Raw genomic sequence first — 226,249 nt, 5'->3', positions numbered from 1 at the left:
GTGTGTCATACAACGGCCGGATGCCGCCTTTCCACACCTGGAACCAGGGATTCGACACCGTCGCCGTATGTTCCGGATAGGTAAACTCCATCCACGTATTCACCGCAAATGACACGTCGAAATGGTTGACATCCGACGTCATCTCGACTTCTTGATTCACCAGACATTCATTATGCGGATCCACATTCTTGACCATGTCATAATGGTGCTTGGCATTATTGAGAATATTGACATTGGCCACCCACCGGAATTTACTCGGGGTCGGCATGTGTGTTTTGCCTGTAAACACCCGACGACCATACTTCGGCGTATTCACAATCAACGCCGTATCGCCGTGGTTCCAATAGCCGGGCTCCTCCCCATAATAGTAACTTCTTACGTGAATTTCCTTTCCATGGGCATTGGGGTCCGTCGTAATCTTGAACGGATCCTCTCCGGTATGCACTCCAAGACCGGATCCTGCCCACGGGGTCGCCGCCCAGGTTCCCGCCTTATAATTCCCGGACCAGGTATGACACCCGCTGCCGAATTTCCCAATATTCCCCGTATAAATGAGGTTCAAGGCCGCCGCCCGCCCATTTTGGGTCATGTGGAAATAATGACAGACGCCTTCCCCGTTGTGAATCGCAGCCGGTTTGACCGTCCCGATATCACGCGCCCACCGCACGATCAAATCTTTGGGAGACCGACAGATTTGATGCACCGTATCCAAATCATAGTCTTGGAGATGGACTTGATACATTTGGAAAATCGGCATCACGTCCACTTCCCGCCCACTGACCAAACGCACCCGGTGCGTCCCCGTCAAGGCCGGGTCAATGCCACTCTTCTTGAAATGCCACCCCACCAATTCACGATGAATGGGAACCGCTTGATTCTTGTTCAGATCCCAGACCATGAGGCCACCTAACCGCGCGATTTCTGCCGGTGTCAGCGTCTGCACTTTGCCCGAATAGGATTTGGAAAAATCGGGGAACTGATAATCTTTAATCACATCACGCGGATCTAAATACTGCAGGGTATCGGTCCGGACCAGGAGAGGCATATCGGTGTAGGACCGACAAAAATCCGCATCGAACAAGCCCTCATCTACAAGCATTTTACACGACCCTAAAAAGAAAGAGGCATCAGACTCTGGACGCACAGGAATCCAGTAGTCCGCTCGATAGGCCGTCGGATTGTATTCCGGGGTAATGACCGCAATACGCGCACCACGTTCAATGGATTCAAGTTTCCAGTGGGCTTCCGGCATCTTGTTTTCGACGAAGTTCTTGCCCCAACTGGTATTAAACTTCGTGAAGCGCATGTCGCTCAAATCCACGTCACAATTCTGGGTCCCATTCCACCAGGGCTGGGAAGGATCCTGGTCGCCGTGCCAGGTATAGTTATTCCAGTAGCGTCCGCCTTGCGCATGTTCAGGCGTAACTTTTCGTACGTAGGTATCCAATAAGGCGCCGCAGCCGCCATTCATCCGGGTGATGCCCATTTTCCCAATGATTCCCAAAACAGGCATGCCAGCCCGGAATTTCATGCTTCGAACTCCTGAGCCTTTCATCATCTCCAGCATCTCGGGCGGATAGCCTTGCTCCCGCAACCGTCGAGCCCCAGCCTCACCGCTATACCGGTTGGCGATGATGATCATGGCCTTCGCCAAATAGGTAAACGCCGTATCCCAGGACACCCGCAACATGTCGTCCAAATAACGGGCATTAAATTTGTATTTCGTCTGAATGGCTGGCGTGAACTCCGGGCTCCCGTCATCCATCCATTGCTTCCACCCCCGACGCATCAAGGGCCCCTTGAGCCGGTACGGTCCGTACACCCGCCGATGCATCGTAAACCCCTTCAGGCACATGCGGGGGTTATGCGCGAACGTCCCACGATTACCATAGAGATCTTCATAGGTCTGGTGATCGTAATTTTGCTCCACGCGCATGACGACCCCGTTTCGGACAAACGCCCGGATTCGACAGGCATGCGTGTCATTGGGAGAACAACACCAGGTAAACGAACTGTCATAGCGATATTGATCGTGGTAGACCCGCTCCCATGAACGGTCAGGATATTCGCCGAGAGGATTCCCGACTTCGATGACTGGCTGTAACGCCGTTAAGGCCAGCGCCTTATCGGCCAGTGCGACTGCAGCCACAGTCCCTGCAGAAACTTTCAAGAATTGACGTCTAGAAAGAAACATTAAAAGACCTCCTTTTTTTAAAAACTCATTACGGATAAACATATTGAAAAATAGTTCCGTAATAGGACTTCGGACCGGTACCTGCCTTGCACCTCCTTTCTAATCAACCCAATTCCACCACCAATAAAAAATACTGATCGCAAGTGTCACCACTTTTATCCATGTGATTGATTAGCAAACTTTAGTCCAAACATCTTGGCTTGCCCTATTCCCCTTAACCAATTGAAATTTATAAGTTAATTTACGTTCATGCATGTTATGGAAAACTACTAAAACCACGAAGAACATCGCGAATACCTCACGAAACATTGAAATCTCAAGGTTGCATGTTTTTAGGTTTGCTATTCAGTCAGTCGCTTTTGGGAGAAAATTACGGAAGACCCACATTCAGCGGAATTGGAATACCGACCACCCAACGGTTCAAACCATGACTCATACATGGATCCAAATACGACTTCCGGTTGGCTTATTAAAAATAGGAAATAAAATTCGACGAAAGGGGCAGATACGGAGTAGCAGGAAGACGGCACTCGAAAGAAATATAGGGATAATGTGGGTGGTGGGTAATCGTTATCTCTGCCCAAAGAAGCTAGGCTTCCACATTTGTGATGTGCGTGAGAGTTCTCAGGAAGTCTGTCCGCAATGCGTCAGATGCTGGTCGATATCCCTCATTCCCGGCTCCTCATAGCTGCTCAAGAATGAGCGGTAAAACACAGACAAGGCTGCTCGAAGAAAAGGCCTCAAACGTTTGGGCGAGTGGTGCGTGCGGAAGAGTATGTCAGCACGCCCAGGCGGCAAGAACGCCGCTGGCGAACTTTTTCAATACTCCCTTTCCAAGAGAAGTTGGCATTCCAGCATATCTGTTCTTCTCCAGGATGTTACCCCTGAAATTACGCCATAAGGACGTTGCACACGGGCAAGAATTCGGCTGTTCAAAAATAGAGGGAAAGAAAAGAGTCAGCTCAAAAATTTCCGGTTCTCAGAAACAAAACCAATTCGCTAACCTCTGTGATGATCTTTTCATAGTATTTGTCATGAAGGATGTTGAAGACGAAGTGAGGGAATGATGACTTCTTCTCCTAAGAGTCCCAATCCAAAGTGGGGGTTGTCTTGAATTTCATGAACACTGCGGCGCCCTACGGGTGATTGATATTCAAAATTCACAGAAATTGACCCATTCGGTTCAATCGTCACTTCACGGGTTAAATATTCCTTCATTCCGGCATGCCAGACCGATAACGTATAGGTTCCAGGTGGAATGTCGGATATCTCAAATCGGCCATCCTCGGTTGTAATCGCATAATAGGGATTGTCAACCACCACTCCCCAAGAAAACATATAGGGATGAAATCCGCATTGCATCACAAAGATATTCCGATCCTTTTGCAAATGAATTTTTTCGATCATTGGCTTGCCGGGTAAATGATCATGGCTATTCAACAAGCCCAACACTTTATGAAATGGATTCATGGGAAGAGGGCGATTAAACAAGACCCTCGCACCACGATCACGAGCAGTCTCGTATCCCTGAATATCATGTTCCACTGGATCCATATTAATGACCGTCAGTTCATCCTGGTCCCGTAAGACATTGACAAATGGGAGAAAATCACAATCCTTCGCTTCGATGGTCACTTTTGGCAACTCAAACGCTTTTCCTTTTTCAATACCCTTGAGCACCACAATCGCGTCCTTCAGCGAGCCCTGAGATCCAAGTATAAAATCTTCAACAATACGCCATCCTGTTCCGGTTGAAATTCGCCCGCAAAAAACCGGATCTGGAATCGTCACCAAATTAAAGGCCATGGCTTTAGGCATCCCTCCCGCTAAAGTCACTTGCCCACGAATCATTCCTCCTTGTTTGACCTGACTTTCTTCATAGGCCCACACCGGGATGGCCCACATTCCCAGGACACCCAAAGTCACCCCAATCATTTGTATCACCGTGCTTTTCATGTATTCCTCCGCGAGCATAAAATTCAAAAAGTGCCTCACCATCTTGTCTTATGGGGTGGTGCCCAGCACGGGGAAGCCTTGAATCGGCTTCCCCGTTCCCAAACCCGTCAACTAAAAATAATGCCGGTTCATTTTAGTTCGACGGGTTTAATATGGACCACTTGCTCGTGTGGCAACGTGGCTTCTTTCACGCCAGGAGCCCCACCATCCAATGACAGGATTCGTTGATCACTCCCTGGTAGGACTCGTAAATATCCCCATTGCCCTGATTGGGAATAGGGCAACCGCTGGCTGCTCCAGACGTAATCCCCCGTGCGTTGGTAGGGTCCGCCTGCGGCTGGAATGAAGGCATCCAACGCTTCTGACCCCGAAAACTCCACGACATTGATTTGATCGGCTCCTCGCATGAATGGTTCGATGGGCCATTCATGACTTTCAACCCCGAACATCCCATTTTGTTCATTGCTGGCACCGAAGACATGAATGCGAACAGGGTCACCGGCATGGGCCTCGATAATTGGCGTGATGGGGTCTTCAGGGTTTTCCTCAGAACAGGGCTGGAATATCCTATCCAACGTACATCCCTGCTCCTCACGGAACAAATACGGTTCCGCTCGATAATTTACCCCGACCAGCCCGGCCACGTTTTGGACGTAAGGCATAAAGCTCGTCCCGATAATGTTGTCCTCGTCCTGGAAGAACAAGGCCGCATCCCGATAATTCGGTCGGTCTTCGTATCCCGTCACCGTTCTGTCCACGATCACGTCGGCAATCCAACTGTTCTTATTGGATATATCCGCACCGGTTTTGGGATCACGATACGTCGCGCCCTTCGGCCCGATAATGATAGCGCCGTAAAGCCCGTTCCGAGGATTATGCATGACATTGCCCCAGTCCCAGACCAACGAAGCAATCTCTCCTAAAAATGGGTCGGCGTAATAGGTGTACGTCCGGCTCTCTCCAGGCGCAACCGTTTGATCACCTGGATTCTGCCCGACGTTGGCTCCCAACGAATCCTTAGGATCGAAGGCGAGGGAAAGCGCGGAGAACGAGGCGCGGCTTTCCTTCATGTGATTCGTCAGTTGAATCTTGAGACAGTCGCCTACATTGGCTCTCAGAGTCAGCGGCATTGGTTGAATTCCACTGGCCGTCTTTGCGACATCTTCTTCGAGCACATATATTTTTCCCTCCGGATTCTGGAGCAGAATGTTCCGTTCGAAATCCACCTCTACGGCTTCCGGTGCCTTCGTGTTGAAATTCATGGACGGAAAATCCATCGCCACAACATTAAATGATTTGACCGGTGCTTCGGCAGGACAGACCGGACCGGGATCTGGAATTTCATTACGACCGGAATAACCGGCCGGCAGCTTTTGAAGATCAGGCACCTCCTTGTCCAATACCCGCAGAATACCCCAGGCTCCTTCCGAGAACTTTGAAGAACGTCCGTTAAAATGGATGTAGTCACCAGGCTGGAGCCGAGGCCCGCCTGCCTGTGGAACCACGAGATCGTATCGCTCTGCGATACCAATGTGGATGGAATTTTTACGGTTGGCATCACCGGCATACCGTTCGGTCAGAAAGGTATGCCCTGACAAAGTCCACACCATTGATTCGTTTGTCATGGTCTCCAACAGCCGGAACACAACCGTATCACCGAGATATGCCCTGACCATTGGTGTATAGGGGTCCCCATGAACATTGCTATTGAAAATGTTCGAAAAATCCGGTTCTTCCTTGAGTCTAGCCGCGATTGGTTCGGCCCGGAAGTTAAAACTGCCGCCGGTGGTGTGGGTTCCCCCGTTGAGGAATGGCATCGGTGTCATTGGAATGTTTTCAGGCATGGGAAATGAGATCGTCTTTCCCGCTTCCAGCGCAACCTCAATCGGCTGGCCTGGAGGATTACCTGCAGTGACGATGTTGACGGAATGCGGCACACTGTCATTCAACTGCACCATCAGCTCACGGAAGCTCCCATTCACTCCATACCCTATAGGCTCAACCGTATGGATATCCGCGACTGGTCCACTTCTGATCGGTTCACCGGTTTTGGGATCGTGATAGGTTGAGCCCCAGGGTTCAACAATCATCGTCCCGAAACCTCCATGTCCCCAAGTTACACGCCCGACCGCATGGTCATGCCAGAACACGGTTCCCACATCCGCATCCGCCCAGAACCGTTGCCTTACAAATTCCACGGTCACGATATCATCCACCGGATGATCATGCTCTAACGGCCGATACAGAATGATTTGATTCCCATCTATGGCTTTAATCCGCCCGATCTCGTTGCCTTTCACGTTATCGGCACCGATCAAAATTTCGTTTTTCGGATGGTACTTCGCGGCATTTTTCACCGTGATGGTCAAGTCACCCTTCTTGCCAGGCTTCGTAAAGACCGTATTCATCGGCAAAGGCAAACCCTTGTCGGTCGTCTTCTCCATCATCGTAAACGGTCTCACCGATTGCTCATACGAAAAACCGGTAATCACACCATCCGACGATTGATTGTCGAACTGCATGAAATGCCAATGGGTGTTGATCTTCGACGCATGCATGTTGAAATTGTCATCATCAACCCATTCGCTTGTCAGCATCCAGTCGACACAGTCGTATACGTTAGATCTCACGACCAGCGGATGTCTCTTATCATTATTTTTTCGAACCTCTTCCTCCTCCTCGTGCAGAACATAAATTGTCCCATCCGGATCGATGATTGCCGGTTCATCCCCTTGTTTATCTGCCACCATCATGGGGGTCTTAATGAAATGCACGTTAAACTTTTTGGAACCGGCATTGGCTGGGCACAGGCTCCATCGCCCGTTTTCTCCAGGCTTTGCCGGGTAAGAACTCATCTGACCATCATCATCTAAGTGGATCATTTCGAGCCAAGGAGAAGGATTGTGATTTTGGGAGAATGGCACCCGTTTTCCAAAATGCGGCCTCAAGTGTGGCCATGCGATCTTGCCGGTAGTGGGCTCGAACAGAATCGGCAATCGCTCGCCGGGAGCCGGAGATTGGTATCGTGGATTGGGAATCGTGCTTTCCCGTTCCGTCAATGCCCGGTTTCCGTTCCAAATCCAGTCCAACACCGTCGCATCATAGGAGAGGATCTGCTCCCTCTCATCATCTTTGTGACCGGGCTTGCCCTGAGGGGGCAACTGCATTTCCACCCAGTCCTTCACCGTGACGACAGCCGGATTGGCTTTCCAATCCGTTGTCCCTTTCTCGATAATTTTAAACTCTTTGCCGAACCAATCAACTTTCTTGTCGATCAGCTGATCCGAAGTGACACCGGCCTTAATCCGTCCCTTGCGGTCCGGCAATTCGCGAAGGTCCGGCATCGTATCATTATGCAGCGCTCCATCTTGAATCGTGTTATAGACGCGCCAATAGCCCCACATACCGGCGATGTAGTGATGCGCTACATGGCAGTGAAAGAGAAAATCCCCGGCCAATTGCTGGCAGAGTCCCGACCCACATTCCGTTTCCAGGTCAACGGCCTCGGACGGCCCGATCACCTCTACGTCGACACGGTCTGTCTTCGTCCGGACGACCGGGTACTTCACCGGTCCGTTTTTTGCGGTATGCCACAGAGGCATTTCGTCGATCGCACGCGGACTTCTGGGCCAGCGGATAGATCCACCATGAGGATGATGAGAATGGAAAACCTCCGATCCCCCATGCACCAGACGAAACTTCGCCGGATCGCCCAAATAACTGCGCGGCACAGTGGTGGCCGGATCACCGAAGGTATAGGCGCTGTAGGCCATTGACTCGTCCTCGAATCCGAAATACTCATGCTGCGTTTGCATGTTGTCCACACCAAACGGTTCGCTTCGGTAGTTCAGCGCGCGCGCGACGGGCCGATACACATCGGTGATTGGATCCCGCTGCGGAATAAAGTCACCATGCTTATTGACCGGACGGAAGGCTTCATCGCCGACTTCATGATAAATGAGGACGAACTCGCGAAAATCCGGGCCGGTGCCGTTTTTGATGATCGCCTGCCAACCACTGGTCATCGGCGTCGGTTCCCCTGCACCAAGCGGATCCAGATACGTCGAACCCTTTGGTTCCACCACAAAAGTGCCCATCAGGCCCATCACCGTCAACTCACGATCATTGCTGTAACTATGAAACTGCCGTCCGCCTTCCTGCATCGTGGGTGGAATGTACCACTCCATGTCGATGCTTTGGCCTTCCATCGCGATTGCATCGGGGTTCGTGGTTGTCGCCGGTTGGCCGGTTGTGCTCACCATCATACTTGATCCGCCGATCTGCAGACTCACCCCTTCTCCGGTTATCAACTGATTGCGAAGAGTGAACCTCACACAATCACCCTGATTACCCCGGATCACCAATGGCTGAATCCAGTTATTCTGCAAGCCCGTCTCAACTGCGCCAGGGTCATACCCTTCCTTCTCACGGGCCGCGGCATTCGCCGCTTCTTCCTCCCGTACCTTCTCCAGATTTTCGGTGAGGACGTACATGTAGCCGACATAATAGTCGAGCCATCTATTCAACGTGATTTCCACGTCGATGGCTGAAATATCGTAATGCTTTTCGGGAGCACCAGCCGGGCACAGTCCAGGCTCACCCGAGACGGGTTCAATTTCATTGTCCGAAGCCAAAAGATAGTCTGCCGGGCCGGCTCCATATTGATGGAGCATCGTGGCGGTGTCATATGCCCCACTCCCGTCAACCAACTTCAGATCGGCCTGCATTTGATGGCCCATTTTTGACATTAACCGTTCATGTTGCCGATCCACCTTCGCCGCACGGTCAGGATTCCCCTCTATCGAGTCCTCTACAATCGTCTGCCCTTTCAACCTCTCTACCCAATGATTGGTCTTTCCTGACGCTGCAGCCACGTTATGAGCGGCATGGGAATCCGTTTCATCCTGAATCCCTTCTCCCGCATGTCCCATGGTACTCATCAGGAGCACCATCCCTGCGCATGCGACCAAGAGCTTCACTTCCTCATACACTTTCTTCCCTGACAACATACAACATCCCCTCCTCATAAATAATCGATGCCGGCTTTTTAAGTAATTACGGTCTGCGGGAATATGAACCGCTTATATAGTTAAAACATTTCTCTTCTCTGAGTTAGTTTTTCTTTGAATCATGGCAATACCTTTCCGTACTTTTCCCATAAGCAAATTGCGAGCCGCCATGTGCTTCGACAAGGCAAACCAATTATCTGTCGAAAATTGGCCTTGTTATCACGGTCTCTTTGCTTACATGAAAATTAACCGGCGGGAATGCCACGAAAGATCGCTGAAACCCACCACGATTCCACCACCACTATTCGCGGGAAGGAGTTCCCTTGTCATGCTCAACGATTAAAGAGCCCGCTTCATTAAAGATTTCTTAAGAAAACAGAATGGATTTTCAGGATGAGGACAACCCCCGTCCGGTTGACCGGCGGGGACGGAACTACGGCTCTCACTATGCGAGCAGGGGAATGGGTGGTCTCAAACCTTCAGCAGAGATAACTGAAGGATTGTGGAGGGAAGGGGGAATGCATTTGTCCCCCACCCGGAGTAGCAGGCAATGTCATACGCTGATAGACGCAGTGCGTCCCGATACATGGAATTTCTCAACCGACACGACTGCACCCCCTATGCCGGTTCAGACCGATCCTGTTTCAAAACAAGGTTCTCCCTGATAATTTCTTGGGCCAAGGACTCTGCATCAGTGAGTTCGTTGGCATAGATGTTCGTCTCATATTCCTGAGTGGACGTCTCTGCCAGCGAAACACCCAATGGGTGACCAGGCTCGCTGACGTTGATATAAGTTTTGGTCGACAATCCCGGACGGACGGGATGCTCCAGGATTTCTTCTTTCAAAAAAGAGACACGCACAGGCACCCGTTCCACGATATGAATGAAATTCCCGGTCGCATTTTCAGGAGGCAACAAGGCGAATACGCTGCCGGTGCCGGGCACCAGCCCTTCCACCGTCCCATGGTATGTGTGGTGCTTCCCGTATACATCCACATTAATCAGTGCCGACTGACCGGGACGGACCTGCTGCATTTCGGTTTCCCGCAAATTCACTTCCACCCACAGATGATCCAAAGGCACGATCGTCATCAAGGGAACACCCGGATGAACCTGATCTCCGACCTGGGCCTTTCGCTTGGCCACATGGCCCGAAGCCGGTGCCCGAATGCGCTGCCGGATGTATTCGAGATAGGCGGTGATGAATTCATGCTTGGCGGCCTCTACGGCAGGATGATGGATGATATTCACGCCTCCCACCTCCGCGGTGATGGATTGGTATTCTTCCCGGATTTCCATAACCTCGGCTTGAAGTGCCCGCATTTTGTCCAGGGCATTCTGGAAGAGTTGCTCAGATATGGCCCCGCTCGGGAGCGCCTCACGGAAACGGACCACATCATGGCGTATTAAGTCGAGTCGAGCCATCCTGGAGGTGAATTTTTGCTGGATCTGCCGCCTCTGAGCAAACAATGACGCGATTCTGCGCACCTCTCCTCCCAGTAAACCCCGCATCCGGCCCAATTTGGCCTGTGCCTGATGCTCATCGAGACGAATAAGGAGGTCTCCTTTTTCCACATACTGGGTCTCCTCCACGAGGACCTGGGTGATAATGCCTGTTGCCTGTGCCTCCAATGTGACAAGATTGCCGGCAATAAAGGCGTTATCGGTCCATACCCAAAAACGGGCGTAATACCACCAGTATCCGCCGTAAGCCAATGTAGCTGCCACCAGTATCAGGGCAACCAACGCCAGACGGCGGTTACGTCGTCGAAGAATTTCCTTGGGGCGAATTTTGACGGTAGGGGCATCCATTATTTATTCCGTTGTCTGAGAAGGTTCTCGAACGATGGGATACCCCCCACCCAGGGCTTCGATCAAACCCACCATCGACACGAGTTGATCAGATTCCAGGGCCTTCAAGGCGAATTCCTGATCCAATACCGCATGATGCTGTTTTAACACCTCACGGCGATCGTCAAGACCGGTGCGAAAGCGGACTTCAACAAGGTGCCAATCGCCACTCACCGACGTCAGTAGACGACGGTGTGCCTCAAGCATCGAGCGAGTCTCATGCCAAACACTCAGACTGTCGGCAACTTCCCGCATGGCTTCCAGCAACGTGTCGTTATAGAGTTCCACTGCCGAATCATATTCTCTCCGTTGTGCTTCTAGTTCTCCACGAAGACGACCGCCTTCAAACCAAGGAAGTCGCAGACCCGGTCCGCCCCCATAAGCGAGACTGGACGATGAAAACAGAAGATCACCCAAAGAGCCGGCCCCACTAGCTAGAGTCAATGCTCTGAAGCCCACGAAACCATTCAAGTCGATAGTGGGAAGAAATCGAGTTTTCGCCACCTTAATTAGCTTGGCTGCAGCTTCGGCGCGATATTTAGCCGCAGCGAGATCCGGGCGGTGCGCCAACAGTCCTATCGGCAACTCCGGCGGCAAGGGAATTCGCCGGGGCATAATCACCTTATCCCTGAACACATGCTCTCCCCAATCAGGCCCATGACCGCTCAGCCTGACCAGCAAATATTGTTGAAAGTCCAACTGCTCCCGAGTACCGGCTGCGCGCTTATTCGCCGCCTCTAATTCCGCAGTGGCCCGCATGATCGAATTGCCGTCATCCAGGCCTGCCCGAAACCGGATCTTCGCCAGATTCAGGAGATCGCGTCGAATTTTCACCATGGCCTCAACCACCCCAAGCTGCTGGCGCAACGCGACCCTGCGGAAGTAGGCACGGGCGATCCCCGCTGTCAACCGCAACCGCACCTCTGCCCATTCCGCCTTATGAGCCAATTCCCTGCTCATTGCGGATTCCATCATGGCGCGATTCTTCCCCCAGAAATCCAGCTCCCAGCGAAAGCTCAACGGATGGATAAGGCCGTAAGTAATATCGATCCCGGCCACCTCAGGATTGAGGGCGGCAAATAAGCCGTGCTCAGAGACGCGCTCTGCGGTCAGCTCGGCGTCCGCCTCCAGAAACGGCAGCAGCCTCGCCCCTTCGACGCGGACAAGGGCATGCGCCTCGTGGAGACGGGCGTATGCGACCTTGAGGCCGGGGTTATCCTTGAGAGCCGCATCAATCAGCGAATCGAGCTCAGGACTGCCGAACTCCTGCCACCAGCGGTCTTCCGGCCAATGCGGGATTGGATCCTCCGGTTCGTGGTGGGTCGCATGGGAAAGGGTTTCCTCCATGGAATCCGGTTCTAAGAATCCAGCCGATTCCTCACCGGGAGGAATCCAGGCGCAACCGGCGCAGAGGAGTAAGCCGCACAGACTGAACGCGAAATGCCCATGGCCCTTCAGAGCGGACAAAACACTCATGCCTGCTCCTCCATAAGTGCTTCAGCCTCCATCTCCAGCGACTCTTCTTCCTGGCTTTGATACCAAGGCAATTGGGTGGGATAGGCCAACCAGACGAGGGCCGCCAAACCCACAAACATGTAGCTGGCCAGGAGAAACGCATCGCTCATGGCCAGAATACCCGCATACTGCCTCACAAGGGCCAGAAGCTTGCCATGCACCATGGCAGAATCGAGTCCGGCGCCCTCTAGCTTGCCAGAGAATCCTCCCAACACGTCGAAGGACGCAAATTGCCTTCCTCCAAAATGATTCGCCAAATGAAGCTGATGGAATGGAAGACGTCGGAAATGCACTATCTCTTGGTACGTAATACCTAACGCCCCGGCGGCGATGCGCAACATATTCGTAGTCTCTGCGGCGCGTATCACCTGGACGCCGGATAATCGATGCAGGATGAGCACCGTCATCGGGGTAAAAAACGATCCCAGGAAAAGACCTTCGAGCAGAATAGGCCAGAAAATCTGATCAAATGAATGAGGATCGTCATACTGCCCTATCCAGTACAGAGTCAAAGCAAATCCAAGAAAATTGAGGCTCGCGAGCATGCGAACGTCCATCCGCTTGCAGAGCTCATGCATCACAACGATCATCGGAGCCGCCAACACCACCATCGGAAGAAGCGCCATACCGGCAAGGAGGGACGAATAACCCATCAACAATTGAAGCTGGATAATCAGAAGCGTGAGGAGTCCTTGGATCGAAAAGAAGCCGACCACCAAACAGATCACCCCAATGGTAAAGTTTCGGTCCGCAAATAACCGGAGATCCAACACCGGGTGACGTTCACCCAGTTCCCAGATAATAAAACAAGGCAGTGCCACGATGAGGACGATCAGGACCCCGCGGAGAAAGGGCCAGTCTAACCAGTCAAAATCGTTCCCCATGTTCAAAAGAGTCTGCATGCTGCCCAACACGATGGCCAACAGAAAAAATCCCACGACGTCAAACCGGATAGGCTGGCGACGAAAGCCCCGACCATACAGTAAAGCCCCAAGGAGACCGACGACGACCAGGGAGACCACGACATCCGTATAAAAAAGATAACGCCACCACCCGAGATCATCTGCAAGCCACCCACCCACAGGAAGACCTATCGTAAACGGAGTAATCGTAATCAGGCCCCATAACGCTAACCCCAAGGACTTGAGCCGGTCCGGATACTCACGGAGCATCATGTCTTGCGAGAGAAAAAGAGTGAGGCCCCCGGAGAACCCCTGGATAATGCGGGCATTGAGAAACTGCCAATGGGTCTGGCTGATGGCGCCAAGATACGAAGCCACGGCATACACAAGAAAAGCGCCAATAAACACACGATAATTACCGAACCGGTGAGCCAGGGCGCGGCCAACAGGAAGACCCAACGCCAGGGCAATCATGAAATCCGTTTGAGCCCAGGTCATGAAGCTTGGCAACACGCCTTCCAGATCGCCGGCCACATGAGGCAATAGCGCGACATAAGACCCGGCATTAAACATCACGAGAATATGCCCAAGGCCAAGTGCAATATTGAAAAGAATAAAGTGCCAACCTCGCAGGCGTTTGGGGAACATAGCCGGCATGGCTTACTTTTTCCTCACAAGCAGACATTGCCTCCCGGCTTAGCTGATAGAGAAGCAGAGGCATGGTTGACGTTCTGAACCTGTTGAGGAACTATGGGGGCTGAGCCATGTGCATAGTTCATTGCCAGGCCGGTGAAGAACATTCCGCCGACCAAATTGCCCAACGTGACCGGATTTTGGTTCCTGAGCCACCGGTGAGACACACTGATCTTTGCTCCCAATAACATGCCGGCAGGAATGAGAAACATGTTCACCACCGTCAGTAACCCCGCATCGCCATGATGGGCATAATACGTCGTCATCGCTTCCGCAATAACAATCAGTTTGGTCCCGACTGCGGAGACTGGAGCATCACCTCCGGTGGTGAGCACGATGGCGAGCAACACGGCATAGAGGGCGCTGCCCGGGAGATTGTGCAAAAAGACCCATCCCCAATGGGCAAGAACTCGAGAGATGCCCACGCGCTCTGTGTGGTCATTGGCTGAGATCATCGAGCAGGGAATCAGCGTCAATCTCCCGGTGACAATTTCCATCCCGAGCAGGATCGCCAACGCGAGCTCAAACGGAAAGAGTAAGGCGCCGTCAATCCAAAATCCGGTTTCGACAGCCACGCTCACAACCAAACTGGTCGCCACACCAAAATACGCGCCGGCCAGCATACTCTCGACAGCACCGTAAGGTTTGACATAGTCCATGATCCTTCTCCCTCATAGAAGAATGACGTGAGGCAATCAGGCCTTAAAGGCAACTCAGGGAGAACACAGCAATCTTTATACCCTTGTCGATTCCCTTTCTAAATATCGGGAAATCCCAAATCCCATCACTGCAGGACACGGATCTATAAATACGACGCCGAGAAAAATATCATCAAAAGGAAATGGGTGCGCAGCCTCCTTATTTAAATTTCCAAAATCCATCGTGCTGATCAAAAAGGTCCTCTGTTTTTTGGATTCAATCTGAAATCCCGATGAGCGAATCGTTCCTGTGAACACTGTCTGTTTTTAAATGACGCGTCTATCAATGAGCGAATTACAACTGAGCGCCCTGTTCGATATCGCCTATTATGAAAAATATTTCTTTATTATTGTCCAAATATTCAGGGTCATAAGTGGGACCAAGTCACTCGAAAAAAAATACGATTCATATAGGAGGATGCAGACAATTAAAAGATGCCGTGAGTCCGGCTGATGGTGAAAAAGGAGATGGCGCGATGGATACACTACAAACAGAAAGAAACCATGCTATCGACCGAACCGCCCCACAAAAAATGGAACAGGCTTTCCGCACTTATCACATTCCACATCGGAATTTTGACATGAAAAAAATATTCTTCAGAGGGGGAAAAACGAGAAAGAGCACAAGGAGGTGAAACCTATCCACCTCCTTGTGCTCTCAAAGCGCTGCCTCTCGATGTGTTTTAGAACCCTATGTTTTATGCATTTCCCTGAACCACCTGCCTTGATGGTGAAAACGTTTTGAGGCGCGCTTTCCCCGCTTTGGGTCTGGTTTCATTAACACGATTTTCCATAATCAGAGAATCGACAATTTCTCCACAGTTATAGCATTGCCAGGCCGTGGACCATAATTGCCCCGATTCATTCAGATGATCCCCGATCGTTAACCAATGCATAAGGCCAGCACAACGTTGACAATTCATAAATATATTCCCTTTTTTCCGGCTTCTTCCCCCTTTTACAGGGGGGAGGACCGGATGGCGATGTTACAGAAGCATCATCTCAGCACATGAAAAATTTCGCCAGCCGGTCCCCAGCCCTAACTACGGATTAATGGTTCTCTTTGTCTTTCATGATCCATGACAATTTTTGAACCTACAGCCAGTTCACCCGCTCGGCCGGGCGGATGTAAATCGGCTCTTCCACTTGCTGCCGCACCGCTTCCTTGCCCGATTTGTTGAACCCCAACACCGTGTCGTTGTACATCTCAAACTTCCGCCCATGGATTTGGGTTTCGAACACTTTCGGTCCCGGAATCACGTCATACCGGAAGATGATCTGTTGGCTCGCCCGCCACAACTGCAGCACCGCCAACAATTCCCGGCTCGGCACCAGATACTTCTCTATCGCATTATCCACTCCCGGCCCGAACATCTGCCGGATGTAGCCCCGTGGGGCTTGGCGTGGGGGAATGTAGAAGCCATTGGGCTCCGTGCCCCATTGCGGATACAACGGCAACGCCACTTGTTCCACCCGAATGGCATAGTACAACGGATTCCAGCGATCTTCCGCCCATAACCCGTCATCGCCCACCTTCACCAGCCCTTGCAACCGGATCTTACCCACGCACGCCGCCATACATCGGGTTTCCATCGGCTCGCCCCCCGTGAGGGGGTCTTTGCCCTCGACCCGCGGATAGCACGCAATACACTTCTCACTTACCCGCGTCGTGCCCCGGTACATCGGCTTCTTAAACGGGCATTGTTCCACACACTTCTTGTACCCCCGGCACCGGTTCTGGTCGATCAACACAATCCCGTCTTCCGGCCGCTTGTAGATGGCCTTCCGCGGACACGCCGCCAGACAGCCTGGATACGTACAGTGGTTACAGATGCGTTGCAGATAGAAGAAATACGTTTCATGCTCCGGCAAGCTGCTGCCTTGCATTTTCCACGGCTCTTCTTTCGTGAACCCCGTCTTATCCACTCCTTCCACGATCGCCCGCATCGAGGTCGCCGTGTCTTCATAAATATTCACAAACCGCCATTCCTGGTCGGTCGGGATGTAGCCAATGGCCGCCTGCCCGATCTTGGCCCCCGCATCAAAGATCGTCATCCCTTCAAACACTCCGTACGGTGCATGGTGCTTGCGGCCCACCCGCACGTTCCACACCTGGCCGCCCGGATTGACTTGCTCGATGAGCTGCGTAATCTTGACGTCGTAAAATTGTGGATAGCCCCCATACGGCTTCGTTTCCACGTTGTTCCACCACATGTATTCCTGCCCTTTGCTGAACAGCCACGTCGACTTGTCCGCCATCGAGCAGGTTTGACATGCCAAACACCGGTTGATGTTAAAGACAAACGCAAACTGCCATTTCGGATGCCGCTCCTCATACGGATACAGCATCTTTCGTCCTAACTGCCAGTTATACACTTCAGGCATTGTCGTCCTCCGTCTTACATAAATAAATGCATAAAAATTTCTGCTAGCTGTCTCTTGATTTAAAATCCCATTCTCTAACAATCAGCACATTCACTCATTCGTAATTTTTTGATCGCCATAGCCCCATTCACGATGTGGTGCAAGGCATGAAGATCCACGGTTTTGAGCAGGACCTCACAATTGCCAAGTTCCTCCACTAGGCTCAAATCCCTTTCCCCGGCATAGGCCGTAAAGATAAACGTCGGGATCATGGGGTGAGTTTTCCGCAAACGCCGTAATGTTTCAATCCCATTTATCCCTTTCATTTTATAGTCCAACAAAATCACGTCCGGATTTTCTTTCAAATGTTCTAAGGAATTAATTAACGCTTCCCCAGATTCAAAATCTCTCACCGTACAGTTCAGACGAATCAATCTTTTGACAATACTCCGACGAACGACCTCATCATCATCCACCACGAATAAAAAGGGTTTGGTCACCACATGGTCCTGGTCTATGCCGTACATATTTGCACCGGATTATCTTCATCGGATGCTCCTTACAAAACGGTTTCTACCAATAACATTCCTTCTTTCTTGAAAAAGGCGGAGGCTGGGGGGAGGTATTCATCATGTTTCTTTCTAGACGTCAATATAGAAAAAAATATCCCCAGCCTCCAACTCATTTACACTTTGATCTTAATATGATCACCCTTCAGCCATTTGATCATGAATTCATTCTCCTGGCCTGGGGTAAACCCGGTCCGAACCGGCTCCCACGGTCCACGGCCGCCGATACCGCCATCCTCCGCTTTGCTAATACGGATGAGACATTCCTTCGGCACGGTATTGACCGCATGGTGATCGATTTCAAACCCCCATTTGAATTTCCATTTATTAGCCATTTTGCCCGGCAACGAGTCTAGTTGGTGCATGGGCATCAGCCAACTGCGGGTAAACGACTGCTGCGCTCCATACCGGAAGTTCGATTGATAGCCCGTGTCCAGCGCAATCGCCCGTCCATCCGGCCGGGTTTCATGCCCTTTCACCGACTTCGCGGTCGACACATACGGCGCATGCTTGGCCATCGTGACATGGTACGGGAACGCCGGGTTGTACTTCGCCCGGATCATTAACCGCGCCACCTTGTAATACGGGTCACTGGGCTTCCAGCCCCGATACGGCCGGTCCACCGGGTTGCCGTCGATGTAGACATAGTCCCCATCGTTGATCCCCCGATCTTTGGCCGCGGCCGGGTTGATATGGATTTGATGCTCGCCAACTCCTGGCGTCCGCTTATCCATCCGATAGGCATCCCCAAAGTTGGATTCATACATCTGCACCCAGTCATTCACCGACCATTGGCTATGCACCCGATGCCGGGTCTTCGGAGTGACGCAATAGAACTGATACCCCTTCTCCCAAAGCGGATTGGCGTACCGTTTAATTTCCGACCAGGGCAACTTGATGTTGCGGATGGTTTTGTCGTCATGATGTTGCGCCGTGATCGGCACCCCATAGTCATCCGGCCGGATATACGGATTGGAGGACATGATCGCATTCGGCAAATACGGGGTTGCCTCCGGGCCTTCCCGATGGACAATGAAGTTTTCCCCATATTCAATGGCTTCCGGCTCCACCCGGTAGGTTTCCAGGCGTCCGCTACGCGTCCACTGCGGTTTCGATTCGTTGACTTCTTCCCACAATGGGACGCGAGGATAGGTCCGGGTCATGACCATCCAGCCCTTTTCCGACTTCAACATCGTATCCGCGTTATAGCCATAGGAGCAGTTGCCCGCATCCAACAACCGTTGCAGATACACGTCCACGCGATTGTCATAGACAAACTTAAAGTAATCGCGGAACCGCCCATCCCCCGTCATTTCGGTGAGTTTAGCCGCGACGCCCGCGACCGTATCCAAATCGTTCCGTGTGTCATACAACGGCCGGATGCCGCCTTTCCACACCTGGAACCAGGGATTCGAAACGGTGGCGGTCATTTCCGGATAGGTAAACTCCATCCACCCGTTCACCGCGAATGACACATCGGCATGATTCACATCGGATGTCATTTCAATGTCCTGAGTCACAATCACTTCAATGTGGGGATCCACATTTTTAACCATGTCATAATGGTGCTTGGCATTATTGAGAATATTGACATTGGCAACCCATCGAAGCTTGCTCGGCGTCGGCATATGCGTTTTGCCCGTAAACACCCGACGACCGTACTTCGGCGTATTCACAATCAACGCCGTATCGCCGTGATTCCAGTAGGTCGTTTCTTCGCCGTAATAGTACGGACGGTAATTAACCTCTTTCCCATGGGCATTCGGATCCGTCGTGATCTTGAACGGATTTTCCCCGGTATGAATGCCAATGCCCTCCCCTGACCATGGAGTGGCCGCCCAAACACCAACTTTATAGTTTCCTGACCATGTATGACATCCGGTTCCGAATTTCCCCATGTTTCCGGTCAGTATCATCACCATGGCGGCCGCACGTCCCATCGACGTCATATGAAAATAGTGACAGACGCCTTCTCCATTATGAATGGCGGCAGGCTTGATGGTTCCGTTATCTCTAGCCCATCGCACAATAAGGTCTTTCGGACATCGATTGATTTGATGGACGGTATCCAGATCGTAATCCTGCAGATGAACCTGGTACATCTGGAAAAGGGGCATGACATCTGCCTCCCTCCCACTCAGCAATTTCACCCTGAACGTTCCCGTTAACGCCGGATCAAGGCCGCTGTTTTTAAAATGCCAACCCACCAGTTCACGATGAAGGGGAACCGCCTTCTGCTGGTTGAGGTCCCATACCATACACCCTCCAAGGCGAGCGACCTGCGAAGCCGACAGCCCTTGAACCTTGCCGGAGTAAGATTTGGAGAAATCCGGGAACGCATAATCCTTTATAACGTCTCGCGGATCCAAATATTGCAAGGTATCCGTCCGAATCAACAAGGGGAGATCCGTACCGGATCGAATGAAATCGCTGTCCTGAAGACCTTCGTCTAAAATAATTTTGCATGCCCCAAGAAATAACGCGCCATCGGTCTCGGGGCGGACCGGCATCCAATAATCGGCTCGTTGTGCCGTCGGATTGTATTCCGGGGTAATGACCACCACTCGGGCGCCCCGTTCGATGGATTCGAGTTTCCAATGCGCTTCCGGCATCTTGTTTTCAACAAAGTTTTTACCCCAGCTCGTGTTCATCTTGGTGAACCGCATGTCAGAAAGATCACAATCGATGGCTTGCGCACCTGACCAGAAAGGCTGAGAAGGATCCTGATCTCCGTGCCAGGTTAAATTATTAAAATACCGCCCCCCCTGGGCACTGTCCGGTCCGACTTTTCTCACCCAACTATCCAACAAGGCTCCGCATCCTCCGTTCATGCGGGTAATGCCCATTTTTCCAATGACACCTAACACAGGCATACCGGCACGGAACTTCATACTCCGGACTCCCGAGCCCTTCATCATCTCGATCATTTCCGGCGGATACCCTTGCTCCCGCAATCTCCTCGCTCCAGCCTCGCCGCTATACCGGTTGGCGATCACGATCATGGCCTTGGCCAAATACGTAAACGCGGTATCCCAAGAGACCCGCAACATATCATCCAGATAGCGGGCATTGAATTTATATGTGGTCATGATAGTTGGCGTTAACTCCGGACTTCCGTCATCCATCCAGGCTTTCCAGCCTCGCCGCATCAAAGGTCCCTTCAACCGGTAGGGCCCATAGACTCGACGATGGTAGGTAAACCCCTTCAGGCACATCCGGGGGTTATGCGCGAACGTACCACGGTTGCCATAGAGATCTTCATACGTTTGATGATCATAATTCTGCTCGACCCGCATAACGACCCCGTTTCGGACAAACGCCCGGATCCGACAGGCATGGGTGTCATTGGGGGAACAACACCAGGTAAACGAACTGTCATAGCGATATTGATCGTGGTAGACCCGCTCCCATGAGCGGTCGGGATATTCCCCGAGAGGATTTCCAACTTCGATGACTGGCTGTAACGCCGTCAACGCCAGCGCTTTATCCGCCAACGCCACAGCAGCTACGGTGCTTGCCGTAATTTTCAAAAATTGCCTTTTTGTTACAAACATGAAACGCTCCTCCAAATTAAGGTTTCCATTCCTCACTGCCCGATTAATTCTGATATCCCTCCCTTCGTTGAGACTGCCGTAACCGGTGTCTTTCCCAGACATTCAAGTCAGCAGGTATCGCCACCGCGTTTTTCGGTGGCTCGACCATAAGATTTGCCCAACCCAATACGAGGACTCCCACGAAGCTGACTATTCCGAAGATCATTTCAATCAGAGGATTTGCAACCCAAAAATCCATCATTTCGCTCTCCTTCACGATCCAACCAATCCATCATGCGCTTCATCTTGAATGAGTGAATGCGCCTTTCATCGCTCTGTCCTCCATTGGTTTCATGAATCCATGATTTATTCACATTCACCAAGCCATCCATCAATTTGCCATGAACCACATCAGGAACGACTGGCCGCTTGAGGAGTGAACTGCGGCACAGCCTGTGACTCTGGGACCTTCGGCGTTTCCGGTACCGGCGATTTTTTCCCAGCAAAAGCCGCCAGCCAGAACACGAATAGAATAGTCGACCAGAACAGCAGAACATTGAAGGAGATCATATTCGCGGCAAACCCGATGGTATGGGTATAAGCCCAAGGCGAGTTATCCCGCATGACCTCGTTCACATGCCAGAAGAGACGGACTGATGAGCGGATGTATCCCATCAAGGCCATCATCCAGGTAAATTCCGTGGCCAGAGCAATCAGAGCATATTGCGATCTCGCCGGCATTTTGCCCCATTGAATGGGACCCGCCACCTTGGCATTTTTCAGCATGGCCAGATTCATCGGCATCATTAACAAGAGGCACGACATTGTGGTGGCGACTTGAGGAACTGACAGCCCAATCCGAACGTTTGCCGGAATGAAATACCCATAGATGGCTAACCAAATAATATTGAGACTGCCGACCACGAAAAAACAGGTCATGAAAATATTGCCGAACTTTTTCCATTTCACGGCCGGAATCAAATTGCCGCGCTGATACCAAATGAAACTCACAATCGTCACAATGATGAGCATATTGATTCCGCCATTTTTGGCCGACATCACCCCATAGTTTCCTAAAACGGGATGCTGTTGACCTCCCATGGCTTTCAACTCAGCCGGGGTCATGACAATGGTATGGGGCGTGATGAACACCAGTAATCCCACGACCGCAATAAACACCAGATACTTAATATACCGTTGAAATCGTTCCGCACCCGGCATCCGGCCAAAGCATTGCCACAAGTAATAACTCGTACTCAGAAAAAGGGCACCGATCATGGTGGCCTGAATAATAAACAACCAAGCGAGGAGGCCTCCCATCAGGGTAATTCCCATTTGCTGGCGATAGGCATATACCTCCCGCATGAGCCAATAGCCCGCAAACGGCAATGGAATGAGGAAAATGACGGCGATAAACATCGCGACGTATCCCATCCAGTCGTAATGGGCACGTTCTTCATCGGTTTTAGCGGATAAAAACCGATAGGCCGCGTAGGCGGCAACGACGCTGCCTCCGAATGCCATATTTCCTAAAATTCGATGAACATTCAGCGGATTCCACAACGCGCTATGAATCGCATGCCAAATATTCCCGAGGTATCGTCCTTGTTCATCCACCCCTGCCGGTGACATCATGAAGGCGATCCACGAATTCGCTAAAAACATCAGCACGGTTCCAATGACATTCAAGACCACGGCGATACTGAGATGCACCCACTTCAGGACTCCTTCCCTCATCCTGTCCCATCCGTAGTAGTAGATATACAGCGTTCCGCTTTCGGCGACGAACAGCAAAGCGTAGATGTGCATGACGGGACGGAAAATTCCCGAAAGATAGCTGAAAAATGTGGGATACAGAGTGAGGAAGGTAAAGAGAAGAATTCCCCCAAGAATCGCGGTGAGCGAATATGCCGTCAGACTGATTCGGATAAAATCATAGGCCAGCTGGTCGTATTTCTTCGCCATGGCCTTATCCTTTGTCACCATGCCGATGAACTCAATCACCATGCAGAAGATAGGAACCGCCAAGACAAAACTGCCGTAATATAAATGCTGCTGGTTCGCAACCCAAATCAGCACTCGACTTTCAAAATTGCCATAGCGGGGATAATCATGCGTATTGTCCGCGGTGACCGGAGCCGTTTCACTCGACACCACGCCCTCTGTCTTGTAATAAATATCCCGACCCATTTCGACCGGCGCTTCGCCTTCCTCTCCTTCGACCACCTCTTGAGCAGACTGAGGACTTTGCCCTCCTCCCCCCGATGCGATGGCTTCACCATTTCCAAACAGAATAGGCATAGCAATACCGATCGGGAGCAACAGCATTACCGTGATCAAGCTGATCAGGATGATTGCGGCATTTTTTTTAAGTTTCCTTCCACTCATTTCTCTACGCACTCCTTTCATTCCTCTCCCCCGAAGATCATTGAGCTCATCAGGCGTGTAAGCCGAAATGTACTCCTTGAGAAATTTATTCATGAAGCTTTTCTGAATTTGCCCTATTTTTTTCTTCACCAAATTACATTCCTGTCTTTTCTGTATGTTATTGAACGCTCTGCATGGGCTATGCCCGAAAAAAAATTATTCAATGGTCCCGGGCAATCCCTTATAAACCATAGCGTGGCACGTGTTTATTGGAGTATTTCATTGATAGGTCGTTCATATGCCCACGAAAAGACGTGGTGGGGCGCGGTGGGCACCCACCACTTTGCGTGGCTGAACTCGGAAAAATATGAACGAGTACAAAGAGACAAAACTTCAAAAGCACAGCCGGAAAGGATAAAACCTGCTCCTACCGGAGCATTCCCAAGATGGCGTGAGAGCTCTGAAGAATGTGATTCAGTTCTGAGGAGGTGGTCGGAAGATAGTTAATCCGCAGGATCGAAAAGTTGACGAAACATAGCATATGGCATGGTGCAGATATGCCCTCCCGCCAACGCCGCCTCAAGCACCTCATGAGGAGAACGGATACCGGCGAGCAGCACCTGAGTGGAAAGCCCATAGTCTCGAAAAACTGTGACAATTTTGCGAGTGATATCGTTTCCCATAGATTGATTGTCGCCGGTGTGATCGGGACAAATGGACACACACCACGCACCGGCTTTCGCGGCAATCAATGCTTGCGTAAGAGAAAAACACAGAGACACATTTACCCGGAGACCTTCGGCTGTCAATCGCTTCGTCGCCTTGAGACCTGCAGGTGTCAAGGGACATTTCACCAGAACATTTCTATGAATTTTTGATAATTCCATTCCTTCCTTGACGATGGCTTCTTCTTCTATACTCAACACACCCACACTAATCGGGCTGTCCACATAACGACAGATTTCCCGAATTCCTTGATAAAAATTCAAACCCTGCTCAGAAACCAAACTGGCGTTCATAGCTATCCCATCCAAAATTCCCAGACTGCCAATCTCCCGAATTTCTGTGAGGCTCACCGTATCGAGATAAAATTTCATGAACGGTCATTACTCATGAACAGGAACAACCCTCCTCGCCCTTAATAACATTGCCGGAACCATCACGTGCCGCTCTCACCTCATAATCTTTAATTATCATGAGCCTCACGACAACCACTCTCTTCACTTGTTCTCATTCAGGTAGCTTCACGCTGATATGCATAGACTAAGCCATGGTTCGGCTGAGAACCCATACGGAAAAAATTCCTACAATTTGCTTTGATTCAGATAAAAAAGTCCATGGTTGATGAAGATGGATAAACATAACCACGACAGTCCGTGGTGGCTCTAGCACTTAAACCTTGATATGACGCGGCTATGCTTCGGAGTGAGATTTTAAAAAACTAGGAAATCAGATTAAGAAAAGAAGTAAAAAAAATTCATGAGGTGAACGGTAAGCTTCACATTGGATCCTGAAGACCTGATGCGCTAACACAATTTCGGAATAGGTTTGGGTGCCATCTGAGATGTTCCACTGGGCCGCTACCTACCTGACCTGCCAACCGCTAGCGGGCAATAAAAAGAGAACAGATTGCCACATGAAAAATAGACTACATCAACCTGAACCTTAGATCCGTGTGTCGGTTACAAATACGCAAAAGGCACCAGTATCAGGACAAAACACACCCTCTCACCAGCGGAGACACCAGTGTAAGTCTTCGACCAGGTGCATACGGCCTGAAGACTCATTGAAATGAACACACTCGTATATTTTTGATCACATGAACAACATCATAAGTCGGTGGGAGATCGTAGAGTACAGACACCAAACATCATGAAGGAAAGATCTTAGAAATGAAGACGGACTCTGCGAAGAAGGGAATGTTGCAAAGATTACTTTTTGGGGGGTGAGTTATTCGGCCGTTGAAGACCTAACTTTTTGATCCGGCTCCGGAGTGTGCTCGGAGCCAATCCGAGTTGTTCCGCTGCTCCGTTCTCCCCCTCGATCTGCCAATTGCTGGAAGCCAGCGTCTGGAGAATATGTTGCCGTTCAAAATCGACTAACCCAGCCGGGGCCTTGGATTCCTGCCTCGTGTTGTGGAGAATCAAGAGCCGTTCATCAATACGCAGAACCTTTTGGTGGGAGAGAATCACCGCCCGCTCAATGACATTTTCCAGTTCTCGAATGTTTCCCGGCCAGGAATACCGGATAAGCCGCTGGAGAGAATCCGGTTCAATCAATTCGCAGGGCCGCTTAAGTTTAATGGCATAGTGCTCAAGGAAATGCTGTGCAAGTTCTGGAATATCTTCCGGCCGGGCACGGAGTGGAGGGATAGTAATCGGAAACACATGAAGTCGATAAAAAAGGTCAGCCCGAAAACGACCTTGCTCAATAGCTGAAGGCAGATCGGCATTGGTCGAGGCCATCAACCGAATATCCACCGGGATAGACTGTTTGCCACCCACACGATCAACCATCCCGTCCTGAATCACTCGTAATAATTTCGCTTGAGTCTCCAAAGGAATTTCCCCGATTTCATCTAACAACAAGGTCCCGCCATGAGCCAACTCAAAACGCCCCTCACGCCTGGTGTCGGCTCCGGTAAATGCGCCTTTTTCGTGACCAAATAATTCGCTTTCGACCAATCCTGCTGGAAGGGCCGCACAATTCACCCTTATAAACGGCTTTTTAGCACGCAGGCTCCAATCATGAATGGCTTGGGCAAGGAGTTCTTTCCCGGTTCCCGTTTCTCCGGTGATGAGGACCGTCGCCGTCGTAGGTGCCACCTCGCGAGCGAGTTCCAATACATGCTGAAAAACCTGACTCCGTCCGACCATGGCCCCGAAATGTTTTGTCAGTTTGAGTTCCTCGACCAGATAGACATTTTCTCGTGCCAAATGCTGACGCAACAGATTAATTTCCTCATAGGCCTGAACATGATCAATCGCATAGGCAATTTGCATGGCCACTTGCGATAAAAACTCAATCGCATCTGGGTCCGGGTCACCCGCATCAACGCTCCCAAGATTCAAGACTCCCACACACTTCCCTCTAACCAACAGGGGAAGGTTAATCATGCGTCCAAGTCCTTCCTCCGCATACCAGGGGTCTTCGAGAAAGACCTGGTGCTGATTGAGGTCAGGACGGACATGTAACGTTTTGTGATCGTACACCCACCCCATTCCACTCCCAACACGCGGTATCACCGTATCACCTTGGACCACGACCCTGGCCAAATGAGTCGTCACAACATAAAACTGGAACCCGTCCGATTTACGATCATATAAGGTCACACTCGCCCGTGCCCAAGGCATGACCTGTTCAATTTGCTCGATAATCGCTTGCCAGAGACTACTGGTATCCCGTTGTGAATTGAGCACAATCGCGACATTCAATAGCGCCCGGTAATTTCTCTCAATTCGTTCCACGGTCCTTCAATCCTTTCTTGAAACCGATACAACCATAGAACCAGATTTCCCCCTCAGTCCTCGAAGGAGCATAAGCCCATCTGCCTATTAAACATACCAAATTTGACTCATCCCCTTACTTAAACGATAGGATGGAATCAGCCTTGCCTCGCCTCTTCTCATTTGTAATCACCAGGGAGCAATCTCAATGAAAAAACTCACCAAGCCTTCTTTATATCACGTGGCATTGAAGAAACGTCAGGCCATCGCTACAGGAACAATGGCATTCTATTTTGACCGGCCGCCTGGATTCACATTTACCGCAGGTCAGTTTATCGATCTGTCATTACCGAATCTTTCAAAAGCCGATCCAGAGGGCCACACACGAGCTTTGACCCTTGCCAGCTCTCCTTCCGAACAACATCTCATGGTTGCCACACGTCTTCGGGACACCGCCTTTAAACGCACATTGACAGATATGTCTATTGGGGCTTCAATTGATATTGAAGGCCCATTCGGACAATTCATTCTGCCCACCGACGATTCCCGAACAATTGTCTTTCTCGCGGGAGGAATCGGGATTACACCTTTCCGAAGCATGCTGGTTGAAGCAGCCCACCACAAACTTTCACATCGACTCATTCTCATATATTCGAATCGGCATCCAAAAGATGCGGCTTTCCTTAATGAACTGCAAACCCTCCAAAAGGAAAATGAGCATTTTACATGTATTGGAACAATGACAAGCCCGAACAGAACCACCGAAATCTGGGAAGGGGAAACCGGCCGCATAGACCAAGTCATGCTCAAAAAATATGTCAAAGAAACGGAGAATGCTCTGTATTATGTTGTAGGGCCCCCTGCAATGGTTAATGGATTACGAAAGATGCTGGAGTCTGCAGGCATTCAAAAGACCAATATTCGCTCTGAAGAATTTGTGGGTTATTGAAATTTTCATGAAGAGGCATTTTGTTTCGTTAAGCAATTGATGAAAATGGGAAATTTTCTGGACTCTACAACTTAACGGTGCTGAGAGGGGGCTAAGGTGGTAGGGGCAAAACCAGAGCGTGGCCGAGATTGATTCGTTGACTCCAGATCGTCCGGCTTTTCATATCATCGACACAGTCCCCGCTTGAATATATTATTCAGATTGTCTTTTGATTCCGAATTTTTTCAATCGACTTCTCAGTGTACTGGGATGCAACCCCAGGTGTTTGGCCGCCCCCAATGGCCCATCTATCCGCCATTCACAAGCCGTCAAGGCTTGTAGAATCCGAGTGCGCTCCACATCTTTCAATTGAGTGGGCGGCAGGGCATCCATGCCATGTCCCGGTGAGGGTAACAATGATTCTTCCACATGCACGAGCGACGATTGGGAAAGAATCATCGCTCGTTCAATCACGTTTTTGAGTTCCCGTACATTCCCCGGCCATGGATACTGAACGAGCAACTCCATTGACTGATCATCGATATCCTGACAATTTCGTCGAAATTGCAACCGATTTTTTTCCATAAAATGTCGCACCAGCAGAGGAATATCGTGCAGACGTTCCCGGAGAGGAGGCACAACAATCGGAAAGACATGCAATCGATAATATAAGTCTGAACGAAAACGCCCCTCCGCAATCGCCTTGCTTAAATCGCTATTGGTGGCGGCGATGATTCGCACATCGACATCCTTCCCCTCGATACTGCCCACACGCTCCACAATCCCATCTTGTAAAACCCTCAAGAGTTTGGCCTGTGCTTCAATTGGCATCTCCCCGATTTCATCTAGGAACAAGGTGCCATTATGGGCTAATTCAAATTTGCCAGGCCTTCCATTTTCTGCACCGGTAAACGCCCCTTTTTCGTGGCCGAAAAGTTCGCTCTCTACCAGGCCTGAAGGTAACGCCGCACAATTGATTCGAACAAAGGGTTTATCTTTTCTGGGGCTCAACTCATGAAGTAACCGCGCTAACAGTTCCTTTCCTGTTCCCGTTTCACCCATGATGAGCACTGAAGTCGTGGTGGGTGCAACAGCCTGGGCCAGGTCCAGGACGTTCTTGAATTTCTGGCTGTTGCCGACCATCGCTCCGAAATCATGGCTAACTTTGATTTCTTCCAGGAGGTAGGCATTTTCGCGAGTGAGTTGTTCTTTCAGATGGTTGATCTCTTCATAGGCCCGCACAAGATCAACGGCGAAGGCAATTTGGGTGGCCACTTGGCGCAAAAACAAGACATTTTCCGGATCAGGTTCCCCCGATTCCACGCTGCCGATATTCAAAGACCCAAAACAATTATCCCCGACTATTAAGGGAATATTGATCATTCTGCCTAAACCCTCTTCCTGGTAAAATGCATCCTCTAAAAATACCGGGTTTCGTTGTAAATGGGGACGTATGTGAAGACGCCGGTGACCATACACCCATCCCATGGCACTTCCTTCTCGAGGAATAATGGCATCACATTTCAACTTCACCACAGGCATACTCGTTTCCACCGCGTAAAACCGAAAGGCATCTATATCATGGTGATACAACGTAATACCCGCGCGCTCCCACGAGATCACCTTTTTGATGTGTCCCGTAATGGCTTTCCACAAATCTTCTGTATTCCGCTGGGAATTTAAGACATTCGTAACTTCCAGCAAGGTTTGATAAAAGTGCCGGCCAACTTGATCGGTTTGGTGAGTCATATCAAATTTCATCACTAATCCCTTCACGCACTCTCAAGCATAAGTGAGAAGGATCATGACCTTACGGTAAATTTTCTCAACACGGTCATATTCCCTGAAATACTGTCGGCTAATACCAAGAAAGCCATCACTATTCATAACCCTTTGTTAAGACCGAAATATCGAAAAATTTTGAAAGTAAAAAGTCAGTCATGGTCAAAATTTATAGAGCTTTATTTCTTTTCAAAAAGAGCCGGGAATTACCAAGCCATCAACCGTTTATTTTTGCATACCAAGACCTATTCCTCTTGTCGTCATGGTCGCCCAACCAGAGATAAAGTTTAAGTCCGATTTATTATTTTTTTCTTAGCTTAATGACTCCCAAGACCAGATCGCTCATTATATCATTCGGCTAGTGTAATGACTTGTTCTAATTAAGGAAATTTTATTAAAAAAACTTCATGTTCGAACTAAGAAATTGAGCGGAATTGCACTGGGATACCGTGCTTAATCGCTCATCTATCTATCGTATGGATCTATCATACTCTAGCCTCTTATCATTCCTCTTTTCTTAGGCACTGCTTTGGTAGATATCGAGGAAAGGTTCTCTCCCGGTCTCATTCGCCAAATGAAGCAACTTGGTCACTTTCAAGTCATCATGGCGTGATAGAAAACGAACCCATGGCAGTCGACTTAGCAGAAAAAAAAAATGCCTGACACTTAGGTCAGGCACAAGGACAACACAACGAGAGAACTTATTCTTTCTTAAGGAACGGGGATATTAGTAACCTCCCCGTTCCAAAGAACGCCATTAGACATTTTTTGACAATTCCAACTAAATCATTCAGTAGACCACTACTCCCGCAGACTGGCTTGATCCGATTGCCTATTATGCCAGGCGATCCTCTCATTCAAAATTTCAGAATCCCCTTTCAAAGTCGAGGCAATAAGTTTCATGGAATTTCTCCGCATCCCCTTCGGGTCAAAGTGGGGCTTTTTTTCAAAATGGGCTATTCTCGCTTCCAGTTGCTGAACGCGGCTCTGTAGATCCTGGAATTCTCCTTCTTTAGCTTTGGCCGCAGTCATATGATCTTGAATCGACCACCCTTGCGTTTCAGCTTTCCAGGCAGAACTTTGTTCTTGACTGGTCTCAGCACCCAAGACAAATTGTGGAAGGCCGAAGAGCATCCCCATAAGGAAAAGTGGTAAAAGTATCTTTTTATTCATATCCCCTCCTTTATTCTTCGATGAACCAGAGTTCATCGAACTTGCCCAGTTAGCATTGGCGAAATTTCCATCCCTCTACGTCATTATCCAATTTATATGCCAATAAGACTTACATATAATTTCATTTTAAAATCAACAACTTAAAATTCATTTCGCACAATAATTATGTAATGCATGTAACATACAAATGAAACAAAAGTGTTCCTATGTGTTACATGCAGTTACACTTTTCGTCTTTCTCAGATACCCTAAATATTGGCACTTTTACGTGTTTATACTCAGTCACATAAAACCGGAACCGGCCATAGAAGATGAAGACCAGCAAGCCTGGAAATCTTGAAGCCATGATCGGCATTCGGGAAGGATATTTCTGCGAAGAACATTGGGTTCCACTCTGGCGACTCACCTAAGCTCTTCAAACAAAAGCATTAGACCATACAGATTAAGAGCTTGACCGTCCCGTGCGTGCGCATCAGGGCTTCGCCAAACATACTCCTACGAGAATAGACCTTTTACTGCTGCATGAAAGGCGGCTTCTTCCGCCAAAAAAAAGGGGTTCGCTCAAAAGCTAGGGAGATTAAAATTATGGTTTAGTTCGGCGAGTCGATTGTCTAAATTGTTCCAGTGGCAATATAACCGCAAAACCATTCACCAACGGAGCACCAGATTGGGCTCAAACGGGAGATACTGATAGCCAGACCGATCCTTCAAAATTCCCCATTATTCTGGGGGCTCGCTGTTTCATTTTGTCAAACTACAATGATTCGTTAAGCATGAAAGTTACGTCTGAACCTGTATTAAGGTGGATCAGGGAAGGTCAATCCTCGATAGCCAATATTGGCAAAGCTAAAGCTATAAGGCACAATGTCGCTGATAGAAGGTATTTCGAAGAGTTAAAGGACGCTTTTGGCGTAACGCCCGACACCAGTCCCCCACTCCCAAGAGGACGATGAGGAACCTGTGCCCTCAAAGACTCGCCAAAACTTCATCAACCCACAACTGCCCTTGTTCATGCCAGGCTCCCAACAGTATCAATCAAAATTGTATGCCCTAGCGGTCGAGCAGCCTATGGTTGGCAGAAATACCTGACATATCCGTTAGGCACAAAACCAAATCCGAAACAGGATACCTCTCTCTATCCCTGCACAGGGATGCTCCTTCATGCCCTCCTCTATTCTTGGAAACGCTGACAGATATTCATTTATATCCCTACCCATACAGGCACTTTCCATTACTCTATAAGTTTGGCATGGTCGGCTTGCCGAAAATGCCAGGCAATCTCTTTATTTAAACGATTCAATTCCTCCGTCAAAGTCGAGGCAATAAGTTTCATGGAATTTCTCTGAATCCCCTTCGGGTCGAAGTGGGGCTTTTTCTCAAAATGGGCTATGCGCTCCCCCAAATGGCGGACACGGCTCCGTAGAGATTGGGCTTCAGCCTCTTTATCCTTTGCCGCAGCCATGTGATCCTGAATCGACCACCCTTGCATTTCAAGTTTCCAGGAAGAATTCTGTTTTTGACTGCCCTCACTAGCCAGGACAAATTGCGGAAGGCCTAGGAGCATCACCACCAGAAAAAATGGAATGAATGTGTTTTTATTCATAACTTCCTCCTTCCAGACCCGTAACACTGGAAAACGTATGCAGTAAATCGCAAACAATGTTTTTACCCACAATTGCCTTCCAATCCAATTTAGATGCCAGCAGGCCAAAAACATTAATTTTCTTTTGACTGCAAACACTTACAATGAAATCAATAATCATTTTTTTTGTTACAAAGTAACATCATTGTGAAACAGTTCTGTAACAACTAGTTACATTAAGTTACATCTCATTATTGCATTCATCATGCGCCCGGAATGTTTTTGGGAATCGCAGGTTACTTCTCAACCAGACGATGTGGAACGTAATACCATCATCCGTTTCATAGAGGTGAGGAACACAAAAGAAGTGTTGAAAGATCTCGCCAGCTCGGGCTTCTCCCCTTTTTCATCGCCTCTCATCCTGACTTGGCGGCTCAGGTTATTTGAGTCGAACTGGTCAGAGATAGAGCCAGAACATACAACGGCCCCTCCCAAGAAAGCTTTCAATAAGGAAGTAGTTTAACGGCGGGCAGAAATTCCGAGGCGTGACATGCGACGATACAAAGTGAGACGGGCGATCCCAAGCAGCTTGGCGGCAGCCGAACGGTTCCCTCCCGTCTGCTTCAATGCAGAGAGTATCTTCTCCTTCTCATGGCTTGGAGTCATTTCTTCAGAAGGCATCACGAGAAGTCTTTCATCCTGATCAAACACCTCCGGCGGTAAATCTTGAGGTCGAATAATCGTTTGAGGACATCGAATGACGGCGAATTCAATGGCATGTTTAAGTTCGCGAACGTTTCCAGGCCATGCATAGGCGATCAACAGCCGGAGAGCTTCATTACTCACGGCCTCAACAGGTCTTCCTGTTGTCGCCCGATATTGGTTCAGAAAATGGCTGATTAATGATGGGATATCTTCCCGTCGCTCCCGCAGCGCTGGCAGCAACACTCTTCCGACCCGGATCCGATACAACAGGTCAGCCCGGAAAGTCCCCGCAGTGACATCATTGGCAAGATTATGATGTGTGGCCGCAAGCACACGAACATCCACTTTCCGAAGCCGGGACTCCCCAAGACGGGTAATTTCCCATTCTTGCAGAACCCGAAGCAGACTGGTTTGGACGGTGAGCGGAATATCGCCGATTTCATCCAGAAACAAGGTTCCGCCCTCAGCGGCTTCGATTAAACCCTGTTGATCTGATACCGCTCCTGTAAAAGCCCCTCGCTTATGCCCAAATAATTGGCTGGCGACCAGTGCTTCAGTTAACCCCGCACAATTCACCGCAATAAAGGGAAACGCATTCCGGTGGCTGGCTTGGTGAATGGCACGAGCGACCAGTTCCTTTCCGGTTCCGGTTTCCCCCTCAATAAGAATGGTTGAATCTACACGGGAAAAATCCTGGATCTGCTGAAAAACCAATTGCATGGAATGGCTGGTGCCAATAAGATCCTGATATTTTCCCGTTTCTCCCAATAGTTGACGAAGGGTCTGCACCTCCGAAGCATCGTACAAGAAAAACATTTTCCGTTCCGGGTCTCGTGGATCATCCCTCACATCCACATTGATCCAACGGGTACATTCTCCACCAACCGCGGGCATGCGCACTAAGATTCTCTCCCGTTCTCCGGTAGGCCGATTCACCATATCCTCGATTTGAGCATGATAGGAGGGATCGTCAAACAACGCTTGCCACGACTCACCTGAATGAGGGAAATTCGCCTTTCCGCATAACTGTTGTGCCGCCTGACTCAGAAAGGTCACCTTTCCATCCTGGTCGGTCAAGGCAGTTCCAATATGCAATTGATTCAAAATAGCAATGAGATCATCATGATTCCTCTGGATCTCCGCAATCAATTTCTCCAATTTCGCTTCAGCTTCTTTCCGTTGTGCCACTTCCCGCGACAGTAACAGATTGGCCGTCGTGAGCTCGGATGTTCTGTCCAGCACCCGCTGCTCAAGCACATCATGCGCCTCACGAAGAGCAGCTTGCGTCCGCTTGCGATCCAACTGCAGACGGACCATCTCTCCAAGTGAGTGCAATAAATTTCGCTCCTCTTGCAGGAAGGGGCCTTCAACTTCTGCCGGACGTTCCTCCAGATACGCGACCTCAATTTCACCCGTCGTTCCATCCCGGCAAATAAAATCCTCCCGCTGGGTCCACGGGGATAACACAAAATTAGGCGTCGTAATTTCCAGATGTCCGAAACGAATCCGGGCGGCTGTGACTTCAGGGTATTGCCAGGAAGGCGGAATGAGATCAGCAATGCACTGAAGCAATTCCTGAGTCGATAAGTCTTCGTTGTGAAACAATTGCGTGGTGGAATGAAGAGCGGTTAGTTCCTTCACCCGTTCCCGGAGATCGTGTAAGGTCCGCTTCAATTCTTGGTCGGAATTCTTCAATAAGTGACTATCGGTAGATGATAAGAACCCTTTGTCTTCCATGATTGCTTCCTGTAGCACTCAAAAATGAGACAAGCCCCCCAAATACCTGGCTTGGTGCTTTAGCGCGTTTGGGGACTTTCTCGCATGAAACAACTGAATATGGCCAGCCTACCTTTTGCAAAGGTTTCAGCCCAATCCATCCCATGCTGGACCACCGCTCTCCCCATTTCCATTATCCAAACACAAAAATATGGGCTATGTCCTGTCATGATAACTTCGCATCCACCGAGATCTTCTCACTCCCCAGGGTTACCCGTCACCCATTTCATAATGAACCCTCTCCAAAACTCCACTCGTGAAAGCCTGTTGTGAAACGAATTAACCCATTCTACCTTAACCTAGAGGATGGAGTGACCAGGCTTTTAAATGTTCTTGGAGGCATTTTGCAATTGATCTTTGTTGTTTCTACAGTTGTTTTGACTCGATAATGCAACAGAAGAGTTGAGCCCAAAAAACGGTTGGTTCGAGGTGGTGAACCGAAAGATTTTTCAGGGACAATGGTTAAGTCTAGTCAGAACGAGAGGAATCTTTTCCTCTATTAATATCCCGGAAGGTTCGGTCCCTTGGAGAATTCAGGCAGCTTAGGTCATTGATATGTTCTTTGTGCCTGCCCTCACATGACATCTAGGGAGGCCTAAACACGGAGCGCAATTTTGCATGCTTGGAATACTAGACTCTTAGTGCACAAGATATGTCATTATTTCATCTGCCGATACCAACCGGATGTCTCAGCGCCTCAACCGGTCAACCACCCCTGCTGGTACCTTATCTACACTTGAAGCGCTACTTTGGCGGAGACCGCTCAGCCGTACAAGAAAAAGAGGAATTGTCTCTGGTCTTTCCACTGATCCTGGACCGCTCCTAATCTCCCTGTCCGATTCAGTGGTCCTCTGCCCGGTTGATCAAAAATCCTGAGACGACGGCCGCTATACGCTATCCCCTTCCAAGCTTTGCAATCCAGGGTACCGACGAGTTGCATTCTCAAAGACTGTCATGAACATTAATTTGATCCGGCAAATACACCCTTCATGAACTTGGGCAAAAGGCAACCATTTCCTGAGCCTCATATCCTTCCCCTCTCCGGGCGCATTTTACCTCCATATCTTTTTATTGCGAATACCTTCCCATTTCAATTGCCAACGGAGGTAGGTAAGAAGGGAGCAATGATTTTAAGAAGAGGGCAACCCAGGGGCAGAACTCACTACTTAGACTTCATTTATTGAGTTGATTATTCGGCCAGAATGGTCATTATGCGGCTCTCCTTACCCCATACATTCCCAATGGCAATGGATCAAGGCCCCCATTCCCGGGATGAAGTGGTAAACCTTCAAGGAAGGGCCTCTTGCTTCCGATGCACGACGTCCCGAACCATTTCCAAAATCCTCTTTTGTTCAAAAGGCTTTGAGAGGACGGCCAATGCCCCGGCCTGCATCGCTCTGATTCGCACAGAATCCTCAAGGTTTCCCGTAATCATTACCGCAGGAGGACGACTGATGGCCGCTCTGGATAACACTTCAAGAAATTCGCATCCATTCATATGTGGCATTTCAAAATCCGTGATAATGAAATCAATCGTCCTTTCCTGAAATACCCTGAGCGCGGCCACTCCATCTGCTGCCTCCACACAACGATAACCCTCTCGTTCTATTGCTATGCGGAGTATCATGCGACATTCAACACTGTCGTCGACAACCAGAATAGAAACAGGGCTTAAAAATCCAGGTTTTATCCCATTCAATTTCTCCTGCGACTGTACGCTTACAGATGTATTTTCCTGGGAAAGTTTCTGGGAGTCGGCAACCCATACGGGTATCATGATGGTTCCTCCCTGAAATTACCTTATTTTATGGGTCTCATCCTCTATCCAAACAACCGCACACATTTGTTTCGGAGTTCCGTGTGATCTATGGGTTTTATAATAAAATCCATCGCCCCATTTTCAAGAGCCTTTATCAGCAGCTCTTTGTTTGAGGGGCTCGAGATGACCATCACTGGGAGGACAGGTGTTCTTCCGCGAAGCTGAGACACGACAGCCAAACCCTTCAGGGAACTCGATTCCAAGTCCCACAATATACCATCGACAATGATATCCTTCAGTTGATCCAATTCATGCAAGGAAGAGGAAAGACGTTTAAGCGTAAACCCTAAATCCCACAGACTGTCGGTCAACCCAGTCCATGTCTTAAGGTCAACACCCAAAACCAATATGCGCTGACCGCTTTCCGGGAGGCCAGGTTCAAATTCTGAATACCGAGCATTAAGATTTTTTGCCTTTAAATCGAAACTCACAACATCGTGCCCCATCAAGGTGCTCACATTTATGGAATTTTGCTTTCCAGCCGGTGGCCTTTCTCAATTCTAGCCCCGCATAAATCATGTGAAGATTCAATGCCGAGCCCTTCCAGTGCTACTACTCAAAACTTGTTTCCCTGATCGATTCATGAGAATAACCGGATCCACGACATCTCCACATTGCAGACAGCGAGCGGCCATAAATTCCATTTCATTTTCACCTGAATCAACGACAGGCTCCCTATACATGAATCCACCACACCGGCAACAGCCTCCAGGTTCATGGGTCAAGGTCGGACTTTCAACGCTATGAGAGTTTCCAATTAGGTGGGCGTTCATTCGAATCTCCTAGGAAGAAATAAATTCAGAAACCAGTTATGCGATTCCGTAGTTAGATTTTCGTCTTTTTCCTCAGACTACAAACTTTGGTTCTGTGCAACCACTATGCCTATTTCCAATAAGCCAAAAGCCAAGAAATTTCCCCATACATTTCGCCATTTGGTTTCAGAGACAGTAGATGAAGGAACTCTTGTAAAAAAACCGTGCGAAGGTGAATAGGGCAGCATGAGCGAATTGGCACACTTGCATCCTGTTCTTCCTGCTTATCCTCAACATTATAGAGGCATTGCCTATATCAGCATTGCAACCGGTGTTGATACGTGGCTAGTCTCTCCCCTCGAACCCTGGTATCCTGGCCATGGGTAATTCTCCGCACCTGCCTCATGACGATGATCCATTTCCATCACCACACCATTTATGCTCCGTCAAACCCCACACCAGGAAACTTATCTTTATGAAGCCGGGGGCACTGGAAATCCAGCAGGTTAGCAAACAATTCCCGGATGGCACCTATGCGCTTCAAAATATTGAATGGCAGGTGAAGGAAGGGGAAACCATGGCGCTGATTGGTGAGAGCGGATCAGGCAAAACCACTTTTTTGCGGCTCCTGAATCGGCTGATAGAACCAACAGCCGGGACCGTCGTCATTCAAGGTAAGTCTGCCTGCTTACAGGACCCCATTCAACTCCGTCGACAGCTGGGGTATGTCCCGCAAGATGGCGGGCTCTTCCCTCACTGGACTATCAAACAAAATGTCTGCCTCGTCCCTCACTTATTAGGGTGGACATCGGAACAGCAACTCAAACGAGTCGACATGCTCCTATCTCTCGTGAATCTGGATCCTTCGCAAATTGCGGAACGCTACCCCATTGAACTCTCAGGGGGACAGCGGCAGCGCGTGGCCGTCGCACGTGCCTTGGCAGCCGATCCGCCCATCGTCCTGCTCGATGAACCTTTTGGAGCGTTGGATCCGCTCACCCGCCATGACCTACAGGACCAGTTTCTCTCGCTTCAAGGCAGGTTGAAAAAAACGATGGTCCTTGTGACCCATGACATGTCAGAAGCCTTCCGGTTAGGCGACCGGATCACCATTCTCAAAAAAGGACACATTGAGCAAATCGGGACTCCACGCGAAATTCTCCATTCTCCGGCCACACCCTATGTTCATTTGCTCGTTCAGCATTATCACGCTCATCGGGGTGAATAGGCAGGTGGTGAACACCTATCCCATCAGACAACGCAGAGGGAAGATCCTTATAGGATTCGTGGTCGGAATCCTTGGCCTGCTCTATTCTCTTTCCCTTCCGGTCTGGGCCTCTGACACCATTGTGGTGGGATCAAAGAACTTTATGGAAAGCCGTCTCCTGGCGGAAATGTTTGCTCAACTCATTGAGGCCCGTACGGAATTAACCGTCACGCGTCGCCTGGGACTCGCCGGCACTCAAGTCTGCTTTGAAGCGTTAAAAACTGGAGGGATTGACCTCTATCCCGAATACACCGGAACAGGGCTCGTTACCATTCTCGGTGAACCCCCAATGAACGATCGAGTATCTGTTTTAAACCATGTTCGCACGGAGTTCCTTCACCGTTGGGATATCTGGTGGATGGCACCGCTAGGATTTGATAATTCTTATGCGCTTGCCCTTCGCCGTGATCAAGCCCAGACTTTAGCACTGCGAACAATCTCTGATCTCGCGCATGTCGCACCACAGATGAAAGCCGGATTTGGGTATGAATTTATCCAGCGAGAAGATGGATTGGTAGGGTTGAATCAATCCTACGGGTTACAGTTTCAGGAAGTGATCGGCATGCAACAAACCTTAAAATATCAGGCCACAGACAAGGGAGAGGTAGACATCTTAGATGTCTACACCACGGATGGACGCTTGGCCGTATATGACTTTGTCGTTCTGAAAGATGATCGTCACTTTTTCCCGCCTTATGAGGCCGCAGCACTCGTTCGCGGAGAAATTCTCAACCGTCATCCGGAATTGGGAAAGGTCATCAACTTGCTCACCAATGCATTGGATCTACCACACATGCGTGAATTAAATCTTCGGATTCAAGAACAGGGAGAACCGGTTCCCCAAGTCGCGCATAGCGCTTTACGGGCACTCAATCTTGTGGCCGGCAATCACACACAACCAGACGCCAGTGCGGACTCATCCGATTCTATTTTTTCCTACATGTGGGCCAAGCGTTCTAATCTGGCCATGCGCACGGGAGAACATCTTGGGCTCTCCGGTTTTGGTTTATTCCTTGGGATTCTGGTGGCCATCCCATTGGGATTGGCCCTCGAACAATGGCGAAAGGGAGCGGAAACGATTATCCGCATTGTCGGCATGTTGCAAACCATTCCATCCATCGCGCTTCTGGCCTTTATGATTCCGATATTTGGCGTGGGAGCGCTTCCCGCCATCATGGCCTTATGGATGTATTCATTATTCCCCATCCTTCGGAATACCTATTCGGGATTGCGGGACGCAGCTCCAAATGTTGTGGAAACCGGGCGAGCCCTTGGGATGACAGAGTGGCAAATTCTCCGTACCATTCGCCTTCCACTTGCCGCGCCGACCATCATGGCGGGGATTCGCACCTCTGCCATCTGGACCGTCGGGACTGCGACACTGGCCGCCTTTATCGGCGCAGGAGGTTTGGGTGTCCCCATCGTGGCAGGGCTCCAACTTGCGGATGTCAATTTGATCTTATCCGGTGCCTTACCCGCAACGGTATTGGCTTTATCGGTTGATGGAGTCTTAGGTCGGGTAGAACAATGGGCTCGGCCACGAGGCTTGGAACCGGCTCACTAACCACACAAAACCGCTTTCTGATATTTGAAGATGCACCCCAACCAACGTGACGTTTTGGCGGACAAAAGAGCCTCTTACATATCTGATTTGGTTAATACCCTTATCTTGCCCGGAAACCCCTCTGCCGGTATAGTAAAGGTACTGATGTAATTCTAATACGTTCGCCATCATCCACGGACGGCCTTTCAGTTATGCTTATGGAAGACCGATCATCGATTTTTTTGAACGGAAATCTTCCCCCATCCCGCATTACATTAGAAAAATTAATTCGAAGGATGTTCTTTTTCTTGAACATTTCATTTCCATCTTATTCTAAAAATCGCGCCGTCTGCGCTGCTGCCTGAGGGTGGAGGCCAGAGGATTAACTACGGTGCACACCCAAGGAGAGCTCATGACATCGCAAACAGATCCATCAATTACCATCGATCTTCCATTAACCAGAGAAGACCCGGATCTGCTAAAAACCGAAATTACCCGTGGCCTATTGGCAAATCCCAAAACGCTTCCTTCCAAACTCTTCTATGATGAACGCGGATCCACCCTCTTTGAGCAAATATGTGAGTTGCCGGAATATTATCAAACCCGCACCGAGCATCAACTGCTCACCCGATGGGCTGATGAAATCGTCGGCATCAGCGAAGCGGAAGAACTTGTGGAATTAGGATCGGGGGCGGCCACAAAAACGCGAGTCCTCCTCGATGCCATGGCCAACGTCAACCAACTGCACTATTTCGTCCCCTTTGACGTCGATGAAGCCATTGTCCGGCGAGTCTCCGAAGAGCTGGTCCGGGAGTACCCAGGACTCCACATCCATGGCGTGGTGGGAGATTTCCTGGTCCATTTGGAGCATATTCCGGAAGGCGGCAAGCGCCTCGTGGTCATCCTTGGAGGAACCATTGGCAATCTTCCTGCTACCGCCGCTCACGAGTTTCTCTCCTCTGTGAATTCAGAAATGGCACCGGGAGATTATTTCTTATTGGGTGTCCAACTTATTACGGATCGTAATCGGCTGGAAGCCGCATATAATGACCAGCAGGGCATCACCGCAAAATTCAACAAGAATATTATTCGAGTGCTTCATAATCAATTCGGTAGTCAGAGCGATTCAGAATCATTTGACCATGTCGCGCGGTATAATGAAGCCGACCATCGCATCGAGATGTGGCTCCGGTCGCGAGAAGATCAAACTCTGGGCATTCAGGACTTAAACTTAAAGGTCCACCTCAAGCAAGGGGAGGAAATCCGCACAGAAATCAGCACGAAATATGACCGACCCTTGGCCGAAGAACTTCTGGCCTCTTCGGGTTTTGCCTTGGTCAAATGGTACTCGGACCCTGACAGCCTGATTGGTCTCGCGCTCGCAAAAAAACCCTAAGCCGGGTTCAAGAAGGGCAGGACCTTCTCCATCATGGCTCAGATCCGAATTAACCTCATTACCGCAGGGTGCTCCGCCAACTTACTCCCATGATCTATCTCAACCCGGCTGGCCTCGCTCCGTTCAATCATGAGGTGCAGCAAGAGATTTCCAGGACACTCGAAACGTTCAGCCACTTGTTGTATGCGGATGCCGGCATTCAATATTACCGGGACACCCTTCAACGATGTCGACGGTCCATTGCGGATTGGTTGACGTTGAACGATGAACAACGGCTCGCCTTCATGCCGAATACCACAACCGCGTGCAGTCTTGTCCTTTCTCGAATCAATTGGAAATCCGGAAATGTGCTACTGACCACCACACATGAAAATTCCACGATTCTCGATGAAATAAAAAAACTGAATGACCGTGGCGTCCGCGTCATTGCACTCGACCCGGATGCCCCCTCAGGGTTTCTTTCCGCTCTTGAACGCACATTGGATGAACAACCCATTCAGGCCATCGTCATCAGTCACGTCTCTCATTTTGATGGGCGTATTTTTCCTATCACCACAATCCAGGACCTCGCTCAGTCACACCACACGCCGCTCATCGTAGACGGGGCACAAGCCATCGGACATATTCCGGTTTCCTTCCAAGAGATTTCTCCCTATGCGTATTTTTTCCCTGGCCATAAATGGTGCACCGGTCCAATGGGGACCGGCGCGCTGATAATCGGGAAGGACAGTCACCAGGAAACACAACCTTATTGGGCCGGATATGAATTAGGCACTCAAAACATCGGCTTGATCGCCGGATTCGCCAAAGCCTGCCATCTCAAGGCTCAAACAAGTTCAAACAACCAAGTTCTTGAAGGGTTTAGAGAGGAGTGGAAAGCCTGTCTCCGACCAAATTCATGTATTCGGACGATAGAATGGGACGGGCCACATGCTCCAGGCATTTTATCGTTCGTCTGTCTTGACGAACGCACGGAACAGACCATGCACACACTTTCCACCACTCAATCCCTTGCCTGGAAAACTCTCACCCATCCCTCCTTTCCCTCAAACCTTTCGATACGCGTCTCCTGGACCACGGATACTCCCGATATCGACATCCGCTCAACCCTTGCGTTGTTTACCTCACTTTCAAATAAATAAGGCCCCCTGCATCTCTAGAGCGACCTTGGGTTTTTCTATGTTGAACAATTTCGAAGCGCTCCCTAACTGCACCCTGACATGAGATAAAAGGGTAATTGCCTACATACTGGGCACACAATTTATACTATTACCTCGTTAAGACCTTCGGCGCTAAAAGCATGCAGCCCATTTCCTCGGATCCGGCCCATAGGCAACCAGCAAAGCCGGCCAGCACCATGCTTACCGAAGGGAGCAACCTGGTTTGCCCGGGTTCATTTTAATGAAATGAGCACTCCTGGATAGTACTCCGGTTCCTCTTTCAATCGCAGTTATCATTCGATAATATTCCAGAATCGTGTGATCTAATTAAAAAACCATTTAAAAACAACAAAAACAAGGGTAGATGCCGGATAAGATTATGCTATAATCGAGTCCAAATTATCCTTGATTAAGAATATATTCTCATTCAGTCCTAAGACGAGAATTGCCTCAAGGAATTGTTCACACTGTCCAGGACCATATTTTTGCGTGCTACCGTCTCAAATGGTTCCCCTGTCTCCCAAATCCAATGGAAGAAAGAGATCCACCTCTCTTACCCCTGGGATTTCTCCCAATAAATTCCCCTCATCCCCTCAGTTTTTCATATACCCATGTAGTACAATGGGTGACCGGGCACAGATAAGGCAGGTGGACCATCCCCCTCTTAGCCAACTCAGAATAACCTCCCCCATCGAGCAAACCTTTGTCAGGTCTGGACTCAATGGGATATTTCATATGGGCGATTGCAGTTTCATAATCTTTATTAACGGGGGCGTCAGTGATGAGATTATTGTTTGCCGGTATGATCGCGATGTTCTTGATGTTCCCCCTGCATGTTGCAGCGGGTTTCACATTCGATCAAGTGGTGCAGAGAGCGAAAGCTTTAGCAGATAAACCCTATGAAGCACCTCAACCCATCCCCAAAATTATGCGGGAAATATCCTACGAAGCATATCAAGGGATCCGGTTTAATCCTGAACACAGTCTTTGGAAAGAGAGTAATTCAAATTTCCAAGTCATGTTACTGACTCCGGGTTTGCATTACACCCACCCCGTGACACTCAACGTCATCGACTCCGAAGGTCCACGCCCGCTGGTTTTTAAGAAAAGCGACTTTGTTTTTGCCGACCCCGAAATCGAAAAACGGGTGCCGGCCGACGTAGGATTTGCGGGATTCAAGCTGACATTTCCCTTGAAAAACAAAAATGAGCAAAATCAGTTTCTGGTTTTCGCAGGGGCGAGTTATTTTCGGGGGGTCGGAAAGGAAAACGTGTTCGGGCTAGCAGGACGAGGCCTGGCCATTGATACAGGACTCCCCAGCGGGGAGGTATTTCCTTCATTCACGGAATTCTGGTTGGTACGCCCGTCTCCGGATGCCAAAGAAATGGTGGTCTATGGGTTACTGGACAGCATCAGTCTCACTGGAGCGTATCAATTTACCATTGTTCCCGGTAGCCAGACGAAGATGAAGGTACGCACTCAACTCTTCCCCAGAAAACCTATTCAGTTATTAGGTGTTGCCCCGCTGACCAGCATGTTTTTTTATGGCGAGAATACCCCACGACCAGCTGGAGAATGGCGCCGGGAAGTCCATGATTCGGACGGATTGCAGATTCATGATGGCCTCACTCGTGAATGGTTGTGGCGCCCCTTAATGAATCCTGCCAACCTGGAAATGGATTTTTTTAGCACGGAGAATGTACAAGGATTCGGGTTATTACAACGTGAGGAAAATTTTTCCGGCTACGAAGATCTCGGTGCGCATTATGAAAAACGTCCAAGCGCCTGGGTCGAACCACAGGGTGACTGGGGACAGGGAAAAGTGGTGCTCGTCCAACTGCCTACCCCCAATGAAACGCATGACAACATCGTCGCATTTTGGACACCCGTCGCGCCCGTAACCCGGGAGACCCCTTTAGAAATGGCCTATGATGTGAGTTTTGGGAAGGCCACTCTCTCACAAAATCCGTTGGGAACCGTGGTCAATACCTTTATCGGAGACGGTAATCGTATCGGGGGAGGAAATGTTCCGCAGGCGTATCGCATCATTATCGATTTTGCGGGTGGCCCACTGAGCAAAATGCCGCCCGATGCTCCCATCAGCGGCCAGGTCACGGTGTTGGATAATAGCGACATCCTGGAACATTTTGTGGAGTATCATGAACAGATACACGGATGGCGATTGTCCATCCTGGCCAAACCTCAAGACAAAAAGCCGCTTCATTTGCGGGCATTTCTCAAAACTGATTTGGCAACCTTAACGGAAACCTGGACGTACCGCCTACCAACGAACAATAACATTCTGGCACAAGACAAAGAATAATGGCCCGATCGATTGCCGAACATACTCTTTCACGAGTCTGCGATTACCTGTCGGCCATGGGAGTGGAACTAACTCGCGAGGTCACCCTGCGGGCTCTCACTCTGGTTGAAGCCGGATTGGCATCAGAAGAGGAAGATCCACTGCAATTTGTGATGACAAGAATCCATGACCACTTTGCCCTTCAAATTCCTGAACTTCCAACCACCGCTCCACCGATCACACGCGGCAGCATGAGTTTTAAACCATGAAAATTCGTGAAGCCACAATCGCCGAGGCCCAGCATTCGCTAGCCGCCCCCAGCCGAATAAGCTGGAGAATTGCCGCAGGACTCCGCCGTGGCCTGCTCACCGTATTAGTCCTCATTCAATCTTTCGTGGCCGCTTCGTATATGACGGCCATCCTTCCCTATCATGGGGGGAATTTCCTGGAGATGGCGATTATTGCCCTGTTTTTTGTGCTATTCCTCTGGATTTCCGTTGGATTTTGGATTGGCATATTCGGATTTGTCCTCCGGTGTTTCGGCGGGGATCGATTTTCACCACTGGGACGCCATACCGCTGCAGAGTTAGGCACTCAACCCCTAGCACGGACAGCCGTGGTCATGCCGATCTACCACGAACCCATTCAGCGGACGTTCGGCGGCATCCGCGCAATGTATCGCTCATTAGAACAGACAGGGCAGATTGACCATTTTGATTTTTTCATTCTTTCCGACAGCCGCAATCCGGATGTGTGGCTGGCTGAACAAGCCGCCTGGCATAGATTATGTAACGAATTGGGAGCGGGCGGACATCTGTTTTATCGGCGCCGGTCTTTGAACCAACATTATAAAAGTGGCAATATTGCCGACTTTCTTCGCCGATGGGGTTCCGGCTATGAGTACATGATCGTCCTGGATGCGGATAGTCTCATGGGCGGATCCACCCTGGTCACGATGGTGCAACTCATGCAGGCTGAACCTCAAACAGGCATCCTGCAAACCAGCCCCACCTTGATCAATTCCCGTTCAATGTTTGCACGGGTCCAGCAATTTGCCAATCATATCTACGGCCCACTGTTTACGACAGGCCTTGCCTCCCTACAGCTTGGGGAAGCAGTCTACTGGGGCCATAACGCCATTCTTCGTACCCAAGCGTTTATGGAACATGCCGGCCTGAAGCGGCTTCCCGGACCAGGACTTTTTCATGGCCCTATTCTCAGTCACGATTTTGTGGAAGCCTCATTTATGGGACGGGGCGGGTTTGAAGTCTGGCTGGAACCGGAACTCTCTCACAGTTATGAAGAATCCCCTCCCACCCTTGTGGATGACTTGCAACGCGATAAACGCTGGGCCAAGGGCAATTTACAGCACATGTGGCTCATGCTGTTTGAACCTGGTTTGCGGCCTGCCCATCGCATGGCATTTTTGAACGGGATAATGTCCTATCTGGCCTCCCCGTTATGGTTAATTTTTTTGGTATTAACCACGATTGAGGCCGCACGGTTAGTGCTATATCCCATTAATTACTTTCCGGAACCTCATAGCCTCTTTCCCCATTGGCCTGAATGGAATCCGGAATGGGCCATCATTCTAGCCAGCAGCACCTTGTTTCTGCTGTTTTTGCCAAAATTTCTGGCGGTGATCGATGTCATCCGATGTCGACGAGGCAAACAGCACGGTGGCATCATTCGACTCCTGATTAGTGTCTTGCTGGAAATAATGGTGTCCACTCTCCTCGCGCCCATCCGCATGTTGGCCCATAGCCGTTTTGTGGTAGAAGCCCTGCTCAACACGTCGTTGCGGTGGGCTGGCCAGAATCGAACAGATGAAACCGGCTGGTCAGCCGCAATTTTAAATCAGGCACCAGGAACACTGATTGCCGGATCCTGGGCCGCATTCGCTTTCTGGCTTGATCAGATGTTTTTTTTCTGGTCCCTTCCGGTCGCAGGTCCACTCGTATTTGCCGCGCCCACCTCCGTCTTTCTCAGTCGGGTAGGACCCGGTGAACGACTGAAACGCTGGGGATTCTTACAAGTTCCTGAGGAACGTCATGGCTCACCATTGCTGGACGATGTCTATGCCAGGACCTATCCTCAATTAGAAACATACACTGAGCGCTCTTCTCCCGCCATACAGGCTATCCTGGATCCGGTGCTGAACCAGGTACATCAAGCCATGGCTCATGCGCATCGTGGGGGGAAAAAACAGGAAATGATCCTCGCGCTCCGCAAACGATGCTTTCAACATGGCCCGCACACCCTCACGCAAAAAGAACTCTGTCACCTGGTACGCGACCGCGCCAGTTTGCAATGGCTGCACGAGCAGGCATGGCAAGCTCAACCGGATTCCTACTGGGGCAAAGCCCTTCAGCATCATTTCCAACACTGACCGGATTTGACCAGCACCTAAACATCCCTTGGACCATCCACCAGGATGACCTTTGAGAAATGAAATATGACAGGGGCAGAGGGTTTGGCCTTCAAGGTAGCCAAATGTTCTATGCCTGGGCTTCCTCATCACGCGGGAATGCGTGGACAATTTCTCTAATGTTGACTCAACTTATTTCCGAAGGCCTAGCCAGATAAGACTGGGGTGACTCTTCTTAAAAATTCTTATGCAGTGGAATGTGTGGCTAACCAGAAAAACAACCAGACGAGTTATGAGGGGTGAATACCGATACAGAGTTTTGATGGACTGAAGCCCATCTCTCCAACCAATTTTTTTCCCCTCCGCTTTACTTCGGGGTAAATAAGAAATCGGTACCTCTGTCACGCGCCAATTCTTCTGAGCCACTTTCAGTGTGAGTTCTAATTCCAAATCAAACCCTGATTCTTCGAGGGAGATATCTGTTAAGACTTCCCGTTTAAACACTTTGTACCCAGTCCATACATCCGTCAAGGATAAACCCGTCGCAGCATTGGTTAACGCAGTAAAAATCTTGTTACCCAGATATGAGACGAGTAACCAATTCCCTTTCCGTGCCCCCAAAAATCTGGACCCATAGACGACATCAGCCCGACCGGTCATCACTGGCTCCAACAGCCGATGATAATCATCAGGACTATATTCCAAATCCGCGTCCTGCACGAGGACAATGCTCCCCTTGGCACACAGAAATCCCGTTTTCAAGGCCGCGCCCTTCCCTTGATTGCGTTGGTGAGTCAGCACTCGGACACCAGAACTATCAGCACCAGATTCACCCAATTCTTTCTGGCTTGCTTCTTCGTCCGAAGTCCCCTGACCGAACTGCTCGATGAGCCATTCGCGAGTTCCATCTGTGGATCCATCATCCACAATGATCAGTTCTTTTGAAATTTTCACATTTTGCACACGGCATACAATCGTCTCAATTGTTTTCCGCTCGTTGTATACGGGAATGACAATACTTACCAATTGATTTTTTTGATTTCTTGTATTTTCCAGCTTTTCCATGTCAATTTCGATTAACCAATTATGATAAAGAGATTTCAGGTAGACTACCATGAACGTTCAGACAACCCTCATCAAATATCATTTTTTGGTAAAGCCCACCCCACTCGTGGTCTCTGATATCGGCCTATGATATCTCCGTATCAAATGCCCCAGTGACCACCAGGAACAGACGGATATCACTCATTTGTGAATGGTTTTCTCCTGGACGTCCCAAATTTGCTTTGTCTCAAACCCATTAGCTGTCCCATCCTATTTGTCTCATGGAACACCTCACAATACCCGTTCCAACAAGAAAAATTCTATAAAAATAGTTATATTTCAAATAGTTATACAACAAAATCAACATAGCACTATCCTTGCTTATTACATGGGTAACAAAAGTATATGAGGCAATACGTCAAAGATTGGAGGGAGGCATGATGAACATAACAATATCTTTACCACAGACATTAGAACAGGTATCCGGCACCGTTTCCGTCACCATACTTCTCATTGATGATTCCCCCGATAATTTGATGATTCTGGGGGATATTTTAGAACGAATTGGCTATCAGATTGTGTGTGCAGAGGATGGCGAGAGCGGCCTCGAACAGGCGAAACGCGTTCAACCCGACTTGATATTTATGGATGTGAAAATGCCCGGCCTTGATGGATTCCAAGTCTGTGAACAACTTCGCGCACAGAAGAGTTTCCAAAGAACTCCGATTATCCTCATGAGCACACAATCCGATAGCACAAACAGCGAGCTTGCCTTGAGGGCTGGTGCCTCTGAATTTTGGCCAAAGCCCATTTCCCCGGGAAAGATTCTGAATAAACTAGCTGGTTTTTTGCGAAACGGTCCAGAGTAACGAGGCTCCTTTTCCATCCTTTACGCACTCCTCCTATTCAGCCCCAACTTACATTCTTTTGATGGTACTCATATCCCACATGAGGTCTAAGGATACATAAAATCCTGAATTGTCTGGCATATAAATTGCTGTTTAATTTAAAATGGTGTTTTTTCCTTAAAAACATCCTATTTTAGATACATTTTGAAGGGAAAATCACACAGACAGAGTCATTTACCAAACGACTATTTATCCTATTCACCTTTCACAACATGGAGAAAGTACGCATGGTCACCCGTCTAAGAAAAAATTCCACCATCAATCTGTCCACATGGGGCCAACGAGGAACGGCAGGATTGGTCGAGGAATGGGAACCGCGAATACCCATTCCGGAAGAAAAGTTACAATCCCGTCGAGGGTCAACGATCTCAATTCCGAAATCAACCGAGCCGCCCACAGAAGAGAAAAATCTAAAAAAATAAGTACTTTCCCAATTCCCTTCGTGACTCGTGTATCCAGCCACCACCCCCATGGACTGGTTTTCTGATAATAAATTTTAAACCTTCAACCCGAATAGCATTCGGTTCACCCCCATCGTAAGAGTCCACCACATCCCAGACAATATTTCTCTGGAGTCCTGAAACAATTTCGTTTACCCCAAACAACGCAGAACATCAATTGACCGCATTGCCCTTACTGGTCTGCTCCGGAAAAAGAACGTAATTACCTGACAGCCATATTGGGATTAAAGACCGGCTTCCAAGAATTCCCCGGTCACATCCATATTCCAAAGAAAATCCCCTTGCCTCGGTTTGCCCTACCTTTTTAAGTTCCCGAAAGTAGAGCATTGAAATTCTACTTTTATAGCTTACAGGTGCAGACATGAAGAGACTCTCCCTGGCCATGCATTGTTTGGTGTGAAGTCCTATAGGATTGTTTCCTGCCCTAGAGAGAGGAATTTAGGTTGTATTTAAAGGTGATAGCTGGCTTTTGGAGTAATCCGAGATCGCGGCCTCGCCCTACGAAATCACTGAATGACCTATAGGACGACCAACGCTAATTAAACAAAAGGGATTTTATATTTTCAGACCGTTGAAAGAAGTATGGTCTAGCGCTCGCAGTTCGACTTGACCGGCGGGTCAGGACTTACCGGGAGGATTAAAGGATTTTGTTCGATCAAGTCTATTTGTTGATGGTGGGGCGTTTCTTTCCCAGACAAAATTGTTTCCCCGTCCAACAACAAACTCGATATTCTAAAATCCGTAATTCCAAATCCTGAATTTCGGAAATTCTGCAGATGGACATTTAGAAAAACCACGCTATTGCTATACAGCAAATTCTTCACATATTTTCGTTCAATGTCGGACCGGCACAATGCTCCCTTCCTCATCATTGCATTAGGACCAGTCAATATATTTTTACCTGCCACCTATGTTTACGGCATGTACCCCTTCTGGTACTTCCCCACATCACACAGGACAAAGGTTCCTAGAATATACGATTTTCTCCTCTTTGTTTTTCCCCTTTACAATTAGTTATTTAGCTTGCATTCCTGGTTGTATAGAAGCCAAAAACGACCGACGGCATCAAGGTTGCTTTTATTGTGAACCAGGAACAGATGACAGACGACTGAATAAAAAGAGAGGCAACACCATGGAAGGTATTTTACTCATCATCATCAGCTGTGTAAGTCTGTTGGGACTGGTTTCTTTGTTTTGGTTATGGCGACCCTAGGCATGAACTCTAAATTGGGGAAGACCTCCATATCATGCCTTCCTTAACAACTTTCATGCTCGCGATTGATACAGTTAATTGAAGTGAATTATTGCCCACCTATACCTATAGATTTTATGCTGCAGGATATTTGTTTTGCGTTCGATGAGAACATTTTATCCAGCTGGATTTTTTACGAACGAAGAAGTCCGTTGTTCGGAATGCACCAACGTGTTAACAAATTCTGTGAGCAGCAACGCCTCAATGTCCAAAAGGAGAGGCAAGAGGTGAACGCCACCATGACAATCGGTCGATCACGTGAGGAGGGAATGTTTCTACTTCGAGAAAGCGATTATGTGTGGAGAGTGCACGAAGACGGGAAGGTGGACTGTGCCCTCCACGGAGATGCCACCGCATTCGAACGTCTTAGCTTCATTCAGAAATGGAGAACCCCATCCCGTCGGATTTTTCAAGAATACCCCTTTCAGGATTTTTCTCACTGACTGACAGGACTTTTATGCCAGAACTCTAATTTTTATCATCCTGCTTTAGACTGCCTGATTCTACGGGCACATGATTAACAACGATCCCTTTGGACAAGTCGACGTGAACATTCTTGAAAAGCCGATGCCGTGCAAGATTCCTCCATGAATCCTGACGGCATCCGCTACCTTGACCTCCCATTGACCAGGCCCGGGGATCCGGCCAAGACTCATTCCATTTTTGAGCCAAAAACCACAGGCGTTCTTGTACCTGCATCCCTCACTTGCATCTTCACCTTTTTCACTGGACCCGGATGGGAATATAAGCCCGATTGTTCGAACCATTTACCTCATTGATATCGTTATCCTCATCAACGATGATTCCCAGCCAGTAATTTTGCCCCGCATTCAGAAAATTGGGGATGATCACCGGAATCGTGGTGGTGAAAACATCGGCAGGGTGAATCGACCCAAAGCTTCCACCACCGATACGGGTATCGCTATAGCTAATAAAATCATTGGTTGAGACATAGAGTCCAAAACTCACGTTGGCATGAGTCTGTTTCCCATTATTTTCGATCGTAAATTCAGGCCGTACCACACTTCCCCGGTTTACTCGATACCCCGGCTCCCCGGCGATCGTAATACCCGTCAACGTCCCTGTGTTGGCACTATTCCGGACCCGTACCCGGTCATGACTTGAATACTCACCGCTGGCTCCGGTTCTTCGCCAGTGCGAGGCGGACACATCGTTAAAGGAGGAGCTTTGTGACCCATACAGCACTCTCGCCCCATGCGAAGCATCTTCCCCGAAGTACGTGATAGCTGATCCACCATTGGCGTGATGGTGGCGCCAGGAATCACCCATGACATTGTATTCCCAATTGACATGCATCAGGCCAAGATAGTGTCCGGCCTCGTGCACGATGACCGCATCAATGGGACGGCTTGACCCGGTGTAGGTAAAATTGGCGTTTTTGTTTTGGGAGGTAGTCCAGGACCGCCCGGTGGAATCCAGCACAATATCCACTTCGTCCAGCCCATAGTGCCATCCAAATAACCAGTAGCAGTGATAGCGCATGCGTGCCTCTCCCGGTGGGGAAATACTTGCGGCCCAGATTTCATTTTGTCCATTTCCACTCCCCACTCCACCAGTTTCGGTTGTATGGTTGATCATAAACGGCGATGGGTTTGTATTAGTAATATTCACACCTCGTTGGGCAGCCTGCAGGACACTCCCGGCCGGGAAACTGCCGGTATTGATCCGTGCTGTAGTGGAATTTCCTCCCCAACGCAATTTCTTGCCACTGTCTCCATTGCATTCCAGCCAGGATGCTGAGAATGCGGGAGAGCTACACAACACCGTAAAAACTATGGGTACGAAAATTTTTGTCATATTCATTATCGAAGTCCCTCCTTAGCATGAATGTCGTAGCGTTCTTCATCACTGATCTTAGGAAATGCTTCATCCTTGGCTTCAAGAGCAAGGACCTCATTGTCAGGCACTTCAAACCGTTCTTTCACATTCGCCATCACTATTGGAGTTTGAGGATCGCCTACCCGTTTATTCCACTCACGTATGGCGTCAAAGAATACGTCGGGAGTCAGTGGATTTCCGTAGGTTTCCATTGGAATTGCCTCTTGTTCTTCGGCGACATCTTTTTGGATTGGCAGAATCTGATTGCCTAAATTGACTGTCGTGACTTTTGGAGCTTCCCGCTCATAGCGGGCCTGCAGATCTTTCAAGCTCTGTCGGCTCTCCCGGCTCACTCGATCGATATAAGCCTTCATATCAGGGCGTTCCAGCAGGGCTTTAAACGAGGGGCGAGGTATTTCCATGACATTAAGATCGAACCGTGGTTTTCCTCCAATGCGTAAAGTTTTGTGGGCTTCCACAACCGGCACTCCCCAGCCATTCAACACCTGATTTTCATGAATACGAAATCTTCCCTCGACACATTCCACAAGCTGGCAGTCGTCGTTTTCTCCTCCTTTGACGAACAACACATCGGTTTGTCCAAGGGCAAACGCGGGAGCTGTCGAAACCATATAGACACCTCCCTGCCCATCGGCCCCACCGGGAATTCGGAGAGTGACTTTTTTGTCCGGGACATCACCTCTCAACACTTCCAAAACCTGATAACTCACGAACGTATGAGGAAGGCCCTGTGGTTGCTCTTTCGTCGGTTCTGAATTTCGATATTGGATATCCACCACCTGGCCATACATAATCAGACCAGACTCACGAACTTTCGATTGAAGGCCGCCTTCGGCGGCATCGTTTGGACTATGTCCCCATGCTGATGAATTGATGGCCACCATGCCAAGGATTACGACTATTTTGAACAACCCATTGAGTTTCATAGAATGCCCTTTCTCTTTCATTTGCGTGAATACACAATTGCCGGAATCGTGACGAATTAATCTTCATTTATGGATCCCCGAAGATATCGTGTGTCCATTTCATTCGCACCATCTGAATCTTGTTCATCTGCTTTCTGGCCATGCACCCTCCTTGGTGAGTTAATGTGAAAAAATCATTCTGCAGCTTGCTATAGCAACCTCAATGCCAAAATCTTCAGCGAACGAAAATTACTTCCGCTAGTGAAAATCTCCCATATTCATAGGCAATTTGAGTACATTTCGATCCAGATGTTGTTCGATCAACTCAGCTTTATCGTGGAAAGAAAACAAGATGAGATACGAATCGTATCTGTTCAGATACGCACACCGAGTTTTTAAATAACGATCCTTCCGCCCGCCTTTTTCCCTCATCGAAAACGGTTTGTCTATCCATTTCCATGCCTCCATCGACACAGGAAGGCCATAGAGCCATATAAGGCAATGCCCAAACGATGAGACGAAATCGAGATGGCACAGCTCTAGAGCACAGAGAACACGTTACTGACCGTTAAATGAGATTGGAATCAATACCAACGCAAGAGGGGAGCAGGATCGAAACTGTTGTACAGCTTTGGCCTTACATAAGGAACGACGGCGGGAGTAGTTCGCTGAAGATGAGAATGAGGAAAGCCATAGGCGAATTCAGAGTATTTCGAACCGATGGTATTCAGGATCAACTGGAGAGGTAAGACATCCAACCCTTTTATGGAGGGGATAAGGTCAAAACCGGATAGGGAAGTCAGACGTTAATAGAATGTCCCAATGGCATCCATATGGCACTCAATGTACATTCTGATTTTCAAATTCTCTCTCGCTGGGAAGACGGGAAGGAATTTATCAGGATCTTACGTCTATCGACCGGAGAGATTTGGATCGAAATCATTGAAAATCGAAACTCCAGTAGCCGCTGCAGCCGTGAAGGAAACGGGATTTGACAACAAGGTCCTGCCGGATGGTCAAACGACTCTCTCTGAGGTGGAGGGGATCCTTTCCCCTTCGAATCAACAACAGCTACCCGAATCCAATGATTTTGTTCCGGACATTTATAAGCGACACACCTTGTTAGCTTGCGCGCCTGATACCGGATTGGCGGTCATGAGAAAAGAGAGCAAATGAATAACACTATATTTCTTGGCAATTCAACCTTTCAACACTTTCGATAGGGGTAAGACATTTTCTCCAGATGTTCTTTCCAATCGTTCCTCTAGGCGCTTGAGGGCTATTTGTGTTTCTCGCAAATCTTTGAGTATCTCTTTTTGTGTGACCGGTCCCTGAAGTTCAGCCAGCCGTTCGGCTTTGGCCTCATCAAGATTGTTAATCACCACGGCAATAAATAGATTAATCACGACAAACGTCCCTAAGACCACAAAACTCACAAAATAGATCCAGGACAGATAATGAAAATCCATGGCGGTATACATTACATCCGTCCAATCTTCCAGGGTCACGACGCGAAAGAGGGTCAACAGCGAGATCCCCAATGATCGCCAATGCGTGGGATCGTGCTCATGAAACAACTGATAGCCCATGATGGCATAGACATAAAAGATCACGCCCATGAGAGTCATGACGTGAATCATGCTGGGAATAGATCTGACGAGGGTTGAAACGATAAGGCGGAGTTCAGGTATGGTCGAGATGAGACGAACCACCCGCAATAAGCGCGCTAACCGGGCAATCATGGCAAATTCACCCGTAGCCGGAATCAAAGAAAACACGATGACGGAAAAATCAAAGATGTTCCAGCCATCTCGAAAATATCTATCAATCTGAGGTGCCACGGCAATCATTTTGATGAGGGCTTCAAGAATGAAAATCCCAAGAATAACGTGATTACCCACATGCATCAGGACACCATACTGTTCCACCAATGCTGATGAGGTTTCCAGGCCCAAAATGACCCCGTTAATGAGAATAAAGGCAATGATCCCATACTCAAACCATGGGGCGTGGACAATCTGCTTCGCTCGATCTTTCATCGTCGTTAACTCACAAACTTATGGCACATTCTCGACCTGGAATCAGGAAGAGAGCGAGCACCGATTCATTAGTATTGGAAAATGGGAGGAATGAGCACAGTGAAGGAAAGGAGTAGCTCAACTCCTCGGGGAGCTTCAACTCCCCGATGTTTGCAAATATCCCCGAAGCAAATCTCTTCGCGCCACGATCCCGATCAATTTCCCCTTCGAATCCACGACAGGCACCCGAATCAAATGATTATTTTGCAGGACATCCATAAGCGTCAGCACATTAGTATCCTGCGTGACCGACACCGGGTTGGCAGTCATGATATCACCTGCCGTCACGTCTTCCAGATTTTTCCCTTTGCGCAAGGCCTTAAGTAAATCAAACTCGGAAACAATTCCCACCAATTTCGAAGTTTCATCGATAATGGGAACCGAACCAAATCCTTCCATCATATAAGAAGCCAGCAACTTGGCTTCCGTATCCTTCATGCCCGATTGCACTTCTTTTTCCATGACACTGCCCACGGTTAACTGCCCAAACTTACTGGCCCTTAAAGCTGCGACATCATCGCTCATATGGTTTATTCCTTTTTGAGTAGAAGGTCATGCCCCACTTCGTTACTTTTTTGAATAGTTTCAGTGCCCCAGCTCAAAAACAGCGGGACTTGGAATTCATCTTCACATTTTCCGGTTATTGTACCTGATGATTTACAAAGGGAAAAGGCCATATTTTCCACACGCCACTTCCAACACTCTTTCAGGGTTCCAATCCTTCAACTTAAGATCGGTAGACAGATCCACATCCCATGCCTCCTGCGGCACCAGGCCCACAATCTCACTTTCCTCAATGTCCACACCCCACCGATGGGACTCCCGCTCCACGGCATGAAATGCCGCTCGCAAGGAGGTTTGTCGAAAATCAATCAGATTCATGGACACCTGCACAAGCCCTTTTGATGGCAATGGCACACCCATGGCCTTGAGGGCAGGCAAGCCTCCCCCTGAAGACCGGATCGCCCGAGCAATACGACGAGCCACCTGAATATCCTGACTCTTGAGCACCACGTTAAAGGCAATTAAGAAAAAACGGGCTCCGATTGCGACGGCTCCCGCAGTAGGATGCAAAACATTTGGGCCAAAATCAGGTTTCCAATCTGCTTCTTGATACATCCGTTCCTGTAACCCCGAGAGATCTCCCCGCCGTATCACGTCCAACCTGGCCCGCAAAGGCACGATAGCTGCTTGTTCATAGAGAAAGACGGGAATGCCCAGTTCCTGCCCGACTCGCCGGCCCAAATCTTTTGCATAGCCTGCACATTCCTCCATTGTCACACCTCGTAAGGGAATCCAGGGCACCACATCAACCGCCCCGATGCGTGGATGCTCCCCCTGATGTCTGCGGAGGTCGATGGTATGCTGGGCTTCTTGAATAAACTGAAAAAGCGCAGTGGCCATCGCCTCAGGCTCCCCTGCAAGGGTAAAAACAGACCGATGGTGATCTGAATCCACATGAAGATCGAGTAGGGACACATTGGGTACTGACCTTATACCCTCAGTCAATAAAGCAAGTAGGGCTTTGTCTCGGCCCTCACTGACATTCGGCACACATTCTACCAAGCAATCCATGTCCCTTTCCCTACATATGCCTACACGGCTAAGAGCCTGAGTTTCATGCCTCATGGAGGCTCAATCCAGAACAGGCTTTTGTTGACACCGAAAAATTTACCATATTATAGTCGAATCAGCTGTAAGCCTCAGCCGTGAATAATGCATCCCGGCAGAATCAACCCCATCAAAGGCCAAGAACTGCTATACTCCGTAACAATCCGCCTTTATCGAAGACTCTGTTAGAGGCGACCCATAATTTTGTGAGAAAGAAGGTGACATCATGAACGCCACCCACGTTGAACCAGCAACCGCCTTAGCCCAACTCAAAGAAACCAAACCCGATAAAGTGACCCTTGTTGTCCTGAGTGGAGACATGGACCGTGTCATGGCGGCCCTGATTATCGCCACGGGCGCTGCAGCCATGGGCATGCAAGTGACCATGTTTTTTACCTTTTGGGGGTTGAATGCCATCCGAAAGGAAAATATGAGTAGCTCTCCAAAGGATTGGCTCCGTCGTGCCTTTGGATGGCTGAACAAGGGGGGAGCAAGCCGTCTGCCCCTCTCACGATTTCATTTTGGAGGTCTCGGAACCACCATGATGAAAAAGGTCATGAAAGATAATCGCATGCCCGGCATCCCTGAACTCATGGAAACCGCCAAAGACCTGGATGTAAAGATGATTGCCTGCACCACAACCCTGGGACTCATGGGCATTTCAAAGGATACGCTCATTGATGGCATCGACCAACTCGCCGGAGTCAGCACCTATCTGGCGGAAGCCCGGCACGGATCCGTGAACTTATTTATCTAACGACCACACAAAAGGATAAACCATGATACCAGCCGACGTTAAACTCGATACATTGGGGTATTTCTGCCCAATGCCGATCATTCTGACCTCAAAGAAAATCAAAGAACTCGCCTCAGGGCAAGTCCTTGAAGTTATTTCGGATGACGAAGGGATTAAAAAAGATATGCCGGCCTGGTGCGAAACAACCGGACACGCCATGGTGGGTATGGAAGAAGAAGGGGCCGCGGACAAAAAAGTCTACAAAGCCTATGTCAAAAAGGCCTGAGAGTCTGCCCTTGTAGAATATCTCTTTGCCGGGTCTCAAACTTGATCAACTACCGAGTAATTAGACGCTGGGGAAAGATCCATCCATCGAAATTTCCACAACGAATACCCTAGTCAGAACCTCAGTTTTTTTGGAATGTCCCCCGCCTTCCCTCCTACAGTCATTCCCTGAGGTGAGAAAATATACATGCCAGGGTAACACGCATCAGTTGGAAAATGCCTTGTTCAGAATATGGAAAGTCGAGCGGTCGTGGGAGGAACTTGTCTCCTTATACACGGATTAACTTGGCTCTTTTCATGCGCACTGCTTCTTTATTATGCACATTCCCGTTTTTGCCGAAGGAAAAGCATTGGAGGAGTGACCAGTGAGTGAGCTCTTCAACTAACCTGTAATACTACTCTGAACCTTGCTTCACCACTCATCATACGCTCATAGGCTTCAGCCGCGCGTTCAAGAGGATACTCCTCTATCATTGGCTTTATACCTGTCATCACACTAAAGGCCAACGTATCCTGCGAATCCGACGACGTACCGGACGGCCAGCCCTGAACTGAATGTCGCCCCATAATAAACTGCACGATGGGTACTTCCACCGGTTCTTCAGAGGCGCCAACCATAATCAATTTTCCGTCGATGGCCAGTCCCCCGATAGTCGCACTCATGGCCTTTCCACTCGTGACGGTTGCGAGGATTACCTTCGCTCCTCCAAAACCCTTAAGCGTTTCCGATACATTTTGGGCCCTGCTGTCGATATAATGCCGCGCCCCCAATTTCTTCGCCAATGACTCTTTATCTTTTCCTCTGGCAATGGCGACCGTCTTGAAGCCCATCTTGCTCGCAAATTGTACGGCCAAATGTCCAAGACCGCCGATGCCAAGAATAGCAACCACGTCACCAGCGCGCGCACCGCTATGGCGAAGCGCATTAAATGTCGTAATGCCCGCACAAAGCAGAGGAGCCGCTTCAAGGTTGGAGAGATCTTCTGGAATGCGCGCTAAAGCTTCGACGGGAGCGACCATGTATTCGGCATAGCCTCCGTCATAACTAATACCCGGAACCAAGCCGCGTTGGCATAGAACAAAATCCCCTAAGCGGCATGGTTCACAGCGGCCGCAATGTCCTCCATGCCATCCCACGCCAACCCGTTGGCCCTGTTTCCATCCTTCCACCCCCGAACCCATCTCCTCAACAATTCCGGCAATTTCATGTCCAGGAATACGAGGATACTCAAGACCCGGCCATAGACCGTCCTTCGTAAACACATCGCTGTGACAGATCCCGCAGGCCTGGACCTTTATAAGAACCTGCCCTGTGCCAGGCTTAAGCACCTCACGCTCCACGAGTTGCAAAGGCCCCTTTGCTTGTCGGACTTCCACGGCTTTCATCTTTTCCATGGATGTTCTCCTTTTCATTCACTATCAAATTTCTCATGGCCTGGACCCGATCGAACCACAAGCCTCAGGCAGGTACCGAAAAATGTCACGCCAGCTATCATGACAGATCAGAAAACTCTAAGAAAGATGAATATAGGCGGAAACGGGGGAGCCAACATTATTCACCCGCCCCATCTAAAACCAGGGTTCTACAGAGGTGTAGGCTTACATTCATCACTGATACCATCAAATTAGGGGTTCCCGTCTTAATCCTGATCCAGCTTTCCTGTGATATGAGATGAGGGTGTCGGAGAAGCATGAAAGAAAAAAGGTAATAAAAGGAGAAAACTATGGCACGCTTTGTCATTGCCGGAAGTAAGGGGACGGATGATCCAACAATGGCCACCCTTCCGTTTATCGCCTCACAGGCGGCTCACGAACAAGGGCATGAGGTCGTTTTGTGGCTTCAGGCCGAGGCCGTCGTCTTAACAAAAAAAGATGGGGTAGATGGTGTACAGGGAGTCGGGCTTCCGGCATTGAAGGTGTTAGCCAATACCATTCTGTCTCAGGGTATTCCTCTGTGGGTCTGTTCGGCATGTGCGATCGCCCGACAGATTAACGAATCTGATCTCGAGGTGGGTGCGGTAATGAAGGGCATGGATGATTATGTTAAAGCTGTGGCGGAAAGAGAACGCAGTCTTTCGTTTTAAATTCCTTCCCCGAAGGATCCAGAATGCTGGAAGTGAGGTTGGGGTTACTCTGGACGAATCATCTGTTCCGGACGAATGTAGGTATTGAATTCTTCTTCAGTCACAAATCCGCTGGCGATAGCTTCTTCTCGCAGGGTGCGTCCATTCTTTAAAGCCCCTTGAGCAATTTTGGCAGCCTTGTCGTAACCAATGCGAGGAACCAATGCCGTGACCAGCATGAGGGATTCTTCCATCAGTTCGGAAATACGTCCGATATTGGGTTCAATGCCCACAATGCATTTATCGGTCAGGCTCATAACGGCATCGCCGAGGAGGCGGATGGATTGAAGCACGTTGTACGCAATGACGGGTTTGAACGCATTGAGTTCAAGATGCCCCTGTGCCCCGGAAATCGTGATAGTCGTGTGATTCCCGATAACCTGTGCACAGACCATGGTCATGGCTTCGCATTGAGTGGGATTAACCTTTCCCGGCATGATGGAAGAACCCGGTTCATTTTCAGGCAGGGAGAGTTCTCCCAGACCGGAGCGCGGACCGGAACTTAAGAGGCGAATGTCATTGGCAATTTTATTCAGGCTCACGGCGATAACATTCAACACGCCGGAGATTTCCACCATGGCATCATGCGTGGCCAACGCCTCAAACTTATTGGAAGCCGAAAGAAAGGGCAGCTGCGTATACCTTGCGACTTCCTCAGCAAACTTCTCACCAAACCCTGGCTTTGCGTTCAATCCCGTACCCACAGCCGTACCGCCTTGCGCAAGGAGATACAGTCGTTTAAGGCCATCCTGAATCCGATCAATCCCCAATTGCACCTGAGTTGTATATCCCGAGAATTCCTGCCCCAATGTGAGAGGAGTGGCGTCCTGCAAGTGGGTTCGTCCGATTTTGATAATGTCTTCCCAGGCCTGCGACTTTTCCAACAACACTCGGTGCAGATGTGCTAGGGATGGAATCAGGACATGGTGCAATTGTTCAACTGTCGCAATATGCATTGCCGTCGGAAAGACATCATTTGAAGACTGGCTGCAATTGCAGTGATCATTCGGATGAACGGGCGTTTTTGTTCCGAGTGTCCCGCCCAGACGTTCGATGGCCAGATTGGCAATCACCTCATTGGCGTTCATGTTGGACTGCGTGCCGGAACCAGTTTGCCAGATCACAAGGGGAAAGTGATCGTCCAACTTGCCGTCGATCACATCCTGTGCCGCATCAGCAATGGCCTTGCCGGTTGTTTCATCAATGGCGTTCAGGTGGATATTCGATAGAGCCGCGCAACGCTTGACGATCCCCAACGCCCGGATCAATGGGCGAGGCAAACGCTCCTGGCCTATTTGAAAATTTTCCAAGGAACGTTGGGTCTGTGCCCCCCAATATTTGTCAGCCGACACGGGAACCGAACCAAAGGAGTCGGTTTCGATACGTGCGCTAGTTGTCTTCTTTGTCATGGCTCCTCTAACGGCATAGCTTATCTGTTGGTATGTGGGGGTGGAATACCCGACGGTCGGTTGACCCCTATGAGGCTGGACTCTCCGGAACCTCCACCCCTTCGAACTACGCTGAAGGAGCCGTCGGTCTCCAACACCACCGCCTTAACCTCATCCAACGTCGCCGCTCCTGCGTTCCGAACCGCGGCTCGTACCTCATCTTCGGTCACCCGTGTCCACCCCAAAGCAACAGGTAAAAATGTACCCTGATACAACAGCATTGTCGGTTCCCCTGTGGCCAGCTTACGCACCCATCGGACGCGAAGACTGGACCACGTCACAACGAACTGCATTCCTATCAGCAGAGCCAAGGCCAGGACTCCCTGGGCCAAGGTCACGTCTTTATTGAGCAAAATAGTTGCCAGCGTCGACCCAAGCGCGACCGTCACGACTAAATCAAAGGCATTCATCTTGGAGAGGGTACGTTTGCCGAACAACCTCAAAAGCGTGATAAGGCTGACATATGCCAGGATACTGATCAATCCCGTTCGGAACAGCGCCTGCCAATTATCAAAGAAGATATGTTCCACTTGCACCTCCCTGCTTTCTGTCGCCAGCAGAATTGAAGTTTAAACACTCGCCTCCATTGAGGGAACTACTAACTATTTTCTATCGACGAAAGACATGCAGGAAATTACCATGCTTTTCCAAGATGAAGACGGGAACACCGGACCGAGCCAGCAAAGATCCGAGCATTATCCCGACCGGATTCTCATGCCCCTGTAATTTTGGGATCGATCCTTGGTTCCAAAGAGGCGCGATCCCATTTTGCTAAATTGGCTGCGGCTTCATACATTGTTTGCAGGAATTCAAGAAGTGTATCCGATCGATCCAGGGGGTCTGGGTCAAGCGAACCTTGCCGACGATCTGCATCCACATGTGCAAGGTTCCATATGTATCCTCCCACTCGTTCAGAATTAGGGGGGGGCCAAGTTTCCGATTTTGCCGAATTAGTCATAAACCTTCTTCCACCACAGAATCGCTGTAGTCAAAATTGATTTTTCACATGTGCATGAATGGAAAGATTCTTGGTTAATTCTGAAAATTAGTCAAGGTATAAAGTTTGTAAACCAAGCCTTCAGAAATACCCCAAAAAGCATGAAAAAATATTTCCTTAAACCATTTTTTACGATAGGGTTGAAATGAAATGCTTATTTACCATTCTGCCTTCCCGAAAGATGCACAAGGCAAATCCATCCACCCCCCTTTTTCCCTCAAAGGAAGCCAACATAGAGTGGGCATTCTTTGTTTAAAGAAATTACGTGTGTACTTTCCTAAAACCTTTCGTTCCATACCCAATATCGTCTGTCAGTGAGATCAAACACGTCTCCACGAACCAGATGCACTCAATATGGTTCCACACAAGCATATGAGAACGGCACCGACATATCTTCTCCGGGTGCTGTGAGCGTCTTCTGTGCTTCCTGCGATCTTTTGGGGGGCGCCTTCGATCATGAACCCAAGGATTTGGAAAAAGAGATGAGCGCCAGTGCACGCGCGCTCATCGAACAGGCATTCGACGGCATTCACGGTAATGCCCGTCGCGATTATCACGTGCATATGCTGGGCATGAATGAGGACATCAATAGAACTTTCGTTAATGAGGAATGGCAATCACCGTGGAGCGGATTAACTCATTTTTTCCAATTTGAAATCTATAAGAGTGCAGCAGGGATAACCGGCGAACAACAGGCCAACGCAGAGTACCTTACGCGCTTGAAAGACCTCATTCAGTTCATGCCTGAACAGGGAAAGTTCGGCATCATGGCGTTTGACTTCTTTCATGACGAGCAGGGGCAACCTCATCGGGAGTTATCAACGTTTTACGTGCCTAATGAATATGTGATGACCATCGCCAAGAAGAACCCCGAAATCTTTTTCCCTATCATCTCCATTCATCCTTATCGGGAGGATGCCACAACCGCGCTTCGTCACTATGCACAACAAGGCGTTCGATTTGTGAAATGGCTGCCCAATGCCATGGGCATGCACCCGGCGTCAGAGACGATGCAGGACAAACTCGTTCCGTATTACCGCATCATGAAAGAGCACGACATGGTTCTGATTTCCCATACGGGTGTGGAGGTTGCCACGGAAGCAGAGGAATTTCAGCGATTTGGAAATCCCTTGTTATTAAAAAGGCCTTTGGATATGGGCGTGAAAGTCGTGATGGCGCATGTCGCCAGTTTGGGGGAATGCGAAAAAAATGAGGAGCCCCTTTGTCCTCCCGGCACGCCCTATATCGATCTGGCCATTCAGATGCTCGAAGACCCCAAGTATACAGGCTTAGTCTTTGCTGATATTTCGGCCTTGACCCAATACAATCGGCATCACAACATCGATATGATCTTATCCAAGCCCTCCATTCACCCCAGACTCATCAATGGAAGCGATTATCCCCTGCCTGCAATCAATATCGTGATTCGGACCCGCTCACTCGTGTCCTCGGGTCACATCAAACCTGAAGAACGGGACGCCCTCAATGAAATCTATGACTTCAATCCTTTGTTGTTTGACTTCGTCCTGAAACGCACCCTCCGCCACTCTAAAACCGGCAAAAAGTTTCCACCCTCTGTTTTTGTCGAACACCCTGACCTGCCCACTGGGTGAAACAGGACCCGCGACATTGCACGATACATCACCACAAACCTGTGTAGCCGGAAATGGTACTTGTTGGTTGTCTTCATCTGACAACTTCCGTTTTCTCAAACGGGAAAAAAAGGCGTGCCGGGGAATTCACGGGCCCCGGGCATTGTGCCCGGTTTTGTTTGAAAATATCGAATCCAATCCGAACATTCCTCAGGCCAAAAGACAGAGTGTGCAGGGCAATGCTGAATGTTCATGGATACACCGGCAACCTCCCATTTCACATGTCGCGTTGTCTCCCTGGAAGGAAGACCTTTCTGGAAATTTGTGCTAGTCTTTCCCCTAATACGGTACCGCAGTGTTCCCATCTCAACTAAAAAAATTCATTCGGTCTTAGTTTTCGCCATACGACGCCCGATATAATAGAAAAACGGCAGTAGCTCGGCTCCCCCTGTCTCCCTCTGCCGCTATTCTTACAACAGAGAGGAGTCCTTCCCCGATGCTTTGGTGGCATTGGTCAATAATGGGTTTGGTATTAATAGGGTTGGAAATCCTCACCCTCGGAGGCCTCGGCAATTTTTATTTTCTGTTTTTCGGGGTCGCGGCTTTGATGGTGAGTGCCCTCACCTGGTTAACCTTGACCGAAGCCGCCTGGCTGCAATGGTTGTGTTTCGTGCTCTTCGGCATCCTCTCTCTCTTCGCCATGAGGAAACCCCTTCAAGGAACAGGTTTCATAAGGGAAAAGGATGGGGTTCCCGTGGATTCTATGGTCGGAGAGGTTGCCACTGTTCTGGAAAATCTTGAGGCTCAACGAATAGGGAAGGTGGAACTCCATGGAACAAGCTGGACGGCCCGCAATGCCGGAACATCAACCCTAGGAAAAGGATCGCAGGCCAAAGTTATTCGAGTGGAAGGTTTGACGCTCTGGATCCAGGCGGACGCGATCGCACAGGAGGGATCTCATGTCGGGTGAATTGTTGGTCACATTGGTTTTGGCCGGGCTCGCGTTTATCATTCTGGCAAAAACGGCTGTCGTGGTCCCACAACAGAGCGCATATGTCGTTGAACGATTAGGACGCTATGCCTCAACATTAAACGCCGGACTTCACATTCTTATCCCTTTTTTGGATGTTGTTCGATACAAACATACCTTAAAAGAAATGGCCTTGGATGTTCCCGAACAAATTTGCATAACCAGAGATAACGTGCAGGTCGGTGTTGACGGGGTCTTGTATATCAAAGTCTTGGATGCCGAACGGGCTTCCTATGGTATTACGGATTACCGGTTCGCCATTTCTCAACTGGCCCAAACCACCCTTCGTAGTGAGATCGGGAAAATTGACCTGGATAAAACCTTTGAAGAACGGACGACAATCAATATTTCCGTCGTGAACGAACTAGACAAAGCTTCCTCCCCCTGGGGCGCCAAAGTTCTTCGATACGAAATTCGTAATATCAACCCGCCCAAGGACGTCCTCAGCGCCATGGAAAAACAAATGCGGGCGGAACGGGAAAAGCGCGCGGTGGTACTGGCATCCGAAGGTCAACGGGATGCGGCCATTAATGAAGCCGAGGGGAACAAGCAGCAAGTCATCAAAGCCTCAGAAGCAAAGCGGCAGCAACAAATCAATGAAGCGGAAGGAGAAGCGTCGGCCATTTTGGCGATTGCGACCGCCACGGCTGAGGGTATTCGAAAGGTCGCCGAAGCGATTCAACTCCCCGGCGGATATGAGGCCGTTCAACTTCGGGTTGCGGAACAATATATCGGAGAGTTTGGGGAATTGGCGAAAGCCAGTAACACCCTCGTGCTCCCCGCTTCCGTGTCCGATGTGGGCTCGATGATTGCGTTGGCCATGAACGTGATTAATCAAAAACCAGCAACTGCCCCAAAGCTTTCATAACTGAAGACCAGCACCAGTGTTCGGCCTCACCTCATGGGGCTATTTGGTATTATGAGGCTGAATAGCTTCCCTGACAGGTTCTGGGAAATTTCATTCTGTCTCACCACTCAAGCCGCCGAATTCATGGAACCCCTCTCCGTTGACGGCCCATCATGCTTACTCCATGATTCTCTTTTTGTATACTGAACTTGCAAATGTTCTCAACCCCCAAGGATGCAAGGAGTCAAGGCATGAAAAAGTTTTTTTTGCTGGGTCTCATATCTCTGATCGTGTTACCGACGCTCGCCCATGCAGACTCCTATGCCCCCCTGGCTGACTTTTCCGCCGTGAGCAAAAACCCCCAATGCCGGCTCACCACCATGCAGGAAATATTTCTCCACAACTGGACGCCTCCAGCACAATATTTCATGATTCCCTCATATCCGAATGCGGTCCTGGCCAGTGCCATGCCCAGCGCAAATGCTCAAATTCATGGACAGGCCTATCAGACGATTCCTTCAGCCGTGCTCCTCACCCCTGATCCGCCTGAAAAAATTCTGGAATTTTACAGGAGAAGCTTAGATGCAAGCTGGTTTCAAGCGAACGATATCGGCATGATCTATCTGTATCGCCTACCACAGCCTGTGGCTTCGGGAGAGGCACTTACCCGGCAACTCATGAGCAAGCCGGGATCCATTCCCAATATTGCCATTGATACGGAACTGAGCCCCTGCGATCAAGCGATTGGAGGAGGCGCACGGACTCGCATTACCGTCGTTTCTCCCCCACGGTAACCGCATTCGATGCCAGAATCCTGTGTGCTGAAGTTGCTGTTATTCGAGGGTAAACTCTCGGAATGCGAGAGGAATTCCATATACGGGATCGGTCCGATGACGCACCACTACCACCTGAGGGCCCCTTCCCTCAAGAACGATTCGTTCCCCAACCTTTGGGTTCTTCCCCTCCTCGATTAAATGGCCCGCAATCCTAAGCACGGTGTCCTTCACCTCTCGACCCGATAAGCCCATGGGTTGAAAGGTCTCGATTTCCTCCAAGCCAAATTTCGTCATGCCCCTGGTATGGAACCACATGCGCGCCCGCTGCACGTATTCACGATGTTCTACCTGAATGTGATCGGTGATTTGAAAGACCTCCAAATCCCGATCACGCCAATCCGAGGGATTGAGATACGCACCAGTCGCCACATCATAGGTTGTTCCGTCGGTGAGCAGAGTCACTCCCCTCGCCATTCTCGCCACATGCAAAACGACATCCCGACGATCAGTCGCCGTATTGCTCGGATGAAACAGAAGGGCCAAGCGGGGTTGTTCCCACTGTAAGCGACCCTGCCACTGTTCCAATATTTTAGTTGAAGGTTCAATATTGACTTCGGCCATCCAATTGATATGGGCCGCCTCAAAATGATGGTGCCCGGTCGAGGCGAGAAAACGTATGCGCAATGGCCCACCATATGCTTCATCGAACCAGGCAGCGATATAGCCTGGCGGAGGCGGCTCTCCATGAGTCCACCCCACAAGAAAAGCCGGCACGGCTTGAGAAGCCGATTTCTTTTTTTTTATTTTTTTCATGAGTTTGACCAAAGATGAGTCTGATACAAATGACAGGGTATGAGGAATAACACGCATGGACGCTGAGGGGAAATCTCAGGCCCCGGCACACTTTCAAGGATTATCGCTTCGCTTCCTCAGGCGGCCAATCCAATTCCTCCTGCCGTCCACAGAAAAAACATGAAATGCGATAGCGAGCCCGACGACGTGGATTAGGCAGCGAATGAAAATCAACCGGAGATTGATCATACGGACAAACCGGTTCTAAATGCAGAAGATGCTCCTCGGTAATTTCCATCAAGGACCCTTCATCCCACGGTGGATCCAGTTGTTCATCGCCCGTTATCGTGTCGTGCCAATCACATTGCTCACAGTGCAATCCAAACGATTTCACCCGGTCAGTGGGCCGGGAACGCTCTTCCACAGCCACGGATCCCGAACAATCCCGCGTGGGACACGTCATGGGTTTTTTATGGAGGGCGTGAATAAATGCCTCTGGCGCCTTGACCATTTTCATTTTACCTCTCCTTCTTCACACACGTGACGTCATCGTTTCTCTCTTCAATAGACCCGCCGCATCCTGATTGATCAACCACACCAACTGACCTGCCGTAGGATTCACAACCTGGGCGGGATAGCGGGCAGGATCTACCGGCCCTTCCAACACCACCTGTAGCGCCGTTGCTTTATCCACTCCACTGACCAGAAAAACCACGTGCTTTGCCGCATTGAGTACCGGTGGGGTCAACGTCACCCGATGCGTTTGTAATTTTTCGACCCATGGAGCCGCCACCAGTTTTTGAGACTCTGCCACAGCAGAGGTTCCAGGAAATAATGACGCCGTATGCCCATCAGGCCCCATACCCAATAGGATCAGATCGAACGATGGAACCTCTCCCGATGACAGGTTGAATTGTTCCCGCAAGACGGTTTCATATCGTGCAGCGGCTTCATCGGCCGGAAATTCTCCTTCAATCCGAAACACCTGATTAGGGGGAATCGGTACATGAGATAATAACGCCTCTTTAGCCATGCGGAAATTACTTTCTTTGTGATCCGGGGGGACTGTGCGCTCATCTCCCCAGAAAACACGAAGGTGGTCCCAGGAAATCTGAGCCCGGTAGGGGGCACCGGTCAAGAGCTTGAACAAGCCTCGGGGTGTGGACCCACCCGCCAATGCCACACGGCATTCGCGACCGACGTTCCGACAGTCCAGCACCACCTGCACCACTTCCCTGGCGGCAGCCACAAACAACTCGTCGATTGTTCGTGTAATGATAATTGTCCGCGACAATTCAGCCTCCTACGGACAAAGAGCGGGCAGACAGCCCAAAGAAAGAAAATCCGTTTGCAATGGAATATTCAGCGCGACGCTCTCCTCAATCCTGGCAGGTGCATTGGGCACAAGAGTTCTTAGCAATCCGTATAATCATAATCTTCCAACTTGCCTTCTTTATCAAAATCTAAATTAATACGACATAGATTCGGGGCAAAATTAAAATTGGGAAATCGCGACTCACCTCCGGAAATACGTGAATACACCCAGGTTTCTCCTCCAAAGAATCGAGCGGATTTCCCGCTCGGCTTTCCCCAGTTTTCCTCGAACCAGGCCTTGTCTTTTCCTTCAAATTTAGCGGGATCAAGGGAGGCGTCTAAATACGGATTCCCTCCACAACCGGCACACAATAATCCCAACAGGCCTATCAGCAAATATTTGTGGATCACACCCGTCTCCTCCCCCAACAATGACTGAAAACGCGAACACACTGTTTACTCTGTGAAAATTCTAGCCTTCGATCCTCTACCAGTCAAACAATGTTACTCATCATCCTGGAGGAGGACTCAATCTTCCTCCTCTCCGCGTGGTAGGTCAACAATAGGTAACTGCCCTCCTAGAGGCTGGCACTTCCCCCTCCGTGACCATCTGTCAGGCAGGCTCGCAGATGAATTTCCCTTCTAAATAATGGATAGGGAAATTTGTACAAGCCAGGGGTGTGGATTACAATAGGACACGAGACAACTCAGACAACACCAGTGGACAAACCAAAAAGGGGACTCGATATGAAGCTCTATCTCGATACCGGCAGCGTCAAGGAGATTCGTGAAGCGGCCAGTTATGGCCTGGTCGATGGCATCACCACAAACCCTTCGCTTGTGTCTAAGGAGGGACGTGATTTCAAGGATCTACTCCTGGAAATTTGCGGAATTGTGGATGGGCCCATCAGTGCAGAAGTCGTCAGCACGGAAGCCGCGGCCATGGTGAAGGAAGGAAAGGAATTAGCGAAACTTCACAAGAATATCGTGGTGAAATGTCCCCTCATCCCGGAAGGGCTCAAGGCCACGAAACAATTGTCCAGTGAAGGTATCCGTGTCAACGTCACCTTGTGCTTCTCACCCACTCAAGCCTTGTTGGCCGCCAAAGCCGGGGCATGGTGCGTCTCGCCATTTATTGGCCGGCTGGACGATGTCAGTTCAAATGGCATGGAGCTTATTCGACAAATCCTGACGATCTACGAAAACTACAATTTCACCACACAGGTGCTCGTCGCCAGCGTCCGGCATCCCCAACATGTAGTCGAAGCGGCTCTCACTGGCGGACATATTTGCACGATGCCCTATGCCGTATTCCAGCAGCTCGTCAAACATCCGTTGACAGATAATGGTTTACAAAAATTTCTCTCGGATTGGGAAGCCAGACCCTCCAACAAGGCCTAATCGGACCATTATGGCCATGGAAAAATCCGAATCTCAGGAGGGTGAGATCAGCTTGCGGACGGTGCTAAATATCCCGTGAAACATCGGGCGGGTGAGTGTGCCCGTAAAGGTATTTTGCTGACTGGGATGATAAGACCCGACCAAGGTCACTCCCCAAGGTAAGGCATATTGAGCCCCATGGCTGAATTTTGGTCGAGGAGATGGTACGTGCAAACCCATTGCCTGGCAGGTCCGCAAGTATTCATCAAAGGCAATCTTCCCAAGGGCCACGATAACCTTGACCCGCCCCAACAACCGTAATTCTTCCTGCAAATAGGGACGGCAGGCGGCGAATTCCGCTTTTGTGGGTTTGTTGGCAGGGGGGGCACAACGTACCACCGCCGCGACAAAACAATTGGTGAGCGTGAGCCCATCGTCTCGATGGATCGAATCCGGCTGATTGGCAAACCCGAACACATGCAGTGCTTCATACAACCAGTCTCCGCTTCGATCACCGGTAAACACGCGTCCCGTTCGATTCCCTCCATGAGCTGCGGGAGCCAAGCCCACAACGAAGACCTGAGCCTTGGGATCCCCGAACCCGGTAATGGGCCGACCCCAGTAATTCCAATCCCGAAACCGTTTGACCTTTTCCTTGGCAATAGCCTGACGGTAGGTCGTCAGCCGTTCACAGATCGTGCAGTCCGTAATAGTCTTCTGAAGAAGTGTGAACGGTCTCATCCTGGGGATCGTAGCATAAATTGGCCGCAACCGGTCCAAACTCCAGGGATCCCGATCCAAACTTTCCGGTTCGAATAGCACCCCGGCGATAGCCGGCTTTCCCATGTTCCTTTCTTTATCCAGACAATCCCGGTCGTCTTGACATTGTCCTTCATGAGAGGCAGGCTATCACCTAGAGGCGGGGCTGATTCCGTTCCGACTATCGCTTCTTCGTCAGGTTGACGGTATGAACCAGTCATACCATGATATCGCTTATGTCGGGACCTCTAAAATATTGGAATAGCGTACATGCTCACGCGGCCGGAATCGAGTCACATTCGACCCTCAGATCCACCCTTCTCTTCTTCACCCCTCCACCAAATCATTGAACTTCGTCGTAAACAAATTCATCAACTTTTTTCTTTAGTGCCGATGGCCATTCTGGCCTCCATCATTAACGGCGGACTGGTTGCCTTTATTCTCATGGAGGTTATTCCCTCAACGGTCGTATCCTGGTGGATCATCGGTATTGTGGGAATTAACATTCTCTGGTCAGGTTTGGTCTTGGCCTATCGCCGGGTCTCGAAACCACTCTTACACCCAAGCAGATGGATGAGCTTGTTTGTGGCCGGCAATACTGCCTCCGGATTGATTTGGGGCATGGCCGGTATTGCACTGTACCCATCTTCTTCCCCAAGCCACCAAATGTTTTTAGCCTTGGTGCTGGGGGGAATGGCCGCAGGCTCAACTGCCATCCATGCAGCCTATTTCCCTGCGTTTTTGGCCTACAGTCTTCCCACTACGTTGCCCCTCACTTATCAATTTTTCGCACAGGGTGACCCTCCCCACCAAGCCGTGGGTATTATGGGTTTTACCTTTCTGGCTGTGATTACAGTCACCGCCTACCGAAACTTTTCCATGATAAAAAACACACTCACCTTAGAAAAAGAGAATTTCGAATTAATTACCCAATTGAAACAGGCTCACTCGAAAGCTGAAAGGTTTAATCGTTCCTTAAGCAAGGAAATTAAGAACCGCATAGAAATTGAAAAGGAACTCCTTCATCACAAAGACCATCTTGAGTCACTTGTGGGGATTCGGACTGCCGATTTACAAAAATCTGAAGCCCGGTATCGAATGGTTGTCGAAAAAATTTCCGATGTCATTTGGGTCATGGACCTGGAAGGGTCGAAGTTTTCCTATATCAGTCCCTCTCTCGAACGTTTGTTGGGGTATTCGGGCCATGCCCTTGACACAATTTCGCCGGACACCATTTTGATGCCTGCTTCCATGGTCACTCTGAAGGAAGCCATCAAACAGGAACGTGCCCATCACGAATCCCACCCTCATGAGCCAAATCGATCGTTTTTGTTAGTCCTGGAACATCAACATCACAATGGGTCCTCAGCCTGGGCGGAGGTGCGGGGAAGCCTCCTGCTCGATAAACACAATCGCCCCATAGGCATTACGGGAGTCACAAGAGATGTGACGGAACGCAAAAAAACTGAAGAGGAAAAGCAGCGCCTGGAAGCCCAATTGCTTCGTTCCCAAAAATTGGAATCGGTGGGAAATCTAGCCGGCGGCATCGCCCATGACTTCAACAACTTTCTGACGACCATCCTGGGAAATATTACTCTGACCAAACAAATCTTGCCTTCTTCCAAGCAACCCCAGGCCTACTTAGAACGCGCTGAACGTGCGGCCCTTCATGCCAAACATCTGACGCACCAATTACTCACGTTCTCGAAAGGCGGCGATCCCATTAAACAAACCGTGGACTTACACGAGTTGATCAAGGAATCTTCCGATCTGGCTCTTTCCGGATCATCGCTTATATGCCAAACATGGGCCGATCCAAACCTATGGACCATCGAAGCGGACCCTGGACAAATCAACCAGGTTTTACAAAATCTCCTCATGAACGCCATCCATGCGATGCCTCAGGGAGGATCCATCACCATTCGTGCAGAAAACCTCCAATTATCCGATCCGGACATCAGGAGCCCTCTGCCTCTTCCTACTGGCCCATATGTGAAAGTCACCATCACCGACGAAGGGATCGGAATCGCCGAAGATCATTTGCCAAAAATCTTTGAGCCATACTTTACAACAAAGTCAGCTGGACAGGGTCTGGGGTTGGCCTCAACCTATGCCATTATGAAAAAACACGCCGGTCATGTGGCTGTGGAATCCCATGTCGGAAGAGGCACCACCTTCACACTCTACTTCCCTGCCTCTCCCAGGGCCACCCCATCGCCCAAACCCTTGAATCTGGATATTCGTCAGGGGCAAGGAAAAATTTTAGTCATGGATGATGAAGAGTCAATTCGAATGATGGCAGGAGAAATGTTATCGCATTGTGGATACGAGGTAAAAATGGCAAAGGATGGAGAGGAAGCGCTGGCACTCTATCAACAGGCCATGGACTCTCATACGCCTTTTCTCTTGGTGATCCTGGACCTGACCGTGCCCGGAAAACTCGGCGGCATGGGAACCCTGGCCCGGTTACGCCAACTTGACCCACAGGTCAAGGCACTCGTGTCCAGCGGATATTCGAATGATCCGATCATGGCCAATTATGCCTCCCATGGATTCGTCGGCGTGATTACCAAGCCCTATTCGCTGATCGAACTGAGTAACATGGTTCACCAAAGACTCTGGCGTCAAGCTCCCCTCGCATCCGGACAAACCCCTTCTGATCCATCAGGACAGATGTCCTCTTTCTCCCCTTCCTCCCATTAGTTGTGTCCCGGTCCCCATCTTCATACACTCGGTGAAAGACCCTCCGGCCTCTATCTCTTCTCGAGAACTCCCTGTACTGACTAACGAGGGTGACAGAAACTCACCTTATATTTCTCAGACTCATTTCGATTGATAATATGGTACATTGCAGACAATTTTATTCGAAAAATCATTTACTCTCCTTACCATCATGTCTTGAGCAATCATCCAGATGCCATTACCACACCTTAAAAACACACACGTCATCGTCCAACATTCCAGTCCGGACACTAAACGCATTTTGAAATCCCTCCTCAATGCAGGACTGAATGCGTGCAACCCTGCTCAAGCCATTGCAGATACCCTCCATCTCCACAAGAACCGACTTCAGGTTCAAGATATTCAGTACGATCTGACTCACTATGATCGCATCATCTGCGTCGGAGCTGGGAAAGCCTCTGCACAGATGGCGATGGCTCTGGAGCAGGTGCTAGGAGATAAGCTGGAAGGTGGAACCATCATTGTCCCTGACGGATATGGTGTACCTTGCGACAAGGTTGGCATTTTTGAAGCCGCACATCCGATGCCGGACGAACGAGGAGTAAAATCCACGAAACAGCTCCTGGCACTGACTCATTCACTTTCTCGACGTGACTTGTTGATTGTTCTACTTTCCGGTGGGGCTTCTAGCCTGCTCTGTGCGCCATCAATCGGCCTCACATTAGCTGCCAAACGACGTACCACGCAGTTGCTTTTACGATGCGGAGCTACGATTCATGACATCAATATTGTTCGAAAACATTTGTCTGCCATCAAGGGCGGGCAATTAGCCCAAGCCTCCCCGGCGACGATCCTGACCTTAATCATATCCGATGTTTTAGGAGATGACCTATCCACCATTGGATCCGGCCCGACGGTCACCGATTCCTCCACATTCCAGAATGCCATAGACATTCTTCAACAGTATTCGATTTGGCGCAAAGTGCCTGAATCCGTGCAACGCCACTTACAACAAGGTTGTACCAAGTATAAACAGACGCCCAGAAAACCTACCGGAAGACAGTCGTTACGAAATCGGCATATCATTCTTGCCAACAATCGCCAGGCCCTCGAAGGGGTGGCCAAATCTGCCAAGCTATTAGGGCTCAAACCTTTCATTCTTCCTTACTCCCTGCAAGGGGAAGCAAAGGAGATCGGCAGCATCCTGGGCGGTTTTGCCAGAGACCTCGTGGAATTCGGCAACCCGGTTCACCGACCTGCCTGTTTCATCGCCGGAGGAGAACCGACCGTCACCGTCACCGGAAAAGGCCAGGGTGGGCGTGCACAGGAATGCGTCCTAGCCGCAGCCCAGGAACTGGCTGGACTCAGTAAAGTATTTGTGGCAGGGTTCGGAACTGACGGGACCGATGGCCCAACGGATGCGGCCGGAGCCGTAGTCGATGGGAGGACGGTTCAGCGGGCCAAGAAGAACGGCCTCTCCATTGAACAAGCGTTACAAGAGCATGATAGCTATACCTTCTTCCAGCACATCCGCAGTCACATCATGACCGGCCCAACCGGCACGAACGTAAACGACATTTATCTGATCGTCGCCTATTAATCTGAAGATTTTCATTTTTTGCTCCATTAAAAAAGAGCCAGAGGAGGTCAAGAACAGTGAACGACGCGCAACGCATGGTCCAGGAATTCCACAAGCAATTTGAGATCCACGTGTCTCCCACTCCCTCGATCCCCGATGAGCCAACCCAACTCCTTCGGAAACGTCTCATCCAGGAAGAATTCGACGAACTGCAGGAAGCCATGCAGGGAAAGGACTTACCCTCAATTGCGAAGGAGCTTGCTGATTTGCTGTATGTCGTCTATGGCACCGCCGTGTCCCTGGGCATTGACATGGAGCCGGTCTTCAAGGAAGTCCATCGGTCGAACATGAGCAAAGTCGGCGGCCACAAACGGGAAGACGGCAAATGGGTCAAACCCCCAACCTACTCCCCGGCGTCTCTTGATAAAATTTTAGAAGCCCAATCTCTTCAAAACCAAGGTTAATCGATCCTAACCGACGCCTTCCGACCAAACCCATGGGGTGGACGCCCTAATAAACCGACGGGCACTGTCTGAGCATCGCGAGTTAGCCCGTCCTTTCAAAAACAGCGTCCACCCATTAGAATGAGGCCGAACGGGGCGCCAATGGTTTTGGGTCTTTTGCCAAAAAGCCCCGGCTGCCAGCCGATCTTTTCCCAAATCGCAAAAGGGAAAAATGTCAATTGCTATGAGATTTTTTTCAATGACCTATCCTATTCCTTTTGTCTGAGGCTTCACCTAATTTTGACTAATTTCTGAAAAGAATCGTATCTCATTAGATTTGCTCTTTTTTGCTAAGGGTGCCACAATTAACAATCATCTCCGACTTTCCCACCTACCTCCTCGATCATTTGTCTATTTCTTGTTTTCACGATATCGGTGATTATCTGATAATGACGCCCTGTTGAGTGGACCGCCGGCTTATCTCGCAGAGGAGGAATGGATAATGCAAAGTTCTTGTAAACGTCTTGTGCTCGGATTGCTCCTGCTGACTATATCCCTGAGTGGATGCGGCTATAACGACCTCCAAGGTCTGGACGAAGAAACCAATGCCGCCTGGAGTGAGGTCTTGAATCAATACCAGCGCCGGGCGGATTTAATCCCGAATCTTGTGGCGACGGTGAAAGGGTATGCAGCCCACGAAAAGGACACTCTGGAGGGGGTGACCCAAGCGCGTTCCCAAGTGGCGGGGCTAACTCTCACTCCGGAAGCCTTGAAAGATCCCACACTGTTTCAGAAATTCCAAGAGGTTCAACAGGGACTGACTTCTGCTCTTTCCAGGCTGATGGTCGTGGTCGAGAAATATCCTGACCTCAAAGCCAATGAAAATTTTCGTGATCTCCAAAGCCAACTGGAAGGTACGGAAAATCGCATCACGGTGGCCCGCAAGCGCTACATCGACAAGGTCGCGGAATTCAATAAGGGTGTTCGATTTTTCCCGACCAATCTGACGGCCAAATACCTCTTGGGACTTGAGGTGAAACCAAACTTTACTGTCGCTGATGAAAAGGCCGTGTCGACGCCTCCCGAGGTGAAATTCTAACCCTGCAGTGGTGCACCTGACGACATGAACATGATGAGGCCAAGACCGGGGCTGAGCCTTCACGGGTTAGGCTGGTTGGGACTCCTCGGTACCTTCTTCCTGGCTTCGGCAGGTTGGTGCTTAGATATTCCGCCCCTCACCGGTCGGGTCGTAGACCAGGCCCAGCTGCTTTCCCCTTCTGCCATTTCCAGCCTGAATACCGCTTTGGCTGCCCATGAATCCAAAACCTCCAACCAGGTGGCGGTCCTCACGCTTGCCTCCTTGGAAGGCCATCCCCTGGAGGAGCTTTCTCATCAGGTGGCAACGGCCTGGGCACTTGGGAAAAAGGGCACGGACAACGGCGTCCTGTTCCTGATTGCCGTGCAAGAAAAAAAGGTGCGCATCGAAGTGGGCTATGGATTGGAAGGGACATTGACCGATGCCAAAAGTTCGCGAATCATTCGCCATGAGGTGGTGCCCCGTTTCCGATCGGGGGACTTCTCCGGAGGGATCATGTCCGGTACTCATGCCATTCTTGCCACTATTGAAGGAACCTATGTCAACACTCCCTCCTCCATTGAGAATTCTGGGCACATGGGGCTTTGGGAAACTTTTGGCTTGGCCATCATAGTGGGAACGTTGGCCGGTTTATTTTTAGGTTCTGGCCGACGTGTGAATGGGAGCGTGATTGGCATGGTCCTGTCGTTTCTGGTCGCATTTCCCATGGCCATCTGGTTGGGTATTCTCGCGGGGGTGGTGACCTCCCTTCTTGTCGGTTTGTTCAACAATGTCGGAGGCCCATCGACTCGAAACCCATTTATACACGGATCCAACTTGGGATGGCCCGGACAATCGGGATCAATAGGCGGATCGGGAGGGTTTGGAGGTGGGTTTGGGGGAGGCGGCGGGAGTTTCGGAGGCGGCGGCGCCTCGGGAAGCTGGTAAATGACGATGGTTTTTTCAGACCAGGATCATGAACGTATTCATCAAAGCATCCGGGAAGCTGAACGCCATACTCGTGGAGAAATCGTGCCAATGATCATTCAACGCTCAGCCCGATACCGTGAGACGCAATATCGGGCAGGAGCAGGTTGTGCTTTTTTTGTGCTGAGTGCCCTGTTAACCATGGATTGGGAATGGATGTTTTGGGGATGGCATGCCACCAATGCCGGGTGGCTCCTTCTGGCGGTGTTTGCTTCCTATGGACTTGGATTTTGGTTGGGAACGTTCGACTCGGTGATTCGGGTGCTCACCTCCAACGAACGAATGAGCTATAAAGTGAACCTTCGCGCCCATCAGGCTTTTGAGGAACATGGGCTTCATCGGACAGAACTCGGCACAGGTGTGTTGATTCTTATTTCGTTACTCGAACACCGGATTGAGATCCTGACAGACCGCGTCATTCTTGAACGGATTCCCGCGGAGACCTGGAACACGATGCTGAGCCTGATTCAAGAAGGCTTCCACAAAGGAAATCCCGTGGAGTCGTTGTGTCAGGCCATTACCCACTGTGGTGAGGTCTTAACCGAATATTTCCCGGTAGGTCCCTCTGGTCCCAATCCCAACGAACTCCCGAACAACCTTATTTCAGGTTAACCTTATCATCGGGGACAACGGACGAGTAGATTATCTATCAATCGAATCTTCCCCAATCTGACGGCTCCTAAGATCACCACCGTCCCACGCACCTGAGTGAGTGGCTCCAAATCCCTGGAATCACAAATTGCCAGATAATCCAGATGTACATCGGGATCGCTCCCCAAAATCTTTTCCATTCGGGATTGTATGGTCCGAACATTCCGGAATCCGGTCCTAATGACATCGCTCCCTTGCCGTAACGCCTTCGACAAAAGCCCGGCTTGCACGCGTTGATGGGCTGAAAGAAATCGATTGCGGGAACTGACAGCTAGACCATCGTATTCCCGCACCGTTGGACAACGGATCATTCGCATATCCCAGTTGAGATCCTGAATGAGCTGGTTCACCACCAGGCATTGTTGATAATCCTTTTGTCCGAAGTACACGAGATGAGGACGGACCAGACCGAATAACTTCGTCACCACCGTCGTGACCCCTTGAAAGTGGGTGGGTCGTGCTTCCCCCTCCCAGCGTCGCGTCAGACGATTTACCGTGACGGTGGTTTGGAAATTTGCTGGATAGAATTCTTCCGGAGGAGGAGCAAAGAGGAGATCCACACCAGCCTCCCGGCACAAGCGCCGGTCGGCGCGAAAACTCCGCGGATAGCGGCCCAAATCTTCAGTTTCACCAAACTGGAGCGGATTCACAAAGACACTGACGACGACGGTCCGACATTGCTTTCGCGCACGTTGCATTAACGACAGGTGTCCATCATGCAAGGCGCCCATCGTCGGGACAAACCCAATCGGACCTTCCAACAATTCCTGCTTGGTTCTCCAGCTATGGAGATTTCGAACAGAGTGGAAGACTCGCATGGATCAGGCTGAAGGCCCAGACGAGCAGGCTGGTCGGGAGCCGTACTTCGCCCCGGGGATAACATCCAGCTTGTTGACCCTACTGGTATCTTCAAGCGACGACAACAACTCTTTCACCGAACGGCGAAAGGAGGGATGATTCCAATCAGGATCTAATTCCACAAGCGGTTCCAAGACAAATCGTCGCTGATGCAGACGCGGATGAGGGATAATGAGTCCTGGTTGTTCGATCACATGTTGGCCAAAAAAGATAATATCAAAATCCATTGTGCGGGGGCCGCAACGGTTATCTCCATCACGGCCCAACGCTCGTTCGGTTTCTTGGAGGATGCCCAGAAGTCGTTGGGGACTGAGACCAGTTTCCAACCGCACCACGCCATTATAAAACCAGGTAGGTCCCAGGATTCCCTGGGGATCGATCGGTTCAGATTCATAATATGAAGACACGCCTGTGACACAAGAACGAGGGAGCAGGTTCATCAACGCCACAGCCCGATCGCATAACTCCTGACGATCTCCGACGTTGGAACCAAAACCGATATACACAATTTCTTGAGCCATTTCGATGTTTACCAGATTAGCCGAAATGAATAAGGACCTACCAGCCAATCTTTTTCATGCGTTCCACCGCTTCGGCCAATTTATCTTTTGTGGTCGTGACCGTCATTCGGATATACCCTTCTCCCGGATCGCCAAATCCATTGCCGGGCGTGGTCACAATTCCGGCTTTCTCAATGAGATGGGCCGTGAAAGACGCCGAGGTGAATCCCTTCGGCACACCGATCCAAACATAAAACGCCGCCGGAGGCGAATCCAGCTCCAATCCCATGGCTTTCAAGCCGGGCACCAGAACATCCCGCCGTTCTTGATAAATCGTTCGCAAGCCTTCTGTCACTGAACCATCCAGTTGCAACGCGGTAATGCCTGCCTCCTGGATCGCTTGAAACACGCCTGAATCAATGTTGGTTTTGACCTTCCCCAAACCCGCGATGACTTCTTTTCGCCCAACGGCGAATCCGATGCGCCATCCGGTCATATTGTACGTCTTTGACAGCGAGTGGAATTCCACCCCCACGTCTTTTGCACCCGCTGCCTCCATAAAGCTCGCAGGCCGGTTGCCGTCATAATAAATTTCGGAATAGGCGGCGTCATGACAGACAATGATCTGATGCTCACGCGCAAAATCCACGACCTTTTTGAAAAATTCCTTGCTCGCCACCACCGACGTAGGATTATTCGGGGAGTTGAGAAACATCATTTTGGCTTTTTGGGCAATATCCCTGGGAATGGCAGATAGATCCGGCAAAAACCCATTCTCTTTTGTCAAAGGCATGGTGTAGGAAATCCCCCCGGCAAAGCTGGTTGCGACCGGGTATACCGGATATCCCGGGCTCGGAACCAACACAATATCTCCCGGGTCGACAAAGGCCAACGGAACATGGCCGATGCCTTCTTTTGACCCGATCAATGTCACCACTTCTGTTTTGGGGTCCAGGGTCACGCCAAACCGACGTTGATACCAATCGGCCACCGCAGTCCGAAATGACAACATGCCATCATACGACGGGTACTGATGATGTTTGGGATTTCCCGCCGCACGTCGTAACGATTCAATGATCGGTTCTGGTGTGGGCAAATCAGGATCGCCAATACCCAAATTGATGATATCCATCCCCCGCTCGATGGCCTTACGCTTCATGTCATCGATGGCAGCGAATAAATAGGGGGGTAAGGTGCGGATCCGCTCTGCATATTGAATAGGAAACTCAGCCATGAATTCGTACTCCTTATCAAAAACCGGTGAATATGAACCTGCTACGGTACCAAATATGTAACCCGTTCCGGTACCGCCCAGGAAAAAATGCTTTCGAAACGGGAAATGGGAAAATGAATCAAGAAGGAGGTGTCATCATGCCTGAATCAAATGTTCAATGAAGCGATCAGCCAATTGATGGAGCCTGGGTAGGTGGGGTCGCGACGGGGCTTGAATTGACTCCGGTGTCATCCCACCTCGCTGAACATCTTGAGGACATTCCCGGCACAAGGCCTCTATGCCCGATTCCTCTAATTCCAGATGAAACAGGAGGCCATATGTTCGATCCGCCATCCGGAATGCCTGAACTGGAAAATCAGCAGAAGTCACCAGATGCACGCTTCCAGGCGGAAGCGTGATCCCTTCTCCATGCCATTGAAACACGAGAAAGTCCTGGGGCATGGCACTCAGGATAGGATCGACTTTTCCCAGGTCGGAAAGGGACACGGCACTCATGCCAAGTTCAAACTTCGGCCCCGGTGTCACCGAACCACCCAACGCTTTCGCCAGCAACTGAGCTCCAAAACAAATCCCCAGGACAGGAATACCTTTCGCGAGAGCCGTCATCACAAATTTGAGTTCGGCCTCGATCCACGCATCACCATCATTAACGGACATCGGTCCCCCCATAATGAGGAGAAAGTCCCATGGGCCTGCAGGCAAACCCTCAGCGGGCACGACAACATTTCTGACCGCATACCCACGAGTTTCTAGAGCCCGACGAAAAACGCCAGGGCCTTCAAACAAGACATGTTGGAGGCAGAGGGCAACCTTCATGACGCCGCGTTTAGGTTGGGTTCAGGGCAAGAAGCCGATTCACGAAGGACAAGTCATACCCTTCGTGACGTGATCTACCTGAGAATAGGGCAAAATGTCCGGAGGCAAGGGGATACAGGGCACGACAATGGGTGGAGAGGGCTATGAATGTCCATTCAACGCAAAACCATTTGTGAACAAAGCCTGTTGACCATTCTTTTTATTCACGCATTCCACCAAATGCCAGAACCGCAAGGGGTTCACTTTCTTTTTATTGACCACCATCAGACACGTGCCTTCCAGGACCGTGTGCAATGCCAGATCGGTTCTGAATCCAATATGCTTACAGAAAGGAGAAATCCATTTTTCCACCGCCGCAATAACTTTATTCCCATTGCTAAAGTGATTCAGCATGATGATCCGGCCACCGGGTTTACACACCCGGATCATTTCATCCACCACACTTCGATAATCAGGAACTGCTGTGACCACGTAAGCAGCCATCACAATATCATAGTGATTATCGGGAAGATCCATTTTCCCCGCATCCATTCTCTTGAGGGTCACATGATCCAACCGGTGCTCCTGGACCCGACGTCGGGCATGTTCCAACATGCCATCCGAGAGGTCAATACCAAGGACTTCGCAACAGGAGGGATAAAGAGGGAGCGCCTCTCCGGTTCCTACGCCGACCTCGAGAACTCGATGGCCGGGCTCAATAGGAAGGCCGCGCACCGCCGACTCGCGTGATTGCTGAAAGACTTTACCAAACGTATGGTCATAAACAGACGCGTACGCACTGTATACACGCTCAACTTTCTCAATATTCATTGTTTCTCCAAATGATGATGTCCTTCGCAATCCACACCCCTTCAAGGGAAATTGACGTTCAACATGATATTTCGTGTAATAAGGGATTGCTTACCTGAGGCGAGAACCCCAAATAACTGGTGCCGTAGGGGGACGGTCCACCTAATTTCAACCAAACAGGCCGCTAATCTACCGGAGCGGCATGAGGGAGTCAACTACAAATCACTTTTCCAGTTACTCCTACTCCCCAACTGTGTATATGTACGGACATGATCCCTCTCAAGCCGTACATAGGGCAGGGATTGCAAAGATTTCAGGTGTCCTCTACAATTCCGACTTTCATCCTGAGTCATGCCCGAAAAGTGCCAAGGAGAATGCGCATGGTTTCATTGCTGTCTTCGTACATTCGTCTCCCGCTTACTCTTTGTGCCCTCACTATAATCGGTGTAGGGACTCACCCATCCATTTCCTCCGGGATCGACCTGTCTCTCACATTAGAGCAAGCCAATGAGGCGATGGCATCTGGTCGCAAAACCATGGAACAAGCCGATTCAGTAGAGGATGTGGCTACAGTGATGAAAGCCTCGGAACGTGCAGTTCGAGTCGGCGCTAACCCGGAAGTGGAACCCTGTGGGGCACATGCCATATTAAGAACACGACTCTATTGGTTGGAATACTTTGGCCGACGCGAAGCGGCGGAATCCAAACGCCAGAAACAAGACATTCGTATGCCGGAGGCTAAAATTCAGGAAATTCTGGAAATGCCCTACCTTGAAGTTGAAATTCGCTTATGCGGGGAAGATGAGTTCTTTGCGGAAGGGGCAGATATTGCTCTTCAGCAAGGCTCAAACACGATTCGCCCCGTGGATATTGGCCCTCCTGAGCGCGGCCGAAAAAATCCAGGAGATACCGTCAGCTTTCGGTCGAGGTTTACCGCACGCTTTGCCTATGCCGACTTCGATCCACTAGCTCCAGGAACCCTCGCCGTGTTCTTTCCCGATGGAAAACTGATTAACATACCAGCCGACTTCTCCAAAATTCATTAACCCGATTTTTATGAGACCCAGGCATAAAGATGCCAGAGGATTGAGAACTATTCTCGTCTCAATCGGATCAGGACTCAGAACCGGTTTTGTTTGTTTTCCTTCCGGCTCTATGACCCTTTATTGAGGCAAGGGTTGTTCTGCGATCTCCATACGCTCCGTTATTCCCTCAACCTCTCTCAGTGTATAGAGATGATGGTAGAGTCCCCGCTTGGCAAGAAGTTCTTCGTGCTGTCCTTCCTCCACAATTGTGCCTTTATGTAAGACGAGAATTCGATCTGCCCGCTGAATGGAGGAAAAGCGATGCGCGATCATCAGCGTGGTACGACCCTTCATCAGCTCCGTTAAGGCTGACTGCACCAACGATTCCGACTGACTATCCAAGGCTGAGGTGGCTTCATCCAGGATCAAAATTCTCGGATCTTTGAGTAGCGCCCTTGCAATAGCGATGCGCTGTCGCTGTCCTCCAGACAGATTAATTCCTTTTTCACCTAGAATGGTATCATAGCCCTCGGGAAGCGCCTGAATAAATTCATGCGCATTGGCTCGGCGACTGGCCTCTATCATGTCGGATTCAGGAGCTTCCGCTCGACCATACCGGATATTGTCTGCGATCGTTCCACCAAAAAGCAGTGTTTCCTGAGGCACAAGCGCTAACTGTTGATACAAACTATCCACTTGAATGGAGGTGAGATCATGCCCGTCAACCAGCACCCGACCGGCGGTTGGGTCATAAAAACGATGCAGTAAATTCACAATAGTCGTTTTCCCGGCTCCGGTTGGTCCCACCAGGGCCACACATTCCCCGGCCTGAATCGAGAAAGATACGGCATCCAAAACAGGGGGCCGGCCCTCATAGCTAAATTGTACTTGATCAAACTGCACCTGCCCGTGAATGGGCGTTAAGGCCTTTGCCATCGGACTATCCTGAATTTCCAGTGGAGTATCCAGGAGCTCAAACACCCGCGTCATCGCTCCTTGCACTTCCTTCACCTGAGAGAACATCCGGGCGGCTGATCCGAATGGGCCAATTAAAATTCCCGCAAAGAGAACAAACGAAAATAATTCCCCAGGTGATAGCTGACCTTCGATGACTTGCTTGCCCCCATACCATAAGACGCCAATCGCCATCACAAACGTACAGAAGGTGATGACGGGAACAAACACGGCCAACACCGCGGTCCGTTTCATGGTGGTCGCTAACAAGGTCTCTATGGCTGAACGAAACCGTGCTTCCTCCCGTTTACCCTGGACAAAGGATTTGACCACCCTAATGCCTGACACCACTTCTTCTATTAACGTGGTGACATGGGCGGTTTGATCCTGAATTTGCATCGATAAGACTTTTAACCGCTTCCCAAACATCCTGGCGACAAGGGCCAGCAAAGGCAAGAGAATGAGAATCAGGAGACACAGCCGCCAATTCATCACCAAAAGAAATCCCACGCCCCCAATGATGGTCACAAGATGCTTCAGGGCATCCATCGGGGTCTCCGTTAATAAATTCTGAATCACCCCGACATCGTTCATCAATCTGGAAATCAACTCTCCGGTTCGCCGTTTCGCAAAGAAATTCAGTGATAACCGATGGAGATGAGAGAAGACGTGGGTACGAAAATCCGCCATTACATGCTGGGAAGCCAGCGCGGTCAAATAACTATGAGCCATGGATAACAGGCCCTGGCCGATCACCAACCCGACAAAGACCCACACCATGCTGGTCAATTTCGGCAAGTCCCGTTGAACCGTTATAAGATCCCACAGCGAGCCGCCCAACCTGATGAGCAACAGGTTGCAGGCCGCGACACCCATCACCAAAACCCCCGCACCGACCATGGTCATCAGATAGGGACGGAGGAAGGGAATAAATCGAGACAGATAGTTCATAATGGCCTTACACGAACAGGTGCTTAAATCCGTTTAGAGGTAGGTAAGAAGCGACGTCACCAATTCACAATCGGAGGGTGCGACAAGGCGAGAGAAATGACAAAATGGAGGCTAGTCGAGTTGAATAACCGATTCGATTTGATTTTTGTTTAAAGCGACAAACGCAGAATGTTCAGTGTCATTGATCAGCACATCCGTTAAGTTAATAAACAGGACAGACTCATCATTTAACACATCTGAAATTCTATTTCGCATAGGCGGGATTAAGAGATCTCCGACATATGACGACAAAGAGGAACGGACCCGAATACGAGTTTTTTTCCCCTGGGTCATATTCAAGCCCTTGACCATCCCGCCTATGTAAATTAATTACGACGTTTGGCAAACTTCATTCGGCGAAGGAGTTTTTTATGTTTATGCTTGCGCATTTTCTTCCGTCGCTTTTTGACAACACTGGACATAAAGGTACATTCCTGGGTGAATTCGATGCGGCTATCTTGGTTCAGAGAGTCTCGCGCTGAATTTGGCAAACAAGTCCCCGACTGCCGGCTGACTACCTATCATAGGGTCAGGAAAGGTGTCAAGGAAACCATCCACATCATACCTGTTCCTTCACTCATTAATCATCTACTTTCTATAAATTCTCTTGACCCCCTCCAGCATTCTTCTTCATTATAGAATTTCATGATTCTGCTTCGATTTTTAAATAACCATCTTTTGTTGCTTTTAATAACGTTTCCGATCCTTATTTCCCTCGCAGGATCAGGATGTTCGAAAAAAGCCCCCAAATACCCTGAGGACCACGCCCGATTCCAACGAGTAGTGCAAGCTATCAAAACACTGGAAAAAGCCTATGTCAATCACGATGCATCGGGCTTCCAGGACCTACTACTTCCCCTTGAAAACCTTGACCTCTTAGAAGCCAAGGTTCGAGAAGACTTCGCTACTTTTACCACTATTCAGCTGGACCTGACCATCGATCGCATGGTGATTGATGGAGATCGTATTTCGGCCTTTGTCTCCTGGCAAGGCAACTGGGAACGCTCCCCTCAGGAAGCTCCCGCTCAAGCCAGCGGTCATGGGGTCCTGCTGTGGAGTGGCAATCAAGTCATCCTGCTCCGGGGGATTGAAGGAAACCTGCCTTTTGCCATGACACACCGTCTCAATTTTTCTTCTTAACCATCAACTTTTTCACTGCTCCAATCATTTCCATGTCTTCCGCTGCCGCATCACATCATTCCTCCCACGTGATTTCGACGGATTTCCTGATTTTAGGCGCGGGTGTGGCAGGCCTTCGAGCTGCAATTGAATTAAGTCGATATGGTCGTGTCACCATGGTCGCCAAAGGTGGGCCACAAGACAATAATTCTTTCTATGCCCAAGGAGGCGTAGCGGTCGCGCTCAGCGAGGAAGATGACGTGGTTCTCCATTTGGCAGATACTCTGAAAGCCGGCCATCAACTCTGTTCCCGGCCAGCCACCAAAATACTCGTTGAAGAAGGACCCTCCCGTATTCATGAATTGATTGAATGGGGAGCGAAATTTGACACAGTGGATGGCAAACTCGCGTTCACCAGGGAAGGCGCCCACAGCCGTCATCGAGTATTACGAGCCGGAGGGGATGCCACCGGCAGCGAAATGGTTCGTGCACTCAGCGTCAAAGCCCAAACCCTGAAAAACCTGACCTGGATGGGAAATCATGTTGCGGTTGAGCTATGCATCCAGGACGGACGATGCTGGGGAGCGTTAATCCTTGATGAATTGAGTGGGACTCTTAAGATCGTCTGTGCTCCCGCCACACTTTTAGTCACAGGGGGGGCCGGGCAGGTCTATGCTCGAACCACCAACCCGGCCAATGCGACCGGAGATGGCATTGCCATGGCTTATCGGGCGGGTGCCATTCTGGAGGATATGGAATTCGTCCAATTTCATCCAACCGCCCTGTATCTCCCATCCAGTCCTCCTTTTCTGCTGTCCGAAACTTTACGAGGCGAAGGAGGGATTTTACGCAATAATCGCTGCGAGCGCTTCATGAAAAACTATCATCGAAGCCAGGACCTCGCACCAAGGGACATCGTCTCCCGGGCTATCTGGACGGAAATGCAACGAACCAAAGCTCGTCATGTCTATTTAGATGTGACCCATTTGGGGGCCGCATTTTTGAAAGAACGGTTTCCTACCATCTACTCGACCTGCTTACGATACGATATTGACATCACAGAGGAATGGATCCCGGTTTCCCCCAGTGCTCATTATTTTATGGGCGGCGTTAAAACCGACCTGGATGGGGCTTCCACCATCCCAGGCCTGTTTGCGGCAGGGGAAGTAGCCTGTTCCGGAGTTCACGGTGCCAATCGACTCGCGAGTAATTCTTTGCTGGAAGGTCTGGTCTTTGGCTATCGGGCAGCCCAAGCCGCTTCTTCTTGTTCGACGATCAGCTCCTGCCCTGACTTTTCAAATTCTCCGCTCCTCCGAAAACCCAGCGGACGGAAGATGTCCACTCAAGATGTGGAAAAAATCAGAAACTCTTTACGGCGTCTGATGTGGTCTAAAGTCGGATTGGTGCGAACGGGGAATTCATTAAAGAAAACCGTCGATCAGGCTCAGCTATGGTCATCCAAGCTTTTGGCGGCCCCGTGGAGCCGGCCTGGACTAGAAACCCGGAATATGGTTTTGGTTGGACAATGCATTGCGGAAGCTGCACTTTGGCGATCCAATAGCGTGGGAGCCCATTTCCGTGAAGATTTTCCGTTCCATAAAGGACTCGCCTGGAAAACTCATAGCCGGTGTCAACAGGACAATGACGCCAAACCCACTGCGGTTATTACCCCAAAGAATACAAAAAATACCACACCGCGTTGAATGTTATGTCTATTGAGGGCGCGTGATAACCGGCCCCAACCATCTTTCCAAATTATCCTGGAAACCCTTCCATAATGCCATCGTGATTGGCCCACTCTTTCCTTGACCTATAGGATCTTCTCCAACTTGAGAGACCGCCATCACTTCCAGTCCTGTGTTCGTCATAAAGCATTCATCGGCTTGAAGCATGTCCATAGGGGAATATGCCCCTTCCTCCACCTCAATTTTTAAATCCCTGGCTAAGGCGATCACCACTTCTCGAGTGATCCCCTCCAGGATTCCGCAGGCAACAGAAGGAGTATGTAATCGGTGGTTTGCCACAAAAAAGATATTGCTCGTCGTACATTCCGTCACATGACCGTCCATATTCAACATCAGGGCGTCAAACGCTCTTGCCTGTACGGCTTCCTGCTTGGCCAAAATATTGTTGAGAAAACTCAGCGACTTAATTTGAGGTGATTGGGCAGATTCCGGATTTCGTCGAACTGAAACGAGTTGCACCCTGACTCCCTGCTCCCGCATTTGGGCAGGATAGGCCACCACAGACCTCGCCATCACGACAATAGTCGGGCGGGGACAAAGACCAGGGTCAATCCCGAGTTCCCCTTCACCTCGAGATATCGTTATGCGGAGACTGGCATCCTCAAGTTCATTTCGAATCAACATTTCGGTCATGATGGCTTCCCAAGCGTCATCCTGGATCGGAAGAACCAGACCGATCAGATCACAAGATCGTCGAAGACGTGCCAAATGTCGTTCTAATAAAAAAATGCGCCCCTGATAGACACGGAGGGTTTCATAGACACCATCCCCATATAAAAACCCATGGTCAAAGACCGATATTCGAGCATCCTCTTTTTTAACAAACTGATCGTTGAGAAAGATCCACATCTCTTATACCCGTTTCGTCGTCAGTAATTCCCTTTCAGAACCTGGAAAAAAGCTTCGGCCTTTTTGAGCGTTTCCTTATACTCCCGCTCAGGGTCCGAATCAGCCACAATCCCCGCTCCCACCTGGAGATATCCCTGTCCCGCCGTGAGCCATAACGTGCGAATGGCAATATTCAAGTCAAGATCCCCGTTCCACCCGATAAACCCAATCGACCCGGTGTAAATTCCCCGACGAACGGGCTCAAGCTGCTCGATGAGTTCCATGCAATGGACTTTAGGCACTCCGGTAATGGTCCCTCCAGGAAACGTGGCTCGAATAAGGTCGAAACCATGGCAGACGTCACTCAAACGGCCGGAAACCTGGGAGACCATATGCATGACATGAGAATATCGTTCCACGGTCATCAACTCATTGACTCGAACGGATCCGTAGTCGCACACCCGCCCCAGGTCATTTCGAGCCAAATCAACCAACATGAGATGCTCCGCCCGTTCCTTGGGGCAAGACAACAGATCTTCCGCCAACCGTCGATCAACTTGAGGCTCTATGTCCCGAGACCTGGTACCCGCGATAGGACGCATATCCGTACGTCCCCCTGAAAGCCGTACTAATCGTTCCGGAGAATTACACACGATGACATCAGACTCCAACACGAGGAAGGCCGAATGGGGGGAAGGATTGACCTTCCGCAATTGCCGATATATGTCAGCTCCAGCTTCGACTTGGCTTGCAAAACAATGAGTCACTCCCTCAACCCGGAATCGATGAGAGAGATTAGCCTGATAAATATCTCCGGCAGCAATGAAGTGCTTGCAGGCACGCACGCGATCCATATATTCCAAAGACGATTGCTCCCCCTCTATGCGAAGCGAGGACATAGCGGAATGCATCTTCGTTTGAAGGTTCTCAGGAATCATCACTTTGGCTTGCAGATCAGACAGGCGCGCCTGCCCTTCCCGCAACAAGTGATCCCAGCTTTCGCCCGCCAATCGCTCAGGCGAAGGCGCAAATATCAGCCAGACCCCCGGAGCCTGATGATCCACGGCCACAAAGATCTCGACAAACAGAAAGTACAGGTCAGGAAAATGCAGATCATCCGGCAGACACTCGGGTAGAACCTCAAACGTACGGGCAAGGTCGTAGCTGAAACAGCCGATCGCTCCTCCCTGGAACGGCGGGAATTGGTGCCCCGAACCGGCAGTCTGCCTCGCGAAGGTACGCTGCAACATCGCGAATGGATCACCGATGTGCTTTTCCTTTTTACCCAACGAAACCGATTCATACGCGTGCCCCTTCCCCCGGACCACGCGATAGGGATCGCACCCCAAATAAGAAAAACGACAGGACACCCCATCTTGAACGGCGTCATGCTCCATGAAAAATGAATGTGGAGCGTAACCGGTCACCCGGCCAAAGAGATCAAAGGGATCTTCAAAAGCGGGGGAGCAGTGCTGAATAAGGGGAAAACACGAGGTCGAATGAAGCGAGGCATGAGTGCCTCGTTCGGCATGCTTGGGAATGGAGGACAAGGGTTAAGGACTATCTGATGAAGGATTTTCTAAGGCCCGCATGGCGTCCTCGGGAGACAACAACCCCTCTTGCACCAGGTTATCAAGCAGATCTTTGGCGGCTTTTTCAGAAGAGCGTCGGATCCCGCGAACCCGTACACCGGGGGGATAAAACCGAAGAAAATCAGGATTCGTCACCCGTATGGTGACCGTTTCACTTTCCCCATAGGGTGGAAGATCCTTTCGATTACTGGGAATCCTGAAAAAATGTTTTCCCTCCCCAGTCATACCATCCGATCCCTCGATTTTGATTCGATTGGAAATTTCTTTCCCGGAAATTTCCAGCACAGAATCCACTACCAGGATTAAGGAATCTGCAATCAACGGATCCCCCGTTTGGTTTTTGACCTTCACCGTATATTCTACTTCACTGACAGACGTTAATATATCGTTACCGGAGAAGGGATCGAGCTGCTTATATTGAACAACAGGCACCACCCCACCCGTTAAATCCGGCAAATCATCCACCCCTGAGGAAGTGGCTCCCAGGGGATTCTCATATGCTGCAAACGCCATGATCAGGAGGAACACCAACTGCTTCTTCATCATAATGTCGGCCTAAATATTAGTAACAGTACTGAACCAGCTAAGAGGCTTCATGATTCTCTGTCTTGATCAGGCGTACCTTACCATACCATTATTGAAAAATGGGACCTTTGTTGCTTGACATGATTCGTGATTTTTTGCTTGAATGTGTCCCCTTCCGACGACTCGCCTGGCCGATTAAAAAAATGGCACCTTCTCAGGATCCAATGTTTGCGGGGCTGGGACAGGCAATGCGAGTGGGGACGGACCTTCTTGCCGCCCTTATCGTCGGTGGATTCCTTGGTTGGTTAATTGATTCGTATGTGTTGGATACCACACCGTGGGGTATGGCGTTAGGACTGGTACTGGGATTAATCGCTGGAGTTCGCAATGCCTACCGTGCAGCTCAGCGTTGGAAACAATGAGTCACTAGACACAAGGTTTAGTTTTGGAAGATCCGTTACATCCCTTCGAGCTTCATAACTTTCTCCCGCTTTCCTTTTTCGGCCTTGACATTTCCGTCAATAAGGCCGTCTTGATGATGTGGGTTGTGGTGGGGCTTGTTACGCTCCTATTGATGAAAGCTGGTGGCGCCAGGGCATTGGTGCCTTCTAAGCTCCAAAGTCTTGGAGAGTTGCTGGTCGACTTTATTCGCGGAATTATTCAGGACACGATGGGGGCCTCTGGGATGCGATATTTCCCCCTCATCAGTGCCCTCTTTTTGTTTATCTTATTTTCAAACCTGGTCGGTCTCATACCTGGATCTTATACGATTACCAGCCAAATTATTGTGACCGGGGTGTTTGCTGTAGGCGTCTATCTCCTCAGTCTTATCATAGGATTCCAACTCCATGGCGCTAAATTCTTTGGGATACTTGTTCCTCCTGGCACACCAGGATGGCTCCTTCCCCTAATGATTCCCATTGAATTAATCAGCCAACTGGCTAGACCGATCTCTCTGGCCGTCAGATTATTTGCCAATATGACTGCCGGACATGTCATTCTTGGGGTTTTGTTCGGCCTTACCATAGCAGGCGGGCTTATGATTGGGTGGCTGCCTTTTTCATTTACCATCGCACTCTATGGCTTGGAAGTCGGAATTGCCTTTATTCAAGCCTATATTTTTACAGTTTTAACCTGCGTCTACATTGGTGACGCCATGCATCTGCACTAAATCACGCTCGAACAAAACGATAAGGGAACACTCACAATTAGTCCCTTTTAAACTGGGAGGACAACACTACAATGGATTCTGCAGCAGCAGCACTTTTGGGAATGGGCCTAGCGGCCGCGGGCTTTGCGGGCGCCGGGATCGGCATCGGGTATATTTTTGGAAAAATGATTGAGGCAGTCGCCCGTCAACCAGAGGCAGAAGCCAGGGTCGGCAAGTATATGTGGATCGGGTTCGCCCTGGTCGAAGCCATCGCGCTCTACGGGCTGGTCATCGCCTTTATCATCATGGGCAAAGGATAAAGGGCTCCTGATCTATGCCACAATTTGACTCACATTTCTTTTCGTCACTGATATTCTGGGAACTCCTCTCATTTGGGATCCTTCTATGGGTGCTCTATAAGTACGCTTTGCCCCCGATCCTGGAAACGCTGGAAGCCCGTGAACGAAAGATCAGAGAAAGCCTCGACCAGGCCGAGCAGAACCGAGTTGCAGCAGAGGGAAAGCTCAAGGAATATGAAACCAAGCTTCAGTTGGCTGCCAAAGAAGTGGAAACGATCCTGACAGAGGCCAAGCAACAGGCTCAACGGCTACTTGACGAAAACGAGCAGCGGCTTCGCGTGGAATCACAGAGGATTAAAGAGGAAACGACGCAAGACATTGATCGTGAGCGACGGAAGGCCATTCAAGACATTAAGACCCAATCGGCTGAGTTGGCCATTTTGGTTGCCGAGAAGGTGATTGGTCGAAGCTTATCGGACGACGACCATCGGCGATTTGCACAGGAAGCTCTAGAGGCAGTCGCTGCCCAGTCAAAAAACTAAATATTTCCAAATTTTCTTGGAAAAACCTCCATCGCAGGAGGCATTCTTTCCGGGATCGCTCCTATCAAACCGTCGTGCACAATAAAAAAGAGGGAAGCATCACTTCCCTTTTTTTTTGCCTCCCCGAACACATCAGACAATAGGACATAGGTAAAACTCTCCCGGTTAACCCATTCACAACAATTTTGGTATAGACTTCAAACCGGACCTGAGGGAAGGTTCCCTCCTCCGGCCCGATACCCTTCCAAGTCAAGTGTGATCGTTTGAAATCCAAGCTTTTTAAATTTCTCCACTAACCGGGATCTTCCTGGTTCTTCCATCAGAATTCCCATTTGCGTCGGGTCTATCTCGATTCTCGCCAAATCGCCGTGAAGGCGAACCCGCACTTGCATAATCCCTTGAGCCACCAAAAAGGCCTCGGCCTGTTCTACCCGGGAAAGATAGGCCTTCGTAATGGGGAGCCCTCGGGTAATTCGTGAAGACAAACAAGCGGCGGCCGGCTTATTCCAATTGGCTAGCCCCAACCCTTTGGCCAATTCCCGAATATCCGCCTTACTGAGTCCCGCCTCAACCAAAGGACTCCGCACACCTAGCTGTCTGGCCGCATTAATGCCCGGACGATCTTCACCCAAGTCATCCACATTGGTCCCATCCACAATGGTATGAAACCCCACGGCATCCCGAAGACTGGAAAGCAATCGGTATAAATCCGTTTTGCAATGGAAACATCGGGTTGCATCATTTTTGACAAATGACTCAATTTGCAACTGATCCGTTTCGACCAATTGCAAAGGCGCGCCGATCGCTGCACTTAATTGTTTGACCTCTTCCACTTCCAATGCCGGAAATGTTGGCGAAACCGCCGTCACGGCCTTGGCCTGAGACCCAAGTATGTCAAAGCCAACCTTCAAAACGAGTGTGCTATCGACCCCACCAGAAAATGCAACCACCACCGATTCCATATCGGAAAAGAGTTCTTGCAAGGCTTCATACTTCCCCTGCAGAGTTGGTTCAAGGCTGAGCATAGAGAGTGAGACTCCTTTTCTTGTTCGTGGTCGACTGATTCAAAACTTCAGCAGCTGATCGACCTAATTGGCCGCAAGCTCCCAACACATCGTCTCCCCGGCTTTTTCGGAGAAACACATCCAGGCCTTTATTTCTAACAATATCTTGAAAGGCATCAACCACACCTGGTGACGGACGTCGAAAGGGGTTACCCGGAAACTCATTAAACGGAATCAAATTCACCTTACACCGGATCCCCTGTACAAGCCGTACCAAACGCCTGGCATCTTCAGGTGAATCATTGACGCCCGCTAACAACACATATTCAAACGTCAGAGGGCGTTCGCTGAATTGAGTATATTGACGACAGGCATCAAGCAATTCAGATAAATCGTAGCGCCCATTCACTGCAGGCATCAGTTGTCCCCGTTGTTCATTGGTCGTGCCATTTAAGGATATGGCCAGATTCACGCCTAATCGTCTCACATCTGGAAATCGCGGGATCCAGCCCGCCGTGGACACCGTGATGCGTCGTGGGGAAAAACCCAAGCCCCACTCAATATTGGTGAGACGCTGGATCGCATCGGCGACCGGCTCAAAATTCACCAACGGCTCTCCCATTCCCATGAACACCAGTGAAGACAGATGCTCATCTTCCGGCAGATAAGCTTGGACATTCAACACCTGCCCGACAATTTCATGGGCGCGCAAGCTTCGCTTCAGGCCCATCTCGGCCGTCAAACAAAAACCACAATCCAGGGTGCACCCGACTTGGGAAGACAGACACAAGGTCCGCCGACGGCCATCCGGAATCAATATCGTCTCTACAGCCAAGCCATCCTCTAAATTCCATACAAACTTAACTGTGCCATCGCTGGCAATCGTGGGAGGTAGAGATTCCATGCCGTGAATAGTCGCTACCTCCTGCAACCTGCCCCGATCGGTCTTAGACAAGTTGGTCATCGACTCAATATCCACTACACGATGCTGGTAGAGCCATCGCAGAATTTGACCTGCCCGATATCGTGGCCAACCGAGTTCCTGTATGAAGGCACTCAGTTCATTTGCGTTGAGGGCAAGGAGATTGAGAGGGGGGGTATTTGCAGTCATCACGTTTAAGTCCAACAATCAAATAATTCATCAATCATAGCATCCTTATCTTCCCAAGCCATCTTAAAAATATTCCAGCCTGTCTCAATATGCTCGGTTTACACCTAGAGCCTGTCTGTCCGGGGTGATCAGAGCGAAATGGCGACTGAGCAAAGCCGAGGTTTGACGATTTCACTGGCCCATCGTGGATGGGTCAAGAAAACGGAGAATTTTTGACCGCGTAGAAACCTTTACAGCCGATTCCTCCCTATTCAGACATTTTCCTAGGTAGGACTACACCACAATATGTTGTCAACTCATTCATGAAATGCTTTAAACAACGGTTTACTCCATAGCATATTTTCTGACTTAAATTCCGTCAAAAAATGAGCCGCTTACATTATCGCTCATTATTGTAGAAATTTATGTCAATTATCATCACTCTCAAACCAACCATTCCAAACGCCAATACCACGATACAATACCTAGTTAATAAGGCACATTCACATACTGCAAGAACGACTATCCTACCAAATATTGAATTCACAGAATCATAAACCACTAAGTTTAGGCTTTTCATTTTAATAGATTAATTTCATAATGATCACTTCACAAACAGACCATTGACTTATAATAAACCAATCGCAATTTGCATATTTGTTTGAAGGCAACCTTTAATAATAAAAATTTAAAGCTTGCTTGTTGACTTTGCTTTAAAACACGAATAGAATTAGACTCAACATATGGTGGAGTTCGCGAAATGGAGGATCAAAATGACCAGCTTAAAGATATCAGTGATGGGCTGGAACAGCGCATTAGTGTTTATGAGCGAAAACTCAAGGATCTTCAAAAAAAACGGGAGCAGGTTGGTGAGGAAATCGCGACGGTTGAGAAATACCTGGAGTTGGCAAAAACCCTTTATCGCGTCGAAGCTGACAAAGCGAAGCTGGCGAGTCTCTCCAGCCAGATCTTCTCGAATAAGGAAGGGCATCTGTCCTCAGCCGATACGGATGTCGCGTCTAAGTCGAGGGAAATTCTCCTAGGCCGAAGCAAATACGTGGGTATGAGTGTACCTGATGCGGTGTACATGGTTCTCCAAGAGATCGGTCGTCCACTACATGCCAAAGAACTTTTTCAACGCCTCAAAGAAGGCGGGATGCCGATCCGGGGAAAAACTCCAGTCACATCAGTTGCCACATCCTTAAAACGCGATCCTCGGTTTCGAAAAGTGGGGCCTAATACATTTGAAGTCAATCACGAGAAAACATTAACCAAAGCCGTCTGACCCGCAATGACGGGCATGATCGATGATCTGAAAGGGGGTGAGTGAATTGGCAGCAACAAAAAAGAAAGCCGCTCCAAAGAAAAAGGCCGCGGCCGCCGCGAAACCCAAAGCAAAAGCAAAGACCAAGAAGAAGTAGCTGTAGAGCCCACCTGCAGTGCCACTGGGAGTGGGGCCACCCACTCCCAGTGTGTTTTTCCTTCTAACTCCCTTAAACACTCACATCACTGATTCGCATGAACGTAACCTGACGCTTGGGATTTCCGCAGACTTCAGGTATGCTGGAAAACGTTCTTTCCCACATTATCTATGCCACTATCTACTACCGAATATCACTCGTTAACCCCCATCGCCATTCAAGCCGCCCGGCAGGGCGGAGCGATCCTTCTCGACTACGCCAAAAAAGGATTTCAAGTCCATCAAAAGGATCAAGCCATCAACCTGGTCACCGAAGCGGACCTGCGTTCAGAGGAAGCCGTCATTCAGACCATCCGACAGGCATTTCCCGAACACCAGATCCTCAGCGAAGAACAGGGCCTGCAGGACATCCCTTCCCATCCCGTCAAATGGATCGTCGATCCTTTAGACGGCACCACCAACTTCACCCACGGCTTTCCAATGTACAATGTCTCTATCGGCGTGGAATATGAAGACACATGCGTTCTCGGAGTGGTCTATGATCCCACACGGGACGAACTGTTTCTGGGACAACAAGGGAAGGGAGCCACACTCAACGGCACACCGATTCATGTCTCGGCGACACCTCAATTAAACGAAGCGTTGCTCGTCACCGGCTTTGCCTATGACGTGCACACCGCCAAAGATAACAACCTCAAGGAATTTTGCGCATTCACCCTACGCGCGCGCGGGATGCGGCGCACCGGCACCGCCGCGATTGACCTCTGTTACATCGCCTGCGGCCGATTCGATGGCTTTTGGGAGCTACAACTCAATCCGTGGGACACTGCGGCAGGAAAAGTCATCCTGGAAGAAGCCGGAGGAAACCTCACCGATTACGCGGGAGAGCCCTACTCCATCTATGGAACCACCCTTATCGCCACCAACGGCCATATCCATCAGGAAATGGCTGAGGTCCTTCAGAAATGTCGTCAAGAATAAATTCTTCATCATATCGTTGATCGATACCGGATCACGATTTCATCAAAGTCTCTTTCGTCCAACCTTCTCAGTACCCCTAGTCTTTGTATAATTCTTCACAAGCTTCCTGTTATGTCGGATCGGCAAGCAGCAGCTGAATTTTTAGTTCGGTTTCCTCATAGCTGCCTTCACCGATCTTGGTGTATTGAATATTTCCCCGCTTATCGATTAGATACAGCGTCGGCCAATATCGGTTGCGATACTGCCGCCAGTTCCGGAAATCATTATCGATCGGCACGGCATAGGGAATGTTGTGCTCCTGGATATACTCTTTGACTTTCTCCACATCGTATTCATATTTGAACTCCGGCGAATGCACCGCAATCACGACCAACCCTTGCTTGGCGGACATGTCATGCCATTCTTTGACATTGGACTCGATGTTCCGGCAATTCCAACATCCGAAGGTCCAGAACCCCACCACCACGACTTTGCCACGGAGATCTTCCATCTTAAGTGGTGCTGAGTGAATCCAAGCCGGACTGATAATTTCTGGAGCAGGAACATTAGCTGCAAAACCTAGGGTGACAAAATAGAAAAGAATACAGATCGGCCCTAAGACAACCAAACTCCATAAACTTTTCTTTCCCATCATCAAATCTCCTTATTGAATCTCTCCGCTCCGCTTTCAGGGTCGCCGCCCACATGGGTGTTCTCGTACATCACCAAATGGTCTTTTTCCTCAGCTTGTGACACAACCCATTTCAAAAGGCTTATAGATGCCAGGTTTTGGCAAAAAGACCCATAACCATTGACGCCCCACCCGGCCTCATTGGATTGGACGAACGCAAGACACAGAAAGGCGGAACAACTCGCTACGCCAAGGCAAGGCCCACCGGTTAAATAGCATATTCGACCACGGGGAGAGGGAGGGCAGGCGTCGGATAAAGAGAAGTATAGGGGTTTCAGAACATTATAAATGGCATGACTCAAAAACAGGAACGGCCTGGGAATCATTTAAAATAACGATGAGAGAGCAATCTGTTGTTTTAAGGAAAAATGATGAGGGAGAAAGGATTCGTGGTGAGTGAGGAGAACGGAGAAGATTCGAATTATTGAACAGAGGGTGGGTTCTGATTTTGAAGATCACAATGCGTCCCTTGAGTTCCATCTGAATATTCATAAGTCTCACAAGGATGTCCATTTTCATCCAGGGAACTCCCTACATATTGACCATGCTCTCCCCAACACCCTCCCAGAAGACCAGATAAAATTACCGGCCCTAAAACCTCCCTAACTGAACTCATGCATCTACCCCATATCCCTAAAACTATGCTCGGGATTGCGTTCGGCGGCGAAGTTTTTCGACCACGAGCTGCGAAACAGGACGACGGCGCGGTCCCGGCTGTCTTTGACGACCAGGGCATCTGATGGCGGTTTAAAGGCCTCCACATCGCCCACCAACCAGGCACTGGATTCATAGGGCAACACATCCACCACCACCTTGACGCGGTATTCGCTTTGTAGACGAAATTCCAATACATCAAACTGGAGTTTTCCGACGGCAGCTACAAAAGATTCCAGGCCATCCAGACTCCGAAGGATTTGAATGGTCCCTTCCCTGGCGAGTTGCTCGATCCCTTTGTCGAACGACTTCCGCATGGTGGTATCAGTGGGGCGCACACGGGCAAAGACTTCCGGTTGAAATTGTGGAAGCGGTTTGTAATTAAACGCGTCCGCCACCGAAATCGTGTCGCCAATCTGAAAAATCCCTGGATTGATAATCCCAATGACATCACCGGGATATGCCACATCGACCGTATTGCGTTCCTTCGCCACCATACTATGGGGCCTTGAGAGCCGCACCTCCGTGTTGGTCCGATGATGTTTCACCACCACATCCCGCTCAAATCGCCCGGAACAGACCCGTAAAAAGGCCGTACTATCGCGATGGCGTGGATTCATATTGGCCTGGAGTTTAAACACATAGGCGCTGAATGGTGTCTCCACCGGATCGATCATCATTTCACGGCCATCCGGGGTATCCGCTAATCGACCGTGAGCGGAAGGGGCGAATTCCACAAACGCATCGAAAAATGCTTCCACGCCGAAATTGGTCATAGCTGATCCAAAGAAGACCGGCGTGACTTTTCCATTTTGAAACTCATCTTTCGAAAACGGATTCCCGGCAATATCCAGCAATTCCAGATCATGCATCAATTCATCCCAGATATACCCGGCCATCCGGTTTTTCACTGAGGGGTCGTCCAACGAGAGTTCCATGAGGTCCGGTTTCGACGCCCCTCCCGCAGCCGTTTTGGTATAGAGCAACACCTTTCTGGTTTGCCGATTCACGACCCCGAGAAAGTCTTGTCCCGACCCGATGGGCCAGTTGATGGGACTGGCATGAATGCCCAATACGTCTTCCACTTCTGCCATGAGATCCAGCGGGGCCCGTCCCGGCAAGTCCATCTTGTTAATGAAGGTCAATACGGGAATCTGGCGAAGACGGCAGACTTCAAACAATTTTCGTGTTTGCGTTTCAACGCCCTTGGCGGCGTCAATAACCATGATCGCGCTATCGGCCGCCGTGAGTGTCCGGTAAGTATCCTCGCAAAAATCCTGATGGCCTGGCGTATCCAACACGTTGATAACCGCCCGTTTATAGGGAAATTGCATCGCCGAGGCGGTGATGGAAATTCCGCGCTCCTGCTCCATTTCCATCCAATCCGACGTGGCCATTTTCCGGTTTTTCCGCCCTCCTACCATACCGGCGGTGCGCACCAGCCCTGAGTAGAGCAGGAGTTTTTCGGTCAAGGTGGTTTTGCCGGCGTCCGGATGGCTGATGATGGCAAAGGTCCGACGCTTATTCGCTTCTGAGCGGATTTCTTGTTTGAGTTGGATGGTCGTCATATTACCTTTTGGGCGAATAGGCCCGATCGATTATAATTTCTCCAACTGACCCTGCGCCCGGGCCAGGCTCAGGCGAGAGGCATTAAAGGTGAAGAGGCCTTCAATCAAATTATCTCTGGCTTGTGCCACACGGGTTTGCGCGTCGGTGACTTCGAGATTGGTGGCAACACCGACCGCAAACCGTTCACGGGATAATTCCAATTCCGTGAGAGAAAATTTCAAACCTTCTTCCGCAACCGCCACTTGCTGTTTGGCCGAACTCAATGTGATCAGCGCATCGCGCACTTCCAAACCCACCTGATATTGTACATCCTGTGTCCTGATTGCTTCCTGCCTGACGAGACTGCGACTCTCTGAAATTCTGGCTTCCCGCATTCCCCCATCGAAAATCGGCACCCTCATTAATACCTGGACATTGTCGGTGGTCAACGCATTGGGGATTTGATTACCAATCATGCCCACATCGCCCAAGGCCTGAATGGAGGGCACCCGTTCGTTGGTCACGGAACTTAACGTCAGGGAAGCCAGTCGCTCACGATTCTGCTGTGCCTTCAGTTCAGTCCGGTTTTCTTTTGCCACCTGCAAGGCTTCTCCAACGGATTGTTCAGAGACGTTTTCTAATTTCATGACATCGGTAAGCACCAACTGCACATCGAACGACAACCCCATCGCCCGAATGAGATTAAGTTTGGCACGATCCCGGTCATTTTCAGAGACCAATAATCGCTGCCTGGCGTTTTCCAATTGAACCTTCGCCCTCGTCACATCAAGGCTGGTCGCCATGCCCGCGGATTTTCGTTCGGCCGCCAAACGCAGTAATTCCTTATTCAGCGCCACATCCGCCATGCGAGCATTCACTGCCGCTTTGGCTCGAAGCGTTTCCAAATAAATCAGACCTGTCGTCGCCATGGTATCCCGTTTAGTGACTTCTGCATCCAATCCTGCCACATCGACTCCCGCCTTGGCAGCCCGCCATTTTTGGATGAGACTCAAACTGAACACATTCTGGGTGAGAAAGGCCCGCATTTCGTAAAAATCCCTGGGACCGACGACGGTGGCATTCGAGCCAAAGGACCCTGTAAAGAATCGACGCCGGGCGGCGCCTGCCGTTCCTGAAAGATTGGGCAATAATTCGCCAAGTTGAGTATTGGCTCTATCCTGCGCCTGTGCAATACGTTCTTTAAACAACCGGACCGTGGGATTTTGATCGACGGCGGCCTCCATGGCTTCCCGCAAACTCAACCGCAACTCGGGAAGATCCCGAGCCGTGGAAGATTCCAGCGGAGTAGCCCACGTCACCGGGCTGGATCCGCCCGACACTCCGATGCTCACCACAAATAGCAACACCACCTTCGAAACCTGTCCTACCATCATATCCATTCCCTTCGCCTCTTGACTACAGAGAGCCTCCCGAGGGTTGTTGAGCCACCAATTGAGGCTTTCTTTTCACTGCCCATTTGCGTTGCGTATCAATGACCAAAGTAAACAAAGCCGGAATGACAATAAGAGTGAACACCGTGGAGACCAAGAGGCCACCCAGGACCACACTCCCGATCCCCCGGTACAGCTCGGATCCCGCGCCAGACGAGACCACAAGCGGAAAAAGGCCAAAGAGCGTCGTGAGTGTCGTCATCATAATCGGCCGGACGCGGATTTTGACGGATTCACGAATCGCCTCCCGAAGCGGTAATCCTTGCCACAATTCTTCTTCAATCGAATCCGTCTGGTCCCGTCCCTTCATGAAATTTAAGGCCTGGTGCACCACCAGAATGGCATTATTAACTACCACCCCGATGAGAATGACAAAACCTAACATCGTCAACACATCCAATGGCTGGTAGGCAATAAAATTATTGACCAGAGAAAGCCCCAGAAAACCACCGGCTGCGGCAAACGGCACCGTAAATATAATCACCAGGGGATAGAGAAAACTTTCGAACAAGGCAGCCATCAACAAATAAGTAATCGTAAAGGCCAAGAGAAAATTCCATTTTAACGCCTCATAGGTTTCGGTGAGATCATCAGCCGTCCCCGACAACCGGACATTATACAAACGTCCTAACGTCCCACTTTCTTTCAATGGCCCAAGGATTTTCGTTCGAATGACATCCATCGCCTCCTCCAGCGCCATCTCAACGGGCGGGATCACCTGAATGACAATGGATCGTTCCCGTTCAATATGATTAATTTGTTCCGGCCCGGAGACTAATGTGACATCGGCAATATTGCCGACCGTCGTCAACTGCCCGCCTTTGGTATAAATCGGAATGGAATTGAGCGACTGCGTCTGATTGGCATACCGATCGACCCCACGAATCGTCAGATCAACTTCATCGCCCTCAAATTGGTAGTCGCTGGCCTTTGCCCCATCGACCAGGGCGTCTATTGTAAATCCGAGTTCCTGATTGGTCATCTGCACATCGGCTGCCCGATCCCGTTTCAGGGTGACACGGACTTCCGGGCTTCCCAAATCCAAACTGGGAATAGGCCTGACCTGCGCCTCGGGCAGCACCCCTTTTACCTGACCGAAGACTTGAATACCCAACCCCACCAGCGTATCCAGCTCCGGCCCGGTAATTTCAATATCAATATTTCGTCCCTCGCCCAGGCCACGTTCAAACAGGCCGCGTTGGGTGATAATACCAATCACGCCTGGAAGATCGGCCGTGGCTCGGCGAAATAGAGGGATCAATTCTTTGACTCGGTCGGGATCATTCGTCCGACCACCCATAAAGACCGATCGCCCACGCGCCACATAGAAAAAATTGGCAATGCTGGGTCCATCCAAGGCAGCTTCTTCCGGGGAACCAGGCTTCGCGTCCCAATACGGGCCTAAGGTCGATTCAATCGGCTTTCCCATTTTGACAAATTCGTTGGCGTTATAACCCGGCGGAGGCAGCAGAATACCGATGACCAGGTTCCGGTTTCCCTGAGGAAGATATTCCGCCTTCGGCAACAAAGCCCAGCTTCCCACCATGGCAAGCGAGGTGAACCCCAAAATGGTCACACTTCGCCAGAACACACTTCCACTGAGGTCATAGACGAGAGATCCCAATGCCTCTTTGATACGGTCCAACCCGGAAGGCCGTCTTTCCGACAAGCCCTTTTCCGCCAATGTTGATGGATCCCAAGCAGTGGCAGCTTCTCTTTTTTTTGATTTCTTGACCGTCTTTAAGACTCTGGCAGATAACGAAGGAATCACGGTCATTGACACCACCAGGCTCAAGCCCACACCCGCACTAATCGCAATGGCAATGTCTCGGAATAACTGGCCCGATTGTTCTTCCATAAACACAATGGGCACAAATACCGCAATCGTGGTGAGGGTACTGGCCAGCACTGCCCCCCAAACCTCGACAGTGCCATCATAGGCAGATTGAAATAACGATTTTCCCAATTCCCGGTGACGGTAAATATTTTCCAGCACCACAATCGAATTATCCACCAACATACCGGCAGCGAACGTCATTCCCGCTAAACTGATGACATTGAAATTCCGGCCCAACGCCCACAGCATAATAAACGTTCCCATCATGCTGATCGGAATGGCCAGACCGACCACCAGGGTGCTACTGCCCGTGCGGAGGAATAGATACAGGATGGAGATCGCCAAGACACTCCCGACGATTAAATTTTGCTGGACAAGAGATAGTGAACGGTTAATGTAAATGGTTTCATCATAGACCTGAAATAACTGAAACCCTCGTGCATTCAACGTTTCTTCATTGAGCTCAAGAGCAGCCTCGCGCAGACCGTCCATGGCTTCCAACACATTCGCGCCGGTCTGCCGAATCGCGTTGATCGCGATGGCGGGATGGCCTTTTTGTCGCACCACAACGGTTGGATCCTTGTAATCAATATGGGCGGTCGCCACATCCCGCACATACACCGACGCGCCATCACGCCTGGCAATAATGACATTTTCCACATCCTGGGGATTAAGATATTCCCCCACCGTACGTACGACATACGACCGCTTCCCCTCATCGAAATCCCCGGCACTGTAATCCCGATTCTCCTGATCTAACGCTCGAGCCAGATCCATAATGGTTAACGCTCTGGACGCTAATTTAGCCGGATCGACCGTCACCCGAAGCTCCCGCTCCCGCCCGCCGTAGACATTCGAAGCGGCAACACCCTTGACCCGTTCGAAACGGGCCTTGATGATATCCTCTGCAAAATCCCGCATGGTTTCAATATTGACGGGATTACCTTCCAAGGTGTCTAAAATAAACCAGGCCATGGCGGCCCCACGGGTATCCGCACTGCTAATGACGGGTTCATCCGCCTCAAGCGGATACTCCTTGACCTGATTCAACCGGTTGGAGACTTGGAGTAAGGCCGTGTCGGTATTCGTTCCTGTGGGAAATCGAAGAATGACTTTTCCCTGACCATAGGAACTTTCGCTGAACATTTTCTCCAGGCCTTCGACACCTTTGAGTTGCTCTTCCTGCTCATCAATGATTTCCCGCTCGACTTCATGCGGGCTTCCCCCAGGCCACATGGTATCCACGGTGACTTCATGTTTTTCCACATCGGGTGCCAATTGAACCGGGAGCTTCACCAACGCCACAATGCCGAACAACACCACTAAGAGCACACCCACTGCGGTGCTGACCGGATAACGGATAGCGGAATGAACCAGATTCATGTTTCTGTCGGCTCCTCTAATATCCTGACCGATTGACCGGGCAGGAGGCGCTCATTCCCTTCCACGACTATCTGCATGCCTTCTTCAATAGCTCCCTGTACTTCAACCACGTCCTCAAAATGGGCTATGGGAATCACCGTGACCTGCGTGACGGTATTATTATCAACAATAAAGGCGAATTCCTTGCCCCCTTTGAGCACCAACGCATCCTTGGGTATCACGACCGCCTGGTAAGGAGCGCCCACGGCTAACTTCACCCGTGCGACCATCCCGCTTTTAATGCGTAAATCCGGATTGGCCAGCACAACCTTGACCGGAAATGTCCGTGCCGACCGATCGGCTTGCGCGACGACGGAAAAGACTGTTCCTTCGACCTCATCCCCAGGCAAGGCATCGAACACCGCCATCACTGGATCCCCGACCCTGACATCCCGCACATATTCTTCCGGAAGCGGCACTTGCACCTCGACCTGAGACAGGTCCACCAATTCCACCACCGGTCCACCCTCTTCGACCCATTGGCCGATTTCCGTATATTCTTTCGTGATCCAACCGGAAAAAGGCGCCAGAATTCTTGATTTCGTCACTTGATCACGTACCAGTCGAATTTCCGCTTCTAATTGAATCAGCCGCTTTTCTAGAGCGCTTTCTTCAACAACCGCATCGTCCATTTCTTTTTGAGTTACCAATTCCTTGGCAAACAACATCTTGCTTCGGTCCAAATCCCTCTGGGCCTGTTCATGGCGAGTTTTGGATTCACGATGCGAAGCCACTGCCGAGTCAAGACGAATGTCCAGGGTGTCTGTTCGAAGACTGGCGAGCAGTTGTCCTGTCTTAACAAACTGACCTTCCTTACCGGGAAAGGCCTTGACCAGGCCTGCCACTTCACTGGCCACAAGGCTTCGCTTGCGTGGCTCCGCTGTTCCCACCAATGAAACCGATCGCTGAACCTGCTTACTCAAAACGGTCACGACCTTGACCGGCGAGGGCGGACGTCCCGTTGGCGGCTGGGCGGCCTCCTGTTCGCTGCACCCCTGCAATCCCTGCACAGCTAGGATCAGGCCAAACACCAACCAGATGCGGCTTTTAGGCAGATATGTCATACGTTTATATTGACCTTTTTCATGTTGAATTCCCGAGGCCGTTAAGCAACAAGGACCCTAACCACTCGCCTTTGTCCACAAGTGATTCTTTCGGGCCTGACTGGAGAATCCAAAGATAGATGGTGGAGTTTAACATGCCATGAAAGGCCAAAGAGGTATCTTTGGGATTCACTTTGCGGAATTCTCCGGTCTTGATACCCTCCTTGATGAGATTCGCGACGAGATCAATTTGCGCCAAGTACCGTTTCCACACCCGCTCGCCAAACGCGCTTTTCACCGTCCATTCAAACCCGCTCCACTCGGAAACATAAATACGGAAGAACGCACGGTTTTGATCAGCGAAGGCTAACTTTACCTGAATCACTGCACGTAATTTTTCCTGGGCAGGGAGACGGCTTTGCGTCGCTTCTTCCAAAAGGCGGAGTAAATCCTCCACCTTGGCTTCCACCAGAGAGATATAAATGTCTTCTTTGCTCTTAAAAAACCGGTACACCGTCCCCATGGCAAATTGAGCATCCTCCGCAATCTCGGCCATGCTGGTTTTGAAAAACCCGTTCTGAGAAAACTTTCGCTCAGCAGCTAAGAGTATTTCCTCCCGCCGGGCTTCATATTCCCGCTGCTTTCGTTGTGCCCGAGGATTGGAAATCACTTTCATAAATGACCTTTTACTGAAAAAGTTCTAGCCAGCTTTGAATACCTATTCTAAAATATGAATACTCATTCCACAACATGACATTCTGATTCCATTCCTTTTCGGTCCTATTGGTCCTTTTCTGATAGGAAAAATTTACCGGGAATCCTATTTCCTGAGTAGAACTCTGATTTTGAGCTACCTTAGGGTCACTTTACAGCCATTTTGCCCTATCACTGAGCAGAGGAAGGGTAGCCCAAGATCTGATCCACCCCCCTCTCATTCCTTAATCATTCATCCATCTATTTTAATAGGAGAAAAAGAGAAGGATAACACCCGGGCAGAACGCCGAAATCTCCGGCCAATCCCTTTCCAGATGTGGAAGATATATGCCTGGAGTGACAAGATAGGGAAGATGATGTGAGAAGACCGGCTCCCTCAAATTCTCGGGAGTCCTACAAAAGGGGGCTCATGGGAAGATAGCCGAAATGAGATTACAGACACCCTATAACGATCTGGGAGGGATATAGGTGGCCCTTCCTAAATTAGTTTAGTTTTTTTGTACTTGCAACCCACCCATTCGGTTGGCTCTGAATTAAAGATTACCCCCACCATGTCCTACAACTTAGTCTCTTCGCGAAAGTATCCTAAAAACAGATTTCCGCAAAGAAGAACAACGCCTATCAATAAACCTCCCACACCCGTGTACACGAATATTTCCGTCAGAAAATGGCCATGAGCCGGACCACGCCCGATCGAGGGGGCCAAGAGAAACATGGTCAGCCAGGAAAGTGGATACAAGCTGCTGAGGCCGAGAAAAATTGCGGAATTTTTTTTGTATCTGGATTTCATTCCAGACAACATGGTGAGTATGATCAGTCCCAGGGAAAAGGCGGCAATACCCGTTGCATGGAAGTGCGCACGTTGCGCATATCGCCAGATCTTATCCGCACTTTTGGCATCATGTACTGCCGGATTCGCTTCAATGCCCTGTTTAATATAATCTTTATACAGATCTTCATTGATACCGAAGAGAATTCCCATTCCCACACCAAACATCAGTCCCAACAGCACGAGGCCCAGTCCAATTTTTACAACTTGAATCTCTTTGGTCATCATGTTCACTTCCCATCTCCAATCGCTCTGTTATAAATAATGTATGCCCATCGCACGTTTCTTGAAATCCATCTTCTACTCTTCACATAAATACGGTCATGAGGATGATGACATATGCCCAATCCCTACTTGTCAGTTCACCGAAAGTGTGAGCCCGTTGATTTGCTCAGACAGGTGAGCATGGAGCTTGTGGATCACAACAGCTCATCCACTGCGGGCCATTCTAGATTCGCGCGCACGCCTCCCAACGTCGATCGGTCCAAGTACAATGAGCCGCCATACAGCATGACAATATCAAAAACGATGTCCAACCCCAGACCGCTACCCGGTATGGCTTCATCGAGCCTGCGTCCTCGTTGAATGACCACAGCTTCCTGGCCTTCGGGGATACCAGGACCATCATCTTCCACAATCACCCGCCATTTGTCCCCCGCCCACTCTCCACGAATCTGAACTTCTTTTTTGGCCCATTTACAGGCGTTGTCTATAAGATTGCCCAACATTTCTTCTAAATCCTGGACATCGCCATGAAAGTAAATCTCCTCCAGCCCTATGACATGAATGTTGAGGGCTTTGCCCTTGTAAAGATGATCCATCGAAAAACGCAAATCCTCGGCTATGGTCCCGACAGGCGTTCGGATACCCACAAATCCGTTCGCCCCCGCCGCTCTAGCCCTTGAAAGATACCGATGCACCGAGTGGGTCATGTTCTTCAGTTGTTCTCCCAGCAGACTCCCCTGCTCTCCCTCCATGGTACGAGCCTCATTCGTCAGGACCGTTAAAGGATTCTTCAGCGCATGCGCTAAATTTGCCGTTTGAGTTCGAGCTCGGTCGAGGAGAGCCGCATTATGATCCAGAAGCGCATTTAATTCGGAGACAACCGGTTGCACTTCCCCTGGAAAGCTTTCCGGAAGCCTGGCTGTTTTTCCCAATCGGGTTTCCGCCAAGGCCTGTTGTAACCGGGAAAGCGGGCGTAACCCGATTCGAATCTGAAAAAACACGGCACCCACTAATCCTACCCCCAATGCGATCAACGTGACTAACAACATTTTAGAAAATTCGTGGACATCCTGATCAATATTGGAAACGGGGCCTGCCACCACAAACGTAAAGGAGGCATTTGAATCAGGCAGGGTGACATTTTCAACGAGACCACGTAGCGGCATTCCGGCAGGCCCCGTGAGAGCCTGATGTTGCAAACCGGTCCCAATGCCCGGATCGACGACCTCAAGGGTATGCTGCCAGAGGGAGCGGGAGCGGGCAACCAATTTCCCATTTTCGAGGATCTGCCAGTACCAACCGGATAGGGGCCGGTGAAAGCGAAGATTGGAAGGAGTCCAGGTCATCTCTAACACTCCGGACTTGGTAGAAATATCACTGGCCGCAATATTGCCCTTAAGCTGATCAAACAAAAAATCATCAAAACGACGTTCAACATGGGAGCGAAAGAGAAGGATGAGCAGCACACCGACCACCACAAGAGTCAGCACCACCCACACGCTCGATAGAGTCAGCAGGCGCAGGGCAAGCGTATTACGTTTCATGAACAAACTCGGTGAGTTGGTATCCCTTACCCCGATGGGTGCTGATAAATGAGGATCCTAACTTCCTTCTCAATCGATTGATTAGAACTTCAATCACATTAGAATCCAAATCAAAGTCCTGATTGTAGATATGTTCCGTGAGTTCGGTTTTAGAAATGATGGCATGAGGATGATGGAGAAAATACGATAAGGTACGAAATTCCAGGGCAGTCAACTCCACGGGGTGACCGTGAATGGTCACCCGCTGGCTACTCGTATCGAGGGAAACTGACCCCCAAGTCAGGACTGCGTTGGCGTGGCCCGCAGCCCGCCGAATGAGAGCCTCAATCCGGGCCACGACTTCTTCAATTTCAAAGGGTTTGGTAAGATAATCATCCGCGCCCGCACGCAAACCCAACACTTTTTCCCGCCAAGTATCCCTCGCGGTTAAAATAAGAATGGGCATCGTGCGTCCCGCTTGGCGCCAACGTTGTAACACGGTCAAACCTTCACATTTTGGAAGACCCAGATCAAGAATCACCGCGTCATAGGATTCCGTCTGACCGTAAAACTCTCCTTGCTCACCATCAGGAGCTACATCCACGACATACGCTGCCCGCTGCAGCGCATCGACTATTTGCCTGGCCACTTGGGAGTTATCTTCAACAACGAGTACTCTCATGAGATAAACGGGGGACAGAGGGTGCTTATCATGGTGAGGGATCTCGCTGCCCTTTGACCATGAGAACCGCCATTGTTTTGGCGTCGTAGTCGATTTTCAAAACATTGCCCTGCGGGGTCAGAAGCTTGACCTCATAAATCCAGCGCAAATTCTCCTCTTCTAATTCCAACTCAAGAATGATTCCCTCAAACTCTTTTTGCACCTTTTGGAACAATTGTTCGACAGGAACCACTTCCGCCTTTAATTGTTGATACCCGGGAATGTCGTCATCCGGATAAGCTGGTGGGAGAAATCCGAACAGGCCGATCATAACCCCGACGATCCACGGTAATGCAATCCTATCGTTTTTGGATATTTTCTGTCGATCAAGGTTCATTTTCTCTTCCTCCTTTCCCTTTGCGGCCATATGGGAAAACCTCTCTGGAGCAAAATCTTATCATGACCAACCTTACGCCAAGCTTAAAATTCCGTTAAGCGCCAAATCAGGACATAAGACCTACCGGATTTATCATCATTCACAAAAAACACACCCAGAGGATCAACACGTCATGAACGGTAGTCGAAAGGGTGAATATTCTCGAAGGCAAGAGACAGCAAAAACGGCCATCGAGGACGACAAATAGGGCGTGAAGAAGCCCAGGACCGCGACGACCCATAGGTCAAATCGAGCCCACCGATACGAAGGTTTCCCTCTGACATAACTTTCATTTTTTCCCATCCAGCCCCCCTCCTCATCATCCCTCCGGAATATACGTTGAGGAGTTTCAGGAAGGTTTTATCGATTTGGGCATTCTATGGGTGCATAAACAATGGATCAAAATCCGAAAATAACCCGTGCAGCAGCAACTGAAAAATTCTGATGTTCTGTTCTTTCCATCCCGAATCCGAATTGTATTTTTGCATGTTTGGCTAAACGAACATGCAGTTGGGGCATCACTAACAATAAATCAGGGCGCTTTGGTCGAGATTCCCAATTCATCTCTAATCCCATATGAAATTTTTTCGAGAATGAATAAATAAGGTTGCCATTCACCAATCCCTCAAGATGCCCGTGAGACCCGATGTCCGTCAGGCGCAATCCCGTCATATTCAACATACTCCAATGCCGATTGAACTGATATCCAAATACGTAGAGCAGATCATTCTCAAACCCTCCACCACCTTTAAACTCTCCAGGATCACCTTCAAACTCTCCACTCGCATCTTCAAACTGTGCAAGATGCCTATGGTATTCCCCGATGTATTGCCAGCCGTGAATAAACCGACTATTTCGGAGAAAATCAAAGGTACCTTGCAATCCCAGTTTATAGGCTTTCACGACACCATTTTGCATCGGTAACTCAAATTCAATCCCATAGCCATCTGCAAAGGCGTACTCGAATTCAGGATTGAATCTCATGGCATCGTCTTTGAAATTATATTGAGACAGGGCATTGAACTCGTACTCATTTTTATGGGCTCCCAAGGGTAACACCAAATCAAACACCATGGGCTCGGGGAGACGAGGGGAGTCGCTATATGTTCCACGTTCAGAGGCGTGGATTATATTCGAAATAGTCATGAGAAGAAGAAACCAGACTGCAATTAATGAATTGTTCATTCCTAATTTTCTCTCCGTCCCTGCTCCATAAATCCATAACCCTGCTCCTATCTAGAACCGCATCCTAACGATCCAACATTTAAGCCAGGCTGAAATGCATTTTCAGCGTGGCTTCAGGATGCTGGAGGTACAATCCCAAAAGAATCATGACAGGCTTGAGACACACAGAAAGGAGGTTCAGGGAATAGTCGGAGAGGTCAACGGACCCATCATTTGGCATGTAGAGGGTTGGATGATTGGTTGGGCTATCAGCCGAAACAAGCCTTAGGTGCCTTACACCTCAAACCTTTTTCAACCAAGGAGAAACATTATGAGCAAACACATTATCTTCATGACCGTCGGATTTCTTTTATTCAGTACTCTCACTCTCTGGGCGAAATTCCAGGGACCAGGAACGCCTGGCATTACGAGCATATCTGCCGCTCAAGAGGCGGTTGATGATTCCTGGGTGGTGCTTAGCGGCACCATTCTTCGCCAAGTGGGAGAAGAACGCTACCTTTTTCGGGATCCTACTGGGACAATGATCGTCGAAATCGATCACGAAGATTGGGGAAACGTCACCGCCAACCCGGAAACCATCCTGCGAGTATCGGGAGAAATCGATCGAGAATGGGGGACCACGGAAATTGAAGTGAAACAAATCGAGATGGAGATCGTCTCAAGTCCAGACCTGAGTCGGTTGCAATCGGACCATTCCGTTCCGACCAACCCAATTGACGGCATGCCGACTTCAGACCAGAGCGTAACCCTGCATCAACTGCATTAAGGAGGAACGGTCTATCAAGACTTCACACCCTCCATCAATTGGTGGAGGGTGTGAGCAACAGAATTGCCGGAATGTTGATCCTGAATGCATTTTCGTAATCAGGTCCCGACATAGCATGTAACCTTAGCAGATTAACCGAGCAGATCTTTTATAACGATTTAGATGATACGCATGAAGATCAGAACCGTATGGCACTTTTAACCATCAGAAGATCCTCGTAGATTCAGCCAACCAAGGAGGACATATGAACCACCTATATATGCCTGGCGAAACCCATGCCTGGGATACCCCCGGACAAATCTTTACCTGGCTTCAGGAACAGCGTTATCAGGTTTTTAGTATTCTATATGATGACCAATGGTATGTAGGTGAAGCTCGTGATTCGGACGGCACATGGGTTGAATTGAAGGTCACACCCAAAACCAGAACCATCTTTGCGTGGAAATTCTTCGAAGAACCCTGCTGAAATCTTTGGTAGGGTGGATAGATTGCCTAGACCAGCTGATTGAAGTCCTACAGAGAATGAGACGGCAAGAGGACTATGCTTCCAAAATTCGTGAGAGCCCTGCTTCTTAGATTTGGCACTTTGCGTTCTGGGAATAGAGTATCATGAATATTTCAGAGGCCTAACTAGGTCAGAGAGTGATGTCGAAATTCTTGAGTAACAAGGGGTAGGGGTGAGGTAATGTTTGAATTGAACAAAATATTCCTTCAGAAAAATTGTCTGGTTATCCTAATTCCCGTCAATGAACTTACCATCGAACTCACTCACATTCTTATGAGGAGATTTCCTGTGCACCTACCCCTACCTATTCTCTCCACCGGAGACCCCTCCGGACAATATAAATGCCATGACATCCGCGCTTTCCGCCTCAAGTGGACGAACCTGCATTTTTGGAAAGACCAGAACATGTCCGGCAAAATTATAAGATTGCGGAAAATAAACGGCCACATGGTCAAGCAGGCCGAGAAATTCCAAATCCGTTCGAGTCACAAAACCCACCACCTCCGCATACCCACCCGGCGAAAGAGTCACGACCACAGGCTGATCGAAGCGACGCTTTTCCCCCATAAACGCCGCTATCAGGTCCTTGAGTGAAGTGTAGAGAATTTTGACGAAGGGCGCTTTGACCAACACCCGTTCCAACACATCCAACATTTTTTGCACAAACACGGTGGACGCATACCGGCCGGTCAAGGTGATTAAACCGACCGTGACCAGAAATCCCACACCCGGGATGGGAATATTCAGCCAGCCATCAATGGTTTGAAGCACCAACCACGCCACATACAATGTCGTCACAACCGGGACCAGGATTAAGAGACCTTCAAAAAAATTCCTGGCCAGATCGTTCACATTGATATTGTCCCAAAATTTGGGTCGTTGTAATTCCATATCAGTCTACCCCCATAAGAAAGTGATTACCCGCATGCCCAGCTCACAAGATTGAGACATTATGAAAACTCCCCATTCCTGGGAAAAATGATACATGGACAGACCGTCTCCCAGTTAAGGAAAGTACCCCACCGCCAAAAGTCACACAAACGTCGGACGGAGGTCAACATGGGGAATGGTGGGTGGTTACAGGGGACAGGGCAATGCAGTACAATCGCCTCAACACATTCTTAACAGGGAGAGCAGGCATGGCACAAAGCAGTTCCGGAACGACACCAGCAGCAACCGATTCCCAGGAAACAGAAATCCTATACGTCGTGATTCAAAGGGATGGCAAGCAGGTCAGTGCCAAATGGGGACTCCATCCAAATCTTAAAGAGGAGTTGAAACCCGAAGAATGGAAGGAGCTGACCGAAGTGATGGGAAAGGTCACCACACTCGTAGGAGGCCGTTTTTCACAAGTCTTAAACAAGGCCGAAGAAGAATCAGGAGGCACCGCGTAAGCCAGACCATCTGTCCTTTTGACTCGAGATCCGGAAGGTCACATTCCCCACGACCGGCTATATCCTGATTTTCTCAAACCCCTTCTTGCTCGTTTTCTCAGGACTCTTAGGGCAAGATTCACTCTCAGTGCCTCATATTGCACTTCTGCTGGCTGGCTCTCAACTATCCAAAGAGAAGAGCTAAGAGCAGCGGTGGCGCATCGGAACATTCCACTCGCTCTCTGTTTAGAAAAAGCTTGAAATGGATATGTCGGACAATGCCAGATAAATTCTGAGCGAGCAACAAATGAATTCACCTCAGATAGATATTGTCATCCTGAGGGAACCGAAGGATCTCGCACAGTCGTGGCACTTCAACCCAGGTACAGACCCTTGGCCATTGGATCAATATGACAGGCGAATTGACGTGCCCTGCAATCACAATTGGCCCATCCAAGGTCTGACCATGAAATTAAAATTTTTACCCTAGAGGTACCCATTTTCCCGAAACCAGGTAACGGCATCTTTAATTGCCCCTTGGGTGTCACTCTGCGGATAATCCAATTCTCGCCGAGCTTTTGAGCAATCGTAATGCTGCATTTGCGCCATCACTTCGACAAAAAAGGCAGGCACAAAGGGGGGCCGGCGTAAGAGAGAACGTGAAACCCACTCCCCGACTTTTGCTCCCCAACGGGCGAGAGCCAATGGAACCGGAAAGAAAGGAGGCGGCACTCCAATTTCCTGCGCAATGAGTTCATTCAAGTCCTTTTGTGTCGTATTCCAGTGACCTACGAGATAGCGTTCCCCGACACGACCGCGTTCTGCCGCCCGGATCATGGCCACGGCCACATCGCGCACATCAATAACATTCACCCGGCCGGGGATATATACCGGCATCCGCCCTTTCGCGACCATGAGAATATGAGTGCCGCTTGTCGGGCGCTGATCGTAAGGGCCGAAAAACTCCGTCGGGATCACCACCACTGCGGGAATACCCCGGTGAACTGATTGCAGAATCTTTTCTTCCATGGCGGCCTTGGCCATGAGATACGGATTGTTCGTATATCGAGTTGAAAATTGACAAGTTTCATTGGCTGGATGGCCGATTGTTTTGGGAAATCCCACAGTCGTGAGCGTACTGGCGAAAACGAGTCGGTCCACTCTGGCCGCACGAACGGCTGCTAACACGAGTGCCGTTTCTTTCAGAGCCTGCCCCTTGGCCAGCTCAACCGGAATTGTCGCCGACGGATAATACCCGGCGGTATGATAGACCACATCCCTTCCTTCACAAGCCAGGCGCAAGGACTCTCCATCATTGAGGTCGCCCACCACACGTTCAATATTCAGACCGTCAATGGTGAAGGTGTTGCTGGTGGATCTATGCAGCACACGAACCTGGTCCCCCCGCTCAAGTAGGGCGCGAACGACATTCGCTCCAAGTTGCCCGGTTCCACCAATAACCAACGATTTCATCTGAAACCTCCGTCGAGATATCGTGGAGAAAGCCTTCTTTCAGGACGGGTTGAACATTCCCTGTCCGGCTGGACAAATGGGATCTGGACACCGACACAGGTTTGCACGATTGCGGTAAAGATATACAGGGAACTGAATGATCCCTACTGCCCAAAACCCTGAATGGCGTTCCACGCATCATTGCCTGGTAAACCAAAGGAGGCGGGAGAATCTTCCGATCGAACCAATGAGAGACTAATAGGAATCATATTGGAAAAATCCTGGAAGGTCCCGGTTAAGGTTCTCCCATCATCGGATATCGTGGTTGCAGATTGGCCCATCGTTCCCAACACAGTCCGATAGAAAATGGATAATTGGTTGCCTTGCAATTGTCCTTCTCCCTCGGCGGTCACCATGGTTCCCAACACACTGGTAGTCACCTCTCTCATGACCACCCGATCTCCAATTTGTTGCAGGACATAGACCACGGTCGGTTCATCCGGGTTTTTCCAGATACCTGTCACATCAACCACGGCTCCTTCCTGGAGAGTCGCGTTCAACGCCCGACGTTCGCCGGGAAGAAGTTCGACATTCATAAACCAAGGTCGATAGCCTTTCTTTTTGACCGCCACCTCGTATTCATCGGGAGATAATTGACCCACGACGACTGGTCCCTGTGTGGTGTTTCCCACAAATTCATCATCAACAAACACCTCCGCATCCTTGGGAACGGTGGTAACAACCAACGCGGCCAATTTCTTTCCAGTTAATTCATCGGTATCTGTGATGCTCCCCGGTGAAATATTTTTGGGTTCAATCCTGACTTGACGGCTAAACCCCGGCCAATTATCAACGGTGAATTGAGCAATTTGAGACGGCTTGGCATTACCAAACTGCCGGATAATTTCCACAATGACACCGATGACTTTTCCCCGGTAAAGCAATGGTCCTCCAGAGTTCCCTTCTTCAACCGCACCAGAAAACTTGAGAATGGGTCCGTCAAATCCAGACAGAGTCCCTCGGGTTACCGCCCATGGATTGCCACCAACCTGTGGAAACCCGATCACCCGCACGTCTTCACCCCCATGCAATTGACTCTGGGTATCCCACTCTAACATCTCCACGTCATCGGGGAGATCTCCGCCCACTTTCAACAGGGCCAACCCTCTGGGATCCCCGCCTTCTTTATTGATCACCTCAGCGACCAACGGTTCTTCTTGATGAGAAAAAAAAGTAACGGTGATTGACTGAGGGACTTCAGCCTCTCCCTCAATCACATGTGAAGCGGTCACAATAAACAGATGTTTTTTCCCCTGTCCAGCCACAAAGCCGGTTCCGACCTTTTGCCTCTTGGCGAATTGAGCCGTGATCTTGACCACACCCTTTTTCAGCTTGTCGATATCCACCTCGGACAAGACCGGTGGGACCATACCCAACATGGCAATAAGAAAAAAAATCAGAAAACGGATGAATAGCATGGGCAAGTCCTATACTCTGTCATAAGGTTCACATACCCCCGTAATCTTGTCACAACAATCCTAAGAAACCAAGACCATTCACCCAGAACTCGTGCAATGGAATGAAGAAAGTTCGGCAGAAGTCATCATCTCTTTTTCCTCCCAAAATTTTCCTGAATCTGCCCTTTCATATAAACGCGATGATGATTTCATCTGTGATGAAACTTAATGTTAATCAACCCAAACAATCTTTTCTTCGTACACTTTTTTTCATCCAGGAATGACACCTAAAATCCGATTATTTTCTTGACTGGTTCAAATAAAGGGCTATATCGAATTCGATCGAAGAGGGTGGGGCGAAGGTCCTGTGGATTACCGGCTGTCCCCGTTTTGACATAGCCGGCCTTCCCCTTCAGATCCACCATGAATGTATGGCTGACCGGGTCAATGCTGATGGACGTGATTTCAAAATGGTCCAGGTCATCCAGGGTTAGAAATGCATTCATTCCAACCGGCACCGAAGGCATCCCGTGGGGACTCATATATTCTACGGTTCCAGAAAAGTCCTCTGGCGGTTTGCGTTCACCGGTACCAGGATCCTGCCAGGAAAAGTCTACAGATTGAATCGGCAACACTGAACCGGAAATGGGTTTCTTGGCTGTGGTTTCTTTTTCTTTCAACACCAGGACAAAGGCCTGGTCCTGTCCAAACAGTTCGATCGTTCCCGGCTTCTGTTCAAAAATGATTTGATAGGTCAGCTCCTGATCTTGGGGAAAGGGTATAGAGAGTCCCGGAGATGCCTTCATTCCTGTCTCAAGAAGTTGAACGGCATGAATCCTGGACATCACCACTCGCTGTCGCCCTTGCTTCGCTCGGATCGACCAGGTGAGGGCATTGTCATTGGAAACCTCCATACTCACCAGGGCCTCGTCGGTAAGCACGATCCCATCGAGTTGTCCCGCAGCCGCAGACTTATCCTCCGTGGTTTCGATCGTGATTTCCGAGGAGATGCTGGGCCTGTCCGCTGCAAATTGTACGGTCCGCCCATTGATCGGCAAATCCAGCCAGGCTTTCGGTGGATAACTATCCGACGTCATATCATAATCAGCGGGATCAGCGACGAGCAGCCTGTCCGGAGTGACGGAAAGCTTTCCGACGTTTTCAACCGTCAGGGAGTCAAAGGTTATGGCATCGGTCAGTCGCTTATTATCCAAACCGGGAGCCACCGTAAATTCAATACGAGCCGTCTCAACATGGACGGAAATCACCGGGGCCACTCGCACAAATGAACTGCCGATAAGCAGAAGGGCAAAAATACCGCCCACCATCGTCCTGATCCCCAAAAGGGCCACCACCTTCCCCACCACGGACGCTTTTGTGGAAGAAGCCTCCGGGAATTCTACGGACTTCCCCTCTAATTTTGCTTTGATGACGCCGAGAAGAATCTCAAATTCTTTGGACCTGGACGACCCATTCCATCCAAGAAAACACAAGGCCTGAATACCTGTAAACGCTAATGGGATAGCATTGGCCTCCAACATGACCGGTACGACCTTTTCTTTAATCAAGGCTTCCCGAGCCTCGGCCCGCACCCATCGGGAATCTTTTGCGTGCCCCGTCCATAACACCACCACACATTTCGCGTCGGCCAATGCGTCTTCAATGGTTTTATCCCACTCGCTGCCCACTTGAATCTGGCGATCCCACCAAACCGAGATCCCCGACTGCTCCAAGCCATCCGCCAATTGTTGGGCCACAGGTCGATCCTCACTGGCGTAACTGATGAACACGTCTTTCATTCCTGAAGGGGTACTCTCGTTATGGGGTTACAATGGGCTGATGATAGAAATGAATTTCTTTGAAAATGGTTTGATTCGTCGAAAGCGAAAACCCGCTGATGTCCAGTTTATAGAATCCGGCCTCCGCATCTTTGGCGTTCCAATGAGTGGTAAAGGGGCGCCCGGCACGTTTCCTTCTGAACATTTGCGTCTCCACTTCTTGTCCTGTGGCTTCCCGGGTGATGGTCGCCATCAATCGCGCATCTTCACCGGTTTTCAAGGTAAAGAAATAGCCATCAATTTCAGATGGTGCATCCTTGTGGTAAAGCACCGCAGGCGCCACTCGCTCTAAACTGGAGGTCGTCTCGGCATCCAGGCGAACCAGGGCTCCCAATTCATAGAGATCAAGTTTGGGAGTTAGTTGTCTCAGGACAGGATCGGTCGGCCAGGCAAAGACATTCTGAAATCCCTTTTTCCAGACCCGGGCAGGTTCCACCTTATCCAACCAATAGTAGGTTCGATAATCCAGTTCGCGAACGGTCAGATACACCGCATGCTCATCATCTAGATAAAATTGAAGCTTCACTCCATTTGGAAAGTTGTCAGAGGAGACCGTTTCCTGATAGTCGGCCAAAACTGAAATCAATTCGATATTCAATCCCGAGACCGGCTTCGGTTTGACGCCTTCCTTCCAACTGCCCGATTGCTCCTGACGCCTTATTTGATACTCTAAATCCGGTTGAGCCCAGAGTAACGATGGGACCGCTGCGAGGAAAACCAGAGTCAGGAATAGACCATACGCATATCGTTTTATCACAACGTTCTGCTCCGCCTCGCCAATGGGGTAAAATCTCATAATCTGAAGACGTTCGAGTGAGAAACCCGAATATCGATGTCGAGAAGTCTAACGCGGACGAGAAAACGAATCTAGAGGAACAAAGGATTCGGGCAACGGCCTAATGTTCTACACACATCGCCATTCAGGTAGTTTTGAAAGAGCCACGATTCAAAGAGAGATTCAGGGGAACAACTTGCGGGAATGCCGGGGGCAGCTTTAGTGATATCAGACATCCAGAGCATTGGTGAACCCCTCAGATAACATGGAAGAAAAATTCAGGGAATTATTTCGATCAAGAACTGGCCGGAAGGGGTGTAATTGATAGAGAGATTATGATCGGAAAAGAATCGGAAGGCGAAGGTAGGCGTGTTTACCTCAGCAAGATCGTCTTGTCACTATGTACTCCCACCCAGTCCTCGCTTACTCAATCGACGCTCTCTTGCTACATGCGAGGTACCTTGTGAGCCCTCTTTCTCCCAATCCAGGTCTCTGAAAATTCGGCAGATGAACATCTTCCCGGCCATTGCTTCTTATCTCACACCCCCTTACCTCCGTCATCGGATACAATATTCACACGTAATGTTTTCAATCCGGCGCTAAGCTGTTGACGAATGCTGGGAGGTGCCTGCGTGGCAACCATTAATTCAAAGAACCTGATGTGTTTGATGACGGAATCCATTTCTCTGGCCGACCCTCCCCGTCGTTTGGCTTCAAGATATCCATTACCAATTTCTTTCTGATCCTTTCCTGTCATACGCTGTGCATATAAGGCCTCAAGCAGTTTTTGATCCGGGGGCAGACTTATATCCCAGAAGGATTGTCTATTTTCTTTAAAATTCTTGGCATATGTGGCTAAATCAGCCAGTCCCTCTGTGATCGGATCAGGTCCTTTCTTTTTCCCTCGTTGTGGTTGCCGTCCTTTCGGCTGATCCCACGAGAGCACAATTTCAGCCGCGAGCCGGTTTTCCAAGGGATAATACGCATCGTTTCGCTTTACCGCTTTGCCAATAGTATAGGCTTCATCATAACAACGCTTCATCTCGAGTAGGGCTTTCCGTTGATCCGCCTTAGTGGTGAGCAACATGGCTTTCCCTTTATAGAGCTTCCCTTTGAGGGCATACCGTTCTTGGGTAGGTTGAATCGTAAGAAGGCCTGCGAGAATATTTTCCGCATCATCAAACAGGTCCTGGATAGGAAAATCTTTTTCTATGGGGTGGAGCGTTTGTGCTGTGGGATCTCCCTGTCTTTCGACGCGATCGAGTGCCCATCGGACTTTCAAATTGGCTAACTGTTCCAGCGACTCCACCGTCGCATCGGCCGGTTGCAGGGTTCTTCCTCGATCATAGAATCGGACCGCCTCCGCAAAGAGGCCCAATTCCCCATAAGCCAACCCCAGGGCAGCACACATAGCCGCGGAATCCGTCCACCCTTGACCAACACCGGCAGTCAATTCCTGCAATCGGCGTCTCAACCGGGCTTCATCTTTCGGCTCGGCTGTTTTGGCTTCTTGAACCAGATTATACAATTCCTCTCGCAATTCGACGGGAGCCACCATCCGGCGCTCCCTACCTATGCTTTTCGCTCCGATGTGTAACGAAAAATCCGGATCCCCATAACATTGATACGCACCCCACGTATTGGAACCCCCATGGCGAAGAAAAATCTCCTCACGTGCCAGCCGCACCGCATCGCCGAATGTTCGATTTTGAAACATCTCTTCATAGAATTTCTTTGCAAAGGTTTTAGCGGCAAGGTCATCCACCGCCCAACCGGCTGCCACCACCGCCCGCACACCCATGCGAATCAGTTGCGTCCCCAGATTGGAGGCGAGTTGATGAAACGGAATGTTTGATTGTTCAGCACTGCCTTTGGTTTGTCCCAGATGGCAGCAATTCAAAAACACCAATTCGGGCACATACCGCATTTGATTGATTTCGGCCGGTGTCAAAAACAGACCTTCCCCGAGGACCATCCCCGTGACCGTCTTGGGTTTCGTACCAGGGTCCCTTTGGGAGCCTGGAATTCCGAGCTTGGCCAGCTCTTCTTCTATTGGAAATTCAAAAACGCCATGCGCCGCGCAATGCACAATACGATAGGGTTGTTGATACAGCGCCGTCAGAATCGCATCCGGTGTCGCGTCTCCCTCCACGAGTTCCACCACCTCACGGTACTCCTGATGCCGAATGAGTTGCGCCACTTCCCGAGCTTCCCTCGCGGCACCCGGCAAGGGAGAAAATTTCCCTGAGGGTTCGTGACTGGTGGGATCGCCAATGACCAACGCATTGAGGGCTGTCCCATGGAGGACCTTTTCCCGGAATTGCGGAACCGCCATTTGCCGGACCATCCCGGCCTCCACAGCCAGAGGACGCGAGTTGGGATCAAACCGATTGTGCAATAATTCCCAAGGATAAGCGGCAGACTTTTCGTCCAGTACCAGCACCATACTTCGACGGTCCGGAGCATATTCCTTCATCCGATTCGGAATGATCAGTTCAAACAAGGTGCTGGATAATTCCAGATCATTCTGCGTGGTGGCCATAGCCCGTTCCAAAAACCGTTCAATAAGTTTTCGTTGTGCCGGCTGCAAATAGGTTTCGGCCCGCGCACGATTGGTGAGGGCTTCAAATTTCAAGGAGCCGTCCTCCTGGATGGCAATGCGCAATCGTTGCCACCAGCCCGCATCTTCATCAAATGAGGCACGGCGACGCCCCTCAACTCCCTCGACCATTACTTCACAGATATTGAAATGTTCCCGAAAGTCTCGTGACCGTCCAAGTTCCAATAGCGATTTTGTGGCTTGAATGGCCAGATCTTGATACAACTCGAGTATCTCGACTGTCTCGATGGAGCCCGTGAGGCGGTCATCATCGGCGGTCTGCCCTTCAGATTCAGGCGTCTCCGTCCGTTCCAGCTTGTCCAAACGCCGATTCGCCTGAAGAATTCCGCGAAGAAGGGATTGGAGAGAATCAATCAGGGACAGTCCACCCGCACCCGTCCCGATCAGCAACATAGTCAGAGGGATGTTCAGTCGTGGCCCACACGAACCATCCACCGCCGTGGCACTGCGACGTTTCCGCTCAACCTCGATACATTTGAGCGCATAGTTGACGACCGCATCGGCCATCGTGCTCGTTAACCCTCCGGGGGTTAAATCCCCAACCATGCCCAACCCCACGACGATGGCCCCTGGATGCGTTCTTTCCTGATCACAATCCCCATCGGTTAGCACCACGGCAGAAGTATTAAGTTTATCCGGATAGAGACCCAAGCACTGTCGTTCACGCAATCGACCATTGAGTTGCCGGTCAAGATAGGCCTCGGCACTAACAATCGTGTCTCCTTCATAATGCCCCACCGCCACAGGAGACGAGGCGCGGGACAAATTGCCATGGACCATGGTCACGCTAATTTTCCGGGTAGGCTGGCGTTTCTTTTTGATGCGAGCCGAGCCCAGGGCGGACGCAATGAGATCCTCCTCGTTGGGATACATTTCGAGCCGAACCTCGGGGAGCTCAAAGGGGACAACGGACACCCCCCGACGAACGAGAGGCACTTGGGACAACTTCGTGGTGACCCCGGCATTCAATAAATCAAGCAAGGCATCAAAGGCTTCCGGAGCATTGGCCAGGTCACCATGCTCACTGTCCATATAATACGTCTGGTGCTTAAGGGCTTCAGGAATACCGGTATCCCAGGGAACCCGACCATCCCCAAAGGGGGTCGCATCAATCCGTATTCGCCGTTCGGCTGAGGCCGAGAGATCAATGGAGACATCACACGGTGTCGCATCCGCACGCCCCGCAACATAGATCATCCGTTGAGAGTCAATCGGGCTGTCCTGAAGAAGTCGCTGAACCTTGAAGGCATCAGCCAGTTGTGCGGCATCAGGCACCGGCCACTCAATACCAGCAGTTTTTGAGGTCGCCACTTTCGCCCCGAATAGCCCTCGCACTCGATCCCGGTCATGCTCCAGGAGGGACCGCCAGGTTTCCACTTGATACACATCAAGAGTCCCGGTATGCGGGAGAAGCTGCAACACTCCATCAAATCTGGAAATAATTCCCAAAAGAGTCGTTTGGGAATTCGTAATATCCAGAAGGTCTAACATTCGCACCAGTGGATCACGCCCCATGAGCATGCCGGTGATGGCATGCGACCCCATATTGGGTGTGCCCAACATGATGAACCGGGCACCGGGATGCCGGCACATGCGATCCCACACCTTCTTTCCCTCTTCCGTCGCCATCATGACTCGCACCACCAATCCGCCCATGGAGTGCGCGACAATCCGCACCGGTTGTCCCACAGCTTCCTGTACTTTGACCGTTTCCTCTAAATCCTTACGAAACCGGTCAGCAAGTTCGATCAGGGATTTTCGCCAATCATAGGCAAAGGGTTTAACCGTATGTGAATTGGCCAAATACTTGATGAGGTCCTTATAGCCACTCCCGATCGGTTGATCAGCCTCCACACCCTTCGCGGTATACTTCAGTTTTTTCAGGCCGCCAAAAGCTAAATCCAACTTATCTAACCAGACACGATCGTTTCCCACCTTGAGTTGACTGCCCATGGTGCCGGGAAGGACATAGACAACAGGCTGTGGGGATCCCACAGCACGTTTGCGGTAATCATCTTCGGTCACTTCGGAAGGTTCACGCTCCAGTCGGTGAAATAGAGAATGAGGCGCATCCTTGGTGAGAGCTTGCATCAGCCGATTTGCCGTTTCCGGATTGCGAAAATAATGGAAATGATCCACCTCCTTTCCGGTGTCGATCCAATACTGCACCTCCCCTGTCCGCTCTGTCCCACCGAACATCGCCGGGGTATTCACCACCAGATCATGATCTTCACGATAGAATAAATCCGTCACGAAGGTTTTGAGCCGCCCCACCACCCCTTCTCCGGCCACATCCCCGCCTAAAATATGCAGATCAGCCATTGACCGGATTCCCGGGCGATTGAGGATGCGAACCAACGGGGAGGTCGGCATCTGCGCTTCCAACCCCGGCAACTCTTCCGGTTTGGTCCGGTTTTTCACCACGCCCAGCAGGAATGCGGAGAGACCTTCCAGCACCGGATTGCCCTTCAGCCCCGGGATGGCCTCAACCACGTTCAGGATAATCGACAGATACCGATCCAGCCGGCCACTGGCCAACGTAGTTCCGCGAGCTGGACACCCAACCCGAACAAACCGTTCAATGATCAATTGCTTTTGTTGGAGCAGATGACCGAGTTGCTCCAACTGCTTCAGATCGTCCTTTCGATCCGGTTGCGCAAAGACCTGGAAATCATCCTGATCAAAGGGAAATCGGCCTTCCATGATGCTGCGACAGAGCAATTCCCCCACGAGTCCGCCACGGGAATGCGAGACCAGGTGCAGACGAGCCCCTTCGGGAAAATATCCGGCAAGGTCCAACGCGTTTTGAATGGAATTCTGAGAAAGCGTTCGATGTTGAAAGGCCAGCACACGTTTGGGGTAATGGCCAAGAAGTTGCACCATGCGGGCATTGGCGCCCCCCTCCCAGAGTCCGCCGAAACTGCCTTCGGTCGAAGAGGCGGTTCCATGAATGAAGACCAGCCACGGTGTATCTGTCTTTTCCTTTGCCAGGGATTTGATCCGTGTGTAATCAGACGATTCTTTTCCTTCCCACCGATAGAGTCCAGGACCAGGTTTCATCACACCTTCGACCTTGTCCTTAATCAAGTCTGTGGTCGCACCGACAGGGTCCAGGCCAAACACTTTGAACCCTTTAATCACCCAATTGCCGACGATGCCCCGACTGGGAGTCCCTAGAGGCAACGCAAGGGGAAGCTCGACCACGTCACCGGTAGACCCTCGGCTGGGAGTCAATCCAAAATCCCTTTCCAGATCATCGGCACGCACCCAGAATTTAATCCCCTGATCCAATTCCAGTTGGATGAGATCGTCTGAACTCAGATCATCAATTTCCAGAGGGGGTTGGCCCGCGCGAGCCCCTTGGACCCTGGCACTGTGTTTAAGAGTGACCAGGTCCTTCAAATTGCCAGGGAAATCGGGAGTTGCGGATTTCAGGTCGAGGGGCTCACGTTGCCCATGAACACGAAGACATTTCATTGGTTATTCCTCATACAGTACTGGTGATATACCCACCGATTCTCCCCGGCGGAACAAACGCTTCCTAAAATATATCGACGATGACTACTGTGTGTTTCACTCAATTGCCAGTCAAAAGAAAACGGAATCCAATTACAGCAAATCCACCGAATAATTCCTACCCTTTGCTATGGCATCTCTCCCACCGAATTTGTTTCTTCGTAGGGGCGTTCCCGTGAAACGTCGTCTTCACCGCACGTCGGGTGGCCATCCACGACACATCTTCTGTAGATTTGGGAGGTGATGTCGCCGGTCGTCTGGCCATTCATGCTGCACATCCCACCGGGGCGTCTCTACATCGGACAGGGTGGTCCGAGATCAATTGAGAAGGGTTCGGTGCCCAATCCCGTCACAACGTGGGGGTGACCCATCGACTTCTATTGAGAGAGAGACATTGGTGTCATGATTAATTGGAACTGATTCCGGCTAATGACTTGTCGGAATGACGACAATTGAGAGGGGGAACTTTGGCAGGCGATGCACTCTACCTTTTTCGTAGGGGTCCCTACCATGCCGGCTCCACAGCATCAGGTAAAGTCATTAATGATTATAAGCAACAAAAATGGTTATTTCTTTGTCGCGACGTTCCGATGGAACCTTGTTTTCAGTGCACGTCATTCGATCATGAAAGATAGACGTATCGCCCGATGTCTCTACCGGTCAGGGCTTTTTGGTCAGGTGAGCCAACTGTTCATTCTGCCAACCGCCGCCTACAGCTTTGAACAAATCCACCATAGCCGTGAGACGTGCCCGCTCGGTTTGGACCACTCCCAATTCTGCATCGAGCACGATGCGCTGAGCATCTATGACGTCGATATAGCTGACCAATCCCTTGCGATACCGTATGTCCGCCAGCTCCAGTGATTCCCGCGCCGCTCCCACATGTTGGTGTTGACTGACCAATTGCTCTTTGCGCGTTTGCAGGGCAACCAGCACATCAGCCACTTCCCTGAACGCATTCAGAATGGTTTGCTGGTAGTCTTCTAACATTTGCTGATACCGGTTTTCCGCCACCTCTAATCTGGCCAAATTGGTATAGCCTTCAAAGATCGGAAGGGTAACCGAAGGACCGATCGCCATGTTGCGGCTGCCCCATTTGAACCATTGATCGAATTCGCTGGTGAGAAATCCTCCGTTTCCCGTGATGGCCACGCTGGGGAAAAAGTAGGCGCGCGCTTCTCCAATTCGAGCATTGGCGGCTTTTAAGGTTTCCTCCTTTTCCAAAATATCCGGGCGCCGTTGCAAGAGATCTGAAGGCAGACCAACAGGGATCGTTGGTTGTGCCATCACGGACCGAAGGGGTTTGGAGGACAACACCAGCGTCCCAGGATTGGCCCCGGTCAACACTTCGAGTTGATGCAGTTGCACAGCCCGTTGACGACGAAACTCGGGAATTTGCGAGGCCGTTTGAGCCACAAGGGTTTCCTCTCGTTTCACATCCAGGTCCGATACCAGACCGGCCTGCGCACGGCTCCGGATGATCGACAGTGAGTCTTGTTGAAGGGCCAGGTTCCGTTCGGCAATTTCCACTTGTTCATCGAGTTCGCGAAGCCGAAAATAGGCATCTCCCACCTCACCCACCAGGCTCAATAACAAACCGCGGCGATTCATTTCGCTCCCCAACGCTTCTGCGGTAAAGGCCTCCTTTCCGCGGCGAATGCGACCCCATAAATCCAGTTCCCATCGAAGATCGATGTCCGCACGCCAAATATCAAAATCAGCTCCGGGCGGCGCGAACCCTTCAGGTGCCCCTCCTGTGGGACCGACCAAAATGCTTTCCGATCGACGAATCCGGCTATAAGATCCATTCAACGACACATTGGGATAAAGCCCGGCTCCTGACCCATAGGCAATCGCACGAGCCTCCAGCACCCGAAACGCAGCTTGTCGCAGATCGTGGTTCCGATCCAAAGCCTGTTCAATCAATCCATTCAATTCATCGTTGGCGAACATTCGCCACCACTCGGCCTCCGGCACTTGGCCGACCGTGATGGGAAGCAGAGAAGATGAGCCTTCCAGGGTCATTCTGTTCCAGTCTTCCGGGACATTGAGGTCCGGCTGCTGATAGTCCGGCCCCACCAGACATCCCGGCAGACAAAGAATCACAAGCATCATGGGTACATGTTTCTTGGCGATCATGCGTTTCCCCTTATTGAGTCTCACCTGCCTTCGACAACGGACGGGAGACATCAGATTGCTGAGCCCCTTTCCCCCATTGGCTTTGGTCCTGTCCTGAGACCTGAACAGCAGAGCGTTCAATATAGACATCAACTTGTTGGCCAACATAGACCGAGAACGAGGGCCTTTCAAATCCATAAATTACCTGGAGCACCCTGGTGTCGACCCGCTCGCGATTTTCGCCAGTGAGGGAACGTTTGGGCACAATGTACGGCTCAATCCGATCAAAGGTGAGAGAAATGGACTTATCGGTAAACCCTTTGAGATAGGCCACAGCCGGGCTTCCCGGCACCACCAACGGCGCGTTGACCTCATCGATATCGGCCCGCACCTGTAGGGTCTCCGTATTTCCCAATAAGATGAGCGGCTCTATGGGATTCACCGTGGCATATTCACCAGCCCGAACGTTGACCTGAAGAATCGTCCCCGCACGTGGTGCCCGGACGGTGAGACGATTTAACAACGTTTGGACTTCATCGCGTTCCGTTCGGGCCAAATGGAGATCAGCCCTTGCCCGAACCAACGCCCGCTTGGCTCCTTCCGTCTCATGCCATTTTCGCTTCACATCATCTTCACTGACCGCCCGACGGTCTGTGACCGACTGAAGCCGCTTCAATTGGTCATGGAGATCCCGAAGCCGGATCTCCTGCTCGGCGATCCGCGCCGCCGCAGACGGGAGCGAATCAGTCTTGGTTTGCAATTGTGCCCGCAACTCCCGATCATCCAACTGAAACAACGGATCTCCCTGCTCAACATGATCCGCCACCGTGACAGACACCTCCGTCACAAGACCGGAGACCGGAGGCGCGATCCGGACATTTTCATTCACCGCTTCAATAATGCCTGCCGCAGCCACGGTGACTGGATACGGATTCTGAGGAGGAGCTTCCATTGGTGGAGGCGGAGCCACTTTCTTATTGGCGCCCCACAACGTCGCAATCGTCAAAATAATGCCCCCCACCGCGATCCAAAAGCTCAGACGTCGAAATACCATTTAAACGGGTGTCTCCTGCCCTTCTTGGATCTGGTTCACTCGTCCATCTTCCATGTGGACAATGCGATCGCCAAATTCAAAAATTCGGGTATCGTGCGTCACGATAATCACCCCCCGATCATGCTTTTTCCCGATATCATGTAATTGCTGGACAATCCGGTGTCCCGTCTCTCCATCCAGGTTCGCCGTCGGTTCATCACACAGCAATAACTGGGGATCACTCACCAAAGCTCGGGCAATCGCCACCCGCTGCTGCTCCCCTCCCGACAGTCGGGTTGGCAATGCGGCCAAGCGCGCTCCCATGCCCATGCTCCCAAGGACCTTCTCCGCCTGAGCCAGGGCATCGTGTTTGGCTACTCCCCGAATCAATAACGGGACAGCCGCATTTTCGACCGCCGTGAGGGTGGGTAATAGATGGTATTGCTGGAAAATAAATCCGAGATGATCCAAGCGAAATTTCGTTTTTTCAGACGCGGACAATTCCAGAATGGATTCGCCTAAAATTCTCACCTCTCCCTCATCGCTTTCTAAAATACCGGCAATCACCGACAAGAGCGTCGTTTTCCCGCTACCTGAAGGCCCCACCAGCAACAAGACTTCCCCACGGGCGACATTTAGATCCACTCCCTTTAGGACTGGGATCCGGGTCTCTCCTTCCCCAAACGATTTCACCACCCCCCTGGCCTGCACCAGCCAGTGAGCCGAATCATGATTGAGAGTTGGAGACGGATTACTCACGACGCTACCCCCGAAATACAATCGCCGGTTCAAGTTTGGCCAACTTTCGAATACTAATCACACTCGATACCGCACAGATCAACAGGAGCGCCACGCCCACTCCGACGAGAAGAGGCCATGTTTCTTTAAAGGGGAGCCGCCCTCCACCTGCAGCGGTCAATCCAAACAGGGTGGCCAATCCCACACCGACTCCATATCCAATGGACCCGACGGTAAAACTTTGCAGAAGAATCATACGCGCCAGCATACCCGTGCTAGCTCCTATCGCTTTCAGCGCGCCGAACTGCGGCAGATTCTCGACCGTAAATAGATAAAAGGTTTGTCCGGAAATCGCCATCCCCACAATAAATCCTAATAGGACGGTAGTACCAAAATTCACGCCAATACCGGTGTTTTGTAGAATCCATCGAATGGTTTTCCATCCAAACTGGTCTTCGGTAAATGCGCCTAATCCGGTTTGCTCATGAATACGCCTGGCTAATTCTTCGGGACCGACTCCACTCACCGGACTGGCAAGCACATACGACAACTTCCGCCGTTCTTCGGGTGTCACACTCAAGGCTCGCTCGTAGGTGGTGTAAACAAAGGGAAAGTTTTGAAAACTTTTTTGAGTCTGCACGATTGCCACGACTCTGACACGGTGATCATTGATTTCAAACGTGGTGCCGAGATGAATATTCTCGGGCCCACCTAATCGTTCCACCCCTAATTGATCGATCGCGACCGCGTCAGGAGAGCGTAGCTCTTCAATCTTGCCATCCAATACCTTACCGGGTCGGCCAATTAAGGTACTGGATTCAATTCCGACTAAAGCAATTTGTTCATAGTTCCCATCCCGCAGCCTCGCACGCTGAACGCCCTTATAGAGAGGAACCGCCCATTCCACCCCGGAAACACTTCGAACCAGGTTCACCGTCGTATCAGCCAGCGGTTTAATCTCTTCGACTTGATTGATATTGGAATCGGTAACCCACACAGGGGCATTCACATTGGTGATGCCCGATTGTGACCAGGTCATCAACCCCCAGAAAATGGATCCCTGCTGAACAATGAGCATCGTGGAAAATGTGAGCCCTGCCAGCAACATGAGGTATTTGGGGCGATCGCCAAACAACATTTTCAGTGCAACGTAATTCATATTTTCCGTGCCGTCCGCTTCCGGGGTTTTTTTATTTGACCTGACAAGCGGGCGGCTCCTTCCGGTGAAGGAATTTTAAGTCCGTTCATCATGATGTTCACAAAGGTTCGGGAAATGTCTTCAGCTGTCTGAGGGAGTTGAGCCTGAAATAGGACCGTCAACAACCGATGATAAATCAGCATGCCCATAAAGGCGCGTGCAGCAATAAGGGGCTGAACCGGTTGAAAGGCCCCATCTTCTATGCGCTGTTGAATGTAGCCGGCCAAAAAATCATAAAACACTCGGATGTGATTGTGGAAAAACATATCCGACATCTCATGGTTTTCCAGTGCGCTAAATAAAATCAGCCGCATCAAATCGGAATCCGGAGCCCCTCCGACCACCGTCCGGGCAATCACGGAAAACACCTCAACATCCTTTTGTTCCCCAGCAAGACTTTTCACTCTGGAGAGTAATCCCGGCACGGGAGATTCCTCTGCAAGAATGGCCGCATACAAATCTTCTTTACTGGGAAAATGTTTAAAAATAAGGGCTTCGCTTACTCCTGCCCTCTGAGCAATCTCCCGGGTCTTTGTCCCGCTAAAGCCTTTTTTGGCAAATAAGGAGGCCGCCGATTGAATGATTTTGGCCTTCCGGACCGGACCGGATATTCGTTTCGGTGATGATCGCATTTGGGGGCTTCCTAATTAGTAAGTATTTACTTACAATTTTAAAATTTCCCCAGAAAGCTGTCAAGGAATCCAGGAAATCTGGATCATTTGCAATTTTTTCGGGAAGGGTGGAAAATTCGTAAAGCTTACATGGCCAATTCTGACTCATCACAATCATCAATACTCAGGATGTTCTGCGATATTCAGATGTACACCACGGAGATTCCACCTCGCATTATGAGGACGAGAATTGATCACCAACATAGGTGCAGGTTTTCAGTTTCGCTCATGAAAGGCTTTTTAACTACCACCCGCATAACAACACGGGTAAGTCCTGCCAATCAATTTGACTCAACGAAAAAGATGCGTATCTTGTTGGGGAGAACAAGTATAATGTTGCTATATTCCTGAAGAACGGTAAGGACCAAAATGGATACTCCCCCAGAACCCGAGAATACACTCATCGTTTCCCTCCCGCTCGTCCCTGTCAAACGAACGGTCTTGTTCCCCGATACCCTTGTTCCCTTCACGATTGGCCGACCCCGCTCGATCGCGGCGGTGGAAGCCGCGATGAATTCGGAAGACAAAGCTCTGGTGTTCGCCACTCAGCGTGACTCTGAAAAGGAAGAACCCGGGTTCGATGACCTGTATCGCATTGGCACAAAGGCCGTCATCAAGCAAATGGGAAAAACTCCGGACGGCCATCTCCAGGTTCTCGCACAGGGCATCGAACGCGTCGTCCTACTCAAGCAGGAACAAGCCGAACCCCATATGATCGTTCGGTCCCGGCAACTGGCTCTCTCTCTTGAATCCGACCTGGAACTTGAAGCCTTGCATCGTGAACTGGTGGAACTCATTGGCCAATTACCGGAATTATTGACGACCCAAGGCGTAGTGGAATTGGTGGCGGTGCTTCGAGCAGAAAAAAATCCCCTTTCGGTGGCCTACCGGCTCGTGTCACTCCTCAACCTCAATGTGGAACGATTACAGGGACTTCTGGAGCAATCTGATGCTAAGGAGGTGCTTCGTCAGGTATACGGCGCGTTGGCACATGAACTCCATATCCTCAAAATTCGCCATGAAATCGCGAGCCAGGCCCAAGCGGAAATTGGAAAATCCCAACGGGAGTATTTCTTACGACAACAGTTAAAAGAAATTCAACAAGAACTCGGAGACTTGGAGACCCAACCTGAAGATGGGGAAGTGGGAGAATTAAAAGCCCGTATCGAGAAGGCTGATCTTCCTGAGATCGTCAAAACCGAAGCCACCAGAGAATTAAAGCGCCTGGTCAAGCTGCCTCCCGCCTCTCCGGATCATCAAGTCATTCGCAGCTATTTGGAATTGGTTCTGGAATTACCCTGGAACACCCTCACAGAAGACCATCTGGATTTGACTCACGTTCGGACGATTTTAGATGAAGATCATTACGGCATTCAGGATGTCAAAGAACGCATCCTTGAGCACCTGGCAGTGTTGAAGTTGAATCCGTCTGCGAAGGCTCCCATCCTGTGTTTGGTGGGACCTCCGGGAGTGGGGAAAACCAGCTTGGGGCAATCCATTGCCCGGGCCCTGGAAAGAAAGTTTGAACGCCTGAGTTTAGGGGGTCTCCATGATGAAGCCGAATTGCGTGGACATCGCCGGACCTATGTCGGAGCCATGCCCGGCCGTCTAATTCAAGCTCTCCGACGTGCCGGAGCAAAAAATCCGATCCTGATGCTGGACGAGGTCGATAAGGTCGGACAGGATTTTCGAGGAGACCCCGCCTCAGCCTTGTTAGAAATTCTTGACCCTGAGCAGAATCATACCTTCCGGGACAATTACTTAGATTTGCCCTTTGATCTCTCTAAGGTGATGTTTATCACCACGGCCAATTCCCTGGACACGATCTCCCGTCCTCTCTTGGATCGCATGGAAATCATACGTCTGGGAGGCTACAGTCAGCAGGAAAAACTTGAAATTGCCAATCGTTATTTGTGGCCTCGCCGCTTAAAAGAAGCCGGCTTGGAGTCCAAACCTCTGACGTTAGAGGAACAGGTGATTCCCCATATCATCAAACGATATACACGGGAGGCCGGCGTTCGCCAATTGGAACAGATGTTGGGACGGTTAACTCGTAAAGTGGCTTTGAAGCTGGCAGAACATCCGCCGGACCAGCCGGAAGAATCTCTCACAATTACCCAAAGCGACCTTCCGGAATGGTTAGGGATCGAACGATTTATGCCTGAGGAAGCCAGAAAGACATTGCCCCTCGGCGTAGCCACGGGAATGGCCTGGACAGAAACCGGCGGGGATGTCCTTTATGTAGAAAGTGCCCTTCTCCCGGGAGGGAGCGACCTCACCATTACGGGCCACATTGGCGATGTGATGCAGGAATCAGCCCAGGCGGCTCGGAGCTATCTCTGGTCGCGTGCCGAATCGCTGGGCTTGGATATTGCCGTGTTTAAGCAGAGCGGAATGCATATTCATGTACCGGAGGGTGCCATTCCTAAAGATGGACCATCCGCCGGTGTGACCATGGCCAGTGCTCTGGCTTCACTCCTACTGAAAATCCCGGTTAGGAACGATACGGCGATGACCGGAGAAATTGGGTTGACGGGATTGGTCCTGCCTGTGGGCGGGATTAAAGAAAAGATTCTGGCCGCACATAGGGTCGGGTTGCGCCGCATTGTCCTTCCTAGAGCTAACGAAAAGGATCTGAAAGATGTGCCTGACGCTGTGCGATCTGAGTTGTCCGTCATATTCGTGGAATCGATTGAAGAGGCCTTAGATGCTGTCCTGCTGGAGGCGCCGGACATTCGTGGGAGACAAAAGAACCCTCCGCCCACCCATCCTGCAGGGAGTGAACAGAAAACCGTCATGGGCAGTCGTTAAGCTTTCAAAGATGCTCTTCTCTCCAGCCTTGATTCTTCTCTCTTTCTGGACGCGACGGGACTACTCGCCGCCTGTGAGGAAAGAGGATATCCGTCGCATGGTAAAGGTACCACCAGGTTCAAGAGGGTTGTGATCCTGGCCAATGCGAGTGTACCACCAACGTCCCCGAGCGACCGGCGAATCATCTAACCACTTCAGCTCAAACCCTCCCTCCCGATCGTTACCGGCTTGCATCCATTTGCCCTTCCACACCCCATCCTTCAGTTCATGGGTTTCAAACCAGCCATCCTCCCAATCATAATGTCCTTTCCCCGCCTCATTTAACGTAATGGTATTGGACCCGGTATCGTCTGTATAGGCCCATATCCCGGCAAGTTCTTGAAGTTGTCGAGGTGGATGAAAGGGTTCCAGACGAGAACGCACTTCATTTTGAGGAGTCTGATGTGAGAGACCAGCACAACCCAACACCCCAACAATATTTATGACGACCATGATCATTTTGACTATACTTTTCTGCATGAATCCTTCCTTGACTCCCCACGAGAATTAAGTTGGGAAATTATGTTTAGGATTGTATCAAATAAGACCGATAGAGCCAGATACGTGAAACCCTGTATCTCCAGAGACCACCACTGATGAGCCCGATCAAAAAGGTGGCGTCTGAGCGATGGAACTGACGCCCGCTTTGTTCTGTACAAATTGCGGGAGGGTCAGAAATGGCGGAGAGACCTGTTCGCATTGTGGGGTCGCGCGTCATTCACCACTACAGGAATCCGTGAATAACTCCAATGAACCACCACTCGCCACAGACCGTTCCTTGACCCCATCAGAATCTCAGGGCCCGTTGTTCCCTAATAGGGCTGGCCCATTGACTGAACATGGCTCAGATTTAGCATATTTAGGTTTTGCGCAGAGAAAACCGACCGAGCCCCTTCGCGCAATTCCCCCTTTGGACATAGACAACGAGTCGGACGATTCCGATTTGTTTCCCGTCCACCATCCCATGTTTTGGGGGCGTGGGCGAACCCTCTTTGGGATTTTCATTGTCAATACTTTTTTCACATTACTGACTCTTGGCCTGTATTCTTTTTGGAGGAGAGTGCGTATTCGCCAATTTTTGAGCAGCCAAACCAGTTTTGCTCACACTCGCTTTTCCTATCATGGGACACCGCAAGAATTATTAAAGGGCTGGTCAAAAGCATTTTTAATTTTTGGTCTTCCCTATGCTTTGCTGAGTCTCGTTCCCCTCATATGGGACCAGATTCCAATCTGGATTCCCAATGCCCTTGCAGCAACCATGGCCCTGTGTTTCATTCCTGTCGCTGTGGTCGGATCGCATCGTTATCGCTTGAGTCGAACTTCTCTGGGAACAATTCGTTTCTCCTTCCGGGGGCACGTGAAAGCCTATATGAAAATATGGATCCTGGGAACGGTACTGACCTTGTTGACTGCCGGCATCTATTATCCGTTTTTCGAAAATGCCAGACGAAAATTTCTCGTCACTCACACCTACTTTGGCAATCGCCCATTCACCTATTTCGGAACGGGAAGCGGACTCTTGAAAATCTATGCGAAAGCCCTTGCCCTCAGCATACTGATTGTGATCACACTCATCGGGACCAGCGCCGGACCCGAAGGCCTGTCAGTCTTCGCCCAATGGCCATCCGGTGGTTGGCGAGACCTCTTGTTCAATTCCATCTTCATCACCGGGATTCTCACACTGCTGCTACCGTGGTTTTATCTGCAGGTTGCCAAACAACGGTACCAATGGAATCATTCAGATTTTGGAGATGCGCATTTTCAATTTTCTGCCTCCACCTGGAATTTGGTGGAGTTGCGGATGACGAACTTCTTCATACTCATTCTTACCTTTGGATTAGCCTGGCCCTGGGTCCAGGTCAGGAATCTTCAATTTTTGTATTATCATCTCACCCTTCAAGGCCCTTTAGATTTTCAACGGATCGAACAGGAAGCCTTGGATGCTTCGCCCACCGGAGAAGAGCTTGCGGGATATTTTGACGCTGGTTTCGATCTGGGCTAATTTGGCCTTTGTGCATGTCAGTGTTGGACCTTCCCGACATTCACCTCTCACCATCCATCGACAAATTATGAATCCCTTAGGCTGAACCACCTCGATCATGGCATACCCCACAGAATGGAAAGGGTCTTATTATGACGGACAATCGGCAGTTCCCCAGCATGTCACCATCTCCGTGACAGCTGTCGGCCTAAGTCTTCACTTTGCTGACCACACACACACGACATGGAACTACCATGAACTTCGCCAAACCCAGGGGCGCTACTCCGGAGAAGAAGTACGATTCGAGCGAGGGACAGGAATTGGCGAAACCCTGGTCATCCCCGGCCCCAATATTCTGCTGGCGATTCATGAGCATGGCGGATCGGACACCAAGCATTTCCATCATCCCCACACGCGAGGTACACGCGTGTACTGGACAGTGCTTGCCGCACTCGCCAGCATCCCCATCGTGTATGGCATCTTTATCTGGGGGATTCCCTTATTGGCTCAGCCAATCACCGCCGCCATTCCGATTTCCTGGGAAATTCAGTTGGGACAATATGTTCAACAGGAAGTCACAGCCGGAAAACCGGTTTGCCAGAATCCGAAACTGATCCACGCGGTCGAATCAATATTGACGGCCCTGACCGATTCCATCGACCGCCCCCCCTATCGATTTCAGGTGACCGTGGTGGATAGCCCCGTCGTCAACGCCATGGCGGCTCCGGGCGGGTATGTCCTGGTCTTTCGTGGTCTTCTGCAGGACACCGGTTCTCCAGAAGAATTCGCGGGAGTCCTGGCTCATGAAATTCAACACGTTCTGCTTCGACACACCATGCACCTTATCGTCAGGCATGTATCGATGGCTTTCGTCATCGCCGCGCTCAGCGGGGATGCCAGCGGCATAGTGGCCTATGCACTCCAAGCCGCCCAAACGCTTCAAACCCTGTCCTATAGCCGTGACGCCGAAAACCAGGCCGATGAACAGGGATTCCAATTATTACAGCAGTCGAAGATTAATCCCGAGGGGATGATCACCTTTTTCGCCAAACTTGGAAAAGAACAACCTGGGAACGACGTCTTTCGCTATCTTTCGACTCATCCGGAGACCCAAGACCGGCTAGCCCACCTGAAGTCTTTGCTGCCACCAGGCTCCATGACCTATCGAACCTTCCCGTTTCAATCTGAGTGGTCTGACATCACCACATACTGCAAGTGACCCCCTAAAGGCATTTTCCGAACCCGGTTTGCCTCCTGGCGCAAACGCCCTTGACGGGAGGTTCAACTCACCTTTTTAATACCTAGCCCATTGCTCTCCAGCCCTGGAGCCTTCATAATCATTTCAATCGAGACATACCGGAATGTATGGTGTCTTTGTTTGTACCGCGACTCCAAATACACCTATACCCCGTCTGTCTAGTCGGAGGGTATTATCATCAACACACAACAAGGGGTGGGTCACATGGGAACCGAAATAACACGCTATGCCATTGGGGATCACGGGAAGCTACACAAATTTACCGGAAAGAATGTGCCGGCCGGCACCGAGGCGCTGGTGGAAGAAGACGGAACAAACTTAACGGCGAAGGGGAAAACCTATACCGCTCGGTTTTCGGATATTCTTCCGAACGTGGAAATTATTCGCGTGCAATTCGACCAATACAGTTCGAATGCCATAGGTGATGCCATGGAAGCCCATGATAAAACCCTAGAAAAGATTCCTGAAATGCTTGAAAATACAAAGATCATATCAGAAAAACTCAGGCATGATTGGATGGCCCAAGACAAAGCCTATCAGGATACAGAAAAAGCCAAAAAAGTACCGCCGGCTGCAGCAAAAGTCACAGCCCCTGCGAAAGAAGCGATTGCGGCAACCTAATCAATCCCTCCCTAATTACAGAACATTCCAGGACTAAAAATGGCGCCGTTCGCTTCAGGGTCATCATCATTGTTCCCCCTCTGCCCCAAAAAGCAGAGGGGGAAAACGCTTCAATATTTCTCAATACTCAAACTAAAGAATTCCGAAAAAGGACCGGCTTAAGCCGGTTACGACCTGCAGGACCTTGCTATCAAGGCTGAGGAAGAGCGGGTAAAATTCATGGGGCTAACCATCAAGATTTGCTTCACCTTGATCAAATAAACGGACTACTTTTTTCGAAACGTAATATGATCTTTATACTCTTGAATCGCGGCGCCCAACGCCTTCGACCCTAATGGGATATTGGCCTCCAGCGCATCTTCAATGCCTTGATCGTCAATTATCACTTCATAGCATTCGTGTTGATTGGTGAGCACCATGCCCTTCTCCGTTTGCCGGGGCATATAGATTTCCGTCCACACTTCCTTTTCCACCAAACACACATCCCGAAACCGTTCATACAAAAGCTGCAACCGTTCTTGATCAGAAATTACGAGCGGATTACTTTCCATTACTATACATCTCCCTTTACATCGTCAACAGTGGTTCCTTTTCTACTCCCCTCTCATCAAACTCGTCAAGTGGGTCGCAAGCTATTTTCCGAAAACGGATACCCAGGGGTCGCGGTTAAGAAACCAGAGATAAAAAAACGTGCCCAGCCAGCCATGATAGAGCCCCAGCGGCCAAAGGTTTCCATCACGGATATAGAACGGGATAAAAAAGCAGGCCATAAGGCCGGTGGCCAGCATCAGCCACCAATCGGGGAAATGAACCACGGCAACAGGATCACCCCAATGGGAAGGGATAACTACAGTCCATGCTGAGGAAAAATTTTGATGAGATTATCGACACCCAGGGCCTGCACAAGAAACTGTTGAAGGATTCCCCACCCCGGATACATGAACAACAGAAACAGCATGGCATACCAGACCATGGCTAACCGCAACCAGGCAAATAACACCGATGGCCAAATGAAGACTTGTCGAAGATTGTCGGTGCGAAATCCCCAACTCTTCCACCTCGTTGGATCTTGCCGAACCTTCCAGACAACATAGCTTATCCAACTGATGCTGGCCAAGGCTATGGAACAGTCCCTTTGCACCAAGACTTTTGAATACAAGATGCAGCAGCCCTGTCAAGACAACCGCAGAGAATTCCCACCAATTGCCAACCCGATCATCGGGAGAAATTTTCAGAAAATCTCTCCCCCATGAATTACAGAGTATAGGCCGAGGAGCCTTTGAGAAAAGCCACGGAGGGATCCTGGGGGGAAACCGTGATCACTGGTGAACCATCTAGGTAATGATCCGTAATGAAGCCCAATGCATCAGACTCATAAGGAAAAAGACGGACCACAGCAACAACCGTCTTTCCCAATGTAGGAAAAACCAATTGAACATCTTGCGGCCGTTGAGTTTTCAGTGTTTTTGTCAGGGCTTTTTTCAAACTTCTGGCTGAATCTTTCGGTAAGACCTCATTAGTGGCTCGCCCAATCAAATGCTCTCCACCTAAAAGGTGTTGACAGGGAACAGGGAAAAAACAATCTCGATAGATCCCATTTTCATCCCAACGAAAGATTTTATGCGGAACAAACGAGACATGATCACCGGAAAAAATCCTGCTCAAAAATTCTTCCCACATCGCCTTCGACCACCGTTTACTGGACATAGAACCCTCCATGGTTTCTATCCATTTCCTCTATCATATAGGTCAATGATCATTACACCAAAACTTCAGGGCTCTTTAAGAGAGTAAATAAGAGTTCTCTTCTCATGCACAACTAGGGAAAGTCCTAGTTATTCCAAAAAAATTCCCTAGTATCCTATCTACTGTATTAAAAAAGGAACGATTTAGAACAACGCTTCTCTTCTCTATGCCTAAAATAGACATAAATTGTCTGGTTCACCGGGAAGGCCTTGGTCCAGTTCACTCAGAGTTTGGTATTTGACCACCCCACCCTGCGGCGTTATCTGAGTCAGAAAATACTGTAGGAAACCCAGGGAAATAAATCAACGGCCTCTACAATGCAATAAGCAGCAAAGCGAGCACACGGTCCATTGACAAGTCTATCCGCTAGAGACAGTAGGTCCGCAAGGGTGGAAATCCATTAAACCCCACAGACGCATAGCTGCTGGTATAGGCGCCGGCGCTTAAGACTTCGATTCGATCACCGATCGCCAAATCCATGGGCAACTCATAAGATGTTTTTTCATATAACACGTCTGCGCTGTCACAGGTGGGGCCAGCCAATATCACCGGTCCCGTTGGACCCTGACGGAAGGTGCGTAGGCGATACTTTATACATTCATCCATCGTTTCAGCCAAACCGCCAAACTTTCCGATATCGAGGTACACCCATCGCCGGACATCTTCGCGAGATTTTTGAGAAACCAGGATCACTTCGCTCTGGATAATTCCCGCATCCGCCACCAGAAACCGCCCGGGTTCAATCATCAGTTGAGGGGATGGGATACCAAAGGATTGCTGTAGAGCCTGTTGAATGGTTTGAGCGTAATGGGAAAATGGCTGAAGAGTCGTTTGGTAGGTAGCCGGCAATCCTCCGCCAATATTAACCCATTCCAGCTCCAGACCCTGTCGTCTCAATTGGCGATACAATTCCGCTGCCTGCTGCATGGGTTCGACCCATTGCTGCGGATCGGTTTGTTGGGACCCCACATGGAACGTCACACCCAGCGGTTTCAACCCAAGATCACTACTTTTGATGAGTAATTCATATGCCATGGCCAGGTCACAACCGAATTTTCTAGAAAGAGGCCAATCCGCGTTTTTCCCTTGGCTCAGGACTCGACATTGCACTCCAGCACCAGGCGCCTGTCTCCCCAATTTTTCCAGTTCGGCCACACTATCAAAAGCAAAGAGTCTAACCCCACAGGCAAAAGCATAGCCAATGTCCGCCTCTTTTTTAACCGTGTTGCCATACGACAGCCAAGTGGCCGGCACCCCGAGAGACAAACACAAATCCAGTTCATAACGGCTTGCAATATCAAAGCGGGAGCCCAGCGTCGCTAATAGTTGAATGATTTCCGGGGCGGGATTGGCTTTCACGGCATAATGGATCGCTGCCTGGGGAAACTCTCCTTGAAGCTCAAGATACTTGTGTCGTACCTGCTCAAGATCAAGAGCTAAAAACGGTGTCTCAGGACGCCCGGCCAGAAATTGCTCAAGCTTTGGGGTCAGGCTGCGGCAATCAATCTGTGACCAAACATGTCGAAGCGATGGAGCACTTGCGAGAACAGAAACCCCCTCATTTTCGAACCCGGAATTAACAACACTGGTCTGCACATTCCACTCCTATGACGATGGTGATTAAAAGGGAATCAAACGCGCCAAGCCTAAAGTCAAAGGCCTTCGAATACATCGGCTAAGTATCCAGGACATCTTAAGAGGAGTCCGGAACCATTCACGAGCCTGAAACCAGACTCCTTGATCCCTGGCGCAAAGCTTTTCCAGTCCGATGGCAAATGGGAAATTCGTTTGAGAAATTTTGGGACCATGCGGTGGGAAATCCCAGGTCCCGTTACACCATAATCTTTGAAGCGTTGATTGGCGGGACCCGTAGAATGCCTCGAAAGGGGCACAAATAATGTGGGAAAGAGGCGAGCAATAGCTCGTCGGAGGAATCCATGAGTGAAACCCGATTCCCGGGTTTCAGCTCGCCCATGAAAGAGAACACATGTTCGCGGGATGGAAGTTCCTTATTCTATAGGCAGGGGTCACGACACAAAATTTCAGCCAAAAGCTTATTCTATAAAAAACCCTAGCGACACCACGTTTCAATCTGAAATATTGCCCTTCAATACGATCGAAGAAAGCATACCACGAGCTTCCCCATCTGGGAATATCCCTTCCGTTTTTCCAATAAAAATATTGGCAAAAATTATGGCACTCTCCACATTCATCAGCCCTATCCTTCGTTAAGGATTGAGTTGTACGTTGATCTACCCTGGCAAGGCCCTAAAAGGCCTGGACTCTGGACCAGGAATTAAGGGCTTCTTGCATGAGGAACTTCTTTGGAAATTACTGAGGGGGGAGCCCAGGATCCTCCGGTTCTCCGGAGTCGCTCATGACCGTTCCGATCAATGGCTGGTCATGACAGGATTCAGCAACATCCATTTGGCAATACATGGCCTGAGGATCATCTTCATTCCATATCCCACCGTTGTTAAAGCAATCCAATTTTTCAATACAGGTGTTTACTTGCTCTTCCTGGCCGGAAACCGCACAGGTCGAATTGCAGGATGCAAAGACGGGTTCAATGGAGGTACCCGTGCAATCGCTGCCCCCTCCGCTAAGCAGGCAATTCAGCGCTGCGGCGGTTAATTGGCGACCGAGCTGCAGTTTCGAATCCCCGCCTGGGGATACGCATAACGCTTCGACGACCGGAGGAATTTGGTTGGTACCATTGGGGTCTACGGAAACAATTTGCCCACAAATATCAATTCCCTCATACCCGATAGGGAAATTATTCAACAGGGTGATATCATTCTTCTTCGCATCTCGACAGGCTTTCGGACTTCCCGCCTGGCCTGGCGGTTCAAAATTACAAATTACCGTGCCATCCATTTCATAGGTACACTTGTCCGTCGCCGTTTGATCATAGGAATTGACGGTGGACAACCAGGCCCGGATAACTCCTTCAGATATGTTAGTACTACCCGATTTCTCCTCGCCTGCATGAGTGCCCCAGAATCCAGCCGTCCGGCAAATCTCTTGAGCATTTACCTGGCTGGCAACACTTCCCATGCTAAAAACAAGACAAGCCGAAAACAATATCGTTCTTCTCATTGTTAAACCCCCCTGAGAAAAAAGTGAGTGTTTCCTTCGTGAGGATTGTTACATTTCCCCAAACTGATGAGATTTCAAACCCTTCAGTCAAAATCCCTCAATAGTGGCATGGAGTCGAAAAACCATCCCATGCGTTCTTGGGTGTATTGAAACCTGTGAAGACCGCTGACTATAAGATTTTTGGGGAATACCCGGAGAACAATGCCCTCTGCCTTATCGGCCTGTGGGAGGACAACTTAACCCAGGCAGGAGCACTGGAGGGAAATTAAAGAAAAGAGATCTAGCAACATCCTATCGGTTGCATGGTAATGAGCTCTCTTGCCTGCAACTTTTATTAAAAAAAAGACATTGGACGCATAATGGTGAAACATGTCAGTAAGTCCACATACCAGGCCACCATCCGCGATCAAACAGCGGGGAAGCCTGGTCGAACACATTCTTAAGCCACGCTTCCACGTTCCCGTCTAAAGAATTGCCCGTTTCGATGAGTGAGATCCAATCTTTGGGTTTCATCGGCATTCCTCAAAACAGATCGATTGTAATTGGGAGAAAGGAGCCTCATCATTTCAACACGTCTGCCGCTGGCCAATTGCATGTTGAACACATTGAGGGCGTTCCTTCCAAGGGGGACCAAATTATACGTACTATTTTAAGGGCATCTCAAAAAAATGGCGAAACACCCACGCCCAAAGCGCTGCAGCGAGGAAGAATTTCCGTCTAGACAAGGCCATCGGGGATTACCATTTAATGGTGTACACCGTACCACGCTGTTTGAGTGGGCAAACAGCAGGACTTTTCTCACTATATTCTGACAAACCTACGGACAAGGAACTAAAATTCCACAAACATTTGGTGCAACTAGGAAGTCGTAAAACTGAAAACTTCACTCTTTTTTGTACCACCGCAAAGGCTGAAGGCCCGGACCTGCCAGTAATAAACTTGGTTAGAAAGCAACGTCACCTCTGGCTTCCAATGAGTCGCGGTGATACCGGAAACCTCGGCAACAATGCTTGTCCCAAATGGAGGAGGTTGAGTCGCGAGTTTGACATTGTATGTGTTCGCACCAGCCTTAGGTTCCCAGACAAACAAGGGTTGGAGTGCCACATTACTTCCACTGTCAAGGGGTTCAAGAGCGGTCGTCGGCACAGGCGAACCACAGCCGGCATTTAGTTCCTCCGCTCCACGGTCGCATTGTCTGGTGCCGGTTCCACCATCCACCGGTCGACGATTCCCATTTTGATCCAAATTCGCACACCGAAGGCCCGAATCCACAAGCGGACTCCCGGTTAACGGGATATGAACGTGAGTGTATGTCCCGGCTTCAATCCCGCCGTCACTATCGGTCAGTGGACCGAGTTGGGGATCCAAAAGTGCGGTATCAGTCCCACTCAGATCATTCGGAAGAAGGTTGAGGACCCCGCATCCGTCGACTGTTCCAACTAGATTATGATCACGAGAATCGAATGATTGATTACAATCATCGGTTGACCCGGTTGCATTTGCAATTGAGGCATTGTTTCGTGCAAGAATAGAGTTTCGTAAACTCATACTATTGGCATTCAGCCCCCCGCCAGTTCCGTATGCAAGATTATCGACGATCGTTGAACTCTTAAAATCGATAATCCCCGATCCGTAGGCGCCGTAGGCGCCTCCCCCGTTACCCTTAGCAAGGTTCAAGGAGACCGTGGAGGTGTTGACGGTCACATTGCCTCCATAGACCCACAGTCCGCCCCCATCTCCATCGGCTGTGTTATAGGCCAGACTGCCTTGCACGAGGTTGACCGTTCCCTGCTGCAACAGGTTGTAAACTCCGATTCCTCCACCATAACCGGATCGATTTCCATAGAATTCGGTGCCAAACACATTCACTTCTCCGCCTGATTCCACGTAGAGCCCTCCTCCAGATGGGAGCCCTCCGGCAGTGAACGTCTCCCCATTGGTGAAGTTTTCAAAAAGTACGGAAGTCGCGATGTAAACCGGGGCTGAGCCCCAATTGACGGCAATGGCCCCACCAAATAGATCTGCCCAATTATAAAAAAATGTACTATTGGTCACATGAAGTTCACCAAACGTGCGAATCGCGCCTCCCCGTCCGGTGTATGGAAGAAGTCCCGTACTGTCATGAGCGCTATTATCCGAAAAGATGGTGCCGTCGATATAGACTTTTGCTCCGCTCCCGATATAGATTCCCCCACCATACAAGGCTTCGTTGGCTCCAAATGCACTGTCATAAATCCGCACCGTCGGCCCACCCCTGATCGGGTTCCCATCGACAAATAGACCTCCACCACGCCCTTCAATCGAGTTAATTTGAGAATAATGTAGATGGCTGGCAAGCACGGTAACCCGCTCAAGGACCAAATCACCACTGGTGTAAATGCCCCCACCGTTCAGATCATTCGAACAATTCTCCAGAATACTATCTCGGACGACCAAGTCTGCATAGTTTTGAATACAACTCCCTGTGACCTGGCTATGAAGGGTCACCCCGTTAAGGCTTGCATCTCCTGCGCTGGCATTGAATACAAACGCACTGAGCGGACCTTCAACAATAGTGCTCGCACTACCAGCCCCGACGAAGCTGAGATTGGGTATATTCACTTGAACAACTTCCACATAGGTACCTGGCCCGATATCGATGACATCTCCGCTTGCGGCAACATCCACGGCCGCTTGAATCGCCGAGTAGGTGCAGGCAGACGGGCACACATCCAAGGTTACTGCCCCAGCCATGGTACCTCCCAAAGCAATACATACACTGCTCAGAAATAGAAGACAGAGGAGTCGTTGGAACTTCAAAAACACTGGAAAAAGATGAATTTGTCGTCGAATTGGATGGGGCATGTGAAAATTCATTTCTGATTCCTTTTGTTGTCGATCAGAAAATGACGGTGGTGAAAGGTATGAATACTGATGTGGCTTTCGGCAATCAGCACAAATCCGCTTCATCCACCAGGATCGTTGTGATCATTCGCGTCCGCCCACCGAACCACTGGCGCGATCAATGGGTGCATGCCGAGTAATTGGGGCAGATCGAGAAGACAATGTTCCATCAGATAACGGTCATTTAAAAACGCAACCTCTCCACCATATCCATCAATTGTCAAATGTTTCCCAAACGTACAGGTGTCCATGACATTTCACTCCTTTTTAAAAATTCCGGCTCTTAAATAACCGTTATTTGCACGATCAAAATGGCGATCAGTATGAGTGTGACCGATGTCAATTTGACAGGGCTTGACGTCATCTGGAGTCGCAATGTGTCGCAGATAGCTGGGCTCAAGGATTTCCGATATCGAGAAAGCAGCAGCCCAGCACTGAACACCATCACAAATAGCGGGAGACTACATTCAACCACTGCGACTATCGAAACCGAAGGCCCAATAGCCGTGGCCCGTTGCGATGCCAAAACAGCTGCCAATTGAAGGAGTTCAGCCACAAGAAAGATCCCCCCGAAACGCCAGCACAACCCGAGAATGCGTTGACGCCGCCTGCGTTGTACTCCGCCGACAATCAACGCAGTAAGGAATGTACCGAGAGAAAAGAGCACGACCCCATTCCAATAGCCCATTTGTTCGAAGACCCAGGCCTGCAGCACCATCGTCAGCGATATACACAGCACCGCAACGGTCAACAGAACGACGGCATGCCGATGCACCCCTGAGAGGTGATACCGGATCAGCACAAAAATTCCACCCAACGCCAGTACGATTGCAAAATAATAGATCGGGTCCAGGCGCTCACCTAACAGGACAAAAGCCATCACAGGGACAAATAAAACACTGAGCGTATTGAAGGTTTCTGAACAGGAGGCATCGTTCATAGTGAAAAGAGCTCTGAATACAAAATAGAGATGGAGGAAGTAGCAGACACCGGCCAACAGTGCCGGCCAGCTTGTCCGCAATGTCACAGGCTCCCAACCCCCAACCTCGGTAGCGAGCACGAAGAAGGGAAGGACGCAGAAGAGGCCAGAGATAATGGGACCATCTGAAGGAAAACGGAATATACGCTCTCCCACAAAACACACATCAATAATGCAGGACACTGCCCAGAGAGCTGGCGTCAACAACGCCATAGACATCCAGTTGTTCCACACATCAAGTTCCATCACTCCCTACTTTCCGTTACTATCATCAGTGGCTGTTCTCTATGTGATCTGTCGAAACCGTTACCAAATAGGTTCATGAAGAATGAAGAATGAGGGATAGAACCATTCGTACTCTGACACCATTCTTGAACATTGTTATCAAGCAAGCATCACGCCAGAAGATCAACCTTCAAACACACCCTACAAAAAGTCACAACAAATCAACCTCATTGTTTCTCTTGAACTGCGCCACCTCACTCACTTGCCAAGATGCCTGGCCAAGAATTCGTATCCATTTGGATATGCTTATTATCGAAAAACCTTTCCATAAGCATTGGCCTACCCACGATTTTTTCCTTTTCATTCAAAAGCACCTCTGACCCTTTAACCCTTTAACCCCAGTAGGCCGGGTCTCATCAATAAAGAATTCTATCGTTCGTTTCACGCATGACCATTGACGATCTAGGAGGAGCTCCTAGGAACGGTAAAGTTGCCCTGGGATTACAAGCATCGGAAGGAAAAGAAATGTAAATAGGGTGGGTTAAGAAATCCGTTTTTGGAAGTTTAAAGAACCGGAAGGAAGAAAGTTATTTCAAATGAAGATATGGTCTATAGCAAGTCTTTAAGCAGCACATTGTAGTGGTGCGGCCAATTCACCAGGAGAAGACACCGAATTTTTCTAAAAGATGGCCGGCACCTAGTTGACCGCCCTATAACGTTTGAAGATTTATTGTCTCCCCCGACGGGAGTTTCGATGGCGACGGTACCGCCGCTCCTACTGATTGATTGGGATAGAGGAAAGAAAGGGCAGAACAACAAGCAAGAGAAAAGGATAAAATTACAAAGAACAAAGAGTTAGGGAGTGGCCAGGGCAAGACGAACGCCGAAATAACTGCCCCGGAAGATGACGGGGCTCCCGTACCGGAACGATGCACGCAAGTACACCGGAGTATCGTTCCAGGCACCGCCCCGGATCACACGCTGTGGAGGGAATTGCTTATACCAGCTTCCACACCATTCCCCCACATTTCCGGCCATGTCAAAACAGCCAAATGGACTCACGCCCTGCAAATATTTCGTAACCGGGGTGGTCGCATTAATACCTGATTCATAGGAATTGCATTTAGTCGTATCGAATTCATTGCCCCAGGGATACTCCCGACCAGCATTCCCGCGCGCGGCTTTCTCCCACTCTTGTTCTGTGGGCAATCGCTTGCCCGCCCAGGAGGCAAAGGCTTCCGCCTCATAGTAACTGACACCCACAACGGGATGGTCGGCTTTGTTCCATTTGGATTCAGTCCAATGCTTCGGGCTATTCACCTGATTTTCCTGCTTCCAGGCCCACCCCTCTTCCGACCAAAATTTTTTGGAGCCATAGCCATTGGCCAGCATGAACGCCTTGTATTGATCATTCGTCACCGGATAGATATCCATATAGTAATCATAGGGAATATCTTCACGAACTCGCTCTTAACCATACAAAAACGGCCCCTTGGGAATCAGGACCATCCCCTCGGGTACTTTCGATTCCGGTTCTGGCGGAGGTTCAGACTCAGCCCCAGTCACATATTCGCTGATCTGTTCAATCAGTCGAGTGGCATCGGCGCGAAAGCGCTCATCGCTCATATTCATTGCATGCCGTCGAGCCAATTTGGCGATCGGATCGGGTAAATCCGTAGCCTTTGGCATGCCCGCTCCACCCACAAGGAGCGGAATGACCGGGATATTCCGCTCAAGCGCGGCCTGAATTTCGACCCGAACGAAATCCTCAGGATTGTCTAATCGCCGGAGGCCTTCTTCATCTTGTATCTTCACCCATGTCTTCCCGATGACGGCAATCAGGACATCACACGATTGGACAGCCTTTTCGATTTGCTCCATAAAATCCAGTCCAACCTTCATCGTATCGATGTCCATAAAGATTTGTTTTTCGCCGAAGCGGTCCGCTAACAGGTCAAATAACCAACTGGCATAGGCAATACTATCCTCTCGTCGATAACTGATGAAGATACCCGACATGGTCTTATGTTTCTTTACACCTGGAATTATGGCCTGAATTTCAGTCGGTTTGTAGATTTTTTGAATTAGGTTTATTGCACCGCTTGTTCATGTAACATTCTCTACGGCAACCGATATTCTAGTTATTCCCTGAATTTCGTCAACCCGATAGCTAACAGAGGGGCATTTCACTACCTTGCATGGCTGGCAGTGCCAACAAATTTTCAGATAAATACCGGACTACAGAATATAGGGGTCCAGGTTTTTTCATGTGAATCCTTGCAAGGTATCTCTCCCATGGTCCGACGCCTGCCGTCTGGCCCAAGGGAGGACGCTCTTATCAGGTGGTGGACCTTGTTTGAGCAGCGCGAGTTGGTCCGCCCTCTGCAGGCTTGCGTCCGTCCCCTCAATTAAGGCCAGACGGGGCGTAACTGGTTTTGGGGCCTTTTGCCGAAACAAAAGGGCCTCGCCTGCCGGGGCGAAACCCGGCAACACCTAAAATCCATTTGACGCGTAAGTTGGGTGCACTATTGTGACGTATTCACCTCCGAACATGTTTTGACTGGCCATCCCTTCATAAGGATTCCCCACATGCATCGTGAAGGTATAAAACCAGAACCATAATTTCTGTATGGATTAGCTGTAGAAACATCCCGGTGGGACGGCTTCAGGATTTTCCGAAACCGCCGCCGCCCGGAGTATCGATGGTGAGTTCATCGCCTGCTTCAACGGGGAATGAACATTTTCCACTCACGTCTTTTTCAACGCCGTTTTGTCTCAGGTTGTTGCACCCGGATTCACCTGGTGCCCCCCCCTCCAATCCATAGGGCTTGGTAATCCGTCGGTCGGACAACAACGTCACCTCGGCAGGTTGAAGAAATTCGTATGTCCGCACGATTCCATCTCCACCTTGATACTGACCGCTTCCTCCTGAACCTTCGCGCAAAGCATAGCGGGAAATTCGAAATGGATAGGCATATTCAACGGCTTCCACCGGGGTATTCAGCGTATTAGTCATGTGTGAATGGCGTCCGCTCGCCCCATCGAATTGAGGACCTGCACCCATTCCGCCTCCGATGGTTTCGTAATAGGCAAAGGGCCGGTTGTGTCGTTGATCCCATCCACCGATGGTGAGGTTGTTCATGGTTCCCTGGCTGGCTGCCGGAATGCGATCAGGGCAGGCTTGCGCCAGGGCTCCCAGCAGGATATCCACGATTCGCTGGGAGGTTTCGACATTTCCGGCCGCCACCGCGGCAGGACGACGGGCATTTACCAGCGTGCCTTCCGGCGCAATAATGTGAATCGGTCGAAGGCATCCGCTATTGGCAGGGATATCCAACCCCAATACACATCGGAACACATAGGCCACTGCGGACAACGTGACCGGATAGACGGCGTTAATGCTACCAGGCCGCTGCGCATCGGTTCCCGAAAAATCGACCGTGACTTCTTCATCTTCGATCATAATGGCGACACGAATGACAGCAGGTTCCTCGGTGAATCCATCGTTATCCAGGGCATCTTCAAAACGGTAGCAGCCATTGGGCAACATGCTGATTAACTGGCGGGTCATGCGTTCGCTATAACGAAGCAAGGCATCCATTTCCGCGAGCAGCGGTTGCATGCCAAACCGTTCAGCCATCGCTCGCATCCGTTCACTTCCAATCTGATTCGCCGCCAATTGAGCCTGGAGATCACCCATGCGTTCCTCTGGAGTCCGGACATTCGCTAAGAACAGCCGCCAGACGTCATCATTTTTTTTACCGCCCACCATGAGTTTCACTGGAGGAATAATCAGTCCTTCTTGATATATTTCTTGCGACAACGGCATCGACCCTGCCGACATCCCGCCAATATCGGCATGGTGCGCGCGATTAGCGACCAACCCTAAGAGAGTAGGAGGAGAGGTGTTTGTCATAAAAATTGGCGAGACCACTGTAAGATCGGGAAGATGCGTGCCCCCGCGATAGGGATCGTTGACCATGGCCACATCACCAGGCGCCAACGTCAAGGACTCAAGGCAGGCTTGCACCGACAGCGGCATGGCGCCAAGATGAACGGGAATATGCGCTGCTTGCGCGACCAAGTTTCCGGATGCATCAAACACCGCGCAGGAAAAATCACAGCGTTCTTTAATGTTGGGCGAGAAGGCAGCCCTTTGCAGGCGAGCGCCCATTTCTTCAGCCACAGACACCAACCGGTGCTTCATCATTTCTGTGCGAATGGGATCATCCATCGGTGGCTCCAACCTTTATAAGAATATTCGAATAGGTATCAATCGCGGCATGATCCGTGGGTCCGATATAGATCGTCGTATCATCCAGAACCAGAATAGCCGGTCCATTGATTTCATGTCCCGGACACAAGCGGGTTCCCCAATAATGCGGGACCGGTTGCATCCCTTGAGGCAAAACTACCGGACGATCTTCCCACTTGGCTGCAGTCGGATCGGCTGACCCCAGCGGCCTGGTGGGAATGGTCGGCGGCGTCACATGGCCGACTGCCCGGACTCGTACATTTACAATTTCGATAGGCGTCTCTGTCTGGCTATAGCCATAGCGTGCGTGATGGATCCGATGAAATTCCTCGTGAAATTTGGAAGTCAGCGGCACCGCTAAGTCGAAGGATTGACCGACATATCGAACATCGACGATTCGAGAGAGAACCCATTGGTCAGGATCCACGCCTTCCCGATGTAAGTCTTCTTGCCCCTGATCAACCAACGGTTGCGTCGACTGTTCAAGAATCTCCATCGGCGTGCTTCCCGGCAACATCACCGTCTGGACGTAATCCAATTGCACATCCGCAGCCAACATGCCCAGAGCCGAGAGCGTGGCGGCCATGGGTGACACCATCACGTGCGGGATACCCAACGCCCTGGCCAGATCACACGCATGTAATCCGCCTGCACCACCAAATGCCACCAAGACGGTTTCCCTCGGATCTTCTCCCCGCTCCACCGAGATGACACGCAACGCGCGCTCCATATGCACATTGGCAATTTGGATCATGCCCAAGGCCAAGGTCTGCCGGATATCCAAACCGGAACGAGGTGTCAGAACCATCTGCCGGCTCAGTTCATCGAACGCCTGTTGCGCCGCTTCGACATTCAATCCCATCCGGCCACCTAAAAACCCGTCAGTCGGCAATCGACCCAGGACCACATGGGCATCGGTGACCGTCGGAATCGTCCCGCCCCGCCCATAACACACCGGACCCGGTTGCGCTCCGGCACTTTGAGGTCCCACACGAAGATTACCGCCCGCATCGACGGTAGCCAGGGAGCCACCTCCGGCACCGACTGTATGGATATCGATGACAGGCACACGAATGGGATTCCCCCCAACTTTGGCTTCTGTCGTGACGTGAATCGTCTCATTGACCAACGCCACGTCTGTGGACGTCCCGCCCATATCATAGGTCAGAATCCTGGTGAAGCCCGCCAACCCTGCCAGGTATCGCGCACCCACCACACCCCCGGCCGGACCGGACAGAATGGAGCGGACACCATGCCCTCGCGCTTGGGCGACGGAAATACGTCCCCCGTTCGATTGCACAATATGAAACTCGGTCGGTTTTATCTCCCGTTCTAAACGGCCCAAATAGGCATCGAGCACGGGAGACACATAGGCATTCACCAGCGTCGTACTGGTTCGTTCATATTCCCGAAATTCCGGCAGGATTTCAGAGGAACCCGTCACAAAGAATCCTTCGTCACGCAAGCGCGCCGTCACCCATTGCTCATGAGCAGGATTCACAAAGGAAAACAGAAACGACACGCCCACAGACTGAATCGCCTCACGCCGGAACATTTCAAGAATTGAGACAAGATCTTGTTCCTGAAGAGGCGTCAGGATGTTCCCTTCACAATCCACCCGCTCCAAGATTTCGAAGGACCATTCACGAGGGACTAAGGGCGGAGGAATGACAGGGAACAGGTCATACAAATCAGGACGATTTTGCCGTCCAATAAGCAGCACATCGCGAAAACCTTTAGTCGTGATGAGAGCCGTCCGAGCCCCTTTCCGTTCCAGGATGGCATTAGTGGCCACGGTGGAACCATGCACAATATGACGACCAGGATGGTGAGAAAGACGGGCTAACCCTTGCAGGACCGCTTCCGCAGGATCGGCCGGGGTCGAAAGAATTTTAAATCGCTGAAGAGGAAGAGATTGATCCGAGGAGGAACAGACCACAAAGTCGGTAAAGGTCCCCCCAATATCGATACCCACCCACACATTTTGACTGGATTGACCGGAAGTCGACATGAAAGTCACTCTGCTTCAGGAAACGGAAGAAGAGCATACCGGATTTTGGGAAAGGTTTGAAGCGCAGAATTCAAATAACGGGATGAAGGGAGGGTCAAAAGAGCTGGTTCAGTTTCACATTCATGCTCAGGAGAGCACCTTCTTAACTTTTCACCAGAGCTTTTAACACCACACGACGCGGACTACCGCTGGCATTATCGTGAACCATAAGCATGGCATAGTGCGTTCCCGGCTCATGTAGAGCGAATCCGACATTGAGCATGCACGAATCGCCCGTATGCAACGTGACATCCGCGCAAGTGTTCTCCACAACAGAAAAGGCATCCGCTTCATTGCCGGTGATCTTCACATCCACAATTTTGAGAAGTCCCAATCCAATGTTGGAGACCCGCACCACATGAGTAGAGGAGGAGGGATCCGTCTCCTGGCCCGACTCCATCTCATAGACCAGGACATCGGTGCTCAGGCTTGGGAGGGGGATAGCCGCATCTCCGCTAAGCAGTACCGAAACGCCATCGGCATTGGTGCTGGCCGTGGCCAAATCGGGAAATTGGTCTTGATCAAAATCCTCCACAACCATGGCTGACGGCGCGGCTCCAACACCAAAGTGTCCCGCTGAGGTAAAAAGGCCGGCTCCATCCCCCAACAAAATCGACAGACTATTGGAATCACGATTGACCACAACCATGTCTATTTCTTGATCCCCATTAAAATCCCGAAACGTCACGCCCACCGGGGCAAAGCCCACTTTAATGGGATCCAATTCGGTAAACGTTCCTCCATCCTGCTGAAGCAGAATACGAACGCTGTCCGAAAAGAGGCTGGTCACGGCAAGGTCAACCAATCCATCATGGTTGATGTCGGCCCCCTGAACCGCGCTTAAGGTAAAACCAGACTTGAGTTCCTTCTCAGGGGCAAATGTCCCATTCCCGGCATTCTTCAGTATGGAGACAAGCCCGTTGGGAGAACGCCAACTCGGCTGACTCCATGTTACCGCAAGATCCGGTTTTCCATCGCCTGTCAGATCCTCGACCAGCACACCGGTAGGAAACATTCCGTCACGCCCGTTCTGTTCATAAGTCACGGGGGCCAACATGCCTCCCTTGCCATCATTTAAGAGCACCGCAAGATCAAAAGGCGGGTAGTAACCAAATCGTCCGCTATTCACTGCCACCACATCACTCCACCCATCCCCGTTAAGATCCCGGACCGCTAAAAAGGTCGTCCCCTTGCCTGCCCCCTGGCTGGCCAACTTCTGAAACATTCCTGTGCCCTCACCTTTCAGCACAACGACCTGATCAGAGCCGGTTAACGCCAGGACCAAGTCGAGACGGCTGTCGCCATCCATATCGGCGGCCACCACCGCCAGGGGAATTTTCCCGACTCCAAAGGATACCGCAGATTGAAAGGTGCCATTGCCGTTGCCTAAGAGCACTGAGACGTCGTCGGAAGTGCTGTTAACCGTCGCCATATCCCACAATCCGTCTCCATTGAAATCTCCCGCTGTGATGGCTTGCGGAGCGCGTCCAACCGGATTGCCCGGTGTGGGGGAATAGATAAGATTCTGGGCATAGGCAGGACCTCCAGCCAAACAAACCCAGGCAATAACTAAGATTCCATACCGTTTCACGAATGGCCAAAAGATCATAATACGGTTAATTCAATGTAGAATCGGTATAGGTTTTTTCTAAGACAATTTCAATCTCGTCCGTGGCTGCCATCCCTCGATTGCGAAAACGTGCCACCCAGTCAGGGTACTGTTCCAATGTGCGAAATATACTTTTCACGATATCAGGCTTCACTTTTTCTTCCCAATGGGCAAGCCACGCCCTTTCATCTTCCTCGCCCTCATATTCATCCGGGAAATTGGCTTCCAGGGAAAACCGCAGATTAAATGATTCCTCTTCTTGATACATCTTTTTCTCCTTCTCCATCATGACCGTAAACCCGCTCCCTTCGCGATCCTCCATTGTCCTTATCTCATGTGGTCGCCTATAATAGATCTACCACTTCATTGAAAAGGAGGTCCAGAACCCATGCCGATATTTGCCTATAAGTGTCAAGGATGTTCGCATCATTTTGAAATGCTTGTCCATAGCTCGACAATTCCGGAATGTCCAAAGTGTCAGGCCAACACGTTAGAAAAACAACTGACAGGATTTGCCGTAGGCGGGACAGGTAGTGGAATGAATATTGTTGATCCGGGCAGTTGCGGATCCTGTGGAGATCCCCGGGGACCCGGCGCCTGCTCGATGAATTAAACGGGCTGGCAATCTACCCTGGAGGCGTATGACGCCTCATTTCCCTGAATCAGTTTACCTGCCATTGATGTGTTCGTTGCCGTTCAGCCCATCCTCTTCGGGATCAATCCACATCTTTTCCGGAAAGCCTAAGGAATCCTCACCCACGCCATAGAACAATGCATGGGCGGAAACGATATAGGTTATCCAGCCGATCGTGCCATCTCCCTCAACAATTCGATAGTGTATATCAGAGGCTTCCGGAAGTGATTCCTGTAATCCCGGAATCACCATCAATATTCGATGCACACTGACATGCGGAGAAACTTCCTGCTCAGTTGCCGGATACCGAATGGCCATCATGCCATTGGGAAGCAGGGTGTTTTGGGTGAAGGTCGTAACCTGAAACGCCAGAGGATTGAGTAGAGATTCACACGGCAACGCGGGAGTGGGGGAGGCAAACAGGAAAATGGGGGCAACCCCAAAGACCATAAAGATAAGTGGACCAGATCTGAAGCCTCCCATAGGACACCTCCTTCTCGGGAATCTTCACGACGACTTTGGACCCTCTTCTTCTTATCGGTCTCATCTGTACAGGAGTTTAGGAAACGAACAAGAACATGACGTTGACGACCAGGAAGGTTCTGAAAAGACGAACCGATTGAACAATCGGAGGAGATGGGCCAGCTCCGTCATTTCGCGGCGGTGGCACAAGAAGCTTGGGTAGACAATTCCCAGCCTTCTAAGCAAACGCCGACTCATAAATTTCATTGGCAGGATTGGCTAGTCTGGGAGATGCAGAATACCGGAAAGAAGATGCGGTGGCCTGGAGTGGAGGACCCCATTCAGCATGTCCAATCAAATGAAGATTGGGGCTATTCCGAACTGCCCAGCATATCGTCGATGAGGGGACGGTTCAAATCTTCGCAGCCCGGACAAATAAGATCAAAAAAAGCCTCATGGTCTGCCACATAGTTTTTTTCATCCACTAAGTTTTCTTCATGAATGCTGTCGAAACAAGCCGAACACAGCATCATGCGGCCGCGCATGACCGATACCGTTTTTCTCTCGTGGCTACGTGGTAACTCCATCTGGTCCTCCCTACAATAAGATGGGGGTGGCCTCTCCTAACAATTAGGACCAGCCCCGTTGTTGCGCCAACATAAAATCTTCCTGTTCCAGATCAATGCCACACGCGGGGCATTCATAGGGCTGATCATCAGGAGGAATGCCTACCGGCGTGTCCTGGACCTTTCCCTGACAGACATGATAGAAATTCCCTCTGGCATTTTCGTCATCTAAAATATCGGACTCATACTTTAGGATCATCTCACTCTCCTTTACATTAACTTATGGCTTCTCAAGTTATAACAAGGCGTCGATTTCCCGGGCAATCCCCATTCCCCTCCATCATTTCCAGAAAACACCCATTTCGTCTCCATCGACCGACTCAAAGGCGACGAGGCCCCCTGACGATGGGAATCATCATAGGGATAGCGGTAGGCCTTTGGTCCACGTTGAGTTGGAGCCTTTCTGGAAAACCTGCTCCTGCCAATGGACCCATTGGATTGCAACCCGTGGTGGAGCATGAATTTTCCAAGCCTGTTTTTCTTACAGGCAGTCCGGATCAGACCAAACGCTTATTCGTGGTAGAACAACATGGCCGCATTGTTATCCTGACTCCAGGCCAACGGATTCCGTCTCTTTTCTTGGATATAACAGAAAAACTGTCCACAGGAGGGGAACGAGGGCTCCTGGGACTGGCATTCCATCCTCAGTACTCAACGAATGGCCGGTTTTTTGTCAACTACACAAGGGCACAGGACGGCGCTACGGTGATTGCTGAGCATCAAGTTTCACCAGCCCCCAATCAAGCAAACCCTCAGGAAACCATCAGACTCGTCATTCCACAACCCTACGGCAACCATAACGGTGGCATGATCGCTTTTGGCCCGGACGCATTGTTGTACATTGGGATGGGAGACGGCGGAGCAGGTGGGGATCCCGAGAATCGAGCGCAAGACCGACAGTCATTGCTAGGAAAAATCCTTCGGATTGATGTGAATGGACCCCCTCCCTACCGCATCCCTGCAGACAATCCATTTGTCGGACAACAAGGCCAACCTGAAATTTTTGCCCTTGGCCTTCGAAACCCCTGGCGTTTTTCCTTTGACCGCCAGACCGGGGAATTATGGGCCGGGGATGTGGGACAGAATCTTTGGGAAGAAATAGATGTAATTGCAAAAGGGAAAAACTATGGATGGCGACTCTTTGAAGGGAGTCACTGCTTCAAGCCCAGCAAAAACTGCGAATTGGCCGAGGGTGTGGTCCGTCCGGTTACAGAATATCGGCACGAACAGGGACGATGTTCGGTGACCGGGGGCTATGTCTATCGTGGGAAACACGTGCCATGGCTAGAAGGAGTCTATGTGTTCGGGGATTATTGTACCGGTGAAATCTGGGGCTACCGCGACGGGCAGACCACACAACTGCTGGATACGGATTTACAAATTGCGTCCTTTGGAGAAGATCGCGAGGGAGAAATCTATGTGGTCGGTCATCAAGGTAAGATTTTTCAGATTGTACCCAACGCCACTGCCGGATTGCCCTAGACCACCATTAAAACTTTTGAATCTTTTGAAATAAATCGACTTCATCAAGGGCTTTTCCCACGCCATACACCACGGAGGTCAAAGGATCCTCCACCGTAATGATGGGCAGATTGGTTTCCTCCTGAAACCGCGTGGCGATGCCCGGCAATAACGAACCCCCGCCTGTAATCACCACACCCTTATCGATAATATCTCCGGCTAACTCCGGCGGCGTATTCTCCAGCGCGTTTCGTAAGGCATTCACGATGGCATGTATGGGATCTTCCAACGCTTCCCGGATTTCAGAGTCATTCACCACCACCGTCCTGGGAATACCTGAAATCATATCCCTCCCTTTGACCATCATCGTTTTGGCTTGTTCTAACGGATAGGCCGATCCGACCTCGATTTTCACTTTCTCCGCCATGTGATCACCGATCAGCAAATTATACCGACGCTTGATATAGCTCATGATGGCGTCATCCATGGAATCACCCGCCACCTTTACCGACTCGCTGCAGACAATGCCCCCAAGGGAAATGACGGCAATATCGGTCGTACCTCCTCCAATGTCGATCACCATGTTCCCTGAGGGCTCCGTGATCGGTAACCCGGCACCGATGGCTGCCGCAACCGGTTCTTCAATGAGATAGACTTCCCGAGCGCCCGCTTGAGTGGCCGATTCACGAACAGCACGTTGCTCAACTTCGGTAATACGGGATGGGACACCAATAATACAGCGAGGCCGGACGAACGCCCGCCGGTTATGCGCTTTGGTAATAAAATAATGCAACATGCGCTCGGTCATGGCGAAATCGGCGATAACGCCTTCTTTGATTGGCCGGATCGCCACAATATTTCCCGGCGTCCTCCCCACCATGCGTTTGGCTTCGACGCCCACGGCCAACACCGTATTCGATTGTTTTTCAATAGCCACCACCGAGGGTTCACTCAGGACGATCCCTTTTCCACGAACATAGACCAGTGTCGTGGCCGTTCCTAAATCGATGGCTAAATCGCTCGAAAACCACCCTAGAATGTCACTCAACCCTGGCATGAGCCCCCCATGTGGAAAGACGGTTGATTCAAATAATGCCGATCAGGCTGAAGCCGGTTCGGCACTACCGGCATATATCGGAACACCATTTGTCAAAATAAAGAAATATCGAGAAAATGTTCGGGAATGTGTTTGGAACCAAGAACCCACCGGCTTCTTCCTCGAAACCAAACTCCTGATCAATTATTCAAGGAGCGGGAATTCCCACATCTCCATCTTGACGGAATACATTGCCCGAGAGGAGGGATATGAGACTTAGGGCCTGACTGAAGCCCGGAACAGGCTAGGCGATCATCCTGTCCATGTCAAGAGTACAGAGCAGCCATTTCTAAGGTCGTAATTCACAGTCGCCCGCTTCACCGTCATTTCAAACGCGCCACACACTTGCTCTGAAGGCTGGGTATGGTATAAGAAGAGGAACATTTTTTTGTCCTGCTCGCATAATCCTCTGGAAAAAGAGTTACCCCAATCGTGTCCAAAAAAGCCTTTCTGATTATCATTGTCCTGGCTCTTATCGCCATTTACCTGGGATTAATTGGGAACGCACGATGGGGAGATTCCACTGCTCCTGAAATCTCCCTCGAGCAACCATTCGAGCAGGTCGGTCCAACCACACCCCTGGTTCTCCGTATTCATGATCCTGAAACCGGCCTTCGCGACATCTCCGTTCGCATCATTCACAATTTGGAAACCTTCGTTCTCGCCGACCAGTCCTTTCCTTCTGCAGGATGGCTTTCGGCGACGGGCGGACATGACCATGAATTCACGCTGGACGTCATTCCCTATGCCGACGGGGATCTGCCGCGACGACAAGGGCAGGCTCAACTCATTGTGACCGCACGGGATTATTCCTGGCGAAACTGGTTTGAAGGTAACGGACAACGGCTGGAAAAGGAATTTACCCCACAATTCACGCCGCCCCGATTGGAACTCCTATCGGCCCCCACGACCATCGTGCAAGGTGGAGCAGGAATCGTAAGGTATCGAGTAATCCCAGAAGTGTCTATTCACGGGGTAAAAATTGGAAAGGCCTTCTTCCCAGGATATCCTGCACCTGACAAGGCCGGTATGTTTGCCTTTATTGCCTTTCCCTATAATTTACCGTCCTCGACACCGATTCAAGTGATTGCAGACGACGGATTTGGCAACTCCGCCATCATGGATGTGAATTTCAAGGTCAAACCTCAAGCCTGGCGTACCCGCTCCATCAATATTTCCGAATCCTTCATTCGAAAAACCGTCCCCTCCATCCTGGCTCAAACCCCCGAGTTACAAAGCCTGGGTGATTCGCTGAAGGATTTCCTTCTTGTCAACGACAAGTTACGCAAGATGAATAACGATACCATTACCAATCTGGCCAAGGTTAGCCGCAAGGAATTCCTCTGGAAGGGGGCGTTTCGCCAACTGTCGGGGTCCAAAGTTGAAGCCTCCTTCGCCGATCATCGCAAATACATGTATAACGGGCAGGTCGTCGATACCCAGGATCATTTAGGGTTTGACCTTGCCGTTACCCAGCATTATCCCGTCGAAGCTGCTAACCACGGAATTGTGGTGTTTGCCGGATACCTGGGAATTTATGGGAACACAATTATTTTAGATCATGGATACGGGTTGCTTTCTTTGTATGCACATCTGTCCTCAATCGAAGTCAAAACCGGTGAGGCTGTCACTCTGGGCCAACCCATTGGCAAATCAGGCACCACTGGCCTCGCCGCCGGAGACCACCTGCATTTTAGTTTGATTTTGCATGGCGAACAGGTGAATCCCACGGAATGGTGGGATCCGTTTTGGGTGAAAACTCGTATCAAGGACCAGTTAGGATTGCCTTCTCTTGTTAAACCAACTGACGAAGAACCGGAGCCGCCGACAAAACACCTTGGCCCCGAACCCCCACCAGTCCAATAATGTGATAAGACGGCTTCACCCTCCGAAATCCTGATTCCCGCATGATTTTCAAGACCCTCTGAGTTATCAAAGGATACGAACGTATGGCCAAACGAACCCGTTCAGGCACAGATTCTTCCAATAAGACCCCATCGGTGATCATTCCGGTTCCGTTGGATGAAACCACGCGACAACGCTATCTCAATTATGCCCTCTCGGTCATTACCTCTCGGGCCCTTCCGGATATCCGGGATGGATTGAAACCGGTGCAGCGACGCATTTTATTTTCCATGTTTCACAACCATCGCCTGGTGCCTGACCGGCCACCCATCAAGAGCGCCAAAGTTGTGGGGTCGGTCATCGGTGAATGGCATCCACATGGGGACGCGGCGGTCTATGACGCGATGGCGCGAATGGCCCAGCCCTGGTCATTGCGCAACACCCTGGTCGATGGCCATGGAAATTTTGGCAGCCAGGACGGAGACCGTCCTGCCGCCTATCGCTATACCGAAGCCCGTCTGACACCCCTCGCACTCGAACTCCTGAACGAACTGAATAAAAACACCGTCGACTTCCAACCCAATTACGATGGCAAGGCGGAAGAGCCGCTGGTCCTCCCCGCCCGCTTTCCCAATCTGTTGGTGAATGGATCCACAGGGATTGCCGTGGGCATGGCCACCAATATCCCTCCCCATAATCTAGGAGAGGTGATCCAGGCCGCAATTGCCTTGATTGCGAACCGGGACGCCTCTATTGCCGATCTCATGAAATACCTCAAAGGCCCGGACTTCCCGACTGGTGGGGAAATCCTGAACAACAAAACAGAAATCCGGGAAATGTATGAAACCGGACAGGGGTCGATCCGGCTTCGTGGAGAATATGAGGTCAAAGCTTTGGATCACGGGAAATCGGCCATTCTGATTACCTCCATTCCCTTTGCCGTCGATAAGTCCACGATTGTAGAACGGATCGGCGAATTAATTATCACCAAAAAGGTTCCGCAACTTGTGGATGTCCGGGATGAATCCACGACCGAAGTTCAAATTGCCCTTGAGACACAAAAAGATGCCGATCCCCATCTGGCGATGGCCTATCTCTTTAAACATACGCCACTGCAGAATAATTTTTCCGTCAATTTAACGTGCCTGGTTCCCGTACCCGGATCGACCGTGGCCCGTCCTGACTGCCTGAATCTCAAGCAGATGCTGGAACAGTTCATCGACTTTCGCTTTGTTACCGTCAAACGAAGATTCAGCTACGATTTGCAAGTCCTGGAAAAACGAATCCATATCCTGAATGGATTTAAACTCATCTTTGACGCCCTGGATCAGGTGCTCAAGATCATCCGGCAAAGTGAGGGCAAAGCCGATTCTGCGGAAAAACTCCAACAACGATTCGGATTGGAACCAATTCAAACCGACGCAATTCTGGAGACGCCCATTTATAAATTATCCCGGACCGAAATCAAGAAGATGCTGGATGAGCTGGCCGACAAGCTGCGCCAGGCCAAGGACCTCAAAGCACTGTTGGCTTCTAATAACAAATTATGGGATGTGGTGAAAAAAGAACTGGAGGAAGTCGCCACGGCATTTGGTGACAAACGTCGAACAAAAATAGGCCGGAAGCAAACAGAGGAAATTGAATTCGATCCGGACGCCTTCCGGGTCAAAGAAGATGCCGTGATCACCATTTCCACAGATGGATGGATCCGGCGGGTCGGCCTCATTAAAGATCTCTCCAAAGCTCGGGTTCGGGAAGGCGATCGAGTGATGACGATCTTAGGGGGAAGCACCCTTGAATCGGTGGTCTTCTTTTCCAATTATGGCAGCGCCTACTCTATCCGCATCGGCGATATCCCACCGGCTCGCAGTGGTTTTGGAGATCCGGCCCAAAAGCTTTTCAAATTCAAAGATGGCGAACGTATTATTGAGGGGCTGAGCTTCGATCCCCGAATGCGGGCAGCGGGACCGTCCTCCCTGACACCGTCAAAAGGTCGCGCACTGTCACTCTTCGACAGCAACCCAACCGGCCTTCACGGAGAGGCCATCGCCATGACCTCAAGCGGGATGGGGGTCAGATTTGAACTAGACACCTTCCAGGAGCCTTCGACCCGTCTTGGCCGAAAATTTTGTAAACTCAAGGAAGGGGAAGAAGTCGTCGGGGTCAGCCAGGTGACCGCTCCTCTGAAAAAAACCGTCGTGGCCGTCGTCTCGGCTCAAGGACGAGCCTTGCTCTGTCAGGCCGAGGAGGTCGCGCAACTGGCCGGACCCGGACGTGGAGTCATCGTTTTGAAATTAGACGGGGACGATACCGTGGTAGGATTTAGCTTATTGTCCTCAAAAGAAGAGGAACTGGTGCTTATAAAAGAAGACGGGGGAACCCTTTCCGTCTCTCTTCGCAAGTACCAGGTGGTTGGGCGTGGAGGAAAAGGGCATCCCTTGTTTAGGCGGGGTCGCCTGACCGGCATGGTTCCAGCTGAATTAACCGTTCCGATCTTCCAATCAGAAGGTGCCCCTTAGCTTCCAGGTGAATTTTACAAAGACCCTGTTGACCTTTTTCATTCTCATTCACTCACGAGGATTCGTTCATGGGTAAAACATATGATGCCAGTGACATCTTGGTGCTGGAGGGTATTGAACCCGTCCGACGCCGCCCTGCGATGTATATCGGAGGCACCGATAAGACGGGGCTGCACCATTTAGTCTGGGAAATTCTGGATAACGCCATCGATGAAGTCATCAATGGCTACGCCACTCACATCATCGTGGAATTGGATAAATCCCGTGAAGGTCTCCGCATCACCGACAACGGTCGTGGCATTCCGGTGGATAAACATCCCAAACACAAAAAGTCGGCATTGGAAATTATTATGACGACCTTACATGCCGGAGGTAAGTTTGATACGGGAAGTTACATCCATTCCGGGGGCTTGCATGGGGTCGGCGCTTCGGTCGTGAATGCCCTGTCCCGTCACTTGGAAGTTCAGGTCAAACGTGAGGGCAAGGAATGGGAACAGACGTATCAAGCAGGTGTGCCCCAAGGTCCCGTCAAAGCCTTGGGTAATGCCCGAGGAACCGGGACCTCGGTCTATTTTCGTCCCGATCCAAAAATCTTTGGCAAAACGATTCAATTCGACCCTGCCGTGTTGCAGGAAACGCTGGATGCCAAGGCCTATCTGCACAAAGGGCTTAAGCTCACGTTTAAAGATGGCACCACCGGAGAAACTCATCTGTTCCATCACGAACAGGGAATCCAGGAATACTTGCGAAAATTAGTGGCGGATCGCGGTCGAAAAACGACAGTCGATTTCGTCTTTTACCTGGAACGCCAATTAAAAAATGGCTCGCCAGGCCCTCAAGGAACATCGCAGAGTCTGAGTATGGAAGTGGCCTTGCAATGGACCGATGAACCCGCCGAATTTGTCAAAAGTTACGTCAATGGCGTGGCAACCCCCAATGGTGGCACGCATGAAATGGGATTACGTGGCGGCATCGTGAAGGCTGCACGCAACTATATCGACACCCATAATCTTACGCCCAAAGGCCTGTCCCTCCAAGCCGAAGACATTCGCGAGGGCATGGCGGCCGTCTTGAGCGTGCTTGTCCTCCACCCGCAGTTTCAGGGTCAAACGAAGGAACGGCTCAATAATCCGGAAGTGCAGGCACAAGTGGATAGTCTGATTCGACCGGCCTTTGAAACCTATCTCAACGAAAATCAAAGCATTGCCGAAACCCTCGTGGGTCGTATGTTGCTGGCGGCCAGAGCCCGTGAGGCTTCACGTGAAGCCTCCAAAGCCGTGATGCGAAAGTCGGCCATCAGCCATCGTCTCAATCTTCCGGGAAAACTGGCCGACTGCCAGAGCACGGATCCAACCATCAGCGAACTGTTTATCGTCGAGGGCGACTCCGCAGGCGGGACAGCCAAACAAGGTCGTGACTTAAAAAATCAAGCCATTCTTCCCATTCGGGGAAAGGTGCTGAATACGGAAGAACTCACGCTGGCCAAAGTGGTGGAAAATAAAGAGCTGGCCGATGTCGTAAAAGTCCTGGGCTGTGGGGTCGGCAAAGACTTTGATCTCAAAAAACTCCGGTACCATAAAATCATCCTGTTGATGGATGCCGATATTGACGGCTATCACATCAGCACACTGTTACTGACGTTTTTCTTCCGGCACATGCCTGATCTCATCCGGCAAGGCCATGTCTACATTGCTCAACCACCTCTTTACCGAATTGAAATCGGGAAAGAAGTCCACTGGGCCGGCACCGACGAAGAAAAGGAACGCATCGTAGGCGGGGCGCGAAGCAATGCCAATCCGACCATCAGCCGCTTTAAAGGGTTAGGAGAAATGTTTCCTCAACAGCTTAAAGTCACTACCTTACACCCCGACACGCGTCGTTTACTCAAAGTCGAACTGTTAGATGAACTGCACACCGACCGGACCTTTCAAGATTTGATGGGCAAACGCACAGAGGCCCGATACGAATTTCTCATGGCCAACGCCGGGTTGGCTGACAATCTGGACGTGTAGACCCCTCCCGCCTAAATAGACCTGGTTCTAAAGCCGACCCGCCGAGGCGGGACAGGCCTTCTTGTTCCACTCCCCTCTCACGGTGCTACACTTGCCTTTATGAAGACCGACATCGCCCAACAGGAAGCCAGAACTGCTCTTGATCGCGTTAAGCACTACCATGAGCAGACCAAACATGAGTTCAACCGGTACGCCCGCTCGTTAGGACATTTAGATTGGGCGAATCAGCCCAACCCCTTTCGCCGATTCGAAGGCGCTCCGCTCATCGCGCTTCCTCATCTTACACTCGACGAAGACCCGCTTTCGCCAGCCTATGAGTCTCTCTTTTATCCACATTCGATCCCTTCACAACCCATGACCCTCAACACCCTCTCTCGCTTCTTCGAATATGGGTTATCACTCACGGCGTGGAAAGCTTACAACGGAACCAGCTGGGCATTACGAAGTAATCCTTCCAGCGGCAACCTCCACCCCACGGAGGGGTATCTCTTCACAGGTTCCCTGCCTCACCTTTTAGTGGAACCAGGGCTGTACCACTATGCTCCGAAGGAACATGCCCTTGAACACCGTTGGGCTCTTCCTCCTGAACTCGCCCAATCGATACTCCAAGGCATGCCTTCTGAGGGATTTCTGGTAGGCCTCACGTCTATTCATTGGCGGGAAGCATGGAAATATGGAGAGCGGGCCTTTCGATACTGCCAACATGATATGGGCCATGCCATTGGCACGTTGCGAATTGCCGCGGCCACCTTAGGCTGGAATTTGTTGGTGTTGAGTGGCACGACGGACGAGACGATTGCACGGCTCTTGGGTTTGACTCGAAAACAGGACTTCCACCAGGCCGAACCAGAATTCCCGGAACTATTGGCGGCCGTCTGGCCAGGAAACCTTCAACCCCCTCCCACTCTGAATCTGGCATTCCACGAAATCGATGATGCAATGCTGTCATCAGGGGAGTGGAAAGGCACGGCAAACCGTTTGAGCAAAGATGAGCCGGTTTTGTGGGAAATAATCGATTCCGTCTCAGACGCGTCCTGGAAATCGACCCAAGAACCCGAACGCATGACCTTTCATTCCCCAACTGCCCCTATGAACGAACGAGAAGAATTTGAACCCGAACCCTTGGCAGGGCAGATCATCCATCAACGACGGAGCGCCGTCTCATTTGACGGACGAACCGGCCTCTCCGCCGATCGTTTTTTCACCATGTTGCAACGGATTATGCCAAGTGGGGGCTTGCCTCTTCCGGATCGCCCCATGCCCTGGGATGCCATTCCCTGGGAACCCACGATTCACCTCTTTTTGTTCATTCACCGCATAGACGGGCTCTCACCGGGTCTGTATTGGCTCAACCGAAGTCCGAACCACCGGGACATCTCGTCTTTTAAAAGCGCGATGCATGAGCAGTTTGTCTGGTCGACTCCTGAAGCATGCCCACGCGATCTTCCGCTCTATCTGCTAGAAGAAGGCAACGCCCAAAACCTGGCCAAACAACTCAGTTGCGGACAGGACATTGCAGGTGACAGTGCGTTCGCTCTCGGAATGGTGGCAGAATTCGATGACAGCTTAGACACGTTCGGCCCGTGGTTTTACAAACGGTTGTTTTGGGAAGCCGGGCTGATCGGCCAGGTGCTCTATTTGGAGGCCGAAGCGGCTGGAATCCGGTCAACGGGGATCGGCTGTTTTTTTGATGATCCGGTGCATCGGGTGCTCGGCGTTCATCCTCAAACCAAGTGGCAATCGCTCTATCATTTCACGGTTGGCGGACCACTTGACGATGGACGGTTGACCACTCTGCCGCCCTACGGCCCTCATGTCACCTAATTCCCTATGACCGCAAAGCTTCCAAACCCCTTATTACGAGATTTTTATGAACGACCGACGTTGAAGGTCGCCAAGGAATTGCTGGGGAAAGTACTGATTAAGCAGGCTCCAACCGGTACGATTCAGACTAAAATTGTGGATACGGAAGCCTATGTCGGACCCAAAGATAAAGCCTGTCATGCCTCCAAAGGTCGAACGAAACGTACAGAAATCATGTTTGGCCCGGCTGGCTTCACCTATGTGTATCTGATTTATGGAATGTACCACTGTCTCAATATCGTGACCGAACAGGAAGAATATCCTGCCGCAGTCTTAATTCGAGGACTGGAAATCCTGGGCAAAGATCATTCGCCGGATTTGCCCCGACGCATCGACGGTCCTGGTCGGGTCTGCCGATTTCTAGAAATTGATCGTACCCATAACGGATTGGATGCCACCATCGGCACCACGCTTTGGATCGAAAACCACGGTCTGGCCGTCTCGCCAAAACAGATTCAGACTCTGCCTCGAATTGGCGTGGACTATGCGGGAGAATGGGCAAAGAAACTGTGGCGGTTCTGTCTACCGGCTTCTACTCCACCAAAGACGCGTCGGAACATCCAAAAGTGAAGGATTGCGAATCCTTTTGTCAGATATCTTGAACAAGATAGCCGGTCTACGTTACGCTATGGCACCAGATAGTTGTTGGCTACATTCCGTACGCCACATGACACAACCCGCTTCTCATTTCTACGAACAATAAAGGAGGAAGACAATGGGCAATCCGCTCGATACGATCTCTGGCACCATCATTGCTGGCTTTGTATTGACCGTGGTCCTGTACGGCCTGGTCAAAATGCTGGTGTGACACCTCTCACCTCCGACAATTAAATTAATCAACCTAACGAATACGAGGACATTTTATGGAAAGTTTATTAGCGTGGGGACATTTCCTCGCGGGCATTACCTGGATTGGAATTCTCTATTACTTTAATTTCATCCAAGTGCCATTTCTCAAAGCCGTCACACCCGAAACCAAAGCTGAAGCCTTTAAACACCTGGTGCCCAATGCACTCTGGTGGTTTCGCTGGGGAGCCCTGTTTACCTGGATATTTGGCGCCGCCTTACTGATGAATCAGCATCGGATGGGAAGTGCCTTTATGCTGCAGGGACAGGATGCCGTGATCGGCATGGGCGCCTGGCTGGGTACGATCATGTTGCTGAATGTGTGGGGAATCATTTGGCCCAATCAGAAGAAAGTCCTTGGGCTCAAGGAAGCCACACCCGAAGAAAAAGCCAAGGCCGGGCGGATGGCTCTATTGGCGTCACGCACCAATACCCTACTGTCCATACCTATGCTATTTTTCATGGCCAATTCCGGCCATGCATCCGGTTTGTTCTGATCTCAATATTTCATTTCATATCGAATCGGAATCACGACAAAAGCCGGGGTCAAAAGACCCCGGCTTTTTCTTTACAGCATCCTTTTCTCTCTCGTTCTCTCTCGGCCTAACAGAAGCGCCTGGATGGATGGTAAATACGAGGAAGCAACTGGCCACAATCTGGAGCATAGGTGTTCTCCATCTCATCCAGAATCCTCAGTTCGTCCTGGGCTCTTGGTCCTACCCCTTGAGTCGTCCCCCGCTTCTACCGCAAGGATAAAGAAAAACTAATCCTGGACGACGATGTGGGTGTCAGTTTCTTCCACTCCAGGGATTGTGTGGATTTTGGCCATGATGAGGTTGGACAGTGCGCGGTCATCAGGCGCATTGACCAGACCAAAGATATCCGGCTGACCGAAACAGGCATGAGCTTGTTCCACGCCAGAAAGGGCTTTGAGGGTCTCTAATACGTCTTGGACTTTTCCTGCTTTGACTTTCATGAGAATATACGCTTTGGCTGCCATACATACCTCCTTGATAAATGCAGATCAGATTTCTGTGATCAATAGCGATTTTGATTTTGGTATACACAAGACATGATCGATATTGTTTTGCCGGATCATGGTGAATGTACCTTTGTACCATAGATGGAAGGTAGCTTCCATTCTCTTCCGGCTCCCTCCCGAACAGCACAAGCAAACAAAAAGATGTTGCGGATGCCCTGCCCTCCTCAGGTAGGATGAGCAATTATTCCTCCCCATCCTATTCTCCTTCAAGGAAATATTGTGTCTTCTCGAATTGTGTCGTTGATTCCTAGCGGAACAGAAATGGTCTGCACATTGGGCTGCCGCGCTCAGCTTGTCGGCCGGTCACACGAATGCGATTTTCCTTCTGACATTACCCAACTGCCTGTTTGTACTCAAGCCACGGTGAATGCTGAGGGAACAAGCCAAGCTATCCATGCCCAGGTTTCGGAACGTCTTCAGACAGCCCTTTCCTTGTATGAGGTCCTGGTCGACCAGATGCAAAACTTACAACCGGATGTCATCGTCACCCAGACCCAATGTGAGGTGTGTGCAGTGAGTGCGAATGAGGTGCAGCGGGCCCTTCACGACTTAGTTGGGTCGTCACCCACATTGATTTCCTTGAGCGCACAGGACTTATCAGGGGTTTGGGACGATCTGACCAGAGTGGCGGAAGGATTAGGACAGCAAGCTGCCGGGCAGGAATTTATGAAACAGGCCCACCAACGCATGGGCGACATTGCCGAATATTCCCAACAACAACTGACTCCCCCCACTGTCGCCTGCATCGAATGGATGGAACCGCTGATGGCTGCCGGCAACTGGGTACCCGAACTGGTTCATCTGGCCGGAGGTCAATCGGTCTTTGGACAGCAGGGGAAACATGCCCCCTGGATAACCTGGGAAGCCTTGGTGGACTCGGATCCGGATTTCCTGGTTTTGATGCCGTGTGGGTTTTCAATGGCTCGCATTCAAGAAGAAATGCCGGTCATGACATCCCATCCTTTTTGGCCACAGTTACGAGCGGTGCAAAATCAGAAGGTGTACCTGACAGATGGGAACCAGTTTTTCAACCGTCCGGGACCGCGCCTGGTTGAATCCCTTGAAATTTTGGCTGAGATCCTTCATCCCACCCATTTTCAGTTTGGACACGAAGGCCAAGGATGGCGACAGTGGGTTCCTAAAGAACGTTAACTATCTCTAAGGCACGACTCACCGAAGTACGGACCCTCCCAATATCATCTTGGCTTTGCTTGCTCCAATGCAGTCGGCGGACTTCGGTTGACCCATTCGTGAGATCTTTGTTAAATAGTAATTATTCTTAAATAGGAATAGAATGGATATTTCTTTTAATGACATCAAGCAGAAATTCCAGGGCTGCGGATTGAAAACGACTCCGCAGCGAACGGCCATTTACGACGCGCTCCTCCGCAGTACTGCGCATCCGACAGCGGAAGATCTCTTTACCCAAGTCGCTCCGCAATTTCCCATGATGTCTCTGAACACCGTCTACTACACCCTTGGGGTCTTACGTACCTCCGGCTTGATCCATGAAGTCAATATTGGCCATACCCGGGCTCGATTTGATGCCAACCTGTCTCCCCATCACCATTTGATTTGTGTGGAGTGCCAAGCCATTGTCGATGTCATGGATCCCCGATTAAATCGCCTGACCTCCCCGGCCGGCATTCCCAAAGATTTTGAAATTACCAGTTATCAAGTCGCCTTCCGTGGATATTGCGGCTCCTGTCGCCGCCACCGCGGGCGCTCAATCAACCATTCATCATCGGGGTTACACCCCACAACCGTTAAAGGAGGACTCCATGGGAAAAGCTCTTAAAGGCACGAAGAGCCATGAAAACTTAAAAGCGGCGTTTGCCGGCGAATCGCAAGCGAATCGGCGCTATTTATATTTCGCCCGACGCGCGGATATTGAAGGCTATACCGATATCGGCGGTCTCTTTCGTGATACCTCGGAAGCTGAAACCGGGCATGCGTTTGGGCACTTGGACTTTTTGAAAGAAGTCGGTGATCCTGCCACCGGCGTGCCGATTGGCAACACCGAAGCCAATTTGAAAGCGTCGATTGAAGGTGAGACCTATGAATACACCCAGATGTATCCCGGTATGGCGAAAACCGCTCGGGATGAAGGCCTTGAGGAACTTGCCGAATGGTTTGAAACATTGGCTAAAGCGGAACGATCCCATGCGAACCGGTTCACGAAAGGGCTGGAAACTCTGAAACAGGGCTGATAATTTCGGCATTATGACGCATGGCGGTGGCTGATGAAAAAGGTTGCCGCCCTGCAATCAGTCTTCCAAAGCCTTTTCAAGCGACGTCACAACCTGTGCCAAAATTTGACCTTATCACGCCCGGCTGGACGCGGTCTCAGCTCGAAACCGAGACCCGACGGATCTTCGATGTCTGTGACGGATGTCGACGATGCTTTAACTTATGTCCGTCGTTCAATACGCTTATTGACCGGATTGATGAGTATGAGAGCGACTCAACAAAATTCACCCCACAGGATTTCACAAAGGTTGAACAGGAATGCTATTACTGCAAACTCTGTTTCAACCATTGTCCTTATTCTCCGCCCCATCAATATGATTTGGATTTCCCCCGGCTCATGGCTGCCTGGAAAAAGCAGCGGACGGCTGAAGGTGGCGCCACATGGCGTGACAAACTCCTGATCCAAACCGATTTAATCGGAAAGTTGGGCAGCCTGACCGCCCCGCTAACCAATTGGGCCCTTCGCACCCCTTGGCTTCGTAGTCTGGCTGAACGTATGGTGGGCGTGCACAAAAACCGTCAGGTCCTTCCGTTTCAATCCCAGACCTTCACCCAATGGTGGAACCAGCGGAAGCCGGCTCCCGCATCCCGCAGCCAGGGAAAAGTGGCCTTCTTCCCAAGCTGCCTGGTGACATATCAGGTGACTGATATCGGGAAGGCCACAGTGCAAATTTTAGAGAAAAATGGCATTGAGGTCGTGGTGCCCCCTGACCAGCAGTGCTGTGGGATGCCACGGTTTGACTTGGGTGATACCGATGGAATGGCCAAGATTGCCGAGTCTCAATATCGACTCTTTGCGCCCTATCTCGATCAGGGATATGACATCGTCGTGCCAGCTCCCAGTTGTAGCCTGATGTTCAAACGGGAATACCCTTACCTCAAACCCACACCTGAAATGAAGCACTTGAGTGAGCGCACGTTTGATCTTTGTGAATATTTAATGCGGCTCAAACGGGAAGGCAAGCTTTCCCTTGATTTCCAGTTCAATCCTGGACGCGTGGCCTATCAAATTCCCTGTCATTTACGTGATCAGAATATCGGCTTCAAATCAAAAGAATTGTTGGAGCTGACCGGGGCCACGGTTCATCTGATCGAAAAATGTTCCGGCCATGATGGAGCCTGGAGTGCCAAGACTGAATTTTTTGATCTCTCAATGAAAATCGCCAAAAAAGCTGTGCGAGAAATTCAAGAGGAGCCTTTCGACGTCGTCGCCTCCGATTGCCCTCTGTCGGCCCTACAACTGGACCAGGCGCTTCAAACTGCACCAACGCAATCGACCCTTCACCCTATTCAAGTCGTTCGTAACGCCTATGGATTAACACCATGAACCTGCTCACACCACAAGACCTCCTCTCAGCCGCTCAATATGAAGAAAATCGTGCCGACATTCGGCAACGAATTATTACGCTTAAAAAACGGCGCCGTATTTCTGTAGGGGAACTCGTGACACTCGTGTTTGAGAATCGTGAAACCCTGCTATTTCAAATACAAGAAATGATTCGAATAGAGCGAATCTTTGATCCCGGAAAAATTCAGGAAGAATGTGACGTGTACAATGCTTTGCTACCAGGTCGTGATGAATTGAGCGCCACACTGTTTATCGAAATCACCGATTCCGAAAAAATTCAATCGATGCTGGATTCTTTTCAGAATATTGACCAGTCCGATACCGTGGGCCTCAAGGTTGGGGATACCTCAGTTTTTGCAAATTTTGAGGCTGGGCATAGCAAGGAAGATAAAATCAGTGCCGTGCATTTTGTACGATTTTCCACCACCCAAACCTTTCGAGACCTCTTGGCCCAGGATGAAGTCCCTGCCTTTCTGACTATCCTCCACCCTCAATATCGCACAGAAGCCCCAGTTCCTCAGGAGTTGAGGCAGGAATGGCTAAAAGATCTTGAGTGATGCATCATTTACTCTTCATGATTCCGCAACCTCTCAGTCCTTCTATAAATTGACAAGAATAAAAGTCGTGCTTTAAGATGTAAGCTCAATGTTGAACTCCTTTCAACCGATTGAAAGGAAAGATGAAGCTACAAAAAATGTGTGATTAAAAGGAGGATACAACAACTATGGTAACGATTACTGAGATTGCAGAGCAGAAAATTAAGGAACTGATTAAAGAAGAAGAAAATTCCGTCGGCTTGCGCATTTACGTCAAAGGCGGCGGCTGCAGCGGCTATCAATATGGAATGTCGTTTGAAGATAAAACCAGCGACGATGACACCATCATTGAAAAAGGCGACGTGAAGGTCATTGTGGATTCCCAGAGCGCCCCAATGCTCAGCGGCGCAGAAGTCGATTACGTGGATAGTCTGCAAGGGTCGGGATTTGCCATTAAAAATCCTCAAGCGAAGTCCACCTGTGGATGTGGAAGCTCGTTCTCGACCTAAAAAATATTCTCTCAGACCCCTAACCAATTAGGGCTGGACTTGGACTCCCATAGGCAACCAAGCTCCAGCCCTTTTCTTTTTTATAGAGGTTCCCCATGCCTAAAGCGACCCTCACCAAACGCCTAGAGTTTTGCTCCTCCCACCGCTACCACAACCCTCAATGGGACGACGCAAAAAACCGTGCCGTTTTTGATCTCTGTAATAATGTGAATACCCATGGCCATAATTATTTATTGGAAGTCACCTTGCGTGGGGACATCGATCCTGTCACAGGAATGATCATCAATTTATATGATTTAAAAAACATTTTAAATGCGGTTCTGGAACAATTTGATCATAAAAACTTAAATCTTGATACTCCCTATTTTTCTGAACGAATTCCCACAACCGAAAATTTTGCAATTATCCTATGGCACATTTTAGAAAAGCATCCAGACCTTCCTAATCCAGATGCACTTCGTCTTTACGAAGACGAAACCCTCTACGCTGAAGTGAACGCGAGCTTCATGGATGGAGATCTCCAATCCTCCCAAAGAGATTCGGCCTTAATCGCTCGACGCTATGCATTTTCTGCAGTGCATCAACTCAGGACGAGTAATCCCCAAGGACATGATTATGATCTGTGGATTGCCATCAAAGGCCTAATTTCCCCAGACACAGGGCAGGTTATGAATTTAGACACTGTGGATCAAATCGTCAGAACCCATGTCATTACAAGGTTTGACCAACGAAATCTGAGCCAGGATCAGGCCTTTGCCAACATCCCCGTTACAGATTCCGCGCTTGCAAAAGTCATCTGGGAAACACTGGTGCCCCACTTCGAAGCACCACCTCTCTATCGAGTCTCCGTGAGCCAGCAACCAGGCGCTGTGGCTGTTTATTCTGTATAGCTCTGAATCTCAAAACCCTTCAACACATTCAAAGACCTGTCGCTGGGGAAAATCGGTATATTCTGCTGGTCAAAATGAAACCTCTGCCAGCCAGGTGTGGAATATGGATCAATATAGATCCACCAAAACAGAATCTAGGTTTGAATAGAGAAAGATTGTCGAATCAAGCTGGCAAGTTCGGCGGGTTCTAGTTTGCCCTCTTTGGTGAGCACAAGCATTCCATTGGAAAAGAAATGGGTGGTGGGATACGTTTCAAATTGATGCCGCTTTTTAATGGCGCGGCATCGTCCCGGAACATGCATTTTGGCTTTTCCAAATCGCACATTCGTAAACTGTTGGGCGATTTCAGCCAGAACAGGATCATACGCCTTACAAGGTTCACAAGTCGCAATGCCATAAGCCACAATCGCAGCCGAAGCCTCGGTAAACCCTTCGTAATTGTCGTCGCTTACATCTTCAACAATACCGGACATCACAGCCTCGCGATCAAAGATTTCAGACCGAAGGAGTAGGTTCAAGAACCAACTCCTTCGGTTTGAACATCCTCAGGATTAATTTAACTTTTTCAACGCTTCCAAAATTTCTTTGTCGTCACGAGCGGTTTTGATATCCTGAACCTTCGCATAGGCCACTTTTCCATTTTTATCCACAATCACCGTAGCCCGCTTTGAGCAATTCAACGGCTCAAAATATAATCCATACGCCTTAGACACCGTCCGATGCATATCGGCGAGTAATTGATGCTTGAGATCTAAGGAATCAGCCCAAGCTTTGTGGGAAAAAAAGCTATCACAGCTTACACCAAAAATTTCGGCATTGACCGATCCGAAGTTTGGAAAATCATCGGTTAAACATTTGTTTTCTCCTGTACAGACAGGGCTCCAATCCAGAGGATAAAATGCCAGAACCACGTTCTTCTTTCCACGATAGTCGCTGAGTTTAATATCCTTTTGATCTTGGTCTTTTAATGTAAAATCCGGGGCCACGTCTCCCACTTTAACTTCTGCGGCAACATCTGTAGACATAATTTCTCTCCTTCGTTGTAATAGAAATGCTGAAAATTCACTTGACCTTTGGTGGTACCATGGGGTGAAAAAGTTTGTCAATCTGGCAGAAGACCTACAGGATTGTCCATTTAGCCCCAAACCTACATTCCATTCCAGACCAGTTTGTCAAATAAGAGGGCTGTGAGCATTGAATTCTTCTATCTTCCTTCCGCCCTATTTTTCACACTTCCAAACCCAACATCTTTTGGATAGGCCATGGCCACCAATTGCCATCTGCAGGAAACAGATATTGATCTTGTGTTTTCGTCTATCTCGGGGTATCGTAAATAAAAGGCCAGTGAAACTTTCTTCCTCATTGATACCATCCAAAATCTTTCCTATCTCTAGGCCGTTTTTGGTTACTTATTCTCTATGAGTAAATCCCGGACGTTCTTTTCCCAGCTACGCGGCTGGTCCTGGCTTCGAATTACCATAGTCACCACGTTTCTAGCCTTGTGTATCGGGATAGGAGGCATTGCGGGAATTCTCTGGATTGCGACTCGTGATCTTCCTACGTTTGACTCCTTCCAAGACTACCATCCCAGTTTAGTATCAAGAGTCTATGCAGAAAACGGTGAAATCATTGGGCAATTTTTCATCGAACGTCGTCTGTATACCCCTATCGATAAAATCCCTCAAGCCTTCACACAAGCCGTGATTGCAACGGAGGATACTCGCTTTTTTGAGCACCCTGGACTAGACATTATCGGCATCGGGCGGGCGGCTTGGACTAATATGAAAAAAGGTGGTCGTTTCCAAGGGGCGAGCACCATTACCCAACAATTAGCCCGAGCCCTTTTTCTTTCTCCGGAACGAACGTATCAGCGAAAAATCAAAGAGCTCATTCTTGCGGTAAAAATGGAATGGGTGCTGACCAAAGAGCAAATCTTAGAAATGTACCTAAACCAAATTTATTTTGGTCACGGTGCCTATGGAGTGGCAGCAGCCGCCTTAACCTATTTTGATAAAAATGTCTCCGATCTAACTCTTCCTGAATCAGCCTTTTTGGCTGGCCTTCCTAAAGCCCCGAACACCTATTCTCCCTATCGGAATCCAGATCTGGCCAAATCGCGGAAAGAATTGGTTTTGGGTCGTATGGTAGAAGCAGGGTATATCACCAACGAGGATGCGCAAGCGGCCATGGCCACAACCCTATCCTACCGCCATCAGTCCATTGAACCGATCGCCGCCTATTTCCTGGAAGAGGTCCGTCAGCACCTGGTGGATCGGTACGGAGAAACCCTCGTGTATAGGGGTGGGCTACGAATCTACACCACTTTAAATATTCCCATGCAAAAAAGCGCGGAGGAGGCCGTTCGCACAGGTCTCCGTCAATTAGATAAACGGCAAGGCTGGCGCGGACCAATTGAACATATTGCCTTTTCCAAAGATTTTACGCCTCCGGATACCTTTCCGGAACTACAGAGTCCAAAGGCAGCTCTTGTCCATGGCCTCTACCGAGCCCTCGTGACCGACGTGACTAAAAAATCTGCTCAAGTCTTGATTGGAAATACCTATAAAGGCTCTATTCTTTTCGAGGATATGCGCTGGGCTCAACGGCGATTGGAGAAAAATGGGGACGTTGGAACGGCGGTCGTCCGTGATAAAGCCTCACCACTCCAACTTCTGAAGGTGGGGGATATTATTGAAGTCGCTCCCAAAAACGGCACTGTCGAGTCTGGGGAATTTATCTTAGAGCAAACTCCAATTGTGGAAGGCGCCCTTATCGCCTTGGATCCCAGGACTGGTGCTGTTCAAGCCATGGTGGGAGGATATGATTTTACTCGGAGTCAGTTTAATCGAGCAGTGGTTGCACGTCGACAACCCGGCTCAGCATTCAAGCCACTCATTTATGCTTCGGCACTCCAACAGGGCCTGACACCGGCAACCCTAATTCTTGATGCCCCCGTGGTGTATGAAGACGAGGATTTAGACCGGATTTGGAAACCAGAAAATTATGAAAAACGATTTTTTGGGACAATTACCCTACGTGAAGCGTTGCGCCATTCCCGTAATGCCGCAACCGTGAGATTGCTTGAACAAATTGGAGTTCCCGAAGTCGTCAATATCGCCAGCAACCTCGGAATTCGAAGTCCACTCAGCCAGGACCTCTCCCTGGCCTTAGGATCTTCCAGCGTGACCCTCCAAGAAATCACCTCTGCCTATGGCGTCTTCGCGGATCAGGGATTGTGGCTTGAACCTTACCTGATTACGCATGCAAAGAACCTCAACGGGGAGATCTTAGAACAGCATCTGTTCGAACCTCAACAGGCGATGACCAAGGAAAACGCCTACTTGATCACCAATATGCTCATGGATGTCATTCAAAGCGGAACAGGAAGACTCGCCAAATCTATTGGGCGGCCATTGGCAGGAAAAACGGGAACCACCAATAGTTATAACGATGCGTGGTTTGTCGGGTATGCTCCGAATTTGGCGACGGGAGTATGGGTGGGTTTTGATGGGGTTCGGACACTGGGCAGATTGGAATCCGGAGCACATGCGGCCCTCCCAATTTGGACCCGGTTTATGGATCAAGCACTTCTCAACTCACCCGTTATGACCTTTCCCATCCCTAGTGATATTCAATTCGCACAGATCGACACCACGACTGGTGATTTGCCATCAAAGAACAGTCGAAACATCAGTACGGAAGTTTTTCGTAAAGGGACGGAACCAGGAAAAGCGGCTCCTCAGAAAGCGAACCCTATGGATTTTTTTGAGTTCGACCGGTTGAACTCGGAGTCCACCAACCAGCTTACCCCATTTTAATTGAACTCTTCGGCAGGACGAATGCAAAGCATTTCGCACTCTCAGGACTGGGCGTCCTGAAACTCTTCATACCAGGCCATTTGGATGGCCTCCAGTTTTTTTTCATTGGACGTTTTAGGATCGTCTTTGAATTCAGGAAGAGCAACCACCCACGCATGCAAATCCGTAAACCTGACGGTTAACGGATCAAGGTCAGGATGTTCTTCCTGCAGCCGAATAGCAATATCTTCGGTATCACCCCACATGAATTCCTGAGCCATACGTTCTTCCCCTTGGATTAATGAATTTTTCCCTGCGGACAGTCTCCCAATTGAGGGATTATTTAATGATATCAGATAATTTCTTACTTTCGAGAGCTTCTTTCAACGTGGCATCCATCAACACTTCGGCCAAATGGTGAGTCGTCTTTTCAGCCTCAGCAATTTTCGCACGAATCACACGATGATCCTCTCCCTCTTTGACTTCACCAAGCTGCTGCAAAATCCGGCGGATGCTTTCAGTTTCCTTGTCATTAATTAAATTCGTTGCGCGCACCAGAGCCTTTTCGGTTGCCACAATGATCGCATTGGCTTCATTTCGGGCTTCAATAATCTGACGGGCTTTGATGTCTTCTGTGGCAAATTGGAAAGAATCCCGAATCATGCCTTCCACCTCGTCGTCGGTCAGTCCATGGGAAGGCTTCACCTGAACCGACTGAGCCTCACCTGTCCGTATATCCCTGGCCGTCACGTGTAGGATCCCATTGGCATCAATGAGAAAATTGACTTCCACACGAGGCACCCCTGCCGGCAAAGGTGGAAGCTTTAATTGGAAACGGGCCAAACTTCGATTATCTTTGACCAATTCCCGTTCTCCCTGGAGGATATGAATATCCACAGAGGTTTGCCCATCGACATAGGTGGTAAACATTTCCTTTGCACTGGTTGGAATCGTGGTATTTCGACGGATCAGCGCACTCATGACCCCACCCATTGTTTCGATTCCCAATGACAAGGGAGTAACGTCCAGTAACAACAGATCCGTGGTATGCCCCCCTAAAATATCCGCTTGCACAGCCGCCCCCAACGCGACGACCTCATCAGGATTAAGTTCAGAGTGAGGCTTTTTGTCAAAAAGTTCTTCCACTTTTCGCCAGACCAGCGGCATGCGAGTATTCCCGCCGACCAGGACCACTTCATCAATTTGATTAGCATGTAATCCAGCGTCTTTGAGCGCGCTTCGACAGGGAGCAAGAGTACGTTCCACCAAATCCATGGTTAACGCTTCCATGTCCTCCCGTGTCCACGTCTTTTCATATTTCCCATCGGGAAGCTCAATGACAGCCTTCGTGTGCGTTTCATCAGACAGCCGAACTTTGACGCGTTCCGCCTCAAGCCGAACGGTTTGCATCAAATCGAGAGACTCGCCAATATCCAAGCCCTGAATTCTTAAAATTTCATCAACCATGACATCAACGAGCCGTTGATCGAAATCATCTCCCCCTAAATGAGTATCCCCATTCGTGGCCAGGACTTCAAAGATCCCGTCCTTTAATTTGAGGATAGAGATATCGAACGTTCCCCCGCCTAAATCATAGATCGCAATCAGCCCTTGTGTTTTTTTCTGTAGGCCATAGGCCAGCGAAGCGGCTGTCGGCTCATTAATGATTCGCAAAACTTCCATCCCGGCAATCAGCCCGGCATCTTTGGTGGCCTGTCGTTGACTATCATTGAAATACGCCGGGACCGTGATCACGGCCTTGGAGATGTCTTCTTTTAAATATTCCTCGGCCCGCCGCTTTAATTCCTTCAAAATCATGGCAGACACTTGAGGCGGAGAATAGGTCTTATCTCCAACTTCAATGCGAATCACTCCGTTTTTTTCATGAAGCTGATAGGGAAAATACTTCAACTCGTCCTTCACATCGTCTAACCCCTTTCCCATAAACCGCTTCACGGAATAAATGGTACGGGAAGGGTCACGAATCAAATGGGCTTTTGCGGGTTCCCCCACGATCAACCCATTATCCGTTAACCCCACGATGGATGGGACTTTGGTCTGCCCGTCCGGACCTGGAATGACATGAGGCCCTTCTTGATCCATAAAGGCAACCAGCGAGTTTGTCGTTCCTAAATCAATGCCAACAATACGACCCACAACATATTCCTTTTTAATGATGACGGTTAGCCCGTCGTTTCCAGCAAATCGTCAACCATATTCCGCACGTATGTTCGATTAGAGAGAATTTCCTGCATACCCCGCAACAGAGTATTTTTCTTTTCACGGGTTTGGCTCGAATCAGGGGGTTCTCCCTGCAACTGATCCCATTCCGTGAACTTATGCTGCAGGGATTTTTCCATTTCGGCTTGTCGTTTTTCCAGACCTTCCCGTTCGTCCTGCAACTTTGTCCGAAGCACCTCAAGTTCCGATGACGTGCCATTGGGGGCCAATTGACGGAAGGTTTCCAAATCCTCTTGTAACTCAAGAACTTCTTCAAACAGATCAGCAGGGGGATTCGATCGAATATCTTTTACTGCTCCAGCCTCTAAGCGGATTAAATATTCGGCCCGTTGAATAGGATCTTTGAGTATCCGATAACCGGTATTCAAAAACGCCGAATTTCCCAAACTAATGGCTTTTTCCGATTCATCTTTGGTCGAATAAAAATCCGGATGAAAAGTACGACTTAATTCATAAAAAGTCTGCTCCAACTGTTGTTCATCAATATTCAACAAACGAGGCAGTTGAAAGCAGGAAAAATAATCCAAGTCTTTCGAAAGTGGCTGAACTTTGACACACTGGCCACAGAGGTATTCTCCCGTGACTTCGGATTGGCAGTGCCAGCACATACTGCGCGCCATCGGAAGTTCGCGGGGTTTTGTCGTGGCTTGCTGTTGGGGTTCCATGATATCCGGCTCTGACGACTCGGGCACGGGGAACAGCCCCATGCCCGAGTGGATACGTCACTATGTGGTTGAATGAGATTGATCTTACGCTGAAAACGACTCTCCGCACCCACAGGTTTTGGTGGCATTGGGATTAATAAATTTAAAGGCTCCACTCACCATGTCCTTTTGATAATCCAGGGTCATGCCTTGAAGATAAATAGCGCTTTTTGCATCGACGATCACTTTCACGCCATCCACCTCGGTAACGGTATCAAACTCCCCGATCTTGTCATCGAAGTTGACGGTATAGCTCAATCCTGAACAACCGCCACCCTTCACTCCCAACCGAAGACCTCCTTCAGTAATTCCCTGAAGGTCCAATAACCGTTTGACCTCTTTCAACGCCTCATCGGTCATGGCAACCGTTGAATTGCTTTCCGTAGTTTTTGTTTCCATCACCAATTCTCCCTACAACAAATCGTAAACAGGTCCCAAAGCTAGGATGAAGTAGTGGCTGCTTCCGGCTTGGGTTTTTTCTCTCCAGCTTTTTTCTGATAATCCCCCAAGGCCGCTTTAATGGCATCTTCCGCCAACACGGAACAATGGATTTTGACGGGTGGAAGATTTAATTCATGAACAATATCCGTATTTTTAATCTTTTGAGCATCTTCTAGGGTTTTCCCTTTGAGCCATTCGGTCGCCAAACTGGAACTGGCAATGGCCGAACCACAGCCAAACGTCTTGAACTTGGCATCCACAATGGTGTCGTTTTCGACTTTAATTTGAAGTTTCATCACATCGCCACATTCCGGGGCTCCAACAACCCCTGTTCCGACATCGTCGGCATCTTTTTGAAAACTTCCCACATTACGGGGATTGTTGTAATGATCAATGACTTTTTCACTATAGGCCATGGACTATCCCTCCCTTTGTTGTATGGTATGACATGGTATTTTTTAAAACTCTTTTGACTATTTCTTCAATTGTAGCAATTAATGAGCTGCCCATTGAACACTTTTCAAATCCACCCCTTCCTTGGCCATCTCATAAAGCGGGGACATTTCTCGAAGGTGCGTCACAGCCTTGATCATTCGATCAATGGTGTATTCCACCTCCTCATCGGTATTAAACCGACCGAGCCCAAAGCGGATCGATGAATGAGCCAAATCCGATCCAACTCCTAGGGCACGCAACACGTAGGACGGCTCAAGCGTAGCCGAAGTACAAGCCGAACCGGAAGACAACGCAATTTCTTTGACCCCCATGAGCAACGCCTCTCCTTCAACATACGCAAAACTAATATTGAGATTATTCGGCAACCGTTCCGTTGGGTGCCCGTTTAAATAGACCTCATCCATCTTACTCATAATGCCTTCTTGAAGGCGATCACGCATCTTGGCCATACGAACAGACTCCGAAGACATCTCCTGCTCGCATAGTTCGCACGCTTTTCCAAATCCAATTATGAGCGGCACAGGCAAGGTTCCCGATCGCATACCCCGCTCATGCCCCCCGCCATACATCATCGCCTCCAACCTCACTCTTGGCGCCTTACGTCTGACATATAAGGCTCCTACGCCCTTTGGACCATAAATCTTATGGGCGGTAAAGGACATCAGATCAATACCCATTTCCTGAACATTCACAGGAATTTTTCCCACTCCTTGCGTTGCATCACAGTGGAAGAGGACGCCTTTTTCTTTAGCAACTTTTCCGATTGCCGCCACAGGATTGATCGTACCGATCTCATTGTTGGCCATCATAATCGATATTAAAATCGTCTGATCGGTAATGGCATTACGTACGTCATCCGGGCTCACCATGCCTGCTTTATCAACAGGGAGGAAAGTGACCTTGACGCCCTTCTTTTCCAGATATTTCGCCGTATCAATCACCGCCCGGTGTTCCGTCGAACCTGTAATAATATGATTCCCTTTTTCCCGGTACATTTCGACTACGCCCTGTAAGGCCAGATTATCCGATTCCGTTGCTCCACTGGTAAAGATAAGTTCTTTGGCATCGGCGTGAATAAGATGCGCAATCTGCTTTCTGGCCACTTCCACAGCCTCTTCCGCTTCCCAACCGAAACTGTGATTCCGGCTGGCCGCATTCCCGAATTTCTCGGTGAAGTAGGGGAGCATCGCTTCAAGTACCCGAGGATCGCAGGGGGTCGTTGAATGATTATCCAAATATATAGGCAACTTCATAATTGAACTCCTTTTGTTTTACGAGATTCCACAATGATTAAGGGGGGCTCGGCCATCATATCTTCAATAGACATGCTATTGAGTAAATGAAAAATGCTTTCTTGTACGCGCAACAGAGGTGTCCGGATATTGCAATGCTCTATTTGTTCACAGGGAGCATGTTCATCTTTTTCATGGTAACAATCGGCAATCCCAAGTGGCCCTTCAATCGCTTCCAGCACCTGGGCAATAGAGATCTCCCGTGGCTCACGGACCAAGAGATAGCCTCCCTTGGGTCCATTTTGACTTTCCACCATGTCATATTTGGCCAGGGTCTGAAGCACTTTGGCTAACAGTTCCAATGGGATATGATGCTCCTCAGCAATTTCTTTGGTATTGACTATCCTATTAGGATTAAAAGGACTGGTTTCCCCAGATCGGACCATGGCCATATATTGAAGAGCCATCAGGGCATAATCTGCTTTTTTCGAAAGCTTCAGCATAATTAAGTATTAATATTGGTAAATTTCAATTAGCCATAATACCGACTTATATGATCGGACTTAACATAGCATTGACCTCTTTGGTCAGTCAAGACTAAAATGGTCGGAGATCCATTTAGTCGGATTAGTAAGAACAAAAAATGACCCAACGTGAAATTTTTTGAAATTAAATTTTTAACATATTGATTTATAAGGAGAATTTAATGGGAGGCAGTAATCCATATATTGAGAAAAGTGAAACGGCGGTTGCAAAAAAACCATTTAAACTTACCTTTATCACACCAGAAAAGCCTATTGAAATTGAGGTTGACCCGGAGAAGTTCCCTTATGGAGAGACAGGATTACCTGGGAGCATCTTAGATATTGCGCTGGGAAATGGCATCGATGTGGAACATGCATGCGGCGGAGTCTGTGCCTGCTCAACCTGTCATATCATTGTGAAACAAGGGCTCGACACCTGTAACGAGGCCACTGATGACGAAAATGACCAATTAGATGAAGCTCCAGGGCTCACCCTGCAATCAAGACTCGGATGCCAGTGCGTACCGAATGGGGAAAAAGATCTCATCATCGAAATCCCGGAATGGAACAAAAATCTCGTAAAAGAAAGTCACTAACCAAACCGGATTGCTTACACGAAACAGAGGTTGATGGAGTAGGTTTTCTTCCACTCACTCTATCCCATTAGAACTTCTTTGAATAAGGGGGGCCACCCTCCTCAATAGCGACGAGAACCAGCCTTCATCGATCATCAGATGGTTCCCTAGTAATTATTGACTCTTTCCTGTATAACAACATCCCTAGAGCAGACAACCTCTTCTACTGAATGCCATTCATGGCGGCGAGGAATGCGTTGTTTGGTTCAGGTCCCCTCTCCTATTCATCCGTCAAACGGATTTTCCGGGCGGCAGACATCGGGAAGGGACTTCTCGTCCTCCTCATCCTATCCCTACAATATTTTCCGGGAGTCGGCCAAGAAGATCAACTCTTGGCACAGGTCCGGCCCGGGTTTGATCCTACGGGACGATTCGGTCAACCCCCGCCGCTCGAAAAAAAAACGGAACCCCTACCCCCAAAACCTGCTCCCGATATTACACTGCCTCCGGTGGAAACCATACCCGAATTGGAAGGGGCCCCTCCCCAGATTCGGGTCATGGTTCGGAAAATTCAAGTTAAGGGAAGTACCGTCTTTTCAGAGGAAGAGCTAGCCAAGGTCACAGCCCCATTCGAAAACCGTGAGTTGTCCACCAATGATCTGGAAGAACTGCGCCGGGCTTTAACCCTGCTCTATGTCAATAAAGGATATGTGAACTCCGGAGCAGTGATCCCGGATCAGACCCTACAGGATGGAGTCGTCACGATTCAGATAATTGAGGGAAAACTGACGGATATCCAAATCGAAGGCACCAAATATTTTCTACCGTTTTATTTTGAAGACCGGATTGCCCTGAGCAGCGGACCACCGCTCAATATCAACCCCTTGAAGGAAAAACTCCAGCTCCTTCTTCAAGACCCGCGCACGGAACGGTTGAACACGGAGTTAAAACCCGGCCTGAAACCCGGCGAAGGGGTCCTTCATGTGCAGGTAGAGGAAGCTTCACCATTCAGGGCATGGGTTGAATTCAACAACTTTCAGTCACCTACGGTTGGCGAGTCGCGTGGTCTCGGAAATATCGCTGTGCAGAACCCGTTCGGGCTGGGCGATGCCTTTCACTTTACCTACGGCCAATCCAAAGGATTGCAGCCTCTCATTGAAGCCAACTACATCATCCCGCTCACCGCACGGGATACTACCCTCGAACTGAATTTCCGATTCAATGACTTTAACGTCGTCACAAAACCATTCGATGATCTGGATATCAGGACCAAATCCCAAATTTATAAAATCGCTTTACGTCAGCCCATCTATCGCACACTCAATGACGAAATTGCCCTTTCTCTCGTCGGAGAACATTTGGAGAATCAAAGTTTCCTCGGTGGAACGGGGTTTTCCTTTCAGCGCGGCGCGACCGATAACGGCAAGGCTATCGTGTCAGCACTCCGGTTCGGGCAGGAATGGATTCACCGCGAGTCCAATCAGGTCCTCGCGATTCGATCCCGATTTAGTGTGGGATTGAACGTACTGGATGCCACCAACAATAAACAAACCTCGGATGACCCGGACGGGGAATTTTTTGTCTGGTTAGGCCAGGCCCAATATGTTCGACGCGTCGATCCTCTCGGCATCGAATTTCTCGGCGGCCTGACCTTACAGATTGCCAACGACAGCTTATTCGCCCTGGAACAGTTTGCCGTCGGCGGCCGGTACAGCGTCCGGGGGTACTGGGAAAATTATCTGGTGCGGGATAATGCGTTTCTGTTCAACGTGGAATCACGAATCCCGATGTTTTCAAACTTTTTTGGTCCAAAGGTGGCGGTGGCTCTGGCTCCCTTCATCGATGTGGGTCGTTCATGGGATGCCAAACGCGACACCCCCGATCCACAGACGCTGGCCAGTATTGGCGCGGGAATCCGCATGTCCTTCTTCAACCGGGCGCATGCCAGTCTGTATTGGGGTCAGCAGTTAAATCACGTGGAGGATCCTCCCGATGGAGGTGTTCAGGATCAGGGAGTTCATTGGGAATTTATCCTGGATATTTTATAGCCTTCCCGAATGGAGATGCCTTCACAAAGCAGCCGATTTTTGCGGAAACGCAAAATACCTTGTTTTTACAATGGGGAGGAAGGGGAAGGTTGAGACACCTTCAGGGGAAAGGCGTGAACTGAGGGGAGGCCAGTTGAATGCGTTGCAAATAACGGGTGCGCTTCAAATATCCAGTTGCTCGATCCGAATCCTTTCCAGCCACAAAACGTAATCGCGCCAGACATCCCCGTTGAAAACGGTCAACGGCCAGGATAGAAAAAATTCGTTCCGCGCGAAGGTTATCCTCCTGACACCATTCACTCCCGCTCTGACAGGAAAAAGGAGTTTGACCAAAATTTACCGGATGAATTCGCCCGGAGGGAATCCCCAACTGTTCCAAAAACCCGGCAAGAAATCTCAGATGATAGTCGGCCCTGGCCAGGTTATAGGCAGACGTGCCGCGCGAATCACAATGTCCTTCAATTCGTACTCCCCACTGATCTTCCTGTTTAAGAAGCGCTACCGTTTCGTGGAGGAAACCCTCGATACCACCCTTGATGGAAGACCGGACGTCATCAAAGTAGACGTCTGCAAAGACAGGGTCCTGGTACATGTCTTCAACAAAAGGCTCCGAACCCCTACCCTTCCCGAAAGACGTCACCGGTATGGAGACAATTAACGTATCATGAATTTCTTCCCCCGCCTCTTCCTGAAAATTCGAATAGGGAGGAAAAATATCCAGGGGATTCGCGAAGGATTCCTGAATAGTCCCTATCGCCCCGCACAGAAGGGCCCATGCCATTAAAAACTTGTGGAATCTATTCAGATGGAGGAGAAACATGCCAGTGAAAAGGAAAGAGGGCCCATTTGAAAGCTAAACACGAAAACGCCTCAGGGTTGGTATGGTTTTGGCCACACCCCTTTGGAGTCAATATCGGCTCGACAATGAGACTTAATTCATATAAGAAAACGGAGTATCGCCATTCCTACCAAGTACCAGGAGACATACATGGCTGAAACGAAGTGATGAATCTGATGCGAGGATTAAGGAAAAAATTGTCAATCAGAATGCGATGACGAGGAACGGAATCTACAGGTGAGCCTGTCAGCGCCCAGGAAGAGCGGAGTACAAGGGATTTTGGTATCTCGCAGAAGCAACCGTTCGATGCACCGGAAAGCAGCTTACCGGAAGAACGGTGTCGATGAAGACGTTCAAGTCCTCTAAAAAATGGGCTGTTGAATATTTCAAGTTTTTGCCCCGCTTATTCACAATTGAATTGGTGGTTTAGGCTCACAGGGAGTAAATAATGGATTATTCAAAAATGCGCGTCCAGTCCTGTCCTGAGGCTTCGCGAAGGGAAGGCCGCAGGCACTTGGACGCGCGGAGGGTATGGAAAAGTACGTGAGCACGGCCAAGAGGCGAAAACACCGCTGGCGACATTTCTCAACATTCCAAAAAATGAAAACCTGTCCCCGCCACAACGGCAGGGACAGGTTCCATAACTGCGGGTACGATGAAGGGGGAAGGGAGCCGGCTCCCCTAGAACGGAAGAAGCTGGCTCAATAACTCACGGGCATCACGGACTGAAGGAAATTTCTGGTCCTGTCAACACCCGCCGAGACAAGACCTTCGTGGGCTTGCCCATACAAACCTCCAATTCCCACTGTCAAAAAGCCGCAGTCATAATCCATGCTGGCGATCCACCTGCGCCGGCATGTCCAAATCCACCTCTTCGAGCAAGGACGCTCGCACATTATGCATCTCGGGATCTGAAGGATTAGACTGAATCTGGGTGGAAATCACGCCTATGGCGTCATACCAAAACCCCGCTTGCCCCCATAACCTCGTCGCTTCAACGGGATTGGCGTTCCTCATATTCTCACCCAGAGAGACCGGGACATCTCCTACCTGGATCATCCCTCCGACAATCAGATCTCTTGATCGGTGTTCGGGATCGGAGATCAGAGCCACAGACCATTGATAGGTTTTTCCTTTTTCCAGCCTCAGGTCATAGTCTGCTAACCGGATGATCTGAATCCCGGGCTCAGTCGGTGAGGAAATCCCTTTCTCAATTATCGGATTCACTCCCGTCGCCTCTATGATGGTCAATTCCAAAGGGTAGGTCGTCTTCTTTGATAGATACCAGACCAATCGTGGTTGCACCTCGGCAGACAATCCCACATGGTCAGGAACCAAGGCCCACATTAATGGAAGATCAGCCGAAGGACCTCTGGTTCCTCCACCGACCCGTCCTCCTGGAGCCCCTCGTTGTGGGGGCTGGTACAATGCCTCCTTACCAGATGAAACCCGCTGCTTATCATCTGCAACCTGTACAAACCGCCGGTCGACAATAGGAAATGTCTCCTCCAGAAAAACCGCCGCGTGATTTTTCCTTGGTTCAATGGCTACAGTCGCAACATCCCTCATTTGTTGGCGATTTGCCTGACCAGTTAGTTCCGCTCCTCCCACTAATTGAACACTAAGACCAAGGATCACGCCTATGACACCCACACCCCTGCTTCGCGTCATCATCTGGCTCATGATGGTCCTCCTCTCTTCGCCCGGACCGTCTTTCCGGAACATTTACACGTGAGACATTTTCAGATCTACTCACGCTCATTAATAATTACATAAAGCAAGCTTCGTTCCATAAGCCAAATTTTCCTCAAATGGCGACAATCGTTTCGAACCCAATGCTATTGCAAAAGATTTCATGGCAAACCTCTCACACCTGGACTTTCTCCTTCAATGCGGCAAACACCTCACCTGTACACATGATGTATTGTGTGTCCACTTTGAGAACAATTTCAAGCGCAGATGGATCACCCTTCCAAGCCAGCGACAGAAGACGTGCATGGTAAAAATCCCCATTCTCCACCCGATCCACTGGAACCCCAAAACCCTCCCTATCACAATCCCTCGCTTTGACCTTATTGAAGGGAGTTCCTAGAATAGATTCCGTAAAAGGATCGTTTCGAAAGAAGGGACTGCAACGTTGCTCAAATGCGGGTTCCTCAAACGTCTTGATTATGGTCCTCTGGTTTTCATTCTCATCCTGGGGTCAGGTGGATTAGGGTTCACCAACTCCAGTGGAGAGGAAATATCCCCTCAAACCCTGATGGAGGATGGAAGCCGGCATTACCAGCAAGGACAGCTTGAACAGGCCACCCGGTCCTGGACTCAAGCCGCTCAGATCTATGAAAATTCCGGAGATCATCCCAATCAGATTCAAGCGCTCATTTATCTCTCAAGAGCTTTTCTCGATATGGGCCAATACCAACGGGCGCAACAACTCCTTCGCACCGCCATCCAAACAGCACAGGAAAACACCCAGCCCCGCCTGATGGCCCAGGCGCTCAGCCAATTGGGCATCGTGCACCTTAATGTAGGAGAATCAGATTCCGCGCTCGAAATCCTGCAACAAGGTCTGAAGATCTCCAGGGAAATTGAGGATCGACCGCTCATGGCTGCCATCCTCAATGATCTGGGCAATGCCCATGCGGTTCGCCAGAGCGACACTGAAGCCCTTGCAGCTTATACAGAATCGAGCATTCTCGCCGACTCCCTCGATTTGCAACCTCTCTCAATTCGAGCCATGATTAATGCGGCCCTGGTGGAAATCCGGCAGCAGTCCACACAAAATGGAAAAATCCACCTGCAACTGGCATTGGAGAAAACACGCCAGCTTCCGGACTCCCATGAAAAGATTCAAAACCTGCTCACCATCGGAATGGGATTGAGAGACCTCAGTACCCAGGTCTCAGCGGAACATGCACCGGTATTCACGCAAGCCGCTGAGTCCTTTCGGGAAGCCATACGTAGCGCAAAGGAAATTGGAGACTGGAAAAATGAATCTTATGGATGGGGATTTTCAGGAGAATTGTACGAAGAAGGGGGCCGCCATGAGGAAGCCCTTCAACTCACTCAATTGGCAATTCGGACGAGTCAAAAGGGCCAAGCCCCGGAAGCCCTCTATCGCTGGGAATGGAACATGGGCCGTCACCTCAAAAATCTGGGTCGGACGGACGAGGCCATTTCAGCCTACCAACGGGCGATCGATACGCTCCAACCCATTCGTCAGCAACTAGCAGTCGGGCTTCCCCAAAACCCGGCATCGTTTCGAGAATCTCTGGGAGCCTTGTTTTTTGAGACCGCTGATCTGCTACTCCAACGGGCGGACGAGGTAACAAATGACCCAAGAAAGGAAGGACTCCTGTTCAAAACCCGGGATACCATAGAAGCGTTGAAGGCCGCAGAATTACAGGATTACTTCAAAGACGATTGCGTGGAAGCGAATAGGGGAAGAATTCAAGCCATAGATAAAGTATCCGCCTCCACGGCGATCATTTATCCGATTCTTTTTCCTGACCGGATGGTCCTGCTGATGAGCCTTGGAGGAACGATGAAAAAGATCACCGTTCCTGTTCAGGAACGTGACCTGACCAAAAAAATTCACCTGTTCCGGACCCTATTGGAAAAACGCACCACCCATCAATATTTGCCTCATGCGCAATCTCTCTATGACCTGATCATCCGACCGCTTGAACCTTCCCTGAATGAATTCGGGATCCAGACACTCGTCTTCGTTCCGGATGGATCATTGCGAACCATACCCATGGGGTCTCTCCATGACGGAGAAAAGTTCCTCATCCAAACGTATGCCCTGGCAATCACGCCAGGACTGACGCTCACCGATGCCCATCCCCTGGACCGGGAGCAGATCAATCTCTTGTCGGTTGGACTATCCGAAGGCGTGCAGGGATTTTCACCGCTTCCGAATACGCAACAGGAGGTCAGGGAACTTCAAGACCTCTTTGGCGGGAAGACTCTCCTGAACGAAAAATTCCGCATTCCCAATCTTGAACAGGACATGAAAGAAGAAAACTTTACTATTATTCATATCGCCTCACATGGAAAATTTGAAAATGAGGCCAAGAATTCGTTCGTGCTCACCTATGACAACAAACTCACCATGGATCGACTCAGAGAACTCATCGGACTCTTTCAATTCCGACAAATCCCCCTGGATCTGTTAACCTTGAGCGCCTGTGAAACAGCAACGGGAGACGATCGTTCCGCCCTGGGTTTGGCCGGAGTAGCCGTGAAAGCGGGAGCTCGAAGCGCTTTGGCCACCTTATGGTTCATCAATGACCAGGCCTCCTCCAATCTGGTCAATCAATTCTACCTGCGGCTCAAAGAAACATCACTCTCCAAAGCCCAGGCCCTTCGGGAAGCCCAAGTAGCCCTGCTCGACCATCCTATCTATCGACATCCCGGCTATTGGGCACCGTTCCTCCTGATCAACAACTGGCTCTAATCGTGTATTTCCCAGACTGATCACACGGAGTGGCCCGGCGATTTTTGGCTTTGTATCGAAGGACGCCTCCTCTATAAATCATGCTGTCACGACCAGACCACACGAACCAAATCCGGGTCCTGCCCTCTTTAATTAATTGATCGATCTTCCGCTCCTGTCTTTTTTAGTACCTTGATCCCCTTCCCGGTCATTCCGGCCGGTTTTCTCTGCTTGTCATCCCCCCAGTTGTAAGCGGGTATCCATACGAAACAGTCCTAAAAGAGATGTTACATACCCAAGTCGACAGAACAGGTATTTTGGGGTCCTGCTAAGACGGATAGAAGTGAGACATCACCGTGCTTCCCCCTCCTGACAAAAACCTCCAAAACCCGTCAGGCCTAACGGTTAGCTCATTCAGCGGCAAGGAGAACAGCCGTTGACATGGTGACAACGTCGTGACCACCTAGACAAACACGCTTGAATGGGACACCCCCATTTTGGGGGATTTCAAGCCCGCAAGTCATTAATTTTAAACATGAAATTCTCAACGCATGAAATTCTCTCCAAACGGCACCATGGTTGCTTTACATAAGAAGTAACAAGATCAATTAACGGAAGCCAAGAGGGGACTTCCCTCATTTGCAAAAGGTTTCGATCATGCAACTTTATGAAATTTACCAAAACATCGTCCTCGGAACTTCAATAAGCTGCATAATCGGGCTGGCGGTTGCATGGGTGCTATTCCTGTCTAACCGTGGTAAATAACAAAAAACGTTGATCGTCGCATTCAGCCATTTAACATCCAATCCATAATTCGGTTTAGCCCTCATCAAATTGGCATCGAGTGAAACGAAGGATCTATGTGTAGATTGAAGATAACTCAACTATTCAAGATCCTTCAGGAAATATGTCCTGACAGAACCAAAGGGTTCAGGATAAAAAAGCCCTTCGACGCGTGAGAACTTCGTTCTCCCTCGCCCCCTCTCCGTCATACCCCACTCTAACCATCGGGAATCCATAAGACCCTCCATGTCATTCGCGCAAGGAGCCATCGCAATCTGTCCGAAATGAGCCAAAGCCAAAAAAGCTTGATTTCGGATTATAAATGCCGGGGATGATGGCGATTGAACAAGCTGCACAATCACACCTTTTTGAATGACACGTCGTATGGGAATGCCTGTCCATAATCTACCAGGCAGGATGACACGGGGAACTTCCTAAGAATTTATTTTAGAGGAGCGCGGGTGGGTACATCGGGAAATGTCCGAAATCCGACATCCCACATCAAGGACAGACAGAAAGCATCCCCTCACCTAGCCCGAACAGCACGGGAGGAGAATAGGCGGCCAAATGGATAGAGGAAGTCGAGTCTTGGCCAGAATCCACGGAGCGCGTACCGGTATCCCCCAATGCGCCCGAAGGGGATGAACTCATTTGGGGGAGAAACGGACTGGCTAAGAATGTGCCGGGCGTGGGCGCCACACTGTCGGACTTGGAATCCACAAAGGTACTAAAGTGGCCGCCCTCTCCTGCCACACAGCGGGACGCATAGAGCGTGGCCACGTTCACCGGCTGATCGGGCAGAGGCGCAATCGTGCCACTCAGCACTTGAATAGGCGATTCAATCCTGACCGCGCCGCTGATCCCCGTTTGGGAGGAGGCATCTAGCGTGCTCTGGGCATCCAATAAGACCGCCTTGTTCGCGATTAACGTAATATTGCCCCCCTGACCGGCCACAGCCTTGGCCAGAATATCACTGTTCTGAAGTATGATGAAATCCGGATCCAACGTGACATCGCCTCCGGCCGTGTTTGCGTCCCCCTGGACCGAACTGGCAATGGTACTGTCGACCAATTGAATCATGTCGTTTGCGGTGAGTGTGATATTGCCCCCTGAGGCTTGGACCGCTTCGGTGGTTACGGTGGCCTTATCGATCAGAATCGTGTCATGGCCGGTGATATTAATATTTCCAGCATTGCCTGGTCCGTCGCTGCTCGCCGAGACCGTTGCCCCGTCACTCAGGGCGAAGTTTTGACCAGCCATCAATGAGATCGCCCCGCCTGCCCCGGAGCCGGGCTCCGTCCCAGTCGTCTGACTGAACACGCCACCCGACCTTCCGCTAATGGACACGTTGCCAGGGGCGTTCACGGTAATGTTTCCACCAGCGCCCTGAGCTGAAGTATTGGCCTCAATCCTTCCGCCCGAAGTGATAGTGAGCTGCCTTGCAGTCAACGTGGTGCTCCCAGCCGACCCGCTGCCCTCAGTGTCGGTGAAAATTCCGGAACCGGCACCTTCGATCACGATCGAATCAGCAGGAATGGCCAACCCTTGGATATTGATCGTTCCTCCCGAGCCGGAGGGAGGGGGGGGAGGTTCCTGTCCTGAGAAGGCAGGACCGATCGTACTGCTACTTCGCAATTGCCCACCGTTGGTCAGGTGAAGATTCTGCGCAAAAACAGTGAGGGCACCTGCATCACCTGGACCGAACGTCTCTGTGGAAAGGGAGCTGTTTCCGCTAACCAAGATGTCAGATGCCCTGATGTTCAGATCAGAAGAAGAGGCTGGTCCCCTTGTGGTCGTTTGAATGCCAGAGGGGACAGGGATAATTATGCCATTATCCAGAATCAAGTTGGCACTATTCAGAATCAAGCTCCGGGAGAGGTTCAAGGTTATAGCCCCTGGCAAAGCCGGGAAAAAATTGTCGATCGCAATGCGAGCCCCATTCATAATCAGGTTGTTCGCAGTAACCTGAATCCCTCCATTGCCTTCAACCCCTGCAGTTCCTGAAATGAAAGTGAAAATATCCGCTCCAGACCCAGTCATTAGAATGTCACCTTTTGGCGCGTTCACCTTGATAGATCCCACAACTCCCCCGCCAAAAGTTTGCGAACTGACGAAGGATTCTGTCAACGAAATATTTCCCGCCGTGCTCGTCAGTTCGATATTAGTTGCATTTCCTAAGACAGACATCGAAGGTGATGCAGAAAATGAACCGGAAAATCCACCGATAGAACTACCCAGGAGGTCGAGATTTCCGGAGGTCCTTACACTAATATTGCTAGAGTCGCCTTCACCAGCCGTATTGGTTTGGATCTGGACAAAGCTGCCGGTCCCAAAATCATTCATCAGGAAAGAATTCGCCTCCAGCAGAATATCTCCGCTTGGTCCTCCCCTACTACCATCCTCAACATTCGACCTAATACCTGAAAAAGGAGGAAGAGCAGGAGGATTAGAAGGGTCAATGGGCTCAAAAGGATCAGGAGGAACAAAATCCTGAGGGCCCAATATTTCTATGCGGTCAGCTTTCACATGCACACCACCCGATCCAATCCCCAAAGCGGCGTCTTCGGCCACGTTTGATTCGAGGGTGGCGCCATTCTGAATCACGACCTTCCCGCTCATATTGATATCAATGCCTGTACCGGGATTATCCACCGGCGGACCCATGGCCGGATCCGTGGTATTGGCAGAAATGATGGAATTGTCCACCAAAGACGGCCGCCTCGAATTACCACGGTGCCGCCGCCCTTACCGCTGGCATCGATGACAAATTTCTCCGAGATGTGAATCATGCCCAGCGCCTCAAAGGATTGCCCATTAACATTGGGGGCCTGAGCCAACGTTTCCGACAGAATTTCTCCAGGCGAGGCCACACTGGCTAGGGCAATTTTCCCTACCGGCGCATTAAGAGTGCTACCAGGGATTGTTAGATCTCCCCCAACCAGCGAAAGGGTCCGTCCTTCTGAAACCGATAACGTACTCTCTTGAACCGAAATAAAAGCCGGATTGGATTCAAGAAATCCAAAGGCTGCCACCGGGGCCACGCTCAACAGCGCATCCTGTGGCCCAGGAAGAGCCGTGAACTGGACCCCATCGTTGAGTCTTAAATAATCAGCCGTGGTGAAATGAGCAGCCCCACCCACATACAAGGAGGCATTGGGCCCAAACACAATCCCAGCCGGATTCATAAGAAACAAATTGGCATTGCCGAAGGCCTTGGGTCCGAATCGTCCCCCTTATGTTTGAAGGATTACCGCCCGTAACCCGGCTGAGAATGTTGGATGTCGGAAGTCCGGAATCGTTCAGAAAGTTGGCAATGTTGTTCGTTGGGACCCCGAACTCCCCGAAGCTATGAAACAGGTTTCCTCCGCCCCCCGGTCGCGTTCCGCCGGTAATATTGTGCTGGACCCCTCCACCAGGAACATTCACCGGGGCACTGATTTGAGTGTTTAAACCTGACGACGTGATGGGAGGGGGCGTTTGACCATAGGTCACCCCGCCGAGAAGGAAGATGAAAAGCCCGAGGGAAACCGAGGGCCAAATCTTCATGGAACGACCTACGGACAGGGAATAGGTTCGCCTGTGGCCTGCGTGAACAGCACGGGGGGCGTATAAGCCGCTAGATGAATTGAAGCCTCTGGATCGGATAGCGTCACTTCCAAAGCATGTGCCTGCTTGTTCTGCGCCATTGCCTGCTGTGACACATCCGTGACCGGCAGGAACGGGCTGGCTAAAAAGGTGCCGGGCGTGGGCGCCACACTGTCGGACTTGGAATCCACAAAGGTACTAAAGTGGCCGCCCTCTCCTGCCACACAGCGGGACGCATAGAGCGTGGCCACGTTCACCGGCTGATCGGGCAGAGGCGCAATCGTGCCACTCAGCACTTGAATAGGCGATTCAATCCTGACCGCGCCGCTGATCCCCGTTTGGGAGGAGGCATCTAGCGTGCTCTGGGCATCCAATAAGACCGCCTTGTTCGCGATTAACGTAATATTGCCCCCCTGACCGGCCACAGCCTTGGCCAGAATATCACTGTTCTGAAGTATGATGAAATCCGGATCTAACGTGACATCGCCTCCGGTCGTGTCTGCCTCCTCCCCCTGGACCGAACTCGCAATGGTACTGTCGACCAATTGAATCATCTGGTTGGCGGTGAGTGTGATGTTGCCACCTGAAGCCATCTGAGCGTCCGTGGCCACGGTGGCCTTATCGAGATAGATCGTATCATTAGCCGTAATTTGAATACTCCCAGCGTTACCCGGCCCTGAGCTTGATGCCGAAACGATGGCATGGTTATCAAAAGTAACGTTATTAGCCATAAGGGAAATGTTGCCTCCAACGCTTTCGGTAGCCTCGGTTGTGACATCACTATTACTTATCAAAACAGTGGCATCAGCCTTAAGATTAATACCCCCGGAATTCCCGGTGGAGGTGCTCCCCGCAGTTATGGTGGACCCTTCGGTAAGTGAGAGTTGGCTCGTCGAGACTTCAATGGTTCCCCCTACTCCCGCACTTGCTGTCCGAGCACTGACCAACCCCTGTTCAAGATTCAGGGTCCCAGCTTGAATATTAATGTTCCCGGCAATGCCTGTAGCTTCCGGCCCTGGAATGCGGCCCTCGTTTTCAGTGGTGATGGACGAACGCGGATCAACACCAAATGCCGTCTTTTCTTGATTCTCACCAGAAATCGAAATCGTGTCGGCACTTAAACGAATAGCCCCCCCGTCTCCCTCGCCTAATGAGCTGGACGTCACAGAACCTCCATCAAGTATGTTGATCTCCCGGGCCGTGATCCCAATTGTTCCGCCAGTGCCTGTGTCATCGGTTTGAGCAGAGATTCGACTAAAACCTAAAGCAACCGTAGTGCCATCCCTTTCAATAAAGGGAAACGCAATCTTTCCGGAAAGCTCAACCGAATCGGCGACCACCTCGATTTTGCCGGCAGCACCGCTTCCCTCAGTAATGGCTCTGATTTCTCCGCCATCAGCAATCTTTAACCCGCCTGAAAGATTAATTGAAATATTTCCGGCTGGCCCAGGGCCATCGGTGGACGCGTTTAGGAAGGCTTTATCTGTCAACTGAAGATTACGAGCCGTGATTTGCATGTCCGCACCCTTCCCATTGCTCGTGGTCGTTCTAAGACCCGTAAAATCCGCACCAGCTTGACCTACTAACGGGAACATCGAGTCTCGAATACCCGTGATGACAATATCTTCCGCTCTAATCGTCAGATCACCGTCTGCAGCCGTGCTTGCAGATCGCACAACTATTGACGAGCGTTCCTCTATTGTCAGTTGGCCGTTGACCACTACATTGACGCTATCAGCATTACCCGTCGCACCCCCAAAAGAAGCGGATTCAATATTAGTAAAATTCCTAAGGGTTAATTTGTCCGCTGTGATTTGGACATGTCCTGCATTACCACTCGAACCAACACTGTTCGCCGAAATGACAGCGCGATTGAGAGACATCTCGCCTGCCTTGACATTAATATTCCCCGCTTGCCCCGTCCCACCAACCGTCGTAGCCGTCATGGCTGCTCCCGTCATTTGGAAATCTTTTGCGATCATTGAGATATTCCCAGCATTTCCTGTCGAATTCCCGAGAAAAGCACCAAATGTCACGCTCTCAAAAGGTTGAAAGGCATCAGACATTAGGACTTTATCCGCATATACCTCGATATTCCCGGCGTTCCCCGATCCACCAAGCGCATACGTGTGAACCATGCTGTTATTCCTTACTTCCAAAGTTTGGCCGGCGTTCAAGAAGATGTCTTTACCAGCCAGGGAACCCTCCAAAACATTTGCCTCAATGAGAGACCCATTATCGATAAGAAAGTTTCCAGTAGTCGCTATGTCAATTCCGGCTCCTGGAGACTCTAAAAGTCCACTTGCAGGTCCGGTGGTATTGGCAGAAATGGTTGAACCATCGACCATAAGTTGACCACCACGAATAACTACCGTCCCTGCCGGCTTGCCGGACACATCCAGCGTCGTGCCTTCCAACAGTGCTATGTTGCCCATCCTGGTGAACGATTGCCCATTGACATTGGGTGCACTGTCATAAGTAGTGGCCAACACCTCACCAGGCGAGGCCACACTGGTTAAGACTATCTTTCCTCCTGGTGCATTGAGTTCACTGCCAATAATATTGATTTCTCCACCATTAAGCGAAAACGTTTGTCCTTCGGAAACCGATAACGAGCTTCCCCCAACTACAATTGAAGAAGGGTTCGATTCCAGAAATCCAAAGGCCGCGACGGGCGCCACAGTCAGCAATGCATCTTGAGCGCTGGGAAGCGCGGTGAACTGGATGCCGTCACTAAGTCGTAAATAATCAGAGGTCGTGAAATGTGTCGACCCGCCTACGTTCAACGAGGCATCAGGACCAAAGATGATGCCGGCAGGATTCATGATGTACAGGTTGGCGTTGCTGAACCCTTGGGTCTGAATCGTTCCCAAAATGTTCGAGGGATTACCGCCAGTGACACGGCTCAGAATATTTTCTGTTGGAAGTCCAGTGTTGTTCCGAAAATTGGCAATGTCCCCTCCTGCCACACTAAATTGACCGAAACTATGAAATAGATTATGGCCATTACCCGGCCTGGTCCCCCCGGTGATATCATGAAGGCTTCCAATCTGAGTAACCGCCGTGCCCATTGTGCCATCGGAGGTAATGGCCGTCGTCACTTGACTCCGGCTGAAGGTCGCCAGGGTCAATGGCAACGTCAGGACCGGTATGAGTGTGCCAAAAAACCGTAATAACATTCGTTTATGAATGCCCAGCATTGAAAAAACCATGTGCCCCTTAAAATGGGCTTTATAACCTTGCCTTTTTCCAAAGGCTTAATATTTGCCCTCTCTAACCCTAAGCATCCTCTTTCATCTTAAAAAAGATGTCAAATGTGGACTCTTGGTCCAATCTGCTATCCCCCGAAAGGTATTCAGAAAATTATGCAGAACCGAACATCGGACATGCCTTTCGGATTGTAATCAATAGAACCGGCACATAGAGATATTATTGTGCTTTTAGTAATTTCCTAGTACCAGGATCGTCGAAAGAAAAAACTACTTCATCCTTTTCTTGAAGACCATCTTGAACGTCATCAGGCGGGACAGAGAAATACAACTTTATGATCTGCCCCTTATCCTCGACCTTAACTTCATAAATTTTCCCCGCACCAGTACCATGAATTTTTTCGAGGACTCCACTATTAGGTGGAGTACCACCCTGACACATATAATATAGGTGAGCCGGCCAACCTGGTGGACAGGCAGGGCCTGGTCCCGGTGGATGACCGTTCCCAGGTTGTACTCCACTACGAACGTCAACGTGGACGTCAATTAATGGTGTATGACAACCAGTCAATATCCCAAACAAAAATATGAGGACAACGGCAATTCTCGGAATGCTCATTTTTTCCTCCATGTATAAGTGTTAGTAAATAATTTAAAAAATTTGAGGCTGTGGCAGGGAATGTTCATTCCAGAAGGAATTTTCCTTTCCAATCTTTGGTTTCCTAGGTTTCATGATATTTGAGTTTGCAAACAAAGGACCCCATTGGAGTTTTGTTTATAGGTATAAGCCCTCTCCGAAATAAAAGGAAAGCATTGCTTTTCCTTCCTAAATCTATCTTGAAAGTTTGACCGATAAAAGCTTTCAACTTCTCAAATTCTGATTACGAATCTATGGTGAAGCAGGGTTCCTCAGATTTTTTTAGACTAATTGAATCTGTTATTCATTATTTATTTTTGGCCAATAAACCTTTTTATGTTTCCCTGACATTCGCTGCTCCTTTTCTCGTAATAGCAAGCTAACCCCAATGCCGCAATCCCATTTTGGGCTTCGAGCGCCTCAGTGATGTGTGCCCGTGATGAAGTGCCAACTTCAGTATTTTTGAGGAGAAGTTCTAGGTAATCTTTCACTGTCATATCTTTATTTTCGCCATTTTCCATTACTTTCACCTTGATGTGCTTTGACCCTGTTAAGGCAAGTCCTGTAATGGCTGCTCGTTTTCTAATTATCATTTGGCTGGGTGAAATTATTTCCGTTTTTTGGTTTCCTGAACACTCACTCCTGCCATTCTGAATCTCAGATACCAGACAATTGCTGAATTCAGTCGCCTTGTTTATTAGTGCGTTATTCGCTTCCACGAGCATTTGTCTATCTGCACTTTCCTTTTCACTCCCCATTTCCCTACCTTGGCCCATACCCTGGGCTTTAATCTTCACAAGATTCCTTTTCGTTGTTTCTTCCGCATTGTTAATCCAATATCCCAGTATCATCAAGGCATCTGCTTTTTCCTTAGCAAATAAAGATTCATTGTCCTGTTGAAGAAAGGTAATAATGGCATCTCCTGAATTCGGTCCCCCAATAATGCCCAGCATAGTGAGGGTATTGGTACAATACGGGGTGCAATCTGTCTTCAACATTTCGGCTAACCTTTTAACTGTGTCAGCTTGGATTTTAGGTGTAGCGCTATATTGTTTGATTTTCTCGAATGGGAAGCTATCAACAAAGCTTAGGTGTACGAACTGCTCAACGGGCATAAGTACAGCATTTTCATCTTCTATCTGCTGGGCCAAAGAAAAATGATTGAAGTAAAACCCTCCTCCAATCACCCAGAGCATGCCTACTATTAATATTATTTTGTTCATTAAGGTTCTCTCTTTTCTCTCGGTGGTTAAAGGGCACCAGATTTTATGTTTCATCATGCCCTCTATGGTAGCTTGAAATTCCCGCATTCGGTGGAAGTTAGTGCGCTGTGTTCTGAGAAAATTTGGGGATGCATGACCGCCGTTGAATTTAATCGATGGTAGTTACCTTTATTGTGGCCAAGTTCGTGAAGCCACAGAATACCTAACGTTTGATAAAACGGGTTTTTATCTCCTTTTTTCTCCCGCAACATTTCAACAACCAGAGCATCACCTGGAAGTTCAGCACAACCTATCCATGGGCCAGGCCTACTACACCATTGGACATCTTCAATCACTTTCACACCCGGCAATCCGGTAATAACTTCAAAATCAAACTTACTTGAAACTACGCCTGCTCTGGGTCCCTCTTGGGGCCAGGTAAAATTCTCAATTTCTCCCTCTCCATTGCGAACCAGTTTGAGATTGCATTGGCCATCCGTAATCGCCACTTTGGTCGCCTGCTCTAAAATTTTAATAGCTTCTTCTTCAGTCAGTTCTACCGATGGATGCTTTTTAATATTAAGAGATATCAGTTTCTCAGGCCCGTCGTCTGGCCCTTGGTCTGGAGAATCGGGCACATCAGGAGTTGATGGACAGCCAGAACACTGTATGCTGGAAGTTTGAGGAAGGACTACGTGAACATGAACCCTCACGCACCCATTAGTAGTAAGAATCATTCCCAAGAACAAAATGAACAATAATAAATTGAACGCCGGGGTAATTTTCATTCAAATTCCTTTCTTCTCCCCCTGAGCTGCCACTAGTAGATGATAGTTGAATATTTTCATCTTTCGCTTTGTGGGCTCCCACCACGAACCCCTGGAGGGATCATCAGTTGGTTCGGTTTATTCCCTAATGTTAGGGTCAAATAATCCATCCCACTCAATCCTCTGGTCACTAAGATCCACTTGCATAAAGCATTTTTAAACGGCAAGGGGCCAACAATAGCAATGAGCCTTCACATATCTTTATCACAGGAATTTTGTACCCAGGAATTTCCAGTTGCACACGTGCTTTGACACAACCTTATGCACTAAAATTTATCACGACTAAAAGATGAATTTGTCAGTATATCCACTTGAACCTCATAGGAATTTCGGATAATTCTCTCCAGCTCAGAAAGTCACTTTTAGCTTCTCGCGTTAATTGCATCATTCGACCTTATAATCAGGTCATACCCTGATGCTTCAGTTTTTGATGGTGCCTACACAGACCAGGATTATATTGAAAGGCCGATATCTTTCAGCTCTGAATTGGAAGAAGGGGAAAAGAAGACTTCGTAATGATGCCGGATCAGCAATACCGCTACAAAAATATAAAGTAGATCAATTCATGGTATTGCAGTTGTTAGAGAATCTATGCTCCCCTTTTTTTTCCAACCACTCCATTATGAAATTGTGACCTCCCTTATTTTCATGGCATGCTGCGCGGAATTGTTACGTAACCAAATAATTATTGCAATAAAGGCAATTGCAATGCCGCATTCAGCAATAGCTACCACCACTCTCACCTAAACTCGACTAAGCTTCTCATTCATAAGAGTTTTCTCGAGGATTAAAAGGGCTAGAGATAGGGACCAGTTCTTGTTCAGCGTGGGACGCGTATCCGAATAGATACCCGTTGTATCTGATTGGATACACAATGGTATTGATTCAGCGAGGAAGAATGGCTTTGGGGACTTTTGCTTCACAAAGTCCGTAAAACGACATTGTCCTGAATTTTTCCTTGGCCTCATTTCCGAAGAAGCGGAACTAAGACTTACCCTTCAATCCCCATAGAGCCAAGATCACCCTTTTAGACAAGGGAATGGGCTATCGTTGTTGATGAGTTTTTAGAGAAAGAGAGAAGAGTAATCTTGTGGGACTGGGTGGGATCTTAAGAAAACCCGTCGAAGAGCAATTCGGTTATCAGGGGGATTCGTAGACTTCATCCCGCAAGTGATTGACCTGAATGTTATGACGTTTGATTTTTTTGATGAGGCCCTGCCGGCTTAAGCCCAACCGTTTGGCCGTTTGGACCTGATTGAACCGACAGGCCAACAAGGTCTCCTTGATCATGCGTTGCTCCAATTCATCGACAGCTTGATGGAGGCTCCGGCCTTTCGGATCTATGGTACCTCCGGTCGTTTGAACAGGGCATCGGATGCCTTCTTCAACCGCATCCTCGTGTATCGTCACTCCACGAACCATGACCATTAGCCGTTTGATTTCATTCTCTAACTGCCGGATATTTCCCGGCCAGGAATATTCCATGAATCGCTGCATGGCCTTGGCGGACAGTTTTTTCCTGGGTCGATCCATCTGCGAGCTGTAGAGGTCCAGAAAATAATTGACGAGCAGGGGGATATCTGCCGGAATCTCCCGTAAGGCCGGCGTATGCACATGAACCACTTTGAGACGATAGTAGAGATCGTCTCGAAACGTGCCGGCTTTAATTGCGGCTTCTAAGTTTTTATTGGTGGCCGCAATAATTCTGATATCGAGGGGAATGGACTCTCGCTTTCCCACCGGCTCGACGGCTCGCTCCTGCAGCACCCGTAATACTTTGGCTTGGGCGCTTACGCCCAGATCTCCAATTTCATCCAGAAACAGCGTGCCCTTATTGGCCTGTTCAAATTTGCCTATTCTGGCCTCCACGTCGGTCGCTGTCCCTTTGCTGATGCCGAATAATTCACTTTCAATTAAGGTTTCGGGTAGGGCGGCACAATTGATTGCGACAAACGGTTGACGGACTCGGGGGCTGCTGTAATGAATGGCTTTGGCCACCAATTCTTTCCCGGTTCCGTTTTCTCCGGTAATAAGCACATCCACTGAACTATCTCTGACCTGATCGATGACTCTGATCAGTCGCTGCATGGGCAGACTGTTTCCCATCAGCTTTTTCGTGGAGTACTGTCCTTCGACCTCTTTCCACAAATGCGCGTTTTCCTGTTGCAACCGTTCGCGTTCCCGCCGCAATTGTTCCATGACATGGAATTTTTGAAGAGGGATGGCGATGCTATCCACCAACGCCTGAGCCACCCTCTCATCTTGGGCCGTAAAGTCCCTGCCCTTTTTATTCACGGATTCAAAGACTCCAATGATGTCGCCGGTTCTGTCCCGAACCGGCAACGCCAACAGGGTCTGCGTTTGCTGATTCATTTGTGCGTCGATACCGGAAAAAAATCTTGAGTCCGATTGCACATCTTTGACATTAATCAACTCTCCGGAGGCTATACAGGCACCCGCAATTCCTAAGCGAGCATCCAGGCGAAGGAGCCGTCCATTCACAGGGAGAGGAAACCACAGCTCACATTCCTTCCGATCCAGCAGAAACACACTGATCCCCTCCGCCTGTAGTAATCGGCGTGATTCTTTTTCAATGAGTTGTAACAAGGTTCGTAATTCCTGCTCCTGGTTAATGTGAAGCAGAAATGTTTCAGGGAGGTCTATGCTCTTGTGAGAGATTTCTTGTTTTCCGGATCGACTCGCCATGGCGGTGTTCCTGAAAATTCCGTTGACTCCACACCACTGGACAGCAGGGAGCATCAACTGTACACATTATGACCAGGTGTGAATGGAGAAGGCAACTACCCGACCAGCCCTCCCTTTCTCCGTTCACCTGAGGAGGGTATTCGCTTACAACCCAAAATCCCAGGCCCATGACCTATCCCCTGGCTTGTTCGATGGAAGTCATAGCCGAACGTTGTTCAGGACTGCCTGCCTTCGGGAACAGACGGTACACCCTAATGCCGTTGGCTTTTCCCCTTAACGTGATTACGCCAACTTCTTTGAATCCCCATGGATGGTCCCCGAGGTAGTGCTTGGTCGTCTCTCCAATAAGGATCCGGCAGACTTCATCTTTGGGCCAGGTCTCCAACGAGTCTTTTTGGAAACTTTCTAATCGAGAGGCAATGTTTACGGAATCTCCAATGGTCGTAAATTTCAGTCGTTGTTCACTGCCCAGACTTCCGACCACAACCGGCCCCGTTTGTATGCCTATCCGCATTCGCACCTCGGGCAATCCTTGCTGTTGCCATTGAGTATTCAGACATCGCATTTCCTGTTCCAGGGCCACGGCACAACTGACCGCATTGTTGACATCCTGCCGTTTGTTTTCTTCAGTCTGACTCAGCCGGAATACCCCGAAATCCGCTTTGATCATGTCTCCATGATAATCATCAACCATCCCTCCATGGTTGTCGATGATTTTCACCATTCGCTCCATATACGTGTTGAGCCAGTCCAGAACCGTGTTAGGTTCCATGTTTTCTGCAACAGTCGTAAACCCTTCAAGATCCGTAAACAACGTCGTCACCACCAATTTTTGTGGGCGCAACCGGCCCTTTTCCAAAAATTGCTCCCGCTTCTCCCAGACAGCCTGAGCCACTTCTGAAGAGACATGTCTGGAAAAAAGCGACATCAGGATCGTCCGGTCCTGCTTTTCCCGATTCGAAAGCCAGGCTGTCACCACCATGGCATTGACCACCAATCCCACGGCTGGAGGAATAAATGGTATCCACGTTCCATACATCATCCCGCCCACCACCACTCCGCTTAGCAGCAGCATCCCCATGAGCACCGCCAGAGAGAAACGCCAGGCACCCCGAACCCACCAGCCGATGAATCCGCCCACGAGCACCCATAGCCCGATCCAGGCTGTTTCCAGGGAATCTGGAAATGTCGCAATGGGGGCTTGGCCCTCCCCCTTCGCTAAGCGGAGCAGTTGGTGCACCATATAGGCATGCAGTTCAAGACCGGGAATTTGGTCACACACCGTAAGTGCTCCGCATTGGGAGGTGTAAAAATAGTCTTTGACTCCCTGGGCGATAACCCCGATAAGCACAATGTGGTCCTCAATCAATTCCGGATTGAATGTCCCTCCCAGAACGTCTCCCAAAGAAATGATAGGAAAAACGTTCTCCCCCCGTTCAAGATCCAATAGATATTGATACCCTTGGGCGTCCGCTCCAACATAACCCCCATCATGAGATTCGAATGGGCGGATGACCGTTTTTCCAATTTGCACCCAGTCTGAATTCTCAATGGCGGGTTTTGGGACTACACTCTCCTGCTGTAAATATTGCAGAGCGAGCAGCAAAGAAAACGACCGATAGAAATGTGTTCCATCATCCAGGAATAAGAGACCGCGGCGAACGATCCCCCCGGAATCCACGATCACATCGTTAAACCCGACACGATCCGTTCCTTGTAAGAGGGCCGGACCGGGAATACCCCCCTTCTCAATTTTCCCGAATTTCATGACCATCAGAATTTCCGGGTGCGCCTTAAGAACCCGGTTAAATTCCTCCCGACCCGGCGGCACTTCCATATCCCGATAGATATCCACTCCGATCGCTCGAGGGTGATATGTCGTCAGGATGTCTAAGACTCTTGTCATGATTTCATCAGTGACCGGCCATTGCCCTAATGTACGGATATCCTGGTCTGTAATAGACACCAGCGTAATCGGAGGGTTTGTCCTTGTATTGGTCGGACGAAGACGCATCGACCAATCGTAAGCATCCAGTTCCGCACTTTCCAGAATGCCTTCCCACCGAAGCCCCATGACACCCAGAAAAACCAGGAGAGTCATGACCCCGATTTGAAAGGCGGGAGAACGAAGAGGAGAATGGCCCACAGGGATCCCCTTAACGACTCAGGTACCTTATAAATGAAAAAGAAACCGGGAAGGTATCTGCTGTACTTTGATGGTCACCACAAGCAAGTACATAGTGAGGAGAGCGCAATGAACGGGAAGAACATTGAACGCGCCTCGTACTTGATTATCAAAATTTTCAAGAAGACACGTGATCCGAAAAAAACGTGGCCGGCACTTCCATGGGCAAATGAATGTGAAAAATGGTGCCTCTATTCACTTCACTCTCGACACCGATGACTCCCGAATGGGCTTCGATAACATCCTTGACAATTTTTGTTCCCAACCCGGTTCCACCCTGTTTCCGGCTTATCGCCCTGGCCGTGAATAAGGTATCTCGAATTTCGGCTGGCATACCACGCCCGGTATCAATCACGGACACGTGAACCGTTTTTCCCATAGCCTCCATTTGTCCCGTAATCGTGATAGACCCGCCTTTGGGAACTTCGGAGATGGCGTTGTTGACAAGGTTATAAAAGGCATTAAACAGCCGGGATTCATCGGCTTGCATCACCGGCAATTCCAAAATTCCTTCATGAGCCAGAGAAATCCCTTTTTCTTGAGCGGCCAGCTTCAAGGTATCAAACACCGAAGCAACCACATGGTGAAGTTTACAAGGGGCAAAGCGTGGAGGGCTCGTCAAACCCTTCACGCAATCGGCAATTTCCTTTACCCGGTCTTGAATCCGTTTGGCATTATTGGCCACCATCCCAATGACTTCCAGACATAATTCATAACTCGCCCGGCCTTTGTCAGGATCAAACGCTGGAAGATCGGCGAAGACGTCATTCATCTCATCTCTCAAAAGTGATGTCCCACACATGACCGGCATCAGCATATTTTTTACGTCATGCCCAATGTCCCCCAGGATTCTGGCCACTTCGGCTAATTTGGCTTCCTGAAATAATCGCGCCTGCTCGATGGCCAGGGCCGTGAAAGCCCCTATGATCATTAAGATGGCCACGTCGTCCTGATTTAATCTGTCCTCCCGCTTGTTCATCACCTCCAGGACGCCTATCGGATGTCCTTCCCATCGGTTCAGAGGAATGGCAATCAGGTCCCTGGTATGGAATCCGCTCAGTTGATCGATTTTCTCAAGGTGACGCTGGTCCTCCTTCACATCCTTAATCACCACAGGGTCTCCCGTGACAAAAACCGATCCCGCAATGCCTTGCGTCCATGGAAATGCGGTTCCGGGCTTGAGTGGCTGGTCACCAATTGAATGATAAAACACCAATTCTTTCGTTTCCGAATTGGCCAACAACACGGAACCGGCCCGGCAGTTCACCACCTCCAAGGCTATCTTTAATCCCTGCTCCACCACATCTTCCACGCTGAGATGCTGAAAAAGTGCTTGGCTAATTCTCCGGGCGGCTTCCAGTTCCCGCTCCTTTCGATCCAGTTGGGTCGAGGGATTCACGGCTCGTTCCCCAATGATGTCAAAGTTGACCAGTTCTTCACCATAGCGGTACCACTTTTGGAGAATTATCAGAAAAGCGTAGCAAAATTTCAAAAAAATAGCTTGTAGGGCATTTAAGGGATCACCCAGGAGGAAGGGGCAAGCAGGATCAGACAAAATCAGGGCTATTTTTTCACTAGTGTCACCACTTTATCCCATGGTTCCTGCGGTGGATGTTTGATGAACTGTTCACAGAGTTGGAGATAAAACTCCGAAGGTCCATCTCCATCAACAAGGTCAACACACTGAGAGAACAATTCTCGGGCTATATCCCAATCTTGTATTCTAAATGCACCAAGGCCCTTAGCAAAGATCCCACTCGCTCTCATTCGATTTGGGTCAGACTCCTCGAAGCGACTGATGAGTTCGTAGATGACAAACGACGGCTCCTTTCTGTTGAGTTTAAATTGTCCAAGCTCTCTCATGAGAAAGGCTGCTTCAAGTCCATGGACGACATCGCCCGTCACGGCTATTGTCGTTCCAAGATACTTATTAAACCCTTCCACCCGGGAGGCAGTATTGAGCACATCTCCAGCGGGACGGGACTGATCGACCGCCCCCACCCTTCCGACGGCAAACTGCCCGCAATGCAATCCGATCCCGGTGCGAAGACCATACGATGCCACTTCCCGGTTAAACCGAGCAACAGATTTTGCAATATCCAATGCCGCGAAACACGCTTGTTTCCTCAAGCTCAGCGTATCCTGTGGCGCTTTCCAGATCGCCAGGATCGAATCTTCCTTCAGATCGACGATGAGCCCACCATGGTGGCGGACGGGCATAAAGAGCGCTTCAAAGTATTTCCCAAGCATATCGTTCATTTTCTGAGGATTCAGATTTTCCAATAATGTCTTATAATTGACGGTATCGATAAACAGACAGGTTCCATAGACGACTTGAGGGCCGCCCTTGAGATTACCGATGTCGCAGGACAGCGCATCCACCACATTATTGGGCAGATAGTCGCCAAAAACCTTCCGAATATTCTTTCGCTCCCTATCGGTCTCGTAATAGTTCCACAAGACCGCACTCCCGAAAGCCAGCGGACCCTGCACTAACAAGGGAATCAGGAAGGGTAACCACGTGAAGGCGGTTTTAAATGCATAAACGGTTCCTCCCAGGTACAGGAAACATAAGACAAGGACCGCTCCTGCCGCCATTATCGTCGGGACCATTCGGCAAATCATCCCAACAAGTAGCCCCCAACTCACGAGAAGCGATATTTTGGCACCCAGACTCAGGGGTTGGACGAAAGAGTCCTCCAGCATATTGGCAAAAACCGTGGCCGCAATTTCAACGCCTCCAATGACGACGCCATTAGGCTGGGAAAACACCGTATACAAACTATTTTTTCCTTCCACAAGGAACATTTCGGAAAGTCCCACAAAGACGGCTTTGTCTTTCAGATCATTTCGAGCACCCATGGTGGCATCCGACTCGGATCCCAGGATCTGATAATAGGAAATGGTTGGGATCGTCCGAGGGGGTCCATAGAAATTGAGATACCGACCCTGAGCGTTTCCGTAAACCTTGATAAGTGCGTTGAGTTGCTGGAAGTTCTTTACATCAGCTCGATAGGATCCCACAGGCCCGAGGGCTTTGAACATGTCTTCTGCCAAACGTGGATTGCCCTCAAAGACTTTTCTGATATTCCGTACTAACTCCACCAGGCCTTTGCTGGTTCGTATTGACTCAAAATCACTTGGAAGTCGGCCGGTTAAATTGGGATGCACCTGATCAAGAAGATCAATAAACTTTTCATAGACCGATGAAGAAAACAATTGGAGTGCCAGGATTGGAAAAGTTGGCGTATCGCCCCTTCCTTTTTGAAACGTCCAATACTGGTTCGCCCTAAAGGGGATTCTTGGAAGCATAAATGGCCCGGTTCCGGCGGCCGCTTCCTTAAAGAGCGCAAATGGCTTCGAGATTTTCACGATGCTATCCGGGTCAGCCCCGGCTTCTGCCATCACACCCATGGGAACTTTTTTCAAATGTACCGCATCTGCCAGCACCACATTACCGGCTCGCTGAATAGCTTTTTGGAAAATTACATCCTCCTCCGGAGATCGGGCTTCCAGAAAATTGACGTCGAAGACAATGACTTTGGCTCCGGCTTTTAACAGCCCGTCCGTTAGCCGAGCATGAAGAGAGCGAGGCCATTTATCAGGATTATCAGGGACGTTGAGATGCTCTGAAGAATCCTGATCAATACGAATGACCACCACCTCAGTCGGTGGCGGCCTGACGCCTCGCAATTGGAACAAGAGACCTAATTCAACATCTTCTTCAAAACTACGAGAGAGAGGGACAACACTGAAAACAACTCCCACGATACCAATGAGCAGACCAAACAAAACGGCCTTAATGAGTTTGGCCACGAATGCCTCTCCTCTGATTCTGGGAATCTCATTCCTGAAGATACCACCAGAACCGTCAGTACCCACTGCTCCATGTGGGCATTTCCGAACGACCTATCCCATCAGCTTCATACTCGTCGTCCACTGAGAAGCACACACCAATCAGGCCTCCTCACAATAAGACCAGCCGTCGGGACAATTTTCACAATCTCGGTGCTGGAGGGTGCACAGGAAGATACAGATAAAACGTTGTGCCCACACCCAGCTCACTTTCGACATCAATGCGTCCTCCATGTGCATCCACCACATCTTTGACAATTTTGGTCCCCAGCCCCGTCCCTTCCTGCTTGGTGGTGATGGCCTCGGGGTGAAAAAGGCGATCCCGCACTTCGGGACACATGCCCCGACCATTGTCAGAAACAGTGATGAGAATCCCTTCTCCCGGATTGTCCTTCTCTCCAAAAACCGATATCACACCTCCTCCGGGAATCTCCGGAATGGCATTGCTGATGAGATTGTAAAACGCAGTAAAAAGACGGTGTTCATCCGCTTCAATGACAGGGAGTGTGTCCAGACCGTCGGTTTCAAGAAGGACCGCCTGCTCCGCCGCATAGGTTTTAAGAGTTGCGAACACGGCCCTCACCACAGCCGATATCTGGCAGGGGGCAAAATGAGGAGGACTCGTGACACCTTTGACCGCATCGGCAATTTCCCGCACGCGCCGTTGTATCCGCCTGGCATTGTTCACAATCATCCTGGTGAGTTCCTGACAGTTGGCATAACTCGTCTCAGCCCCTTTCATCTTCCCGTCGATCCAATGCGGGAATTGCTCATCCAATTCCTCCTCCAATAATTGGGCCCCTGATAACACCGGCATCAACATATTCTTAATGTCATGACTGACATCACCCAACATTCGCACGATGACGGCGAGCTTCGCTTCTCGATAAAGACGGGATTGCTCAATCGAGTTAGCGGCAAGGGCGGACACAATTGTCAGGATGGCCACGTCTTCTTCATCCAGAAGCGATTCGCGTTTATTCAGGACTTCCAACACACCGATAGGCTTTCCTTCCCACCGTTTTAAGGGCAGAGCGATCATATCCCGTGTTACGTGTTCGGTTAACACATCGATGGCTTCATAATGGCGGTGATCCCGTTTGACGTCCGGGATCACGATCGGCTTTCCTGAATGAAACACGGCCCCGGCAATCCCCTTGTCCCATGGAATCGCCGTTCCGGTTTCTACCGGGCTGGCTCCAATGGAATGCCGGAACACGAGCTCCTCCGAATCCTGACTGGCGAGAAGAATGGATCCGCTCTCCGCTCCAACAACCTCCAGCGCAGTGGTGAGTGTTTTTTCAACCAGCTCATCAGTGTGAAGATTCTGAAAAAGCACTTCCGTCATGCGGCGGGCCGCTTCCAACTCCCGGTTTCGCTGTATCAATCGTCGGTCTTCTATCCGGCGAGGCTCTTTACGCCGGTCCGTAACAGACATCTGAAATGAGGAGGATTTGCATTCCAATTCCACAACTGTTTCTCCCATGAAATTGTGTGAGTCATCCCATAAAGACTACCCACATGATTCAAAAAATTTCATACAGCCGGTCAATGCATGGTTTGTTTCCACTTTAAATACCATTACCCCCTCACCCTTCTGGCTGCCTTTTTATTTTGAACAAATAACATTGATGTACCGGCCATCCCTCTTGGCTCCCTTCTTCAGTATCGACCATCACCGGATTTGAGGACATGTGGTTACGCCAGCGCTTTTACCTTTGCTGAAACGACCGATTTCCACCCGGCGAGAGAAAACGTTCGGTCATCCCTAGGCGACCACACCCTTCCCATCAAGGATGGTGATTCCGTTTGAGTGTCTCTGATCCGAATTATTCCTTCCGTTTCCCCCGCACCTGCACTGACAAATGGGGTGTTTATCTCTATCGCGCGAATGGCACGGGTGAAAACATCGGTCGCACTGTCGACGGGGACGACCAGAACGGTCTGTTCCTTTTGAATTCCTCCCAGCGTGATGGTGGTGTTTTGATCCAACCGGAGTACCGCTTGATTGGCAAGGGCGATATCCGCCCGGCCTCCGTCACCTACCCGAATGCGATCCCCGGCACAGAGAATATCGTGGAGACTCACCGGCTTCCATTTCTCGACATGCACGCGGCGGACCTCCACTCTGCCCTGAACGGACACGACCGTCGCCACAATCGGATGGCATTCCGCAGCCGAGGTGACCGACGTGGTAAGCCCGACAGCCAAGAAGCTGATGCACAGAAGCCAAGTGGAACAGACAGAAACTTCGTTCCTGGTCATATTTCACCCATGTTTAGTGTATGGAGGAGATGCATCCTGTGTGCTCGTCTTCCGATGTATTGATAAGCGGAAAACGGGGAATTTTGGGTGAGAATATTCATACAGTATTCCACTCCTTTTTTTCTCGGATTTCCTAGCAATGATACCGTGGCTTGAATTCGGAGGCTTTGACGACACGAGGCGTCGAATGACGCGAGGGGAGAAAGCGTCCGAAGGTTAGAGGACGTTACGGGCTTATGGTCCCGCCATTTGGATCCTCTTCTTTTTTTCTGACAATTCGTGCCGCCAAATCTTGGGTCTCAACACCGCGCCCTTTGTGGTTTTTGACATTTTCGACTTCATCCACCCATTGTTCCCATGCTTTAAGAATACCTTTGAAGAGACGGATGATCTGTCGGTTAAAGATGACGGTTTCTTGTTGCATGGGCATGTTCCTTCTCTCACATTTCTGCGCAACGAGTCATCGAATCGTTCCTATGCCCCAACGACGCCTCAACGACTTGGCAAATCCTGTTTTTCAAAGTCTGAGACTAGTGAGGAGGAGGGAGCATCCGTGTTCCGCACCTTCTACCTCCCTCCGAATCCGACTCCTTTCGTCGTGAATTCCTTGGCGACACCAAGGAATTAAACCCAGAGAGGCGGGTTCATTAGGAAGCAACGATTGCGTGTTCAAAGGCACGAGCCCAAGCGACTCTCTCTGTATATGTCGCACCCCTACAATCCTTTCTCATGGATTGGGAGATCATGCCATGAAGATGATTGAGGCTCATGGTTTTTGTGATTTTGATCACGTAAGTTGTTATTGAGGCAACTTCAATACCATTCATATGTTGGGTGCCCTTACCAATTTCCTTGAAGATAACCACTTGGCTGAAAACAGAAATTTCCGTTTTCAAAGCATTTCAGCTGTGGTTATGCCATGTCAGGCACCACGGAAGGGTATCCATTTGGATACATAATTTATCTATTTAGATACATGTCTTGGTTGACGACTGTTTGTCTTTGAATCTCCCAAGGTCAATCATTGCGATCTCTGTATGGTCTTTTAGTCCGAATGCTCCATGGTCCCCCTCAAATTACTCAGGACAGGACTGATGGATCGAGATGCTGTTTCTGAGAGAGAGAATGAAAAATCCGAAAGATCCAAGGCAGATATTGGAATTGTCGGAGGTGTTGTAGGTTTGAATAAAGAAGGACTACACCACGCCAATGAGATAGTTTGAAAAGCGGGTGAACCTTGGGAAATGAACGTGAAGAATAGAGAGCTAAGGAAAAATGGCATTTCTAAAATTTCACTTCCTGGCCTTCTTCCAATATGGTGACGTGAGGGATGTCCAGATGGCTTATTTCATCAATGATTTGGTCTCGTACGGTAGGCTTCATATGGTAGACGTATAAGGGCAGATCAGGTTTTCCGATTTTTCGATATTCGTGGGCTAAAAGAGTTGGCGTGAGATGTTTACTTCGAGAGGCCAAAGCTTTCATTGAATCGGGAAAGGATACCTCAATAAAGACGCCTTTTAAATTTGGTATTCGGGCCGCCTCTTGCCAAAGGTTTTCCGTCACATAGGTATCTCCACTATAAATCCAGGCCACCTCGTCATCCTGAATAATAAACCCCGAGGTTTCGACGGTATGGTTAACGGGAATGGGGGTTACTCTAATTCTTCCAGGCAAACGCCATTCCCGTTTGGGCTCTAACTCCTCGCCACGTACCATGGAATATTGAGATTCTGGAAGATGGAAGAAATTCGGAAATACTAAATCGTTAAAGACATGCTTCTGGAGTCCAACTAAAACCGAGGGTAAACTTGCTATCACGATTTGATGATCCACCCGTCCTGACATGTTATCGACAAGTGGGGGAATGCCTTTTACGTGATCTAAATGCAAGTGGGAAAGGAGAATATGTGTGATCCGCTTTTGCTCCTCTAAAGTGAGTCCTGATGCTAATGTTCCAGCATCTACCATCAGTTCTTCATTAACCAAGAACCCTACGCTCCGACAAATATGCTGACTGGTCGGTCCATTCAAGAGCAGATCAGACCCATGGGCTCCCAATACCCGAATATTCACAATAAGCCCTTCGAATAAAAGCAATGATTCATATGTATGCTACACAGTTTGCAAAATTCAAAAAATGTAGTTATCGGATCAATTTCAAATCGTGAAATCCTCTGGGAGTTACCTACTCTTTGGGAAAAAGACAATCAGAACATCTTTTCTGTTTTTTTAATTTATCCCATTCCATGTCTCGTGCCTGTGACGTTCATCACTTTTTTGGTGTAATTACCCTCACATTTTGCCAAATCCATATTTTTTAAAAATAATCAATTTCACCAAACAAGATCTGTGGGACTTCAATCCCATAATCTATTGATATAGATATATTCCTGGTAATCGTAAGTCTTCCGTTTTCTTTCAGAGCCTTAAGGGTTCGACTCAAGGTTTCACTGATGCATCCTACCATTTTGGTTAATTCCTTGAAGTATGGGCGATGGGAAATCCATCATCGCCTCTGAGTCTCTAACCCAAACTGGACCTCTCTTTAATCAAACAGACATCGACCCACAACCCCCATAAATATCAGACATCACGAGACTGCGATCTTGTTCCCTGACTGTTCGCAATCATTGGGAAAGGTTTTTGAGAAATTTCATAACAATGCCTAAATGGTTTTTTAAGAGTTCCGTCATCTCGTTTCAGCTCAATAAAAAACCCACTAGGCTCCACCATTATCACTGATGGGGACCGTGGAGCCGCTTCCAGGATAGCCATTTCACCGAAAAAATTTCCTTAATCTAAATACGAGAGGATACATTTCTGCCCGTTTTTGCCCTTTAAATGTACTTTGAATTTGCCTGACAAGATGATGACCAATCCTTGGCCTGAATCGCCTTCTAGGAATATGTCATTTTTGTTAGGCCATTTCTGACTACTTCCCGAAACGACCAACAGACTGATTTCCGGATCCCATAAGTCGGAAAGAGTCAGACATTTTTAATAGTTTGGTTGTTCATCACCTAGAGAAAAATTCACTTAGGCATTATCCTTTCTTTGGATTTATACAGGCTCGGTTGTAATTTGGATAAAATGAACAAAACTTTTGAATTCAACATATTTGGTGATATCACTAATTCCTAAAGCAAAAACTATACTACAACTCATTAATTACAGAATTTCCGAATTCCGCCGGACATGGAAGTGGCTAATGGCTGTTAATTAAGTATTGGGGCGAGGGAGGAATGAAGTGCTCATCTGCATTTTATAGAATAGCTTGCTTCTGACAAAAAAAAGCCCTTTGCAATCGTAGAATGCAAAGGGCTTTAGCCAATGTGGCTCCTCGGGCAGGACTCGAACCTGCGACCATTCGGTTAACAGCCGAACGCTCTACCAACTGAGCTACCGAGGAACGAATATTAGTTAAGTGCGAATCTTCTCAGTTAAAAGATGATCATAGCCTGACGGCCGGATTTCTTCAAGATCCGATGAAGTATTTTACGGATTTTTATGACTTAGAACTGAAAATCCGCAGAATCCTCTTCCCCCTCATCTGCCTCTGACGCACCTCCATCAGATAACTTCACGTAGTGTCGTGCCCAGGATAAATAGATATTGGCACTATCTTTCATGGCATCAGTGCCTTTTATAAGTTTGCCAACAATTTCCTGGTCTCCCCCATTGATTTCGATCTCTCGTGCTTTGCTTTCTAAGGCATGATGAAAATTTTCCATCTCTTCGGTCAACTTCTGCATATGATCATTCAAATCGATACTCATTTTATCTTACCTCTAAATCAACTAATGCATTATTAGGTGGCGGTTCCCCTCAAACAAATAAAAAAGCCCTACGACCAATCACCAGACGGAAGATCGTAGGGCTTTTCGTCTTTTAGAGTTACCCCTGATAGGCTTGACCCAACTCCGCGGCTTCTCCAGCCTTTTCCATTAAGGTTCCATCTGAATTTACAGCGACCATCTCAATGGCTTCATGTTTAGCGGCGTCACACACGACTTTACACAGCTCACAACCCTTGCACCTGTCAATATGCACTTCGGCTATCATTTTGTCTGAATTGAGATCCAAACAATTAGCTTCCGGGCAATACATGATGCAGAGCCGACAGCCTTTTTTCGCCACACACTTTTCTTCCGTCACTAAGGCAACATTATACATCTATCTCTTTCCTTCGATCATGAGGTTCTCGGTATTTACGCAGCAGCGGCTTCTCCAACCATTAATTCAACCTTATTTTTCTCCGCCCATTCCGCAGCGATTTCATAAGATCTAGCCACCGTATCGAGATTCTTTTTTAACAACATTTCTTTCTTCGCAAACTTCTTCTTAATGGCTTCGTCCAGCGTTGCCGTACCGCCAGATGCCACAAACTTTTTACCAAACCGTTCTTGTAAGGCCAAATCCAAGCCATTCATGGATACACACTTCGTAATTCCTGCTACCGAACCAATCATGGTCATGTTTGTCGCCAATTCAGTCCCTGCAACTTCCAGGGCAATATTCGTCCCTGGTATGTTAAAGACCGACACATTGAGATCTTTGAGTCGCTTCACATCTTCGTCAGACAAAAGGGGCATGTCGGTATTAATGATCACAAGCCCACCCTCTTTGATCCCTGAATAAAATGGCATCGTATAACTCTTCCCCATCGTAATGACTTGAGGATGAAATACTTGAATCACATCAGGAAACACGAGTTCGCCACGGTCGTAAATCTTTCTCAACCCTATTCGACAATAACTCTCGGCTGGCGCCATGCGTTTTTCTGCTCCAAAGAATGGGTTTGATATAGCAAACTTACCATCCTTAGATGCAGCCATGGCCATGACATGGGCAGCTGTCACGGCACCCTGCCCTCCCAGGCCTGACATTCGGATATTGATTCGACGTATAATCATGGAATATCTCCTCTCACATGTCCAGCCGTTTACACTGTTACTGTTTGGGAAGCAAGCTGCCTTTTCGCTTCAGCCTTTCGTTCCTTTTCCTTCGCTGCCAATTCGGCCAATAATTCCTTTGCCGGTTCACTAACATATTCTTTATATGCAAACCGTTCTGTTGGCTTTTCGGAATCACGCATTTCCTGCAAACCTTCCATACTGTTTTTCCCAATTTCCAAGATACATGGCGTATACAACTGGAGGTAAGTTGGCCCAATTTCACGCGCAATATGCACAGCATTTTTAATTACTTTTTCAATGAGATTTGGTTTGCTGACCGTACAATTCACCACATAATGGCAACCGGATTCCCTGGCAATTTCGGGAAGACGAACTTTTTCAAAAGTCTTACCTACAGGGGCCATCTTGGCAACAAAACCCTTTTGCATAAGCCCACTCTCTTGACCACCGGTATTGGCATACAACTCGTTATCAAAACAAATGGTAGTAAATTTCTCCTGACGGAACCAGGCCTGCAAGGTCATGTCTAAACCAATATCCACCGTAGCCCCGTCTCCTGCCAGCACTACTACGTCTTTGTGGCGATCAGGAAACCGAACCGTCAACGCCCGTTTCAACCCAGATGCAACGGCATTTTGATTGCCGAACAATGAATGGATATTGTGGACCGCCACATGTGGGAATACCAAGCTGGTACATCCCGTCGAACCCACCATCACTGTATCCTCTGGATTCGGCAAAGAGGCAAGGATATAGCGAAATGCCATGGACTCTGGACATCCAGCGCAAAGGGAATGCTCTTCAATGAGCTCTTTTGCATTACCGATATCCTTCCATCCCCGTTGCTCATTCCCATACGTCGCCCGCTTAACTAAATCCTGATACTCAGCGGGCATGATATCGAATAACTCCTCTGCGATTTTTATTCTTTCTTTACTCATGAATTTCTCCTTATTGTCGTGATCTGTTTGAGAGCCATACTCTCATCGAGGACTTTCCGTTGCATCAACCCCCACGCCCAGCCAAGGAAGGTGCCTTAACGCCTAACACCGTTTTGATTTCAGCAGCGATTATTTCAGGCGGCATCGTCATCCCACCGCATACATGGGGACCCGCATGAACCCGATTATTATTTGGAATGGTTGCACTCACTTCACGGGCCAACCATCCAGTGACATTAAATTCAGGAACAATAATGTGGTTCGCATGTTTTGTAGCCTCCCTGATCTCCTCTCCTGGCCATGGGCGTAGAGTTTTGACCTTCACCAAACCAACCTTAATCCCTTCCTCTTCCAATATCGCAATGGCTTCCCGGCTTTGCGAGACTGCCGTTCCCGAGGCCACGACAATGATATCCGCATCAGTATTTTCGGTATCAATCAGTCCATCCATCCAACGGATAGTATGCTTCCTGGACCGCTCAACAGCCGCCCAAACCTCTTGCTGCCAACTCGCATGGGTGGCGTAACTGATATAATTGCTTTTCATCACAAATGGATCTCTCATCATGCGAACAGGAGGGCATTCCATGTCCATACATGGAACAGGTGACCGATAAGGATCGTACGGTGGCAGGCACATATCCACGGGGGTCAGATCAACCATATCCTTCGTATGGGTCACAAAAAATCCATCGCAGCATAAGGCCAGTGGCAAATGGACATCAGGTTCTTCCGATACCATGTACCCCTTGAGTATCCAATCATAAAAATCTTGTGCAGTTTCTGCATGCCACACCAGCATACCCGTCTGCATCAGATAAGAAATTTCCAAAGTATCCGGCTGGATCGAGAGCGGAGAGTTGATGCCACGACAGGTTACAATCATTTGAATAGGCAATCGCGCTCCAGCCCACATGGGGAAATTTTCCATAGCCCGCATCGTGCCTGGTCCAGCGGTGGTGGTAAATACTCTGGCACCACCAAAAGCTGCTCCCGCACATTGGGACATGACGGCAAATTCACTCTCCCCTCGGAAGTAATCACCAATATAACCTTCGGCAAAGAGTTCCCCGCACAAAGCAGCAGCTTCACTTTGAGGTGTAATGGGATACGCGACCATTATGTCACAGGAGGCTCGACGTACGGCCTCTTTAATGACTTCGCTCCCGGTAAAGAACGATGGCGTCCTTGCCGCCTCATTCATCATGTGCCAGGGATCGGTATACACCTGCTCTTTTTTGTTTTTTTGTCCTATAAAAGAAGCTTGAGCGGCCATAACTTTGACCTCCTTTTTCTGCTTCAGGGTGAAAAACGTCAGATTTTCCTAAAATACAATACTTACAATCACAGAGGAAACTTTATCAGAACAAGCACTTCATATTTTCATCTACAATAAAGACGGACCCAGAACGATTCCCCTAATGCTTCACAGGAGGAGGAACCGACCCCTTCAACTTCTTTACCCAATCTGCCAATCTAATTATTTTATCAGCTGTCGCGTCACGAACGGACAACATGGCATCTTCATGGCCTGCTTGCGCACACATAGCAATAGTATAACAGTTCGTGCCACCACGAATGATCTTGAGAGAAAGATTGGCCTGATGGCAATGGACGCCCACAAACATACAGGCATCAATTTTATTATGCCAGATGGTCAAATTTGGATGGTTCGGGTTAATTTCAATTTCAGGATTAATTTTAGGATACTTCGGTCTATAATCCGGCATGGGAATAAGCATAGCCTGCTGACAGGAAGAATCCACACATTCCTTAATGGTTTCATACAAATGGCGAATTGCTTTGGCTTTCTTGGCAGCCTTGTCATTCCAAGCCCATAGGACCAATGGTCCAGGGAAAATTGTAGGAACTTTGGCCGAAAGAAACTGTCTGGCTGCTTCCTCCAAGGCTTCTTCTTCAGAAACTATGCTACCATGAATATGTCCCTGACCTGGGTCGGGGAGTCGAATCCCCATAGAAGCCGCCGACGGTGGCAAAAAATGTTCGGGTCCTGGCATAACCCTATAAGAAGTTGTCATCGTACCCTCATGTCTCCATTAAAAAAAATTGACAATACTACCCGTTGCATCTCCTTACTGTAAGAAGACAATAAGCAAATCTCAAGATCAAAAAAGACCCACCGGTCAAAAATATTTGACTTTTTGAGAATATACCTATGAGTCTTTTGCCCTATAATTAAGAATATTCCTTAATAACCTAGCCTAGTATAAGAAGGCGCATTAAAAATTGTCAATTTGACAATTGTCGATAACAGATGCAATAGGCAATTTTTCACAGTAAAGAGCTTCATGACTGTCAATTTGTTATTTGTTTGAAGAAGTAAAGACCTAAGATTGAGAAAAAGGGAATGAAAACCCCCGGCAGGCAAAAAAGAGAACATGGCCTATCTGGCTCTTACCTTCAAAATAGCGTATCGCCACGTAGCTTCACCAATAATTTTTGGGATCGCGGAAAAAGGAATGGTTAAAGAAAAATCTCTCGCCTGTTTCGGAGGGATTTCCAACGAGATCTCTGCGGTTTCTTGCCCAACAATTTCACATTCCGTCGCATGGCAATCCTCAATCGTAGCTTGGATAGTCACGGAAATGATGGTAAAGATTTGAGCTGCATTTTCAAGCCTCCCAGTCAGCACAAACGATCGGGAGTTCAGTCCGGGTCGAACGTCCATGTGAGAAAGTTGGACCTGGCTAATAGGAATCCGCTGAAACTCCAATTCCCGCTCCTGGGTATCCTGCCAAATAATGAACGCGATGGCTCCAAACAGAACCATCAGGATCACCCCTAGGACGCGACGAAATTTCGGCAAATACGCCGCGACCAAAATCATGATTAATATCAATAGGATAATAGTAAATGGCAGCATATATCTCACAGGCCGTAGGTGCGAGAAAAATTCTTATTCCTCTTCAACACCCTTATCGGCCTTCTGATTCCCCTTCTTTCACCGGAGGAAGCAATGCCAGATTTTTCTCATGAAATCGAAATCGCCTCGCATCTGGCCAGGAAGGCTGGGGAGATTATCATGGAAATCTATAAAAATGGTTTTGCGGTCATGTACAAGGGCATTAACGATCCCGTCACCAAGGCCGATCAACAGGCCAACGCTCTTATCGTAGATGAATTACACACACATTTCCCACAAGATTCAATCGTGGCGGAGGAAAGCCCCCTACCCTGCAACTCTTTAACGACAGGCCGGACCTGGTACATAGATCCCCTGGATGGAACGAAAGAGTTTATTGCACACAACGGGGAATTTTCCATCATGATCGGACTGACGATTGATGCTCATGCCAAACTTGGCGTCGTCTACTGGCCTACCCGCGACGAACTCTATGCCGGTCTGACGGACCAGACGGCTTGGGTAGAACGCAACGGGGACCGCCAAAAACTCTTCGCTTGCGAATCCAAATGCCCCACCAACATTTCATTAGTTACCTCTCGCTCCCATAGATCCCCAGCACTTTCTACCATTAAACAATCATTACCCATCCACAAAGAACAACAGATGGGAAGTGTGGGACTGAAAATTGCTCAGATTGCTCAAGGAACAGCTGATGTCTACATTGAACCCAGTCCGTATACCAAAGCATGGGATGCCTGTGCACCTGAAGCCATTTTGCGAGGTGCCGGTGGGTACTTTACCGATATTCACGGGAAACCCATCCAATATGGCCTCAATAATTTTCGCAATCTCCACGGGTTGGTCGGAAGCACTCCAGACATTCATCAACGCGTGATTCATGCCTTGACGGGTCGATGTTCCTCGTGTGAAAGTTGACACCTTTTTCCGGCGATTCTTAGAATTTATTCTTTAATACCTTATTCAGCGACTTTTTCAATTATTATTCTCACACAATTATGAGAAAAGACCTCGTCATTATCGGAGGCGGCTTAGCCGGATCAGAAGCGGCTTGGCAGGCGGCCAACTCTGGAGCCAGAGTGACCCTGTATGAAATGCGGCCCAAGGAAGAGACAGCCGCGCATAAGACCGATCACCTAGCCGAGATCGTCTGCTCAAATTCCCTTGGATCGAATGATCCCCTCAGCGCTCCGGGTATGTTGAAAGAGGAGATGCGCCAACTGAACTCTTTGATCATCCGAATTGCTGACGAGGTGCGAATCCCGGCAGGGACGGCATTAGCAGTAGATAGAGACCAATTTGCCTCCAAGGTGACCCAGGCATTAGCCGAACACCCGAATATCAAAATTCTTCGAGAAGAGATCCACGAAATTCCCGAGGATGCGCTGTGCATAATTGCCACCGGCCCCTTGACCTCACCAAAATTGTCTGAGGCGATCATCCAGTTCACTCAATCGAAAAATCTGTTTTTCTTCGACGCCATCTCACCAATTGTGGATGCCGATTCCCTCAACACAGACCGGACGTTTCTGGCATCACGATATGAAAAAGGTACGGCGGATTACGTGAATTGTCCCATGGACGAAGAAACCTATAACGCCTTTTATAATGCATTGATCGAAGCTGATCGCGTCCAACCAAAGTCTTTCGAGAACGTGCCGTATTTTGAAGGGTGTCTCCCAATTGAGGTCATGGCCGACCGTGGTCGGCAAACCTTATTGTTTGGTCCCCTCAAACCTGTGGGATTAATTGATCCTAAAACCGGCCAACGACCCTATGCTGTGCTACAATTACGTCCAGAAAACGCATATGGCTCCTGCTACAATCTGGTAGGATTTCAGACAAAACTCACCTACCCGGAGCAACGCCGAATCTTCAGAATGATCCCGGGCTTGGAACAGGCAGAATTTTTACGATGTGGAAGCATCCACCGAAATACGTATATCAATGCACCCATCCTCTTACAAAACACCTTGCAAGTAAAAAAACAGCCTCGCATCTTTTTTGCCGGACAATTGGTTGGAGTAGAAGGTTATGTAGAGGCTGCAGCTAGTGGAGGGATAGCCGGAATCAATGCCGCTCGCATCTTATCAGGCCGTTCACCGGTCACCCCACCACCCTCTACCGCTCATGGAGCACTTCTCCATTACATTACGACCTGTGAGCCAAAGCACTTTCAACCGATTAATTCCAATTTTGGACTATACCCGCCACTTGATACACCGGTGCGAGACAAACAGAAGAAACGACAACTCATCCAAGAACGGGCTACTTCCCATTTCAAAGCATGGATGACGCAATCCGAGCTTTCGTAATGTACCTTCAATTGGAACGGGGAGTTTCACCTGAAACAAGCCGAAGCTATCAGTCCGACCTCAAACAATTCATGGCGCACATTCGACACACACTTTCAGTGAATGACCTTTCACAGCCTGGTGCAATTGACTCCATCCATATTCGATCCTTTCTCAAGAGCCT

The 226,249-nt window shown here is 49.8% G+C and carries 192 protein-coding genes, 1 tRNA gene and 1 pseudogene (1 of these 194 only partly in view); 64 read left to right on the top strand and 130 right to left on the bottom strand.

The features are described 5' to 3' along the window. On the bottom strand, nt 1-2,194 hold a 2,194-nt coding region (locus tag PJI16_07420), incomplete at its 3' end, for a molybdopterin-dependent oxidoreductase (GenBank protein ID MDT3777387.1). A 698-nt stretch (nt 2,195-2,892) separates the two neighbouring features. Here PJI16_07420 and PJI16_07415 point away from each other — a divergent pair. Next, nucleotides 2,893-3,261, top strand: a complete 369-nt coding sequence (locus PJI16_07415; protein MDT3777386.1) for a hypothetical protein — start codon at nt 2,893-2,895, stop codon at nt 3,259-3,261. Here the strand turns inward: PJI16_07415 and PJI16_07410 are convergent. The 14 genes from PJI16_07410 to PJI16_07345 form a co-directional block, all read right to left on the bottom strand. Beyond that, the gene (locus PJI16_07410; protein MDT3777385.1) at nt 3,227-4,150 is read right to left on the bottom strand and encodes a carboxypeptidase-like regulatory domain-containing protein; all 924 of its coding nucleotides are present in this window, start codon (nt 4,148-4,150) and stop codon (nt 3,227-3,229) included. The two genes, PJI16_07415 and PJI16_07410, sit on opposite strands and share 35 nt — an antisense overlap. A 128-nt stretch (nt 4,151-4,278) precedes the next feature. Continuing rightward, on the bottom strand, nt 4,279-9,159 hold the full coding sequence (locus PJI16_07405; protein MDT3777384.1) for a hypothetical protein: 4,881 nt from the start codon (nt 9,157-9,159) through the stop codon (nt 4,279-4,281). A gap of 618 nt (nt 9,160-9,777) precedes the next feature. Further along, on the bottom strand, nt 9,778-10,971 hold the full coding sequence (locus tag PJI16_07400) for an HlyD family secretion protein (protein MDT3777383.1): 1,194 nt from the start codon (nt 10,969-10,971) through the stop codon (nt 9,778-9,780). Nucleotides 10,972-10,974: 3 nt separating this feature from the next. After that, a complete protein-coding gene (locus tag PJI16_07395) occupies nt 10,975-12,486 on the bottom strand; it encodes an efflux transporter outer membrane subunit (GenBank protein ID MDT3777382.1) in 1,512 nt (503 codons plus the stop codon). Beyond that, the gene (locus tag PJI16_07390) at nt 12,483-14,084 is read right to left on the bottom strand and encodes an MFS transporter (protein MDT3777381.1); all 1,602 of its coding nucleotides are present in this window, start codon (nt 14,082-14,084) and stop codon (nt 12,483-12,485) included. The genes PJI16_07395 and PJI16_07390 overlap by 4 nt, the downstream gene beginning before the upstream one ends. A 14-nt stretch (nt 14,085-14,098) precedes the next feature. Continuing rightward, a complete protein-coding gene (locus tag PJI16_07385) occupies nt 14,099-14,779 on the bottom strand; it encodes a formate/nitrite transporter family protein (protein ID MDT3777380.1) in 681 nt (226 codons plus the stop codon). Nucleotides 14,780-15,516: 737 nt separating this feature from the next. After that, on the bottom strand, nt 15,517-15,741 hold the full coding sequence (locus PJI16_07380) for a hypothetical protein (GenBank protein MDT3777379.1): 225 nt from the start codon (nt 15,739-15,741) through the stop codon (nt 15,517-15,519). 172 nt (nt 15,742-15,913) lie between these two features. Next, nucleotides 15,914-17,203 (bottom strand): nitrate oxidoreductase subunit beta, encoded by a 1,290-nt coding sequence (locus PJI16_07375; protein MDT3777378.1) that lies wholly within the window; start codon nt 17,201-17,203, stop codon nt 15,914-15,916. A 74-nt stretch (nt 17,204-17,277) separates the two neighbouring features. Beyond that, entirely contained in the window at nt 17,278-17,709 is a 432-nt protein-coding gene (locus tag PJI16_07370; protein ID MDT3777377.1) for a response regulator, read from the bottom strand. Between the two features lie 158 nt (nt 17,710-17,867). After that, nucleotides 17,868-21,305, bottom strand: coding sequence for a molybdopterin-dependent oxidoreductase (locus tag PJI16_07365; GenBank protein MDT3777376.1), 3,438 nt, complete (start codon nt 21,303-21,305; stop codon nt 17,868-17,870). Between the two features lie 43 nt (nt 21,306-21,348). Beyond that, on the bottom strand, nt 21,349-21,546 hold the full coding sequence (locus PJI16_07360; GenBank protein ID MDT3777375.1) for a hypothetical protein: 198 nt from the start codon (nt 21,544-21,546) through the stop codon (nt 21,349-21,351). 149 nt (nt 21,547-21,695) lie between these two features. Beyond that, on the bottom strand, nt 21,696-23,765 hold the full coding sequence (locus PJI16_07355; GenBank protein ID MDT3777374.1) for a cytochrome ubiquinol oxidase subunit I: 2,070 nt from the start codon (nt 23,763-23,765) through the stop codon (nt 21,696-21,698). Nucleotides 23,766-24,154: 389 nt separating this feature from the next. Further along, nucleotides 24,155-24,748, bottom strand: coding sequence for a transaldolase family protein (locus tag PJI16_07350; protein MDT3777373.1), 594 nt, complete (start codon nt 24,746-24,748; stop codon nt 24,155-24,157). A gap of 834 nt (nt 24,749-25,582) precedes the next feature. Further along, on the bottom strand, nt 25,583-27,118 hold the full coding sequence (locus PJI16_07345; protein MDT3777372.1) for a sigma 54-interacting transcriptional regulator: 1,536 nt from the start codon (nt 27,116-27,118) through the stop codon (nt 25,583-25,585). 187 nt (nt 27,119-27,305) lie between these two features. Here PJI16_07345 and PJI16_07340 point away from each other — a divergent pair, with 187 nt between their 5' ends. Further along, nucleotides 27,306-28,046 (top strand): FAD-dependent oxidoreductase, encoded by a 741-nt coding sequence (locus tag PJI16_07340; protein ID MDT3777371.1) that lies wholly within the window; start codon nt 27,306-27,308, stop codon nt 28,044-28,046. Nucleotides 28,047-28,238: 192 nt separating this feature from the next. Here PJI16_07340 and PJI16_07335 read toward each other — a convergent pair whose 3' ends face one another. The 7 genes from PJI16_07335 to PJI16_07305 form a co-directional block, all read right to left on the bottom strand. Further along, complete coding sequence (locus PJI16_07335) at nt 28,239-29,774, bottom strand: sigma 54-interacting transcriptional regulator (protein MDT3777370.1); 1,536 nt, start codon at nt 29,772-29,774, stop codon at nt 28,239-28,241. Between the two features lie 834 nt (nt 29,775-30,608). Beyond that, entirely contained in the window at nt 30,609-30,980 is a 372-nt protein-coding gene (locus PJI16_07330; protein ID MDT3777369.1) for a hypothetical protein, read from the bottom strand. A gap of 1,231 nt (nt 30,981-32,211) precedes the next feature. Beyond that, the gene (locus PJI16_07325) at nt 32,212-32,583 is read right to left on the bottom strand and encodes a hypothetical protein (GenBank protein ID MDT3777368.1); all 372 of its coding nucleotides are present in this window, start codon (nt 32,581-32,583) and stop codon (nt 32,212-32,214) included. Nucleotides 32,584-33,081: 498 nt separating this feature from the next. Continuing rightward, nucleotides 33,082-35,004 (bottom strand): sigma 54-interacting transcriptional regulator, encoded by a 1,923-nt coding sequence (locus PJI16_07320; protein ID MDT3777367.1) that lies wholly within the window; start codon nt 35,002-35,004, stop codon nt 33,082-33,084. A gap of 1,327 nt (nt 35,005-36,331) precedes the next feature. Next, complete coding sequence (locus PJI16_07315; protein ID MDT3777366.1) at nt 36,332-36,820, bottom strand: response regulator; 489 nt, start codon at nt 36,818-36,820, stop codon at nt 36,332-36,334. Nucleotides 36,821-36,864: 44 nt separating this feature from the next. After that, entirely contained in the window at nt 36,865-37,308 is a 444-nt protein-coding gene (locus PJI16_07310) for a response regulator (GenBank protein MDT3777365.1), read from the bottom strand. A gap of 81 nt (nt 37,309-37,389) precedes the next feature. Continuing rightward, entirely contained in the window at nt 37,390-37,635 is a 246-nt protein-coding gene (locus PJI16_07305; protein MDT3777364.1) for a hypothetical protein, read from the bottom strand. 454 nt (nt 37,636-38,089) lie between these two features. Here PJI16_07305 and PJI16_07300 point away from each other — a divergent pair, with 454 nt between their 5' ends. The 7 genes from PJI16_07300 (at nt 38,090) to mdoH (ending at nt 47,671) form a co-directional block, all read left to right on the top strand. Next, a complete protein-coding gene (locus PJI16_07300; protein MDT3777363.1) occupies nt 38,090-38,842 on the top strand; it encodes an ATP-binding cassette domain-containing protein in 753 nt (250 codons plus the stop codon). Nucleotides 38,843-38,846: 4 nt separating this feature from the next. Next, a complete protein-coding gene (locus tag PJI16_07295; GenBank protein ID MDT3777362.1) occupies nt 38,847-40,445 on the top strand; it encodes a glycine betaine ABC transporter substrate-binding protein in 1,599 nt (532 codons plus the stop codon). A 391-nt stretch (nt 40,446-40,836) separates the two neighbouring features. Continuing rightward, the gene (gene egtD / locus PJI16_07290) at nt 40,837-41,820 is read left to right on the top strand and encodes an L-histidine N(alpha)-methyltransferase (GenBank protein ID MDT3777361.1); all 984 of its coding nucleotides are present in this window, start codon (nt 40,837-40,839) and stop codon (nt 41,818-41,820) included. Between the two features lie 89 nt (nt 41,821-41,909). Then, the gene (locus PJI16_07285; protein MDT3777360.1) at nt 41,910-42,962 is read left to right on the top strand and encodes an aminotransferase class V-fold PLP-dependent enzyme; all 1,053 of its coding nucleotides are present in this window, start codon (nt 41,910-41,912) and stop codon (nt 42,960-42,962) included. A 799-nt stretch (nt 42,963-43,761) separates the two neighbouring features. Then, the gene (locus PJI16_07280) at nt 43,762-45,303 is read left to right on the top strand and encodes a glucan biosynthesis protein G (GenBank protein MDT3777359.1); all 1,542 of its coding nucleotides are present in this window, start codon (nt 43,762-43,764) and stop codon (nt 45,301-45,303) included. Then, nucleotides 45,303-45,551, top strand: a complete 249-nt coding sequence (locus PJI16_07275) for a hypothetical protein (protein MDT3777358.1) — start codon at nt 45,303-45,305, stop codon at nt 45,549-45,551. Before PJI16_07280 ends, PJI16_07275 begins: the two co-directional genes overlap by 1 nt. After that, nucleotides 45,548-47,671, top strand: coding sequence for a glucans biosynthesis glucosyltransferase MdoH (gene mdoH / locus PJI16_07270; protein ID MDT3777357.1), 2,124 nt, complete (start codon nt 45,548-45,550; stop codon nt 47,669-47,671). Before PJI16_07275 ends, mdoH begins: the two co-directional genes overlap by 4 nt. 171 nt (nt 47,672-47,842) lie before the next feature. Here the strand turns inward: mdoH and PJI16_07265 are convergent, their stop codons facing one another. After that, nucleotides 47,843-48,715 (bottom strand): glycosyltransferase family 2 protein, encoded by an 873-nt coding sequence (locus PJI16_07265; GenBank protein MDT3777356.1) that lies wholly within the window; start codon nt 48,713-48,715, stop codon nt 47,843-47,845. Between the two features lie 416 nt (nt 48,716-49,131). On the opposite strand from PJI16_07265, the gene PJI16_07260 reads away from it, so the two are divergent. Then, on the top strand, nt 49,132-49,563 hold the full coding sequence (locus PJI16_07260; GenBank protein MDT3777355.1) for a response regulator: 432 nt from the start codon (nt 49,132-49,134) through the stop codon (nt 49,561-49,563). A gap of 2,475 nt (nt 49,564-52,038) precedes the next feature. On the opposite strand, the gene PJI16_07255 is transcribed toward PJI16_07260, so the two are convergent. Together PJI16_07255 and PJI16_07250 are read right to left on the bottom strand one after the other, a co-directional pair. After that, nucleotides 52,039-53,139 (bottom strand): CARDB domain-containing protein, encoded by a 1,101-nt coding sequence (locus tag PJI16_07255; GenBank protein ID MDT3777354.1) that lies wholly within the window; start codon nt 53,137-53,139, stop codon nt 52,039-52,041. After that, the gene (locus PJI16_07250) at nt 53,139-54,101 is read right to left on the bottom strand and encodes a hypothetical protein (GenBank protein MDT3777353.1); all 963 of its coding nucleotides are present in this window, start codon (nt 54,099-54,101) and stop codon (nt 53,139-53,141) included. Before PJI16_07250 ends, PJI16_07255 begins: the two co-directional genes overlap by 1 nt. 921 nt (nt 54,102-55,022) lie before the next feature. On the opposite strand from PJI16_07250, the gene PJI16_07245 reads away from it, so the two are divergent. Beyond that, entirely contained in the window at nt 55,023-55,256 is a 234-nt protein-coding gene (locus PJI16_07245) for a hypothetical protein (GenBank protein ID MDT3777352.1), read from the top strand. A gap of 23 nt (nt 55,257-55,279) precedes the next feature. Here the strand turns inward: PJI16_07245 and PJI16_07240 are convergent, their stop codons facing one another. From PJI16_07240 to ftcD, 3 genes are all read right to left on the bottom strand, one after another. Continuing rightward, nucleotides 55,280-56,119 carry an ion transporter gene (locus tag PJI16_07240; protein ID MDT3777351.1) on the bottom strand — a complete coding sequence of 280 codons (840 nt, stop codon included), beginning with the start codon at nt 56,117-56,119 and terminating at the stop codon, nt 55,280-55,282. Between the two features lie 135 nt (nt 56,120-56,254). After that, the gene (locus PJI16_07235) at nt 56,255-56,683 is read right to left on the bottom strand and encodes a CBS domain-containing protein (protein MDT3777350.1); all 429 of its coding nucleotides are present in this window, start codon (nt 56,681-56,683) and stop codon (nt 56,255-56,257) included. A 132-nt stretch (nt 56,684-56,815) separates the two neighbouring features. Further along, a complete protein-coding gene (gene ftcD / locus PJI16_07230; GenBank protein ID MDT3777349.1) occupies nt 56,816-57,733 on the bottom strand; it encodes a glutamate formimidoyltransferase in 918 nt (305 codons plus the stop codon). A 262-nt stretch (nt 57,734-57,995) separates the two neighbouring features. On the opposite strand from ftcD, the gene PJI16_07225 reads away from it, so the two are divergent. Further along, nucleotides 57,996-58,526 (top strand): DsrE/DsrF/DrsH-like family protein, encoded by a 531-nt coding sequence (locus PJI16_07225; GenBank protein ID MDT3777348.1) that lies wholly within the window; start codon nt 57,996-57,998, stop codon nt 58,524-58,526. 22 nt (nt 58,527-58,548) lie between these two features. Next, on the top strand, nt 58,549-58,791 hold the full coding sequence (locus PJI16_07220) for a sulfurtransferase TusA family protein (GenBank protein ID MDT3777347.1): 243 nt from the start codon (nt 58,549-58,551) through the stop codon (nt 58,789-58,791). Between the two features lie 377 nt (nt 58,792-59,168). Here the strand turns inward: PJI16_07220 and PJI16_07215 are convergent, their stop codons facing one another. Next, nucleotides 59,169-60,185: an alcohol dehydrogenase gene (locus PJI16_07215; protein ID MDT3777346.1), complete on the bottom strand. Its 1,017-nt coding sequence runs from the start codon at nt 60,183-60,185 to the stop codon at nt 59,169-59,171. A gap of 329 nt (nt 60,186-60,514) precedes the next feature. Here PJI16_07215 and PJI16_07210 point away from each other — a divergent pair, with 329 nt between their 5' ends. Next, the gene (locus tag PJI16_07210; GenBank protein MDT3777345.1) at nt 60,515-60,874 is read left to right on the top strand and encodes a DsrE family protein; all 360 of its coding nucleotides are present in this window, start codon (nt 60,515-60,517) and stop codon (nt 60,872-60,874) included. 44 nt (nt 60,875-60,918) lie between these two features. On the opposite strand, the gene fumC is transcribed toward PJI16_07210, so the two are convergent. The 4 genes from fumC to PJI16_07190 all read right to left on the bottom strand — a co-directional run bounded on the left by fumC (nt 60,919) and on the right by PJI16_07190 (nt 63,246). Next, complete coding sequence (gene fumC / locus PJI16_07205) at nt 60,919-62,322, bottom strand: class II fumarate hydratase (GenBank protein MDT3777344.1); 1,404 nt, start codon at nt 62,320-62,322, stop codon at nt 60,919-60,921. 20 nt (nt 62,323-62,342) lie between these two features. Continuing rightward, nucleotides 62,343-62,891, bottom strand: a complete 549-nt coding sequence (locus PJI16_07200) for a DUF421 domain-containing protein (protein MDT3777343.1) — start codon at nt 62,889-62,891, stop codon at nt 62,343-62,345. A 182-nt stretch (nt 62,892-63,073) separates the two neighbouring features. Continuing rightward, nucleotides 63,074-63,157, bottom strand: a complete 84-nt coding sequence (locus PJI16_07195) for a hypothetical protein (GenBank protein MDT3777342.1) — start codon at nt 63,155-63,157, stop codon at nt 63,074-63,076. Then, nucleotides 63,133-63,246, bottom strand: coding sequence for a hypothetical protein (locus PJI16_07190; protein MDT3777341.1), 114 nt, complete (start codon nt 63,244-63,246; stop codon nt 63,133-63,135). Before PJI16_07190 ends, PJI16_07195 begins: the two co-directional genes overlap by 25 nt. Nucleotides 63,247-63,840: 594 nt before the next feature. Here PJI16_07190 and PJI16_07185 point away from each other — a divergent pair. From PJI16_07185 to PJI16_07170, 4 genes are all read left to right on the top strand, one after another. Continuing rightward, nucleotides 63,841-64,971 (top strand): amidohydrolase family protein, encoded by a 1,131-nt coding sequence (locus PJI16_07185; protein ID MDT3777340.1) that lies wholly within the window; start codon nt 63,841-63,843, stop codon nt 64,969-64,971. 499 nt (nt 64,972-65,470) lie between these two features. After that, the gene (locus PJI16_07180; GenBank protein ID MDT3777339.1) at nt 65,471-65,920 is read left to right on the top strand and encodes an NfeD family protein; all 450 of its coding nucleotides are present in this window, start codon (nt 65,471-65,473) and stop codon (nt 65,918-65,920) included. Further along, complete coding sequence (locus PJI16_07175) at nt 65,910-66,848, top strand: paraslipin (protein ID MDT3777338.1); 939 nt, start codon at nt 65,910-65,912, stop codon at nt 66,846-66,848. The genes PJI16_07180 and PJI16_07175 overlap by 11 nt, the downstream gene beginning before the upstream one ends. A gap of 230 nt (nt 66,849-67,078) precedes the next feature. Continuing rightward, complete coding sequence (locus PJI16_07170; protein ID MDT3777337.1) at nt 67,079-67,621, top strand: hypothetical protein; 543 nt, start codon at nt 67,079-67,081, stop codon at nt 67,619-67,621. A gap of 39 nt (nt 67,622-67,660) precedes the next feature. On the opposite strand, the gene PJI16_07165 is transcribed toward PJI16_07170, so the two are convergent. The 4 genes from PJI16_07165 to PJI16_07150 all read right to left on the bottom strand — a co-directional run bounded on the left by PJI16_07165 (nt 67,661) and on the right by PJI16_07150 (nt 70,120). Next, nucleotides 67,661-68,416: a hypothetical protein gene (locus tag PJI16_07165; protein MDT3777336.1), complete on the bottom strand. Its 756-nt coding sequence runs from the start codon at nt 68,414-68,416 to the stop codon at nt 67,661-67,663. A gap of 100 nt (nt 68,417-68,516) precedes the next feature. Beyond that, nucleotides 68,517-68,912: a hypothetical protein gene (locus PJI16_07160; GenBank protein MDT3777335.1), complete on the bottom strand. Its 396-nt coding sequence runs from the start codon at nt 68,910-68,912 to the stop codon at nt 68,517-68,519. A gap of 15 nt (nt 68,913-68,927) precedes the next feature. Beyond that, a complete protein-coding gene (pgl, locus tag PJI16_07155) occupies nt 68,928-69,689 on the bottom strand; it encodes a 6-phosphogluconolactonase (protein MDT3777334.1) in 762 nt (253 codons plus the stop codon). Nucleotides 69,690-69,808: 119 nt separating this feature from the next. Then, nucleotides 69,809-70,120 (bottom strand): hypothetical protein, encoded by a 312-nt coding sequence (locus PJI16_07150; GenBank protein ID MDT3777333.1) that lies wholly within the window; start codon nt 70,118-70,120, stop codon nt 69,809-69,811. 336 nt (nt 70,121-70,456) lie between these two features. Between PJI16_07150 and fsa the strand changes: the two genes are divergently transcribed. Then, nucleotides 70,457-71,110, top strand: a complete 654-nt coding sequence (fsa, locus tag PJI16_07145; protein ID MDT3777332.1) for a fructose-6-phosphate aldolase — start codon at nt 70,457-70,459, stop codon at nt 71,108-71,110. Nucleotides 71,111-71,143: 33 nt separating this feature from the next. Here the strand turns inward: fsa and PJI16_07140 are convergent, their stop codons facing one another. Beyond that, entirely contained in the window at nt 71,144-71,935 is a 792-nt protein-coding gene (locus PJI16_07140; GenBank protein ID MDT3777331.1) for a uracil-DNA glycosylase, read from the bottom strand. Between the two features lie 183 nt (nt 71,936-72,118). On the opposite strand from PJI16_07140, the gene PJI16_07135 reads away from it, so the two are divergent. From PJI16_07135 to PJI16_07110, 6 genes are all read left to right on the top strand, one after another. Further along, nucleotides 72,119-74,551 carry an ATP-binding protein gene (locus PJI16_07135; protein MDT3777330.1) on the top strand — a complete coding sequence of 811 codons (2,433 nt, stop codon included), beginning with the start codon at nt 72,119-72,121 and terminating at the stop codon, nt 74,549-74,551. Nucleotides 74,552-74,762: 211 nt separating this feature from the next. Further along, a complete protein-coding gene (locus PJI16_07130; protein MDT3777329.1) occupies nt 74,763-76,130 on the top strand; it encodes a glycerate kinase in 1,368 nt (455 codons plus the stop codon). Nucleotides 76,131-76,186: 56 nt separating this feature from the next. Beyond that, on the top strand, nt 76,187-76,573 hold the full coding sequence (locus PJI16_07125; protein ID MDT3777328.1) for a MazG nucleotide pyrophosphohydrolase domain-containing protein: 387 nt from the start codon (nt 76,187-76,189) through the stop codon (nt 76,571-76,573). A gap of 481 nt (nt 76,574-77,054) precedes the next feature. Then, a complete protein-coding gene (locus PJI16_07120; GenBank protein MDT3777327.1) occupies nt 77,055-77,651 on the top strand; it encodes a LemA family protein in 597 nt (198 codons plus the stop codon). A gap of 30 nt (nt 77,652-77,681) precedes the next feature. After that, nucleotides 77,682-78,575, top strand: a complete 894-nt coding sequence (locus tag PJI16_07115; GenBank protein MDT3777326.1) for a TPM domain-containing protein — start codon at nt 77,682-77,684, stop codon at nt 78,573-78,575. Then, nucleotides 78,576-79,226 carry a TPM domain-containing protein gene (locus PJI16_07110; protein ID MDT3777325.1) on the top strand — a complete coding sequence of 217 codons (651 nt, stop codon included), beginning with the start codon at nt 78,576-78,578 and terminating at the stop codon, nt 79,224-79,226. A 5-nt stretch (nt 79,227-79,231) separates the two neighbouring features. On the opposite strand, the gene panC is transcribed toward PJI16_07110, so the two are convergent. The 5 genes from panC to PJI16_07085 all read right to left on the bottom strand — a co-directional run bounded on the left by panC (nt 79,232) and on the right by PJI16_07085 (nt 83,483). Further along, the gene (panC, locus tag PJI16_07105; protein MDT3777324.1) at nt 79,232-80,083 is read right to left on the bottom strand and encodes a pantoate--beta-alanine ligase; all 852 of its coding nucleotides are present in this window, start codon (nt 80,081-80,083) and stop codon (nt 79,232-79,234) included. Nucleotides 80,084-80,086: 3 nt separating this feature from the next. Beyond that, on the bottom strand, nt 80,087-80,644 hold the full coding sequence (folK, locus tag PJI16_07100; protein MDT3777323.1) for a 2-amino-4-hydroxy-6-hydroxymethyldihydropteridine diphosphokinase: 558 nt from the start codon (nt 80,642-80,644) through the stop codon (nt 80,087-80,089). Nucleotides 80,645-80,681: 37 nt separating this feature from the next. Continuing rightward, on the bottom strand, nt 80,682-81,857 hold the full coding sequence (locus tag PJI16_07095; protein ID MDT3777322.1) for an LL-diaminopimelate aminotransferase: 1,176 nt from the start codon (nt 81,855-81,857) through the stop codon (nt 80,682-80,684). Nucleotides 81,858-81,992: 135 nt separating this feature from the next. Continuing rightward, nucleotides 81,993-82,673: a type 1 glutamine amidotransferase gene (locus tag PJI16_07090; protein ID MDT3777321.1), complete on the bottom strand. Its 681-nt coding sequence runs from the start codon at nt 82,671-82,673 to the stop codon at nt 81,993-81,995. 141 nt (nt 82,674-82,814) lie between these two features. Continuing rightward, nucleotides 82,815-83,483 (bottom strand): methyltransferase domain-containing protein, encoded by a 669-nt coding sequence (locus PJI16_07085; protein ID MDT3777320.1) that lies wholly within the window; start codon nt 83,481-83,483, stop codon nt 82,815-82,817. Between the two features lie 359 nt (nt 83,484-83,842). On the opposite strand from PJI16_07085, the gene PJI16_07080 reads away from it, so the two are divergent. After that, entirely contained in the window at nt 83,843-84,508 is a 666-nt protein-coding gene (locus PJI16_07080) for a hypothetical protein (GenBank protein ID MDT3777319.1), read from the top strand. Between the two features lie 117 nt (nt 84,509-84,625). Here the strand turns inward: PJI16_07080 and PJI16_07075 are convergent, their stop codons facing one another. From PJI16_07075 to PJI16_07065, 3 genes are all read right to left on the bottom strand, one after another. After that, nucleotides 84,626-86,392: an ABC transporter ATP-binding protein gene (locus tag PJI16_07075; GenBank protein MDT3777318.1), complete on the bottom strand. Its 1,767-nt coding sequence runs from the start codon at nt 86,390-86,392 to the stop codon at nt 84,626-84,628. A 111-nt stretch (nt 86,393-86,503) separates the two neighbouring features. After that, a complete protein-coding gene (locus PJI16_07070; protein ID MDT3777317.1) occupies nt 86,504-86,731 on the bottom strand; it encodes a hypothetical protein in 228 nt (75 codons plus the stop codon). 26 nt (nt 86,732-86,757) lie between these two features. After that, on the bottom strand, nt 86,758-86,853 hold the full coding sequence (locus PJI16_07065) for an AURKAIP1/COX24 domain-containing protein (GenBank protein MDT3777316.1): 96 nt from the start codon (nt 86,851-86,853) through the stop codon (nt 86,758-86,760). A 223-nt stretch (nt 86,854-87,076) separates the two neighbouring features. On the opposite strand from PJI16_07065, the gene PJI16_07060 reads away from it, so the two are divergent. Next, nucleotides 87,077-87,571: a hypothetical protein gene (locus tag PJI16_07060; protein ID MDT3777315.1), complete on the top strand. Its 495-nt coding sequence runs from the start codon at nt 87,077-87,079 to the stop codon at nt 87,569-87,571. 32 nt (nt 87,572-87,603) lie between these two features. Then, complete coding sequence (gene nadB / locus PJI16_07055) at nt 87,604-89,253, top strand: L-aspartate oxidase (GenBank protein MDT3777314.1); 1,650 nt, start codon at nt 87,604-87,606, stop codon at nt 89,251-89,253. A gap of 9 nt (nt 89,254-89,262) precedes the next feature. On the opposite strand, the gene PJI16_07050 is transcribed toward nadB, so the two are convergent. From PJI16_07050 to PJI16_07040, 3 genes are read right to left on the bottom strand one after another with little or no spacing between them, the layout of a single operon-like run. After that, the gene (locus PJI16_07050; protein MDT3777313.1) at nt 89,263-90,144 is read right to left on the bottom strand and encodes an aminotransferase class IV; all 882 of its coding nucleotides are present in this window, start codon (nt 90,142-90,144) and stop codon (nt 89,263-89,265) included. A 20-nt stretch (nt 90,145-90,164) separates the two neighbouring features. Further along, nucleotides 90,165-91,673: an anthranilate synthase component I family protein gene (locus tag PJI16_07045; GenBank protein ID MDT3777312.1), complete on the bottom strand. Its 1,509-nt coding sequence runs from the start codon at nt 91,671-91,673 to the stop codon at nt 90,165-90,167. A 3-nt stretch (nt 91,674-91,676) separates the two neighbouring features. Further along, a complete protein-coding gene (locus PJI16_07040; protein MDT3777311.1) occupies nt 91,677-92,261 on the bottom strand; it encodes a hypothetical protein in 585 nt (194 codons plus the stop codon). A 119-nt stretch (nt 92,262-92,380) separates the two neighbouring features. On the opposite strand from PJI16_07040, the gene PJI16_07035 reads away from it, so the two are divergent. The 4 genes from PJI16_07035 to atpF all read left to right on the top strand — a co-directional run bounded on the left by PJI16_07035 (nt 92,381) and on the right by atpF (nt 94,231). Next, on the top strand, nt 92,381-92,662 hold the full coding sequence (locus PJI16_07035; protein MDT3777310.1) for an AtpZ/AtpI family protein: 282 nt from the start codon (nt 92,381-92,383) through the stop codon (nt 92,660-92,662). A 23-nt stretch (nt 92,663-92,685) separates the two neighbouring features. Continuing rightward, complete coding sequence (locus PJI16_07030) at nt 92,686-93,411, top strand: F0F1 ATP synthase subunit A (protein MDT3777309.1); 726 nt, start codon at nt 92,686-92,688, stop codon at nt 93,409-93,411. Between the two features lie 71 nt (nt 93,412-93,482). Then, nucleotides 93,483-93,710, top strand: coding sequence for an ATP synthase F0 subunit C (atpE, locus tag PJI16_07025; protein MDT3777308.1), 228 nt, complete (start codon nt 93,483-93,485; stop codon nt 93,708-93,710). A 14-nt stretch (nt 93,711-93,724) separates the two neighbouring features. Then, nucleotides 93,725-94,231, top strand: a complete 507-nt coding sequence (atpF, locus tag PJI16_07020; protein MDT3777307.1) for a F0F1 ATP synthase subunit B — start codon at nt 93,725-93,727, stop codon at nt 94,229-94,231. A gap of 197 nt (nt 94,232-94,428) precedes the next feature. On the opposite strand, the gene larE is transcribed toward atpF, so the two are convergent. After that, nucleotides 94,429-95,256: an ATP-dependent sacrificial sulfur transferase LarE gene (gene larE, locus PJI16_07015; protein ID MDT3777306.1), complete on the bottom strand. Its 828-nt coding sequence runs from the start codon at nt 95,254-95,256 to the stop codon at nt 94,429-94,431. Further along, nucleotides 95,243-96,346 (bottom strand): 23S rRNA (adenine(2503)-C(2))-methyltransferase RlmN, encoded by a 1,104-nt coding sequence (gene rlmN, locus PJI16_07010; GenBank protein ID MDT3777305.1) that lies wholly within the window; start codon nt 96,344-96,346, stop codon nt 95,243-95,245. The genes larE and rlmN overlap by 14 nt, the downstream gene beginning before the upstream one ends. A gap of 739 nt (nt 96,347-97,085) precedes the next feature. On the opposite strand from rlmN, the gene PJI16_07005 reads away from it, so the two are divergent. Continuing rightward, nucleotides 97,086-97,610, top strand: coding sequence for a winged helix-turn-helix domain-containing protein (locus PJI16_07005; protein MDT3777304.1), 525 nt, complete (start codon nt 97,086-97,088; stop codon nt 97,608-97,610). Here the strand turns inward: PJI16_07005 and PJI16_07000 are convergent. Next, entirely contained in the window at nt 97,593-97,790 is a 198-nt protein-coding gene (locus PJI16_07000; protein MDT3777303.1) for a hypothetical protein, read from the bottom strand. The two genes, PJI16_07005 and PJI16_07000, sit on opposite strands and share 18 nt — an antisense overlap. A 126-nt stretch (nt 97,791-97,916) precedes the next feature. On the opposite strand from PJI16_07000, the gene PJI16_06995 reads away from it, so the two are divergent. Further along, a complete protein-coding gene (locus tag PJI16_06995) occupies nt 97,917-98,726 on the top strand; it encodes an inositol monophosphatase family protein (GenBank protein ID MDT3777302.1) in 810 nt (269 codons plus the stop codon). 109 nt (nt 98,727-98,835) lie between these two features. Here PJI16_06995 and PJI16_06990 read toward each other — a convergent pair whose 3' ends face one another. The 11 genes from PJI16_06990 to PJI16_06940 form a co-directional block, all read right to left on the bottom strand. Further along, nucleotides 98,836-99,360 (bottom strand): redoxin domain-containing protein, encoded by a 525-nt coding sequence (locus tag PJI16_06990; protein ID MDT3777301.1) that lies wholly within the window; start codon nt 99,358-99,360, stop codon nt 98,836-98,838. A gap of 656 nt (nt 99,361-100,016) precedes the next feature. Next, nucleotides 100,017-101,618 (bottom strand): peptide chain release factor 3, encoded by a 1,602-nt coding sequence (locus PJI16_06985; GenBank protein ID MDT3777300.1) that lies wholly within the window; start codon nt 101,616-101,618, stop codon nt 100,017-100,019. 30 nt (nt 101,619-101,648) lie between these two features. Then, nucleotides 101,649-102,998 carry a TolC family protein gene (locus PJI16_06980; protein ID MDT3777299.1) on the bottom strand — a complete coding sequence of 450 codons (1,350 nt, stop codon included), beginning with the start codon at nt 102,996-102,998 and terminating at the stop codon, nt 101,649-101,651. A 16-nt stretch (nt 102,999-103,014) separates the two neighbouring features. After that, complete coding sequence (locus PJI16_06975) at nt 103,015-106,269, bottom strand: efflux RND transporter permease subunit (GenBank protein ID MDT3777298.1); 3,255 nt, start codon at nt 106,267-106,269, stop codon at nt 103,015-103,017. Further along, nucleotides 106,266-107,372, bottom strand: a complete 1,107-nt coding sequence (locus PJI16_06970; protein MDT3777297.1) for an efflux RND transporter periplasmic adaptor subunit — start codon at nt 107,370-107,372, stop codon at nt 106,266-106,268. Before PJI16_06970 ends, PJI16_06975 begins: the two co-directional genes overlap by 4 nt. A 19-nt stretch (nt 107,373-107,391) precedes the next feature. Further along, the gene (locus tag PJI16_06965) at nt 107,392-108,027 is read right to left on the bottom strand and encodes a TetR/AcrR family transcriptional regulator (GenBank protein MDT3777296.1); all 636 of its coding nucleotides are present in this window, start codon (nt 108,025-108,027) and stop codon (nt 107,392-107,394) included. Nucleotides 108,028-108,621: 594 nt separating this feature from the next. Further along, complete coding sequence (locus tag PJI16_06960; GenBank protein MDT3777295.1) at nt 108,622-109,122, bottom strand: hypothetical protein; 501 nt, start codon at nt 109,120-109,122, stop codon at nt 108,622-108,624. Between the two features lie 191 nt (nt 109,123-109,313). Then, nucleotides 109,314-110,663 carry a HAMP domain-containing sensor histidine kinase gene (locus PJI16_06955; GenBank protein MDT3777294.1) on the bottom strand — a complete coding sequence of 450 codons (1,350 nt, stop codon included), beginning with the start codon at nt 110,661-110,663 and terminating at the stop codon, nt 109,314-109,316. Further along, nucleotides 110,653-111,324, bottom strand: coding sequence for a response regulator transcription factor (locus tag PJI16_06950; protein MDT3777293.1), 672 nt, complete (start codon nt 111,322-111,324; stop codon nt 110,653-110,655). The genes PJI16_06955 and PJI16_06950 overlap by 11 nt, the downstream gene beginning before the upstream one ends. A 28-nt stretch (nt 111,325-111,352) precedes the next feature. After that, nucleotides 111,353-111,700 carry a PepSY domain-containing protein gene (locus PJI16_06945; GenBank protein ID MDT3777292.1) on the bottom strand — a complete coding sequence of 116 codons (348 nt, stop codon included), beginning with the start codon at nt 111,698-111,700 and terminating at the stop codon, nt 111,353-111,355. A gap of 438 nt (nt 111,701-112,138) precedes the next feature. Continuing rightward, nucleotides 112,139-112,924 (bottom strand): hypothetical protein, encoded by a 786-nt coding sequence (locus PJI16_06940; protein ID MDT3777291.1) that lies wholly within the window; start codon nt 112,922-112,924, stop codon nt 112,139-112,141. A gap of 310 nt (nt 112,925-113,234) precedes the next feature. On the opposite strand from PJI16_06940, the gene PJI16_06935 reads away from it, so the two are divergent. Together PJI16_06935 and PJI16_06930 are read left to right on the top strand one after the other, a co-directional pair. Beyond that, nucleotides 113,235-113,690: a NirD/YgiW/YdeI family stress tolerance protein gene (locus PJI16_06935; GenBank protein MDT3777290.1), complete on the top strand. Its 456-nt coding sequence runs from the start codon at nt 113,235-113,237 to the stop codon at nt 113,688-113,690. A 244-nt stretch (nt 113,691-113,934) separates the two neighbouring features. Further along, nucleotides 113,935-114,156 carry a hypothetical protein gene (locus PJI16_06930; protein MDT3777289.1) on the top strand — a complete coding sequence of 74 codons (222 nt, stop codon included), beginning with the start codon at nt 113,935-113,937 and terminating at the stop codon, nt 114,154-114,156. 339 nt (nt 114,157-114,495) lie between these two features. Here PJI16_06930 and PJI16_06925 read toward each other — a convergent pair whose 3' ends face one another. Then, nucleotides 114,496-115,086, bottom strand: a complete 591-nt coding sequence (locus PJI16_06925) for a DUF502 domain-containing protein (protein ID MDT3777288.1) — start codon at nt 115,084-115,086, stop codon at nt 114,496-114,498. 248 nt (nt 115,087-115,334) lie between these two features. On the opposite strand from PJI16_06925, the gene PJI16_06920 reads away from it, so the two are divergent. Continuing rightward, the gene (locus PJI16_06920; protein ID MDT3777287.1) at nt 115,335-115,589 is read left to right on the top strand and encodes a hypothetical protein; all 255 of its coding nucleotides are present in this window, start codon (nt 115,335-115,337) and stop codon (nt 115,587-115,589) included. A 465-nt stretch (nt 115,590-116,054) separates the two neighbouring features. Here PJI16_06920 and PJI16_06915 read toward each other — a convergent pair whose 3' ends face one another. The 10 genes from PJI16_06915 to PJI16_06870 form a co-directional block, all read right to left on the bottom strand. Then, a complete protein-coding gene (locus tag PJI16_06915) occupies nt 116,055-117,041 on the bottom strand; it encodes an NAD-dependent epimerase/dehydratase family protein (GenBank protein MDT3777286.1) in 987 nt (328 codons plus the stop codon). Between the two features lie 143 nt (nt 117,042-117,184). Further along, on the bottom strand, nt 117,185-118,498 hold the full coding sequence (locus tag PJI16_06910) for a trypsin-like peptidase domain-containing protein (GenBank protein ID MDT3777285.1): 1,314 nt from the start codon (nt 118,496-118,498) through the stop codon (nt 117,185-117,187). Nucleotides 118,499-118,764: 266 nt separating this feature from the next. Further along, nucleotides 118,765-120,276 carry a toll/interleukin-1 receptor domain-containing protein gene (locus PJI16_06905; GenBank protein MDT3777284.1) on the bottom strand — a complete coding sequence of 504 codons (1,512 nt, stop codon included), beginning with the start codon at nt 120,274-120,276 and terminating at the stop codon, nt 118,765-118,767. Nucleotides 120,277-120,295: 19 nt separating this feature from the next. Beyond that, nucleotides 120,296-121,072, bottom strand: coding sequence for a hypothetical protein (locus PJI16_06900; protein ID MDT3777283.1), 777 nt, complete (start codon nt 121,070-121,072; stop codon nt 120,296-120,298). A 556-nt stretch (nt 121,073-121,628) separates the two neighbouring features. Continuing rightward, nucleotides 121,629-127,187, bottom strand: a complete 5,559-nt coding sequence (locus PJI16_06895; protein MDT3777282.1) for a CHAT domain-containing protein — start codon at nt 127,185-127,187, stop codon at nt 121,629-121,631. A gap of 699 nt (nt 127,188-127,886) precedes the next feature. Continuing rightward, complete coding sequence (locus PJI16_06890) at nt 127,887-129,365, bottom strand: efflux transporter outer membrane subunit (protein ID MDT3777281.1); 1,479 nt, start codon at nt 129,363-129,365, stop codon at nt 127,887-127,889. Between the two features lie 10 nt (nt 129,366-129,375). Beyond that, complete coding sequence (locus PJI16_06885; protein MDT3777280.1) at nt 129,376-130,398, bottom strand: efflux RND transporter periplasmic adaptor subunit; 1,023 nt, start codon at nt 130,396-130,398, stop codon at nt 129,376-129,378. After that, the gene (locus PJI16_06880; protein MDT3777279.1) at nt 130,399-131,136 is read right to left on the bottom strand and encodes an ABC transporter ATP-binding protein; all 738 of its coding nucleotides are present in this window, start codon (nt 131,134-131,136) and stop codon (nt 130,399-130,401) included. It lies immediately after the preceding gene. Between the two features lie 4 nt (nt 131,137-131,140). Beyond that, nucleotides 131,141-132,274 carry an ABC transporter permease gene (locus tag PJI16_06875; GenBank protein ID MDT3777278.1) on the bottom strand — a complete coding sequence of 378 codons (1,134 nt, stop codon included), beginning with the start codon at nt 132,272-132,274 and terminating at the stop codon, nt 131,141-131,143. Next, nucleotides 132,271-132,945: a TetR/AcrR family transcriptional regulator gene (locus tag PJI16_06870; protein ID MDT3777277.1), complete on the bottom strand. Its 675-nt coding sequence runs from the start codon at nt 132,943-132,945 to the stop codon at nt 132,271-132,273. The genes PJI16_06875 and PJI16_06870 overlap by 4 nt, the downstream gene beginning before the upstream one ends. 408 nt (nt 132,946-133,353) lie before the next feature. On the opposite strand from PJI16_06870, the gene lon reads away from it, so the two are divergent. After that, complete coding sequence (gene lon, locus PJI16_06865) at nt 133,354-135,795, top strand: endopeptidase La (GenBank protein ID MDT3777276.1); 2,442 nt, start codon at nt 133,354-133,356, stop codon at nt 135,793-135,795. Nucleotides 135,796-135,855: 60 nt separating this feature from the next. Here the strand turns inward: lon and PJI16_06860 are convergent, their stop codons facing one another. Then, nucleotides 135,856-136,314 carry a hypothetical protein gene (locus PJI16_06860; GenBank protein MDT3777275.1) on the bottom strand — a complete coding sequence of 153 codons (459 nt, stop codon included), beginning with the start codon at nt 136,312-136,314 and terminating at the stop codon, nt 135,856-135,858. Nucleotides 136,315-136,798: 484 nt separating this feature from the next. Here PJI16_06860 and PJI16_06855 point away from each other — a divergent pair, with 484 nt between their 5' ends. The 3 genes from PJI16_06855 to PJI16_06845 all read left to right on the top strand — a co-directional run bounded on the left by PJI16_06855 (nt 136,799) and on the right by PJI16_06845 (nt 139,694). Further along, entirely contained in the window at nt 136,799-137,836 is a 1,038-nt protein-coding gene (locus PJI16_06855) for a YjgN family protein (protein MDT3777274.1), read from the top strand. Between the two features lie 97 nt (nt 137,837-137,933). Next, the gene (locus PJI16_06850) at nt 137,934-139,034 is read left to right on the top strand and encodes a M48 family metallopeptidase (protein MDT3777273.1); all 1,101 of its coding nucleotides are present in this window, start codon (nt 137,934-137,936) and stop codon (nt 139,032-139,034) included. A 243-nt stretch (nt 139,035-139,277) separates the two neighbouring features. Continuing rightward, a complete protein-coding gene (locus PJI16_06845; GenBank protein ID MDT3777272.1) occupies nt 139,278-139,694 on the top strand; it encodes a hypothetical protein in 417 nt (138 codons plus the stop codon). Between the two features lie 266 nt (nt 139,695-139,960). Here the strand turns inward: PJI16_06845 and PJI16_06840 are convergent, their stop codons facing one another. The 16 genes from PJI16_06840 to PJI16_06765 all read right to left on the bottom strand — a co-directional run bounded on the left by PJI16_06840 (nt 139,961) and on the right by PJI16_06765 (nt 156,862). Further along, on the bottom strand, nt 139,961-140,245 hold the full coding sequence (locus PJI16_06840; protein ID MDT3777271.1) for a hypothetical protein: 285 nt from the start codon (nt 140,243-140,245) through the stop codon (nt 139,961-139,963). Nucleotides 140,246-140,541: 296 nt separating this feature from the next. Continuing rightward, complete coding sequence (locus PJI16_06835; GenBank protein ID MDT3777270.1) at nt 140,542-140,853, bottom strand: hypothetical protein; 312 nt, start codon at nt 140,851-140,853, stop codon at nt 140,542-140,544. Between the two features lie 95 nt (nt 140,854-140,948). Further along, complete coding sequence (locus PJI16_06830) at nt 140,949-141,401, bottom strand: hypothetical protein (protein ID MDT3777269.1); 453 nt, start codon at nt 141,399-141,401, stop codon at nt 140,949-140,951. Between the two features lie 405 nt (nt 141,402-141,806). Further along, nucleotides 141,807-142,931 carry a type III PLP-dependent enzyme gene (locus tag PJI16_06825; GenBank protein MDT3777268.1) on the bottom strand — a complete coding sequence of 375 codons (1,125 nt, stop codon included), beginning with the start codon at nt 142,929-142,931 and terminating at the stop codon, nt 141,807-141,809. 596 nt (nt 142,932-143,527) lie between these two features. Next, nucleotides 143,528-143,653 (bottom strand): hypothetical protein, encoded by a 126-nt coding sequence (locus PJI16_06820; protein MDT3777267.1) that lies wholly within the window; start codon nt 143,651-143,653, stop codon nt 143,528-143,530. Nucleotides 143,654-143,771: 118 nt separating this feature from the next. Beyond that, nucleotides 143,772-144,539, bottom strand: a complete 768-nt coding sequence (locus PJI16_06815; protein ID MDT3777266.1) for a hypothetical protein — start codon at nt 144,537-144,539, stop codon at nt 143,772-143,774. A 372-nt stretch (nt 144,540-144,911) separates the two neighbouring features. After that, on the bottom strand, nt 144,912-145,052 hold the full coding sequence (locus PJI16_06810) for a hypothetical protein (protein ID MDT3777265.1): 141 nt from the start codon (nt 145,050-145,052) through the stop codon (nt 144,912-144,914). Nucleotides 145,053-145,397: 345 nt separating this feature from the next. After that, nucleotides 145,398-147,272, bottom strand: coding sequence for a hypothetical protein (locus PJI16_06805; GenBank protein MDT3777264.1), 1,875 nt, complete (start codon nt 147,270-147,272; stop codon nt 145,398-145,400). Nucleotides 147,273-147,484: 212 nt separating this feature from the next. Next, nucleotides 147,485-147,673: a hypothetical protein gene (locus PJI16_06800; GenBank protein MDT3777263.1), complete on the bottom strand. Its 189-nt coding sequence runs from the start codon at nt 147,671-147,673 to the stop codon at nt 147,485-147,487. A 32-nt stretch (nt 147,674-147,705) separates the two neighbouring features. Then, nucleotides 147,706-148,650 (bottom strand): hypothetical protein, encoded by a 945-nt coding sequence (locus PJI16_06795; protein ID MDT3777262.1) that lies wholly within the window; start codon nt 148,648-148,650, stop codon nt 147,706-147,708. 831 nt (nt 148,651-149,481) lie between these two features. Continuing rightward, complete coding sequence (locus PJI16_06790; protein MDT3777261.1) at nt 149,482-150,060, bottom strand: SUMF1/EgtB/PvdO family nonheme iron enzyme; 579 nt, start codon at nt 150,058-150,060, stop codon at nt 149,482-149,484. Nucleotides 150,061-150,096: 36 nt separating this feature from the next. Continuing rightward, nucleotides 150,097-150,645: a toll/interleukin-1 receptor domain-containing protein gene (locus PJI16_06785; protein MDT3777260.1), complete on the bottom strand. Its 549-nt coding sequence runs from the start codon at nt 150,643-150,645 to the stop codon at nt 150,097-150,099. Between the two features lie 646 nt (nt 150,646-151,291). After that, nucleotides 151,292-152,860 carry a hydantoinase B/oxoprolinase family protein gene (locus PJI16_06780; protein MDT3777259.1) on the bottom strand — a complete coding sequence of 523 codons (1,569 nt, stop codon included), beginning with the start codon at nt 152,858-152,860 and terminating at the stop codon, nt 151,292-151,294. Then, complete coding sequence (locus PJI16_06775; GenBank protein MDT3777258.1) at nt 152,853-154,892, bottom strand: hydantoinase/oxoprolinase family protein; 2,040 nt, start codon at nt 154,890-154,892, stop codon at nt 152,853-152,855. The genes PJI16_06780 and PJI16_06775 overlap by 8 nt, the downstream gene beginning before the upstream one ends. 142 nt (nt 154,893-155,034) lie before the next feature. After that, nucleotides 155,035-156,540: an FG-GAP-like repeat-containing protein gene (locus PJI16_06770; protein ID MDT3777257.1), complete on the bottom strand. Its 1,506-nt coding sequence runs from the start codon at nt 156,538-156,540 to the stop codon at nt 155,035-155,037. 7 nt (nt 156,541-156,547) lie between these two features. After that, complete coding sequence (locus tag PJI16_06765; GenBank protein MDT3777256.1) at nt 156,548-156,862, bottom strand: hypothetical protein; 315 nt, start codon at nt 156,860-156,862, stop codon at nt 156,548-156,550. Between the two features lie 66 nt (nt 156,863-156,928). Between PJI16_06765 and PJI16_06760 the strand changes: the two genes are divergently transcribed. Beyond that, entirely contained in the window at nt 156,929-157,153 is a 225-nt protein-coding gene (locus PJI16_06760) for a zinc ribbon domain-containing protein (protein MDT3777255.1), read from the top strand. Between the two features lie 54 nt (nt 157,154-157,207). On the opposite strand, the gene PJI16_06755 is transcribed toward PJI16_06760, so the two are convergent. From PJI16_06755 to PJI16_06745, 3 genes are all read right to left on the bottom strand, one after another. Continuing rightward, on the bottom strand, nt 157,208-157,657 hold the full coding sequence (locus tag PJI16_06755) for a hypothetical protein (protein MDT3777254.1): 450 nt from the start codon (nt 157,655-157,657) through the stop codon (nt 157,208-157,210). Between the two features lie 350 nt (nt 157,658-158,007). After that, complete coding sequence (locus tag PJI16_06750; protein ID MDT3777253.1) at nt 158,008-158,223, bottom strand: hypothetical protein; 216 nt, start codon at nt 158,221-158,223, stop codon at nt 158,008-158,010. A 43-nt stretch (nt 158,224-158,266) separates the two neighbouring features. After that, complete coding sequence (locus tag PJI16_06745; GenBank protein ID MDT3777252.1) at nt 158,267-158,461, bottom strand: hypothetical protein; 195 nt, start codon at nt 158,459-158,461, stop codon at nt 158,267-158,269. Nucleotides 158,462-158,607: 146 nt separating this feature from the next. Between PJI16_06745 and PJI16_06740 the strand changes: the two genes are divergently transcribed. Next, nucleotides 158,608-159,744: a PQQ-dependent sugar dehydrogenase gene (locus tag PJI16_06740; protein ID MDT3777251.1), complete on the top strand. Its 1,137-nt coding sequence runs from the start codon at nt 158,608-158,610 to the stop codon at nt 159,742-159,744. A gap of 7 nt (nt 159,745-159,751) precedes the next feature. Here PJI16_06740 and PJI16_06735 read toward each other — a convergent pair whose 3' ends face one another. Then, nucleotides 159,752-160,780 carry a rod shape-determining protein gene (locus PJI16_06735; GenBank protein ID MDT3777250.1) on the bottom strand — a complete coding sequence of 343 codons (1,029 nt, stop codon included), beginning with the start codon at nt 160,778-160,780 and terminating at the stop codon, nt 159,752-159,754. 471 nt (nt 160,781-161,251) lie between these two features. Between PJI16_06735 and PJI16_06730 the strand changes: the two genes are divergently transcribed. The 6 genes from PJI16_06730 to PJI16_06705 all read left to right on the top strand — a co-directional run bounded on the left by PJI16_06730 (nt 161,252) and on the right by PJI16_06705 (nt 170,401). After that, on the top strand, nt 161,252-162,685 hold the full coding sequence (locus PJI16_06730; GenBank protein ID MDT3777249.1) for a M23 family metallopeptidase: 1,434 nt from the start codon (nt 161,252-161,254) through the stop codon (nt 162,683-162,685). Between the two features lie 83 nt (nt 162,686-162,768). Next, on the top strand, nt 162,769-165,183 hold the full coding sequence (locus PJI16_06725; GenBank protein ID MDT3777248.1) for a DNA topoisomerase 4 subunit A: 2,415 nt from the start codon (nt 162,769-162,771) through the stop codon (nt 165,181-165,183). Between the two features lie 68 nt (nt 165,184-165,251). After that, nucleotides 165,252-167,195 (top strand): DNA topoisomerase IV subunit B, encoded by a 1,944-nt coding sequence (locus PJI16_06720; GenBank protein MDT3777247.1) that lies wholly within the window; start codon nt 165,252-165,254, stop codon nt 167,193-167,195. Between the two features lie 99 nt (nt 167,196-167,294). Continuing rightward, nucleotides 167,295-169,019: a SagB/ThcOx family dehydrogenase gene (locus PJI16_06715; GenBank protein MDT3777246.1), complete on the top strand. Its 1,725-nt coding sequence runs from the start codon at nt 167,295-167,297 to the stop codon at nt 169,017-169,019. A gap of 6 nt (nt 169,020-169,025) precedes the next feature. Then, nucleotides 169,026-169,628, top strand: a complete 603-nt coding sequence (locus PJI16_06710) for a DNA-3-methyladenine glycosylase (GenBank protein ID MDT3777245.1) — start codon at nt 169,026-169,028, stop codon at nt 169,626-169,628. Nucleotides 169,629-169,921: 293 nt separating this feature from the next. Beyond that, entirely contained in the window at nt 169,922-170,401 is a 480-nt protein-coding gene (locus PJI16_06705; protein MDT3777244.1) for a urate hydroxylase PuuD, read from the top strand. Nucleotides 170,402-170,667: 266 nt separating this feature from the next. Here PJI16_06705 and PJI16_06700 read toward each other — a convergent pair whose 3' ends face one another. After that, complete coding sequence (locus PJI16_06700) at nt 170,668-170,904, bottom strand: Lrp/AsnC ligand binding domain-containing protein (GenBank protein MDT3777243.1); 237 nt, start codon at nt 170,902-170,904, stop codon at nt 170,668-170,670. A 258-nt stretch (nt 170,905-171,162) separates the two neighbouring features. On the opposite strand from PJI16_06700, the gene PJI16_06695 reads away from it, so the two are divergent. The 7 genes from PJI16_06695 (at nt 171,163) to PJI16_06665 (ending at nt 176,479) form a co-directional block, all read left to right on the top strand. After that, nucleotides 171,163-172,098, top strand: a complete 936-nt coding sequence (locus PJI16_06695) for a cobalamin-binding protein (protein ID MDT3777242.1) — start codon at nt 171,163-171,165, stop codon at nt 172,096-172,098. Nucleotides 172,099-172,240: 142 nt separating this feature from the next. Next, a complete protein-coding gene (locus tag PJI16_06690) occupies nt 172,241-172,744 on the top strand; it encodes a transcriptional repressor (protein MDT3777241.1) in 504 nt (167 codons plus the stop codon). Next, nucleotides 172,728-173,156, top strand: coding sequence for a rubrerythrin family protein (locus PJI16_06685; protein MDT3777240.1), 429 nt, complete (start codon nt 172,728-172,730; stop codon nt 173,154-173,156). Before PJI16_06690 ends, PJI16_06685 begins: the two co-directional genes overlap by 17 nt. Nucleotides 173,157-173,182: 26 nt before the next feature. Continuing rightward, entirely contained in the window at nt 173,183-174,523 is a 1,341-nt protein-coding gene (locus PJI16_06680; protein ID MDT3777239.1) for a heterodisulfide reductase-related iron-sulfur binding cluster, read from the top strand. Continuing rightward, the gene (locus PJI16_06675; protein MDT3777238.1) at nt 174,520-175,101 is read left to right on the top strand and encodes a DUF3501 family protein; all 582 of its coding nucleotides are present in this window, start codon (nt 174,520-174,522) and stop codon (nt 175,099-175,101) included. The genes PJI16_06680 and PJI16_06675 overlap by 4 nt, the downstream gene beginning before the upstream one ends. 167 nt (nt 175,102-175,268) lie before the next feature. Beyond that, nucleotides 175,269-175,589 (top strand): iron-sulfur cluster insertion protein ErpA, encoded by a 321-nt coding sequence (erpA, locus tag PJI16_06670; protein MDT3777237.1) that lies wholly within the window; start codon nt 175,269-175,271, stop codon nt 175,587-175,589. A 95-nt stretch (nt 175,590-175,684) separates the two neighbouring features. After that, nucleotides 175,685-176,479, top strand: coding sequence for a 6-carboxytetrahydropterin synthase (locus PJI16_06665; GenBank protein ID MDT3777236.1), 795 nt, complete (start codon nt 175,685-175,687; stop codon nt 176,477-176,479). Between the two features lie 134 nt (nt 176,480-176,613). Here PJI16_06665 and PJI16_06660 read toward each other — a convergent pair whose 3' ends face one another. Continuing rightward, nucleotides 176,614-176,997 (bottom strand): thioredoxin family protein, encoded by a 384-nt coding sequence (locus PJI16_06660; protein ID MDT3777235.1) that lies wholly within the window; start codon nt 176,995-176,997, stop codon nt 176,614-176,616. 33 nt (nt 176,998-177,030) lie between these two features. Next, entirely contained in the window at nt 177,031-177,504 is a 474-nt protein-coding gene (locus PJI16_06655) for a peroxiredoxin (protein ID MDT3777234.1), read from the bottom strand. Between the two features lie 393 nt (nt 177,505-177,897). Between PJI16_06655 and PJI16_06650 the strand changes: the two genes are divergently transcribed. After that, complete coding sequence (locus PJI16_06650) at nt 177,898-180,297, top strand: PBP1A family penicillin-binding protein (protein MDT3777233.1); 2,400 nt, start codon at nt 177,898-177,900, stop codon at nt 180,295-180,297. 41 nt (nt 180,298-180,338) lie between these two features. On the opposite strand, the gene iscX is transcribed toward PJI16_06650, so the two are convergent. The 7 genes from iscX to PJI16_06615 form a co-directional block, all read right to left on the bottom strand. After that, the gene (gene iscX, locus PJI16_06645) at nt 180,339-180,557 is read right to left on the bottom strand and encodes a Fe-S cluster assembly protein IscX (GenBank protein MDT3777232.1); all 219 of its coding nucleotides are present in this window, start codon (nt 180,555-180,557) and stop codon (nt 180,339-180,341) included. A 58-nt stretch (nt 180,558-180,615) separates the two neighbouring features. Further along, the gene (gene dnaK, locus PJI16_06640; GenBank protein ID MDT3777231.1) at nt 180,616-182,433 is read right to left on the bottom strand and encodes a molecular chaperone DnaK; all 1,818 of its coding nucleotides are present in this window, start codon (nt 182,431-182,433) and stop codon (nt 180,616-180,618) included. Between the two features lie 26 nt (nt 182,434-182,459). Further along, entirely contained in the window at nt 182,460-183,182 is a 723-nt protein-coding gene (hscB, locus tag PJI16_06635; protein MDT3777230.1) for a Fe-S protein assembly co-chaperone HscB, read from the bottom strand. Nucleotides 183,183-183,266: 84 nt separating this feature from the next. After that, nucleotides 183,267-183,620, bottom strand: coding sequence for an iron-sulfur cluster assembly accessory protein (locus tag PJI16_06630; GenBank protein MDT3777229.1), 354 nt, complete (start codon nt 183,618-183,620; stop codon nt 183,267-183,269). 41 nt (nt 183,621-183,661) lie between these two features. Then, entirely contained in the window at nt 183,662-184,078 is a 417-nt protein-coding gene (iscU, locus tag PJI16_06625; protein MDT3777228.1) for a Fe-S cluster assembly scaffold IscU, read from the bottom strand. A gap of 78 nt (nt 184,079-184,156) precedes the next feature. After that, nucleotides 184,157-185,371 (bottom strand): IscS subfamily cysteine desulfurase, encoded by a 1,215-nt coding sequence (locus PJI16_06620; GenBank protein MDT3777227.1) that lies wholly within the window; start codon nt 185,369-185,371, stop codon nt 184,157-184,159. Further along, the gene (locus PJI16_06615) at nt 185,368-185,853 is read right to left on the bottom strand and encodes an Rrf2 family transcriptional regulator (GenBank protein MDT3777226.1); all 486 of its coding nucleotides are present in this window, start codon (nt 185,851-185,853) and stop codon (nt 185,368-185,370) included. The genes PJI16_06620 and PJI16_06615 overlap by 4 nt, the downstream gene beginning before the upstream one ends. Nucleotides 185,854-186,056: 203 nt before the next feature. On the opposite strand from PJI16_06615, the gene PJI16_06610 reads away from it, so the two are divergent. Next, on the top strand, nt 186,057-186,470 hold the full coding sequence (locus tag PJI16_06610) for a 2Fe-2S iron-sulfur cluster-binding protein (protein ID MDT3777225.1): 414 nt from the start codon (nt 186,057-186,059) through the stop codon (nt 186,468-186,470). Nucleotides 186,471-186,688: 218 nt separating this feature from the next. Further along, nucleotides 186,689-188,497, top strand: coding sequence for a ShlB/FhaC/HecB family hemolysin secretion/activation protein (locus PJI16_06605; protein ID MDT3777224.1), 1,809 nt, complete (start codon nt 186,689-186,691; stop codon nt 188,495-188,497). A 100-nt stretch (nt 188,498-188,597) separates the two neighbouring features. Here the strand turns inward: PJI16_06605 and PJI16_06600 are convergent, their stop codons facing one another. The 3 genes from PJI16_06600 to PJI16_06590 form a co-directional block, all read right to left on the bottom strand. After that, nucleotides 188,598-189,278: a hypothetical protein gene (locus PJI16_06600; protein MDT3777223.1), complete on the bottom strand. Its 681-nt coding sequence runs from the start codon at nt 189,276-189,278 to the stop codon at nt 188,598-188,600. 879 nt (nt 189,279-190,157) lie between these two features. Next, nucleotides 190,158-191,018 (bottom strand): DUF928 domain-containing protein, encoded by an 861-nt coding sequence (locus PJI16_06595; protein ID MDT3777222.1) that lies wholly within the window; start codon nt 191,016-191,018, stop codon nt 190,158-190,160. A 184-nt stretch (nt 191,019-191,202) separates the two neighbouring features. Then, nucleotides 191,203-191,364, bottom strand: a complete 162-nt coding sequence (locus PJI16_06590; protein MDT3777221.1) for a hypothetical protein — start codon at nt 191,362-191,364, stop codon at nt 191,203-191,205. A 108-nt stretch (nt 191,365-191,472) separates the two neighbouring features. On the opposite strand from PJI16_06590, the gene PJI16_06585 reads away from it, so the two are divergent. Further along, nucleotides 191,473-193,794 carry a CHAT domain-containing protein gene (locus PJI16_06585; protein MDT3777220.1) on the top strand — a complete coding sequence of 774 codons (2,322 nt, stop codon included), beginning with the start codon at nt 191,473-191,475 and terminating at the stop codon, nt 193,792-193,794. Nucleotides 193,795-195,057: 1,263 nt separating this feature from the next. Here the strand turns inward: PJI16_06585 and PJI16_06580 are convergent. The 13 genes and pseudogenes from PJI16_06580 to PJI16_06520 form a co-directional block, all read right to left on the bottom strand. Beyond that, entirely contained in the window at nt 195,058-197,262 is a 2,205-nt protein-coding gene (locus PJI16_06580) for a hypothetical protein (protein ID MDT3777219.1), read from the bottom strand. Then, nucleotides 197,172-197,756 (bottom strand): annotated as a pseudogene (locus tag PJI16_06575) (hypothetical protein). The gene PJI16_06580 and the pseudogene PJI16_06575 overlap by 91 nt, the downstream one beginning before the upstream one ends. A gap of 354 nt (nt 197,757-198,110) precedes the next feature. Then, nucleotides 198,111-201,353, bottom strand: a complete 3,243-nt coding sequence (locus PJI16_06570; GenBank protein MDT3777218.1) for a filamentous hemagglutinin N-terminal domain-containing protein — start codon at nt 201,351-201,353, stop codon at nt 198,111-198,113. Nucleotides 201,354-201,570: 217 nt separating this feature from the next. Beyond that, nucleotides 201,571-201,969: a hypothetical protein gene (locus PJI16_06565; GenBank protein ID MDT3777217.1), complete on the bottom strand. Its 399-nt coding sequence runs from the start codon at nt 201,967-201,969 to the stop codon at nt 201,571-201,573. 329 nt (nt 201,970-202,298) lie between these two features. Continuing rightward, nucleotides 202,299-203,210 (bottom strand): hypothetical protein, encoded by a 912-nt coding sequence (locus PJI16_06560; protein MDT3777216.1) that lies wholly within the window; start codon nt 203,208-203,210, stop codon nt 202,299-202,301. A gap of 62 nt (nt 203,211-203,272) precedes the next feature. Next, nucleotides 203,273-203,977: a hypothetical protein gene (locus PJI16_06555; GenBank protein MDT3777215.1), complete on the bottom strand. Its 705-nt coding sequence runs from the start codon at nt 203,975-203,977 to the stop codon at nt 203,273-203,275. Nucleotides 203,978-205,156: 1,179 nt separating this feature from the next. Then, nucleotides 205,157-206,722, bottom strand: coding sequence for a sigma-54-dependent Fis family transcriptional regulator (locus PJI16_06550; GenBank protein ID MDT3777214.1), 1,566 nt, complete (start codon nt 206,720-206,722; stop codon nt 205,157-205,159). Between the two features lie 172 nt (nt 206,723-206,894). After that, on the bottom strand, nt 206,895-208,868 hold the full coding sequence (locus PJI16_06545) for an adenylate/guanylate cyclase domain-containing protein (GenBank protein ID MDT3777213.1): 1,974 nt from the start codon (nt 208,866-208,868) through the stop codon (nt 206,895-206,897). A gap of 157 nt (nt 208,869-209,025) precedes the next feature. Then, nucleotides 209,026-210,306 carry a HAMP domain-containing sensor histidine kinase gene (locus tag PJI16_06540; GenBank protein MDT3777212.1) on the bottom strand — a complete coding sequence of 427 codons (1,281 nt, stop codon included), beginning with the start codon at nt 210,304-210,306 and terminating at the stop codon, nt 209,026-209,028. Between the two features lie 164 nt (nt 210,307-210,470). Next, the gene (locus PJI16_06535) at nt 210,471-212,723 is read right to left on the bottom strand and encodes an adenylate/guanylate cyclase domain-containing protein (GenBank protein MDT3777211.1); all 2,253 of its coding nucleotides are present in this window, start codon (nt 212,721-212,723) and stop codon (nt 210,471-210,473) included. A gap of 181 nt (nt 212,724-212,904) precedes the next feature. Beyond that, nucleotides 212,905-214,248 carry a GAF domain-containing sensor histidine kinase gene (locus PJI16_06530; protein MDT3777210.1) on the bottom strand — a complete coding sequence of 448 codons (1,344 nt, stop codon included), beginning with the start codon at nt 214,246-214,248 and terminating at the stop codon, nt 212,905-212,907. A gap of 212 nt (nt 214,249-214,460) precedes the next feature. Next, nucleotides 214,461-215,027 (bottom strand): FecR domain-containing protein, encoded by a 567-nt coding sequence (locus tag PJI16_06525; GenBank protein MDT3777209.1) that lies wholly within the window; start codon nt 215,025-215,027, stop codon nt 214,461-214,463. 226 nt (nt 215,028-215,253) lie between these two features. Continuing rightward, nucleotides 215,254-215,451, bottom strand: coding sequence for a hypothetical protein (locus tag PJI16_06520; GenBank protein ID MDT3777208.1), 198 nt, complete (start codon nt 215,449-215,451; stop codon nt 215,254-215,256). 670 nt (nt 215,452-216,121) lie between these two features. On the opposite strand from PJI16_06520, the gene PJI16_06515 reads away from it, so the two are divergent. Beyond that, the gene (locus PJI16_06515) at nt 216,122-216,250 is read left to right on the top strand and encodes a hypothetical protein (GenBank protein MDT3777207.1); all 129 of its coding nucleotides are present in this window, start codon (nt 216,122-216,124) and stop codon (nt 216,248-216,250) included. A 61-nt stretch (nt 216,251-216,311) separates the two neighbouring features. On the opposite strand, the gene PJI16_06510 is transcribed toward PJI16_06515, so the two are convergent. The 9 genes from PJI16_06510 to PJI16_06470 form a co-directional block, all read right to left on the bottom strand. Then, nucleotides 216,312-217,103, bottom strand: coding sequence for a 3',5'-cyclic-nucleotide phosphodiesterase (locus tag PJI16_06510; protein ID MDT3777206.1), 792 nt, complete (start codon nt 217,101-217,103; stop codon nt 216,312-216,314). A gap of 1,260 nt (nt 217,104-218,363) precedes the next feature. Next, a tRNA-Asn gene (locus PJI16_06505) sits at nt 218,364-218,439 on the bottom strand. Between the two features lie 103 nt (nt 218,440-218,542). Further along, nucleotides 218,543-218,806, bottom strand: coding sequence for a hypothetical protein (locus tag PJI16_06500; protein MDT3777205.1), 264 nt, complete (start codon nt 218,804-218,806; stop codon nt 218,543-218,545). A 118-nt stretch (nt 218,807-218,924) separates the two neighbouring features. Next, the gene (locus PJI16_06495; protein ID MDT3777204.1) at nt 218,925-219,203 is read right to left on the bottom strand and encodes a pyruvate ferredoxin oxidoreductase; all 279 of its coding nucleotides are present in this window, start codon (nt 219,201-219,203) and stop codon (nt 218,925-218,927) included. Between the two features lie 35 nt (nt 219,204-219,238). After that, nucleotides 219,239-219,943 (bottom strand): 2-oxoacid:acceptor oxidoreductase family protein, encoded by a 705-nt coding sequence (locus tag PJI16_06490; protein ID MDT3777203.1) that lies wholly within the window; start codon nt 219,941-219,943, stop codon nt 219,239-219,241. Between the two features lie 29 nt (nt 219,944-219,972). Beyond that, on the bottom strand, nt 219,973-220,887 hold the full coding sequence (locus tag PJI16_06485) for a thiamine pyrophosphate-dependent enzyme (protein MDT3777202.1): 915 nt from the start codon (nt 220,885-220,887) through the stop codon (nt 219,973-219,975). Nucleotides 220,888-220,951: 64 nt separating this feature from the next. Beyond that, on the bottom strand, nt 220,952-222,163 hold the full coding sequence (locus tag PJI16_06480; protein ID MDT3777201.1) for a transketolase C-terminal domain-containing protein: 1,212 nt from the start codon (nt 222,161-222,163) through the stop codon (nt 220,952-220,954). Between the two features lie 142 nt (nt 222,164-222,305). Then, nucleotides 222,306-222,926 carry a carbon monoxide dehydrogenase beta subunit family protein gene (locus PJI16_06475; protein MDT3777200.1) on the bottom strand — a complete coding sequence of 207 codons (621 nt, stop codon included), beginning with the start codon at nt 222,924-222,926 and terminating at the stop codon, nt 222,306-222,308. A gap of 365 nt (nt 222,927-223,291) precedes the next feature. Beyond that, entirely contained in the window at nt 223,292-223,735 is a 444-nt protein-coding gene (locus tag PJI16_06470; protein MDT3777199.1) for a hypothetical protein, read from the bottom strand. A 129-nt stretch (nt 223,736-223,864) separates the two neighbouring features. On the opposite strand from PJI16_06470, the gene PJI16_06465 reads away from it, so the two are divergent. The 3 genes from PJI16_06465 to PJI16_06455 all read left to right on the top strand — a co-directional run. Continuing rightward, nucleotides 223,865-224,689, top strand: coding sequence for a 3'(2'),5'-bisphosphate nucleotidase CysQ (locus tag PJI16_06465; GenBank protein ID MDT3777198.1), 825 nt, complete (start codon nt 223,865-223,867; stop codon nt 224,687-224,689). Nucleotides 224,690-224,769: 80 nt separating this feature from the next. Then, entirely contained in the window at nt 224,770-226,086 is a 1,317-nt protein-coding gene (trmFO, locus tag PJI16_06460; GenBank protein ID MDT3777197.1) for a methylenetetrahydrofolate--tRNA-(uracil(54)-C(5))-methyltransferase (FADH(2)-oxidizing) TrmFO, read from the top strand. Then, a protein-coding gene (locus PJI16_06455) for a tyrosine recombinase XerC (GenBank protein MDT3777196.1) crosses the window boundary here: on the top strand, nt 226,086-226,249 show its 5' portion. 784 nt of this gene lie beyond the right edge of the window; 164 of the gene's 948 nt are visible here — the first part of the coding sequence; its start codon is at nt 226,086-226,088; its stop codon lies off the right edge, out of view. The genes trmFO and PJI16_06455 overlap by 1 nt, the downstream gene beginning before the upstream one ends.

The sequence above is a fragment of the Nitrospira sp. MA-1 genome (assembly GCA_032139905.1).
GTDB lineage: Bacteria > Nitrospirota > Nitrospiria > Nitrospirales > UBA8639 > Nitrospira_E.
The sequence above is the reverse complement of the archived record's forward strand: the minus strand, read 5'-3'. Positions and strand labels throughout refer to the sequence as shown.

What these genes read in the sequence shown, in the direction of transcription:
- PJI16_07310 (MDT3777365.1), bottom strand. Translation starts at nt 37,308, where the DNA reads ATGGGGCACGATGTTGTGAGTTTCGATTTAAAGGCAAAAAATCTTAAT.
- PJI16_06740 (MDT3777251.1), top strand. Translation starts at nt 158,608, where the DNA reads ATGGGAATCATCATAGGGATAGCGGTAGGCCTTTGGTCCACGTTGAGT.
- PJI16_06595 (MDT3777222.1), bottom strand. Translation starts at nt 191,018, where the DNA reads ATGAGCCAGATGATGACGCGAAGCAGGGGTGTGGGTGTCATAGGCGTG.
- PJI16_06715 (MDT3777246.1), top strand. Translation starts at nt 167,295, where the DNA reads ATGAAGACCGACATCGCCCAACAGGAAGCCAGAACTGCTCTTGATCGC.
- PJI16_06855 (MDT3777274.1), top strand. Translation starts at nt 136,799, where the DNA reads ATGTTTTGGGGGCGTGGGCGAACCCTCTTTGGGATTTTCATTGTCAAT.
- PJI16_06565 (MDT3777217.1), bottom strand. Translation starts at nt 201,969, where the DNA reads ATGAGCATTCCGAGAATTGCCGTTGTCCTCATATTTTTGTTTGGGATA.
- PJI16_07385 (MDT3777380.1), bottom strand. Translation starts at nt 14,779, where the DNA reads ATGGACTATGTCAAACCTTACGGTGCTGTCGAGAGTATGCTGGCCGGC.
- PJI16_06655 (MDT3777234.1), bottom strand. Translation starts at nt 177,504, where the DNA reads ATGTCTACAGATGTTGCCGCAGAAGTTAAAGTGGGAGACGTGGCCCCG.
- PJI16_07405 (MDT3777384.1), bottom strand. Translation starts at nt 9,159, where the DNA reads ATGTTGTCAGGGAAGAAAGTGTATGAGGAAGTGAAGCTCTTGGTCGCA.
- PJI16_07275 (MDT3777358.1), top strand. Translation starts at nt 45,303, where the DNA reads ATGGCCCGATCGATTGCCGAACATACTCTTTCACGAGTCTGCGATTAC.
- PJI16_07380 (MDT3777379.1), bottom strand. Translation starts at nt 15,741, where the DNA reads ATGAATTGTCAACGTTGTGCTGGCCTTATGCATTGGTTAACGATCGGG.
- PJI16_07370 (MDT3777377.1), bottom strand. Translation starts at nt 17,709, where the DNA reads ATGTACGGCATAGACCAGGACCATGTGGTGACCAAACCCTTTTTATTC.
- PJI16_07085 (MDT3777320.1), bottom strand. Translation starts at nt 83,483, where the DNA reads ATGAATATTGAGAAAGTTGAGCGTGTATACAGTGCGTACGCGTCTGTT.
- PJI16_07215 (MDT3777346.1), bottom strand. Translation starts at nt 60,185, where the DNA reads ATGGAAAAGATGAAAGCCGTGGAAGTCCGACAAGCAAAGGGGCCTTTG.
- iscU (MDT3777228.1), bottom strand. Translation starts at nt 184,078, where the DNA reads ATGGCCTATAGTGAAAAAGTCATTGATCATTACAACAATCCCCGTAAT.
- PJI16_06840 (MDT3777271.1), bottom strand. Translation starts at nt 140,245, where the DNA reads ATGGAAAGTAATCCGCTCGTAATTTCTGATCAAGAACGGTTGCAGCTT.
- PJI16_06685 (MDT3777240.1), top strand. Translation starts at nt 172,728, where the DNA reads ATGGGAAAAGCTCTTAAAGGCACGAAGAGCCATGAAAACTTAAAAGCG.
- PJI16_07355 (MDT3777374.1), bottom strand. Translation starts at nt 23,765, where the DNA reads ATGAATAAATTTCTCAAGGAGTACATTTCGGCTTACACGCCTGATGAG.
- PJI16_07375 (MDT3777378.1), bottom strand. Translation starts at nt 17,203, where the DNA reads ATGCCTGAAGTGTATAACTGGCAGTTAGGACGAAAGATGCTGTATCCG.
- PJI16_06830 (MDT3777269.1), bottom strand. Translation starts at nt 141,401, where the DNA reads ATGTCCAGTAAACGGTGGTCGAAGGCGATGTGGGAAGAATTTTTGAGC.
- PJI16_06560 (MDT3777216.1), bottom strand. Translation starts at nt 203,210, where the DNA reads ATGAACAAAATAATATTAATAGTAGGCATGCTCTGGGTGATTGGAGGA.
- PJI16_06875 (MDT3777278.1), bottom strand. Translation starts at nt 132,274, where the DNA reads ATGAATTACGTTGCACTGAAAATGTTGTTTGGCGATCGCCCCAAATAC.
- folK (MDT3777323.1), bottom strand. Translation starts at nt 80,644, where the DNA reads ATGGCTCAAGAAATTGTGTATATCGGTTTTGGTTCCAACGTCGGAGAT.
- PJI16_07210 (MDT3777345.1), top strand. Translation starts at nt 60,515, where the DNA reads ATGGCACGCTTTGTCATTGCCGGAAGTAAGGGGACGGATGATCCAACA.
- iscX (MDT3777232.1), bottom strand. Translation starts at nt 180,557, where the DNA reads ATGGCTCAGGAATTCATGTGGGGTGATACCGAAGATATTGCTATTCGG.
- PJI16_06815 (MDT3777266.1), bottom strand. Translation starts at nt 144,539, where the DNA reads ATGAGAAGAACGATATTGTTTTCGGCTTGTCTTGTTTTTAGCATGGGA.
- PJI16_06940 (MDT3777291.1), bottom strand. Translation starts at nt 112,924, where the DNA reads ATGAACAATTCATTAATTGCAGTCTGGTTTCTTCTTCTCATGACTATT.
- PJI16_06850 (MDT3777273.1), top strand. Translation starts at nt 137,934, where the DNA reads ATGGCATACCCCACAGAATGGAAAGGGTCTTATTATGACGGACAATCG.
- atpE (MDT3777308.1), top strand. Translation starts at nt 93,483, where the DNA reads ATGGATTCTGCAGCAGCAGCACTTTTGGGAATGGGCCTAGCGGCCGCG.
- PJI16_07260 (MDT3777355.1), top strand. Translation starts at nt 49,132, where the DNA reads ATGATGAACATAACAATATCTTTACCACAGACATTAGAACAGGTATCC.
- PJI16_07130 (MDT3777329.1), top strand. Translation starts at nt 74,763, where the DNA reads ATGCCATTACCACACCTTAAAAACACACACGTCATCGTCCAACATTCC.
- PJI16_06945 (MDT3777292.1), bottom strand. Translation starts at nt 111,700, where the DNA reads ATGAACCTTGATCGACAGAAAATATCCAAAAACGATAGGATTGCATTA.
- PJI16_06965 (MDT3777296.1), bottom strand. Translation starts at nt 108,027, where the DNA reads ATGAAAGTGATTTCCAATCCTCGGGCACAACGAAAGCAGCGGGAATAT.
- PJI16_06895 (MDT3777282.1), bottom strand. Translation starts at nt 127,187, where the DNA reads ATGAAATGTCTTCGTGTTCATGGGCAACGTGAGCCCCTCGACCTGAAA.
- PJI16_07250 (MDT3777353.1), bottom strand. Translation starts at nt 54,101, where the DNA reads ATGAAACTCAATGGGTTGTTCAAAATAGTCGTAATCCTTGGCATGGTG.
- PJI16_07365 (MDT3777376.1), bottom strand. Translation starts at nt 21,305, where the DNA reads ATGTTTGTAACAAAAAGGCAATTTTTGAAAATTACGGCAAGCACCGTA.
- PJI16_06935 (MDT3777290.1), top strand. Translation starts at nt 113,235, where the DNA reads ATGAGCAAACACATTATCTTCATGACCGTCGGATTTCTTTTATTCAGT.
- PJI16_07340 (MDT3777371.1), top strand. Translation starts at nt 27,306, where the DNA reads ATGAAAAAACTCACCAAGCCTTCTTTATATCACGTGGCATTGAAGAAA.
- PJI16_06845 (MDT3777272.1), top strand. Translation starts at nt 139,278, where the DNA reads ATGGGAACCGAAATAACACGCTATGCCATTGGGGATCACGGGAAGCTA.
- PJI16_06810 (MDT3777265.1), bottom strand. Translation starts at nt 145,052, where the DNA reads ATGAAACCCAAAGATTGGATCTCACTCATCGAAACGGGCAATTCTTTA.
- PJI16_06515 (MDT3777207.1), top strand. Translation starts at nt 216,122, where the DNA reads ATGGATCGAGATGCTGTTTCTGAGAGAGAGAATGAAAAATCCGAAAGA.
- PJI16_07325 (MDT3777368.1), bottom strand. Translation starts at nt 32,583, where the DNA reads ATGAATAAAAACACATTCATTCCATTTTTTCTGGTGGTGATGCTCCTA.
- PJI16_06615 (MDT3777226.1), bottom strand. Translation starts at nt 185,853, where the DNA reads ATGCTGAAGCTTTCGAAAAAAGCAGATTATGCCCTGATGGCTCTTCAA.
- PJI16_07195 (MDT3777342.1), bottom strand. Translation starts at nt 63,157, where the DNA reads ATGTATGAAGCCGCAGCCAATTTAGCAAAATGGGATCGCGCCTCTTTG.
- egtD (MDT3777361.1), top strand. Translation starts at nt 40,837, where the DNA reads ATGACATCGCAAACAGATCCATCAATTACCATCGATCTTCCATTAACC.
- PJI16_07265 (MDT3777356.1), bottom strand. Translation starts at nt 48,715, where the DNA reads ATGGAAAAGCTGGAAAATACAAGAAATCAAAAAAATCAATTGGTAAGT.
- PJI16_06605 (MDT3777224.1), top strand. Translation starts at nt 186,689, where the DNA reads ATGGCGGCGAGGAATGCGTTGTTTGGTTCAGGTCCCCTCTCCTATTCA.
- PJI16_07180 (MDT3777339.1), top strand. Translation starts at nt 65,471, where the DNA reads ATGGGTTTGGTATTAATAGGGTTGGAAATCCTCACCCTCGGAGGCCTC.
- PJI16_06805 (MDT3777264.1), bottom strand. Translation starts at nt 147,272, where the DNA reads ATGGCTGGGGCAGTAACCTTGGATGTGTGCCCGTCTGCCTGCACCTAC.
- PJI16_06765 (MDT3777256.1), bottom strand. Translation starts at nt 156,862, where the DNA reads ATGGAGGATCGCGAAGGGAGCGGGTTTACGGTCATGATGGAGAAGGAG.
- PJI16_06745 (MDT3777252.1), bottom strand. Translation starts at nt 158,461, where the DNA reads ATGATCCTAAAGTATGAGTCCGATATTTTAGATGACGAAAATGCCAGA.
- PJI16_06925 (MDT3777288.1), bottom strand. Translation starts at nt 115,086, where the DNA reads ATGGAATTACAACGACCCAAATTTTGGGACAATATCAATGTGAACGAT.
- PJI16_06910 (MDT3777285.1), bottom strand. Translation starts at nt 118,498, where the DNA reads ATGCTATTCATCCGTTTTCTGATTTTTTTTCTTATTGCCATGTTGGGT.
- PJI16_06750 (MDT3777253.1), bottom strand. Translation starts at nt 158,223, where the DNA reads ATGGAGTTACCACGTAGCCACGAGAGAAAAACGGTATCGGTCATGCGC.
- rlmN (MDT3777305.1), bottom strand. Translation starts at nt 96,346, where the DNA reads ATGACTGCAAATACCCCCCCTCTCAATCTCCTTGCCCTCAACGCAAAT.
- PJI16_07300 (MDT3777363.1), top strand. Translation starts at nt 38,090, where the DNA reads ATGAAGCCGGGGGCACTGGAAATCCAGCAGGTTAGCAAACAATTCCCG.
- atpF (MDT3777307.1), top strand. Translation starts at nt 93,725, where the DNA reads ATGCCACAATTTGACTCACATTTCTTTTCGTCACTGATATTCTGGGAA.
- fumC (MDT3777344.1), bottom strand. Translation starts at nt 62,322, where the DNA reads ATGACAAAGAAGACAACTAGCGCACGTATCGAAACCGACTCCTTTGGT.
- PJI16_06465 (MDT3777198.1), top strand. Translation starts at nt 223,865, where the DNA reads ATGCCAGATTTTTCTCATGAAATCGAAATCGCCTCGCATCTGGCCAGG.
- PJI16_06950 (MDT3777293.1), bottom strand. Translation starts at nt 111,324, where the DNA reads ATGAGAGTACTCGTTGTTGAAGATAACTCCCAAGTGGCCAGGCAAATA.
- PJI16_06770 (MDT3777257.1), bottom strand. Translation starts at nt 156,540, where the DNA reads ATGATCTTTTGGCCATTCGTGAAACGGTATGGAATCTTAGTTATTGCC.
- PJI16_07400 (MDT3777383.1), bottom strand. Translation starts at nt 10,971, where the DNA reads ATGGATGCCCCTACCGTCAAAATTCGCCCCAAGGAAATTCTTCGACGA.
- fsa (MDT3777332.1), top strand. Translation starts at nt 70,457, where the DNA reads ATGAAGCTCTATCTCGATACCGGCAGCGTCAAGGAGATTCGTGAAGCG.
- PJI16_06555 (MDT3777215.1), bottom strand. Translation starts at nt 203,977, where the DNA reads ATGAAAATTACCCCGGCGTTCAATTTATTATTGTTCATTTTGTTCTTG.
- PJI16_06530 (MDT3777210.1), bottom strand. Translation starts at nt 214,248, where the DNA reads ATGGGAGAAACAGTTGTGGAATTGGAATGCAAATCCTCCTCATTTCAG.
- PJI16_07080 (MDT3777319.1), top strand. Translation starts at nt 83,843, where the DNA reads ATGGTTTCATTGCTGTCTTCGTACATTCGTCTCCCGCTTACTCTTTGT.
- PJI16_06760 (MDT3777255.1), top strand. Translation starts at nt 156,929, where the DNA reads ATGCCGATATTTGCCTATAAGTGTCAAGGATGTTCGCATCATTTTGAA.
- PJI16_07120 (MDT3777327.1), top strand. Translation starts at nt 77,055, where the DNA reads ATGCAAAGTTCTTGTAAACGTCTTGTGCTCGGATTGCTCCTGCTGACT.
- PJI16_07165 (MDT3777336.1), bottom strand. Translation starts at nt 68,416, where the DNA reads ATGAAAAAAATAAAAAAAAAGAAATCGGCTTCTCAAGCCGTGCCGGCT.
- PJI16_06470 (MDT3777199.1), bottom strand. Translation starts at nt 223,735, where the DNA reads ATGATTTTGGTCGCGGCGTATTTGCCGAAATTTCGTCGCGTCCTAGGG.
- PJI16_06495 (MDT3777204.1), bottom strand. Translation starts at nt 219,203, where the DNA reads ATGTATAATGTTGCCTTAGTGACGGAAGAAAAGTGTGTGGCGAAAAAA.
- PJI16_06520 (MDT3777208.1), bottom strand. Translation starts at nt 215,451, where the DNA reads ATGCAACAAGAAACCGTCATCTTTAACCGACAGATCATCCGTCTCTTC.
- PJI16_07115 (MDT3777326.1), top strand. Translation starts at nt 77,682, where the DNA reads ATGATGAGGCCAAGACCGGGGCTGAGCCTTCACGGGTTAGGCTGGTTG.
- PJI16_07075 (MDT3777318.1), bottom strand. Translation starts at nt 86,392, where the DNA reads ATGAACTATCTGTCTCGATTTATTCCCTTCCTCCGTCCCTATCTGATG.
- PJI16_06995 (MDT3777302.1), top strand. Translation starts at nt 97,917, where the DNA reads ATGCCACTATCTACTACCGAATATCACTCGTTAACCCCCATCGCCATT.
- PJI16_07315 (MDT3777366.1), bottom strand. Translation starts at nt 36,820, where the DNA reads ATGATACCCGTATGGGTTGCCGACTCCCAGAAACTTTCCCAGGAAAAT.
- PJI16_07305 (MDT3777364.1), bottom strand. Translation starts at nt 37,635, where the DNA reads ATGAACGCCCACCTAATTGGAAACTCTCATAGCGTTGAAAGTCCGACC.
- PJI16_06720 (MDT3777247.1), top strand. Translation starts at nt 165,252, where the DNA reads ATGGGTAAAACATATGATGCCAGTGACATCTTGGTGCTGGAGGGTATT.
- PJI16_07410 (MDT3777385.1), bottom strand. Translation starts at nt 4,150, where the DNA reads ATGAAAAGCACGGTGATACAAATGATTGGGGTGACTTTGGGTGTCCTG.
- PJI16_07395 (MDT3777382.1), bottom strand. Translation starts at nt 12,486, where the DNA reads ATGAGTGTTTTGTCCGCTCTGAAGGGCCATGGGCATTTCGCGTTCAGT.
- PJI16_07035 (MDT3777310.1), top strand. Translation starts at nt 92,381, where the DNA reads ATGATTCGTGATTTTTTGCTTGAATGTGTCCCCTTCCGACGACTCGCC.
- PJI16_06870 (MDT3777277.1), bottom strand. Translation starts at nt 132,945, where the DNA reads ATGCGATCATCACCGAAACGAATATCCGGTCCGGTCCGGAAGGCCAAA.
- PJI16_06500 (MDT3777205.1), bottom strand. Translation starts at nt 218,806, where the DNA reads ATGAGTATCGATTTGAATGATCATATGCAGAAGTTGACCGAAGAGATG.
- PJI16_06650 (MDT3777233.1), top strand. Translation starts at nt 177,898, where the DNA reads ATGAGTAAATCCCGGACGTTCTTTTCCCAGCTACGCGGCTGGTCCTGG.
- PJI16_06665 (MDT3777236.1), top strand. Translation starts at nt 175,685, where the DNA reads ATGCCTAAAGCGACCCTCACCAAACGCCTAGAGTTTTGCTCCTCCCAC.
- PJI16_06975 (MDT3777298.1), bottom strand. Translation starts at nt 106,269, where the DNA reads ATGAATCTGGTTCATTCCGCTATCCGTTATCCGGTCAGCACCGCAGTG.
- PJI16_06700 (MDT3777243.1), bottom strand. Translation starts at nt 170,904, where the DNA reads ATGGCAGCCAAAGCGTATATTCTCATGAAAGTCAAAGCAGGAAAAGTC.
- PJI16_07185 (MDT3777340.1), top strand. Translation starts at nt 63,841, where the DNA reads ATGAGCGCCAGTGCACGCGCGCTCATCGAACAGGCATTCGACGGCATT.
- PJI16_06735 (MDT3777250.1), bottom strand. Translation starts at nt 160,780, where the DNA reads ATGCCAGGGTTGAGTGACATTCTAGGGTGGTTTTCGAGCGATTTAGCC.
- PJI16_06620 (MDT3777227.1), bottom strand. Translation starts at nt 185,371, where the DNA reads ATGAAGTTGCCTATATATTTGGATAATCATTCAACGACCCCCTGCGAT.
- PJI16_07005 (MDT3777304.1), top strand. Translation starts at nt 97,086, where the DNA reads ATGGAGGATCAAAATGACCAGCTTAAAGATATCAGTGATGGGCTGGAA.
- PJI16_06525 (MDT3777209.1), bottom strand. Translation starts at nt 215,027, where the DNA reads ATGACCAGGAACGAAGTTTCTGTCTGTTCCACTTGGCTTCTGTGCATC.
- PJI16_06930 (MDT3777289.1), top strand. Translation starts at nt 113,935, where the DNA reads ATGAACCACCTATATATGCCTGGCGAAACCCATGCCTGGGATACCCCC.
- PJI16_06485 (MDT3777202.1), bottom strand. Translation starts at nt 220,887, where the DNA reads ATGAGTAAAGAAAGAATAAAAATCGCAGAGGAGTTATTCGATATCATG.
- PJI16_07415 (MDT3777386.1), top strand. Translation starts at nt 2,893, where the DNA reads ATGAGCGGTAAAACACAGACAAGGCTGCTCGAAGAAAAGGCCTCAAAC.
- PJI16_06675 (MDT3777238.1), top strand. Translation starts at nt 174,520, where the DNA reads ATGAACCTGCTCACACCACAAGACCTCCTCTCAGCCGCTCAATATGAA.
- lon (MDT3777276.1), top strand. Translation starts at nt 133,354, where the DNA reads ATGGATACTCCCCCAGAACCCGAGAATACACTCATCGTTTCCCTCCCG.
- PJI16_07170 (MDT3777337.1), top strand. Translation starts at nt 67,079, where the DNA reads ATGAAAAAGTTTTTTTTGCTGGGTCTCATATCTCTGATCGTGTTACCG.
- PJI16_06890 (MDT3777281.1), bottom strand. Translation starts at nt 129,365, where the DNA reads ATGATCGCCAAGAAACATGTACCCATGATGCTTGTGATTCTTTGTCTG.
- PJI16_06775 (MDT3777258.1), bottom strand. Translation starts at nt 154,892, where the DNA reads ATGTCGACTTCCGGTCAATCCAGTCAAAATGTGTGGGTGGGTATCGAT.
- PJI16_07240 (MDT3777351.1), bottom strand. Translation starts at nt 56,119, where the DNA reads ATGAAAGATCGAGCGAAGCAGATTGTCCACGCCCCATGGTTTGAGTAT.
- PJI16_06985 (MDT3777300.1), bottom strand. Translation starts at nt 101,618, where the DNA reads ATGACGACCATCCAACTCAAACAAGAAATCCGCTCAGAAGCGAATAAG.
- PJI16_07225 (MDT3777348.1), top strand. Translation starts at nt 57,996, where the DNA reads ATGAACGCCACCCACGTTGAACCAGCAACCGCCTTAGCCCAACTCAAA.
- PJI16_07050 (MDT3777313.1), bottom strand. Translation starts at nt 90,144, where the DNA reads ATGTGGATCTTTCTCAACGATCAGTTTGTTAAAAAAGAGGATGCTCGA.
- PJI16_06885 (MDT3777280.1), bottom strand. Translation starts at nt 130,398, where the DNA reads ATGGTATTTCGACGTCTGAGCTTTTGGATCGCGGTGGGGGGCATTATT.
- PJI16_06705 (MDT3777244.1), top strand. Translation starts at nt 169,922, where the DNA reads ATGGAAAGTTTATTAGCGTGGGGACATTTCCTCGCGGGCATTACCTGG.
- PJI16_06790 (MDT3777261.1), bottom strand. Translation starts at nt 150,060, where the DNA reads ATGGATATCTATCCGGTGACGAATGATCAATACAAGGCGTTCATGCTG.
- PJI16_07135 (MDT3777330.1), top strand. Translation starts at nt 72,119, where the DNA reads ATGCTCACGCGGCCGGAATCGAGTCACATTCGACCCTCAGATCCACCC.
- panC (MDT3777324.1), bottom strand. Translation starts at nt 80,083, where the DNA reads ATGCGAGTCTTCCACTCTGTTCGAAATCTCCATAGCTGGAGAACCAAG.
- PJI16_06630 (MDT3777229.1), bottom strand. Translation starts at nt 183,620, where the DNA reads ATGGAAACAAAAACTACGGAAAGCAATTCAACGGTTGCCATGACCGAT.
- PJI16_07285 (MDT3777360.1), top strand. Translation starts at nt 41,910, where the DNA reads ATGATCTATCTCAACCCGGCTGGCCTCGCTCCGTTCAATCATGAGGTG.
- PJI16_06725 (MDT3777248.1), top strand. Translation starts at nt 162,769, where the DNA reads ATGGCCAAACGAACCCGTTCAGGCACAGATTCTTCCAATAAGACCCCA.
- trmFO (MDT3777197.1), top strand. Translation starts at nt 224,770, where the DNA reads ATGAGAAAAGACCTCGTCATTATCGGAGGCGGCTTAGCCGGATCAGAA.
- PJI16_07330 (MDT3777369.1), bottom strand. Translation starts at nt 30,980, where the DNA reads ATGAATAAAAAGATACTTTTACCACTTTTCCTTATGGGGATGCTCTTC.
- PJI16_07175 (MDT3777338.1), top strand. Translation starts at nt 65,910, where the DNA reads ATGTCGGGTGAATTGTTGGTCACATTGGTTTTGGCCGGGCTCGCGTTT.
- PJI16_06820 (MDT3777267.1), bottom strand. Translation starts at nt 143,653, where the DNA reads ATGAATGTGGAGAGTGCCATAATTTTTGCCAATATTTTTATTGGAAAA.
- PJI16_07220 (MDT3777347.1), top strand. Translation starts at nt 58,549, where the DNA reads ATGATACCAGCCGACGTTAAACTCGATACATTGGGGTATTTCTGCCCA.
- PJI16_06490 (MDT3777203.1), bottom strand. Translation starts at nt 219,943, where the DNA reads ATGATTATACGTCGAATCAATATCCGAATGTCAGGCCTGGGAGGGCAG.
- PJI16_07320 (MDT3777367.1), bottom strand. Translation starts at nt 35,004, where the DNA reads ATGGAAGACAAAGGGTTCTTATCATCTACCGATAGTCACTTATTGAAG.
- PJI16_07040 (MDT3777311.1), bottom strand. Translation starts at nt 92,261, where the DNA reads ATGATGAAGAAGCAGTTGGTGTTCCTCCTGATCATGGCGTTTGCAGCA.
- mdoH (MDT3777357.1), top strand. Translation starts at nt 45,548, where the DNA reads ATGAAAATTCGTGAAGCCACAATCGCCGAGGCCCAGCATTCGCTAGCC.
- PJI16_07280 (MDT3777359.1), top strand. Translation starts at nt 43,762, where the DNA reads ATGAGATTATTGTTTGCCGGTATGATCGCGATGTTCTTGATGTTCCCC.
- PJI16_07095 (MDT3777322.1), bottom strand. Translation starts at nt 81,857, where the DNA reads ATGGCTGAGTTTCCTATTCAATATGCAGAGCGGATCCGCACCTTACCC.
- PJI16_07160 (MDT3777335.1), bottom strand. Translation starts at nt 68,912, where the DNA reads ATGAAAATGGTCAAGGCGCCAGAGGCATTTATTCACGCCCTCCATAAA.
- PJI16_06475 (MDT3777200.1), bottom strand. Translation starts at nt 222,926, where the DNA reads ATGACAACTTCTTATAGGGTTATGCCAGGACCCGAACATTTTTTGCCA.
- PJI16_06550 (MDT3777214.1), bottom strand. Translation starts at nt 206,722, where the DNA reads ATGGCGAGTCGATCCGGAAAACAAGAAATCTCTCACAAGAGCATAGAC.
- PJI16_06960 (MDT3777295.1), bottom strand. Translation starts at nt 109,122, where the DNA reads ATGATGACCAAAGAGATTCAAGTTGTAAAAATTGGACTGGGCCTCGTG.
- PJI16_07065 (MDT3777316.1), bottom strand. Translation starts at nt 86,853, where the DNA reads ATGTCCAGTGTTGTCAAAAAGCGACGGAAGAAAATGCGCAAGCATAAA.
- PJI16_06860 (MDT3777275.1), bottom strand. Translation starts at nt 136,314, where the DNA reads ATGCAGAAAAGTATAGTCAAAATGATCATGGTCGTCATAAATATTGTT.
- PJI16_07235 (MDT3777350.1), bottom strand. Translation starts at nt 56,683, where the DNA reads ATGAGCGATGATGTCGCAGCTTTAAGGGCCAGTAAGTTTGGGCAGTTA.
- PJI16_06905 (MDT3777284.1), bottom strand. Translation starts at nt 120,276, where the DNA reads ATGAAAGACGTGTTCATCAGTTACGCCAGTGAGGATCGACCTGTGGCC.
- ftcD (MDT3777349.1), bottom strand. Translation starts at nt 57,733, where the DNA reads ATGGATTGCTTGGTAGAATGTGTGCCGAATGTCAGTGAGGGCCGAGAC.
- PJI16_06755 (MDT3777254.1), bottom strand. Translation starts at nt 157,657, where the DNA reads ATGGGAGGCTTCAGATCTGGTCCACTTATCTTTATGGTCTTTGGGGTT.
- PJI16_06570 (MDT3777218.1), bottom strand. Translation starts at nt 201,353, where the DNA reads ATGGTTTTTTCAATGCTGGGCATTCATAAACGAATGTTATTACGGTTT.
- PJI16_06800 (MDT3777263.1), bottom strand. Translation starts at nt 147,673, where the DNA reads ATGGACACCTGTACGTTTGGGAAACATTTGACAATTGATGGATATGGT.
- PJI16_06690 (MDT3777241.1), top strand. Translation starts at nt 172,241, where the DNA reads ATGGATATTTCTTTTAATGACATCAAGCAGAAATTCCAGGGCTGCGGA.
- PJI16_07060 (MDT3777315.1), top strand. Translation starts at nt 87,077, where the DNA reads ATGATTCTGCTTCGATTTTTAAATAACCATCTTTTGTTGCTTTTAATA.
- PJI16_06990 (MDT3777301.1), bottom strand. Translation starts at nt 99,360, where the DNA reads ATGATGGGAAAGAAAAGTTTATGGAGTTTGGTTGTCTTAGGGCCGATC.
- larE (MDT3777306.1), bottom strand. Translation starts at nt 95,256, where the DNA reads ATGCTCAGCCTTGAACCAACTCTGCAGGGGAAGTATGAAGCCTTGCAA.
- hscB (MDT3777230.1), bottom strand. Translation starts at nt 183,182, where the DNA reads ATGGAACCCCAACAGCAAGCCACGACAAAACCCCGCGAACTTCCGATG.
- PJI16_06785 (MDT3777260.1), bottom strand. Translation starts at nt 150,645, where the DNA reads ATGTCGGGTATCTTCATCAGTTATCGACGAGAGGATAGTATTGCCTAT.
- PJI16_06710 (MDT3777245.1), top strand. Translation starts at nt 169,026, where the DNA reads ATGACCGCAAAGCTTCCAAACCCCTTATTACGAGATTTTTATGAACGA.
- PJI16_06980 (MDT3777299.1), bottom strand. Translation starts at nt 102,998, where the DNA reads ATGGATATGATGGTAGGACAGGTTTCGAAGGTGGTGTTGCTATTTGTG.
- PJI16_07255 (MDT3777354.1), bottom strand. Translation starts at nt 53,139, where the DNA reads ATGAATATGACAAAAATTTTCGTACCCATAGTTTTTACGGTGTTGTGT.
- PJI16_06955 (MDT3777294.1), bottom strand. Translation starts at nt 110,663, where the DNA reads ATGAAACGTAATACGCTTGCCCTGCGCCTGCTGACTCTATCGAGCGTG.
- PJI16_06610 (MDT3777225.1), top strand. Translation starts at nt 186,057, where the DNA reads ATGGGAGGCAGTAATCCATATATTGAGAAAAGTGAAACGGCGGTTGCA.
- PJI16_07390 (MDT3777381.1), bottom strand. Translation starts at nt 14,084, where the DNA reads ATGCCGGCTATGTTCCCCAAACGCCTGCGAGGTTGGCACTTTATTCTT.
- PJI16_06600 (MDT3777223.1), bottom strand. Translation starts at nt 189,278, where the DNA reads ATGGCATGGGCCCTTCTGTGCGGGGCGATAGGGACTATTCAGGAATCC.
- nadB (MDT3777314.1), top strand. Translation starts at nt 87,604, where the DNA reads ATGTCTTCCGCTGCCGCATCACATCATTCCTCCCACGTGATTTCGACG.
- PJI16_07140 (MDT3777331.1), bottom strand. Translation starts at nt 71,935, where the DNA reads ATGGGAAAGCCGGCTATCGCCGGGGTGCTATTCGAACCGGAAAGTTTG.
- PJI16_07360 (MDT3777375.1), bottom strand. Translation starts at nt 21,546, where the DNA reads ATGATGGATTTTTGGGTTGCAAATCCTCTGATTGAAATGATCTTCGGA.
- PJI16_06920 (MDT3777287.1), top strand. Translation starts at nt 115,335, where the DNA reads ATGGCACAAAGCAGTTCCGGAACGACACCAGCAGCAACCGATTCCCAG.
- PJI16_06780 (MDT3777259.1), bottom strand. Translation starts at nt 152,860, where the DNA reads ATGGATGATCCCATTCGCACAGAAATGATGAAGCACCGGTTGGTGTCT.
- PJI16_07110 (MDT3777325.1), top strand. Translation starts at nt 78,576, where the DNA reads ATGACGATGGTTTTTTCAGACCAGGATCATGAACGTATTCATCAAAGC.
- PJI16_06915 (MDT3777286.1), bottom strand. Translation starts at nt 117,041, where the DNA reads ATGAAATCGTTGGTTATTGGTGGAACCGGGCAACTTGGAGCGAATGTC.
- PJI16_07090 (MDT3777321.1), bottom strand. Translation starts at nt 82,673, where the DNA reads ATGAAGGTTGCCCTCTGCCTCCAACATGTCTTGTTTGAAGGCCCTGGC.
- erpA (MDT3777237.1), top strand. Translation starts at nt 175,269, where the DNA reads ATGGTAACGATTACTGAGATTGCAGAGCAGAAAATTAAGGAACTGATT.
- PJI16_07350 (MDT3777373.1), bottom strand. Translation starts at nt 24,748, where the DNA reads ATGAAATTTTATCTCGATACGGTGAGCCTCACAGAAATTCGGGAGATT.
- PJI16_06970 (MDT3777297.1), bottom strand. Translation starts at nt 107,372, where the DNA reads ATGACATATCTGCCTAAAAGCCGCATCTGGTTGGTGTTTGGCCTGATC.
- PJI16_07335 (MDT3777370.1), bottom strand. Translation starts at nt 29,774, where the DNA reads ATGACTCACCAAACCGATCAAGTTGGCCGGCACTTTTATCAAACCTTG.
- PJI16_06480 (MDT3777201.1), bottom strand. Translation starts at nt 222,163, where the DNA reads ATGGCCGCTCAAGCTTCTTTTATAGGACAAAAAAACAAAAAAGAGCAG.